Origin of the sequence: Pseudomonas sp. R43(2017) (genome assembly GCF_002112345.1) — a bacterium.
GTDB classification, from domain to species: Bacteria; Pseudomonadota; Gammaproteobacteria; order Pseudomonadales; family Pseudomonadaceae; genus Aquipseudomonas; species Aquipseudomonas kribbensis.
On record NZ_NEHJ01000011.1, the window covers coordinates 169,132 to 331,484 of the forward strand.

A 162,353-nucleotide genomic window follows, 5' to 3' on the forward strand; every position below is an offset into this window, starting at 1 on the left:
TGCTGCGTCGTTCGCCGCTGGCGTATACTCGCGGCCGCCCTTTCAGCCGCACAGCGCCGGAGATGCCCGATGGATCCAGCAGTATTTGAAGAGTGGATGATGACCGGCCTGGTCAGCATCCTGATCATTTTCATGGGTTTCATCGTCTGGGATCTGGCGAAGAAGTCCAAGGCCGGGCGCTTCGGCTCGTTCATCCTGTTCTTCGTGCTGGGCCTGGGCGTGGCCGCGTTCATCATCAAGAGTGTGGTGATCGGCCTGATCGAGTCCGGCGCCTTATAAGCGCGCCGGCACTTCCTTCCACTGGCCCTGATCGAGCCCTTCGATCGTCCAGTCCCCAATTCTGACCCGTACCAGCCGCAACGTCGGCAACCCTACCGCCGCCGTCATCCGCCGCACTTGGCGGTTGCGCCCTTCGCGAATCACCAGTTCCAGCCAGGTTGTCGGAATGGTTGCGCGAAAGCGTACCGGCGGATTGCGCGGCCACAGCTCAGGCTCATCCAGTTGCCGCGCTTCGGCGGGCAAGGTCATGCCGTCATTCAATTCGACACCGTCACGCAGGCGCTGCAACTGCTCGGCCGTCGGCACGCCTTCGACCTGCACCCAATAGGTTTTCGCCAGTTTGTGCTTGGGGTCGGCGATACGCGCCTGCAACTGACCGTCGTTGGTCAGCAGCAGCAAACCTTCACTGTCGCGGTCCAGCCGCCCGGCCGGGTAGATGCCCGGAACGTCGATGTAATCCTTGAGCGTCGCCCGCCCCTCGCCGTCGCTGAACTGCGTCAGCACATCGAACGGTTTGTTGAACAGGATCAGCTTCGGCTCGGCGGGCGGTGCCTTGGCCACACGACGCGGGGCTGAAGAGGATGGCTTCGCGCCGGGGCGGCGGGAAGGTGGACGTGGGGGACGGGACATGGGCAAAACAACATCTGGCGATCTGGGCTGCTAATGCTAGTGCCCAGACCGCCAAATGACCACGACAAACCGTTAGCGGAACGGCGGCTCGTCGAAGCTGCGCAGTTTGCGCGAGTGCAGCGAGTTGAGTTCAGTGCGCAGCAGGTCCACCGCTTCGATACCGATCTTCAAGTGCTGGCTGACCGCGCGCTCGTAGAACGCGTTGGCCGAACCCGGCAGCTTGATTTCACTGTGCAGCGGTTTGTCCGAAACACACAGCAACGTGCCGTACGGCACCCGCAGGCGATAACCCTGGGCGGCGATGGTGCCGCTTTCCATGTCCACCGCCACGGCGCGGGACAGGTTGATCAGCGGTCGCTCCTGGGCCCAGCGCAATTCCCAGTTGCGGTCGTCGTAGGTCAGCACGGTGCCAGTGCGCAGGCGCTTCTTCAGCTCTTCGCCCTTCTCGCCGGTGATGTTGGCCGCCGCTTGTTGCAGTGCCAGTTGCACTTCGGCCAGGGCCGGGATCGGAATGTTCGGCGGCACCACCCGGTCGAGAATCCCGTCGCGACGCATGTAAGCGTGAGCCAGCACATAGTCGCCGATGGTCTGCGACTGACGCAGGCCGCCGCAGTGACCGATCATCAGCCAGCAATGCGGACGCAGCACCGCCAGGTGATCGGTGATGTTCTTGGCGTTGGACGGACCGACGCCGATGTTCACCAGGGTCACGCCGTGGCCATCGCTGGCGATCAGGTGATAGGCCGGCATCTGGTAGCGGTGCCAGACCACACCGGCCGCAATCGCCGAGGCTTCGCCGTGATCCATGCCTTTTTCGATGATCACGTTGCCCGGCAGCACCATGCGCACGAAACGCGGGTCGCGGCGCAATTGCTCCAGGCCATGGACGATGAACTGGTCGACGTAACGGTGGTAGTTGGTCAGCAAAATCCACGGTTGCACATGGCGCCAGTCGCTGCCGGTGTAGTGCACCAGACGCCGCAGCGAGAAGTCGACGCGGGCCGCATCGAACAGTGCCAGCGGCAGCGGATCGGTGTTTTCCCAGTCGTAGAGACCGTCGGCGATGCCATCGGTGGCGGCGGACAGGTCGGTGCTCGGGAACACTCGCGCCAGCACGGCGGCGGTGACGCCGGAGCCGGCCAGTTCATCGCCCTGCTCGACCACGTATGGGTATGGAATGTTCTGTTCGCTGACGCCGACTTCCACAGTTACGGTGAAGTCATGCATCAGCGGCGTGAGCTGTTCCAGCAGGTATTTGCGAAACGCCGCCGGGTGGGTGACGGTCACGCTGTAGGTACCCGGCAACTGCACCTTGGCGTAGGCGCGGGTGGTCTGCGGGACTTCGCCCTGGCAGTGGTAGGTCAGACGCAGTTCGGGATAACGGAACAGGGCACGTTGCTCGGCGTCGGGCTCGACGCGATCCTTGAGATAACGCTTGAGCGCCGAGTTCAGCGCCGTGGTGGCCCGCTCATGCAGCTCAGCCAGACGATCCACGGCTTGTTCGGCGGTTTGAACGACAATAAACGCTTCGGTCACGATCAGCTTCCTGTGTTCTGACTTGCAGAGCTTCATCTTGCCTGCATCGTGGCTTCACGGAAACAGTGGCGTTGTGGCTATTCATCAATCTGACAGGTATAGGCGATCCCTGTGGGAGCGGGCTTGCCCGCGAAGGCGTCAGCACAGCCAACATTGATGTTGAATGCACCGGCGCCTTCGCGAGCAAGCTCGCTCCCACAGGGTGTTTCAGAAACCTTGCGGCGTCGAGCGGGCAACGATGGCTTCGACATCCAGCCCACGCGGCAACGCGCCGTAGACCCGACCGCCGCCACTCAGGCGACTGGCGATAAAGGCATCGCTGACCGCCGAATTCCCGGCCTCCAGCAACAGCTTCGCTTGCAGCCCCAGAGCGATGTTTTCGGTCAGTTGCCGCGCCCGATATTGAATGTCGCTGGTGTCCTTGAATGAGGCCTGCAATTGCTGGATATGCGCGGCCAATCGCTTGTCACCATGGCCGTCGCCCAGTTCGTTGAACAGCACATCGAGCACGCCTGGCTCTTTCGACAAGGCACGCAACACATCGAGGCATTGCACGTTGCCGGAACCTTCCCACGTCGAGTTCACCGGCGCTTCGCGGTACAGGCGCGGCAAGATGCTGTCTTCGACATACCCGGCGCCGCCCATGCATTCGGCGGCTTCGTTGATCATTCCCGGCGCACGTTTGCAGATCCAGTATTTGCCCACCGCCGTCACCAGGCGTGCGAATTGCGCTTCATGGCGATCATTCAGATGATCCAGTGCCTTGCCCATGCGCAGGCTCAACGCCAGCGCGGCTTCGCTTTCCAGCGCCAGATCGGCCAGCACGTTCTGCATCAGCGGTTGTTCGCTGAGCAGTTTGCCGCCGACCTTGCGGTGGGCGCAGTGATGGCTGGCCTGGGTCAGCGCCTGACGCATCAGTGAGCTGGAACCGACCATGCAATCGAAGCGGGTCATCGCCACCATCTCGATGATGGTCGGCACGCCGCGCCCTTCTTCACCGACCATCCACGCCAGCGCGCCACGAAACTCCACTTCGCTGGAGGCGTTGGACTGGTTGCCGAGTTTGTTTTTCAGACGCTGGATGTAGAACTGATTGCGCGTGTCGTCCGGGCGATGGCGCGGCAGCAGGAAACAGGTCAGGCCCTTGTCGGTCTGTGCCAGCGTGAGGAACGCATCGCACATTGGCGCCGAGCAGAACCACTTGTGGCCCACCAACTCATAAGCCTGGCCCGGGCCGCTGGCGCCGACCGGATAAGCCTTGGTGGTGTTGGCGCGCACGTCGGTGCCGCCCTGTTTCTCGGTCATCGCCATACCAATGGTGACGCCAGCCTTGTGGGCCATGCCGACATTGCGCGGGTCGTATTCGGTGGCGAGGATTTTCGGCAACCATTGTTCGGCCAGATCCGGCTGCAAGCGCATCGCGGGGACGCTGGCGAAGGTCATGGTCAACGGGCAACCGCTGCCGGCCTCGGCCTGGCTGTGCAGATAACTCATGGAGGCGCGAGCCACATGGGCGCCGTCCTGTGGATGGGCCCAGGGCAACGACGTCAGGCCGTGTTCGATGGCCGTGCGCATCAGCTCGTGATACGCGGGGTGGAACTCCACTAGATCAATACGATGACCGTAGCGGTCATGGCTGGCGAACACCGGTTTGTTCTGGTTGGCGAGGAACCCGGCCTCCATCAGCGGCCCGCCGGCCAATGCGCCGTAGGCATCGATCCGCGATTCGGCCCAGCCGGCGCCGAACCGCCGCGACCACTCCTGCAGTGGCAGGTCGATGCGGTACAGGTTGGTGCCGTCCAGCGACGGTGGCTGGTTGGTCACTTCGTGGGTTTCGGCGAACTGATGCAGGTTCATGACGGGGCTCCTTGATCGGCCAGAGCTTCAGTTAAGCACCGCCCCCGGACCGATCAAAGTGTCATATCGGCCTAAATGCCGGCGCTTTCACCCTGTCAGCAACTCAATACCCGCCGCTGCATCGCGACCTGCAAGTCTTCGAATTTCACCGGTTTGCTCAGGTAATCGATGGAGCCGGCGGAAGCGCAATGCTCGCGATCCGCCCCCTGCGCGATCATGAATACCGGCAGACTGGCGCAGCCCGGCAGGTCATGAATCTGGCAACACAGCGAGGCCCCATCCAGCGGCGGCAACTGGCAATCGATCAGCACCGCATCGAACGCTTCGCGCTGCAGGCATTCGAGGGCTGCGGCACCGTGGTCGGCGGTGCGCACGCGGAAACCGAGCTTGAGCAACATCCCGCGCATCACCAATTGATTGACGCTGTTGTCGTCCACCAGCAACACGGTGCAGTCCTGCGGTGCGCGTATGGCATCGCGAACAAGCGTCGGCGCGGCTTCGACGGCCGGCAATTCAAACTCGACGTCCAGCTGGAAACGACTGCCGCGTCCCGGCTCGGAACGGTGCGTGAGTTTGCCGCCGAGCAGTTCCACCAGCTGTCGGCAGATCGCCAGACCGACGCCCAGGCCGCCGTATTCGCGGGTCATTGAACCGTCGAGCTGGAAGAAACGCTGATACAGCGTGGCTTCGCCCAGATCGGTAAACCCGATGCCGGTGTCGATCACCGCAAAGGATAGCGCCAGGCGATTGTCCGTCGATGGTTTGCCGGTGACCCGCAGGGCGAGACCGCCGACGCGGGTGAACTTGATCGCGTTATCCAGCAGGCATTCCAGGCATTGCGCGAGTTTGGCGCTGTCGCCATGCAGGCGATCCGGCAGGGTTGGCAGCACGTCGACCTTGAAGTCCAGCGACTTGCTGGACGCATTGCCGTCGAACTGCACGCGCAGCGCCTCGACCACCGCCCGCAGGCTGAAACTGCCCGGCGTGGCCTTGAGCTTGCCGGCCTGCAATTCGGTCAGGGTCAGGATGCCATTGACCATGCGCATCATGTCCCGGGCCGAACCGGCGGCGGTCTGTTGGTATTGCTCCAGCTCCGGGTCCAGCTCGACGGTTTGCATCAGTTCCAGTGAACCAATCACCCCGTTCATCGGCGTGCGCAGTTCGTGGGTCAGGGTCGCGAGGAATTCGTCCTTGAGCTTGTTGCTGTGAGCCAGTTGCTGGTTCAGCACTTCCAGCTTCTGGCCGGCGTCGAACAGGGTCTGCGCCTGTTGTTCACGCATCGCATTAATGCGGTCGGCCAGTGCCAGCGACAGCAGCGCCACTTCGATGGCCGAGCCGATCTGGCTGGCGTACATGGTCAGGAACACGTTCGGCAGCAACCCCAGAACCATCATCGTGTTGACGATCCCGCCGAGCAGAAACGCCGACCAGGCGATGATGAAATAGCGCGCCACGCGCAGACCGCGCCACCAGGCGAGGATCCCGGCGGCGAAGATCACCACGGTAAAGGTCAGCGCCAGGGTCGTCGCCAGGCGTAGGGCCAGCGCGTAACTGGTCATCAGCGACAGACCGATCACCAGCGCACCGAACACGATCAGGGCGATCAACAGCCGGTCGAGCCAGCGGCTGTGGTTTTTGGTCTGCAGGAAACTGCGAGCGAACTGGCTGCCGAACAGGCCTGCGCAACCGATGAAGAACGGCGTCGCAGCGTTGGCCCACCAGGGGTTATCCGGCCAGAAATACTCGACCGCCGCGCCATTCACCGACAGCTGGTACAGGCCGAACGACGCGATATAGAAGATGTAATAGAGGTAGCTGGTATCGCGCACGCTGAGGTAGATGAACAGGTTGTAGACCAGCATCCCCAGCAGTACGCCATAAATCAGACCCAACACGTACAGGCGCACCGGCTGGTCTTCGAGGTACGCGGTACTCGACCACAACGTCACCGGCGCCTGGATCGAGCCTTCGCTGGACAGTCGCAAATAGACGGTCTGTTGCTGGTCAGGCTTGAACGTGAGGTTGAACAGATAGTTGTTCTGCCGGATCTCGCGACTGGCGAACGGCAACGCGTCCCCGGTCTGGCGCACCAGACGATAGTCGCCGGCGGCGTCGGGCAGATACAGGTCGAGGTGATCGAGCGGCGGATAAGCCAACTCCAGCAGCCAGGTACGCTGCGCCGCCGGATTGCTCGGACGGTAATGCAGGTCGATCTTCAGCCAGAACGCCGAGCGCGAGTAACCGGCATTGAGCGTGGCTTTATCGTGTTTTTTGAATTGCCCGGCAGCGGCCTGCGCGCGGACGTCGGCAATGCTCGCCTGACCGCTCGGGTCTTCGAACACTTGCAGGGATCGACCCAGGGGGAGGCTCTGGGTGAACTCGTCGAACTCGACGGCGTTTGCCAGGAGGGGCAAACAGAACAGCAACATCAACAAATAGCGCATTGAAGCCCCAGCGTGGCTTGTCCGGTTGTGTCAGGAAGCCCCCCATTCCCTTTGAGATGACGTAAAACCGGTATTACCTGTTATTGGTTTGGATCCACTCTAGCATAGCCGTTGATGGCCATTGAGCACCATGGAAATTTTTCTGACAAAGGCTCTAGAACGGGCGTTTCAGAGCAAAACACCGAGCTAGAGCTGTTGGCTTGGTCAGATTGTTACAACCATTGCGGATCCGGTTATCGAGGTTATCGGCCAAGCGCTGCGCCACAACACCCGAAAAACAGGTTTGGTGGTAAGCTCGCGCACCATGAATATCTACAGCTCACGCCCCGTTGTCCTCTGTCTCTCCGGCCACGACCCCAGTGGTGGCGCCGGCTTGCAGGCAGATATCGAAGCCCTTCTCGCTCAGGGTTGCCATGCGGCTCCGGCCGTCACCGCCCTGACCGTGCAAGACACTGTCAACGTCACTGACTTTCGCGTCCTCGACCGTGAGTGGGTACTGGCCCAGGCCAATGCCGTGCTCAACGATTCCGAAGTCGCGGCAGTGAAACTGGGCATGCTCGGTTCCCTGGAAATGGTCGACACCGTTGTCGAACTGCTCCAGGCGCACCCGCACTTGCCGGTGGTCTGCGACCCGGTGCTGCGCGCCGGCGGTGGCGGACGCCTGGGCAAGGACGAGGTCGGCTACGCCATGCGCGAACGCCTGCTGCCGCTGTCGATCATCGCCACCCCCAACCTTCCCGAAGCCCGGATCCTCGCCGAACTGCCAGAAGGCACCGCGGACGAGTGTGCTGAAAAACTGTTGCCGTTCATCAAGAACCTGCTGATCACCGGCGGCCACGGCGACGAAACCGAAATCCACAATCGCCTGTACAGCCGTGACGGCCTGCGCGAAACCTTCAAGTGCCAGCGCCTGCCGGGCAGCTATCACGGCTCCGGCTGCACCCTGGCCAGTACCCTCGCCGGCCGTCTGGCTCAGGGCGAAAACCTGGCCAGCGCCGTGCGTACCGCGCTGGATTACACCTGGCGCACCCTGCGCGATGCCGAACAACTGGGCAAAGGCCAGTTCGTGCCGCGTCGCCTGCCGCTGGATTTCTGCTCGTAACGTCGTGAGGTCTGCCTGATGAAACTACGTGGCCTGTACGCCATTACCGACGGTCCATTGCTGGCCGGCAAGTTTCTGCCGTACGTGGAGGCGGCGCTGGAAGGCGGCGTCACCCTCCTGCAATACCGCGACAAGAGCAGCGACGAAGCCCGGCGCCTGCGTGAGGCCGAGGCCTTGCGTGACCTATGCGAACGCTACAAGACCCAGTTGATCATCAACGATGACGCCGAACTGGCCGCACGCCTGAACGTCGGTGTGCACTTGGGCCAGACCGACGGCCCGCTGTCGCCGACCCGCGCCCTGCTCGGTTCGAAAGCGATTATCGGATCGACCTGCCACGCGCAGCTCGAACTGGCCGAACAGGCCGCCAAAGAAGGCGCGAGCTACGTCGCCTTCGGTCGCTTCTTCAATTCCAACACCAAACCCGGCGCGCCGAGTTGCAGCCTCGACCTGCTCGACGAGGCCAAACGCACTTTGCACCTGCCGATCTGCGCGATTGGCGGCATCACCCTCGACAACGCCGCGCCGCTGGTGGCCCACGGTGTCGATCTGCTGGCCGTGGTCCATGGCCTGTTCGGCGCCGACAGCACCGCCGAAGTGACCCGCCGCGCCCGCGCATTCAACGAATTACTAAAAGTCTGAGAGCCCGATCATGTCTCGTTCCGAAACCCTGTTTGCCAACGCCCAGAAACACATTCCCGGTGGCGTGAACTCGCCGGTTCGCGCGTTCAAGAGCGTCGGCGGCACGCCGCTGTTCTTCAAGCACGCCGAAGGCGCCTACGTCACCGACGAAGACAACAAGCGTTATGTGGATTACGTCGGTTCCTGGGGCCCGATGATCCTCGGCCACAGCCACCCGGACGTGCTGGACGCTGTGCGTAACCAGTTGCAACACGGCCTGTCCTACGGCGCGCCTACCGCGATGGAAACCGAGATGGCCGACCTGGTCTGCTCGCTGGTGCCGTCGATGGAAATGGTGCGCATGGTCAGCTCCGGCACCGAAGCGACCATGAGCGCAATCCGTCTGGCCCGTGGTTTCACCGGCCGCGACAGCATCATCAAGTTCGAAGGCTGCTACCACGGTCACTCCGACAGCCTGCTGGTCAAGGCCGGCTCCGGCGCACTGACCCAGGGCGTGCCAAGCTCGGCCGGCGTACCGGCTGCGTTCGCCAAACACACCCTGACCCTGCCGTTCAACGACATCGACGCCGTTGAAAAAATGCTCGCCGAAGTCGGTCAGGACGTGGCGTGCATCATCGTCGAGCCGGTGGCCGGCAACATGAACTGCGTGCCGCCGGCGCCAGGCTTCCTCGAAGGCCTGCGCAGCCTGTGCGACAAGCACGGCGTGGTGCTGATTTTCGACGAAGTGATGACCGGCTTCCGTGTGGCCCTCGGCGGCGCCCAGGCTTACTACGGCGTGACCCCGGATCTGACCACCTTCGGCAAGATCATCGGCGGCGGCATGCCGGTCGGCTGCTTCGGCGGCAAGCGTTCGATCATGGAGCGCATCGCACCGCTGGGCCCGGTCTATCAGGCGGGCACTCTGTCGGGCAACCCGCTGGCGATGGCCGCCGGCCTGACCACCCTGCGCCTGATCAGCCGTCCGGGTTTCCACGCCGAGCTGACCGACTACACCACTCGCCTGCTCGACGGCCTGCAACAACGTGCTGACGCGGCGGGCATTCCGTTCGTGACCACCCAGGCCGGCGGCATGTTCGGTCTGTACTTCAGCGGCGCTGACGACATCGTTACTTTCGAAGACGTGATGGCCAGCGATGCGGCTCTGTTCGGTCGCTTCTTCCACCTGATGCTCGAAGGTGGCGTGTACCTGGCACCGAGCGCATTCGAAGCCGGTTTCACCTCGATCGCCCACGGCGAAGCCGAACTGAAACTGACCCTCGACGCCGCCGAGCGCGCGTTCGCCAAACTGAAGTAATGGCTGGATCGCTGACGTTGGCCATTGCCAGCGTCAGCTTTCACCTACATTCCAGCGTTTTCTCCGACGCTTCTGCCAAAAATCTCCCGCAAACCGGGTGATATATTCCCCACACAGCAGAAAATCGAGTAAAGACTTTGTAAGGTGGCCCCTGCTTATTTCATAATGCGCGCTTATTGGATCCCTCGACGGGTCCGCGCGCCCTTCAGAGGTAAGTCGATTCCCATGAACCGCACCGGCCGCACCCTTGCCTTGGGCTGCCTGTTGCTCCTTCAGCCGCTGCTCGCACATGCACAAGCAGGCGGCAACTCGTTGTTGATCCCGGCGATGGGTCGCTGCACCCTCAATACTCAGCCGCAAGATGTCACGCAGGCCCTCGCCGCCTGCCAAAAGGCAGCGGATGAAGGGGATGCGCAAGCGCAATACGAGTTGGGTGAGTTCTACTACGACGGCAAGAATGCGCCGCGCGACCTCAATCAAGCCCTGAGCTATTTCGAGAAGGCCTCGCTGCAAGGCCACGCCCAGGCGCAATTCAAGCTCGGCACCATGTTCTTCCACGGTGAAGGCGTGCAGGCCAACAACATTCAGGCTTACATCGTGCTGAAGATGGCCGCGGTCAACGGCGCCGAAGATGCGCTCGACACCGCCGACGAAGTGTCTGAAAAAATGTCCCGCGAAGACCTGGAAACCGCAACCCAGGTGCTCGGGCAAATTTTCCGTAAATACCTGATGGAACTGCAGAGCGCCGATGGGCGTACGCCGTTCTCGCCCCTGCCGTAGCTCCTGACGTAGCTCCTTTTCCCGCCCTGCTTACTTTTCGGGCATCGGTACCGGGAACGGCATCACATTGCCAACACCGCCACGGGCTTCGCTGATTTTCGGCGTGCCGAGGCGTTCCACTTCGTCGATGCGCACGATCGAATGCATCGGCACAAAGCTGCGCACCACGCCTTCGAACTGTGCCTTGAGCTTCTCTTCGCTCGGGTCGACGACCACCTGGGTGCGCTCGCCAAAGACGAACTCTTCCACTTCCAGGAAGCCCCACAGATCACTTTGATAGATCTGCTTGGCGTACATTTCGAACACCTGGCCCTGGTTGAGGAAAATCACCTTGTAGATTGGAGCTTCGCGTTTGGTCATGGCGGGCGGACAACACATCGGGGTAAAAATGAGGGCGCGAACTATAGCATAGCCACCGGACGCGCAACGGTAGGAACCTGGGGACATGTTCCCTATAATGCGCGGTTCTTTGAACCACGTGACGACCCTATTCCATGGCCAAGAAGCTTTACATCGAAACCCACGGTTGCCAGATGAACGAGTACGACAGCTCGCGCATGGTCGATCTGCTGGGCGAACACCAGGCCCTGGAAGTCACGGCGCGCGCCGAAGATGCCGACGTGATCCTGCTCAACACCTGCTCGATCCGCGAACGCGCCCAGGACCGGGTGTATTCCCAGCTCGGCCGCTGGCGCGAACTGAAACTGGCCAACCCGGACATGGTGATCGCCGTCGGCGGTTGCGTGGCCAGCCAGGAAGGCGCGGCGATCCGTGATCGCGCCCCGTACGTCGACGTGGTGTTCGGCCCGCAGACCCTGCACCGCCTGCCGGAAATGATCGACGCCGCGCGCATCAGCAAGCTGCCGCAAGTGGACGTCTCGTTCCCGGAAATCGAAAAATTCGACCACCTGCCCGAGCCGCGCATCGATGGCCCGAGCGCCTACGTGTCGGTGATGGAAGGCTGCAGCAAGTACTGCACGTTCTGCGTGGTGCCTTACACCCGTGGCGAAGAGGTCAGCCGGCCGTTCGACGATGTGATCGCCGAGATCATCCATCTGGCGGAAAACGGCGTGCGTGAAGTGACCCTGCTGGGGCAGAACGTCAACGGCTATCGCGGTCTGACCCACGACGGTCGTCTGGCGGATCTGGCGGAACTGATCCGCGTCGTCGCAGCGGTCGATGGCATCGACCGCATCCGCTACACCACCTCGCACCCGCTGGAATTCTCCGACAGCCTGATCCAGGCCCACGCCGAAGTGCCGGAACTGGTGAAGCACCTGCATTTGCCGGTGCAGTCGGGTTCGGACCGGATCCTGGCGGCGATGAAACGCAACCACACGGCGCTGGAGTACAAATCCAAACTGCGCAAACTGCGCGCTGCCGTACCGGGCATCTGCATCAGCTCGGACTTCATCGTCGGCTTCCCGGGGGAAACCGAGAAGGATTTCGAACAGACCATGAAGCTGATTGCCGACGTCGGCTTCGACTTTTCCTACTCGTTCGTCTACAGCCAGCGCCCGGGCACCCCGGCGGCCGATCTGGCCGACGACACTCCAGAAGAACTGAAGAAAGAACGCCTGAACGCCTTGCAGCATCGCCTGAACCAGCAAGGCTTCGAGATCAGCCGACAAATGGTCGGTTCGGTCCAGCGGATTCTGGTGACCGACTATTCGAAGAAAGACCCGGGCGAGCTGCAAGGGCGCACCGAGAATAATCGTATCGTCAACTTCCGCTGCGACAATCCGACCCTGATCGGCCAGTTCGCCGACGTGCATATCGATGCGGCACAACCGCACTCGCTGCGCGGCTCGCTGATCCAGTAACACCGCATATCCCATGTGGGAGCGAGCTTGCTCGCGAAGGCTGCGACACATTCAACATTCCTGTGTCTGACAGACCGCTTTCGCGAGCAAGCTCGCTCCCACAGAAACAGCATCAATTTAAGAGCTTTCGCACCCACGCCACTGGCGTTATCCTTGATTTCATCCCAATTGCCCCAGGGCGGCTAAATACGACCTTGAACGCACCCATAGAACCTCATCGTTTCATCCTCGAGCCTTTTGAGGCTCGCCGCTTCGCCAATCTGTGCGGGCAGTTCGACGAACACCTGCGCCTGATCGAACAGCGCCTGGCCATCGAGATCCGCAACCGCGGCAATCAGTTCGAGCTGATCGGCGAACCCAAGCACACCACTTCCGCGGAAAACCTGATTCGCCGCCTGTACCGGGAAACCAAGGGTTCAGAGCTGTCGCCGGATACGGTTCACCTGTTCCTCCAGGAATCGGCCGTCGAGCAACTGGACAACCACGCCCCCGCCGAAGCCTCCGTCGCCCTGCGCACCAAGAAAGGCATGATTCGCCCACGCGGCTTGAATCAGCTGCGCTATGTGAAGGAAATTCTCGGTAACGACATCAACTTCGGCATCGGCCCGGCCGGTACCGGCAAGACCTATCTGGCCGTGGCCTGCGCCGTTGATGCGCTGGAACGCGAGCAGATCCGCCGCATCCTGCTGGTGCGTCCGGCGGTCGAAGCGGGCGAGAAACTCGGCTTCCTGCCCGGCGACCTGTCGCAAAAGATCGACCCGTACCTGCGCCCGCTCTACGACGCCCTCTATGAAATGCTCGGCTTCGAATACGTGGCCAAGCTGATCGAGCGTCAGGTGATCGAGGTAGCACCGCTGGCCTACATGCGCGGTCGCACGCTGAACAACAGCTTCATCATTCTCGACGAAAGCCAGAACACCACCGTCGAGCAGATGAAGATGTTCCTGACCCGGATCGGTTTCGGCTCCACAGCCGTGATCACCGGCGACATCACTCAGGTCGACCTGCCGCGCGGCACCAAATCCGGACTTCATCACGTCATCGAAGTCCTGAAGGATGTGCCGGGTATCAGCTTCACCCACTTCCAGCCCAAAGACGTGGTGCGCCACCCGCTGGTGCAACGCATCGTCGAAGCCTACGAGCGCTTCGAAACGCGCCTGGCCGATGAAGCGCCAAAGGACACTCGCCACGATGCTTGAGCTTGACCTGCAAATCGCGACCGAAGCGTCTGCGCCGACCGAAGCCGAATTCCGCCAATGGTGCGAACTGGCCCTGCGCCAGCGCACCGCCGACTCGGAAATGACCATTCGTCTGGTCGACGAAGAAGAAGGCCGCGAACTGAATCACACCTGGCGCCACAAGGATTACGCGACCAACGTCCTGTCCTTTCCGGCCGAAGTGCCCGACGAGTTTCTCGACATCCCGCTGCTGGGCGATCTGGTGATCTGCGTGGCCGTGGTTGAGCGCGAAGCCGCCGAACAGGGCAAGGAACTAAAGGCCCACTGGGCACATCTGGTCATTCACGGCTGCTTGCATCTGCTTGGTTACGACCATATAGATGACGAGGAAGCCGAGGAAATGGAAGCACTGGAACGCGAGTTGCTTGCCGAATTGGGTTATCCCGATCCGTACGCGGACGACGAAACCGAAACATCCCCTATCGTTACAACAAAGGATTCAGAGTAATCGCTATGAGCGAAGATCGATCGAGCAACGGGCAGAAGTCCTGGCTGGGTAAACTGACCCAGGCTTTTGCCCACGAGCCGAAGAACCGCCAGGAGCTGCTGGAGCTGCTGCGCGATGCACATCAGAACAAACTGCTGGACAGCGAAGCGCTGGCCATCGTCGAAGGCGCCATCCAGGTGGCTGACCTGCAAGTACGCGACATTATGGTGCCGCGCTCGCAGATGATCAGCATCAAGGCGACCCAGACACCCCGCGAATTCCTCCCTGCCGTGGTCGACTCGGCTCACTCGCGCTATCCGGTCATCGGCGAAAGCCATGACGACGTGATGGGCGTGCTGCTGGCCAAGGATCTGCTGCCGCTGATCCTCAAGGAGAACGGCGACAGCTTCAACATCAAGGACCTGTTGCGCCCGGCCACGTTCGTGCCGGAGTCCAAGCGTCTGAACGTGTTGCTGCGCGAATTCCGCGCCAACCACAATCACATGGCCATCGTCATCGACGAATACGGCGGTGTGGCGGGTCTGGTGACCATCGAAGACGTGCTCGAGCAAATCGTCGGCGACATCGAAGACGAGCACGACGTCGAAGAAGACAGCTACATCAAGCCACTGCCCAGCGGTGATTTCCTGATCAAGGCCCTGACGCCGATCGAGAACTTCAACGAGTTCTTCGACAGCGAATTCTCCGATGACGAATTCGACACCGTCGGCGGGCTGGTGATGAGCGCGTTCGGGCACTTGCCAAAACGCAACGAAATCACTGAAATCGGCGCTTATCGTTTCCGCATCCTGAACGCCGACAGCCGTCGGATTCATTTGCTGCGACTTACGCCAATCGCCCGGTAAATTTAAGGACTGAAATGCGCTGGACAACCCGCCCCGGCTGGCCCGGTAACCTGCTGGCCGTGGCGGCCGGTGCAATCACCACCTTCGCGCTGGCACCGTTCGATCTCTGGCCGCTGGCCCTGCTGGCGGTTGGCCTGTTCTATGCCGGCCTGCGCGAGCTGAGCCCGCGCCAGGCCCTGGGTCGCGGCTGGTGCTTCGGTTTCGGCCTGTTCGGCGCCGGCACCAGCTGGATCTATTACAGCATCCACCATTTCGGCGGCGCTTCGGTGCTGCTGGCCGGGTTCCTGATGCTGATTTTCACCGCGGCCATTGCCTGGTTCTTCGCCCTGCCCGCCTGGTTATGGGCGCGCTGGCTGCGTCGCAACGAGGCGCCGCTGGCCGATGCCCTGGCCTTCGCGGCATTGTGGGTTGGCCAGGAAGCATTTCGTGGCTGGTTCCTCACCGGTTTCCCGTGGCTGTATTCCGGTTACAGCCAGCTCGATGGTCCACTGGCCGGGCTCGCGCCGGTGGGCGGCATGTGGCTGGTTTCCTTCGTCCTCGCGCTGACCGCTGCGCTGATCTACAACGCACCGCGTCTGTTGCAGAGCGGTCGTAAAGGCTTTATCGCCGCAGGTCTGGTGCTGCTGGTCGGCCCTTGGGCGGCGGGCATCGCCTTGAAGGGCCATGCCTGGACCAGTCCGTCCGGCGCACCGCTGACCGTTGCCGCCATTCAAGGCAACGTCGAGCAAAGCATGAAATGGGACCCGGCGCAGCTCAACGCGCAACTGGCGCTGTACCGTGACCTGAGTTTCCGCTCGAAACCGGTGGATCTGCTGATCTGGCCGGAAACCGCCGTCCCGGTGCTGAAGGAGTCCGCCGAGGGCTACCTGAACATGATGGGCACCTTCGCCGCCGAGCGTAAATCGGCGCTGATCACGGGTGTGCCGATCCGCCAGACGGTGCGTCACGAAAAACGCTTTTTCAACGGCATTACCGTGGTCGGCGAAGGCGATGGTACGTATCTGAAGCAGAAGCTGGTGCCGTTCGGCGAATACGTTCCGTTACAGGACCTGCTGCGCGGGCTGATCGCGTTCTTCGATCTGCCGATGTCCGACTTCGCTCGCGGTCCTGCGGATCAGCCGCTGTTGCAGGCCAAGGGTTATCAAATTGCGCCGTTCATCTGCTACGAAGTGGTGTACCCGGAGTTCGCTGCAAGTCTGGCGGCACACAGCGATCTGCTGCTGACCATCAGCAACGACACCTGGTTCGGCACCTCCATCGGCCCGCTGCAACACCTGCAGATGGCGCAGATGCGCGCTCTTGAAGCCGGGCGCTGGATGATCCGCGCCACCAACAATGGCGTGACCGGCCTGATCAACCCGTTCGGGCAGATCACCGAGCGCATTCCGCAGTTCGAGCAAGGCGTGCTCTACGGCGAAGTGGTGCCGATGCACAACCTGACGCCGTACCTGCAATGGCGCTCGTGGCCGCTGATCATCCTGTGCGTGGTGCTGTTTGGCTGGGCGCTGATGACCAACCGGATGTCCAAGACCCTCTGACAATTGAATGGCTTCCGCGCCTTGCGCGGAAGCCCTCAGTCGCCGCTGTCGCCTGCTCGGTAGAACAGCGAATAACCGATCTGCCCCACCGCCTCGTTCAACAACTGCCCGCTCTGCCAGATCGACTTGAACTCCGGCAGCCAGCCGCCGAACGGCCGGGCATTGTCGGTGCCAAGGAAACCGACCGGTGCCGGCACCACTTCGAATCCGGCCTGTTGATAACTCCACACCGCACGCGGCATGTGCCAGGCCTGGGTCACCAGCACAATACGTTTGACGCCTTCCGGCAGCAGCATCTTGGCGCTGAAGGCAGCGTTTTCCCACGTGGTGCGGCTCTCCCCTTCCTGCCAGCGCACCGTCACACCGAAATCATCGCGCAGTGAATCGGCCATCAACTTCGCCTCGGTCGGCGGCGTACCGTAATGCAGGCCACCGCTGGTCAGAATCGGCAACCCCGAGGCCTTGGCCAGACGCGCCGCGTAGCGCTGTCGCTCAAGCCCGACGCCCGTCGGTTGATCCTCACCCCAGGCCAGGTCGCCACGCTCGCGCCCGGAACCCAGCACCACAATCGCATCGGCGCGTTGCGCAAGGCTTGTCCATGAATCCCGGGCCAGCGGCGGCTCGCGCTCCAGGGCTTTGGCGCCCCATTGCACGACCACCGGCAGGCTCATCAGCAGGAAGCCGCCAAAACCCAGAACGAAGCACAGCCCGGCCAGTCGCGGCCGCGAACGTCGCAACCACCAGGCGACGAGCAACAGCAGCAAAAGAAGGCCGGGCGGCAACAGAAGTTGTTTAATGAAATAACGAAAAGGCATCGAGCATCTCCAGAGATGCCCGAAGCCTAAGTGGGTTGATACGACGCGACAACCAGTAGGGTCGGATCCCGTTGAAAAAGATCCGCTTTTTGACCTGCCATGCGTTTACTTGGCCTGCAGGGTTCGCACTTTTACGGTCTCTCTGCCCGGTGCCTTGTCCTTGAGCCAGATGACCTTGGCCGAATGGGCTGCATCGAGTTGCTTCACTGCCTGTGACAGGTATCCGTGGGTTTCACGCTCACTGCGATCCAGGTAAGCCTTGACCAGATTGAACTCGGCGGGGCTCAAGCCACGCAATTCCAGCTCCAGGGGGCGCTCGTCGCGCAGCCGTCCAGCGGTTTTTGCCGCGTCCAGGGCCATTCCCAGACGATCGATCAACCGCTCGTACAACTCGGGTTTGGTTATGTTTCTTTGCTGTGACTCCACCATCCCTCACCTCATTGAAGATAAGACTCACTCCCCAGTTAGAGCTTAGCTTCGCTGCACAAACCGGCTGCACGCCGCGACCAACGGCCCTCGCCGCGATTTCAACGGGTAAAACGGCTGCAATCAGGGTTTCCCTAGGCCAAGCGCGGTCATGTATGCTACGGCGCTTCCTGTAACTCCACTTCCAGCCCGTCCGGCCCGCTCCGGATGTCGCATTGAAGAGGATTAGGCCACCCCTATCCAGTACAAAAGTAGCCATGCACGAACAATATCAGCCCCGTGAAATCGAAGCCGCCGCCCAGTCGTTCTGGGACGAGCAAAAGTCCTTTGAAGTCAGTGAACAGCCAGGCAAGGAGACTTACTACTGCCTGTCGATGTTCCCTTACCCCAGCGGCAAGCTACACATGGGGCACGTGCGCAACTACACCATCGGCGACGTGATCTCCCGCTACCAGCGCATGCTCGGCAAGAACGTCCTGCAACCGATGGGTTGGGACGCGTTCGGCATGCCGGCGGAAAACGCCGCGATGAAGAACAACGTGGCCCCGGCCAAGTGGACCTACGAAAACATCGCCTACATGAAATCCCAGCTGCGCAGCCTGGGCCTCGCGGTGGACTGGTCCCGCGAAGTCACCACCTGCAAGCCGGATTACTACCGCTGGGAGCAGTGGCTGTTCACCCGCCTGTTCGAAAAAGGCGTGATCTACCGCAAGAACGGTACCGTGAACTGGGACCCGATCGACCAGACCGTTCTGGCCAACGAACAGGTGATCGACGGTCGCGGCTGGCGTTCCGGCGCGCTGATCGAAAAGCGCGAAATCCCGATGTACTACTTCAAGATCACCGCCTACGCGGATGAGCTGCTGGAGAGTCTCGACGAACTGACCGGCTGGCCGGAACAGGTCAAGACCATGCAGCGCAACTGGATCGGCAAGTCCCGCGGGATGGAAGTGCAGTTCCCGTACAACGTCGATTCGATCGGCGAAAGCGGCACCCTGAAAGTCTTCACCACCCGTCCGGACACCCTGATGGGCGCAACCTATGTTGCCGTGGCCGCCGAACACCACCTGGCCGCTCTCGCCGCCAAGAACAACCCTGAGCTGCAAGCGTTCATCGCCGAATGCAAGGGCGGCAGCGTTGCCGAAGCCGACGTCGCCACTCAAGAGAAGAAAGGCCTGCCGACCGGCCTGTTCGTCGAGCACCCGCTGACCGGCGAAAAACTGCCGGTGTGGGTCGCCAACTACGTGCTGATGCACTACGGCGACGGCGCAGTGATGGCTGTGCCGGCTCACGACGAGCGCGATTTCGAATTCGCCCACAAGTACAACCTGCCGGTCAAATCCGTGGTTCGCACCAGTTCCGGTGAAACCAACCCGGCGCCGTGGCAGGACGCCTACGGCGAGCACGGCACGCTGATCAACTCCGGCGAGTTCGACGGCCTGGACTTCGCAGGCGCCTTCGACGCCATGGAAGTCGCCCTGATCAAGAAAAACCTCGGCGCCTCGCGCACCCAGTTCCGCCTGCGCGACTGGGGCATCAGCCGTCAGCGTTACTGGGGCTGCCCGATCCCGATCATCCACTGCGATGCCTGCGGTGACGTGCCGGTGCCGGAAGACCAGCTGCCTGTCGTACTGCCGGAAGACGTGGTGCCGGACGGCGCCGGTTCGCCGCTGGCGCGCATGCCCGAGTTCTACGAGTGCAGCTGCCCGAAATGCGGCCAGCCTGCCAAGCGTGAAACCGACACCATGGACACCTTTGTCGAGTCGTCCTGGTACTACGCCCGTTACGCTTCGCCGCACTTCGAAGGCGGTCTGGTGGAAAAAACCGCAGCCGACCACTGGCTGCCGGTGGATCAGTACATCGGCGGTATCGAACACGCCATTCTTCACCTGCTCTACGCGCGCTTCTTCCACAAGCTGATGCGCGACGAAGGCCTGGTAAGTTCCAACGAGCCGTTCAAGAACCTGCTGACCCAGGGCATGGTGGTCGCCGAGACCTACTATCGTCGTGAAGCCAACGGTGCCTACACCTGGTTCAACCCGGCGGACGTGGAACTGGAGCGCGACAGCAAGGCCAAGGTCATCAGTGCCAAACTGAAATCCGACGGCCTGCCGGTGGAAATCGGCGGCACCGAGAAGATGGCCAAGTCGAAGAACAACGGCGTCGACCCGCAATCGATGATCGATCAGTTCGGCGCCGACACCTGCCGTCTGTTCATGATGTTCGCTTCGCCACCTGACATGAGCGCGGAGTGGTCCGACTCCGGCGTGGAAGGCTCGCACCGCTTCCTCAAGCGCGTCTGGCGTCTGGCTCAGGCCCACGTCACCCAGGGCTTGCCGGGCAAACTGGACCTCGCGGGCCTGAATGACGAACAGAAAGTCATTCGTCGTGCGATCCACCAGGCGATCAAGCAGGCCAGCCATGACGTCGGCCAGAACCACAAATTCAACACCGCCATCGCCCAGGTGATGACGCTGATGAACGTGCTGGAGAAAGCCGCCCAGGCCACCGAACAGGATCGCGCACTGATCCACGAAGGCCTGGAAGCCGTGACCCTGCTGCTGGCACCGATCACACCGCACATCAGCCATGAGCTGTGGAACCGCCTGGGTCACGCTGACCCGGTGATCGACGCCGGCTGGCCGGTGCTGGACGAAAGCGCGCTGGTGCAGGACAGCCTGACCCTGGTCATCCAGGTCAACGGCAAACTGCGCGGCCAGATCGAAATGCCGGCCGCCGCCACCCGCGAAGAAGTCGAAGCCGCCGCCCGTGCCAATGAAAACGTGCTGCGCTTCGTCGACGGCCTGACTATTCGCAAAGTGATCGTAGTGCCCGGGAAACTGGTCAATATCGTCGCCAGCTAATTGGATCGGACGCCGGGTCTGCCTGGCGTCCTGTAAAACCTTTCGGGTCGCAAGGTCGGCCCACATGGTTTCAAGGGGAGCAACACAATGATCAAACGCAATCTGCTGGTGATGGGCCTCGCAGTCCTGTTGAGCGCCTGCGGTTTCCAGCTGCGCGGCACCGGCACCACCGAACTGGCAATCAAGGAACTCGACCTGAGCGCCCGCAACGCCTACGGCGAAACCGTGACGCAACTGCGTCAGTTGCTGGAGGCCAGCGGCGTCAAGATCGTCTCCGGCGCGCCGTACAAGCTGTACCTGGCCGATGAGCAGGAAAACCAGCGCATCCTCAGCTACGCCGGTGCCGGCCGTACTGGCGAGTACCAGGTGACCACCGTGCTCAATTACGACATCCGTGGCGACAAGAACCTGCTGCTCAAAAGCGACAAGCTTGAAGTGCAGAAAGTGTTCATCCACGACGGCAACAACCTGGTGGGTTCCGACCAGGAAGCCAACGATGCTCGCAACGAAACACGCCGCGAACTGGTCCAGCGCATGATGCTGCGCCTGCAACAACTGACGCCGGCTCAGCTGGATGCCCTGCAGCAGACCGCCAACGCCCGGGCCAAGGCAGAAGCCGACGCCCTTGAAGCGGCGCAGAAGGCTGAAGCGGAAACCCCGCGTCAGTCGCCGCTCGAACTGCCGCAGCAGTAAGACGTCCGGGGCGCTCAGGCGCCCCGTTCGCCGTTTCTTATGAAGCTCGCTCCCGCCCAACTCGGCAAACACCTGCAAGGCGCCCTTGCGCCGGTCTACATCATCAGCGGCGATGACCCGCTGCTGTGCCAGGAAGCTGCCGACGCCATTCGTTCCGCTGCCCGTCAGCAAGGTTTCGACGAACGCCAGGTGTTCGCCGCCGACGCCAATTTCGATTGGGGTACGCTGCTGCTGGCCGGCGCCAGCATGTCGCTGTTCGCTGAAAAGCGCCTGCTGGAGCTGCGTCTGCCATCCGGCAAGCCGGGTGACAAGGGCGCTGCCGCACTGATCGAATACTGCTCGCGCCCCGCTGAAGACACAGTGCTGCTGATCAGCTTGCCCAAGCTGGACGGCAGCGCGCAGAAGACCAAGTGGGGCAAGGCGCTGGTCGAGGGCCAGCAAACGCAGTTCATCCAGATCTGGCCGGTGGATGCCAACCAGTTGCCGAGCTGGATTCGCCAGCGCCTGTCCCAGGCCGGCCTTTCGGCCAGTCAGGACGCGGTCGAACTGATCGCCGCGCGGGTCGAAGGCAACCTGCTTGCCGCCGCGCAGGAGATCGAGAAGCTCAAGCTGATGGCCGAAGGCGGACAGATCACCGTCGAAACCGTGCAGGCGGCCGTGGCCGACAGTGCGCGCTTTGACGTGTTCGGCCTGACCGACGCAGTCCTCAACGGCGAACCGGCTCACGCTCTGCGCATGCTTGAAGGCTTGCGCGGTGAAGGTGTCGAGCCGCCAGTGATCCTCTGGGCCCTGGCCCGGGAACTGCGTCTGCTGGCCAACATCTCCCTGCAGTACAGCCAGGGCACTCCGCTGGACAAGTGCTTCAGTCAGGCGAAACCGCCGGTCTGGGACAAGCGCAAACCGCTGATGAGCAAGGCCCTGCAACGCTACTCGGCGCAACGCTGGGCGCAATTGTTGCTCGAAGCCCAGCGCATCGATGCGCAGATCAAGGGCCAGGCGGCCGGATCGCCGTGGATGAGCCTCAGCCGTCTGGCGCTGTTAATGGCCGGTCAGCGTCTGACGCTACCTGCCGAATGAAATCCAGGATCGCACACTGCGATCCTTTTTTTCCACAGACCATTTCCTACAGAACATCCCGCCTTCAGTCCTATAGACAGACGCTCGACATCGGCAGATCATTTGCCGCGCAAAACCCACTCACTCGCGAGAACCCTCATGAGCAAAAAGCCATCGAAACATGGCCACAACAAGGCCAAATCCATCGTCGCCCAACCCCTGTTCCGCAGCCGCCAGGAACGACCAACCAAGGGTAAAGGCAGCTACCGCCGCGAAGCCTTCCAGTCTGACAGCTGGGAGGCTTCTTACTTTCTGGCCGCTTGAAGCGCAGCACCCCTTCCTCATGTTAAGGTCTGCACCTGATTCGTATCCCCTGGACCTGTGCATGCCCCTCAGTCTTTCCCGTCGTTGGCCCGTTCGCCAACTGATCGCTGCCACAAGTTTCATACTGCTTGTCGCCTGCGCGGAGAAACCCACCGCCGCCGACGCGCAACCGCTTCAGACTGCTCCCGTTGCCACGGCCCCTGCGGTCATTCCGCCGGTAGTGCCGTCCGGTGACGACCTCGATCTGCAACCGACCCAGACTTTCGCCGAATGGCAGGCAGGTTTCCGCAAGGACGCCCTGGCCGCCGGTATTCGCCCCGACGTGTTTGACCGCGCCTTTGCCAACGTGAACTTCGATGCCAGCGTGATCCGCGCCGACCGCAGCCAGCCGGAGTTCGCCCGCCCGGTGTGGGAATACCTGGACGGTGCCCTGTCGCCGCTGCGAGTGCGCAAAGGCCAGGCGCTGATCAACCAGTACGCGGATATCCTGCAACGCATCGAGCAACGTTACGGCGTCGATCGCCAGGCGCTGGTATCGGTGTGGGGGATGGAAAGCAATTTCGGCCAGTTCCAGGGCACCAAGTCGGTGATCAACTCTCTGGCAACCCTGGCCTATGAAGGTCGCCGCCCGGCATTTGCTCACGCGCAACTGATCGCGGCGCTGCAGATCCTGCAACAGGGCGACATCACGCCGGAGAAAATGCTCGGTTCCTGGGCCGGCGCCATGGGCCAGACCCAGTTCATCCCGACGACCTACAACACCCACGCGGTGGATTTCGACGGCGACGGTCGCCGCGACATCTGGGGCAGCCCGGCTGACGCCTTGGCCTCCACCGCGCACTACCTGCAAAGCTCCGGCTGGCAACGTGGCCAGCCATGGGGCTTCGAAGTGCAGCTGCCGAGCGGTTTCAATTACACCCTGGCGGATGGCGCGATTCGCAAGAGTGTCGCCGAATGGCGGCAACTGGGTGTGATCCTGCCCAACGGTGGTCAGGCCCCTGCCGGTTCCGAGCAGTTGTCGGCTGCCCTGCTGCTGCCGGCAGGCTATCGTGGCCCGGCGTTCCTTATCCTCGACAACTTCCGGGCTATCCTCAAGTACAACAACTCGTCGTCCTATGCCCTGGCGGTAAGCCTGTTGTCCGAGCGCTTCAACGGCGCAGGCCTGATCAACGGCACCTGGCCGAAGGATGATCTGCCGCTGAGCCGTACCGAGCGCATCGAGCTGCAGAACCTGCTGACCGCGCGCAACTACGACGCAGGCACCGCTGACGGCATCATCGGCGCCAATACGCGCAAGGCGATCCGCAGTGCGCAGCAGTCCTTTGGCTGGCCGGCGGATGGTTACCCGACACACAAGCTGCTGGAAAGCTTGCGTAGCCAATAAAAACAAAACCGCCGCCTCTTCAGGCGGCGGTCTTTTTTTGTGGCTCGTTTAACGAATCACCACATCCTGCTCCAGCATCAATTCCTTCTTCCCCGCATCCAGTCGAACCAGCGCCCCCAACGGCAGCGTCAGGTTCGGATCACAGTGCCCGCTGCACCAGCCCGACAACACCGGAATCCGCACCGGCTCGAAGGTCTGCTTGAGCAGGCGGTTCAGCGCATCGACATCCACCCCCGCGATATCCCCGACCAATACGCCGCGCAATCGGGCCAGCTTTCCGGCCAGACGCATCTGGGTCAGCAAGCGGTCGATCCGATACAGCGGCTCGTTGACGTCCTCGATGAGCAGGATCACCCCTTCGACGTCGATTTCGTATGGCGTGCCCAGGGTCGATGCGATCATCGCCAGATTGCCCCCCAGCAAGCGCCCGTGGGCAATGCCGGGCTCAACCGTGGTTAGTGGATAAGCCACCGGATGGCTCAATACACTGCCGGCCTTCAATTGGCCACGCAGCATGGCGAAGAACGACGTCACCGTCGGCGGCTCCTTGTCCCCCAGCAGGTCAGCGTTCAACAGTGGCCCGTGAAAGGTCACGAACCCGGCGTAGCGACTGATGGCCAGATGCAGCGCGGTGATGTCGCTGTAGCCGACAAAGGGCTTGGCATGGCGCGCCAGCAGATCGTAGTCGATTTGATCCAGCAGGCGCGGTGTGCCGTAACCGCCACGCAGACAGATGATTGCGTCAACCTCGGGATCAGCGAACGCCGCGTGCAGATCGTTCAGTCGCACCTCGTCGCTGCCGGCCAGATAGCCATCCTTCTCGTAGACACCAGGAAACACCCGCAAACCGTAACCCCGGGCGCGCATCCATTGAACAGCCTTTTCGGTATCCAGCGCACCGGGACCGGCGGGCGCAATGACGCCTATCAGCCCTTCCGACGGCAGCGCCGGCACAGGCTTGTGCGGAAAAAGGGTGTGGGTCGGTCGAACGGTCATCCATGGATCTCCCTGTGTGAAGTCATGCACACACAGTAGTCAGGAACGGCGACAAACAGAAGAGGTCCGGCTGCGCCGCAGATTGCAGGAAAAGTCAGTAACGAGTGTAGGCCGGGCAAAAAAATGCCCGCCGGGCGGTAAACCCCGGCGGGCATTTTCTCATTCAGCGCTGAATCAGGAACCGAGCAGCTCGGCCTTGACCAGTTTCGCCTGCTCGTCGGCGTGGTACGAAGAACGCACCAACGGGCCGGACGCGACGTTCTTGAAGCCCATCTTGTAACCTTCCTCGGCGAACCAGGCGAAGGTGTCCGGGTGCACGAAACGCTGCACCGGCAAGTGGCTGCGGGACGGCTGCAGGTACTGGCCCAGGGTCAGCATGTCGATGTCGTGTTCGCGCATGCGCTTCATGACTTCGATGACTTCGTCGTCGGTCTCGCCCAGACCCAGCATCAGGCCGGATTTGGTCGGAATGTGCGGCATCATCTGCTTGAAGCGTTGCAGCAGGGTCAGCGACCACTGGTAATCCGAACCCGGACGCGCAGCCTTGTACAGGCGCGGTACGGTTTCCAGGTTGTGGTTGAACACATCCGGCGGCTCGGCCGCAGTGATTTCCAGAGCGATGTCCATGCGGCCACGGTAGTCCGGGACCAGGGTCTCAAGCTGTACGTTCGGCGACAGTTTGCGGATTTCGCGGATGCAGTCGGCAAAGTGCTGGGCACCGCCGTCACGCAGGTCGTCGCGGTCAACCGAGGTGATCACCACATACTTGAGTTTCAGGTCGGCGATGGCGATGGCCAGGCTTTCCGGCTCGTTGACGTCCAGTGGTTTCGGACGACCGTGACCCACGTCGCAGAACGGGCAGCGACGGGTGCAGATATCACCCATGATCATGAAGGTCGCGGTGCCGCCGGAGAAGCACTCGCCCAGGTTAGGGCAGGACGCTTCTTCGCAGACGCTGTGCAGCTTGTGCTTGCGCAGCAGGCTCTTGATGCGCTCGACTTCCGGCGAAACCGGGATGCGCACGCGGATCCAGTCGGGTTTCTTCGGCAGTTCGGTGGTCGGAATGATCTTTACCGGGATGCGTGCAACCTTCTCGGCGCCGCGCAGCTTGACGCCGGCTTCAACCTTGGGACGCGGGGCCGGGCGCTCGGTCACGTCGAGCGTCGGGATCATGGTTTGCACTGCATCAGTAGTCATATCAGTCGATTCCGCCCGTCAGGGTCGTCTGCTCAGCATAGTCGAGGTGTTTGACGAGCTGCGCGCGCAGCCGGGCACTTACCTCGGCAAATTCAATCGATCCTGCGTGATCGCTCAGCTGGGTCATCGCCAGCCCGGCATAGCCGCAGGGATTAATCCGTCGAAACGGCTCCAGGTTCATATCCACGTTCAGGGCCAGGCCATGAAAGGAACAACCGTGGCGAATCCGCAAACCCAGAGAAGCGATTTTCGCTCCGTCGACATAGACGCCGGGAGCATCTGGTTTGGCCACGGCGGTCACACCGTAGCTGGCCAGCAGTTCGATCAGGCACCGCTCCATGCGTGTGACCAGGTCGCGTACGCCAAAACCCAGTTTGCGCACATCCAGCAACAGGTACGCCACCAGTTGGCCGGGGCCATGGTAAGTCACCTGCCCGCCGCGGTCGACCTGAACCACCGGAATGTCTCCCGGCAGCAACAGATGTTCGGCCTTGCCGGCCTGACCCTGAGTGAACACCGGCGGGTGTTCGACGAGCCAGATTTCGTCGGCGGCATCGCTGCCGCGTTCGTTGGTAAAGCGTTGCATGGCATGCCAGACCGGCTCGTAAGCCATCTGGCCAAGTTCGCGAAAGCCCAGCGTGCCCGGCATCACAACACCATGTGTACGAAGCCGGTCGCCCGCAGTTCGCTGTTGATGTTGTACAGCTGATCCTGGTCGGTCGCGACGATGTGCAACTGGATGGTGGTGTACTTGCCGTTGCTGCTTTGACGCTCGTCGACACGCTCATCGTTGATTTTTGCGTGTTTCTTGACGATGTCGATGATCTTGTCTTTGTTGCCGACGCCCGTATCGCTGATCACCTTAACCGGATAATCAACCTGCGGAAATTCGATCTTTGGCGCCTTTACTTCGGTATCGGTCATGGCGTAACGGCCTCGTAAGCGTAAGCCCGGTAACGAACAAGGCCCCGCTCCGGAAGGGAACGGGGCCATGCAGGTCAACTCGAATCAGTTGAACAAGCCGTAGAAGAATAGACGGATGCTATCCCACATGCGGCGGAAGATACCACCCTCCTCGACAGCGTCCAGGGCGATCAGGTCGGCGCTGTGCACCACCTTGTCGTCCAGTTTCACTTCGACTTTACCGATCACGTCGCCCTTGGCGATTGGCGCGGTCAGTTGCGGGTTCATGGTCATGCTGGCAGCGAGCTTCTTCAGCTGGCCTTTCGGCAGAGTCATGGTCAGATCTTCAGCCAGACCGGCCTTGACCTGGCTGGTGGTGCCTTTCCACACCGGGGCCTGAGCCAGTTCGGTGCCCTTCTGATAGAAGGTCTGGGTTTCGAAGAAACGGAAACCGTAGGTCAGCAGTTTCTGGGTCTCGGCAGCACGAGCCACTTCGCTGTTGGTGCCGAACACCACGGCAATCAGGCGCATGCCGTCACGTACGGCCGAGGACACCATGCAGTAGCCGGCTTCGTCGGTGTGACCGGTTTTCAGACCGTCGACGGTCTTGTCGCGCCACAGCAGCAGGTTGCGGTTAGGCTGCTTGATGCCGTTCCAGAAGAACTCTTTCTGCGAGTAGATCGCGTAGTGAGCCGGGTCTTCGTGGATGATCGCGCGCGCCAGGATCGCCATGTCGTGAGCCGACGAGTAGTGCTCAGGGTTTGGCAGGCCGGTCGGGTTCATGAAGTGGGTATTGGTCATGCCCAGATCGGCGACAGTCTTGTTCATCAGGTCGGCGAAGGCGTCTTCGCTGCCGGCGATGTGCTCGGCCACCGCGACGCTGGCGTCGTTGCCGGACTGGATGATGATGCCGTGCAGCAGGTCGCTGACAGTCACCTGCGAGCCGACCTTGATGAACATCCGCGAACCGCCGGTGCGCCAGGCGTTTTCGCTGACGGTCACCGGATCGTTTTCACCGATCTGGCCACGACGGATTTCCAGCGTAGCGATATACGCGGTCATCAGTTTGGTCAGGCTGGCCGGTGGCAGACGCTGGTCACCGTTGTTCTCCACCAGCACGTTGCCGCTGCTGGCGTCCATGAGCACGTAGGCTTTTGCGGCCAGTTGAGGTGGCGACGGCATCATCTCGGCCGCGAAGGCGGCTGGCGAGAGGAGCAGCGGGACTAGCAGACACAGGCGTTTGGCAAAGGTGGTGATGTTCATCCGTCTCTCGAAATCGCTAATGGAAACTGCCCTTGCGGGCAAAATTAATCAGATGACTTTCTAACGAGTCATCGCGTGTTCAGTTGCTCACTCCAGTCACCCTTTGCCGGGCTTTTGTTCTTCGACGAGCCAACAACCTGATTCACCCCCCAATCGCTGGTGAACCGTCAATCAAGTGCTACGTATTACTTACTCGGTGACCACACTTGGCGAACCAAGGTTGGCCAGGCGCACGCTGTTCTGCACCTGGGCAATTTCACCCGGCGAACCGATCGGTCCCAGGCGCACCCGGTGCAGGGTCTGCTGATTGCGCACGATCGAGCTGATGAACACCGGAGCGCTCACCATCCCGCTGAGCTTCGACCTCAGGAGTTCTGCAGCGTCCGGGTTGGCGAACGCGCCCACCTGCAGATACTGGCCAGACGCTGGTGCAGAAGCGTTTTTTTTTGCGCCGATCTGTACAGGTACAGTGTCGGAGGCATGCTGTTGCGGCGGTGGAGTCCACTGCTCGATGGTACCGGCCGAGGCCGTGATCACCGGCGCAGTATTCTGCGCGACTTGCGGCTCGTTGAGCATCAGAGGCGCCGGACGGCCCTTGGCGGCCCACCACTGTTGCGGGTCGATACCCTCGACCTTGACTCGCGCGGTGCCGATTTCGGCATAACCGAGCTTTTTGGCCGCGGCGTAGGACAGGTCGATGATCCGGTCCGAATAGAACGGCCCACGGTCGTTGACCCGCAGGATCACGCTCTTGTTGTTGTCCAGGTTGGTCACCCGAACGTAACTTGGCAGCGGTAAGGTCTTGTGGGCGGCACTCATGCCGTACAGGTCATAGACTTCGCCGTTGGCGGTGTTCTGACCGTGGAACTTGGTGCCGTACCAGGATGCGGTGCCCGAGGCCACGTAGGTCTTGGATTCCTGCAACGGAAAGTAGGTCTTGCCCAGTACGGTGTACGGGTTGGCCTTGTACGGTCCGGTGTGCAGGGTCGGCGTCGCGTCAGGAATACGCGACACATCGACGTCCCACCATGGCGCGCCGTCCTTGTGGGCCCGGTTGATGTCCAGACCCGGCTGGGCACGAACAGTGTTCGATGCGTATTTCTGAGTAGGTGCGCGGCTGGTCGAGCAGCTGGCGACCATGATCGCCAACGCGGCGAATGCCACCAGCTTCAGGGGTTTGTTGATAGGCAATGCCTGCATTACTTGACGCCCCGTGCTTTTACCAGCTCTTCAGACAGTTGATGTACAGCCATGGCGTACATCACGCTGCGGTTATAACGCGTGATCGCGTAGAAATTCTTCAGGCCCATCCAGTATTCCGGGCCATTGTCGCCTTCCAGGCGAAATGCAGTAACCGGCATATCATCGCGCAGCGCATCATGACTTGACCAGCCCAGCGCTCGCAACTCCCCGACGGTTTTCGTCGGTTCGATGCCGGTGGTCAGGCCTTCATCCACCTGCTCGCCGCGCACATCCGCACGACTGACCACCGGCTCGCCGGCCACCCAGCCGTGACGCTTGAAGTAGCTGGCGACACTGCCGATCGCATCATCCGGGTTGTTCCAGATATTGATGTGGCCATCGCCGTCGAAATCCACCGCATAGGCGCGAAAGCTGCTCGGCATGAACTGCGGCAGGCCCATCGCCCCGGCATAGGAACCCTTGAGGGTCAGCGGGTCGACCTGTTCTTCGCGCGCCAGCAGCAGGAACTCACGCAGTTCCTTGCGGAAAAATTCGGCACGGGGAGGATAGTCGAAACCCAGCGTGGACAAGGCATCGATCACCCGGTAATTACCGGTATTACGTCCGAAAAAGGTTTCGACGCCGATGATCGACACGATCACTTGAGCCGGAACGCCGTATTCCTGCTCGGCGCGGGCCAGTACCGCCTCGTGCTGGCGCCAGAAGTCCACACCCCGGGCGATGCGCGCGTCGGTGATGAACATCGGCCGGTATTCTTTCCACTGTTTGACCCGTTCGGCGGGTTTGGAAATCGCGTCGAGAATCGCCTGCTTGCGCTGGGCCTCGCGGAACACCGCCATCAGTTGCTCGCCGGCAAAACCGTAGTCGCGGGTCATTTCACCGACGAATTCGGCCACCTGGGGCGAGCCTTCGTAATCGCCGGCCAGCGCTTCCTGCGCGCTGCCAAGGATGCCTACCAGGCCGAGCCACGGTGCGTATCGTGTCGCCCAGTCACGCATTACTTGCATTGAACTCTTCACCTTATTCAAACCTGTGCGATCCACTTGCGATGCGTATGGATCGACATCAAAACCCCAAACGCTGACAGCAGCGTCACCAGCGAAGTTCCGCCGTAGCTAATGAACGGCAACGGCACCCCTACGACCGGCAACAGGCCACTGACCATACCGATGTTGACGAAAACATAAACAAAAAACGTCATGGTCAAGGCACCGGCGAGCAATTTGCCGAAAAGCGTCTGCGCCTGGGCGGTAATCACCAGACCGCGACCGATCAGCAACAGATAGATAAGCAGCAGCGCGCAAATGCCCACCAGCCCGAACTCTTCGCCCAGCACCGCAATAATGAAGTCGGTGTGGCTTTCCGGCAGGAAGTCCAGGTGCGATTGGGTACCCAGCAGCCAGCCCTTGCCGAACACACCACCGGAACCGATGGCAGCCTTCGACTGAATGATGTTCCAACCGGTGCCCAGCGGATCGCTCTCCGGATCGAGGAAGGTCAGGATTCGTTGCTTCTGGTAGTCGTGCATGATGAAGAACCACATGGCGATCGCCACGGGTACAGCGGCGGCCAGCACGCTGAGGATCCAACGCCAGCGCAATCCGCCCATGAACAGTACGAACGCACCACCGGCCAGAATCAGCAGCGACGTGCCCAGATCCGGCTGACGCACGATCAGAATGAACGGCACACCGATCAACATCAGGCTGATCCCGACATGCTTGAGCTGCGGCGGCAGTGTGCGCTTGGACAGGTACCAGGCAATGGTCGCCGGCATCAGGATCTTCATGAATTCCGACGGCTGGAAGCGGATCACCCCGGGAATGTTGATCCAGCGAGTCGCGCCCATGGCGTTGTGGCCCATGATGTCCACCACCATCAGCAGCACCACCCCGACCACATAACCGAGCGGCACCCAGCGGGCCATGAACCGTGGTTCGAACTGGGCGATGACGATCATCGACACCAGACCGATGCCGAACGATGTGGCCTGCTTGGCCAGCAGGTCCCAGCTCTTGCCGCTGGCCGAATACAGCACGAACAGGCTGCCGGCGGCGAGGATCAGCAGCAGGACCAGCAAGGGTCCGTCGATATGCAGGCGTTGCAACAGCGTCGCGCGGCGACGCATCACATCCTCGCTGGAGAGCATGCGATCAAAATTATTCTTCACGGGCCGTAGCCTCCGCACTGATTGGGCTGGCGTATTCGGCCTTCAAGCGTCCGTCCTGATCCAGCAGCCAGGCGTCCATCACCTGACGCACTACGGGCGCGGCGACGCCGGAACCGGACTCACCGTTCTCGACCATCACCGACACCACGATTTTCGGGTTGTCGGCCGGTGCAAAACCGACGAACAGAGCGTGGTCACGGTGGCGTTCCTGCACCTTGGAGCGGTCGTATTTCTCGCCTTGTTTGATCGCGACCACCTGGGCCGTACCCGACTTGCCGGCGATCCGGTATTGCGCGCCGATCGACGCCTTGCGCGCCGTACCCCGGGCACCGTGCATCACCTGCTGCATGCCGTGGTTGACCTTGGTCCAGTCCGACGGATCGCGCAGGACAATGTCCGGCATCGGGTTTTCATCCTTGGGTTTCTCTCCCTCGATGGTCTTGGCCAGGTGCGGACGGTTCCACACCCCCTTGTTGGCGACCAGCGCGGTGGCCTGAGCCAGTTGCAACGGGGTCGATTGCATGTAGCCCTGGCCGATCCCGAGAATCAGGGTCTCGCCCGGGAACCATGCCTGCTTGCGGGTGGCACGTTTCCATTCGCGGGACGGCATCAGGCCCGGGGATTCTTCGAACATGTCCAGCGAGACCTTCTGGCCGATACCGAACTTGTTCATGTACGCCGACAACCGGTCGATGCCGAGCTTGTGCGCCAGGTCATAGAAGTAGGTGTCGTTGGACCGCATGATCGCCGTGTCGAGGTCGACGAAGCCGTCACCGGTGCGGTTCCAGTTGCGGTATTTGTGATCGTAGTTGGGCAGCATGTAGTAACCCGGGTCAAACACCCGGCTCGACGCCGTCACCACGCCCGCGTCCAGACCGGCAATCGCCACCGCCGGCTTGATCGTCGAGCCCGGCGGGTACAGGCCGCGCAGTACGCGGTTGAACAGCGGCCGGTCGATGGAATCGCGCAGCTCGGCGTAAGCCTTGAAGCTGATGCCGGTGACGAACAGGTTCGGGTCGAAGCTCGGCTGGCTGACCATCGCCAGCACTTCACCGGTGTTCGGGTCCAGCGCCACCACTGCGCCTCGTCGCCCGCCCAGTGCGGCTTCGGCGGCTTCCTGCAATTTGATGTCGAGGCTCAGGACGATGTCCTTGCCCGGCACCGGATCGGTACGTTTGAGTACCCGCAGCACACGTCCCCGAGCGTTGGTCTCGACCTCTTCGTAACCCACCTGACCGTGCAGCTCGGCTTCATAGAAACGCTCGATGCCGGTCTTGCCGATGTGGTGGGTGCCGCTGTAGTTGACCGGATCGAGGGTCTTCAGCTCTTTCTCGTTGATCCGCCCCATGTACCCCACCGAGTGCGCAAAATGCGCGCCCTGCGGGTAGTGACGCACCAGTTGCGCGACCACTTCCACGCCCGGCAGACGGAACTGGTTCACCGCGATCCGGGCGATCTGCTCTTCGGTCAGCTCGAACAGGATCGGCACCGGCTCGAACGGTCGACGCCCCTGACGCATGCGTTTTTCGAAGATCACCCGGTCTTCCGGCGTCAACTCCAGCACTTCGACGATCACGTCGAGCACCTGCTGCCAGTCGCCGGAACGCTCGCGGGTCATGCTCAGGCTGAAGCTCGGACGGTTATCCGCCACCACCACGCCGTTACGGTCGTAAATCAGGCCACGGGTCGGCGGAATCGGCTGGACATGGACGCGGTTGTTTTCCGAGAGGGTCGAGTGATACTCGTACTGGATCACCTGCAGGAAATACAGCCGGGCAATCAGCACACAGATCAGCAGCACCACCGCAATGGCCCCGAACACGACGCGGCTACGCACCAGGCGGGCGTCTTTTTCGTGGTCCTTGATGCGGATCGGCTGGGACATGAGGGCAGGATTACTTGTGGTAAGGGTGGCCGGACAACACGGTCCAGGCACGATACAACTGCTCGCCGATGAGGATGCGCACCAACGGGTGCGGCAGCGTCAATGGCGACAACGACCAGCGCTGGTCGGCGCGGGCACAGACTTCCGGCGCCAGCCCTTCCGGGCCGCCGACCATGAAATTGACCGTGCGCGAGTCCAGCCGCCAACGGTCGAGTTCGACCGCCAGCTGCTCGGTGCTCCAGGGCTTGCCGTGCACTTCGAGGGTGACGATCCGCTCGTTGTGCCCGACCTTGGCAAGCATGGCTTCGCCTTCCTGACGGATGAAGCGGGCCACGTCGGCATTCTTGCCACGGGTATTGAGCGGAATTTCCACCAGTTCCAGCGCCAGCTCGGACGGAAGACGCTTGGCATATTCATGCCAGCCTTCTTCCACCCACTTGGGCATGCGTGAACCGACGGCGATCAGTCGCAGTCGCACAGCGCTTCCCTTACAGCTGGTCTTTGTTGAGCTTGGTGAAGTGCTCGTGGGTGTTTTCCGGGCTGTGGTGCTTGGCGTCTGCCGCACGGCTCTGCTCGGCACCGGCCCACAGGCGCTCCAGGTCGTAGAACTGACGGGCCGAGGCGGTCATCATGTGCACGATCACCAGGTCCAGGTCCAGCAGCACCCAGTCGCTGTCGCCCTTGCCTTCTTCGCCCAGCGGCTTGGCGCCCTGCTTTTTCACTTCTTCGCGAACCTTGTCCAGCATCGCGTTGATCTGACGGTTGGAAGTACCGGTGGCGATGATCATGTAGTCAGTGATGCTCTGCTTGTCGCGCACATCAATGATCTGGATGTCCTGGGCCTTGACGTCTTCCAGGGCGGCCACGGCCACCTTGACCAGCTCGTCGCCTTTCAGCGGCTCGTTGGTGTTGGCGACTTCCGGCAGCGGAGCGCTCTTGAACGTGCCTTTGCGCTTTACTTTGGTTTGGTCTTTGTCAGTCATATAAAACTCGTTTTGCTCATGTATTCGGCGGCTCGTTCCACGATGATCGTGTTACTCGAGCACGCCTTGTTCAGTTCGACGCACGGTACAGACCGTGCGCATCGATGTAGGCCAGGACCGCGTCGGGCACCAGGAAACGTACCGACTTACCGCTGGCCAGCAGTTGACGGATCTGGGTGGCGGAGACCGCGAGCGGTGTCTGCCAGACGAATGCAATCTGTCCGCTCGGCCCTTTCAGGGCCAGCGGGTCGCTCACCGAACGCGCTGCCAGCAGGTTGCGCAAGGCATCCGGCGGTTCGCTGTCGGCGTCCGGGCGCTGTAGCACCAGGATGTGGCAATGCTGGAGCAACTCCTCCCAGCGGTGCCAAGTGGGCAGGCCGCAAAATGCGTCCCAGCCCAAAAGCAGAAAAACCTGGGTCTCGGCGGCCAGTTCAGCACGCAGCGACTCCAGGGTATCGATGGTCCAGGACGGTTTGTCCCGCTGCAACTCGCGGGCGTCCACCACCAGCGGCGGCACACCGGCTACCGCACATTCAACCATTGCCAGCCGATCCTGCGCCGACACCTGCGGGGTATCGCGATGGGGCGGCCGGGCGCTGGGCATCATGCGCAGCTCATCGAGCGCCAGCGCATCGGCGACTTCCAGCGCGCCGCGCAAATGGCCGACATGCACCGGATCGAAGGTTCCGCCCAGAACGCCAATGCGTCTGGGGCGAGACTTCCTGCCGGATTTCGGCGCTTTCGGGTCGAGGTCGGACAAGTCAGACCGTCGCCTGGCCGCGCAACTGGCCATCACCGACCACGACGTATTTCTCGCAGGTCAGTCCTTCGAGGCCCACCGGGCCACGGGCGTGCAGCTTATCAGTAGAAATGCCGATCTCGGCACCCAATCCGTATTCGAATCCATCGGCGAAGCAGGTCGGGGTGTTGATCATCACCGATGCCGAGTCGACTTCGGCCACGAACTGCCGCGTATCGGCGAGGTTTTCGCTGACGATCGAATCAGTGTGGTGAGAGCCGAAATGGTTGATGTGCTCGATAGCCTGGTCCAGGCCGTCGACCACGCGGATCGACAGAATCGGCGCCAGATACTCGGTGCTCCAGTCTTCTTCAGTCGCCGCTACCGCCTCGATGATCGCCCGGGTGCGCTCGCAGCCACGCAGCTCGACGCCTTTTTCGCGGAACTGTCTGGCCATCGACGGCAGGAAATCCTTCGCAACACTTTGATCGACCAGCAGGGTCTCCATCGCGCCGCAGATGCCATAACGATAGGTCTTGGAATTGAAGGCGATGCGCTGGGCTTTCGGCAGGTCGGCGTGTTCGCTGACATAAACGTGGCAGATGCCGTCCAGATGCTTGATCACCGGCACCCGGGCGTCACGGCTGATGCGCTCGATCAGGCCACGGCCACCGCGCGGTACGATCACATCGACGTACTCGGGCATGGTGATCAGGGCGCCAACGGCGGCGCGGTCGGTGGTTTCCACCACTTGCACCACGGCAGCCGGCAATTCGGCTTCGGCCAGACCACGCTGGATGCAGGCGGCAATCGCACGGTTGGAATGAATTGCCTCGGAACCGCCACGCAGGATGGTCGCATTGCCGGACTTCAGGCACAGGCTCGCGGCGTCGATGGTCACGTTCGGACGGGATTCGTAGATGATCCCGATCACGCCCAGCGGCACGCGCATCTTGCCGACCTGAATGCCCGACGGACGGAAGCTCATGTCGCGGATCGCACCGACCGGATCCGGCAGGGCCGCCACCTGGCGCAGACCGACGATCATCCCGTCGATGCGGGCCGGGGTCAGTTCCAGGCGCTCCAGCAGTGCAGGCTCCAGACCGTTGGCGCGACCGGCGGCCAGATCCTGTTCATTGGCTGCCGCAAGCTCGGCGCGGGCGGCGTCCAGAGCATTGGCGGCAGACAGCAGGGCGCGGTTTTTCTGCGCGGTGCTGGCACGGCCGATGACCCGGGAAGCCTCACGGGCGGCGCGACCCAATCGGGTCATGTAGTCAAGAACGGACTCAGTCATGGTCTGCTGGGGTCTTGGCAAAGAGGAAAGCGGCAGATTATAGCTGTCGCGTCCCGGGACTAACAGCGGTGACGGGCGGATGGTCGAAATGGACGGCGATTTGCCGATGTTCAGCCGTAATTAAGGCTCGGATTGTTATCATCACGACCTCTTTCGCCTGGATAAACACCGTTTGCCATGTCCAACCTGACCGTTCGCGCCCGTGCCGAGCGCCTGCCGCTGGGCCTTCCGGACGTTTTTTTCGACCGTGACGCTCAGACGCTTGCCCGGGATCTGCTGGGCAAAGTCATCCGTCACCGGGTCGGCGACCTGTGGCTCAGCGCCCGGATCATCGAAACCGAAGCGTATTACTGCGAAGAAAAAGGCAGCCACGCCTCCCTCGGCTACACGGAAAAGCGTAAGGCTTTGTTTCTGGATGGCGGCCACATCTATATGTACTACGCCCGTGGCGGCGATTCGCTGAACTTCAGTGCGCAGGGTCCTGGCAATGCGGTGCTGATCAAATCGGCCTATCCGTGGGTCGACGAGATCAGCGGCCCGGCGAGTCTGGCGCAGATGCTGCTGAACAATCCCGATGCTCAGGGCCGGCCGCGGCCGTCGCAAAAGCTTTGCGCCGGGCAGACCCTGCTGTGCAAAGCCCTGGGGTTGAAAGTGCCGGTGTGGGATGCAAAGCGCTTCGACCACGAAATCCTGCTGGTGGAAGACACTGGCCCCGCGCCAGGCCACATCATCCAGACCACCCGCCTGGGCATCCCCCATGGGCGCGACGAGCACTTGATGTATCGATTTGTCGATGCGGCCTACGCCCAGTGGTGCACCCGGAACCCGCTGCGCCGGGGCCAGGTCGAAGGACGCGATTACTTTCTGCTGTGAACTTCCCCTCTGCGCTACGCCGACCAGGGACATCAATGAAATGGAGTGTGTTGTATGGGCCCATGGCTCGATAGCGTGACCGGGTGGCTGGCCGCCAACCCGCAGTGGCTGGCTGCTGCGGTGTTCGTCGTGGCCTTTGTCGAGTGCCTGGCGATTGCCGGGATCATCGTTCCCGGTACGGTGTTGCTGTTCGCCGTGGCGGCACTTGCCGGCAGCGGTGCGCTTTCACTGAGCGAGACCCTGTTGCTGGGCTTTCTCGGCGGGATTCTCGGCGACCTGGTTTCGTATTTCCTCGGCCGCCACTTCCATCAGAACATCCGCCGCCTGCCGGGACTGCGTCATCACCCGGAATGGATGAACGGGGCAGAAACCTATTTCCAGCGCTACGGCATCGCCAGCCTGCTGGTCGGGCGCTTCATCGGTCCGCTAAGACCGATGCTGCCAATGGTCGCCGGGATGTGCGACATGCCCTTCCCGCGCTTCGTTGCCGTCAGTCTGCTGGCCGCAGCAGGCTGGAGCATCGCCTATCTGCTGCCGGGCTGGGCCACCGGGGCGGCGATTCGTTTGCCATTGCCGGAAGGTTTCTGGCTGCAGGCCGGGATCGTCGCCGCCAGCATTGCGGTGATGGTCGGCCTGAGTGCCAACAGCAGCCTGCGCCGCCATCGCCGGGCGACGATCTGGATCAGCAGCATGAGCCTGCTGATCCTGATCGCGCTGTTCATCGGTTATCCGTATCTGACCGCGCTCGATCAGGGCGTCATGACCCTCGTGCAGGAACACCGCAGTGCGGTGTTAGACGAAGTTGCGGTGGTCTTCACCCTGATCGGCGAATTCCGCAACATGCTGGTGTTCAGCATTTTGCTGACCGGCCTGTTGCTGCTGTGCCGCCAGTGGCGTCAGGCGATCTTCGCCGGAAGTACCCTGCTCGTCACCGCGCTGGCCAACACCGGAACCAAACTGTTTTTCGCCCGGGTACGCCCGGAAGTGCTGACCGACCCGATCACCAGTTACAGCATGCCCAGCGGTCATGCGTCCGGATCGTTCGCGCTGTTCCTGACCCTCGCCGTGCTGGCCGGACGCGGGCAACCGCCAAGACTGCGCCTGACCTGGCTGTTGATCGGCTGTATTCCGGCGCTGGCGATCGCGCTGTCGCGGGTCTACCTGGGGGCACACTGGCCGACGGATGTCCTGGCTGGCGCCATGCTCGCCGCCTGTGTCTGCGCAGCGAGCCTGTGGCTGATTCAGCGACAGTCCCCTCTTGAAGCGATGCCGCAGAAAGTCTGGTGGCTGGTGCTGCCGGCGCTGGTCGCCCTGTTCGGTTTCTTTGTACTGCGGCATTTGCCACACACCTTGTTGCGATATGCCTACTGAGCCCGCGCTCAACGCTCATCGGCGCCCTCGATGTCGATGAGCGTCATCAAACATTTGGCAAAGCAAATGCTCATGAACAAGTCCGTGCCCCATGCCACATTCCGGCAGCCGCACCACAAACGGACTTGTGAAAAGAACCATGACTTTGATCAATCAACTGAACCCTGTTTCACGGACTGACCGACCGTCAGCTCCGATCAAAATATCCGACCTGAACATCCCCCCGGAATCGCCCCTTCAGACTTCGGGCCAAAAACCCGGGCTTGCGGATCTCGACACCCTGTTCGGCCCTCTGCGCATCGGAGAATTCAGTGTCAGCCGCCAGACGCTCCAGGCTCTGGGCGGCCGAATCGATGGCGAAACCCTCTCGGCGACCAACACCTACTTTTCCGAACCTGACCAGGCATTCCTCGATGCACTGGAATTCGATACGGCCCAGATCGAACAGCGCATGAGGTCCGTTCCCTCACCGGAAAACGCTCAGATCCCGCCCCTGCTATACGAAATCGTCACCCAGCGTTCTCCCGATGCCGCGCCACTCATGCGTGAGATGCCCACCGGTGAATTCGCGGAGGCCATGAACAAGATCAACCACCTGCTGAACGCCACCCAACGCCTGGACATTCGCCGAGACCCGTTGCCCGAACACTTGCCGGACTGGGTCGATAAAACCAAAAGCCGCGGGATGACCAGCATGGGCGTCGGAATGCAGGCGTACGGACTTTACAGCGCTTACATCGGCGCCATCGACGCGCTGAAGAAAGGTGACACGGCTGAAGCGCTGATCAACGTTGGCGGGGGTCTCTCGGAGATCACTTCACTGGGGGTCGAATACGCCCTGAGCAAGACCGGCGAGCAGATGATCCGCCAGGGCTCCATGACCTTCGAACAATTCGGCAAGACCTCCATGGGCAAGTGGCTGTGTCGCGGAGCCGGGTTGATCGCCAGCGTGCTGACGTTGCCCTTCGATATCTATACCGCCATCAAATCCTTCAACGATGCCGCCAGTGCCCAGGGCAAGGAGGCGCAGGATCTGTATGTCACCGGCGGCCTGAGCGTGTTCAGTGGCGCACTGTCTCTGGCGCTGGGGTGCGCGGCCTTGATGGGCTTCCAGGCGGCCGGGCCGGTGGGCATTGCGGCGGCCGCGATCATGATTGTCGGGGCCCGGATCTATGGCGCCGCACGGTTTGTCGACGACATTGACGATTACATCGAGCTGACCGTGAACGAACGCTGGCGTGCCGGCTGGTTTGCGTTCACCGGGCAGGATCAGGACAAGGCGCTGATGGACCGCTACCTGATTGCCAAGACCACCGTCGACTACGCCCGGGCCTTGAAGACCCGCAGCCTCGGCTGGCTCGACAATGAATTCAGGGAGAGCGTCGATGTGATCGTCAACGGCAGATTCGAGGTCAAGCTTCAACCGACCCGCATCTACCGCTACCAATGGGATGAAGCAAAGGGAGAAACTCCCTACACCACCGAAAATCTGCCCGTCATCAATGATGCGGATGACACCTGCGATGCGCGCGAGGGGCTGCCCGACTCGGACGCCGTTCTCTCCATCACCAAAAGCGACCCTGCCAAAGGCGTCTTCTGGAACCTGGGCGGTGGCCATGACACGGTGCAGGGGGTAAAGGAAAAGCCCAACTACTTCAGCTACGGCTCTGGCCAGAAAACCCTGAGCGGTGGCGACCGGAATGACTCCTTTCTGTTCCAGTCGGCATCCGAAGCACTTTCCCGTGACCCGCTCAAGACCAGTGAGTTGTCGGGAGGAGACGGTATCGATCTGTTATGGCTGCAAGGCATGCACAGGCACCTGGATCACCTCCCCGCCCCTGCACGTCACCTGGGCTATGACATCGACCTGAAAAACGGCAAGCTCGCATTGCGCCCGGCCGATCCGGCGCGCGAACCGGTGTTGCACTCGACACTCAAGTCCATCGAAAAGGTCGAGACACTGGCCGGCGCGATCAATCGCGTGACCGGTTCCGACCAGGCCGACATCATTGCCGCCAATGGCAATGACCGCGTCGACGCCGGTGCCGGGGACGACCAGGTTTCCGTGCGTGGCCCGCATGTGATCGTCGAAGGCGGCCGCGGCAGCGATACCTACCATCTCGATCCCATGAGCCTCAGGGTTTCCATCACCGAGGACGGCCAGGAGCCCAGCAAGGTCTATCTGGGCGTTTCGCTGGAGGCCATCCAGAGCTGGACTGTTCGTGACGAAACGCTGGTCATTGAATCGTTGCGTGACGACGATCAGCACTCACCAGGACGGGAACTGGTTCTTGAAGCGGTATACCTCGAGGTCGACGGCAAACGCTCACTGCGTAATGACAAATGGACGTTCATTACCCAGGACGGTTACCACTTGCAACCGGTATGGCCCGCCAAAATCACCGAGCTCGACGATCAGCGCCTGAGTGTCGGAGTGCTGACTGCCGGCGTCGCGAAAAGCCCGCCGGTGCCGGTCAACGATCGCCCTTACAGACTGTCGGACAAGGCCCACTCGTACTACTTCGTTTCACGCCATGTCCGCCACACGATCCTGGTGGCAGAGCAGAACGAGCAGCGCGCCCGGAGCACGCTTTATGTCGATCATGACAGTACGGAAGTCGACGAAGTCCGGGCTATCTGTACGATTACAAAAAACCGCTCCGGTGCGTTCACGTTTCTTGGCTACTCGAATGTTCACTTCACCATCACATTCGCTCAGGCAGGCGGATCGCTCTCGCTGCACGGCGCGGTGAGAGAGCATCCAGGCAGGAAAAGCGATATGGGGGCCGGCCTCATGGCCTCCGGCTGGCTGATGAATCATCCGATGACTCTGGTCATGCGAGACGGCGTGTCCTACGACCTAGGTTTCCCTCGCAGCGACTATCTTCAGGATGCCAACAGCAGCGGCTACACCGTTATCCAGAGCCGTGGCTCGCTGCGCGAGCGCGCTGGCCGGTACATTTTTGTCCGGCCATCCATCGAAAAGAGAACCCTGAAGACAACACCGCAGCGGGTCAATTTCCAGTCCGTCGAACACCAGGCGACCTACTGGCTGGAAGGGCGATCCTCGACCTACGAACTGATTCCCGCCAGTCATACCTCCATCCGGCTGTCCACCGCCCAAGCCGACGCAAGCATCTCGGGTTCATCCACGTGGCACATTCACACACAACACCTGCTGGAACAGATCACCGTGCCGGACCTCGCCATCAGGGACAATCTGCTCACGATCGGCAGCATTCAGATTCATCTGCCGGACAGCAACGACCCGACGCTGCCACTGGAAACCGTGGAGGTGGTGGTCTCCTCGGGAAACCGTTACCGGATCAACGCCCTGTTCGAAGTGATCGGCCTCTGCGCCGTCGACGCCCGTGCCTATCCGTCGATTCAGGCGATCATCCAGGATATCCATGCGCATGAACAACGCGATGAACTCGAAACCCGCAACGTGCCGGTTCGCAACATTCGTCTGCGCGACGGAGCTACCGGCAGCATCTCCTACAACACCGACACTCGAGCATGGAGCTCGGAAAGTGCCCCGCCCCGCTCGATACCCGCCGAACACCTGATCATCGTCAAGGAGTGACAACATGCGCCCCAAACCACCTGCGCCAGCCACACCCCCCAGAGCAAACACGCCCGCCATCCCTACCGTTCAACCGCCCCGTTTGCGTCCGTCGGTTCAAACGCTGCCCGATCCGCCAGCACCGCGCGATCAATACCGACTACATATGCCGTCACCGGCAGGCACACCTGAACTGCCGCGATTCCGGATATCGGACTTGCCGGACGCTACTCCGGAAATATCGAAGAGCCTGCATACCTACCTGCTGAGCCCCGGGCTGTTGCGCAATATGCAACCGGCCAACGACGAAGGCCTGCGCTACGTCGTCGGGCGCAAGTTCGTCGATGTGAAAGATGTCGGCACGGTGTATGTGGAGTTCGATGAAAACCTGGGCACCTACCGGGCGATGGATCTGTATGGAAAGCTTGCGCCCGGTCCGGCGCTCTACAGAATCGGCGCAGAGGCAACGTGGAGCCTGTCCAGATCGCTGAAACGACCGCATCCGACAGACACGGACAGCAAAACGACAGTGCCGGACAAGCTGTCCGCTACCGAACCGCTGGCGGCTCAGTGGAAAGCCGCCACGGCCGAACTGCTGGACGTGCACTTCAAGCGGCTGTATCCGCAGCTGACTCACGGTGAACGCGTCGTGCTGCTGCGCGCCTTCAACCTTTCACCTCGTCAGCACATACGATTGCGCGACGACCTGATCGTCAATCCGTTGATGATTCCACCGTGGGCGGACAGCCACAGGAGCCGGTCGCGGGATGTGAACGATCCGACCCGTTTCGATGCACTCCATCAGGAAATCGAACCGCTGCTTCTGCCATTGAGAAACGGCAAGCGACTGGAGCACAGCCTGGGCGATTTCGAAAGAAGTGTCAGCGCAGAATTCCTCGAGGCGTTCCTTTCGAAGCTGGGCTATTTACGCAACAGCAGTGGCTGTCTGTACCGCACGGACATCCCCGGCCTTTTCAGGGCTGACGAGCGTACGCCTTTCGAACTCTATAACGACGGCCGGATGCTGCCGCGCCTGAAGCATCCCCGTGGCGCGACAACGGAGAAACCCGTCAGCGCCACGGTCAGCCTCAAACTGGTCAGGGGATACGCCGGCCGCGGCACCGAGTCCCCCGACCCGGAATACCTGCGCTACAACAACCAGAAAAACAAATACCCCGGCAGAAAGCCCGGCGAGCCGGATGTCGAGTCGGGCGAATCGGACAACGACTGGTCCGATGTATCCGACGTGGAACTGGACGCCGAGCGCAACTACGAAACGATCCGCCACAATCAGCAGTTCATATTTGCCTACGTCATCGACACGCGAAAGCTGGAAGTGGTCCTCAGGGAGGAGAACCTGTTCCTCAATGAGGCGGCCACCGAGAAGGGTGCCTGGTTTCCCGATGACGAACTCGAAGCGCTGATATCGACTTCGAAGCGAGGTATCGAATCGCAGCGTTTGTGGCTGCTTGACTCAACGTTCGCGCGGGCAGCGAAGGTCGATGATATTGGCGAACTGGCTCGGTTCAGCGACGCCATCGAAGAGCGCACCCACAGTGGCGCGTTCAACCGGCATGAGTATGACGCCCTGATCGACAAGGCGGCCCTGGCAGGCAAGCCGATCCTGACACTGGACCCGGGCCAGGATTGGTTCGCCAACGATATCGTCTGGCCCGAATAAGCCGCTTCAGGCGAACAGTTCGCCCTGCAACTCGTCGAGCAGCGCCTGGATCGCATCCAGTCGCTGCTGTGGATCGTCGAGTTGCAGCAGGTCGATCTTGTCCTCTTCGGCGAACGGCAACAGGTACGCCAGTTGATTGGCCAGCGACTGCTGCCCTGCCGCCTCGATGCCCATGTTCAGCGCCTCGACCATCGGGTGCTCGGCGAGGGCCTTGAGCAAGGCCACCAGGTCGGCGTCTTCATCCTGCAGTGGCTGTTCAGGTTCTTCGTCCAGCCACTCGACGTCGGCGACGATCAGTTGATCACGCTGCACTTCGGTTCGCTGCACGATGAACCGGCGCCCACCCTGCACCCGGATGCCCAGCAATCCGTTGTCCTGCTGCTGGAAATCAGTGATCCGCGCTTCGCAACCGACCATGGCGAAACCTTCGGGGGCTGCGCCAACTTCATGGCCTTCGAGGATGCACACCACGCCAAAGCCGCCGCCCTGTTTCATGCAGCGACCGATCATGTCCAGGTAGCGTGCCTCGAAGATCTGCAAATCCAGATTGCAGCCGGGAAACAGCACCGTGTTCAGCGGAAAAAGCGGCAGACTCATAGACATTTCCTTACACCACCATCGACACCGCCAACGGCAGGAACACCGCCGTGGCCACGCCCATCAGACTCATCGCCAGTGCCGCGAAGGCGCCGCACTCGTCACTTTCCTGCAACGCCACCGACGTACCGACCGCATGCGCGGTCATGCCCAGCGCCATGCCGCGCGCCTCAGGGCTGTGCACGCCGAGACGGGTCAACAACGCCGGACCGAAGATCGCGCCGATCACGCCGGTAATCAACACGAACACCGCCGCCAGCGCCGCGACGCCGCCGATCTGCTCGGCCACCAGCATGGCGATCGGTGATGTCACCGACTTCGGTGCCATGGTCATCAGGATCATGTGATCGGCACCGAACCACCAGCCCAGCGCCACGCCCATGCCCGTGGCAACCACCCCGCCTATCACCAGCGTAGTAAAAATCGGCCAGAACAATTGGCGGATGCGCCGCAGGTTCAGATACAGCGGCACCGCCAGTGCGACGGTCGCCGGGCCCAGCAGAATGCTGAGAATCTCGGTGCTCTTGCGGTACTCGACGTAAGTCAGGCCGCAACCGACCAGCACACCGATCACCAGCAGCATGGAAACCAGCACCGGTTGCAGGAAGATCCAGCGGGTTTTCTCAAAGGCCGCCAGCACCAGTTGATAGGCGCCCAGGGTGATGCCGATGCCGAACAGCGGATGGTGAATCACCGACGCCCAGGCGCCGTGCCAGTCGAACAGCATCAGGATTCCTCCGAATGCGGCGCGTGACGCTTGACCAGCCGTTGCATCAGCACGCCGGCGAAGGCCATGGACAGAATCAGCGAGACCACCAGCGCACCGACGATGGCCCAGAAATCCGCGGCAATCGCCGTGGCATAGACCATCACGCCCACCGCCGGCGGCACCAGCAGCAATGGCAGATAACGCAACAGGCTACCGGCGGCAAGGTTCAGCGGCTCGCCGACTTCACCGCGCACGATCAGGAATACCAGCAACAGCAAAAGGCCGATGATCGGCCCCGGCAGCACCGGCAACAGCAAATGATTGAGGGCCGTGCCGAGCAATTGAAACAGCACCAGCCACGTCAGGCCGCGTAGCAACATCCGTCATCTCCGTCTTACTTTCCAACCCGCAAGTCGTCGGCATTATAAGCACGCCTGCGCTATGGATCGGCATTCGCCAAAAGCATGGTCGGTTGACCTGAGCAAATCGCCATGATGATCTACAGTGGTTCGCAGGGCGGTCAAATCCCCCACCTGAAAAACTATAAAACCGATGAACCCAAGGAGAGTCTCAATGCCCTATGTTCCAGTTGCAGAGCTCAAAGATTATGTCGGCAAGGAACTCGGACGTTCCGAATGGCTCACCATCGATCAGGAGCGCATCAACCTGTTCGCCGAAGCCACCGGGGATTATCAGTTCATCCATGTCGACCCGGTCAAAGCCGCGCAAACGCCATTTGGCAGCACCATTGCACACGGTTTCCTGTCGTTGTCGCTGATCCCCAAACTGATGGAAGACATCCTGATCCTGCCGCAAGGCGTGAAGATGGTGGTCAACTACGGCCTGGACAGCGTGCGTTTCATCCAGCCGGTCAAGGTCAATTCCAAGGTCCGGCTCAAGGTCGACCTCGGTGAAGTGACCGAGAAGAAACCCGGCCAGTGGCTGCTCAAGGCCACCGCCACCCTGGAGATCGAAGGCTCGGACAAACCGGCCTACATCGCCGAACCGCTGTCACTCTGCTTCGTCTGAGTGCCGGGATGCGAAACGGCTCACGCGGTTTCGCATCCACTCCTCTCTGCCGGCTGTATAAGGTCACATAGCTACGGCATACTCGGTCGCCTAATTGCCCGGATCCCGCTATGCGCCAACTTGCTGCTCTTGCACCGCTTGCCCTGACCCTGATGCTCACCGCTTGCGGCGACGGCGAATCGCTGTTGCCCCCGGACGCACGCCTGCCCGATGGCGGACGCTATCGCGGCGAACTGGTCAACGGCCTGCTGCAAGGCCAGGGCCGGGTCGACTACCCCAACGGCAGCTGGTACGCGGGCACCTTCGACAAGGGCCAGTGGCACGGTCAGGGCGAATGGCACGGCAGCAACGGCGAGGTCTATCGCGGCAACTTCCAGCAAGGCCTGTTCGACGGCCAGGGCACGCTGACCACCCACGGCGGCAGCTACACCGGCGGCTTCAAGCTGGGCCGGCGCGAGGGCGAAGGCACCCTCAAGGAAAACGCGATGACCTATCGCGGCGAATTCAAGGACGATCAGTATTCCGGTCTCGGCCGTCTGGAACTGGACGACGGCAGTTCCTATCAGGGCCAGTTCGCCCACGGCAAACCCAACGGTGAAGGCCAGCGCGGCGACGCCAGCGGCAATCAGTTCAGCGGCCATTTCATCAATGGCCAGCTCGAAGGCAACGGCACCTTCAACAGCGCCGACGGCGACATCTATGTCGGCGGCTTCAAGAACAATCAACTGCACGGCAAGGGCCGCTACGAAAATGCCGACGGCGACGTCTGGCTCGGCCAGTTCAAGGAAGGCGCACTGACCGGCAAAGGCGAACTGATCGGCGCCGACGGCAGCCATTACATCGGCTACTTCAACGACTGGCGCTTCAGTGGCCAGGGTCGTCTGAATCTGTCTGATGGCAGTTTCTACATCGGCGGCTTCGACAGCGACAGCTACTCGGGACGCGGCACCCTGGTGCTGACCGACGGCAGCGTGCTCAGCGGCACCTGGATCAACGGCCAGCGCGTGCGCGATGCCGACGGTAAATTGCTGCCTGATACCCTCGAACTCGGCCTGCTGGCTCAGGGCCGTCTGCTCGACGAAGCGCTGGCCAATGTGCCGGCCTCGACTCCGGCGGTGGAGCTGTACACCCTGACCCTCGGCGGCGACGGCAAGCAAAGCGTGTTCCTGCGCGAATCCGATTATGTGGCCAACATGCTCGCCAGCCGTTTCGGTGCCTATGGCCAGATTCGCCTGGTCAATCACCGTGACCACCTCGGCGACCGGCCTATGGCCACTCGCGAAAACCTGCGCCGCGCAGCCCTGACCCTGGCCGAACGCACTGGCCCGGAAGACCTGGTGTTCATCTATCTGACCAGCCACGGCACCGCCGAACACGAACTGGTGCTCGATCAGCCACGTATGGAACTGGCCGACCTGCCCGCCGACGAACTGGCCGCCGTACTCGCGCCGCTGAAGAACCGCGACAAGATCATTGTCATCTCCTCATGCTATTCGGGTGGTTTCATTCCGGCGTTGAAGGACGAGCGCACACTGATCATGACCGCCTCCCGTGCCGACCGCGTATCGTTCGGCTGCTCCGAAGAGGCCAACTTCACCTATTTCGGCGACGCCCTGTTTGCCCAGGCGCTGAACCAGACCGACGATCTGGAACAAGCCTTCAAACTGGCCAAAGCCACCGTTGCCGAGCGCGAGCTGGCGGACAATTTCGAAGCCTCGGAACCGCAGATCTGGGCACCGAAAACCGTGCTCGCACATTGGCAACTGCTGCGCAAACAACAAGCGAGAAAAGCGTTGCAAAGTGCTGCGTTGAACGACGGAGCGACAAACAGCAACTAAGCTGAACAGTATCAAGGGAGAGACACTATGTACTTGACGCCTCAGCATGTCTTGCTCGCCGGCGCCACCGGGCTGACCGGTGAGCACCTGCTCGACCGTTTGCTCAACGAGCCGACGATCACCCGTGTCCTGGCCCCTTCACGCCGGCCACTGGCCGAACATCCACATCTGGAAAACCCGGTCGGCGATCCACAGACCTTCCTGCCGCAACTGGCCGGCCGTGTCGATATCGCCTACTGCTGCCTCGGCACCACCATCAAGCAGGCCGGCTCCGAAGAGGCGTTTCGCGCCGTGGATCTGGACATGGTGGTGGCGTTCGCCAAGCGCGCCCGGGAAATGGGTGCGCGGCACCTGATCGTGATCAGTGCCCTGGGAGCCGACCGCCGCTCCTCGATTTTCTACAACCGGGTCAAAGGCGAGATGGAACACGCATTGCGCGCGCAGGACTGGCCGCAGCTCACCATTTGCCGGCCTTCGCTGCTGCTGGGTGACCGCAGCGAGCCACGCCTGGGCGAACAGCTTGCCGCACCGTTTTCAAAATTGATTCCCGGCAAGTACCGTGGCATCGAAGCCTGCCAGCTGGCCCGCGCCATGTGGCGCCTGGCATTGGAGGAACAGGACGGAGTGCGCATCGTCGAGTCGGACGAGTTGAGAAAACTCGGCAAGTGAGTTCCCCCATCAAGTGGTTCAACACGGCCCCGGAACGTCATTTCCCGATGACTTCTGAGGATCTTGTGTTGAACTGCCCACTACCTGAAACGAGCCGGATCGATTCAACAACTGCGCCCTAACTATCTACCACACCTCCCTCCCCCTTCATGGATAACGTGCCCTCCAGCACGCCTGCATCTGCCATTTCGTCAACGGATGGCAACTTCCGACGGCAGGCAATCAATGAAAGGACGCCTTGATGGCCCCCAAAAACCCCATACCGAAAAATACCGGCACACCCGGCAACCCACCCGATGCATCAATACCCCTGTCGACTCCACGACTTGAGCTTCCAGGGCTGACTCGGCCCGCAGGGCCGGACACCCGCCTGCCCGAGCCACACCACTCGACGCAACTGCCTTCAGGCGAAACGTTGCCCCGGATACAGATCCAGGATCTGATTCCCGCAATCCTGGAGAGAACGTCATCCGGCCACCCGCGTCCGACCGAAAACATTCGTCACTACGAGCTGCCGGCCCAGGCGCGAACGCTTTTGCCTGCCGTCAATGCCGAAGGTTTGCGTGTTCACCGGGGGCGCATTTATGCCGAGGTGCAATACACCACGACCAGCACCGTCATGGTGGACTGGGACGAAGGCGCCGGAACCTATCGGGCCAAGCTGCCACAGGAAATGCACCCGTCCGGCCCGGCCCTGCATTTCGATCCTCAAAGCAATACCTGGCGAATCGGTGAGCCCGCCGACAGCGGAGTTCTGATCGAGTCTGCGGTACATCGACCAGCAGTCATTCCGCAGAGCACTCCGCCACAGGCACTTGCGTCCCTTGCACAATCAGACACGACAGCGGTTTACATCGACACCCGGCACTACGTCTGGGACAGCACCACCACCCACCATCATGGCTACGTGGTCATGCACCGGAAAATGCGCCTGGACGACACCGTCGGGCCCCAGTCGATTCATGCGTTCAGGGACGACAACGGATCGTTTGTCAGTGTCGAGCCCCCCACGCATCCCATCGATCAACCCGCCGAGCTGCTGCCTGCCTGGACTGACCGCGACATCTGGGACCTCTATGGCCTGCAGGGTGCCGATATCACCCGTTTTCGCGCCGAAGCCCACCGCAACGGGAGAAAACCGCAGTGGGCCAGAGTTCGCACCGAACGAATGGAGAACACCTACCTGTTTGAGGAGCTGCGCCGGTGGCTGGGTCCGGACATGGACCGCGACATGTTCAACCGCGTCCTGGATCATCAGAAACGCTCACCCGCCCAGTGGGTGAACCACCTTGAATCAGTCACCCTGCATCGCAGTACACCGGCCCCGCAAACACCGTTATCGAACCTGTCGACACCCGACACCCCGCTGTCGCGTCACCTGACACCCGATTTCCTCGCAACCACCGACAGCACACCCACCTACGGCGATCAGCGCTACTACACCTGGGATCCCGACAAATCGAACGCTCATGGTTACATCGAGATGCAGCGCAAGCCTGGCCTGGATGACAGTCATGGCCCACTCACCCAGGTGGCGTTTCCCGAGGGGACCGGGCTGACCATCGTCAGACCAATCAAGTATTCGGTCGAACAACGGGCATTTCGACCTTACTGGCGAGACATCGATATCTGGAATCTTTACCGGATCGAAGGGGCAGATATCCTGCGCTTTCGTCAGGACGTCGCGCTGCACCTGAAACCGCCGGCCTGGGTCAGGCAACGGGACTCCCCTTCCCGGCGCGAACAACTGATCGACTATCTGCGGCTGTGGACCAATCCGGATTCTCCGCTCAAGCCCCGGGATCAGGTCATTGCCCGGTTCCGGCCCTACAATCTGTCCACTGAACAACTGGCGCGACTGAGCAACGAAATCTCACCCACCGGGCAGTTCAACAACCTGATCAATGATGAAGTACCGACCTGGGTCAAGACCCATCAGGCTCGTACGCTGGTCGTGACCCGTTTCGAACAGTTCGATCCGTACCTGCCGGAAATCAAAGCCGAAATCATCCGATTGAGAAATCAGGGAGGGGGCACAAGTCTGCTGAAGGCCAGCCTGACCGCACCTTTTTTCCGGGAGTTGTTGCAACGTTGCGGCTTCAAACGCAACAAACACAACTTCCTGTATCGGGACGACATTCCCGCCGTGTTCAAAGTCGACGACCGGACGCCCTTCGAATTTGCCCGGCCCGGTTCCATGCAACCAAGGCCCATAGCGGCCGAGGGCTCTACCAGCGGAACGGCTGTCAGCGCGTTGTTCAGCCTCAGAACGGCCATGGGTTTCGCCAATGAAGCCAGCGGATTGCCTGCCTCTCCCGGCGGCCATCCGAACGCGCCACAGACCACCCACGAATCGAAACAGACGACTGACGCCGCCTCCCGGCCCCGTTCCCAGCGCATCATGTTCTGCTATCTGCTTGATACCCGTGGCGTCGAGGTCGTTTCCGGGCAGGACAACCGCGCCTACAACACAACGCGGATCACCCCGAGACCGGCAGACGACAGCAGGCTGTTCCCGAGCATGAAGCTCGAGGGCCACGTTTCGATGTCTGCGATCGGTTTCACTTCAAGGCGCATCTGGCTGGTCAACTCGAGCATGACTCGCGCGGCCACCGTGGACGACATACACATACAGGCGCGCGACCGCGCCACCGGCTCAAGCCAGAGTCATGACAATGCAATCGAAGGCCGCACAAGGGCGGGAGACCTGAACCGGGACGAATATGACGCCCTGATCGATGAAGTAGCGAAAGCCGGCAAGCGTGTTCTCGAGTTACCGCAGGGAAAAGACCTTTTCTCCACCGATATCAGCTTCCCGCCCGAACTGATCAGTCTCTCCTGAGAACGGTTACCGGCTCGACCTTGCCTGATCGAGCCGGTGTTTTTCATATCCCTCCGGTCGCCTGAAACCCGACGCCCAGCACCGTCAGCACGGACAGCGGCAACAACAGGGTATCGAGCAACGCACTGGCCGGCAGATCCACGCCGGGATAGCTCGGCGCCTCGGCGCCGAATCGGTCCATCGCACAGCACCCGCCATTCATTGCATACAGATCCAGCCGGGTGCCGGCGTACACCACCGGCGCGCCGGGTTTGGCGGCATCCAGCGTGCGCGCGGTGGCGCAGCCGGTCAGTTGCACTATCAGCAGAATCGCCAGCAGCTTATTCATCGCTGCTCAGATGGTGCTCGCCCCAGCGCGGCAGCATGTCCTGGGGAATGCCCAGCAGATTGAGAATCCGCGCCACCACGAAATCGATCAGGTCATCAATGGTCTGCGGCTGGTGATAGAAGCCCGGCGAGGCAGGCAGGATGGTCACGCCCATGTTCGACAGCTTGAGCATGTGCTCCAGGTGAATGCTCGAATACGGCGCTTCGCGCGGCACCAGAATCAACTGGCGACGTTCCTTCAACGTCACGTCCGCCGCCCGTTCGATCAGGTTATTGCAGGCGCCGGTGGCAATGGCCGACAAGGTGCCCGTCGAGCACGGCACCACCACCATCGCCGCCGGCGCCCCGGAGCCCGAGGCCACCGGCGACATCCAGTCTTCCTTGCCATACACGCGGATCTGCCCGGCGGCGGCGCCGGTGTATTCGGTGAGGAATGCCTGCATCAACTGCGGTTTGGCCGGCAGCGACACATCCGTCTCGGTGGCCATCACCAGTTGCGCGGCCTTGGAGATCAGGAAGTGCACCTCGCGATCCTCGCGCACCAGACAATCCAGCAGACGCAAACCGTACTGGGCGCCGGACGCGCCGGTCATCGCCAGCGTGATGCGTTCCGGGCCGCCGTCCTGAAAGCGAGTGTTCATTTCAGCGCCTCGGCGAGTTTGCCGTGCAGGCCGCCGAAGCCGCCGTTGCTCATGATCACCACGTGGGTGCCGGGCTGGGCCTGGCTCTTCACGCGTTCGATGATGCCTTCCAGCGAATCGCTGACGATCGACGGCACGGTGCACAGCGCAGCAGTGCCCGCCAGGTCCCAACCGAGGTTGGCCGGGGCGTACCAGATGACCTGATCGGCATCGACCACGCTGTCCGGCAGACCGTCACGGTGGGCGCCGAGCTTCATCGAGTTGGAGCGCGGTTCAATGATCGCGATCAGCGGCGCATCGCCGATGCGTTTACGCAGGCCGTCGAGGGTGGTGGCAATCGCGGTCGGGTGGTGGGCGAAGTCGTCATAGATGGTGATGCCGCGCACTTCCGCGACTTTTTCCATCCGGCGTTTGACGCTCTTGAATGCGCTCAACCCGGCGATGCCCATGGACGGCACGACACCGACGTGACGTGCTGCGGCAAGGGTGGCCAAGGCATTGGCAACGTTGTGCTGACCGGTCAGTTCCCACTCGACCACGCCCTGGGACACGCCTTCGAACATCACTTCGAACGCCGAGCCGTCATCTTTCAGCAACTTGACCTGCCATTGACCGCCAGCCCCGGTGGTCTGCACCGGGGTCCAGCAGCCCATCTCGATCACGCGCTGCAAGGCCGGTTCGGTGGTCGGATGGATCACCAGACCTTCGCTCGGAATTGTGCGCACCAGGTGGTGGAACTGCCGCTCGATGGCCGGCAGATCAGGGAAGATGTCCGCGTGATCGAACTCAAGGTTGTTGAGGATCGCGGTGCGCGGACGGTAGTGGACGAACTTCGAACGCTTGTCGAAGAACGCGCTGTCGTACTCGTCAGCCTCGATCACGAAGAACGGCGTGCCGCCCAGACGCGCCGACACCGAGAAGTTCTGCGGTACGCCGCCGATCAGGAAGCCCGGGCTCATGCCGGCATGTTCCAGCACCCAGGCGAGCATACTGCTGGTGGTGGTCTTGCCGTGCGTACCGGCAACCGCCAGCACCCAGCGACCTTGCAACACGTGATCCGCCAACCACTGCGGGCCGGACACGTAGGGCAGGCCTTTGTTCAGCACATATTCCACTGCCGGATTGCCGCGGGACATGGCGTTACCGATCACCACCAGATCCGGTGCCGGATCAAGCTGCGCCGGGTCGTAACCCTGGGTCAGCTGAATGCCTTGGGCTTCGAGCTGGGTGCTCATCGGCGGATAGACGTTGGCATCGGAGCCGGTCACGTGATGGCCCAGCTCTTTGGCCAGAACCGCCATCGAGCCCATGAAAGTTCCGCAGATACCCAGAATATGAATGTGCATAGTCGACCTCGTAAAACATGGCCGCAGGGTAGCCCAGGCAGGGGAAAACCGCATCCTCGTTTTCAGGGGTCAGGCGCTGCGGGCGATCCCGTGTTTGCGCAGCTTTCTATAAAGGGTATTGCGACTGACGCCAAGCTGCTCGGCCGTATGGGTCATGTGCCAGCGCGTGTGTTCCAGCGCATTGAGCAATGCCAGCCGTTCGGCATCCTCCAGCGGCTGTGCGGACGACGCTTCATCGGCTTTGACCAGCAGCGGCTGCACCTGCCGGAACATCGCAGGTAGGTCATCCAGCCCGATTCGCTCCTCATCGCACAACGCCGCCAGCGTGCGCAGCACATTGCGCATCTGCCGCACATTGCCCGGCCAGTTGAACCCGAGCAAGGCCCGGCGCGCCGGCTCCTCGATCAGAATCGTTTCTCCACCCGCCTCTTCGGCCAGAAGGAAATCCAGCAATTGGGATTTGTCACTGCGCTCGCGCAATGCCGGCAGCGCGACTTCCAGTCCGTTGAGCCGGTAGTACAGATCCTCACGGAAACTGCCGTCCGTCACTCGCTCCAATAAATTGCGGTGGGTGGCGCTGATGATCCGCACGTTGACCGCTTCCGGCTCGCCACCGATCGGCACCACTTGCCGGTCTTCCAGTACTCGCAGCAGACGGGTCTGCAAGGCCAGCGGCATGTCGCCGATTTCATCGAGGAACAGCGTGCCGCCATCGGCCTGCTGCAATTTGCCGCGCATGCCGTCCTTGCGCGCCCCGGTGAAGCTGCCGCCGCGATAGCCGAACAGCTCGCTCTCGATCAGGCTTTCGGGAATTGCCGCGCAGTTGAGGGCGACGAAAGCCTTGCTCGCGCGTTGACTGGCCTGATGCACAGCCTTGGCGAACGCTTCCTTGCCGGAGCCGGTTTCACCATTGATCAGCAGCGGCACGTCGCGCTCGAATACTCGCAGGGCCTTGCGAAAATCCGCTTGCAGCCCGGCATCGCCCAGGCAAATGCCGGCCAGGCGCGGCGCCTCGGGAACTGCCGGTTTCGGCAGGACGGGAGCCGGCTTGCGCGCTTCTCCGCGCAATACCGCAAACAGATGGCGCCCATCACGGGTACGCAGCGGCCAGCTCGCGCTGGCATGGGCACTGGCGCGCCCGAGCAGCTCATCCAGCGAACAATCGAAAAACGCCTCCACCGGTTTGCCGAGCAGGCCGCCACGAATGTGTCCGAGCAGGTTCAATGCGCTCTGATTGACCGCACTGATCCGCCCTTCCCCGTCAAACGCCAGCAGCCCTTCGCTGAACAGCCCGACGGATTCGGCCTGGAGATGGAAACGCAGCAGCCATTGATTATCGAAACAGCGCAGGAAATAGCAGCTCTCGATCATCTTCGCCGACAGATTGACCAGCGCCATGGTGTGGAACTGGCTCTGGCGCGAGACGTCCGGCCGCGCCGAAGAGACGTCGAGTACAGCCAGCAGTTCGCCGTGAGGGTCGAACACCGGGCTCGCCGAGCAGGTCAGCCCGGTGTGGCGACCACGGAAATGTTCGTCCTGATGGATGGTCAGGGCCTGCCGTTCCACCAGGCAGGTGCCAATGCCGTTGGTGCCTTCGCAGGCTTCGCTCCAGTCGGAACCCAACCACAGTCCGGCGCGTTCGAAGATCTTGCGCTCGGAAGGGGCGGTTACGCAGTTGAGGATCACCCCGCGCGCGTCGGTGAGCAGCACCGCGTGGCCGGCGCCGGAGAGTTGTTGATGCAGGCTGCTCATTTCATTGCCGGCGATCTGCAACACCTGTTGCAGCCGCTCTCGGCTTTCGAGAACGCGACCGTGTTCGAGCACGGTCGGTGCCATGGTCAGGGCCGGGTCGAGGTGATAGTCCTCAAGACAACGCAGCCACGAGCGGGCGATCGACGGGTCGGCACCTGGGCCATGCAGGTGCGGCTTGCCCTGGGTGACGGTGAGAACCTGCTGGGCATGGCGACTCAAATGGTTGTCGTGCATTTCTTATTATTCTCCCCGAGGCTCATCGGCCCATGCGTGAAGTGGTGCCCAGCATCCTCCAGCCAACCGGTCTTTGCAATGCTGGCAAGACCGCCCGGTCACGGGTTGTGCCAGAAGCGGTACAAACTGTCACCCGAGCTGTACCGATACCGTCACAGACGCTTGCCATTTGTCCGACAGAAATCACGCAAGGCCTTGATTTGCCTGCCCTGCACGGCAGTGGCCCGACCTTTGCTCTACGCTTAAAGCAAGCGCACATGCGCGTTTCTCTAATAAGTACAAAGCCAAGGAGAACATCATCATGCGTTACGCTCACCCCGGTACTGAAGGCGCCAAAGTCTCGTTCAAGAGCAAGTACGGTAACTACATCGGCGGCGAGTTCGTCGCGCCTGTCAAAGGTCAGTACTTCACCAACACCTCGCCAGTGAATGGCCAGCCGATTGCCGAATTTCCGCGTTCCACTGCCGAAGACATCGAAAAGGCCCTGGACGCCGCCCACGCCGCTGCCGATGCCTGGGGCTCGACCTCGGCCCAGGCCCGCTCGCTGATCCTGCTGAAGATCGCCGACCGCATCGAACAGAACCTCGAAACCCTGGCGATCACCGAAACCTGGGACAACGGCAAAGCCATCCGCGAAACCCTCAACGCCGACATCCCGCTGGCCGCCGACCACTTCCGCTATTTCGCCGGGTGCCTGCGCGCCCAGGAAGGCAGCGCTGCCGAAATCGACGGCAACACCGTCGCTTATCACATCCATGAACCGCTGGGCGTGGTCGGCCAGATCATCCCGTGGAACTTCCCGATCCTGATGGCCGCGTGGAAACTCGCCCCGGCCCTGGCCGCCGGCAACTGCGTGGTGCTCAAACCTGCCGAACAAACCCCGCTGGGCATCAGCGTGCTGCTGGAGCTGATCGGCGACCTGCTGCCACCGGGCGTACTCAACGTGGTGCAAGGGTTCGGCAAAGAAGCCGGCGAAGCCCTGGCCACCAGCAAGCGCATCGCCAAGATCGCCTTCACCGGCTCGACCCCGGTCGGCTCACACATCATGAAATGCGCCGCCGAGAACATCATTCCGTCCACCGTGGAGCTGGGCGGCAAGTCGCCGAACATCTTCTTCGAAGACATCATGCAGGCCGAGCCAAGCTTCATCGAGAAAGCAGCTGAAGGCCTGGTGTTGGCGTTCTTCAACCAGGGCGAAGTCTGCACCTGCCCGTCCCGCGCACTGGTTCAGGAATCGATCTACGACGAATTCATGCAGGCGGTGATGAAGAAAGTCAGTCAGATCAAACGCGGCGACCCGCTCGACACCGACACCATGGTCGGTGCCCAGGCGTCCGAGCAGCAATTCGACAAGATCCTTTCGTACCTGGAAATTGCCAAGGGCGAAGGTGCCGAACTGCTGACCGGCGGCAAGGTGGAAAAACTCGAAGGCAACCTGGCCTCCGGTTATTACATCCAGCCGACCCTGCTCAAGGGCACCAACAAGATGCGTGTGTTCCAGGAAGAAATCTTCGGCCCGGTGGTGAGCATCACCACCTTCAAGGACGAAGCCGAAGCCCTGGCGATTGCCAACGACACCGAGTTCGGCCTCGGCGCCGGTCTCTGGACCCGCGACATCAACCGCGCCTATCGCATGGGCCGCGCCATCAAGGCCGGTCGTGTGTGGACCAACTGCTACCACCTTTACCCGGCGCACGCCGCGTTCGGCGGGTACAAGAAGTCCGGCGTCGGCCGTGAAACCCACAAGATGATGCTCGACCACTACCAGCAGACCAAAAACCTGCTGGTGAGCTACGACATCAACCCGCTGGGCTTCTTCTAAAAAACCGGGCGGCGCCGAACGATCGGCGTCGCCCCTTTCATCCCGATGACAAACCCTGGCCTGGCCGCTCTGGCACGGGCCTTGCGTACCCGTCATTCAGGATTTGCCTGAACACCGCCGCTGCGTGAACAGCACCCACTCACTCAACCGCTGCACCCGAAAGTCCAACAGATCGAACAATAAAAAAGACAGAGAGGACTTATGACTTCCACCACACAGCTCAAACCCACACTCGGCACCCTGCATCTGTGGGGCATTGCCGTCGGCCTGGTGATTTCCGGCGAATACTTTGGCTGGAGTTACGGCTGGGGCACTGCAGGAACCCTGGGTTTCCTGGTCACGGCCCTGATGGTCGCGACCATGTACACCTGCTTCATCTTCAGTTTCACCGAACTGACCACCGCGATTCCCCATGCGGGTGGGCCGTTTGCCTACAGTCGCCGGGCCTTTGGCGAGAAAGGCGGATTGATCGCCGGGATCGCCACGCTGATCGAGTTCGTGTTTGCCCCGCCGGCCATCGCCATGGCCATTGGCGCTTATCTCAACGTGCAATATCCGGAGCTTGATCCGAAAGTCGCGGCGGTCGGGGCGTATTTCGTGTTCATGACCCTGAACATCCTCGGCGTCAGCATCGCCGCGACCTTCGAACTGGTGGTCACCGTACTCGCCGTTGCCGAACTGCTGGTGTTCATGGGCGTGGTTGCACCTGGCTTCAGCTTCAGCAACTTCGTGCTCAATGGCTGGTCGGGCTCCAGTGAATTCAGTCTCGGCTCGATTCCCGGGATCTTCGCCGCCATTCCCTTCGCGATCTGGTTCTTCCTCGCCATCGAGGGCGCGGCCATGGCGGCCGAGGAAGCCAAGGACCCGAAACGCACGATTCCCAAGGCTTATGTCAGCGGCATCCTGACCCTGGTGTTCCTGGCCATCGGCGTGATGGTGATGGCCGGCGGTGTCGGCGACTGGCGACAACTGGCGAACATCAACGACCCGCTGCCTCAGGCGATGAAAGCGGTGGTCGGCAACAACTCTACGTGGATGCACATGCTGGTGTGGATCGGTCTGTTCGGGCTGGTGGCGAGTTTCCACGGGATCATCCTCGGTTACTCGCGGCAGTTCTTTGCCCTGGCCCGGGCCGGTTATCTGCCGAAAAGCCTGGCCAAGCTCTCGCGTTTCCAGACCCCGCACCGGGCGATTCTGGCCGGCGGCGTGATCGGCATCGCCGCAATCTACAGCGACGGCCTGGTCAATCTGCAAGGCATGAGCCTCACCGCTGCGATGATCACCATGTCGGTGTTCGGCGCCATCGTGATGTACATCATCAGCATGCTCAGTCTATTCAAACTGCGTAAAACCGAGCCGAACCTTGAGCGCACCTTCCGCGCGCCGGGTTATCCGATCGTGCCGGGGATCGCGCTGTTTCTGGCGCTGGTATGCCTGGTGGCGATGGCCTGGTTCAACACCCTGATCGGTGGCGTGTTCCTCGGGTTCATGGCTGCCGGTTACCTGTATTTCCAGCTGACCGCCAAGCAACGCTCCGAAGCACCGGCAGACGCTATGCTCGAAGGTATCTAGAAGTTGCACCGGCACCGGGCCCGAGGCTCGGTGCCTGCACTAAAAGCATTCATTCAGGAGGACCGCGCCCCATGGCCGCATTTGCCCATACTGTCGGCGCCCAGACCTACCGCTTCGACAGCCTCAAGGACGTGATGGCCAAGGCCAGCCCGGCGCGTTCCGGGGACTTCCTGGCCGGCGTCGCCGCGCTCAACGATGGCGAGCGGGTCGCCGCGCAAATGGCGCTGGCCGACATCCCGCTGAGCCATTTTCTGCAGGAAGCGCTGATTCCCTACGAAGCCGATGAAGTCACCCGACTGATCATCGACAGCCATGACAAACAGGCCTTTGCGGTTGTCAGCCATCTCACGGTTGGCGACTTTCGCGACTGGTTGCTGAGCGAGGCGGCCGACGAGTCCAGCCTGCGCGCCCTCGCCCCGGGCCTGACGCCAGAAATGGTCGCTGCCGTGTCGAAGATCATGCGTGTGCAGGATCTGGTGCTGGTGGCGCAGAAGATCCGCGTCGTGACGAAATTCCGCGGCACCCTCGGCCTGCGTGGAAGGTTATCCACAAGGCTGCAACCCAATCACCCGACCGACGAACCGTCCGGCATTGCGGCGAGCATTCTCGACGGTCTGCTGTACGGCAACGGTGACGCCATGATCGGCATCAACCCGGCCACCGACAGCATCGCCTCGATCTGCGCGATGCTGGAAATGCTCGATGCGATCATCCAGCGCTATGACATTCCAACCCAGGCCTGTGTGCTGACTCACGTCACCACGTCTATAGAGGCGATCAACCGTGGTGTGCCGCTGGATCTGGTGTTCCAGTCGATTGCCGGCACCGAAGCGGCCAACGCCAGTTTCGGCATCAACCTGAACGTGTTGCAGGAAGGTTATGAAGCGGGCCTGAGCCTCAATCGCGGCACGCTCGGACAAAACCTCATGTATTTCGAAACCGGTCAGGGCAGCGCGCTGTCGGCCAACGCCCACCACGGCGTCGACCAGCAGACCTGCGAGACCCGGGCCTACGCCGTGGCGCGGCATTTCAAGCCGTTTCTGGTGAACACCGTCGTAGGCTTCATCGGCCCGGAATACCTCTACAACGGCAAGCAGATCATCCGCGCCGGCCTCGAAGACCACTTCTGCGGCAAGCTGCTCGGCGTGCCGATGGGTTGCGACATCTGCTACACCAATCACGCCGAAGCCGACCAGGATGACATGGACACCCTGCTGACCCTTCTGGGCGTGGCGGGGATCAACTTCATCATGGGCATCCCCGGCTCCGACGACATCATGCTCAACTACCAGACCACTTCGTTCCACGACGCGCTCTATGCACGCCAGACCCTGGGCCTGAAACCGGCGCCGGAATTCGAGCAGTGGCTGGCGAACATGGGCATCTTCACCCAGGCGGACGGCAAGGTCCGCTTCGGCAACAATCTGCCGCCGGCATTTCGCCAGGCGTTGGCGCAACTGGGATGAGTCAGATGGAAAAACCGCCCGTCGATCCACAGAACCCCTGGCTTGAGCTGCGTCGCCTGACCCCGGCGCGGATCGCCCTCGGCCGTACCGGCACCAGCCTGCCGACCCGCGCACAACTGGATTTCCAGTACGCCCACGCGCAGGCCCGGGATGCGGTGCATCTACCGTTCGATCACGCTGGGCTCAGTGCCCAACTGGCCGAACGCCAACGCGACAGCCTGCTGTTGCACAGCGCGGCGACGGATCGCAACAGTTACCTGCAACGCCCGGATCTGGGGCGCAAGTTGAGCGATCAATCGGCGCAAGCCCTGCGCGAATACGCGCTGACACATCCCGGCGGGGTGGATCTGGTCATTGTCGTGGCTGATGGCCTCTCGGCGCTGGCGGTGCATCGCCATACCTTGCCGTTCATCTCCCGACTGGAAGAACAGATGACCGCCGACGAATGGTCAATCGCACCGGTGGTGCTGGTAGAGCAAGGTCGGGTGGCGGTTGGCGATGAAATCGGCCAGTTGCTGGGCGCCAAAATGGTCGTGATGCTGATCGGAGAGCGCCCCGGCCTCAGCTCACCGGACAGCCTGGGTTTATATTTCACCTACAATCCAAAGGTCGGCCTCACCGATGCCTACCGCAATTGCATCTCCAATGTGCGGCTTGAAGGCTTGAGCTACGGCATGGCGGCCCATCGCCTGCTGTATCTGATGCGCGAAGCCTGTCGGCGGCAGCTGTCGGGGGTCAATCTGAAGGACGAGGCGCAGGTTCAGACGCTGGAATCGGAAGCCGGTGCAGACATGAAGAGTAATTTCCTACTCGATCCGCCCCCGGCCTGAACCGTTTCCGCATTGCCTTACTGCGCCGCTTTCAGGCAGGATCGACGCACGGCCGCCCGGGTTTCCCATCGCCGTCAGAGCAGTTGAAGACAGCCACTTGAAGACGAGACCTATCATGCGGATTATTCAAGCGACCCTCGAACACCTGGACCTGCTGGCCCCGCTGTTCGTCAAATATCGTGAGTTCTACGGCGCACTGCCTTATCCGGACTCGTCCCGGGCCTTCCTCGAAAAGCGTCTGCGGCGCAAGGAATCGGTCATTTATCTGGCCCTGGCCGATGATGACGACAAGAAGCTCATGGGCTTCTGCCAGCTCTATCCGAGCTTTTCCTCGCTGTCGCTCAAGCGCGTGTGGATCCTCAACGACATCTATGTCGCCGAAGATGCCCGCCGTCAGCTGGTCGCCGACAACCTGATCCGCACCGCCAAGCGCATGGCCAAGGAAACCCAGGCCGTGCGCATGCGCGTGTCCACCAGCAGCGACAACGAAGTGGCGCAGAAAACCTACGAATCCATCGGATTCAAGGAAGACACCGAGTTCAAGAACTACATTTTGCCGATCAGCGACGAACTCTGATTTTTTCTAACAGTACGGATGCAGGCCTTTGTGGCGAAGGTGCGACCCCCTCGCCACAAAGGCCTGCACCTCGGTCCCCCCTCGAAATGCCCCGCTACAAAACCAACGCGCTTTTCACCTATCAGATCGTATAATCCTGTGCTTTCCGGCTTGTAAGAAAAACTACACCCGCTTGTAGGCTTACACCGAATCATCCGCACAGGCCTGCCGAGTCGGGCCATCACCACAGGTGCCCACATGGATTTCAACCCGATCGACATCATTCTGCATCTCGACGTCTACCTCGACATGCTGGTGAACAACTATGGGACCTGGATCTACGCCATCCTGTTTCTGGTTATCTTTTGCGAAACCGGCCTGGTGGTCACACCGTTCCTGCCGGGTGATTCGCTGCTATTCATCGCCGGCGCAGTGGCTGCAGGCGGCGGTATGGACCCGGTGCTGCTGGCGGGCCTGTTGATGCTGGCGGCGATCCTCGGCGACAGCACCAATTACGTGATCGGACGAACGGCTGGCGAGAAGCTGTTCAGCAACCCGAACTCGAAGATTTTCCGTCGCGACTATTTGCAACAGACCCATGATTTCTACGACAAGCACGGCGGCAAGACCGTGACCCTGGCGCGCTTCCTGCCGATCATCCGCACGTTTGCACCGTTCGTCGCCGGTGTCGCCAAAATGCCTTACCCGCGTTTCTTCGGCTTCAGCGTATTCGGCACCATTCTGTGGGTCGGCGGCCTAGTGACCCTGGGCTACTTCTTCGGCAACGTACCGTTCATCAAGAAGAACCTGTCGCTGCTGGTCGTCGGCATCATCCTGCTGTCGCTGGTGCCGATGATCATCGGCATGCTGCGCAGCCGCCTCGGCGGCGCTGGCTCCAAAGCCGAATCGCGCTGATCCGATGTGGTCACTGAGCGCCTGGCGACGCCGGCGCACTCTGGCGAAGCACCCGATTGCCGATGACATGTGGCAGCGGGTGCGTCACCACTTGAGCTTCCTCGACGGCATCAGCGCCACGGAAGATCAGTGGCTGCGCGAAGCCAGCGTCCTGTTCCTCGAAGAAAAGCACCTGACCGCCCTGCCCGGCGTCGAACTGCATCAGGAACAACGCCTGCTGCTCGCCGCCCAGGCGCAATTGCCACTGATGCACCTTGGCGATCTGAACTGGTATCAGGGCTTCCATGAAATCATCCTGTACCCCGACGACTTCCTCAGCCCGCAGCGCCATCGTGATGCCAGCGGCGTCGAGCATGAATGGGACGGCGAACACAGCGGTGAGGCCTGGCAGCAGGGGCCGATCATCCTCGCCTGGCCCGGAGTGATGGCCAGTGGTGGCTGGGAAGGCTACAACCTGGTGATCCACGAGCTGGCGCACAAACTCGACATGCTCAACGGCAACGCCAATGGGCTGCCGCCGCTGCACGCGGACATGCGGGTCAGCGCCTGGGCCGAGGTCATGCAAAAGGCTTATGACGACCTCAACCGCCAGCTCGACCGCCATCCGGACGCCGAAACCGCCATCGACCCGTATGCCGCCGAGAACCCGGCCGAGTTCTTCGCCGTCACCAGCGAGTACTTTTTCAGCGCCCCGGATCTGCTGCACGAGGCTTATCCACAGGTGTATGCGCAGCTGCAGCTTTTCTACCGACAGGATCCGCTGGCCCGACTGAAGCAACTTCAGGCCACGGACCCGGTCTATCAGGCACACGAGTAAGGCCTGGACGACCTTCGGTGCATGGCATCGCGGGTGGAATATGCCTATAATCGCCGCCACTTTTTGGTCAATCCGGCCAAGTGTTTTGGTCTACTAACGGGGGCAACGCCCAATGAGCTACAGCAAGATTCCGGCTGGCAAAGACCTGCCGAACGACATCTACGTCGCGATCGAGATCCCGGCCAACCACGCGCCGATCAAATACGAAATCGACAAAGACAGCGATTGCCTGTTCGTTGACCGTTTCATGGCCACCCCGATGTTCTACCCGGCCAACTACGGTTACATCCCGAACACCCTGGCTGACGACGGTGATCCCCTGGACGTGCTGGTTGTAACCCCTTACCCGGTTGCTCCAGGTTCGGTGATCCGTGCTCGTCCGGTCGGCATCCTGAACATGACCGACGACGGCGGCGGCGATGCCAAAGTCATCGCAGTCCCACACGACAAGCTGTCCCAGCTGTACGTGGACGTGAAGGAATACACCGACCTGCCAGCCCTGCTGATCCAGCAGATCGAGCACTTCTTCGCGAACTACAAAGATCTCGAAAAAGGCAAATGGGTGAAAATCGAAGGCTGGGACGGCGCTGACGCTGCCCGCGCCGCGATCACCAAGTCGGTTGCTGCCTACAAAGGCTAAGCCTCGCGACCTGCGACACGCTTGAAGAAAACCCCGGTTGATCCGGGGTTTTTTGTGCCTGCCTGGCGGGGCCTTAAACGACTTGTTTATGACGCCCTACAGAAAAGTTTTAGTGTGTGTAATTTCCCACAAGTACGTCTTACATCCCGTCGCAAAATTTGCCTCGATTTTGAACGCAAGGTTTATTCAAACCGCTCTAGGCCGGCCGTAGACTCGTGTTTATGAGAAAGAACACAAGCGGTCCAAGATTCAAGGCACTCCTGGAAGCTGCGAACATCACCACCACGGGATTCGCAAAGTTCTGGGGCACGGAAGCCCAAAACGTTCATAACTGGTACACCCGGGGCGTACCCGCGTACCGCATGGAAGAAGTCGCGCGCCTGCTGTCCGTCAACAGCCAGTGGCTGAAAACCGGCGAAGGCCCGAAAGAGGCGCCGCACCTGTACACCGCCGGCGATACGCTGGATGCCCAGGCGATTCAGGGTGTCTATACGGTGCTCGAAACCAACGACATCGAACTGCCGCTCTACAAGGAAGCCCCGACTGCACCTGGCTCCGACAAAACCCATGTCATCAAGGACCCGGAGCAAACCATCCGCCTGCCCCGCAGCCATCTCGAAGCCCTGGAAATCCGCCACACCGACGCCATCTGCACGCACATGATCGGCAACAGCATGGCCGAGAAGATCGAAGACGGTTCCACCCTCGCCATCGACCGCGGCCTCACCCAGGTGGTGGACGGCGAAATCTACGCCATCGAACACGACGGCATGTTGCGCATCAAATACCTGCACCGCATGCCCGGCAACGCCCTGCGACTGCGCAGCCACAACAGCGCCGAATACCCGGACGAAATCTTCCGCGCCGCGCAGATCGAGTAGCAAAGGATTCATGTCCTGGGGTGGGTGTTCTGGTGGTCGACCCTGGGCAAGCGGCGGCCGGTGGTGCCGTTTCTCTGAGTCACCCGGTGTGGTGGGAGCCAGCCTGCTGGCGATGAGGCCCTGAAAGTCGGTACAAATCCCGGATTTTCTCCAGTTTGATCGCTCTAAACCGCACTTCAAGCTGGGAATCAGAAGCAAAACTCAGTATCCTGCGCCCCACATTCGCGCATCGACCCGCCCAGCGGCCCAGATGACGCCTGACGCGGCAGACCACTGTCTGACCAAGTCCCACAGCCGGACGCAAGATCCGGGTGTACGTTTTGAAGGCTGGCGCGGTTTACCAAAAATAAACCAAGCCAGTCCCCGAGAAGCCGGCCACAAGCCGGCTTTTTAATGCCTGTCGGAAAAGTGGTTTTCGAGAGCCGTTCAGCCAATTGCCGATCAACACACAAATTGTGCAGGCACTACTTGCACAATTGTTCAGCAAAAAAACTCTTGGCAATTACGATGCTTAAAGCACTACAAGGACGTTCTAGATTGCTCCCATCTGCCCTGAGTTCACGCCTGAAATACGTCGGACTGGTTTCGACTATATGTCTCAGCCTGACAGCATGTGTGGGAGTAGGCGTTTCCCTCCCTGAAAAAACCACACTCAAAACCGACGCCTACAGAGCACAAAGCTACCGCTCGGCTCCGCCACAGATCACCAGAACAGCAAAATCGACACCCGTCCGAGAATGGTGCGGAATTACCGTCTGGGCGCTGGTAGTTCCGGTGCCATTGAAGCTGCCGGTGTGCACGTCGTACTCCGAGCAATCCTTCGGCAAAGACGAATTCGGAAACGAAGCCGTTCTGCTCAACACCGAGCAAGAAGTGCCATCTCCGCTATACGCTTGTGGCCCATTCATGGTGCTGGGACCCATCGTTCACGGATATGAAGGCAATGCACTGTGCGGGGTTTTTCCTAAATGATTCGATAGTTCAGGGATAACTAAACGACTTCACCAACGTCAACTCCCCCACCGCCCGCATCGGCACCACGAACGTTTCCATCTTCTCGCTCGGCGTCCCTTCTTCGGTAATCACCGTCACCTGCGCGGTGGTCAGCGGCTGCACCGCCTCTTCCCCACCTTCGTCATCACCGCGATAGCCACCACCGAAGTAATTCACATACACCAGATACTGCCCCTTGATCGGCGCCGGCATGGCGAAGATTTCCGGGCCGTAACCGGTGGTCACGTCGACGTCCAGGGCGGCGCCGTTGGGAGCGACGCGGTCGCCGTACCAGATGTGTGCGCCGTCAGGTGTGATCAGGTGCAGGTCGAGGTCGGTGCCGTCGCTGTCCCAGGACAGCAGCACGCGCAGTTTGGCCGGGGTGGCGCCGCCGCTGGCGTTGAGGAACTGGGTGCGGTGGCGTTGCTGGCCGTCGGGGCTGCGGACTTCGACGCTGTTGCTGCCTTTGGGGAAGGAGAACGGGCGGTCGAAACGGCCGCTGTCGTCGATTTTCAGCGGCATGCTGACGCCATTGACGATCAGCCGGCCGGGCTCTTTGCTTTTCGGTGTGGCCTTGATTTCACCGCTGATACGGGCGGTGTTGGCCTGGCCGACCGGGGTGTTCACCGAAGAGGCCGGGTAGTTGACGGTCTGGCGGAAGTTTTCACCGTCGCCCTCGGGTGCGCCGCTGCGCCAGCCGCCGACCGGGGTGTCGAGTTTGACGCTGTCGGCGGCCATCGCCATCGGCCATGCATTGAACGCGCAGAGCAACAGCAAGACCTGTGGATAACGGAGTGTCATGGTCTATTCCAGCAAAAGGTGACGGGCGAGCCCTTCGATGTAGGTTTCATCCTGGCCGTTGGGGTGTGCTTCAAAGGCCAGGTGCAGGTATTCGTGAGTCAGGTCGAGGCGATCCTGCAACGACAGCACGCCGCGCACGTAGATGCGCTGGCGTTCGCGGTCGACGAAGGGCCGGCCGAAGGCGAGTTTGCAGACGGCGAATGTGCTGACTTCGTTGTAGCCGGTTTCGCTTTCCAGCTTCGGACGCCAGCCGCGCCGCTGTTTTTGCAGCCAGTCCTGCGCGGCGGGCAGCGCTTCGCAGGATGCCACCGGGTTGTCCCAACGGCTAAGGCTGGCGCGCGGATAGGCGTGCAGCAGAATCGCGTCGTAGCGCTGGCCGGCGTTGGCTTGTTCGACGGCTTGTTGCCAGGCCAGCTTGTCGGGGCCGGGTTGATCGGAGTGATAGGTGACAGTGCTCCCGGCCAACACCAGATCCGCCGTCCACGCGGCGATGTTGCGCGATTCGGCGGAAGCAGGACGAGGGGCGACGCGCTGGCGGGTGCTGCTGTCGTCGATGCTCAGGCATTCGCCGTTGCGCGTGGCGTTTTGCAGCAGATACGTGCGGATCGCCACGGCCAATGCTTTAGCCGCTTCGGCAGGTTCCGGTTTGGCTTCACGCTCAAGAACTCGAGCGACGTACTCTTCACGATCCAGCCGCGCCACAAGCTTGTCGTTGAGCAGAAACAGTTCGCCGTCGCTGTGGATATCCAGCGCATTGCCATTGGCGAATTCGACGCGATAATCGCCCTGCAACGGGCCCGAATCCACCACCCGATCACCGGCCAGAACACGGCTAAGCGGATAGCGCGCGAACAGATCGACCTCGACGCATCGCCCCGCGTCCACCGGCCAGGAAGCAGGTAACACCGTCGCCAACGCCGAACCGTAGTGCCGCAGAACCATCTGACTGGTGCCCCGGCCACCGGCCCAGATCGGCGAGCCATCCGCCGTCCAGCCAGCGAAACCGCCCTGGCGTGATTGCGGGTCCTGATCACCGAGCCAGCTCCAGGTTTTCACCCGCAAGCGTCCGCCGAGCTCACCGACGACATTGCCGTCCGCCGCGTTCAGCACCACGTCGAGCAGCACCCGGCGCAGCTGATCCTGAGCCGGCAACCAGGATAAAACCTTCAGCAAGTCAGCCACGGACACCCGAGTAGCCGGTTGCACCGATGGCAGATCCAGCAACCACGACGGCGCCTGTCGCGCCTGCCAATAGGATTTCCAGTCGCCAGCGGTTATGCCCAACCGCGCCGGCTCGAAATACAACCCGCAGGATTTCACCAGCGCCTGATCACGCTCGATCTTGCCGCCCGCGGTGCAGCAATAGACTTCTTCCTTCGACTGTCCGCGGCATTCATACGCCGGCTCTTGCGCACCGGTATCCACCAGCCACGCGTAGACGAACACCTTCCACAGACTGCCCAGTGGTGTATCCAGCGACGACGGCAACGGCTCGCGAGCGGTCAGTTGCATGGTGTTCAGCGACAGCAGTTCGCCCTTATAGGCCACGCGCAGCGGTTCATCCTGCGCCGTCGCCAGCGCAGGAATCACACACATCAGCAGCCACAGCAGCGGCCGGCTCATATCAGTTGACCGTGACCTGCCCAAGGGCGGCTTTCGCCTCCTGGGCCTGATGCTGTGGCGCGTAGACCTGAGTGAAACGCACCGGCGGCAGGTTGAACTGGCCCTTCTGCGAGAAGCGCACCAGATGCCGCATACGCAATTCACCGCTCAGCGCATCCACCGGCACCGCGTAAGCCAGTTGACCCGGTTCGAACCGCGCTTTCTCCAGCGCGGTCGGCTCGGTGCCGTCCTTGCCCTGCAATTTGATGCCCCAGGTGGTGCGCTCGACATCGGCGCCCGGCGGCAGTGGCACTTCGAGCATGCCGTAACGTAGCGGTTTCGCTGCCTTGCTGGTGAGGATCACTTCGTCCAGGTACAGGCTGTCGCTGGATAGAGGTTTAGTGCCGACCGGTTCCAGTTTGAAGGTGAACGCTTCGTCACCCGGCACCAGACGCGACAGGCGACGAGTGATGGTCACCGCCATCGGATCGACCGCCGGTTGTTGGGTCTGGAAGCTCAGCGCGGCACGCAGCGGACGCTCCTGAGTGCCCGACACCGACAACACGCTCGGCACCGGCGCCGCACCTTGCCACGTCCAGAACATCTCGCCGGTCGCGCCGTAGTTTTTCTTCCAGCCTTCGCCAGGAGCCAGCGCGATGGTCGGCGACGCCTGTGCGATGCTGCGTTGCAGCCAGGTCAGCGCCAGCGCGCGTTCGAGGGTCGATTGCTGCGGCAACAGGCGTTGCAGCAACGCTGTCGCGCGGGCCTGATCGAACGGTTGTAGCGATAGGTTCAATGCCTCGACAAACGGTTGAGAGCTGACGGCCAAACGCTGTTGCGCAGCGCCCAGCTGACGATTGAACGCGTCCGGCAAAGCGACTTTCGACTGGGTCGCCAGCGATGCGGTCAAGACCCGCGCCGCCGCCAGACCGAGCGCCGAATCCGGATCGCTCATCACCAGGCTGTCTTCACCGTCGTCCATCAGGTTCGCGGCATTACCCTCACCGGCCTTGGCTAGATCCTCCATCAAACCGCTGAGCAGCGTGTTGACCGGCAAATGCATCTGTTTGGCGAACGACAGGATCAGCGCCCGTTGCAACAATGGTGTGTTCGGCGCCTGCTTGGCGTAGACCTCCAGCACCCGCTGCCAGTGCTCCGGCGGCAGGGTCAGTTCCAGCACCTGGCTGGCGTTCCAGTCGGCGTAATAGGCGTAAGCGGTGAGGAACGCATCCGGCTCACCGTCGAAGCCCCACCAGGTGAAGCTCGCCGACGGCCCGGCCATTTGCACCAGACGCAGACGGCTGTTCTGCATGATCAAACGCAGGCGGTCGCGGATCTGCGGGCTCGACGCCAGCGACGGATAAGCGATGCTCAGCGGCAGCAAGCGACTGGCGGTCTGCTCGACGCCGCCGTACGGATAGCTGAGCAGATCGTCGAGGGCCGAACGGAACAACGCTTGCGGGCTGTCATCCAGACGCAGGCGAATGTCGGTGGCGTCCGCCGGCAGGCTCAAAGGCGTGTCGCCGCTGGCTACCTCAATGCTCTGGGTCTGCGTCACTTGCCAGCCTTCGCCGGTGGCGGTCAGGCGCACCGCGAGGGCGTCGGCGGTTTTGCCGTCCTGCACCAGCTCGGCTGTCCACTCGCCGGAAGCCAAGGCGAAGGCCGGCAGCGGCAGGTAGTTGATGCCGTTGTTGAGGGTCACCGGCAGGCGCTGTTCGGCGCCGGCGTAGTGGGTCACCAGTTCAGCCTTGACCGGTTTCTCGGCCTGGTTGAAGGCGAACACGCCGAGTTGCGGCTGATCGCCCTTGCGGAATTTACTCGGCCCGCTCCACTTCAGGTACAGCGGTTTTTCCGAGCGAACAAACTGCTTCTTCTGCCCGACCTGACCGTCATCGGCAATCGCCCGCGCGGTGATGCGCCAGCGGGTCAGCGAGTCCGGCATCTTGAAGGTGAAGCGGGTCTTGCCGTCGGCGTCGGTCAGCAGCTCCGGCTGCCACGCAGCGGTGTCGACGTCTTCGCGGCGCGGCCGCTCCAGCACTTTCACCCCACGTTCGCTGCGGTTGGCCTTGCCCGGTGCACCGGGGCTGCCCGGCAATGCCACGTCGTAGCTGATGAACGACAGGCTGGCGCTGGTGCGCACGTTGTTGCGGCGCGGGTGGTAGAAGAACTGGTCGATGGTCGGCGCGACTTCCGGTTGCAGCGCGTAGACCATTTCATCCACCACGCTGACCGTCAGGTGCGCCGGCACTGCCTTGCCGGCGAACTGCGTGGTCAGGTCGACCGTCACGGTATCGCCCGGCTGATAGGTTTCTTTGTCAGTCTTGATCGCCACGTCGATCTGCGGCGCGACGACCTTGATCCCGGCATTCTGGAAGCTGTACTGACCGCCCTTGGTGTACAGCACCGAGAACGTCAGGTTCGGCGCGAAGTTGTCCTTCACCGGGATGCGTGCGCGGTATTGGGTTTCGCTGAGTTTTTCCAGTTTCAGCCAGTCGCCGCCCTTGGCCAGCAGCGCAGTGGCTTCGACCTTGTCACGCTCCAGCGACAGCAGTGCATCGCTGACCGGCTCCGGGAAGGTGATCAACGCCAGTGCTTCGTCACCGGCCTTGTACTCCTGCTTGTCGAGGACGATTTCCACGGTGCCCGGCACAGCCTTGACGCCGTCGCCGGTGACCGAATGACCGGTGCCGCCAAGGACCCGGCCGAACTGATCCTTCAGCGACAGGTTATAGGTACCCGGACGATCGAACGTCACGCTGAAGCCTTTGTCTTTCGCCGCCAGTTTGCCTTCGCCGGTGGTCTGGTCTTCCAGACGCACCCAGCTGTAGCTGCTCGGCACAACGGCTTGAGCCTGTTCGCTGCCACCTTCGTTGGCGTAGCTGAACGCGACCTTGTCACCCACCGCGCTGAAACGCTGCGGCGCAGCCAGGCGGAAGCTGGCGGCGCCGCGGTCGATGAGGATTTCCTTGGTGGTCTTGACCCGGTACGCCGCGCCATCGCTGGCGAACACGGTGAGCATGTAGCGGCTCGGTTTGTCGGCGGCCGGCAGGTCGAGGGTCGCGTTGCCCTTGCTGTCGGTGGTCAGTTCGGTGCTGGTCAGCTCCACCGGGAATTGCCCGAGGTATTGCAGTTCGTTGTCGACCATCGACAGTTGCTGGGCGCGCAGGCTCAGGGTCAGCTTGGCGTTGGCCACCGGTTTGCCGTCCGGGTACAGCAGCACCAGGCTGCCCTTCACCGGATCGCCAGTGCGGTAATCCTGCTTGGCCAGATTCAGCGAGATTTCGAAGTGCGGCTTGATGTACTCGGCCACCCGGAACGCGCTGCTGTAGGCCTGATCCTTGTAGTTGAAACGCAGCTCATAACCACCGGCCACCGCGTTGTCCGGCAACTGGAAACGGCCCTGGGTGCCGGCCTTCGAATCGAGTTTCAGGTCGAGGCGCTGCAACTCGGTGCCGGTGGCATCGAGCACGCTGACATTGACGTCCGCCGCTCCCGGCAATACCGAATCCCGTGCGTTCTTGAATTCACGTCCGACGATTTTCAGCGATACCCAATCACCCGGGCGATACAGCGGCCGGTCGGTGAAGGCGTAGAGTTTGGTGTCGTAGATTTCGCTGTCGTAATAGAAGTTTTCCGAAACGAATACGCCGCCCTCTTCGTCCTCGCCGATCACGAACGAGCGCTCCGGGCTGACGTGTTTCAGGCGCAGCAGACCATCGGTGTCGGTGGCGCCGCTGCTCATTACGCCCAGGCCGTCGGTCCACAGCACATTGACCTTCGGCACCGAGCTGCCTTCGTGTTTGCGCGCGGCCCACACCAGCAATTCATCACCGGCAATCTTGCTCACCGCCACGGTGTTGGAAACGAAAACCATGGTGGTCGCGCGGTACTTGCCGATCAGCGCTTCGACCAGGTACAGGCCCGGTTTCAGATTGCCCAGCGGGATGTACACGTTACCCGGCGCGACGCTGACGAACTCGCTGGACGACCCGGCCAGATTGACCCCGGCCGGTGGCTGGATCGGCTTGGCCTGCCACAGCGGATAGCGGAACTGGCTGACCACCGGCAGACCCGGAATCAGGGCGAACTGTGGTTGTGCGTCGTAAGGCGTCGGCGCGGCGATGGCATTGCCCATCTTCAGCTCCGGCACTTCCTCGGTGACTTGCTGACGCGACTCGTAGGAGAACGCACGCTGCATCACCCGACGGGATTTGCGGTACCAGTTGTCCCACAGGTACGCGAGGGTGTTCGACAGGCCTTCGCCCTTGAACTGGCCGTCGCTGACCACGCGGTGCAGGTTCTTCTGGCGCTTGAGGAAGTCCAGCGGCTTGTCGATCTTGTACACGCGGATGTCGGCGCCGCCGTACGGCTCCATGCGGAAACGGCGGTAGTCGCGGCCCGGCGCCTCGAGGCGCACCACCGCCTGCTCGTCGCTGGCGAAACTGCTGTCGGCCAGCAGGAAGAAGCTTTCACCGGAGACCGGCGTGTAGCCGCTTGGCTCCACGGAATCTTCGGCATTTACAGCCGAAAACGGCAGGGCTAACAGCAACAGAAAAGGCAGTAAACGCAGCATGCGGGCACCGGTCATTGGGAGAGAAAGTTCAGTCGATAGACGCCGATGAAGTTGGGGTTGGCTGCGTCGGGTATCCATCGGGTGTCCTTCCATGTCATGAGTTGCTGCAGGCTTGCCGAACGCATGCCGTTGTCGGTTGGGGTGGTCGTGCCGGTGTGATAGGCAATGTAGCGGCCCATCCAGATCATCAGGTGCTGGTCGTCGCCCTGATCGAAAAACATCAGATCGCCGGGCCGTGCCTGGGACACGTCGCGGCCGATCAGATGGCTGTTGAACTGAATCAGTTTGATCGCGTTGACATAGGGCCCGACCTTGCCGCCGCCCTGCTGCCATTGCTGGGCGAACTTGCGTTGCTCGTCGCTCAGCGCCAGCTCCGGCGGCAGGTATCGGTTGGACACGCCATTGCTGCGCAGCCATTTGTCGTCATGGACTTTTAGCGCTTCGTTGGCGGCAAACCGCACCAGCCCGGCGCAATCCTGCTGATACCAGCGCGGGCTCGGGCCTTTGCTCAACTGCTCCTGAGCGATGCGCACGAACCAGGCGCGAAAGACCTGGGACTGTGCTGGATCGAGGGCCGGCGCTTCGACCGCTCGGGCACCCGCGCTCAGTAACAGCGCGAGCAAGCCGAGACTGCGGATCAGTGCCGTCACAGCGCTTTCCACTCCAGCGGCAGCCATTGCCAGTGGCCGTCAGGCTCGCTGCCTTCCGGCAACGTCAGGGCGTATTTGCCCATGCCGCCAAGGGTGCGCAGTTTCGGGATCAGGTAGGTTTGCGCGGCGTTGTAGAACACCGGCTCCATGTCCTGGGGCAGGCTGTCGAGAGTTTCCTGCTGCATCAACTGGGCCATGGAATCAGGGCCGAAGTAGATCGGCATCAGCACGTCCTTCGGCAGCACATCGGCCATTGGCGGGAAGCGCTTGTCGAGGGTGCCGAGAGCCTTGTCGACCAGTTTGTCGTCGAGGGAAAACAGCAGCGTCGAACCGTGGCGCGCGAGGCTGACTTTCATGAAGGCACGGCCGGTGATCGCATCCGGATTCTCGGCATCCTTGGCCGCGTAAGGGCCGAAGTTGGAGCTGACCTGACGCTGCCAGAGGTGGCTCTGGCCTTCCTGCTTCTCGACCACCGGGAACGCGTGGTCGTCGACCTTGCTTTCGTAGGCGCCGACCATCGAATCGAACAGCGTGCCGATATCAGCGTCGAGCTTGCCGCTGTCCTCGTCTTTCAGACTGGCCACCAGCAACGGTGTGTACAGCCGCGAATCGGCGTACCAGCACAGGCCCGCCGCGCCGGCCACGTGTTCGGTGAGTTTCTGCGCTACCGCTTCTTCGGCGCCGAGTTTCACCAGCAACGGTTTCTGCGGTTCGGCCGCCACCGGCAAGGTCACGCAGGCACTGGCGCCCAGCGGCATGGCTTGCCAGACCGGTTTGAAATCGAAGTCCGGCTGGTTGTCCAGCTCATCCATGGCCAGGAAGCTGTGCCAGCCCTTGTCGTCCATGTCGAAACGCAGCCCGGCGAAATTCGGGATGAAGCGCTGATAACCCATGGCCAGGACGCTGGAATTGACCGACAGACGCTGCTTGGTTTCAGGTGTCTTGGCCGGCAGCCCGAACGCTTCGGGGAACAGTTTCTCGCCATTGAGCAGCGCCGACAGGGCTTGTGGCGAGACGTGGCCGGACTCTTCGGAAGCGCCACTTTCCGGGTCGTAGAACTTGGCCGGATTCGACAGCACCACCAGCTTGTCGCCACGGGAGGCGAACAACAGGGATTTGCTGGCGTTGTAGGTCAGTTGATACAGCGGCACGTCCTCACCGCCGACTTTCAGGGTGCTGAACACGCTCAGTTGCGAGTCATCCAGCGCCACTTTCGCCAGCGGCTCCAGCAGCTTGGCCAGGCCGCCGCGATCCATCACCAGCAGGAAATCCTTCAGGCGACCATCGGCGCCGCGCCACAGCGCCACGTCTGCCGGTTGATCGAAGAGTTGCTCGATCAGGCTGTCCTGCAGCTTCAGATCATGCTCGTAAATGATCCGTCGCAGACTGCCGATCAGCCCGAGACGGTCGGCGTGGGTTTCGTAATAGAAGACGAAATCCTCGGTCAGCGTGGCCTTGAGGAACGGCACCGTCAGCAGGTCCTTGGGCAACTGGCTCAGGGAACGGGTTTCCAGCAGCGCATCCGGGCGGCTCAGGCCGAGCTTGTCACTGGCCAGTGCCGCCGCCGGCACTTTGGGCTTGTGCATCAACCAGCCGAGCCCGCCCGCCACGCCGGCCACCAGGCACAGCCCGGCCACCAGCAACGGCCAGCGCCGGGAAGGTTTGGCAGTGGGTGCGGCGGTCGCCGGGGTCTCAGTGTTTTCGCTCATCTTCTCGCTCATGTTCCCAAAGCTCGGCAGTTCATCCGTGGTGCGGGATGCTTAATAGTTGAAAGTCTTGACCAGCAGCAGATCACCGATGGCCCGCAGGGGCACGATGAACGTTTCGCGTTTTTCGTCGACGGTGTTTTCGTTGAGCACCAGCGTGATCTGCGAGGTGATGACCTCGTTCTGGTTGCTGGCCTCCTCGAAGTTATAGCCGCCGTCGCCGAAGTTGCCCCAATAGTTGACGTAAACCAGATAGGTGCCATGCAGCGGCGCGGTCATGGTGAACATTTCCGGGCCGGGGCCGTCGACGCCGTCCGGGTCCAGACCGCCGCCGTTGGTCAACGCCGTGTGGGCGAAAAACGCATGCTGGCCGTCCGGGGTAATAATGTGCAGGTCGAGTTCGGCCTTGGGATCGTCCCAGCCGAGCACCACGCGAATCCGCGCCGGTGTGCGCAGGTTGTTCGCTTCATAGAATTGAACACGCTTGAGCGACTGGCCTTCTGCACTGCGCACTTCGACGCTGTTGGAGCCGGCGCCGAATGCATAGGGCCGGGCGAAACGCCCATCGTCGTCGGTGTACAGGTTCAGCGGATTGCCATTGACCGCCAGGGTGTGCGGCCCGCGCTGATTGCCAATGGCCTTGAGCTGGCCCTGGATCATCGTGCGATTGCGCTGGATGCCGCGATCGATCGGCGGCGTGGGATAGGCGACTTGCGGGTTTTCACTGCGGTCGAGCAAGCCATTGTAGCGCCAGCCGCCCACCGGCTCCGAGATCTCGGCAGTCGGCGCGGCCGACAGCGCCGGCGCGCAGGCCAGGCCGATCAGCAGCAAAAGAAATGAACGCATGTGATGCCTCCTGCCATGCCTGAACGAAACCTTGCACCCGATCCTCGGTACTTCACAGCGGTGAAAACTGCGTTTCGTCTGAAAGACCCATGACTGTCGGGTCGTAGAAGGCGCGAAGGTTAGCGATTCGGCAGTTTTTTAACAATCGGATACATCTTGAAATGCGGTGGGAATCACGCCCTCGGGTGGACGATGAGCCGAATAGGCGTCATATTCGGCTCACCAAATGAGCCGAATAGCATTTCTATTCGGCTCACGCACTCAGGAATGGCATTTCATGGCAACTCTCTGGATCTGGCAGCAGCCCGACTGGCCCGACTTCAACTGGCAGGCAGAGCGTCTCACTGCGCTGTTGCGCGAATGCGTTCAAGCGCAGGGACAATTGATGGGCATGGCGGGATCAGTGGGCAATTCACTGAGCGCTCAGACTGAGCTGGACGCGTTGCTGCAAAACATCGTGACCTCCTCGGCCATCGAGGGGGAACAGTTGAATGTTGAATCCGTGCGTTCTTCATTGGCACGGCGCCTGGGGCTGGAATCACCGGATGGCGACAACGTCAGCAAGCGCAGCGAGGGGCTGGCGCAACTGATGCTCGATGCCACTCAACGTTTTGCCGAACCGTTGACGCTGGAACGATTGCTGGAATGGCATTCATGGCTGTTTCCAGAACAGGAGAGTGGTTTCCTTTCGCGTGCAATCAATGTCGGCGCATTACGCGGCGATGAGCCGATGCAGGTGGTTTCAGGGCGAATCGACCGTCCGACCGTGCACTTCGAGGCGCCACCGCGACAAGGCCTTGAGCGGCAACTCGACAGTTTTCTCAAGTGGTTCGACGCCAGTCGGCATCAGGCAGGCCTCGATCCTTTGCTGCGAGCCGGCATCGCACATTTCTGGTTCGTCACCTTGCATCCATTCGACGACGGCAATGGGCGCCTGACTCGCACCCTTACCGATCTGGCACTGGCACAGGGCGAAGCGCAGGCGATTCGTTTTTATGCGATGTCGGCCAGCATTCTCGAAGATCGCGCTGGCTATTACCGCATTCTCGAATCGAGCCAGAAAGCCACGCTGGACATTACCGACTGGCTCACATGGTTCCTGCAAACCTTGCTGCGCAGTCTGCAACAGGCCATCGCGCGGATTGAAAGTGTGTTGGGAAAATCACGCTTCTGGCAGGCGCACCGTGAATCCGGGCTGTCGGCGGAGCAGATCAAAGTGCTCAATCGTTTGCTCGACGGTGGTGAGCGCGGTTTCGAGCACGGTATCAGTGCAGCGCAATACCAGAGTGTGGCCAAGGTCTCCAAAGCCACGGCGACCCGACATCTGGCGGAACTGCTGGAAAAAGGCTGCCTTCAACGTCTTCCGGGCGGCGGACGGAGCACTCGTTATCAGATCCGTTATCCGGTCGAATCGACTGACTGAGACCATTCTCCGTAGGCCCGCTCATTTGCCCATAAACCCCCTATCTGCTAGTGTCGCGCCGGTTTAACGTCAACCGGAATTAGCCGCCATGGCCCGCAAAAAAGCTGCACTGGATTTCGAACAGTCCCTCGCCGACCTGCAAACACTGGTCGAGCGTCTGGAGAACGGTGAATTGTCGCTGGAAGACTCGCTGACCGCTTTCGAGCAGGGCATCGGTCTGACCCGTGACTGCCAGGCAGCACTGGCCCAGGCCGAGCAGAAGGTCCAGGTGTTGCTGGAGCGCGATGGCGAGCTGGCCGAGGAACCCTTCGACGCGGACCAGCCAGAATGATCGCGGCGTATTCGGCGACCAGCCAGGCGCGGGTCAATGCGGCACTGGAAACCCTGTTCAACGCACCGCTGCCGGAACTGGCGCGGCTTTACGAAGCGATGCGCTACAGCGTGATGAACGGCGGCAAACGCGTGCGCCCGCTGCTGGCCTACGCGGCATGCGAAGCCCTTGGCGGCAAGGCTGAACAGGCCAACGGCGCGGCGTGCGCGGTTGAGCTGATCCACGCCTATTCGCTGGTACACGACGATTTGCCGGCGATGGACGACGACGATCTGCGTCGCGGCCAGCCGACCACTCACAAGAAATTCGATGAAGCCTGCGCGATCCTCGCCGGCGACGGTTTGCAAAGCCTGGCGTTCAGTGCCCTGCTCGACCCGCGCCTGAGCGACCTGAGCGCGGATATCCGCCTGCAACAAGTCACAGCACTGGCGCACGCGGCAGGCCCGGCCGGCATGGTCGGCGGCCAGGCCATCGACCTCGGCTCGGTTGGTCTGAAGCTCGATCAGAAAGCCCTCGAACAGATGCACCGGCACAAGACCGGCGCCCTGATCGAGGTCAGCGTCAAGCTCGGCGCCCTGGCCAGCGGCCGCGCCGAGAAGGATGAACTCAAGGCCCTGCAAAGTTATGCACAGGCCATTGGCCTGGCGTTCCAGGTGCAGGACGACATCCTCGACGTCGAAAGCGATACCGAAACCCTCGGCAAACGCCAGGGCGCGGACATTGCCCGCGACAAGCCGACCTACCCGGCCCTGCTTGGCCTCGACGCCGCCAAGGCTTACGCCCTGGAACTGCGCGATCAGGCCCTGCACGCGCTGCGACCGTTTGACGCGGCTGCCGAGCCATTGCGTGATCTGGCCCGGTATATCGTCGACCGGCGCAACTAAAGGCTAATCAGCCAAAAAAGACCAACGCGTGGGCAGGGGACGATGCATCAGGTAAACTGCCGCATCTTTTATACCTATAACGATTCGCCTGATGCCCACGACGTTCCATGAGATTCCCCGCAAGCGCCCGACCACGCCCCTGCTCGACCGCGCGAACACGCCGGACGGCCTGCGCCGGTTAGGCGAAGCCGAGCTGGAAACCCTGGCTGATGAGTTGCGCCTGGAATTGCTCTACACGGTCGGCCAGACCGGTGGGCATTTCGGTGCCGGCCTGGGCGTCATCGAGCTGACCATCGCGTTGCATTACGTCTTCGACACCCCGGACGACCGGCTGGTGTGGGACGTTGGTCATCAGGCTTATCCGCACAAGATCCTCACCGGTCGTCGCGAGCGCATGGAAACCCTGCGCCAGAAGGACGGCATCGCTGCATTCCCGCGCCGCTCCGAGAGCGAGTACGACACCTTTGGCGTCGGCCACTCCAGCACCTCGATCAGTGCCGCACTGGGCATGGCCATCGCCGCCCGCCTGCAGAACAGCGATCGCAAGGCGATTGCGGTGATCGGCGACGGCGCGCTGACCGCCGGCATGGCCTTCGAGGCGCTGAACCATGCGCCGGAAGTGAACGCCAACATGCTGGTGATCCTCAACGACAACGACATGTCGATCTCGCGCAACGTCGGCGGCCTGTCGAACTATCTCGCGAAGATTCTTTCCAGCCGCACCTACGCGAGCATGCGCGAAGGCAGCAAGAAAGTCCTGTCGCGCCTGCCCGGCGCCTGGGAAATCGCTCGTCGCACCGAAGAATACGCCAAAGGCATGCTGGTTCCCGGCACCCTGTTCGAAGAGCTGGGCTGGAACTACATCGGCCCGATCGACGGCCACGACCTGCCGACCCTGATCGCCACCCTGCGCAACATGCGCGATCTGAAAGGCCCGCAGTTCCTGCACATCGTCACCAAGAAAGGCAAAGGCTTCGCCCCGGCGGAAGTCGACCCGATCGGCTACCACGCCATCACCAAACTCGAACCGCTGGACGCCCCGGCCGCTGCGCCGAAGAAGGCCGGCGGGCCGAAGTATTCCGGCGTGTTCGGTGAATGGCTGTGCGACATGGCCGCCGCCGACCCGCGCCTGGTGGGCATCACCCCGGCGATGAAGGAAGGCTCGGACCTGGTGGCGTTCAGCGAACGCTTCCCGCTGCGCTACTTCGACGTGGCGATTGCCGAGCAGCACGCCGTGACCCTCGCGGCCGGCATGGCCTGCGAAGGCGCGAAACCGGTGGTGGCGATCTATTCGACGTTCCTGCAACGCGGTTACGACCAGTTGGTGCATGACGTCGCGGTGCAGAACCTCGACGTGCTGTTCGCCATCGACCGCGCCGGTCTGGTGGGCGAAGACGGCCCGACCCACGCCGGCAGCTTCGATCTGTCGTTCCTGCGTTGCATCCCGGGCATGGTGATCATGACCCCGAGCGATGAAAACGAACTGCGCAAGATGCTCACCACCGGTCACCTGTACAACGGCCCGGCGGCGGTACGCTATCCACGCGGCACCGGCCCGAACGCAACCATCGAAAAGAACCTCGAACCGATCGAGATCGGCAAGGGTGTGGTGCGTCGTCAGGGCAGCAAGGTTGCCCTGCTGGTGTTCGGCGTGCAGCTGGCCGAAGCGCTGAACGTCGCCGAAACCCTGGACGCCACCGTGGTCGACATGCGTTTCGTCAAACCGATGGACGAAGCACTGGTACGCGAAATCGCCAACAGCCACGACCTGCTGGTGACCATCGAAGAGAACGCGATCATGGGCGGCGCCGGTGGCGCGGTCAGCGAATTCCTCGCCCGCGAGAACATTCTCAAGTCGGTGCTGCACCTGGGCTTGCCGGACATTTACGTCGAGCACGCCAAACCGGCGCAAATGCTGGCCGAGTGCGGGCTAAACGAAGCCGGCATCGAAGCGGCGGTGCGAGAGCGCCTGGAGCTGCTCAACCGCTAATCGCCAGATCTGTGAACAACCCTGTGGGAGCGAGCTTGCTCGCGAAGACGGACAGTCAGTCGACTCATTCTTGACTGACACACCGCATTCGCGAGCAAGCTCGCTCCCACAGTGGTTTGTGCAGCTTTCAATATTCAATTCGCTTTATGTACCAACGGACTCCGATGAACCTCTCGCGTCTCGCCCTACCCCTCCTCCTGCTGCCAACCACCAACGCCCTCGCCGACACCTTCGAGCGCGATCAGGCCCTGAAGCTGCCGGACGTGCTGATCAGCGCCAACCGTCAGGTGGAAGCGCGCAACGACAGCAGCGCCGCCAACACCGTATTCACCCGCGAAGACATCGAGCGCCTGCAACCGAGCAGCGTCACCGACCTGCTGCAACGGGTACCCGGCGTGCAAGTGGCGCAAACCGGCGGGCGCGGCAGTCTGCCCGGCATATACATCCGTGGCACACAATCGGCGCAGAGCCTGGTGCTGGTCGACGGCCAGCGCATCGGCAACTCGACATCCGGCGACAGCAATCTGCAACACCTCAACATCGAGCAGATCGAACGCGTCGAAGTGCTGCGAGGTTCGCGTTCAGTGATTTACGGCAGTGATGCGATTGGCGGTGTGATCCAGATCTTCACCCGGCGCGGCGCCGAGCAAGGTTTGCAGCCGCGGATGCATCTCGGCTTCGGCAGCAACCAGACCTGGGAGCGCAGTGTCGGTCTCTCCGGTGGCGATGAGAAAACCCGCTTCAACCTCGGCGCCAGCCTCGATGAAACCGCCGGCATCGACCGCACCCACGAGTCGTATCCCAGCGACAGCGATCACGATGCCTACCGCAACAAATCCATCAGCCTGAGCCTCAGCCATGCGCTGACCGATGACATCGAAGTCGGCGCCAACCTGCTGGATAACCGTGGCAAAAGCGAGTTCGACAACCCGTTCGGGCGCTTTGACCCGGTCACCTTCGACTCCGTCCAGCAGCAGCCCTACAGCGATTTCACTGTCAGCAGTTTCAGCAGCTACATCGATGCGCGGATCAACGAGCGCTGGAAATCGCGCCTGGAACTCGGCCATAGCGAAAACCGCGACAAGTCCCTCGACAAGCTCAGTGACGAACGCTCGGTGTTCAACACCTACCGCGACTCGGTGACCTGGCAGAACGACCTGACCCTCGATGCACGCAACAGCTTGATCCTCGGCGGCGACTGGTACGAAGACCGGGTCAACAGCAGCACCGCGTTCGACGAAGACAGCCGCTGGAATCGCGCCGCGTTCATCCAGCATCGCTTCCAGGCCGACAGTTTCTCCACCGAACTGGGCCTGCGCCGTGACGACAACCAGCAGTTCGGCGGCCAGAACAGCTGGAGCGGCACGCTGACGTTGCCGGTCAACCCGGACAACGATCTGTTGCTCAGCTACAGCGAAGGCTTCCGCGCACCGACCTTCAACGACCTGTATTACCCGGACTTCAGCAACCCGAACCTGAAACCGGAAACTTCGAAAAGCTACGAGCTGCAATGGCGCAGTCAGTTGAGCGACAGCAGCCGCCTCGAAGCGTCGCTGTATCGGACCGATCTGCAAGACGCGATCATCTTCGGCAGCAACTCACGCCCGGAAAACGTCGCCTCGGCGCGGATCAACGGCTTCGAAGCAGCGCTGAAACAGGAGCTGTTCGGCTGGCAGAGCAACCTCGGCGTGGCAATCATTGATCCCCGCGACCGTGACACCGGTCACACCCTGGCGCGCCGTGCCCGTCGCACCTTGAGCTGGGATCTGGATCGGCAATTCGATCGCCTCGGCCTCGGCGCCAGTTGGCAGGCCGTCAGCAGCAGTTATGACGACCTGAAAAATCAGCAGCCGCTTGGCGGTTATGCGCTGCTCGGACTGCGCAGCAGCTGGGCGCTGGACCGTGAGATCAAGCTGGATTTCAAGGTGGATAACCTGCTGGACAAGGGTTACAGCCGGGCGCTGTACAGCCATGACGGCAGTCAGTATGGCTATCGTGAGGAAGGCCGGGCATTCATGTTCGGGGTGACCTGGACGCCGCAGCTCTAGCGGTCAGCGGTCTGGCGCAATCAGTTGGCAGAGCTTGGCCGTCGCTTCGATCATCTGCCCGCTAGGACGCTCCAGACCTTTGTCGGTGACCAGCAGCAATTGCCGATGCTTCACCGCTGCCACCTGTGGCCAGGCATTCCACGCATTCAGTTGTGGCTGATCGCCGGCCAGAATCACCTCGGGATCACGCTGTAAAACGGCTTCGATGCTCACCTGCGGCGCCGGCAGCGTCAGGTCGGCGAACACATTGCGTGCGCCGCACACTTCAAGCGCATCGCTGATGATCTGCCCGCCGCCGATGGTGTACAGCGGCTTGTCCCAGACTTGATAGAACACCCGCAGCGGCGTTTCCCGTCGATAGCGCTGGCGTAGCTCATCGAGCTTGCGACGCAACTCGGCCGCCCGCTCAACCCCGCGCCCAGGTCGACCGAGTTGTGCAGCGATGGCTTCGATCTGCGTGGTCAACTGCTCGAAACTGTCGGGTTCGGCAACGAAGGTCGGGATGTTCAGGCGCTTGAGCTGATCGCGCTGGGCCGGGCCGACACTGCCGGGCCACAACAGCAACAAGTCAGGTTTGAGACTGAGCAACCGCTCCATGTCGAGCTGGCCATAACGGCCCACCGAAGGCACATCCTTGATCGCGGACGGCCGGTCACCGGCATCCAGCACGCCCACCAGCAGGTCGGCCGAATGCAGCTCCACAACGATTTCAGACAGGGATGGCGCGAGACTGACCACCCGCAGGGCGGCCAGGGTTTCGCTGCTGACGGCCAACAGCAGAACTGCCAGCCAGAGACGACGCATCAACCAAGTTGACGCGGGATACGGTAGAGGTAGAACAGCACCGCCGTGGACAGCGCCAGTAGCATCAACGGCACCGCTTCGAGGCCGACGAACACCGCCAGTGCGCCGATCCATGCCGGTAATCCCGCCGCCAGAAACGCCGTGCGACGACGCGCCGCGAGGGCAATCCACGCAGCAGGTTCTTCAGGGGTATCGAGGGCTTTTTGTGTGGCGATCAGCGCGTGTTTGTAACGGCCGAAGAATTTCAGGCTGACAAACATCGAGGCTACGCCGGCAATGAACAACGGCATCGCCAGCACCGGCATGATCGCTTCGCTCTCGCCGAATACGGCGTTGAGCACGAACAGCGGCACCAGTGCCAGCGCCAGGTATTTCCACCAGGCGAGCGACAGGCGGCGGCGCACCTGACCCCGGGTCACGCCCGGTCTACCTCGCCCTGATGTTCGTTGCCCATCATGTGGTCGAGCTTGCTGGCCTTGGTCGCCAGGTACAGTTTGTTGTGCGGGTTGTGGCCGGTGTGCAGCGGCACGCGCTCGGCGACGACGATGTTCATGTCAGTCAGGGCTTTGACCTTGCGCGGGTTGTTGGTCATCAAGCGCAGGGATTTCACGCCCAGATGCTCCAGCATCGGCAGGCACATGGCGTAGTCACGTTGGTCGGCGGCAAAGCCCAGACGCTCGTTGGCTTCAACGGTGTCGGCACCGCCGTCCTGCAATTCGTAGGCGCGGATCTTGTTCAGCAGGCCAATGCCACGACCTTCCTGACGCAGGTACAGCAACACGCCACGACCTTCGCGGGCGATCGCCTTGAGGGCGGCCTCCAGTTGCGAGCCGCAGTCGCAACGCTGGCTGAACAAGGCATCGCCGGTCAGGCATTCGGAGTGCAACCGGCCGAGTACCGGGGCACCGTCGGCAATCTCACCCAGGCTCAGCACGACGTGCTCGCGGCCGGTGGCTTCATCGAGAAAACCGTGCATGGTGAATTGCGCAAAAGGCGTTGGCAGCTTGGAAGCGGCGACAAAAACGACAGGCACCGGTGTGCTCCTGATCTAAAAAGTCCGAGATTCGCTGGGCGGCATTGTAACAGCAGGTTCCGGCAGACGCTTAGGCTGAATTATCGGCCATAACGATCAAAAAGTTTGATGACTGGCCTGCCGTCATTGCCCCCGGTCGAACGGATACGGCTGCTTCCAGCGTTCGAAGATGGGCTTCAATTCGCCGCTTTTCACCAGTTGATCCATGCGCTGGTCGTAGATCGACATCAGCGCACGGGCCTGAGGGGTGTCGGCGAAGCCGAGGTACAGCGGCAACTCCGCCAGATGCGAGTAACGGTATTGCGAAGGGTCGGCGGCATTTCTCACCACCGCTTCGATTTCCGTCAGCGCATCGATGTAGTAATCCGCCCGCCCCTGCTTGAGCATCGACAGGATCCCGGTGCGGCGTTCGATCTGGTTGTAGCGCTTGATATTCGGCAGGTAGGTCTCGTATCGATAACCCCGCACCCAGGCCAGCCGGTACTTGCCGAGAGTGGCCTCGGTCGGTGCCGGGTTGCTGGCCAGGCCCAGTGCGTAGATGTGATCGGAATCGAAGTTCCATTTGGGATACAGAACCTGCTCGGCCTCCCCGCGATAGGAGCCGACCAGTGCGTCGACTTCCTTCAACTGCACCAGGCCCACCGAGCGGGTGTACGGCACGGTGCGGATATCCAGAGTCACGCCGGCGGGTTCAAATACCTTGCGCAGGACGTCCCAGCCCAGGCCGTGGCCATCGGCGGCGGTGTAGTCTTCCCAGTCTTCACTGGCCAGGTGAATGACCGACGGCGGCGCATCCTGTGCATGGGCAACAGCACCCAGCAGGATAAAAAACAGTATCGCCAACCCGCGTCGAGCCATCCCTGTGTCCCTCATCCACGCCTTGAAATCAGGCGAAAATCCACACCAGACCCTGCATCGCCAGCCAGGCGAACACGCCCGCCAGCACGTCGTCGAGCATGATGCCGACGCCGCCATGCACATGCCGGTCGATCCAGCGGATCGGCCACGGCTTGAGGATGTCGAAGAAGCGGAACATCAGGAACCCGGCGAGCAACCAATACCAGCCTTCCGGCACCAGCCACAGGGTGATCCACATCCCGACCATCTCGTCCCAGACGATGCCTTCGTGGTCGTGCACCCGCAGATCGTCGGCCACCTTGCCGCACAGCCAGAAGCCGAACAGCATGGTGATCCCGAGCATCAGCCAGTAGCCCCAGTCGGGCAACATCTGCCACAACGGAATAAAGGGTAGCGCAACTAACGAGCCCCACGTGCCCGGTGCTTTCGGCAAGGTGCCGGAACCGAAGCCGAATGCAATGAAATGCCAGGGATTGCGCCAGACCGACGGCGGAACGAATTCGCCGGGAACCTGTTTCGGGTGATCTGTCACGGTGACTCCTGAAAATGTTGATAACCCCGGATTTGCGGGGTGATGTCATGCCCTTCGCGGTCCAGCAGCACCACGCCCTGCCCCTCTGCCACACGCCCGATCACATGGATCGGCCAGCCATCGGCCAGCAACGCTGGCAATTCGACGGACGGCAAGGTAAAGGCCAGCACGTAATCATCGCCACCGCTCAACGCCGCACGTTCGGCGCCGCGCTGACCAAGAAACGCCACCAGCGCGTCCGACAACGGGACACGCTCACGCTCGACTTCGAGGCGAACCTTCGAGGCCAGTGCAATATGGCCGCAATCGGCGAGCAGGCCATCGGAGATATCCAGCGCTGAAGTGGCCTTGCCGCGCAGTGCCTGACCGAGGGCCAGTTGCGGTTGCGGCGACCAGTAATGATCAAGCAGCGGCTGAGCGATGTGCGGCTCGGCGTCACGCTGGCCAAGCACAAGCGGCAAGGCGCCGGCGGCATTGCCCAGCTCGCCGCCGACACACAGCAAGTCGCCGGGCTGCGCGCCGCTGCGGGTCAGGGCCTTTCCGGCCGGAACACGGCCGAACACGGTAACAGTGAGGCTCAGCGGCCCGCGCGTCGTGTCGCCGCCGACCAGCGCCACACTGCAGCTTTGCGCCATGCGGTTCAAACCACGGGCATAGGCTTGCAGCCAATCGGCGGTCACCGTCGGCAAGGTCAGGGCAAGGGTAAAGGCAACGGGCGTGGCGCCCATGGCAGCGAGGTCGCTGACCGCCACGGCCAGCGAGCGCTGACCGAGCAGAAACGGATCGCAGGGGTCGGCGAAATGCACGCCGGCCACCAGCGTATCGGTGGAAATCGCCAGCTGCTCCCCGGAAGGAACCGCCAGCAAGGCGCAGTCGTCGCCGATCCCCAGTGCAACGCCCTCGCCGCCCTGCGCACAAGGCGCGGCGGCGAAGAAATTGCGGATCAGCTCAAACTCGCCCATGAGGTATCAAGCGCGTTTTAGCGCTTGAACGCCTTCACTTCAGCTTCACGCAGGCGTGGTGCCAGCTTGTCGAGCACGCCGTTGACGAACTTGTGGCCGTCGGTCGAACCGAAGACCTTGGCCAGTTCGATACCTTCGTTGATCACAACGCGGTACGGCACGTCGACGCGCTTGAGCAGTTCCCAGGTGGACAGGCGCAGAACCGCCAGTTCAACCGGGTCCAGCTCTTCGATCGCCAGGTCCAGGCAAGGCTTGAGCGCGGTGTCGATTTCGGTGCGGTTGGCCGGAACCCCGTGGAGGATTTCGCGGAAATACGCGCCATCGACATCGGTGAAATCGTTATCGACCCGGAACTGCGCTTCGATCTCGTTCAGCGAAGCCTTGGCCATGTGCCATTGATACAGCGCCTGAGTCGCGAGCTGACGGGCTTCGCGGCGCTTGGCGCTCTTCGATGGCTTGCCGGCATCCGCAGGTTTCGGATCGCGCGGGTTGAAACGATCGCTATCGTCGCTAATCACTTGGCCTCCAACTGCGCCAGCAGGCTGACCATTTCCAGAGCGGACAGGGCAGCTTCAGCACCTTTGTTGCCGGCCTTGGTGCCGGAACGTTCGATGGCTTGCTCGATGGAATCAACGGTCAGGACGCCGAAAGCGACCGGAACGCCGAATTCCATGGACACCTGGGCCAGGCCCTTGGTGCATTCGCCAGCCACGTATTCGAAGTGCGGAGTGCCGCCACGAATGACCGCGCCCAGGGCGATGATTGCTGCGAACTCGCCTTTCTGGGCGACTTTTTGCGCAACCAGCGGGATTTCGAAGGCGCCAGGTGCGCGGATGATGGTGATGTCGCTTTCGCTCACGCCGTGGCGAACCAGGGCATCAACTGCACCGCTGACCAGGCTTTCAACCACGAAGCTGTTGAAACGGCCCACTACCAAAGCGTAGCGGCCTTTAGGGGCGATGAAGGTACCTTCGATGGTCTTCAGGGTCATTCGTCAGATCTCTTAAAGAGCCGGGACGCGTCTGTTTCGCGTCCCTCAGTGATTTATTTGCCGCGAATTCGGGTCCGGAAACAACCGGTCATTATTCGGAGGGCACGTATTCTACAACTTCCAGATCGAAACCGGATATCGCATTGAACTTCATCGGTGCCGACATCAGGCGCATTTTGCGCACGCCGAGGTCACGCAGGATCTGCGAACCGGCACCGACGATGCTGTAAGTGGTCGGTTTTTTCACCGCCGCCTGATCGCCGGTTTCGCGGATGTGCGCCAGCAGCACGTCGCCGTCGAGCGGGTGACCGAGCAACAGCACCACACCGCTGCCGGCCTCGGCAACCGCAGCCATGGCGGCGCGCAGGCTCCAGCGGCCCGGCTGTTTGACCATCAGCAGGTCGCGCAGCGGGTCCATGTTGTGCACGCGAACCAGGGTCGGCTCTTCGGCGCAAACGGTGCCCAGGGTCAGTGCCATGTGCACGTCGCCTTCCACGGAATCACGATAGGTCACCAGGTTGAATTGGCCCAGTTCGCTGTCCAGTGGCTGCTCGGCAATCCGCTGAACGGTACGTTCGTGGATCATCCGGTAGTGAATCAGGTCGGCGATGGTGCCGATCTTGATGTTGTGTTCGGCCGCGAAAGCTTCCAGTTCGGCGCGACGGGACATGGTGCCGTCGTCGTTCATCACTTCGCAGATCACGCCGCTCGGCTCGAAACCGGCCATGCGCGCCAGGTCACAAGCCGCTTCGGTGTGGCCGGCGCGAGCCAGGGTGCCGCCGGCCTGGGCCATCAGCGGGAAGATGTGGCCCGGGCTGACGATGTCTTCGGCTTTCGCGTCTTTCGCCGCAGCCGCCTGCACGGTGCGCGCGCGGTCAGCGGCGGAGATGCCGGTGGTCACGCCTTCGGCCGCTTCGATCGAGACGGTGAACTTGGTGCCGAAACCGGAACCGTTGCGCGGCGCCATCAGCGGCAGCTTCAGGGTTTCGCAGCGCTCGCGGCTCATCGGCATGCAGATCAGGCCACGGGCGTGCTTGGCCATGAAGTTGATGTGCTCGGCCTTGCAGCATTCGGCGGCCATGATCAGGTCGCCTTCGTTCTCGCGGTCTTCGTCATCCATGAGGATGACCATCTTGCCTTGGCGGATGTCTTCAACCAGTTCTTCGATGCTATTGAGCGCCACAAGGCACCCCCTTCAGTCAGGATTTGAGGTAGCCGTTGGCGGCCAGAAAGCTTTCGGTGATGCCACCGGACGTTGGCTCTGCGGCCTTGTCACCCAGTAGCAGGCGCTCCAGATAACGCGCCAGCAGGTCGACTTCCAGGTTCACCCGGCGACCTGGCTTGTAGGACGCCATGATGGTTTCGCTCAGGGTGTGCGGAATGATCGTCAGCAGGAATTCGGCGCCATCGACCGCGTTCACGGTCAGGCTGGTGCCGTCGACGGTGATCGAACCTTTGTGGGCGATGTACTTGGCCAGCTCTTTCGGCGCGCGGATGCGAAATTCCACGGCGCGGGCATTGTCGCTGCGCGAGACCACTTCGCCGACACCGTCGACGTGACCGCTGACCAGATGCCCGCCGAGACGGGTTGTCGGGGTCAGGGCTTTTTCCAGGTTGACCGGGCTGCCGCTTTTCAGGTCATTCATGGCGGTGCAGTCAAGGGTTTCGCGACTGACGTCGGCGGCGAAGCCGTCGCCCGGCAGTTCAACGGCGGTCAGGCACACGCCGTTGACCGCGATGCTGTCGCCGAGTTTGACGTCGCTCAGGTCGAGCTTGCCGGTTTCGACATGCACCCGCACATCACCGCCCTTTGGGGTCAGTGCGCGGATACTGCCGATGGATTCGATGATGCCGGTAAACATGGGGTTCTCCTTGAGAACGAAGCCAGCGCTAACGCGATGGCCGGGAATTATACGCTCGCCGATGAGACAGGGATTGCGGTGACTCGCCAGTCATCGCCAACCGCGCGAATTTCAGTGATTTTCAGCTCCGGCGCATCCTTCATATAGGCTAGCGGCCAGTCCAGCAGCGGACGCGCCGTGGAGCCGAGGAACTTGCCGGCGATGAAGATCACGAACTCGTCGACCAGACCGAGCCGGGCAAACGCGCCGGCCAGTCGCGGGCCGGCCTCGACCAGCACTTCGTTGACGCCACGACTGGCCAGCTCGATCAGCAATTGATGCAGATCGACCTGACCGTCATCGCCCGGCACGATCAGGCATTCCGGGCCATGGGCGTACTGTTCTTCGATGGCCACGCAGGTGGCGACCAGCGCCGGGCCGGCCTTGAAGAACGGCGCATCCAGCGGCACCCGCAGGCGTCCATCGATCAGCACCCGCAGCGGCGGACGGCTCAGGGCCAGCGCGGTTTGTTCGGCATCCAGCCCCAGCTCATCGCCGCGCACGGTCAGGCGTGCGCCATCGGCCAGCACCGTGTCGGCGCCGGTCAGCACCACGCTGGCCTGGGCGCGCAAGCGCTGCACCGCCGAACGTGCGGCAGGGCCGGTGATCCACTGGCTCTCGCCACTCTCCATCGCGGTGCGACCGTCGAGGCTCATGGCCAACTTGACCCGCACGAACGGCAAGCCGTGTTCCATGCGTTTCAGAAAACCTTGATTGAGCTTGCGCGCCTCGCTTTCCAGCACGCCGCTTTCAGTGGCGATGCCGGCATCGGCCAGACGTTGCAGACCGCGTCCGGCGACTTGCGGATTGGGATCGCGCATCGCCGCGACCACCCGACCGACACCGGCATTCACCAGTGCATCGGCGCAGGGCGGTGTGCGGCCGTGGTGGCTGCAAGGTTCGAGGGTGACGTAAGCGGTCGCGCCCCGGGCCAGCTCACCGGCAGCGCGCAGGGCGTGGACTTCGGCGTGGGGTTCGCCGGCGCGCTCATGCCAGCCTTCGCCGACAATCTGCCCGTCGCGCACGATCACACAGCCGACCCGTGGATTGGGATGAGTCGTGTAGTGCCCTTTGCGCGCCAGTTCCAGGGCCCGGGCCATGAAGTGAGCGTCGAGAATGGCCTGTTCGGCGGCGGTGGTCATTCTTTCACCGGTTCACGGGCGAGACGGTCGATCTCTTCGCGGAACTCGTTGAGGTCCTGGAAGCGGCGGTACACGGAAGCGAAACGGATGTAGGCGACTTCATCGAGCTTTTGCAACTCGGCCATCACCAGTTCGCCGACCACGAGGGATTTGACCTCGCGTTCGCCGGTGGCGCGCAGCTTGTGTTTGATGTGCACCAGCGAGGACTCGAGACGCTCGACGCTCACCGGACGTTTCTCCAGGGCGCGCTGCATGCCGGCGCGGAGTTTTTCTTCGTCGAACGGCTGGCGGCTGCCGTCGGTTTTGATCAGGCGCGGCAACACCAGTTCGGCCGTCTCGAACGTCGTGAAACGTTCGCCGCAGGCCAGGCATTCACGCCGGCGGCGCACCTGTTCGCCCTCGGCGACCAGACGCGAGTCGATGACCTTGGTGTCGTTGGCACCGCAGAAGGGACAGTGCATGGTGGCTGGCAACAAAAAAAGGGAGGGCCATGGTAGCGCATCCCGGTGGCAAGACAAGCCATAGGCTTTGCGGTATACAGACTGCCATGATCGTTTGATCCATGGATTTCATTTTGACGGAGCCACCAATGTCGCTACGACCGCTCGTTTTGCTCAGTGTTTTCGCCCTGCTGGTGGCCTGTGGCAGCGATAAGCCCAAGCCGCAGCCGCCAGCGCCGGGCCCGGCGCCGCAACAGGCGCAGAAAAAGGCCAAGGAAGCAGCCGACCTCGGCCCGCTGCCCGCGTATCAACGGGAACTGAGCGGCACCCTGCAGGGTGTGCCGGCGGGCGCCGAAGTCGAACTGGCGCTGCTGGTGATCGACGAGAAAGGTCGCCCGCAACAATTGCTCGCCAGCTCCAGCCTGATCGGCAACAACCAGGTTCTGCCGTTTCGCCTGCGCTTCAACCCTGATGCGTTCCCGGTCGGTGCGCGGGTCGAACTGCGTGGCCGCGCCACTCAATCCGGCCAGTTGATCCTGCACCTGCCGTCGCAGACCATCAGCCAGCCGACCACCCAGGCCCTGGGCCAGCTGCAGTTTGTCAAAGCGCCATGAATGCACCGCTGGACCTGCAACAGGCGCTGGGCGAACTGCTCGGCGACGCCCGACTGGTGGCCTGCCCGCTGCCGGACACTGACCTGAAACTGTGGCTGATCGACGGCGACAACATGGCCCGGGAATTCAGCCCGGACGAAACCCGGCGGATCCTGCACGAGCCGCCGTACTGGAGTTTCTGCTGGGCCAGCGGCCTGGCTGTGGCACGCTATCTGGCGGAGTTCCCCGAGTGGGTGCGTGGTAAACGGGTTCTGGATTTCGGCGCCGGTTCCGGGATCGCCGGGATTGCCGCCGTGAAGGCCGGCGCGCTCGAAGTGGTGGCCTGCGACCTCGATCCGCTGGCGATTGCCGCGTGCCGGGCCAACGCCGAACTCAATGACGTGCAGATGAGCTACTCCACGGATTTCTTCGCCGAGGCGGATCGCTTCGATCTGATCCTGGTGGCCGACGTTCTCTACGACCGGGAAAACCTGCCGCTGCTCGACGCGTTTCTCAGTCGCGGCCGGGAGGCGCTGGTGGCGGATTCACGGGTCAGGGATTTCCGTCATCCGCTATACCGGCGCATCGAAATGCTCGAAGCCATGACCCTGCCGGATCTGGCCGAGCCCGAAGAGTTTCGCCATGTCAGCCTCTACCACGCGGCCCGCGCCTGACCGTATAGTTGCCCCATTCACGCTTTTACGAGATACCCCATGAGTCAGCAAACGCCGTACATCTTCGACGCCACGACGGCCGACTTCGACCAGTCGGTGATCGAGGCTTCCTTTCAAAAACCGGTGCTGGTGGATTTCTGGGCCGAATGGTGCGCGCCGTGCAAGGCGCTGATGCCGATGCTGCAAGGCATCGCCGAGAGCTATCAGGGCGAGTTGCTGCTGGCCAAGGTCGATTGCGACGTCGAGCAGGACATCGTTGCCCGTTTCGGCATCCGCAGCCTGCCGACCGTGGTGCTGTTCAAGGACGGTCAACCGGTGGACGGTTTTGCCGGCGCCCAACCGGAATCCGCCGTGCGTGCCCTGCTTGAACCTCACGTAAAAATGCCACCGCCGGCAGCGGCTGATCCGTTCGAGCAAGCCCAGGCGCTGTTCGACGAAGGCCGTTTCGCCGATGCCGAAGCGGCGCTGGTGGTGATGCTCAACGAAGACAACACCAACGCCAAGGCGCTGATTCTCTACGCCCGCTGCCTGACTGAACGCGGTGAGCTGGGCGAAGCGCAAACCGTGCTCGACGCGGTCAAGAGCGACGAGCACAAGGCTGCACTGGCCGGCGCCAAGGCGCAGATCAAGTTCCTCGGCCTGGCCCGTGACCTGCCGGACGCCGCCGACCTGAAAAGCCGTCTGGCGCAAAACCCGCAGGACGATGAAGCGGTGTATCAACTGGCGATCCAGCAACTGGCCCGCCAGCAATACGAAGCGGCGCTGGACGCCTTGCTCAAGCTGTTCATCCGCAACCGCAGCTACGGTGAAGGCCTGCCGCACAAGACCTTGCTGCAAGTGTTCGAACTGCTGGGCAACGATCACCCGCTGGTGACCGCTTACCGGCGCAAGGTGTTTGCCGCGCTGTACTAAGCGCTTACTCGATCCAGCTGTAGAGCGGCGTGTCCCCGCCGCTCGCCACTTTCACATCCGACGAATGCCGCAGGCGCACCAGCAAGCGCTTGCCCGCCGCCGCACTGCCGGTCAGTCCTTCGAGCTGATCCAGCAGCTCCGGCCCGCTGAGTTGCCCGGCCTTGCGCAGCAAATCCCTGGCGACCTGCCACAACGCGTCATCCTGATTGACCGGCTTCGCTACAGGCGCGGTCGCTGCTGCTTGCGGCTGGGCCGTTTGCACCTGCACGCCAAACTGCGCACCGAGCCGCGCCCAGTCGCTTTCATCCAGTTCCAGGGTCAAATCCACCGGCAACTCACCGACGGTTCCGCGTATCCGCAACATAACTTCGCTCCCGCACTTTTCTGACCTGCATGCTCCCACGGGACTTGTGTAACGCCAAGCGGGCGGGCAAACTCTGCGCACTTTCGTTATAAGATTACATAACAAACTCTTCACTTTACTTCCCGGAGTTCGCCATGCGTCGTCTGCTGCTCGCTTTGCCGTTTGCCCTGTTGCCGCTGGCCATCGCCCAGGCTGCCGATGAGCACGATCATGATCACGAACATGGCAGCCTCGGTGCCCACGAGCATGGCGTCGGTCGCCTGAACGCGGCGCTCGACGGCCAGACCCTGGAGCTGGAACTGGAAAGCCCGGCGATGAACCTCGTCGGTTTCGAACACGTCGCCACCAGCGATGCCGACAAGGCCAAGGTCGCCGCCGCCCGTGCGCAGCTGGAAAAACCTTTGGCGCTGTTCAGCCTGCCGGCCGCTGCCGGTTGCAAAGTCGCCAGTCAGAAACTGGAAAGCCCGCTGTTCGGTGACAAGCCGGATGCCGACGATCACGACGACGATGACCACGACGAAGATGCCAAGGGTGGTGAAGCGCATCACCACGACCACAGCGAAATCCACGCTCACTACCAGTTCACCTGCGCAGCTCCGGGCGCCTTGACTACTCTGGATCTGGCGAACATTTTCAATACCTTCCCGGCGACCCAGAAAATTCAGGTACAACTGATCAGCCCGAACGGCCAGCAAGGCACGGAAGTGACGGCCAAATCCGCCGCCCTGAAATTCTGATCACGAACCGGCACCATGACCCAAGCACTCATCGAACTGTCCGACCTCGGCTTCAACTGGCCCGGTCACCCGCCGCTGCTGGACATCCCGGCGTTTCGTCTGGAACCGGGTGAAACCCTGTTCCTCAAGGGCCCCAGCGGCAGCGGCAAGACCACCCTGCTCGGCCTGCTCGGCGGGGTGCAGAAGCCCGGTCGCGGCAGCATTCGCCTGCTCGGCCAGGAACTGACCGAGCTGGGTGCCGGCGCTCGCGACCGTTTTCGCGTCGATCACACCGGCTACATTTTCCAGCAGTTCAACCTGCTGCCGTTTCTCTCGGTGCGTGAGAACGTCGAGCTGCCCTGCCACTTTTCGAAGCTGCGGGCAGACCGTGCGAAGCAACGTCATGGCAGTGTCGATCAGGCAGCGGCTACGCTGCTCGCCCACCTGGGTCTGAAGGACGAAGGCATTCTCGGACGCCGCGCCGATTCGCTGTCGATCGGTCAACAGCAACGGGTCGCCGCTGCTCGCGCACTGATCGGTCAGCCGGAACTGGTGATCGCCGACGAGCCGACTTCGGCGCTGGATTACGACGCCCGGGAAAACTTCATTCGTCTGTTGTTCGCCGAATGCCGTGAGGCCGGTTCGAGCCTGCTGTTCGTCAGCCACGACCAGAGCCTGGCGCCGCTGTTCGACCGTCACCTGTCCCTGGCCGAACTCAATCGCGCCGCCACGTCTGCCGAGGTCTGAGATGTATCTGTTCCGTCTGGCCATGGCCAGCCTCGCCAACCGCCGCTTTACCGCTCTGCTTACCGCTTTCGCCATCGCCCTCTCCGTCTGCCTGCTGCTGGCGGTGGAGCGGGTGCGCACCGAAGCCAAGGCCAGTTTCGCCAGCACCATCAGCGGCACCGACCTGATCGTCGGCGCCCGCTCCGGTTCGGTGAACCTGCTGTTGTATTCGGTGTTCCGCATCGGCAACGCCACCAACAACATCCGTTGGGACAGCTTCGAACACTTCGCCAGCAATCCGAAAGTGAAGTGGGCAATCCCGATGTCCCTCGGTGATTCCCATCGCGGCTACCGCGTGATGGGCACCACCGAAGCCTATTTCGAGCATTACCAGTACGGTCGCCAGCAGCATCTGGAGCTGGCCGACGGCCGTGCCTTCGCTACCGATCCGTTCGAAGTGGTACTCGGCGCCGAAGTGGCCGAGGCACTGCATTACAAGCTCGGCGACAAGCTGGTGCTGGCCCACGGCGTGGCGGCGATCAGCCTGGTCAAGCACGACGACAAACCGTTCACCGTGGTCGGCATTCTCAAGCGCACCGGCACCCCAGTGGACCGTACGTTGCACATCAGCCTCGGCGGCATGGAGGCGATCCACATCGACTGGCACAACGGTGTGCCGGCCCGTGGCAACGGGCGGATCAGCGCCGATCAGGCGCGCAACATGGACCTGACGCCGCAAGCGATCACCGCGTTCATGCTCGGCCTCAACAGCAAGATTTCCACCTTCGCGCTGCAACGCGAGATCAACGAATTCCGTGGCGAGCCGATGCTGGCGATCCTGCCGGGCGTGGCCTTGCAGGAACTGTGGAGCCTGATGAGCACCGCCGAAAAAGCGTTGTTCGTGGTCTCGCTGTTCGTGGTGCTGACCGGGTTGATCGGCATGCTCACGGCGATTCTCACCAGCCTCAACGAACGTCGTCGCGAGATGGCGATTCTGCGTTCGGTCGGTGCGCGGCCGTGGCACATTGCGAGCCTGCTGGTGCTGGAAGCCTTTGCCCTGGCACTGACCGGGGTGATCGCCGGGCTGGCCTTGCTGTACATCGGCATCGCCGCAGCACAGGGTTATGTGCAGGCCAATTACGGCTTGTATCTGCCGCTGGCATGGCCAAGCGAGTATGAATGGACGCTGCTCGGTGGCATTCTGGCTGCCGCGCTGCTGATGGGCAGCGTGCCGGCCTGGCGCGCGTATCGCCAATCATTGGCCGATGGCCTGTCGATCCGTTTATGAGGATGTTCACCATGCCCCGCGCTGTCCTTGCGCTGCTGATGCTGGTCGCCCTGCCCGTCTGGGCGGCGGCACCGAAAGACCTGACCTGGTCGGAGATGATCCCGCCGGACGCGGCGCCCGAAGTGCCGAACATGACACCGCTGCATGACCTGTCGAAGATGAGCGATGCGCTGTCCGCCGAGTCGGCGCCGGCCGCCAAGCAGGACATGCCCAACGCCCCGGTAGTGCAAAGCCTCGACGGGCAGAACATCCGCCTGCCGGGCTACATCGTGCCACTGGAAGTCAGCGAGGAAGGCCGCACCACGGACTTCCTGCTGGTGCCGTATTTCGGCGCCTGCATCCACGTGCCGCCACCGCCGTCGAACCAGATCGTGCATGTGAAAAGCGAAGTCGGCGTGAAACTCGACGAGCTGTATCAGCCGTACTGGGTCGAAGGGCCATTGCAGGTCAAGCCGTCCACCAGCGAGCTGGCGGATGCGGGCTATCAGATGGATGCGGACAAGATTTATGTGTACGAGCTGCCGGAGTAAGTCCGGTAATTCTGTACTGTTTGGCCCATTGTCTTCGCGAGCAAGCTCGCTCCCACAGTTGACCGAGCTCTAATGTGGGAGCGAGCTTGCTCGCGAAGGGGTCGGCAAAGGTTCCACAAATAAACCCGCCATCACTGTTTCATTGAGCTGAGTCAAAAGACCGTATCAGACGGATTCGTACCATAGGACATCAAACATTTTTAACGTCCTTTGGGAGCTTCCATGAACAAGTCCTTGCTCAGCGCTTCGCTGTTTGCCCTCGCGCTCGCAGCCCCGCTCGCCCACGCCCACGAAGCCGGCGACATCATCGTTCGTGCCGGTGCGATCACCGTCAACCCGAAGGCCGACAGCTCCAGCGTCAAGGTCGACCAGGGTCCGCTGAGCGGCACCAACCTGGGCGGCAAGGCGACCATGAGTAGCGACACCCAACTGGGCCTGAACTTCGCCTACATGCTGACCAACAACATCGGTATTGAACTGTTGGCCGCGTCGCCGTTCGAGCATGACGTGAAGATCAAGGGCACTGCCCTGCCGGCCGCCAACGGCAAGCTCGGCACCCTGAAACACCTGCCGCCGACCCTGAGCGTCGTCTACTACCCGCTGGACGCGAAGTCGGCCTTCCAGCCGTACATCGGCGGCGGCATCAACTACACCTGGATCTACGACGAGCACGTCGGCAGCGAAGCCCAGTCCAACGGCTTCAGCAACTTCAAGGCGAAAAACTCCTGGGGCCTGGCCTGGCAGGTCGGCGCCGACTATATGCTGACCGACAACATCATGCTCAACGCCCAGGTGCGCTACATCGACATCGACACCCGCGCCACCGTCGAGAACAACGCCGTGGCTCCGGGCACTCGCGCAAAAGTGAATGTCGACGTCGATCCATTTGTGTACATGGTCGGTCTGGGCTACAAGTTCTAAGCGAGCAATCAAAGAACGTTCACGTGGTGGTGAATGAGGCTTGGTGGCGGGCAGACTCAGAACTGACGGCGATGTTACGCAATCGACCGGGGAGCAAGCTCCCTCGCTACAGGAAACAGGTTTGAAACCCGAATTCCGGCCGTGAAAAAGGCGCCTGTCAAAAGGCGCCTTTTTCATGTCTGCAAGAAGCTCAGCGGCCGAGCAGACGGGCCAGGCCAACACTCATCGGCGTTGGCGTCGGGCACTTGAATCGCTCGAGCAACCGGCCGTTGTTCGCCCGTGAATGGCGGATGTCACCGGAGCGCGCCGGGCCGTAGCTGACCGGCGGCAGCTCACCAACCACCGCTTCCAGCGCGGCCAGCATCTGCTTGAGGTTGGTCGCCTGATTCCAGCCGACGTTCACCGCGCCGACTTGCACTTCAGGTTTTTCCAGGGCCTGCACCAGCACGTCGACCAGGTCTTCGACGTACATGAAATCCCGGGTCTGCTCGCCATCGCCGAACACGGTGATCGGCAGGCCTTTCTGCGCGCGTTCGCTGAAGATGCTGATCACGCCGGAGTACGGCGAGGACGGATCCTGGCGCGGGCCGAAAATGTTGAAGAAACGGAAGATCGCCGGTTCCAGACCGTGCTGGCGACGATAGAAATCGAAGTAGTGTTCACCCGCCAGTTTGTCCGAGGCGTATGGTGTAAGCGGCGCTTTCGGCGTGTCTTCGTTGATCGACTCGCCCTCGCCATTGTTGCCGTAGACCGCTGCGCTGGAAGCGAACAGCACACGCTTCACGCCGGCCTCGCGCATGGCTTCGCAGACGTTGAGCGTACCGATGAAGTTGCTCTGGTGAGTCTTCACCGGATCATCCACCGACGCCTGCACCGACGCCACGGCGGCCAGGTGCGCGACGGCGCTGCAGCCTTGCATCGCCCGGGCGACCAGAGCGGCATCGGCGACGTCGCCGACGATCAGCTCGACCTTGGGATTGTCCAGCGGCAGGTTGCTGCGTTTGCCGGTCGACAGGTCATCGAGGATCCGTACCGAGTGGCCGTTGGCGAGCAACGCATCCGTCAGGTGCGAACCGATGAAACCGGCGCCGCCAGTGATTAAAACAGGGCCTTCAGCCATGACGATAAAACCTATCCAGTAAGCCCGGGAGCGCGGCACGCCAGGCGCGCGGCTTGATCCCGAAAGTGTGCAGAATTTTCTTGCAGGCCAGCACCGCGTGTTGCGGCTCTTCGGCGGCATCCTCACGCGCGGCGTGGGCCTGGGCGGTCGGTTCTTCGATCGCCAGCGGATGCAGGCTGCGGGCCTCCGTAAGAATTGCCTGCCCCAGCGCCAGCGGTGTGGTCGCCTCGTGGCCGGCGTAGTGGTAAGTGCCCCACAGCGGCGCGGCGCAATCGAGTTGCTTGAGGACCGAGATGATCACCCGGGCCGCATCGTCGACCGGCGTCGGATTGCCGCGACGGTCATCTGCCAGCAGCAATTCATCCGGCTTTTCAGCGCGAGCGAGGAAACGCCCGAGTGTGCCTTCCGGGCTGTCGTCCAGCAGCCAGCCGAAACGCAGTAACACATGCTGCGGGCAGGTAGCGCGTACGCTCTGCTCGATCCGCCACAGCGCCTGGCCGCGCAGGCCCAACGGCACCGGCTCGTCCTTTTCGCTGTAGGCGGTGGCGCGGGAACCGTCAAATACCCGGTAGCTGGACGGCTGCACCAGCACAATGTTGTGGTGCTGGCACAATTCGGCCAGACGCTCGATGGCGCGTTCCTGGCCCGACAGACGGCTTTCGCTGACGGTCTCGGCCTGGAACCAGTCGAAATAGTAGGCAAGGTTGATCAATGCATCGGGACGGGTGTCGTCGAGCAGTTGTGTCAGGCTCGCGGCATCCCAGCCGTCTTCGGGCGGGCGGGGGGCGAGGAAACCGATGTCTTCCTCCGCACCGAGGCGAATCAGCGCCTGCCCAAGGGCATTTCCGCCGCCCAGTAACATAAGGCGCATTCGCATAGAGTCAGCAGGCCCAGTCTGATTGGAACGATGGCTTTAGCGACGATGCGCGTGGCACCGTCGTCGATAATTGCCGGAATCGTTGCATTTTGCGGGTTTAGTGCGCAACCGTCACCCGTAAAGTGTAGATCCCCGGCGGTACTTGCAACTTCGCCCGCCCGCCCGCATAACTGCAGACATGAATCTGCCCATCCCCAAGGACGTGGCCCTGGCAGGCTTCCACCCCGCCGTCAGCGCCTGGTTCAGCCGCACATTCGCGACGGTCACCGCCGCCCAGGCCCGCGCATGGCCGCTGATCCGCCAGCGCCGCTCGACGCTGATCGCCGCGCCCACCGGCTCCGGCAAGACCCTCACTGCATTCCTCGCGGTGCTCAACGATCTGGTCCACCGTGGCCTGGAAACCCCGGACGGCCTGCCGGACGAGACGCTGGTGGTCTACGTTTCACCGCTCAAGGCGCTGTCCAACGACATCCGCATCAACCTGCAGAACCCGCTGGCCGGGATAACCGACCAGTTACGTCAAATGGATCTGCCGCCGCTGGAAATCACCACCGCCGTGCGCACCGGTGACACCCCGCAAAAAGACCGCGCCGCCATGCGCAAGAGCGCGCCGCATATTCTGGTGACCACCCCGGAATCGCTCTACGTGCTGCTTGGCTCGGAATCCGGGCGCAAGATGCTCGGCACCACGCGTACCGTGATCGTCGATGAAATCCACGCCATCGCTGCCGGCAAACGCGGCAGCCATCTGGCCTTGAGCCTCGAACGCCTGCAGGCGTTGTGCGCCGAACCGCTGACCCGCATCGGTCTGTCGGCCACGCAAAAACCGATCGATGCGGTCGCGCGGTTTCTGGTCGGCCATGAGCGCCCGTGCGAAATCATCGACATCGGCCACGCCCGCCCACGGGATCTGGGCATCGAAGTGCCGCCGGTGCCGTTGTCGGCGGTCATGGCCAATGACGTCTGGGAACTGGTTTACGACCGCCTCGCCACGTTGGCCCGTGAACACCGCACCACGCTGATTTTCGTCAACACCCGGCGCCTGGCCGAACGCCTGAGCCGGCACCTGAGCGAACGTCTCGGCAAACACGCCGTAGCCGCGCACCATGGCAGCCTCGCCAAGGAGTTTCGCCTTGATGCAGAACAACGACTCAAGCGTGGCGAACTGCAAGTGCTGATCGCCACCGCGTCGCTGGAACTGGGGATCGACATCGGCGAAGTCGACCTCGTGTGCCAGATCGCTTCGCCGCGTTCGATTGCCGGGTTTCTGCAACGGGTCGGCCGTTCCGGGCACCAGGTCGGCGGCACGCCAAAGGGACGTCTGTTCGCCACCACCCGCGACGACCTGATCGAATGCGCCGCCCTGCTCGGCTGCGTGCGCCGGGGTGAACTCGATACGCTGCACATCCCCGAAGCGCCGCTGGACGTACTGGCGCAGCAGATCATCGCCGAGGTCAGTTGTCAGGAATGGGCCGAAGACGATTTGCTCGCACTGTTCCGCCGGGCCGAGCCCTACGCCCGACTCGACGAAAAACATTATCAGGCGCTGCTGACGATGCTCGCCGAGGGCTACAACGGTCGCCAGGGCATCCGCAGCGCCTACCTGCATCGCGACGCCGTCAGCCGAACCCTGCGCGGGCGGCGCGGCGCGCGACTGACCGCCGTGACCAGCGGCGGCACCATCCCGGACAACGCCGACTACAGCGTACTGCTTGAACCCCAAAGCCTGAACATCGGCAGCGTCAACGAAGACTTCGCCGTGGAAAGCATTGCCGGCGATGTGTTCCAGCTCGGCAATACCTCCTATCGAATCCTGCGGGTGGAAACCGGCAAGGTGCGGGTCGAAGATGCTCAGGGTCAGCCGCCGACCATTCCGTTCTGGCTCGGCGAAGCGCCTGGTCGCAGCGCCGAATTGTCGATGGCCGTGGCACGCCTGCAAGCACAGCTCGACGACTTGCTGAGCGCCAGCCCCGGCAATCTGCAACCGGCCCTCGACTGGCTGACCGCAACACTGGGACTGGATCTGGCCAGCGCCGAACAGCTTGTGGATTATCTGGCCCGCGCCCGCCTCGCCCTCGGCGCCTTGCCGTCCCAGGACACGCTGCTGATGGAGCGTTTTTTCGACGAGTCCGGCGGCACCCAACTGATCATTCATTCGCCGTTTGGCAGTCGCATCAACCGCGCCTGGGGCCTGGCCTTGCGCAAGCGTTTCTGCCGCACCTTCAACTTCGAATTGCAGGCCGCCGCCAGCGAAGACGCCATCGTGCTGTCACTGTCCACCAGCCACAGTTTCGAGCTCGACGAGGTCTGGCGTTATCTGCACAGCAACAGCGCCGAACACATCCTGATTCAAGCCGTGCTGGATGCGCCGTTGTTCGGTGTGCGCTGGCGCTGGAATGCCGGGGTGGCGCTGGCCCTGCCGCGCTACACTGGCGGGCGCAAAGTCGCGCCGCAATTGCAGCGGATGAAAAGCGAGGACCTGATCGCCAGCGTGTTTCCCGATCAGATCGCCTGCCTGGAAAACCTCGCCGGTGAACGGGAAATCCCCGAGCACCCGCTTGTGGAGCAGACCCTCGACGACTGCCTGCACGAAGCGATGGACAGCGAAGGCTGGCTGCAACTGCTGCGGCGCATGGAGTGCGGCGAAGTGCGGCTGATCGCCCGTGACCTTCCGGCGCCCTCGCCGCTCGCGGCGGAAATCCTCAGCGCCCGCCCCTACACCTTTCTCGACGACGCGCCGCTGGAAGAGCGCCGCACCCAGGCCGTGCTGAATCGCCGCTGGAGCGATCCACAATCCACCGATGACCTCGGTGCGCTGGACGCCGACGCGATCACAGCCGTACGCGAAGAAGCCTGGCCGACACCGAACAACCCCGATGAAATGCACGAAGCGCTGATGAGTCTGGCCTGCATCAGCGACCGCGAAGTCGAGGCCAATCCGCATTGGCGCGACTGGCTGAATGCCCTGGCCGACACCGGTCGAGCCTGCCGATTGCAGATCGATCCCGAGCACCCGCTTTGGCTGGCACGGGAACGCCTGACCTGCCTGCAAGCGCTTTATCCACAGGCGCATTCGGCACTGCCAGCGCTATCGGGTTTCGATGAGGTCTGGACCGCCGACGATGCCTTGGTGGAAGTCATCCGCGCACGGCTGAGTGCATTCGGCCCGCTGCCGCTGGAGGCCATTGCCCGGCCGCTGTCATTGCCAGCTGCACCGGTCCATCAAGCCCTCGCCCGATTGGAGCGAGAAGGCTATGTCCTGCGCGGTCGGTTCACCCCGGGGCTGGGCATTGAAGAATGGTGCGAACGCCATCTGCTGGCGCGAATCCACCGCTACACGGTCAAGCGCCTGCGCCGGGAAATCGAGCCAGTGGCGTTGCAGGATTTCATGCGCTTCTTGTTCGATTGGCAGCACTTGTCCCCATCCACCCGTGGTCAGGGCAGCACCGTGTTACCAGCGATTGTCGGCCAGTTCGAAGGCTATCCGGCTGCCGCTTCGGCGTGGGACAGCGACATCCTTCCCGCGCGACTCAAGGACTATTCACCGAGCTGGCTGGATGATCTGTGCCGCAGCGGCAAACTGGTGTGGACGCGGCTCAGCGCCCGGCAGAAAACCAGCGGCACGGCGCTGCGCAGTACGCCCGTTGTGCTATTGCCGCGCAGTCAGGTCGGGTTGTGGAGTTCGCTGGCCGAACAGACGCCGATCAGTGACCTGTCGCCTAAAACGCAGAAAGTCTTCGAGGCTCTCAGCCAGCATGGCGCGCTGTTTTTCGATGAGCTGATTCATGAAGCGCACCTGCTGCGCACCGAACTGGAAATCGCCTTGCAGGAACTGGTCGGCGCCGGCCTGGTGAATGCCGATAGTTTTGCCGGCCTGCGAGCGCTGATCACCCCGGCGAGCAAGCGCCAGCAGCGCAGCAGTCGGCGCGGGCGCGGGGCGTTTGTCGGAGGTATGGACGATGCCGGGCGGTGGGCGCTTCTGCGTCGCGGGCCGGTTGTGGAGAACAGCCAGACAGCGTCGCCCGAAACCCTCGAACACATCGCCATGACTTTATTGCGCCGTTACGGCGTGGTGTTCTGGCGCCTGCTGGAACGGGAGGCAGACTGGCTGCCGAGCTGGCGAGAATTGCTGCGCACTTTCCATCGACTGGAGGCCCGCGGCGAGATTCGTGGCGGGCGATTTGTCAGTGGCCTGGCCGGCGAGCAATTCGCCCTGCCCGAGGCAATACCACTGCTGCGCGAAGTCCGCCGCCGGCCCCATGACGGCAGCCTGATCGCAGTGTGCGGGGTCGATCCGCTGAACCTCGCCGGCACCCTGCTACCGGGCGCGAAAGTACCGGCGCTGGCAAGCAATCGGCTGGTGTATCGCGACGGGTTGCCGGTCGCTGCGGAGGTCGCCGGCAAGCCGCAATTCTGGGTGGAACTGGATCAGGTTTCCATGGCGCAGGTGCGTAGCAAACTGATCCGGCATTGATGTAAACCGGTCTGGCCTCTTCGCGGGCAAGCCCGCTCCCACAAGGTTCTGTGTGACGCCGAAATAGCGGCCCCCCCATCAATGTGGGAGCGGGCTTGCCCGCGAAGAGGCCCGCATAACCACCACAAAATCGACTAGTCAGTTCGCAACGCCTGCGGTGCCGTGCCCTCCTCTTCCTGACGCTTGGGCAACAAAACCTGTTGTGGATAAGTCTGCGCGAAATGCACCCACGGGCTGTTATCCACAAGCTTTTTCAAACGCTGGTTGAACGCGCGGCTCACCGCGTATTGCCCGCCAGACACCGTGCGGAATTGCGCGGTCAGCACCACGCCGTTCAAGTCCATTTTGTCCACGCCGAACACATCCAGCGGCCCTTGCAGGTTGTATTTGAGGAACGGGTCTTCGCGGATCGAATCTCCGGTCTCGCGGATCAGCTCGATGGCTTTTTCGACATCGGTGTCGTAGGTGAACTGCACCGAGAAGAACGCAAACGCAAACTGCCGCGATTGGTTGGTCACGGCCTTGATCTGACCGAACGGCACCGAGTGCACGAAGCCTTTGCCGTCGCGCAGGCGCAGGGTGCGAATGGTCAGGCCTTCGACCGTGCCGGCATGCCCGGAATCGAGCACCACCCAATCGCCGATCGACAGGGTGTCTTCGATGATGATGAACAACCCGGTGATCACATCCTGTACCAGTTGCTGCGAACCGAAACCGATGGCCAGGCCGACCACCCCGGCACCCGCCAACAGCGGCGCGACGTTGATCCCGAGATTGGCCATGGTAGTGATCGCACAAATCACCACCAGGATGATTTTGATCGCGTTACGCAGCAGCGGCAGGATGGTTTTCACCCGCGTGCTGGGCTGGCGCGCCGAGCGCTTGCTGACCGGCGGCTTCAGCGCTTCCTGAATCGCCGTGTCGAGCACCACCCACAGCAGCCACGTCACCAGGAAGATCAGGCCGATGCTGCTCAAGGCATTGCTGATCGCCCGGCCGACCGTGCTGCTTTGCGCAAAATCGATCAGCGAAACACCCCAGATCCGCCCGAGGATATCGATGAACGCAACCGCGATGACGATCCGCAGCAACGCATGCAACAGGCTGAGAAAACGCTCCTTGTAGGCGCTGCTGCGCTGGATCGCCTCGGCCCGCCGCGACTTGAACAGGTGTTGCAGAACCGTGCTGAGAAACACCGTGCCGATCAGCAGCACCGTGGTGAACAGCGCGCAGCGCAGGGCTTTCTGGTTGTCCTCGCCGATGCCGATCAGATTGACCGCCGAGACCAGCACCATCAACACGATCGGCCAGTACCAAAGCCCGGAAAAGATCCGTAGCGACTCTTGCAGCGACGGTTGTTTCAGACGCTGGGCCAGCGAGCGATTGCGGATCAGGTGCGCTACCGGCCGGCGCAGACGAATCACCAGCAAGCCGAAGATGATCGACGCCAGCAGACCGGTGAATACCGCGACGCTGCTGGTGATGTTGCCGCCCAGTTGCCGGGCGATCTGCGGGCTGGTCAGCGCGTCACTCAACGCGGCGAGAAAGCCGATCAGAAACAGCGGTTTCGGGCAGTAGTCTCGGATGATCTGCACCGCGCGTCGCTTGTGGCCGGTGTTGAACATCACCACCACACACAACAGCATCGAGGTGGAAAAGATGCCGCTGCTGGTGGCGTAGGCAAAACACAGCGCCAGCGCCCGACCGACCGAGGCCGGCAGAAAGTGGCTGACGTACAGGGTCAACGGCAGGCAGATCAATGCGGGCAATGTGTAAGGCAGTAAATAACCGATCAGGTCCTGACTGCGCTGGCGGGTACGCAACCAGCGGCCCTCGCGCAAACGCTTCGCCAGAACGCTGCCAAGCACAGTCAACACGGCGAAGGTGCCGAGCCACACGCCGGACAACATCATGAAGTCCCCGGCCACGCTCCACCCCGAGCGATCCGACGGCTGATTGACCAGCCTGTCGACTTCATCCGCCGCCCGGTCGGCGCGCAGACGCCAGGCATCGACCAGATGCTCGTTGAGGTCGAGTTTGTCCTGCACGTCGTCGATGCTGGAACTGATGGCGCCGAGCAGTCCGCCCTGCACCAGCGGCTCGGGTTCGGTGGCTTTTGCGGTGGCTGCCGGGACGCCCGGCAGGCTGGCGGCTTGCACTGCATTACCGCCGAACAACAGCAATGCCCCCAATAGAATCGCGATCCTGAACCTGGTCAAAACGCAAAGCTCCCTTGGTTGAACCTGTAAGGAACTGAGCGTTTTTTGCTCGGCAAAGTTCAAGAGCGCGTTGACGGCGGCTTTTGATCTTTGCTCTCAGGTCAAATATCAAATACCCATCCCTGTATTTTTCGCCCCCTGCCAAACCCCGACACTGCGCTCCATTCAATCCTCTACCGGAGTGCCGTCATGCCCATTGCCTTGCTCGCGCTGACCCTCAGCGCATTCGCCATCGGGACGACCGAGTTCGTCATCGTTGGCCTGCTTCCCACCATCGGCGCCGATCTCGGCGTCAGTCTGCCGTCCGCCGGGCTGCTAGTCAGTCTCTATGCTCTAGGCGTGGCCATCGGTGCGCCGGTGCTGACTGCCCTCACCGGCAAAGTCCCGCGCAAACTGTTGCTGCTGTCGCTGATGGTGCTGTTCACCCTCGGCAACCTGCTGGCCTGGCTGGCGCCGAGCTATGAATCGCTGGTACTGGCGCGGATCGTCACCGGTCTGGCCCACGGCGTGTTCTTCTCCATTGGTTCGACCATCGCCACCAGCCTGGTGCCCAAGGAAAAAGCCGCAAGCGCGATTGCGATCATGTTCACCGGCCTGACCGTGGCGCTGGTCACCGGCGTACCGCTGGGCACCTTCATCGGTCAGCATTTCGGCTGGCGTGAAACCTTCCTGGCCGTATCGGCGCTGGGTGTCATCGCGTTCATCGGCAGCTTGCTGTACGTGCCGAAAAACATCGCCCACAGCAAACCGGCTTCGCTGCTGCAACAGCTGCAAGTACTCAAGCAACCGCGCCTGCTGCTGGTCTACGCCATGACGGCTATCGGTTACGGCGGCTCGTTCATCGCCTTCACCTATCTCGCGCCGATTCTTCAGGACATCTCTGGCTTCAGTGCCGGCACGGTCAGCCTGGTGCTGCTGGTGTACGGCGTGTCGGTGGCCGTCGGTAACATCTGGGGCGGCAAACTGGCGGACAAGCGCGGACCGATCAGCGCCCTGAAAATCATCTTTGCCCTGCTCGCCGCCGTGCTGTTCGTGCTCACCTTCACCGCCGCCAACCCATGGCTGGCGCTGGCCACCGTGCTGGTCTGGGGCGCGGTCGCCTTCGGCAACGTGCCGGGCTTGCAAGTGTATGTGGTGCGCCAGGCTGAACATCACACGCCGCAAGCGGTGGATGTGGCGTCGGGGCTGAACATCGCGGCGTTCAACCTTGGTATTGCCGGCGGTGCGTGGGGTGGCGGGCTGATTGTCGAGCACATCGGCCTGATCCATACCGCGTGGATTGGCGGTCTGGTGGTGCTGGTGGCGCTGGCACTGACAGCCTTGAGCGGTCGCCTCGACCGGCTGGGCCCGGTGTATGCCGAACCGGTTGAAGGCTCCCGCATCGTTGCCGGCCACTGATCCGGCGAATACCGACCGTCCGTAGTCCCGTCGAAACTTTCTCGAACCGCCCGCAGTCACCAACAGACAGAGGCGGTACGAGGACTTTCGACGGGAGAACGGCATGACAGCGATTCACATCGATGGCCCACCTGGGCGCAGCAAGCGCCACACCTCGGCAGGCATGCCGTCATGAGCATTCCCGAGCCGGTCGGCGTCACCGATGAACAGGCCACCGTCATCACGACGGTGCGCCGCTTCACGGTGCTGACGGTCAACACCCACAAGGGGTTCACCGCGCTGAACCGCCGCTTCATCCTCCCCGAACTGCGCGAAGCGGTGCGCAGTGTGTCCGCCGACGTGGTGTTTCTGCAGGAAGTGCACGGCACCCACGAACACCATCCCAAGCGCTACAACAACTGGCCGACCATGCCGCAGTACGAATTCCTCGCCGACAGCCTGTGGCCGCAGTTTGCCTACGGGCGCAACGCGGTGTACCCGGAGGGCGATCACGGCAACGCGCTGCTGTCGAAATTCCAGATCGTGCGCCACGACAACCTCGACGTTTCCATCAGCGGTCATGAAAACCGTGGCCTGTTGCACTGTGTCCTGCGCCTGCCGGGAGACGATCGCGAACTGCACGCGATCTGCGTGCATCTGGGCCTGCGTGAAAGCCATCGCAACGCACAGCTGAAACTGCTGCGAAAACGCCTCGCCGACCTGCCCGACGATGCACCGGTCATCGTCGCCGGCGACTTCAACGACTGGCGCCAGCGCGCCGATGCGCTGCTGGAACCTTGCGGTCTGCGTGAAGTGTTTGCCGAACATCAGGGCAAACCGGCGCGCAGTTTTCCGGCGCGCTGGCCGGCGTTACGCCTGGACCGGATCTACGTGCGCAACCTCAAGGCCAGCCAGCCGAAGGTGCTTGCCAACCGGCCCTGGTCGCACCTTTCCGATCACGTGCCGCTGTCCGTGGAGATCGAATTATGAGCAGCGCGCCGCTGGAAAAATCCGCCGTGGAACCGATCACCATCACCCCGCCGATTCGAGAACCCGGCCACGTCGATGTCGACTATGGCTGGCAGGGCAGCAACCGCGTGGAACTGCTGGAAAACGGTGAGGAATACTTCCCCCGAGTCTTCGACGCCATGCGTGCGGCGAAGAGTGAAATCCTGCTGGAGACCTTCATCGTTTTCGAAGACAAGGTCGGCAACGAACTGCAGCAGATCCTGATCGATGCCGCCCGGCGTGGCGTGCGTACTACTGTCAGCCTCGACGGCTTCGGTTGCGGCGAACTGAGCACCGGATATCTCACCGCGTTGAGCGAGGCCGGTGTGCACCTGCAAATCTTCGACCCGGCACCGAAACGCCTGGGCTTTCGCACTAACTGGTTCCGCCGCCTGCATCGCAAGATCGTGGTGGTCGACGGGCTGATAGCGTTCATCGGCGGGATCAATTTTTCCGGCGATCACCTCGCGGATTTCGGCCCGGAGGCGAAGCAGGATTACGCCGTGGAAGTTCAGGGCCCGGCGGTGGCCGACATCCATCATTTCGCCCTGCTGCAAAGCGGTCGTCCCGGTCGCGCGCGCTTCTGGTGGCAGCGCCGGCGCCAGCGTCGGGCGGAGATGGCGTTCACCGAGCACGACGGTCAGGTGCGTCTGGTGTTTCGCGACAACGACCGGCATCACACCGATATCGAAGAGGTTTACCTGCAGGTGCTGCGTCGCGCGAAACGCCGGGTGGTGATCGCCAATGCCTATTTCTTCCCCGGTTATCGCTTGCTGCGCGAGATGCGCAACGCAGCCCGACGCGGTGTCGATGTGCGGCTGATCCTGCAAGGCCAGCCGGACATGCTGGTGGCCAAGCTCGCGGCGCGTATGACCTACGACTACCTGCTCAAGGCCGGGGTGCAGATCCACGAATATTGCCAGCGGCCGCTGCACGGCAAAGTCGCTTTGGTGGATGAGGAATGGAGCACCGTGGGGTCGAGCAATCTTGATCCACTGAGCCTGTCGCTGAACCTGGAAGCCAACGTGCTGATCCGTGACCGGGCCTTCAATGCTCATCTGTTTGAGCGTCTCGAAGATCTGAGCCACAACCACTGCAAAGCCATGGACGCCAGCAAGTCCCCGCGCGGACGCATCTGGCACATGACCGTGGGCTTTCTGGTGTTTCACTTCCTGCGCCACTTTCCAGCGATGGCCGGTTGGCTGCCCGCACATAAACCCCGTTTGAAACCCTTCATCGGCAAGAGCGGGAGCGATCCGTCATGAGTCGTTCCGATGCTCCGTCCGCGACGCACTCGCCACCCGCCGCCACATCTCGCTGGAGCCGCTGGAAGCGCCCGCTGACGTTGCTGTTTTTTCTCGCGCTGATCGTCCTGCTGACAATGTTCGCCAGCCGCATCGAATGGACCGAGGTGCTGCAAACCCTCGCCGACTTCAAGGTGCGCACGCTGATCATCGCTTCGAGCCTGACGCTGCTGAGCTTTCTGGTGTACGCCAGTTTCGACCTGATCGGCCGAACTTACATCCGTCAGGACCTGACGTGGAAACAGATTCTGCCGGTGGGCATCATCAGCTACGCGTTCAACCTCAATCTGAGCGCGTGGGTCGGCGGGATCGCCATGCGCTATCGGCTGTATTCGCGGCTCGGGGTGAGCAAAAGCAACATCGCCAAGATCCTCGGCCTGAGCCTGGCCACCAACTGGTTCGGCTACATGACCATCGCCGGCGCGGTGTTCAGCAGCGGGCTGGTCAGCATGCCGCCGGGGTGGAAAGTCAGCAGCGATGCGTTGCAGGGCATCGGCGTTTTGCTGCTGTTGATCAGCCTCGGCTACCTGGTTGCGTGCCAGTTTTCCCGGCGGCGCGAGTGGTCGATTCGCGGAGTTGAAATCAACCTGCCGTCGCTGCGCATGGCGGTCCTGCAACTGCTGCTCGGCGCGCTGAACTGGTCGTTGATGGCGGCAGTGATTTTCACCCTGCTGCCGGGCAAGCTCGACTATCCGCTGGTGCTTGGCGTGCTGCTGATCAGCGCGATTGCCGGGGTCATCACCCACATTCCCGCCGGGCTCGGGGTGCTTGAGGCGGTGTTCGTGGCGCTGCTGCAACACGAGGCTTCCCGGGGCAGTCTGGTGGCGGGGTTGCTGGCCTATCGGGCGATCTATTTTCTGCTGCCGCTGCTGATCACCGTGGTGATGTACCTGGTGGTGGAAGCCAAGGCCAAGGCGCTGCGGATCGAGAAGAAACCCAAGCCCTGATCAGCGCGACTGAATGATGCTCAACCGTTCGCCCACCACCATTTCGGTGATCCAGTCGACGAGGATCGAGGTGTAGGCCTGCTGCGAGGTTGGATCGCTCAAAGCATGGTCGGCACCGTCGATGATGCGGTGGGTCAGCGAGTGGGTCTGCTGGCACGCGGCGCGGTAACTCATGATCGTCGCGTGAGGCACATAGTCATCGGTTTCCGATTGCACCAGCAGCACGTCACCGGTGAATTGCGAGCAGGCATGCAGCGCCCGGTTGCTGTCGGCCCGCACCAGCGTGCCGCGATAATCGCGCAGGTCGGCCTTGTCCAGATCGCGTTTGGGGGTGTGCCATTGCTCGTCGCGGTACAGCGCCGGCACCCGCAGCGCCAGCCAGCGCACCGGGCGCAATGAGGTGAGAATCGAGGCCAGATAACCGCCGTAGCTGGTGCCGACCACCGCGATGGCCGAAGTGTCCAGCGCCGGGTGGGCGAGCAATCGGTCGTAGGCTGCGAGCAGGTCGCGCAGATTGTCTTCTCGGGTCACCCGGCTCAGCGGAATACCCGTGCCGCCGGTGTGCCCGCGCAGGTCGAACGTCAGACACACGCAGCCCAGACCGGCGATGCCTTTGGCCCGTTCCAGGTCCCGCTCCTGACTGCCGCCCCAGCCGTGCACGAACAACACGCCTGGGACTTTCGATTTGGGGCTGAGAAACGTCCCGCTCATCTGTTCGTCATCAATGTCGATCTGAATGCTTTCGCTTCTAGCCGTCATAGGATTGGACCGTTACGTATTTGAGGAGAAAGTCACTGTTCTCGGCCGGGCCGCGATAGACCTCGATGGCGTCCGCCGGCAGAGCCCGGTCGATGTAGGTTTCCACCGACGACACGCGGATCGCACGCATCGACGGGTCGTTGACGAAACTCTGCAGCGCCGCCACTTCCGCGCTGCTCGCGCCGCCCATTCGCCAGGATTGTTCGAGCACGCCGCTGCGTCGCTGACCTTCGCTGTCCAGGCCCTGGGCGATGTCATAGTTGCGCCGTGAAGCGTAGAACCGTGGATAGGCTTCATCCGCTGCGCTGTCGAAAACCTGCGCCTGTTCAATGGCGAGCCGCACGTCGTCCGGCAGATCCAGTTTCAGCAGTTCCTCGTAGCCGCCCTGCACTACCAGCAGGTTCGAGCCGCCGTAGACCTCTTCGCCGTGGGCATCCTCGGTCAAGTATTGATCACCGCAGTAACTGAGCGCCCGGTCGCCGATGAATGACTGACCGACGCTGTGGGTGACCACCTGGCTCAGGTCCTGTTCCAGCACCACGCCTTCGCTGAACTGTCCGGCAATATCGGGACGCGCGAGAATTTCGTCGAAAGCGTCGAGGCTCTTGATCACTTCCTGACCGCGACCGGCGCACGCATGAATCGGCTTAAGACGGATCGGGCCGCTGTACAGCAGGTGCTCGGCGGCAGGTCGAGCATCTTCCAGGGCAAACACGCTGAGCCCGTCGAGTACGACATTGCGCGTGCGTTCGGAAAACAGCGGCGACCAGCCTTGTGGTGCATGGGCCTGATGGCTGCGCAAGCCATGGCTGATGGCTTTGGTGCAGATGAAATCGTGCTCGACGAAACCGCCCCACAGATCGTCCGGGCCTTTGATACCCAATTCATGGGCCTTGGCGGCGCCGACGATGGTTTGGGTCGGCAGCAAATACAGGTTGCGACCGCGGTGCTTTTGCGCGTCGTAGCTGCCGCCGAATTTCAGTCCGAGAATCTGCGCCAGCCAGCGGGCCAGCGCCTTGTTGGTCTGCACTTCGTGTTGCGGCGCGTCGGGACGTACGGAATGGGCGACCACTATTCTGTTGCGAGGTGTCGGGGTCATGCGTCCCCCTTCCAGCGGCTCGGTGAATGTAGGTCAGAGAGTGCAGAGATCAGGCCAAACGACGGCAACCCCAAAACCTTTGCGGATCAGTCGATTAGCCTTTTCGTACTGGCGTTGCGCCCGTTTCATTCTGCACGATGGCCGCCACAGCCGCGGCATTTTGCACGACCGCGTGCTGCTATCTCGCCAGCGCCGTCGGCGGGGTCACGCCGAACCGATTGCGGTAGTCACTCGGCGCCAGCCCGGTGATTTTCTTGAAGATGGCGCGAAAGGCTCCCGGATCCTGATACCCCACCGTCCACGCAATGTGATCGATGGTGCCGTTGCTGAACTCGAGCATTTCCCGGGCCTTGCCGACCCGCAGGTGCTGACAGTATTCGGTGGGTTTCAGGCCGGTCGCGGCCCGGAAACGACGCAGGAATGTGCGCTCCTCCAGTCCTGATCGCTCGGCCATCGAGGCCAGCGAAACGTCCGTCGCGCCGGTGCTTTGCAGCCAGTGCTGGACCTTGAGAATCGACGCGTCGCCATGGCCAAGAATCGGCGCGAAATTGCTGCCGCAGGCACTGGCGCTGTCGCTGTGTTCCATCACCAGAAACCGCGCGGTGGCGCTGGCGATGCTCGGCCCGAGCAGGCGATCGACCAGCCGCAGTCCGAGTTCCGACCAGGCCATCAAACCGGCCGTGGTGATCAGGTCGCCGTCGTCGACAATCGGTGTGTCGGCCTTGAGCCTGATCTGCGGGTAACGCTCGGCAAACGCCTTGGCCGAGGTCCAGTGAGTGGTGGCGCTGCGACCGTCGAGCAGACCGCTTTCGGCCAGCAGCCACGAGCCCACGCAGACGCCGCCCAGCGTCGCACCGCGAGCATGTTGGTCGCGCAGCCATTGCAGCAGTCCCGGCGATGCCTGCTCTGCACTGAACCCGGCGATCGACGGCGGAATCAGCACCGCCAGCAAACCCGTTTCTGCAGCGGGATGACTGTCGTAAACCCTGACCGGTGCCTGCTCGTTCTCGACCTGCCAGTGACTCACCCGCAGTCGCGGCAATTGCGCGGCCTGATGTTCGACTGCGATCCGGTCGGCCACGCCGAGCAGGTCGGTCAAGCCATGCACCGCCGCCAGTTGCGCGCCGGGATAAATCAGCACGCCCAGCTCGGCAACGGCCCTTTCAACAACCATTGTCAGTTTTCCCCTGTCTATTGTCGGTGCGGCCAATCCTCGAAGACGTAGCGGGCGCCGATACTGATTCCACTCCCAACAAACACTTCGAGGAAACATCCATGGCCAGGCAAGCGCTCATCGTAGTCGATATCCAGAACGACTACTTCCCCCAAGGCAAGTGGCCGCTGGCTGGCGTCGACGTTGCCGCCGACAACGCCGCCCGACTGATCGCCGCGTTCCGTGAAGCGGGTGATCCGGTGATCCATATCCGTCACGAATTCACCTCGGCGGATGCACCGTTCTTCGCCCCGGGCTCCGAGGGCGCAAAGCTGCACCCCAAGGTAATCAACCGCGCCGATGAACCGGTAGTGCTCAAACACTTCGTCAACGCGTTCCGCGAAACCGAATTGCAGTCGATCCTCGATGAGCAAGACATCAAGGCACTGGTGGTGGTCGGCAGCATGAGCCACATGTGCATCGACGGCGTTGTCCGGGCAGCGGCAGATCTGGGCTACACCGTCACGGTGATCCACGATGCCTGCGCCACCCGCGACCTGGAATTCAATGGCCTGACCGTGCCGGCGGCCCAGGTGCATGCGGCGTTCATGTCTTCATTGGGGTTTGCCTACGCCAGTGTGGTTTCGGCAGACGACTTCCTCGTGGCCACCCGTTAATCCTCATACACGAACGTCCGCAAGAAAGACTGGCCCGCCCCGTTGCGGGCCTTTTTTCGTGCGCTGAAAAAATCTCACGCGTGAGCCATTGATGGCACTTTGAATTGGTTGTAGTGTGGCTCACGCGTGAGATGTTCATAACGGAGTCATCGCCATGAAAAGCAACTCCCCTGCAACAAAATCGGAGAGCCCGAAGGGAGTGCGCTCGACAACGTCCGCGAAAAAACCGTCGAGCTTCTATATGAAGCAGATGCGTGCGGGCCTGGCTGCCGCCGGTTATGTGAAACACGAAACTTGGGTGCTTCCCGAAAACCGAAGCTTGCTCAAGCAAATGGAGCAACAGCTACGCCAACCGATTCTGGCTGGCTCTTTCATGTCGGAGAATTACATGAGCGCAGGCAACAACTGGAACATCGATAGCCTCTACAACGCTTTCAAGGCACTGGACGAGGTGGCTTCGCACGAAATCACGCTGTCCCTGATCCAGAGCGCCGAACCCAGCCTCAAGCTGGAAATGAACGAATTCGGCGGCCTGCCGATTCACATTGCCATCGCGGGTCAGCAAATCATCGTCGACACCGTGCTGGTGGACATCGATTCCATTACCGACGTGCGCACCTTCAACGACGCGGTGCTGCGCAGCCGGGAAATGTTCCCGCTGTCGTCGATCGGCATCGAGACCATGCCCAACGGCCAGACCGTCTACAACATGTTCGGCGCGCTGAGTGCGGATTCGAGCCTGACCAACGTGGTCACCGAGGTGAAAACCCTGGTCGACAACGTGCAGCGCGCCAGCGAAGCCTTCGAACACTTCTTCAAGTAATCAACAGGGAAAATCCAATGACTCAGTCCATCTGGAGCAAGTTGTTCACCGCACTGCGCGGCGGCGCCAATGAAGTCGGCGAAGCGATCGTCGACCAACAGGCCCTGCGCATCCTCGATCAGGAAATCCGTGACGCCGACAGCGCCCTGTCCAATGCCCGTCGCGAACTGGTCACCATCATGGCCAAGCACAAGCTGTCCGCCGACCGCGTGAGCGAGTACGACGCCAAGATCAAGGACCTGGAAGCCAAGGCTGTTTCGGCCCTGAACGCCGGCCGTGAAGATCTGGCGATGGAAGTGGCCGAAGCGATTTCGACCCTGACCAACGACCTGACCACCGAGAAGGCCCAGAGCGACGAGTTCGGCACCTACGCCGACAACATGCGCAAGGACATCAACAAGGCCGAAGCGCGGATCAAAAGCCTGCGTCAGCAAGTGGACATGGCCAAGGCCCGTGACAGCGTGCAGAAAGCCCAGGTCAGCGCATCCATCGCCAGCGGCGGCGCCAACGGCAAGCTGGAAACCGCAGTCGGCACCCTGAACCGTCTGCAAGAAAAGCAAAAGCAGCGCGCCGCCGAGCTGAACGCTCAGGACGAACTGGCCGATGCCACCACCGGCAACGATCTGGAGCGCAAGCTGCGCGAGGCCGGCATCACGCCGAACGAGGGCAGCGCCAACGCAATCCTCGAGCGCCTGAAGCAGAAGTCGGCCCAGTAAGGGCAGCCAGCGAAAGGAAGGGCACCGGGTGCCCTTCTTTTTTGCCTGCTCGTTTGTCACGACGCCGGTACACTAGCGGCGTTTTGCCAACGAACACCTCCACCCGCTTCAAGGAATGTACCCATGGGATGGTTAAAGAATTTGCTCGGCACCGGTTCGGCCCCTGCACCTGCACGCGAGGCGGCCAGCGGCCCGTTGGGCCTGGCGCAGGGCAAGGCGATCCGTTTCGATACGACCCTCGCCCTGCTGCTCGACGGCAGCACCTCGGTACGGGTCCCGGATGCCCAGGCCATCTGGAGCGCCGGCTGGATCGACCTCGGCCAGTCGAACAAGCTGTATCGCTACTACCTGGACAACGAAGATTTCTGGCTGCAAGTCCACGTCACCGGCGACGATCAGATCGAATCAGTCACGCTGTTCAATTACGTCAGCTATGTCACGGTCAACAGTGACGCCGAACTGCAGCGCCTGGCGGGCCCGAACAGCCTGATCGGCCTGCCGGCCTACACCCATGACGGCGTGTCCTTCACCCGTGAATGGGGCACCGAACGCGGCCAGACCGAACTGGTCCCGCTCACCGAGCAAGTGGTCAATCCCGACGAGTCCTACACCATCGAACACCATTCGATGCTGTATGCCCGGGAAACCGGCCTGACCGACCGTCGCGAACTGCTGCTGTTCTCCGTCGAGCAGGATGAAGAAGGCACTGTCAGCCTGAGTACATCGCTGGGCATCTCGCTGTACACCACCGATCTGAGCACCATTTAAAAGGAAGTTCCCCATGCTGGAAGTGCTGTCCGTTTCCCTGAACAAGGCCGCGCTGGTCGGTTTCGCCGCCTATCTGATCGGCGCCGTGCTGCTGTTCATGCTGTTTCAGTTCGTCTACACACGCATCACGCCGCACAAGGAATTCGAACTGATTCGCGGCGGCAACAATGCTGCCGCCATCGCTCTGTCGGGTGCGATCATCGGTTTCGCGATTCCGGCGAGCAACATCATCGCCCACTCGATCAACGTTCTCGATTTCGTCCTCTGGGCCGTGATCGCCGCTGCGGTGCAACTGCTGGCATTCCTGGCCACCGGGCTGGTGCTCAAAGGCACGTCCCAGCGCATCGCCAACGGTGAAGTTGCCGCCGGCATCTACGTGGCAGCGGTGGCGATCAGCGTCGGCATGCTCAACGCCGCGTGCATGACCCCGTCCTACTGATCGGCAGGAAGCCCGAGATGAAACGAAGCAAGTACGTTCAACTGTCCCTCGCCGCTTCGGTGGCCTTGGCGATTTCCGGTGAAGCGGCCGCGCAGGAACAACAGCGCACCTTCCAGAGCGTGGAACAGTGCGTCGACGCCGAAGTGGCTGCCGATGCCTGCTCGAATGCCTACGTCGCGGCCCTGGCCGAACACCGGCGCATCGCCCCGGCTTATGACGACAAAACCAAATGCGACGCGGACTTCGCCGCCGGCTGGTGTCAGAAAAATTCCGACGGCCGCTTTGTGCCGAAGCTCGGTGGTTTCAAGGTGCCGCAAAACTCCGAGCCGGCACAGAACCTCGATGCAATTGCCAATGCGCAGATGCCGGAAGGCAATGCCGAGCCAGTGCAGACCACCCAGAACACGACCCACGTCTCCAGCGGTGGCGGGTCGAGCAACGGCTGGCTCACCGGATGGCTGATCGGCAATGCCATGAGCAACAACTCGCGGACGGTTTATCGCGATCGCGATACGCGCCAGACGTATGACACTTCGACGCTGAACCGGCGGATTGAATCGGCTCCGACCACTCGCAGCAATTCGGACTACACCAGCTCCCGTAGTAAATCGGTCAACGTGGCGTCCTCTACTTCCCGTGGTGGTTTCGGCAGCCAGTCCAGCGCACGCAGCGGTTGGGGCGGCTGGGGCAGTTCGAGCAGCTGATGAAGAAGATCCATTGCGCCGAGCGCCACGACTGGAAACAGACGGCCGAAAGCCTCGGTTTTCTGTTCCACACCATCGACGACGAGCCTTACTGGGACGAGCGCGCGCACTACCAGTTCACGCTCGCGCAGATCGAAAACGATCTCGAGGATCCGACCACCGAACTGCATGAGATGTGCATGGATCTGGTGGACCGGGTCGTGCGCAGTGAGGAACTGCTCGACCGCCTGAGCATTCCTGCGCCGTACTACGACATGATCCGAACGTCCTGGCTGGAAGGTCATCCGCATCTGTACGGACGCATGGACTTCTCCTACAGCGGCAACGGCCCGGCGAAACTGCTGGAGCTCAACTACGACACGCCCACCAGCCTGTACGAAGCCTCGGCATTCCAGTGGGGCTGGCTTGAGCAATGCATCGAGCGCGGGATGCTGCCGCGCCATGCCGACCAGTTCAACAGCATCGACACCCGTCTGCACGAAGCCTTTGCTGCGCTGAAACTCAAGCGCCCGTTCTACTTCGCCTCGATGAAAGGCTCGGTCGAGGACAAAGGCACCACGGACTACCTGCGACTGATCGCGGAAAAGGTCGGCATCGAATCCCGGCACATCGATATCGAAGACATCGGCCTGACAACGGATGGACGTTTCGTCGATCTCGAAGATCGCTGGATCCCGCACCTGTTCAAGCTGCACGCCTGGGAGTTCATCTTCCACGAACCATTCGGTGCGGCTATTGCCGATTGCGATACGCAGTTTTTTGAACCGGCGTGGAAATCCATACTTTCCAATAAAGGCGCCCTGCCCCTGCTCTGGGAATTGCACAAAGGCCATCCGAATCTGCTGGCCGCTCATCTCGATCCGAATCCGGCCAGCGCAGTGCCGAAAGGCTGGGTGCGCAAACCGTACTTCTCCCGGGAAGGTGCCAACATCGAGCTGCAAACTGCCGAGGGTCTGATCGTCAAAGAGGATGGTCCCTACACGGATGCGCCCTTCATCCTGCAGGAATTTGCGCCGCTGCCGAAGTTCGATGACAGCTACACGCTGATCGGTTCCTGGGTCATCGGCGATCAGGCCGCAGGGATTGGCGTGCGGGAGGACAACAGTCTGATCACCAAGGATTCGAGCCGGTTCTTGCCGCATCTGATTCTTGACTGAAAAACCTGCGTACATGAAAAAGGCCCGTCGTGTTCAGCGACGGGCCTTTTTGTTTAAAGCGGGTACAGCAGCGAATCAGAACGGAATATCGTCATCGAAGCTGTCGAAATCCGGAGCCGGTTGCGGCGCGGCCTGCTGTGGAGCCGGGGCCGGACGCTGCTGAGGAGCCGACTGCTGCGGACGCGGAGCCTGCTGGCGTGGCGCCTGCTGCTGATAGTTGTTGCCACCGCCTTGTTGGTCGCCCTGTTGTGGACGGCCGCCCAGCAGTTGCATGGTGCCTTGCATGTCGACCACGATTTCGGTGGTGTAACGCTTGATACCGTCTTTTTCCCACTCGCGGGTCTGCAGCTTGCCTTCGATGTACACCTGCGAACCCTTGCGCAGGTATTCGCCGGCGATTTCGGCTACCTTGCCGAACATCGATACGCGGTGCCACTCGGTCTTCTCGACCTTCTGACCGGTCTGCTTGTCGGTCCACTGTTCGCTGGTTGCCAGACTCAGGTTGGTCACGGCGTTACCGTTAGGCAAGTAGCGAACTTCGGGATCCTGGCCGCAAGTGCCGACCAATATGACTTTGTTAACCCCACGGGCCATAACGTTCTCCTAGGCTTCGCAAGCAGCCCCGGCCGGATTGTTCACCAGGCGTTCGAGGGTGTCGCGATCCACTAATTCTTTATCCAGTTTGATGTAAACAGCCGCTTCATCGGCGACTATCACTGCATCTGTTACCCCCACGAGGGCCCTGAGGCGCTCGACCAGACCCGCTTCGCGGATCGCCTCGGGCGACAACGGCAAGCGCAGGCTCGTCACGTAGGGAGGTTCGCGCATGGTAACAGCAAAGGCCAGCCAGATGGCAGCCAGCCCGGCACATCCGAGGAACACAACCGACAGACCGCCATGCTGGAACATCCAGCCGCCGAGAATCCCGCCGAGTGCCGAACCGAGGAACTGACTGGTGGAGTACACGCCCATGGCCGTGCCCTTGCCACCTGCCGGTGAAACCTTGCTGATCAGTGACGGCAGCGAGGCTTCCAGCAGATTGAACGCGGTAAAGAACACCACCGTCCCGATCACCAGAGCGCGCAGGCTGTCACCGAACTGCCAGAAGAATAGCTCAGTGAGCATCAGCGTCATGACGGCGCCGAGCAAAACTCGTTTCATTTTGCGTTTCTTCTCGCCGTAGATGATGAACGGGATCATGGCGAAGAAAGAGATCAGCAAGGCAGTAAGGTAGACCCACCAGTGCTGTTCCTTGGGCAGCCCGGCTTTTTCGACCAGGGCCAAGGGCAGCGCGACGAAGCTCGACATCAACATCGCATGTAACACAAAAATGCCCAGATCCAGACGCAGCAGGTCCGGGTGCTTGAGCGTCGGCATCAACGCCTGACGCGCCACGCCAGACTCACGATGACTCAGCGGCCCGGTGGATTTCGGCACAATGAACAGCACGATCACGATCCCCACCAGTGCCATGCCGCCGGTGGCCAGGAACAGGCCGGAAAGACCAAATGCGCGAGTCAGCAGCGGACCGACCACCATGGCCACCGCGAACGACAGGCCGATGGTCATGCCGATCATCGCCATGGCCTTGGTACGGTGCTGTTCGCGGGTCAGGTCGGAAAGCAGTGCCATGACCGCTGCGGAAATTGCCCCGGCACCCTGCAGGATCCGGCCGGCAATCACGCCCCAGATCGAGTCGGCCTGGGCCGCCAGGACGCTGCCGAGGGCAAAGACGATCAGCCCCAGGTAAATCACCGGGCGACGGCCGATACGGTCGGAAATGATCCCGAACGGAATCTGGAAAATCGCCTGGGTCAGGCCGTAAGCGCCAATCGCCAGCCCGATGAGGGCCGGGGTCGCTCCCGCCAGATCCATGCCATAGGTGGCCAGTACCGGCAGCACCATGAACATGCCAAGCATACGGAAGGCGAACACCAGGGCCAGACCGCTCGCCGCGCGGGTCTCGCTGCCACTCATGCGTTCGCTGTGGGGATCGTGCATGGAAAAACCTCGTGTGAACCGGCGGCGATTCTACCAGTCCCATCGAAAGACGGGGTATATCGCGACGCTATGACGCGTATAGATGAAACTCTCTTCATGCAAGGTAGAAAACCCTTCATTCGATAGTGTGCATCCATCCAGTATTTGGCCGTATACTCCTGTGTTTTCGACGCCCGCCGAGCGAGGCCACTTTGGACAAGATCCTGATACGTGGGGCCCGTACCCACAACCTGAAGAACATCGACCTGACCCTGCCACGGGACAAACTGATCGTCATCACCGGCCTGTCCGGATCCGGCAAGTCGTCCCTGGCCTTCGACACGCTCTATGCCGAAGGTCAGCGCCGCTATGTCGAATCCCTGTCGGCCTATGCCCGGCAGTTCCTGTCGATGATGGAAAAACCCGACGTCGACACCATCGAAGGCCTGTCGCCGGCGATCTCCATAGAACAGAAGTCGACCTCGCACAACCCGCGCTCCACGGTCGGCACCATCACCGAGATCTACGACTACCTGCGTCTGCTCTATGCGCGCGTCGGTACGCCACGCTGCCCGGATCACGACATTCCGCTGGAAGCGCAGACCGTCAGCCAGATGGTCGATCTGGTGCTGGCACAGCCGGAAGGCAGTAAATTGATGCTGCTGGCCCCGGTCATCCGCGAGCGCAAGGGCGAGCATCTGTCGGTGTTCGAAGAACTGCGCGCTCAGGGCTTCGTCCGCGCCCGGGTCAACGGCCGGCTCTGCGAGCTCGACGAGCTGCCAAAGCTGGATAAACAGAAGAAGCACACCATTGAAGTCGTGGTCGACCGCTTCAAGGTTCGCGCCGATCTGCAGCAGCGTCTGGCCGAATCCTTCGAGACCGCACTGAAACTGGCGGACGGCATCGCTCTCGTGGCACCAATGGACGACGAGCCGGGCGAAGAGATGATCTTCTCCGCGCGCTTCGCCTGCCCGATCTGCGGCCATGCGATCAGCGAACTGGAACCCAAGCTGTTTTCCTTCAACAACCCGGCCGGCGCCTGCCCGACCTGTGACGGTCTGGGCGTGAAGCAGTTCTTCGACATCAAGCGTCTGGTCAACGGTGAACTGACGCTGGCCGAAGGCGCGATCCGCGGCTGGGACCGGCGCAACGTCTATTACTTCCAGATGCTCGGTTCACTGGCCGCGCATTACGGCTTCAGCCTCGAGCAGCCGTTCAACGAACTGCCAGCCGATCAGCAGAAATACATTCTGCATGGCAGCGGTTCGCAGAACGTCGATTTCAAGTATCTCAACGACCGCGGTGACATCGTCAAGCGTTCGCACCCGTTCGAAGGCATTGTGCCGAACCTCGAGCGTCGCTACCGCGAAACCGAATCGGCGAGCGTGCGCGAAGAACTGGCGAAGTTCCTCAGCACCCAGTCCTGCCCGGATTGCCGCGGCACCCGCCTGCGTCGCGAAGCGCGACATGTGTGGGTTGGCGAGAAAACCCTGCCGGCGGTGACCAACCTGCCGATCGGTGATGCCTGCGACTACTTCGGCGAGCTGAAGATGACCGGCCGCCGTGGTGAAATTGCCGACAAGATTCTCAAGGAGATCCGCGAGCGTCTGCAGTTCCTGGTCAACGTGGGGCTGGATTACCTGTCGCTGGATCGCAGTGCGGACACGTTATCTGGTGGCGAAGCCCAGCGGATTCGTCTGGCCAGTCAGATCGGCGCCGGTCTGGTTGGCGTTCTGTACATCCTCGATGAGCCGTCCATCGGTCTGCACCAGCGTGACAACGACCGTCTGCTCGGCACCCTCAAGCACCTGCGCGATATCGGTAACACGGTGATCGTGGTCGAGCACGACGAAGACGCGATCCGTCTGGCTGACTACGTTGTGGATATCGGCCCGGGCGCCGGGGTTCATGGCGGGCAAATCGTCGCCGAAGGTACGCCGGATGAAGTCATGGCGCACCCGGACTCGCTCACCGGCAAATACCTGTCGGGTCGGGTCAAGATCGAAGTGCCGGCCAAACGCACGCCGCGCAACAAGAAGCAGGTGCTGTCGCTCAAGGGCGCGCGGGGCAACAACCTGCGCAATGTCGATCTGGAGATCCCGATCGGCCTGCTGACCTGCGTGACCGGTGTTTCCGGCTCCGGCAAGTCGACGCTGATCAACAACACGCTGTTCCCCCTGAGCGCCACGGCACTCAACGGCGCGACCACACTGGAAGCGGCAGCCCACGACAGCATCAAGGGCCTGGAGCATCTGGACAAGGTCGTCGATATCGACCAGAGCCCGATCGGTCGTACGCCACGCTCCAACCCGGCGACCTACACCGGGCTGTTTACGCCGATCCGCGAGCTGTTCGCCGGCGTGCCGGAGTCCCGCTCTCGTGGTTATGGCCCGGGGCGCTTTTCGTTCAACGTCAAGGGCGGTCGTTGCGAGGCTTGCCAGGGCGACGGTCTGATCAAGGTGGAAATGCACTTCCTGCCGGATATCTACGTGCCGTGCGATGTGTGCAAGAGCAAGCGCTACAACCGCGAAACCCTGGAAATCAAATACAAGGGCAAGAGCATCCACGAAACCCTCGAGATGACGATCGAGGAAGCGCGGGAGTTCTTCGACGCAGTGCCGGCGCTGGCGCGCAAGCTGCAGACGTTGATGGATGTGGGCCTGTCGTACATCAAGCTCGGACAGTCGGCGACCACGCTGTCCGGTGGTGAGGCGCAGCGGGTCAAACTGTCCCGCGAGCTGTCCAAGCGTGACACCGGCAAGACCCTGTACATCCTCGATGAGCCGACCACCGGTCTGCACTTCGCGGACATCCAGCAACTGCTCGATGTGCTGCATCGCCTGCGCGATCACGGCAACACCGTGGTCGTGATCGAGCACAACCTCGACGTGATCAAGACCGCCGACTGGCTGGTGGATCTCGGCCCCGAGGGTGGCTCGAAAGGCGGTCAGATCATCGCTACCGGTACGCCTGAGGAAGTGGCCGAGATGAAGCAATCTCACACCGGTCATTACCTCAAGCCACTGCTGGTCCGCGATCGGGCCTGATTGCCGGGCATGAAAAAGCCCCTGTCACTTCCTCAGTGACAGGGGCTTTTTTGTATCGGTTGCAATCAGGATGTGTGGGATTGCAGGTAGTTCTGGATACCGATCAACTTGATCAGGCCCAACTGCTTTTCCAGCCAGTAGGTGTGATCTTCTTCGGTGTCATGCAGCTGAAGCTTGAGGATATCGCGGCTTACGTAGTCGCCGTGCTTCTCGCACAGCTCGATGCCTTTGCACAGTGCGGCACGCACCTTGTACTCCAGACGCAGATCCGCTTCGAGCATGGTTTCCACCGTGGTGCCGACATCCAGGTCATCCGGACGCATGCGCGGGGTGCCTTCGAGCATGAGAATCCGGCGCATCAAAGCGTCAGCATGACCGGCTTCTTCTTCCATCTCGTGGTTGATTCGTTCGTAGAGCTTGGTGAATCCCCAGTCCTCATACATCCGCGAGTGAACGAAATATTGGTCACGCGCGGCCAGTTCGCCGGTCAGCAACGTGTTGAGATAATCGATAACGTCTGGGTGGCCTTGCATCGCCCTACATCTCCCTTCTTGAAAGTCTGTAGTTTGAACCAACATGACCGCAAGGTCACTTACTTCGCGCAATAAAAGCGAAGATATTCTGAGAAAAGCAGGTTAAATAACGCAAAAACCGCCCTAATGAGGGCGGTTCTGCTTCTCGTTTAGACTTCGTTAAGCTGTACGTTGAGCAGCTTTGCGATTGCTTCTCCGTACGCCGGGTCAGCCTTGTAGAAATGCTGCAACTGTCGGTCCACCACATCACTCGAAACACCGGCCATCGCACCGGCGATATTGTTGACCAGCAAGGCTTTCTGCTCGTCGCTCATCAAACGGAACAGCGCACCCGCGTGGCTGTAATAGTCGGTGTCTTCGCGGTGATCGTAGCGATCAGCCGCACCGCTCAGGGCCAGTGCCGGCTCGGCGTAATGCGGAGCTTGTTTCGGCGACTCCACGTAGCTGTTCGGCTCGTAGTTCGGGGCCGCGCCACCGTTGCTGCCAAAAGCCATCGAACCGTCACGCTGGTAAGTGTTGACCGGGCTACGCGGGGCGTTCACCGGCAGTTGCTGGTGATTGGTTCCTACGCGATAGCGATGCGCATCGGCATAAGCGAATACGCGACCTTGCAGCATGCGATCCGGCGAAAGTCCGACGCCTGGCACCATGTTGCTTGGGCCGAACGCGGCTTGCTCGACTTCAGCAAAGTAGTTCAGCGGATTACGATTCAACTCCAGCTCACCGACTTCGATCAGCGGGAACTCCTTCTGCGACCAGGTTTTGGTCACGTCGAACGGGTTCTCGTAATGCGCCGCGGCCTGGGCCTCGGTCATGATCTGGATGCACACGCTCCATTTCGGGAAGTCACCACGCTCGATGGCCTCGAACAAGTCGCGCTGCGCGTAATCCGGATCAGTGCCCGCCAGGCGTGCCGCATCTGCCGGCGCGAGGTTTTTGATCCCTTGCTTGGTCTTGTAGTGCCACTTCACCCAGTGACGCTCGCCTTGTGCACTGATCAAGCTGTAAGTGTGGCTACCGAAGCCGTGCATATGGCGGTAGCCATCCGGGATACCGCGATCAGAGAACAGAATGGTGACCTGATGCAGCGCCTCGGGCGAGTGCGACCAGAAGTCCCACATCATTTGTGCACTTTTCAGGTTGCTCTGCGGCAGGCGTTTCTGGGTGTGGATAAAGTCAGGAAACTTCAGCGGATCACGAATGAAGAACACGGGTGTGTTGTTGCCAACGATGTCCCAGTTGCCTTCTTCGGTGTAGAACTTCAGGGCAAAACCACGAGGATCGCGCTCGGTGTCTGCCGAGCCACGCTCACCGCCCACTGTGGAGAATCGCAGGAAAGTCGGCGTCTGCTTACCCACAGCAGAGAACAGCTTGGCGCTCGTGTATTGCGTGATATCGCGAGTGACGGTGAAGGTACCGTAGGCGCCCGAACCCTTGGCATGCACACGGCGCTCAGGAATGTTTTCGCGGTTGAAGTGAGCAAGCTTCTCGATCAAATGAAAGTCATCGAGCAGCAACGGTCCGCGCGGCCCGGCGGAGCGAGAGTTCTGGTTATCGGCGACTGGTGCACCGCTGGCAGTCGTAAGCGTCTTGTTCTGGCTCATGCGATCTTCTTCCTCTGTCAGTCTTGAACTGCCGGCTAATCGGCTTGTTGGGGAGTATCGATCATCAATATGACAGCCACAAATTCATTAACTCATGGTTATCAATAGAAAATAACTAACAACAAAACCCAACACATAGTGCAGACCCAGACAGGGTAGATGCTTGTACGAACGGCGCATTTCTTACGGGCACAAAAAACCGGGCACTAGGCCCGGTTCTTTGTTTCAGACTGACGTCTTACTCAGCGGATACAGCTTCACCGCCGACAGCACGATCAACCAGTTCGACGTACGCCATAGGCGCGTTGTCGCCAGCGCGGAAACCGCACTTGAGGATGCGCAGGTAGCCACCCTCACGGGTAGCGTAACGCTTGCCCAGGTCGTTGAAGAGCTTACCAACGATAGCTTTCGAACGAGTACGGTCGAAAGCCAGACGACGGTTAGCAACGCTGTCTGTCTTGGCCAGAGTGATCAGCGGCTCGGCAACGCGGCGCAGTTCTTTGGCTTTTGGCAGAGTAGTTTTGATCAGCTCGTGCTCGAACAGCGACACAGCCATGTTTTGGAACATGGCCTTGCGGTGCGAGCTGGTGCGGCTCAGGTGGCGACCACTTTTACGATGACGCATGGTTCATTCCTTACCAAACACTACGTTCGGTGATTACGACGATCAGGCAGTCGCCTTGTCGTCCTTCTTAAGACTTGCAGGCGGCCAGTTGTCGAGGCGCATGCCGAGGGACAGACCGCGGGAGGCCAGAACGTCCTTGATTTCAGTCAAGGATTTCTTGCCCAGGTTCGGAGTCTTCAACAGCTCTACTTCGGTGCGCTGAATCAGGTCACCGATGTAGTAGATGTTTTCCGCCTTAAGGCAGTTAGCCGAACGTACAGTCAGTTCCAGATCGTCAACCGGGCGAAGCAGGATCGGATCGATCTCGTCTTCCTGCTCGACAACCACTGGCTCACTGTCACCTTTGAGGTCGACGAACGCAGCCAACTGCTGTTGCAGGATGGTTGCAGCACGACGGATAGCCTCTTCAGGATCCAGAGTACCGTTGGTTTCCAGATCAATAACCAGCTTGTCCAGGTTGGTACGCTGCTCGACACGGGCGTTTTCCACCACGTATGCGATACGGCGAACCGGGCTGAACGAAGAGTCAAGCTGCAAGCGACCGATGCTGCGGCTTTCGTCTTCATCGCTCTGACGCGAGTCTGCTGGTTCATAACCACGACCACGAGCTACGGTGAGCTTCATGTTCAGGGCGCCGTTAGACGCCAGGTTAGCGATTACGTGATCGGGATTAACGATCTCGACATCATGATCCAGCTGAATATCGGCAGCGGTAACCACCCCCGAACCCTTCTTCGACAAGGTCAGCGTAACTTCGTCACGGCCGTGCAGCTTGATAGCCAGACCTTTAAGGTTCAACAGGATTTCAATTACGTCTTCCTGTACACCTTCGATGGCGCTGTACTCGTGGAGCACACCGTCAATCTCGGCCTCGACTACTGCGCAGCCGGGCATTGAGGACAACAGGATGCGGCGCAGCGCGTTGCCCAGGGTGTGGCCGAAACCACGCTCGAGAGGCTCGAGAGTGATCTTGGCGCGGGTTGGACTGACAACCTGCACATCAATATGGCGGGGTGTCAGGAACTCATTTACCGAAATCTGCATGGATGCACCTATTTTCTAGCCCTTACTTGGAGTAGAGCTCGACAATCAGGCTTTCGTTGATGTCGGCGGACAGATCACTGCGAGCAGGAACGTTCTTGAAAACGCCCGACTTCTTCTCAGTGTCTACTTCTACCCACTCTACGCGGCCACGTTGAGCACACAGATCGAGAGCTTGGACAATGCGAAGTTGATTTTTTGCTTTCTCGCGAACAGCGACCACGTCACCAGCACGAACCTGGTACGAAGGAACGTTTACGGTCTGACCGTTAACGCTGATCGACTTGTGCGATACCAGCTGACGGGATTCGGCACGAGTCGAACCAAAGCCCATACGGTATACGACGTTGTCCAGACGGCATTCGAGCAGTTGCAGCAGGTTTTCACCGGTTGCACCTTTCTTGCCAGCAGCTTCTTTGTAGTAGCCGCTGAACTGACGCTCGAGAACGCCGTAGATACGACGGACCTTCTGCTTTTCACGCAGTTGGGTGCCGTAGTCGGACTGGCGACCGCGGCGTTGGCCGTGGATACCAGGTGCTGCTTCAATGTTGCACTTCGATTCGATCGCGCGCACGCCGCTCTTCAGGAAGAGATCGGTGCCTTCGCGACGAGCGAGTTTGCATTTTGGACCAATGTAACGAGCCATTCTTTACAATCTCCTGGATTACACGCGGCGCTTCTTCGGCGGACGGCACCCGTTGTGCGGGATTGGCGTCACGTCGGTGATGCTGGCGATCTTGTAGCCACAGCCGTTCAAAGCGCGGACTGCGGATTCACGACCTGGACCTGGGCCCTTGACGTTTACGTCGAGGTTTTTCAGGCCGTATTCCAGCGCAGCTTGACCAGCACGCTCAGCAGCTACTTGAGCAGCGAACGGGGTGGACTTGCGGGAACCGCGGAAACCCGAACCACCGGAGGTAGCCCAGGAAAGAGCGTTACCTTGACGGTCGGTAATGGTCACGATGGTGTTGTTAAAAGAGGCATGGATGTGGGCGATGCCATCAACCACTGTCTTTTTAACTTTTTTACGAGGACGAGCAGCAGGTTTTGCCATGATTAAATTCCTGTCGATTCGCTGGGGCGATTACTTGCGGATCGGCTTACGCGGACCTTTACGGGTACGCGCGTTGGTCTTGGTACGCTGACCGCGTACTGGCAGACCACGACGATGACGCAGACCGCGATAGCAACCGAGGTCCATCAAGCGCTTGATTTTCATGTTGATTTCGCGACGCAGGTCACCTTCAGTGGTGAACTTCGCCACTTCGCCACGCAGCTGTTCAATTTGCTCGTCGCTCAGATCCTTGATCTTTGCTGCTGGGTTTACCCCAGTCACTGCACAGATTTTCTGCGCAGTAGTGCGACCAACACCATAGATGTAGGTCAGCGAGATAACAGTATGCTTGTTATCTGGAATGTTAACGCCTGCAATACGGGCCATTCAGTGGGACTCCAATTGACAGCTACCTACGCCCCGGAAGCCAAGAAATAGGGCGCGAGATAATATCGCTGTAATAACAAATAATCAACCCGGCAGCGCACTAGCTGCCGGGCTTGAAGCACAATCACACTCAGCCTTGGCGCTGTTTGTGACGCGGTTCCGCGCTGCAAATTACTCGAACAACACCTTCGCGGCGAATAATCTTGCAGTTACGGCACAGCTTTTTCACCGATGCACGAACTTTCATCACCAACTCCTCGAACCTTATGGGTACTCAGCGCAACATGCCGCTGCCGTAACCCTTCAGGTTGGCTTTCTTCATCAGGGATTCGTACTGGTGCGAAACGAGGTGCGATTGTACTTGGGACATGAAGTCCATCACAACCACGACCACGATCAGCAACGAGGTCCCGCCAAGGTAGAACGGAACGTTTGCTGCAACCACCAGGAACTGGGGCAACAGGCACACGGCCGTCATGTAAAGAGCACCGAACATGGTCAAGCGAGTCAGAACGCCATCAATGTAGCGCGCAGACTGCTCACCTGGACGGATGCCCGGAATAAAGGCACCGGACTTCTTCAGGTTTTCCGCTACGTCTTTCGGATTGAACATCAACGCCGTATAGAAGAAGCAGAAGAAAATAATCCCTGCACTAAACAGCAGAATATTCAACGGCTGACCAGGAGCGATCGACTGCGAGATGTCCTGCAACCAGCCCATACCTTCAGACTGACCGAACCAGGCACCCAACGAAGCCGGGAACAGCAAAATGCTGCTCGCGAAAATAGCCGGAATAACACCGGCCATGTTCACCTTCAGCGGCAAGTGGCTAGTCTGCGCAGCGAAAACCTTGCGGCCTTGCTGACGCTTGGCGTAGTGAACAGCGATACGACGCTGACCACGCTCAATGAACACCACGAAACCGATAATCGCTACTGCCAGCAAACCGATGGCAACCAGGGCGAAGATGTTGATATCCCCCTGACGCGCAGACTCGAAAGACTGCCCGATTGCTCTCGGAAGACCGGCGACGATTCCCGAAAAAATCAACATCGAGATACCGTTGCCTACACCACGCTCAGTAATCTGCTCACCCAGCCACATCATGAACATCGCACCAGCCACAAACGTGGATACCGCGACGAAATGGAAGCCAAAGTCACCAGTGAACGCAACGCCCTGCCCCGCCAGACCAATGGACATGCCAATGGCCTGAACGAGAGCGAGGACGACGGTGCCGTAGCGGGTGTACTGGCTGATCTTGCGACGGCCAGCTTCACCTTCCTTCTTCAACTGCTCCAGCTGCGGGCTGACGGCGGTCATCAGTTGCATGATGATCGATGCCGAAATGTAAGGCATGATCCCCAGTGCAAAGATGCTCATCCGCTCCAGCGCGCCGCCGGAAAACATGTTGAACAAGCTAAGAATGGTCCCCTCATTCTGTCGAAACAGGTCCGCGAGTCGGTCCGGGTTGATACCTGGAACCGGGATGTGTGCGCCTATTCGGTAGACGATAATCGCCAGGAACAGAAAACGCAGACGAGCCCAGAGTTCAGACATACCGCCTTTGCCGAGCGCAGAGAGAGCACCTTGCTTAGCCATTTATTCCTCGAACTTGCCGCCAGCTGCTTCGATAGCCGCACGCGCACCTTTGGTGGCGCCGATTCCCTTGCCGATAGTGACAGCGCGAGTCACTTCACCGGACAGCATGATTTTCACACGCTGTACGTTGACGTTGATCACGTTGGCATCTTTCAGGGACTGCACGGTGACGATGTCGCCTTCCACTTTAGCCAGCTCGGACAGACGCACTTCTGCGCGGTCCATGGCTTTCAGGGAAACGAAACCGAACTTCGGCAGGCGACGATGCAGCGGCTGTTGACCGCCTTCAAAGCCTGGAGCAATGGTGCCACCGGAGCGGGAGGTCTGACCTTTGTGACCACGGCCACCAGTCTTACCCAAACCACTACCGATACCACGGCCCGGACGATGCTTTTCGCGACGGGAACCCGGCGCTGGACTCAGATCATTGAGTTTCATCGATTAACCCTCGACACGCAGCATGTAGTAAGCCTTGTTGATCATCCCGCGATTCTCGGGAGTATCCTGGACTTCTACAGTGTGACCGATGCGACGCAGACCCAGACCCTTAACGCACAGTTTGTGGTTAGGGATGCGGCCGGTCATGCTTTTGATCAGCGTAACTTTAACGGTAGCCATGATTACTTGATCTCCTCAACACGCAGGCCACGCTTGGCTGCAATGGATTCAGGAGATTGCATGGCTTTCAGACCCTTGAAAGTGGCGTGAACCACGTTTACAGGGTTAGTCGAGCCGTAGCACTTGGCCAGAACGTTCTGAACGCCAGCAACTTCGAGGACAGCACGCATAGCGCCGCCAGCGATGATACCGGTACCTTCAGAAGCAGGCTGCATGTACACCTTCGAAGCGCCGTGAGCGGACTTCATTGCGTACTGCAGAGTAGTGCCGTTCAGATCAACCTGGATCATGTTGCGGCGAGCAGCTTCCATTGCCTTCTGGATCGCAGCAGGCACTTCACGCGACTTGCCACGGCCGAAGCCAACACGGCCCTTACCATCACCAACCACGGTCAACGCGGTGAAAGTGAAGATACGGCCGCCTTTAACGGTTTTGGCTACGCGGTTAACTTGAACCAGCTTCTCAATGTAGCCTTCGTCGCGCTTTTGGTCGTTATTTGACATAACTTAGAACTCCAGCCCAGCTTCACGAGCAGCATCAGCCAGCGCTTTTACGCGGCCGTGGTACTTGAAGCCAGAGCGGTCGAAAGCCACCTGCGAGACGCCAGCGGCCTTAGCACGCGTAGCGACCAGCTGGCCAACCTTAGTGGCCGCGTCGATGTTGCCAGTGGCGCCATCACGCAGTTCTTTATCCAAAGTCGAGGCGCTTGCCAGGACTTTGTTGCCGTCGGCCGAAATGACCTGGGCGTAGATGTGCTGCGAAGAGCGGAACACGCAGAGACGCACGACTTCGAGTTCGTGCATTTTCAGGCGTGCTTTGCGAGCGCGACGCAGTCGAGTAACTTTTTTGTCGGTCATTTGCTATGCCCTACTTCTTCTTGGCTTCTTTACGACGGACGACTTCGTCCGCGTAGCGCACACCTTTGCCTTTGTACGGCTCTGGTGGACGGAAGTCGCGGATCTCGGCGGCCACTTGACCTACCAGCTGCTTGTCGATGCCCTTGATCAGGATATCGGTCTGGCTAGGAGTCTCAGCGGTGATGCCTTCCGGCAGTTCGTAATCCACTGGGTGCGAGAAGCCAAGAGCCAGGTTCAGCACCTGACCTTTTGCTTGCGCTTTGTAACCAACACCGACCAGCTGGAGCTTGCGCTCGAAGCCTTGGCTTACGCCCTGGACCATGTTGTTTACCAACGCACGAGTGGTACCGGCCATTGCGCGAGTCTGCTGATCGCCATTGCGAGCAGCAAAACGCAGCTCACCGGCTTCTTCAACGATCTCAACGGACGAATGGACGTTCAGTTCAAGAGTACCCTTGGCACCCTTCACCGAAAGCTGTTGGCCTGCGAATTTTACTTCGACACCGGCTGGCAGCTTAACGGGGTTCTTAGCGACGCGAGACATGCTTATCCCCCCTTAGAACACAGTGCAAAGAACTTCGCCGCCGACACCGGCAGCGCGCGCAGCACGATCAGTCATCACACCTTTGTTGGTGGAGACGATAGACACGCCGAGACCGCCACGTACTTTTGGCAGTTCTTCGACGGACTTGTACTGACGCAGGCCTGGACGGCTAACGCGCTTGACTTCTTCGATAACCGGACGGCCTTCGAAATATTTCAGCTCGATAGACAGCAGTGGTTTGGTTTCGCTGCTGATCTGATAACCCGCGATGTAACCTTCGTCCTTCAGGACTTTAGCTACAGCCACCTTCAACGTGGAAGAAGGCATGCTTACGACGGACTTTTCAGCCATCTGGGCATTACGGATTCGAGTTAGCATGTCCGCTAACGGGTCCTGCATACTCATGGGCTAGACGCTCCTAATACAGAAAAATTAGCCTTGCGGCTACTACTTGTCGCCGAGAAATTCCGGGCAGAAAAACACGGGCTCAGGCGAGCCGGTCATTCTAGACACACCCCAGAAATGAATCAAGCCCCAAAAGGGGCTTGATTCATGTTCAAGGCCACCGATGGTCAGGTTCTTGCGACCCCGACCATCGAGACTTTGACAGCAATTACCAGCTGGCTTTAACCAGACCTGGAACGTCACCACGCATTGCAGCTTCACGCAGCTTGTTACGGCCCAGGCCGAACTTGCGGTAAACGCCGTGCGGACGACCAGTCAGGCGGCAGCGGTTACGCATGCGCGAAGCACTTGCGTCACGTGGCTGCTTCTGCAGAGCTACGGTAGCTTCCCAACGCGCTTCTGGACTTGCGTTCAGATCGACGATGATAGCTTTCAGCGCTGCACGCTTGGTGGCGTACTTGGCAACGGTGAGCTGACGCTTCAGCTCACGGTTTTTCATGCTCTTCTTGGCCATTTTCCTACTCCAATCAGTTGCGGAACGGGAATTTGAAAGCGCGCAGCAGAGCGCGGCCTTCGTCATCGTTCTTGGCAGTGGTGGTCAGGGTAATGTCCAGACCGCGGAGAGCATCGATCTTGTCGTAGTCGATTTCCGGGAAAATGATCTGCTCTTTCACGCCCATGCTGTAGTTGCCACGACCATCGAAGGACTTGGCATTCAGGCCGCGGAAGTCGCGAACCCGAGGCAGGGAGATCGACAGCAGACGATCCAGGAACTCGTACATACGCTCACGGCGCAGGGTCACTTTGACGCCGATCGGCCAACCTTCACGGACTTTAAAGCCAGCGATGGATTTGCGAGCGTAGGTCACAACGACTTTCTGGCCGGTGATCTTTTCCAGGTCAGCAACAGCGTGTTCGATGACTTTTTTGTCGCCGATCGCTTCGCCCAGACCCATGTTCAGGGTGATTTTGGTAACGCGCGGAACTTCCATCACGTTCGAAAGCTTAAGTTCTTCCTTAAGTTTCGGTGCGATTTCCTTCCGGTAAATCTCTTTTAGTCGTGCCATGGTCTTCTACCTAGCAGTGTTCAAGCATCAACCGCTTTTTGGGTCGACTTGAAGACACGAATTTTCTTACCGTCTTCTACTTTGAAACCAACGCGGTCAGCCTTGTTGGTTTCGCCGTTGAAGATGGCGACGTTGGAAGCGTGCAGTGGCGCTTCTTTCTCGACGATACCGCCCTGTACGCCCGACATCGGGTTAGGCTTGGTATGACGCTTGACCAGGTTCAGACCACCAACAACCAGACGGTTGTCAGCAAGAACCTTCAGCACCTTACCGCGCTTACCTTTGTCTTTGCCGGCGATCACGATGATCTCGTCGTCACGACGAATCTTTTGCATGTCGGATCTCCTTACAGCACTTCTGGGGCGAGCGAGACGATCTTCATGAACTTCTCAGTACGAAGTTCACGGGTCACTGGCCCAAAGATACGGGTGCCGATCGGCTCTTGCTTGTTGTTCAGAAGAACAGCAGCGTTGCCATCAAAGCGGATAATGGAGCCATCAGCACGACGTACGCCGTGACGAGTGCGGACTACAACAGCAGTCATCACTTGGCCTTTTTTCACTTTACCGCGAGGAATTGCTTCCTTCACGGTAACTTTGATGATGTCACCGATACCAGCGTAACGACGATGGGAGCCACCCAGCACCTTGATGCACATAACACGGCGAGCGCCGCTGTTATCGGCCACATCGAGCATGGATTGAGTCTGAATCATATAATTTCTCCGACCCCTAGCCCTTAGACTTCCACAGCGCGTTCGAGAACATCAACCAGCGCCCAAGACTTGGTCTTGGCCATCGGACGAGTTTCACGAATAGTGACTTTGTCGCCGATGTGGCACTGATTGGTTTCGTCGTGCGCGTGCAGCTTAGTCGAACGCTTAACGTATTTACCGTAGATCGGGTGCTTAACGCGACGCTCGATCAGAACGGTGATGGTTTTGTCCATCTTGTCGCTGACAACACGGCCAGTCAGCGTACGGACAGTTTTTTCGGCTTCAGCCATGATCACTTACCTGCCTGCTGGTTGAGCACAGTCTTCACGCGAGCGATGTCACGCTTAACTTGCGAGAGCAGATGAGACTGCCCCAACTGGCCAGTTGCTTTCTGCATACGCAGATTGAACTGGTCGCGCAGCAAGCCGAGCAGTTGCTCGTTCAGCTGCTGTGCGGATTTTTCACGAAGTTCATTCGCTTTCATCACATCACCGTCCGTTTAACAAAGGAGGTGGCGAGCGGCAGCTTTGCAGCAGCCAGGGCGAAAGCCTCACGCGCCAGCTCTTCAGAAACACCCTCGATTTCATACAGGACTTTGCCTGGCTGAATCTGGGCAACCCAGTATTCCACGTTACCCTTACCTTTACCCATACGAACCTCGAGAGGCTTCTTGGAGATCGGCTTGTCCGGGAATACACGGATCCAGATCTTGCCACCACGTTTTACGTGACGGGTCAGAGCACGACGCGCTGACTCGATCTGACGAGCGGTGAGACGACCACGAGCAACAGACTTCAGCGCGAACTCGCCGAAGCTGACTTTGCTACCGCGCAGTGCCAGACCACGGTTGTGGCCGGTCATCTGCTTGCGGAACTTCGTACGCTTTGGTTGCAACATTTGGCGTACCCCTTACTTAGCAGCTTTTTTACGAGGCGCTGGTGCTTGTGGTTTCAGTTCTTCTTGGCGACCACCAATTACTTCGCCTTTGAAGATCCAAACCTTTACACCGATCACACCGTAGGTGGTGTGAGCTTCGTAGGTGGCATAGTCGATATCGGCACGCAGGGTGTGCAGTGGCACACGACCTTCGCGATACCATTCAGTACGTGCGATTTCAGCACCGCCGAGACGACCGCTCACTTGGATTTTGATGCCTTTGGCACCAATGCGCATGGCGTTCTGTACGGCGCGCTTCATGGCGCGACGGAACATCACACGACGCTCCAGCTGCTGAGCTACGCTCTGGGCAACCAGCATACCGTCGAGCTCCGGCTTGCGGATCTCTTCGATATTGATGTGCACAGGCACACCCATTTGCTTGGTCAGGTCCTGACGCAGTTTTTCAACATCTTCACCTTTCTTCCCGATAACGATACCTGGACGAGCGGTGTGGATGGTGATGCGTGCAGTTTGAGCCGGACGATGGATATCGATACGGCTTACGGACGCGCTTTTTAGTTTGTCTTGGAGATACTCACGCACCTTCAGATCTGCGAGCAAATAGTCCGCATAAGTCCGACCGTCTGCGTACCAGACGGAGGTGTGCTCCTTGACGATTCCCAGGCGAATGCCAATGGGATGTACTTTCTGACCCATCTCTTCGACTCCGTTACTTGTCAGCAACCTTGACAGTGATATGGCAAGACCGCTTGACGATGCGATCAGCACGGCCTTTGGCACGTGGCATGATGCGCTTCAGCGAACGCCCTTCGTTGACGAAAACGGTGCTGACCTTCAGGTCATCAACGTCTGCGCCTTCGTTATGCTCGGCGTTGGCTACGGCCGACTCCAGCACTTTTTTCATGATCTCGGCGGCTTTCTTACTGCTGAAAGCCAACAGGTTGAGCGCTTCGCCCACCTTCTTCCCGCGGATCTGGTCGGCGACCAAGCGGGCTTTCTGGGCGGAGATTCGAGCGCCCGACAACTTAGCGGCTACTTCCATTTCCTTACCCCTTAACGCTTGGCTTTCTTGTCTGCCACGTGCCCGCGATAGTTGCGGGTACCGGCGAACTCGCCCAGTTTGTGGCCGACCATGTCTTCGTTAACGAGAACTGGGACGTGCTGACGACCGTTGTGTACTGCGATGGTCAGACCGACCATTTGTGGCAGGATCATCGAACGACGCGACCAAGTCTTAATTGGTTTGCGATCGTTCTTTTCCGCCGCCACTTCGATCTTCTTCAGTAGGTGAAGATCAATAAAAGGACCTTTTTTCAGAGAACGTGGCACTGTCGTATCCCTCTATTTACTTGCGACGACGGACGATCATTTTGTCGGTACGCTTATTACCACGAGTCTTCGCGCCCTTAGTCGGGAAGCCCCATGGCGATACCGGATGACGACCACCAGAGGTACGACCTTCACCACCACCATGTGGGTGGTCAACCGGGTTCATGGCAACACCACGAACGGTTGGGCGAACGCCACGCCAGCGCTTGGCACCAGCTTTACCCAGCGAACGCAGGCTGTGCTCGGAGTTCGAGACTTCGCCCAGGGTCGCACGGCACTCAGCCAGCACTTTACGCATTTCACCGGAACGCAGACGCAGGGTAACGTAGACACCTTCACGAGCGATCAGCTGAGCCGAAGCGCCAGCGGAACGAGCGATCTGTGCACCTTTACCTGGCTTCAGTTCGATGCCGTGTACGGTAGAACCGACTGGAATGTTGCGCAGTTGCAGAGCGTTGCCTGGCTTGATTGGAGCCAGAGCGCCTGCGATCAGCTGGTCGCCAGCACTCACGCCTTTAGGGGCGATGATGTAGCGGCGCTCGCCGTCTGCGTAGCACAGCAGTGCGATGTGAGCAGTACGGTTGGGATCGTATTCGATACGCTCGACAGTGGCGACGATGCCATCTTTGTCGTTGCGACGAAAATCGACCATACGGTAATGCTGCTTATGACCACCACCGATGTGACGAGTGGTAATGCGGCCATTGTTGTTACGACCACCAGACTTCGATTTTTTCTCGAGCAGCGGTGCGTGAGGAGCGCCTTTATGCAGCTCCTGGTTGACCACCTTGACCACAAAACGGCGGCCAGGGGAAGTCGGTTTGCATTTAACGATTGCCATGATGCACCCCTTCCTTACTCAGCACTGCTGCTGAAATCGAGATCTTGGCCTGGCTGAAGGGAGATAACTGCCTTCTTCCAGTCATTACGCTTGCCCAGACCGCGAGCGGTGCGCTTGCTCTTACCCAGAACGTTCAGGGTAGTAACACGCTCAACTTTCACGCTGAACAGGCTTTCGACGGCCTTCTTGATTTCCAGCTTGGTTGCATCGGTAGCAACCTTGAAAACGAACTGGCCTTTCTTGTCTGCCAGAACCGTAGCCTTCTCGGAAACGTGCGGGCCAAGCAGAACTTTAAATACGCGTTCCTGGTTCATCCCAGCAGCTCCTCGAATTTCTTCACGGCCGACACGGTGATCAACACCTTGTCGTATGCGATCAGACTAACTGGATCGGAACCTTGCACGTCACGTACATCTACGTGTGGCAGGTTACGAGCAGCCAGGTACAGGTTCTGATCAACAGCGTCAGACACGATCAGAACGTCGGTCAGGCTCATGTTGTTCAGTTTGCCCAGCAGGTCTTTGGTTTTCGGAGTTTCAACTGCGAAATCCTGAACCACGACCAGACGATCAGTACGCACCAGCTCAGCAAGGATGGAACGCATTGCTGCGCGATACATCTTCTTGTTCAGCTTCTGGGAGTGATCCTGTGGACGAGCTGCGAAAGTGGTGCCGCCGCCGCGCCAGATTGGGCTGCGGATAGTACCGGCACGAGCACGGCCAGTACCTTTCTGACGCCATGGGCGCTTACCGCCACCACGAACGTCGGAACGGGTCTTTTGCTGCTTGCTACCTTGACGGCCGCCAGCCATGTAGGCCACGACTGCTTGGTGAACCAGCGTCTCGTTGAACTCGCCGCCAAATGTCAGTTCGGAAACTTCGATCGCTTGAGCGTCATTTACATTTAATTGCATGTCAGCTTCCCCTTAACCGCGAGCCTTGGCTGCTGGACGTACAACCAGGTTGCCGCCAGTAGCGCCAGGAACAGCACCCTTGACCAACAACAGATTGCGTTCAGCGTCCACGCGCACTACTTCCAGGGACTGCACGGTCACGCGCTCAGCGCCCATATGACCGGACATTTTTTTGCCCTTGAATACACGACCAGGAGTCTGGCACTGGCCGATAGAGCCTGGGACGCGGTGGGATACGGAGTTACCGTGGGTGTTATCTTGCCCGCGGAAATTCCAACGCTTGATCGTACCCTGGAAGCCTTTACCTTTGGACTGACCGGTTACATCAACCAGTTGACCAGCAGCGAAGATTTCAGCGTTGATCAGATCGCCGGCCTGGTACTCGCCTTCTTCAAGGCGGAATTCCATTACGGTACGACCAGCGGCTACGTTCGCCTTGGCGAAGTGGCCAGCCTGAGCAGCTGTAACACGGGAAGCACGACGCTCGCCGACAGTGACTTGCACTGCACGATAGCCATCGGTTTCTTCAGTTTTGAACTGGGTGACGCGATTCGGCTCGATCTCAATGACCGTGACCGGAATGGAGACACCTTCTTCGGTGAAAATACGGGTCATACCCGCTTTACGACCGACTACACCAATAGTCATGTTGTAAACCTCATGAGTGTACGGGGCTTTCACCCGCTATGGCCGCCCATTTCAGAGCGTTACACGACCAAGACCGAGTCTTAGCCGAGGCTGATCTGCACTTCCACACCGGCCGCAAGATCAAGCTTCATAAGAGCATCAACGGTTTTATCCGTTGGCTGGACGATGTCCAGAACGCGCTTATGAGTGCGGATTTCGTACTGGTCACGCGCGTCTTTGTTGACGTGCGGGGAAACCAGAACGGTGAACCGCTCTTTACGGGTAGGCAGTGGAATTGGACCACGCACTTGAGCACCAGTACGTTTCGCGGTTTCCACGATTTCCTGGGTTGATTGGTCGATCAGGCGATGGTCAAAAGCCTTCAACCTGATACGGATTTGCTGATTTTGCATTGGATTTCAGACTCCGGCTGCTATTCCCACCGGGCGCAATACGCCCGTTAAAAGGAGGCGCAATTCTATAGACGCCCCAGATAGGTGTCAACCCAATAAAAAAGCCCCCGCTAAGCGGGGGCTTTTTCAACTCATCGAAGCTATCTCAAAGAAGAGATTACTCGATGATTTTGGCTACGACGCCAGCGCCGACGGTACGACCGCCTTCACGGATAGCGAAACGCAGACCGTCTTCCATCGCGATGGTTTTGATCAGGGTAACAGTCATCTGAATGTTGTCACCTGGCATTACCATTTCAACGCCTTCTGGCAGCTCGCAGTTACCAGTCACGTCAGTAGTACGGAAGTAGAACTGTGGACGGTAGCCCTTGAAGAACGGAGTGTGACGACCGCCTTCTTCCTTGCTCAGAACGTAAACTTCTGCGGTGAACTTGGTGTGCGGCTTAACCGAACCCGGCTTAACCAGAACCTGACCACGCTCAACGTCGTCACGCTTGGTACCACGCAGCAGAACGCCGCAGTTCTCGCCAGCACGACCTTCGTCCAGCAGCTTGCGGAACATCTCAACACCAGTGCAGGTGGTGGTGGTGGTGTCACGCAGACCAACGATTTCCAGGGCGTCCTGAACGCGGACGATACCACGCTCGATACGACCAGTTACCACGGTGCCACGACCCGAGATCGAGAACACGTCTTCGATTGGCATCAGGAATGGCTTGTCGATAGCACGCTCTGGCTCTGGGATGTAGCTGTCCAGAGTTTCCACCAGCTTCTTGACAGCGGTGGTGCCCATTTCGTTGTCGTCTTTGCCTTCCAGCGCCATACGAGCCGAACCGATGATGATCGGAGTGTCGTCGCCTGGGAAGTCGTAGGTGGACAGCAGGTCGCGAACTTCCATCTCAACCAGTTCCAGCAGCTCTGCGTCGTCTACCAGGTCAGCCTTGTTCAGGAAAACCACGATGTACGGAACGCCTACCTGACGGGACAGCAGGATGTGCTCACGAGTTTGTGGCATCGGACCATCGGCAGCCGAGCAAACCAGGATCGCGCCGTCCATCTGGGCAGCACCGGTGATCATGTTCTTCACGTAGTCAGCGTGACCTGGGCAGTCAACGTGAGCGTAGTGACGAATGTTCGAGTTGTACTCAACGTGCGCGGTGTTGATGGTGATACCGCGAGCTTTTTCTTCTGGAGCGCTGTCGATCTTGTCGAATTCAACTACGGCCGAACCGAAAACTTCGGAGCAGACGCGAGTCAGAGCAGCGGTCAGAGTGGTTTTACCGTGGTCAACGTGGCCGATGGTGCCAACGTTTACGTGCGGTAGGGAACGATCAAATTTTTCTTTAGCCACGACAATTAACTCCTAGCCTAAAGGGGCTGAATCAGCCTTGTTTTTTGGTAACGGATTCGACGATGTGCGACGGAGCCGTATCGTATTTTTTGAATTCCATAGAGTAGCTTGCGCGACCCTGAGACATGGAACGAACGTCGGTCGCATAACCGAACATCTCACCCAGTGGAACTTCGGCACGGATAACCTTGCCGGACACTGTGTCTTCCATACCCTGGATCATGCCGCGACGACGGTTAAGGTCGCCCATCACGTCACCCATATAGTCTTCAGGCGTAACAACCTCTACCGCCATGATCGGCTCGAGCAACTCACCACCGCCCTTCTGGGCCAGTTGCTTGGTCGCCATGGAAGCAGCCACTTTAAACGCCATCTCGTTGGAGTCGACGTCGTGGTAAGAACCATCGAACACGGTAGCCTTCAGGCCGATCAGCGGATAGCCGGCAACAACGCCGTTCTTCATCTGCTCTTCGATACCCTTCTGGATAGCCGGGATGTATTCCTTAGGAACCACACCACCTACTACTTCGTTCAGGAATTGCAGACCTTCCTGACCTTCGTCAGCAGGAGCAAAGCGAATCCAGCAGTGACCGAACTGGCCACGACCGCCGGACTGACGAACGAACTTGCCTTCGATTTCGCAGTTCTTCGTGATGCGCTCACGGTACGAAACTTGAGGCTTGCCGATGTTGGCTTCGACGTTGAACTCACGGCGCATCCGGTCAACCAGGATGTCCAGGTGCAGCTCGCCCATGCCGGAGATGATCGTTTGACCAGTCTCTTCATCAGTTTTAACGCGGAAAGACGGGTCTTCCTGAGCCAGCTTGCCCAGAGCGATACCCATTTTTTCCTGGTCATCCTTGGTCTTAGGCTCTACGGCAACCGAAATAACCGGCTCCGGGAAGTCCATGCGAACCAGGATGATTGGCTTGTCAGCGTTGCAGAGGGTTTCACCAGTGGTGACGTCCTTCATGCCGATCAGGGCCGCGATGTCGCCAGCGCGTACTTCCTTGATCTCTTCACGGGCGTTTGCGTGCATTTGCACCATACGACCCACGCGCTCTTTCTTGCCTTTGACCGAGTTGATCACGCCGTCGCCGGAGTTCAACACGCCCGAGTAAACGCGGACGAAGGTCAGAGTACCCACGAATGGGTCGGTAGCGATCTTGAACGCCAAAGCCGCGAACGGCTCGTCGTCGCTTGCATGACGCTCCATCTCTTCTTCCTCGTTATCAGGGTTGGAACCCTTGATAGCAGGAATGTCGGTCGGAGCAGGCAGGAAGTCGATAACGGCGTCGAGAACCAGGGGAACACCCTTGTTCTTGAAGGACGAACCGCAAACAGCCAGAACGATTTCACCAGCGATAGTACGCTGACGCAGAGCAGCCTTGATCTCGGCGATCGACAGCTCTTCACCTTCCAGGTACTTGTTCATCAGCTCTTCACTGGCTTCAGCCGCAGCTTCAACCATGTTGCTGCGCCATTCAGTGGCCAGCTCGAGCATGTCCGCAGGGATTTCCTTGCGAACAGGAACCATACCCTTGTCAGAGTCGTTCCAGTAAACAGCTTGCATGTTGATCAGGTCGATCTGACCCTGGAAGTTGTCTTCCGAACCGATAGCCAGCTGGATCGGCACCGGAGTGTGACCCAGACGCTGTTTGATCTGACCGATCACGCGCAGGAAGTTGGCGCCAGCACGGTCCATCTTGTTTACGTAAACAAGACGTGGAACGCCGTATTTGTTGGCTTGACGCCATACGGTTTCCGACTGAGGCTCAACACCCGAAGTACCGCAGAACACAACGACAGCGCCGTCGAGTACGCGCAGGGAACGTTCTACTTCAATGGTGAAGTCTACGTGGCCCGGGGTATCGATTACGTTGAAACGATGCTCGTGCGGGTACTGCTTCTCGGAACCTTTCCAGAAGGCGGTAATGGCAGCAGAAGTAATGGTAATACCACGCTCCTGCTCCTGAACCATCCAGTCTGTGGTCGCGGCGCCGTCATGCACCTCGCCCATTTTGTGACTTTTGCCAGTGTAAAAAAGGACGCGCTCGGTGGTGGTGGTTTTACCAGCATCCACGTGAGCGACGATACCGATGTTACGGTAGCGACTAATCGGAGTAGTACGAGCCATAAAGCCCTCGCAAAATTAGTGAAGCTAAAATTAGAAGCGGTAGTGCGAGAAAGCTTTGTTAGCTTCGGCCATACGGTGCACGTCTTCACGCTTCTTAACAGCAGCACCTTTACCTTCAGCAGCATCCAGCAGCTCGCCAGCCAAGCGCAGAGCCATAGACTTCTCGCCACGCTTGCGGGCGAAGTCTACCAACCAGCGCATTGCCAGAGCGTTACGACGGGACGGACGAACTTCGACCGGAACCTGGTAAGTAGCACCACCAACGCGGCGCGACTTCACTTCGACCAGCGGAGCGATGGCGTCGAGTGCTTTTTCGAAGAGTTCCAGGGGATCGGTGCCGGTCTTGCGAGCCGCAACGGTTTCCAGGGCACCATAAACGATACGCTCGGCAACGGCTTTCTTGCCGCTTTCCATAACGTGGTTCATGAATTTGGCGAGGATTTGGCTTCCGTATTTCGGATCGTCCAGAATCTCACGCTTTGCTGCTACGCGACGTCTTGGCATTGATAAGCCCTCAAACGGTCTTCAGGTTAGTTCGGGACAGATCCTTGAGGATTCGCGCCCGACCTTACTCTTATCGACTCAATAAAATGAAAATCTGCAAAACGGCCGATTACTTCGGACGCTTGGTACCGTACTTCGAACGACCCTGGTTACGGCCTTTAACGCCGGAAGTATCCAAGGAGCCGCGAACGGTGTGGTAACGAACACCTGGCAAGTCTTTTACACGACCGCCGCGGATCAGTACCACGCTGTGCTCTTGCAGGTTGTGGCCTTCACCACCGATGTACGAGGAAACCTCGAAACCGTTGGTCAGACGCACACGGCATACTTTACGCAGTGCCGAGTTAGGTTTTTTCGGCGTAGTGGTGTACACACGGGTGCACACGCCACGACGTTGCGGGCAGTTCTGCAGCGCAGGCACGTCGGATTTCTCGACGATACGCTTACGCGGCTGACGTACCAGCTGGTTGATAGTTGCCATCTACTAGCTCCACTGTTGTCTTGCGACGCTATTGTCTTGCAAGAAAAGCAAAATGGCAGGAACGGATTCCCGCCAAATTTAGGGGATCAAGAGTCTAAAGAGGATCTTGTCCCCAGTCAAGGCAAGGCCCCGACCTCCCCGCTCGTCGAACCTCGACAAATTGTCTCGATTCGATGAACGGTTAGATCAGGGCCTCAGCTCATTTATCGCAGAACTCAGTTACCGCTCGAGTTCAGCGCTTCGGTCAGTGCAGCTTCCACTTCACTGGCGCTTACGCGCAACGGCTTGTCTGCATCACGACGACGCTTGCGCTCGCTGTGATAAGCCAGACCGGTACCGGCCGGGATCAGACGACCCACAACCACGTTTTCTTTCAGGCCGCGCAGGTAATCGCGCTTGCCGGTTACGGCCGCTTCGGTCAGTACGCGGGTGGTTTCCTGGAAGGAAGCCGCCGAGATGAACGATTCGGTCGACAACGACGCCTTGGTGATACCCAGCAGAACGCGGGTGAACTTGGAGACAAACTTGTCTTCCGCGTTCAGACGCTCGTTCTCTACCAGAACGTGAGTCAGTTCCATCTGGTCGCCCTTGATGAAGCTGGAGTCGCCGGACTCGGAGATCTCAACTTTACGCAGCATCTGACGCAGGATGGTCTCGATGTGCTTGTCGTTGATCTTCACGCCCTGCAGACGGTAAACGTCCTGGATCTCGTTAACGATGTACTTGGCCAGCGCGCTCACACCCAGCAGACGCAGGATGTCGTGCGGATCGCTCGGACCGTCGGAGATAACTTCGCCGCGGTTTACCTGTTCGCCTTCGAACACGTTCAGGTGACGCCACTTCGGAATCAGCTCTTCGTACGGATCGCTACCGTCGTTCGGGGTGATGACCAGACGGCGCTTGCCCTTGGTCTCTTTACCGAACGCGATGGTGCCGCTGACTTCAGCCAGAATCGACGCTTCTTTCGGACGACGGGCTTCGAACAGGTCGGCAACACGCGGCAGACCACCGGTGATGTCACGGGTCTTCGAAGTTTCCTGCGGGATACGAGCGATAACATCACCGATCGCAATCTTCGCACCGTCCGCAACACCGACCAAAGCGTTGGCTGGCAGGAAGTACTGAGCGATAACGTCAGTGCCTGGCAGCAACAGATCCTTGCCGTTGTCATCGACCATCTTCACAGCAGGACGAATGTCCTTGCCGGCAGCCGGACGATCTTTCGGATCAAGTACTTCAATGTTGGTCATACCGGTCAATTCGTCAGTCTGACGCTTGATCGTGATGCCTTCTTCCATGCCCACGTAGGTCACGGTACCTTTCATTTCGGTAACGATCGGGTGAGTGTGCGGATCCCACTTGGCCACGATGGCACCAGCGTCGACCTTGTCACCTTCTTTAACCGAAATCACAGCACCGTACGGCAGCTTGTAACGCTCGCGCTCACGACCGAAGTCGTCAGCAATCGCCAGCTCACCGGAACGGGACACGGCAACCAGGTTGCCATCCACACGCTCAACGTGCTTCAGGTTGTGCAGACGGACGGTACCGCCGTTCTTCACCTGAACGCTGTCGGCTGCGGAAGTACGGCTTGCCGCACCACCGATGTGGAACGTACGCATCGTCAGCTGGGTACCCGGCTCACCGATGGACTGGGCAGCGATTACGCCGACCGACTCACCGATGTTCACCTGGTGACCACGAGCCAGGTCACGGCCGTAGCACTTGGCGCAGATGCCGTAGCGGGTTTCGCAGCTGATCGGCGAACGCACGATCACTTCGTCGATGCTGTTCAGCTCGATGAACTCGACCCACTTCTCGTCTACCAGAGTGCCGGCAGGAACGATGACGTCCTCGGTACCCGGCTTGAATACGTCACGGGCAATGACACGACCCAATACGCGCTCACCCAGCGGCTCTACAACGTCACCGCCTTCAATGTGCGGAGTCATTACCAGGCCGTGCTCGGTGCCGCAATCGATCTCGGTCACGACCAGATCCTGCGCCACGTCTACCAGACGACGAGTCAGGTAACCGGAGTTCGCGGTTTTCAACGCGGTATCCGCCAGACCCTTACGAGCACCGTGAGTCGAGATGAAGTACTGGAGTACGCTCAGACCTTCACGGAAGTTCGCGGTAATTGGCGTTTCGATGATGGAACCGTCCGGCTTGGCCATCAGACCACGCATACCGGCCAGCTGACGAATCTGTGCTGCGGAACCCCGCGCACCCGAGTCGGCCATCATGTACATCGAGTTGAACGATTCCTGCTCGACTTCGTCACCGTGACGGTCGATGACTTTCTCTTTCGAGAGGTTGGCCATCATCGCCTTGGAAACTTCATCGTTCGCTTTCGACCAAAGGTCGATCACTTTGTTGTACTTCTCGCCCTGGGTTACCAGGCCGGAGGCGTACTGGCTCTCGATCTCTTTCACTTCGTCGGTGGCAGCACCGATGATGCGGGCTTTTTCATCCGGGATAACGAAGTCGTTAACACCGATGGAAACGCCGGAAATGGTCGAGTAGGCAAAACCGGTGTACATCAACTGGTCAGCGAAGATCACGGTCTCTTTCAGACCAACCACGCGGTAGCACTGGTTGATCAGTTTGGAGATCGCCTTTTTCTTCATCGGCAGGTTGACGACGTCGAACGACAGACCTTTTGGCACAACCTGGAACAGCAGCGCACGGCCGACAGTGGTGTCGACGATACGGGTGTTGTTCACGCTGTTGCCGTCACGATCGTTCACGGTTTCGTTGATACGAACCTTGATCTTGGCGTGCAGTGCGGCTTCGCCGGCACGGAACACACGGTCAACTTCCTGCAGATCCGCGAACACACGACCTTCGCCCTTGGCGTTGATCGCTTCACGAGTCATGTAGTACAGACCCAATACAACGTCCTGCGACGGAACGATGATTGGCTCACCGTTGGCTGGCGACAGAATGTTGTTGGTCGACATCATCAACGCACGCGCTTCGAGCTGGGCTTCCAGCGTCAGCGGTACGTGCACGGCCATTTGGTCGCCGTCGAAGTCGGCGTTGTACGCAGCACAGACCAGAGGGTGCAGCTGGATAGCCTTACCTTCGATCAGTACCGGTTCAAAAGCCTGGATACCCAGACGGTGAAGGGTCGGTGCACGGTTGAGAAGAACAGGGTGTTCGCGAATCACTTCAGCGAGAACGTCCCAAACTTCCGGCAGCTCGCGCTCGACCATTTTCTTGGCCGCTTTGATGGTGGTCGCCAGACCACGCATTTCCAGCTTGCCGAAAATGAACGGCTTGAACAGCTCGAGAGCCATTTTCTTCGGCAGACCGCACTGGTGCAGACGCAGGGTCGGGCCTACGGTAATTACCGAACGACCGGAGTAGTCAACACGCTTACCGAGCAAGTTCTGACGGAAACGACCTTGCTTACCCTTGATCATGTCAGCCAGGGATTTCAGAGGACGCTTGTTCGAACCAGTGATAGCGCGGCCACGACGACCGTTGTCGAGCAGAGCATCGACAGCTTCCTGCAACATACGCTTTTCGTTGCGCACGATGATGTCCGGAGCGGACAGATCCAGCAGGCGCTTCAAACGGTTGTTACGGTTGATCACTCGACGATACAGATCGTTGAGGTCGGAAGTCGCGAAACGACCGCCATCCAGCGGAACCAGTGGACGCAGATCTGGCGGCAGAACCGGCAGAACGGTCAGCACCATCCACTCTGGCAGGTTGCCGGAACCCTGGAAGGCTTCCATCAACTTCAGACGCTTGGACAGCTTCTTGATCTTGGTTTCGGAGTTGGTTTGCGGAATCTCTTCACGCAGACGGCCAATCTCGTGCTCCAGGTCGATAGCGTGCAGCAGTTCACGGACAGCTTCAGCACCCATGCGGGCGTCGAAATCGTCACCGAACTCTTCCAGCGCTTCGAAGTACTGCTCGTCGTTCAGCAGCTGACCTTTTTCAAGAGTGGTCATGCCTGGATCGATAACGACATAGCTCTCGAAGTAGAGAACGCGTTCGATATCACGCAGGGTCATGTCCATCAGCAGGCCGATACGGGACGGCAGCGATTTCAGGAACCAGATGTGGGCAACCGGCGAAGCCAGTTCAATGTGCGCCATGCGCTCACGACGAACCTTGGCCAGTGCAACTTCAACGCCGCACTTCTCGCAGATCACACCACGGTGCTTCAAGCGCTTGTACTTACCGCACAGGCACTCGTAATCCTTTACCGGGCCAAAGATCTTGGCGCAGAACAGACCGTCACGCTCAGGTTTGAACGTACGGTAGTTGATGGTTTCCGGCTTTTTAACTTCACCGAACGACCACGAGCGGATCATCTCAGGCGAGGCCAATCCGATACGGATGGCGTCGAACTCTTCGACTTGACCCTGGTTTTTCAGCAAATTCAGTAGGTCTTTCAAGGCCTTTCCTCCTGGCGGAGCAGAGAGCGGGCAATCCTGCCCCGCTCTCGATCGCGTCACGTGTTATTCGGTTTCCAGATCGATATCGATGCCGAGGGAACGAATTTCCTTGATCAACACGTTGAAGGACTCGGGCATGCCCGGCTCCATACGGTGATCGCCGTCCACGATGTTTTTGTACATCTTGGTCCGGCCGTTCACATCGTCCGACTTCACTGTGAGCATTTCTTGCAGAGTGTAAGCAGCACCGTATGCTTCCAGTGCCCAGACCTCCATCTCCCCGAAACGCTGACCACCGAACTGCGCCTTACCACCCAGCGGCTGCTGGGTAACCAGGCTGTACGAACCGGTAGAACGCGCGTGCATCTTGTCGTCTACCAAGTGGTTCAGCTTCAGCATGTACATGTAGCCAACGGTAACTGGACGCTCGAACTTGTTGCCGGTACGGCCGTCGGTCAGCTGCATCTGGCCGCTTTCTGGCAGATCCGCCAGTTTCAGCATGGCCTTGATTTCGCTTTCCTTGGCACCGTCGAACACTGGAGTGGCCATTGGAACGCCGCCACGCAGGTTCTTCGCCAGATCCAGGATTTCCTGATCGGAGAAGCTGTCCAGATCTTCGTTACGACCGCCGATCTGGTTGTAGATCTCGTCCAGGAAGGTACGCAGCTCAGCGACTTTGCGCTGCTCTTCGACCATCCGGTTGATCTTCTCGCCCAGACCTTTGGCCGCGAGGCCCAGGTGGGTTTCAAGGATCTGACCAACGTTCATACGCGAAGGTACGCCCAGCGGGTTGAGGACCACGTCGACCGGGGTGCCATTGGCATCGTGCGGCATGTCTTCAACCGGCATGATCACGGAGACCACACCCTTGTTACCGTGACGACCGGCCATCTTGTCGCCCGGCTGGATGCGACGACGGATTGCCAGGTAAACCTTGACGATCTTCAGCACGCCTGGAGCCAGGTCATCGCCCTGCTGCAGTTTGCGCTTCTTGTCTTCGAACTTGTCGTCCAGCAGACGGCGACGATCGACGATGTAGGCCTGAGCCTTCTCGAGCTGCTCGTTCAGAGCATCTTCAGCCATGCGTAGTTTGAACCACTGACCATGCTCAAGACCGTCGAGTACTTCGTCGGTGATGTCCTGACCTTTCTTCAGGCCCGCGCCGCCTTCAGCCTTGTGGCCTACCAGAGCGGAACGCAGACGTTCGAAGGTCGCGCCTTCAACGATGCGGAACTCTTCGTTCAGATCCTTGCGGATCTCGTCCAGCTGGGTTTTCTCGATCGACAGGGCACGAGCATCACGCTCAACGCCGTCACGAGTGAAGACCTGCACGTCGATGACAGTACCTTTGGTACCGGTAGGTACACGCAGGGAAGTGTCTTTAACGTCGCTGGCTTTTTCACCGAAGATCGCGCGCAGCAGTTTTTCTTCCGGAGTCAGTTGGGTCTCGCCTTTCGGAGTGACCTTACCGACCAGGATGTCGCCTGCGCCAACTTCAGCACCTACGTAAACGATACCGGCTTCGTCCAGCTTGTTCAGTGCAGCTTCACCCACGTTCGGGATGTCCGCAGTGATTTCCTCTGGGCCAAGCTTGGTGTCACGGGCCACACAGGTCAGTTCCTGAATGTGGATCGTGGTGAAGCGGTCTTCCTGAACCACACGCTCGGACAGACAGATGGAGTCTTCGAAGTTGAAGCCGTTCCATGCCATGAACGCGATGCGCATGTTCTGACCCAGAGCCAGTTCACCCATGTCGGTGGACGGACCGTCGGCCATGATGTCGCTACGCTGAACGCGATCACCCTTGCTCACCAGCGGACGCTGGTTGATGCAGGTGTTCTGGTTCGAGCGGGTGTATTTGGTCAGGTTGTAGATGTCGACACCGGCTTCACCGGTTTCAACTTCGTCATCGGCAACACGAACCACGATACGGCTGGCATCAACGGAGTCGATCACGCCGCCACGACGAGCCACGACGCAAACGCCGGAGTCGCGAGCCACGTTACGCTCCATGCCGGTACCTACCAGCGGCTTGTCGGCACGCAGGGTTGGTACAGCCTGACGCTGCATGTTCGAACCCATCAACGCACGGTTGGCGTCGTCGTGCTCGAGGAACGGAATCAGCGACGCTGCAACCGAAACTACCTGCTTCGGCGAAACGTCCATCAGGGTTACTTCTTCAGGCGCCTTGACGGTGAATTCGTTCAGGTGACGTACGGCTACCAGTTCGTCGATCAGGACTTTCTGGTCGTTCATGGTCGCCGAAGCCTGCGCGATCACGTGATCGGCTTCTTCAATAGCGGACAGGAACACGATCTCGTCGGTAACCACACCCTCTTTCACCACACGGTACGGGCTCTCGAGGAAGCCGTACTGGTTGGTGCGAGCGTAAGCCGCCAGGGAGTTGATCAGACCGATGTTCGGACCTTCCGGCGTTTCGATCGGGCAGACACGACCGTAGTGAGTCGGGTGTACGTCTCGAACTTCGAAGCCCGCGCGCTCACGAGTCAGACCACCAGGGCCGAGTGCGGAGACACGACGCTTGTGGGTAATCTCGGACAGCGGGTTGTTCTGGTCCATGAACTGCGACAGCTGGCTGGAACCGAAGAACTCTTTCACCGCCGCAGCCACTGGCTTGGCGTTGATCAGGTCTTGCGGCATCAGGCCTTCGCTTTCAGCCATCGACAGACGCTCTTTGACCGCACGCTCAACACGTACCAGGCCAACGCGGAACTGGTTCTCGGCCATTTCGCCTACGCAGCGAACACGACGGTTACCCAGGTGGTCGATGTCGTCGACGATGCCTTTACCGTTACGGATGTCGACCAGGGTCTTCAGTACCGCGACGATGTCTTCCTTGCACAGCACGCCCGAACCTTCGATCTCGGTACGACCGATACGACGGTTGAACTTCATCCGGCCGACCGCAGACAGGTCATAACGCTCAGGGCTGAAGAACAGGTTGTTGAACAGGGTTTCGGCAGCGTCTTTGGTTGGCGGCTCGCCTGGACGCATCATGCGATAGATTTCGACCAGCGCTTCCAATTGGTTGCTGGTGGAGTCGATCTTCAGAGTGTCAGAGACGAACGGACCGCAGTCGATATCGTTGGTGTACAGAGTTTCGATGCGAACGACGCCGGCCTTGGCGACTTTCGCCAGGACTTCAGTGGTCAGCTCGGTGTTGCACTCTGCCAGGATTTCGCCGGTTGCCGGATGCACGATAACCTTGGCGGTGGTGCGACCCAGGACGTAGTCCAGAGGCACGTCCAGCTCTTTGATCCCGGCTTTTTCCAGCTGGTTGATGTGACGGGCAGTGATACGACGACCCTGCTCGACAATTACCTTGCCTTTGTCATCCTGAATATCGAGAACAGCAACTTCACCGCGCAGACGCTGAGGTACCAGTTCCAGGCTCAGGGTCTCGCCCTTAACGTGGAATACGTTGGTGGTGTAGAAAGCGTCCAGCACTTCTTCGGTGGTATAGCCGAGCGCGCGCAGCAGTACCGAGGCCGGCAGCTTGCGACGACGGTCGATACGTACGAATACGCAGTCCTTCGGATCGAACTCGAAGTCCAGCCAGGAACCGCGGTAAGGAATGATGCGTGCGGAGTACAGCAGTTTTCCGGAGCTGTGCGTCTTGCCACGGTCGTGGTCGAAGAACACGCCCGGGGAGCGGTGCAACTGGGAAACGATCACACGCTCGGTACCGTTGATTACGAAGGTACCGTTCTCAGTCATCAGGGGGATTTCACCCATGTAGACTTCTTGCTCTTTGATGTCCTTGATCGCTTTGTTCGACGATTCTTTGTCGAAAATGATCAGGCGCACTTTTACCCGCAAAGGTACGGCGAAAGTTACACCGCGCAATACGCATTCTTTGACATCAAATGCCGGTTCGCCCAGGCGATAACCGACGTACTCCAGCGCAGCATTGCCGGAGTAGCTGATGATCGGGAAAACGGATTTGAAGGCCGCATGCAGGCCCACGTCGCGGAACTGATCTTTAGTCGCTCCCGCTTGCAAGAATTCACGATACGAATCCAGCTGGATGGCCAGGAGGTAAGGCACATCCATGACGTCCGGCAACTTGCTAAAGTCCTTGCGGATACGTTTTTTCTCAGTATATGAGTAAGCCATCAGCGTTCCCCAGCTTGGTCACCTGCTTGTTTGGCCCCTCCCGACGGGAGCAGCCAGAAAATCGTGCAAACCCCATGGTTTGCGCCATCACATCGGATGGTTACAGCTCGTTATCGGCACCGACCGAGTCGGCTGCCAATAACGGAAAAAGGCCGGTGGCAAGAGCCACCAGCCATCAGCCTGTCGCTTGACGCTCGGGCTGGAGGAGCAAAGTCGATGCTTACTTCAGCTCGACTTTAGCGCCTGCTTCTTCCAGCTTTTTCTTAGCGTCTTCAGCAGCTTCTTTCGAAACGCCTTCAGCTACAACCTGAGGAGCGCCGTCGACTTTCTCTTTGGCTTCTTTCAGGCCCAGACCGGTCAGTTCACGAACTGCCTTGATCACGTTTACTTTCTTCTCGCCGGCTTCAACCAGAACAACGTTGAACTCGGTTTGCTCTTCAACAACAGCGGCAGCAGCAGCTGGACCAGCAGCAGCAACAGCAGCGGTCACGCCGAAGGTTTCTTCCATTGCTTTGATCAGCTCAACAACTTCCAGAACGGTTTTCTGGCCGATTGCTTCGATGATTTGTTCGTTAGTCAGAGACATGACTCAATTCCTGATTTGGTGGACAGCCTGTACGGCCGTCGAAATAAACAAAAATACGCGAGATTGGAAACGCTCAGCCTCAGGCTGCAGCAGCTTCTTTCTGATCGCGAATTGCCGCCAGAGTACGAGCCAGCTTGCTGGTAGCGCCTTGAATCACGCTCATCAGTTTCGCAATAGCTTCGTCGCGAGTTGGCAGGCTTGCCAGCACGTCGATCTCATTCGCTGCGAGGAACTTGCCCTCGAACGAAGCTGCCTTGATCTCGAACTTATCCTGACCCTTGGCAAATTCCTTGAACAGACGAGCAGCAGCGCCCGGGTGTTCGTTGGAGAATGCGATCAGGGTCGGGCCGGTGAACGCGTCGTTCAGCACTTCGTACGAAGTGCCAGCAACAGCGCGCTTGAGCAGGGTGTTACGTACAACACGTACGTAAACGCCAGCTTCACGAGCCTCTTTACGGAGTCCGGTCATTGCGCCTACTGTTACGCCACGGGCATCAACCACGACAGCGGACAGAGCGACTTTGGCAGCCTCGTTGACTTCAGCGACGATGGCCTTCTTGTCTTCGAGATTAATTGCCACGGGTTTAACTCCTGCTTGTTACCGTTTCATTCGATCGAAACCGAATGTCGTTTTGGTGTCTGATTCGGTAAGGAACCGGGAGCACCATCTGCGTAGGCTTGAGGTTTAAGACTTGCGTCGCCTACGGTCTTGGATAGCCCCCGCCAGGCAGGGACCCCAATCTTTCAATTGGCGCAGTCACCTGCGCCAATTTTGTCTTACGCGTCCAGCGAGCTCTGGTCGATAACCAGACCTGGGCCCATGGTGGTGCTCAGGGTAACGCGCTTGACGTAGATACCTTTCGAGGAAGCTGGCTTGATACGCTTCAGGTCAGCGATCAGGGCTTCAACGTTTTCCTTCAGCTTGACGGCATCGAAGCCGATCTTGCCAACGGAAGTGTGGATGATGCCGTTTTTGTCGGTGCGATAACGAACCTGACCAGCCTTGGCGTTTTTAACCGCGGTGGCTACGTCTGGAGTTACGGTGCCGACTTTCGGGTTAGGCATCAGGCCACGTGGACCGAGGATCTGACCCAGTTGACCTACAACGCGCATGGCATCCGGGGATGCGATCACTACGTCATAGTTCAGGTCGCCGCCTTTCATTTCGGCAGCCAGTTCGTCCATACCTACGCGGTCAGCGCCGGCAGCCAGAGCGGCCTCGGCAGCTGGACCCTGGGTGAACACAGCAACGCGAACGGTCTTGCCAGTGCCGTGTGGCAGCACAGTAGCGCTACGAACGACCTGGTCGGATTTACGCGGGTCTACGCCCAGGTTAACGGCCACATCGAACGACTCGACGAACTTGGCAGCTGGCAGCGAGGCCAGCAGAGTTGCGGCCTCTTCGAAGTTGTAGGACTTGCCTGCTTCGATCTTTTCAGCGATAGCCTTTTGGCGCTTGGTCAGCTTAGCCATTACACACCCTCCACGTTAAGGCCCATGCTACGAGCAGAACCGGCGATAGTGCGCACGGCTGCATCCATATCAGCTGCAGTCAGATCCGCGTTTTTGGTTTTCGCGATTTCTTCCAGCTGAGCACGGGTAACAGTGCCAACCTTAACGGTGTTCGGACGAGCGGAACCGCTGGTCAGACCGGCCGCCTTCTTCAGCAGAACCGAAGCAGGGGTGGATTTGGTTTCGAAAGTGAAGCTACGGTCGCTGTAGACAGTGATGATCACTGGAGTCGGCAGACCAGCTTCCAGACCCTGGGTACGGGCGTTGAAAGCCTTGCAGAATTCCATGATGTTCACGCCGTGCTGACCCAGAGCAGGACCAACAGGTGGGCTTGGGTTAGCCTGAGCGGCCTTCACTTGCAGCTTGATGTAAGCGGTAATCTTCTTGGCCATGAGGCACTCCAATTACGGGTTCGAACGCCTCGAAAGGCTCCCCGGTTACTTGCGCGTTTATCCCAGTGACGACAAAACCCCACAGCCTAGGGCTGCGGGGTTGGGATGCTTGTCCAGTTAGACCTTTTCGACCTGACTGAACTCCAACTCTACCGGAGTAGAGCGACCGAAAATGAGCACTGCCACTTGGATCCGACTCTTTTCGTAGTTAACTTCTTCAACAACACCGTTAAAGTCAGCGAAAGGACCGTCATTGACACGAACGGTTTCACCTGGCTCGAACAACGTCTTCGGCTTCGGTTTGTCGCTACCGTCAGCAACGCGACGCAGAATCGCCTCAGCTTCTTTATCAGTGATTGGCGCAGGCTTGTCAGCAGTACCGCCGATAAAACCCATCACCCGAGGAGTATCCTTGACCAAGTGCCAAGTACCCTCGTTCATATCCATCTGCACCAGCACATAACCAGGGAAGAACTTGCGTTCGCTTTTGCGTTTCTGGCCATTACGCATTTCAACCACTTCTTCAGTGGGAACCAGAATTTCGCCGAAGCCATCTTCCATGCCAGCCAGCTTTACACGCTCGATGAGCGAGCGCATGACATGCTTCTCGTAACCCGAGTAAGCATGCACAACGTACCAACGCTTAGCCACGGGACACCCTTAGCCGACAATCAAGGAAACAAGCCAGCCGAGCAGGGAATCAAGCCCCCACAACAGCAACGCCATAACCAGAACAACAGCCACAACAATCAGAGTGGTCTGCGTGGTTTCTTGGCGAGTTGGCCATACGACTTTACGAATCTCGGTACGAGCTTCCTTAACCAGTACAAAGAAAGACTTGCCCTTGGCAGTCTGCAGGCCTACAAAGGCAGCTACAGCAGCAATGACAAGCAAAGCGAGTACACGGTACAGGATCGGCGAAGCAGAGTAATACTGATTGCCTACAACGCCAACCACCACCAAAGCGACCACTACAAGCCACTTGAGCAGATCGAAGCGAGAGCCTTGAGCTTCAGCCTTAGGAGTCATCTATGAAGATCCTGTGAAAAGAAAGCCAGACACACCGAGTGAATCTGGCAGGTCAGGAGGGAATCGAACCCCCAACCTACGGTTTTGGAGACCGTCGCTCTGCCAATTGAGCTACTGACCTAAAACAAAATCAGGCCGACCATTATGCCGGCCCGAAAAATACATTACAACTACTTACTCAATGATTTTGGCTACGACGCCAGCGCCGACGGTACGACCGCCTTCACGGATAGCGAAACGCAGACCGTCTTCCATCGCGATGGTTTTGATCAGGGTAACAGTCATCTGAATGTTGTCACCTGGCATTACCATTTCAACGCCTTCTGGCAGCTCGCAGTTACCAGTCACGTCAGTAGTACGGAAGTAGAACTGTGGACGGTAGCCCTTGAAGAACGGAGTGTGACGACCGCCTTCTTCCTTGCTCAGAACGTAAACTTCTGCGGTGAACTTGGTGTGCGGCTTAACCGAACCCGGCTTAACCAGAACCTGACCACGCTCAACGTCGTCACGCTTGGTACCACGCAGCAGAACGCCGCAGTTCTCGCCAGCACGACCTTCGTCCAGCAGCTTGCGGAACATCTCAACACCAGTGCAGGTGGTGGTGGTGGTGTCACGCAGACCAACGATTTCCAGGGCGTCCTGAACGCGGACGATACCACGCTCGATACGACCAGTTACCACGGTGCCACGACCCGAGATCGAGAACACGTCTTCGATTGGCATCAGGAATGGCTTGTCGATAGCACGCTCTGGCTCTGGGATGTAGCTGTCCAGAGTTTCCACCAGCTTCTTGACAGCGGTGGTGCCCATTTCGTTGTCGTCTTTGCCTTCCAGCGCCATACGAGCCGAACCGATGATGATCGGAGTGTCGTCGCCTGGGAAGTCGTAGGTGGACAGCAGGTCGCGAACTTCCATCTCAACCAGTTCCAGCAGCTCTGCGTCGTCTACCAGGTCAGCCTTGTTCAGGAAAACCACGATGTACGGAACGCCTACCTGACGGGACAGCAGGATGTGCTCACGAGTTTGTGGCATCGGACCATCGGCAGCCGAGCAAACCAGGATCGCGCCGTCCATCTGGGCAGCACCGGTGATCATGTTCTTCACGTAGTCAGCGTGACCTGGGCAGTCAACGTGAGCGTAGTGACGAATGTTCGAGTTGTACTCAACGTGCGCGGTGTTGATGGTGATACCGCGAGCTTTTTCTTCTGGAGCGCTGTCGATCTTGTCGAATTCAACTACGGCCGAACCGAAAACTTCGGAGCAGACGCGAGTCAGAGCAGCGGTCAGAGTGGTTTTACCGTGGTCAACGTGACCGATAGTTCCGACGTTGACGTGCGGTAGGGAACGATCAAATTTTTCCTTAGCCATCGATATCACCCCTAACAGAAGAAATAAGCAAACAACCCTAGCCATTAAAACAAAGGCAGATATTTTCATATCTGCCTTGTTATATGGAGCTCTTGAGCGGATTTGAACCGCTGACCTCACCCTTACCAAGGGTGTGCTCTACCAACTGAGCTACAAGAGCGTAACACTTTGCACAATCTGCAAACTTGGAGCGGGTAGCGGGAATCGAACCCGCATCATCAGCTTGGAAGGCTGAGGTTCTACCACTAAACTATACCCGCGGAGCCTGCAGCTCACGCTAAAATCTGGTGGAGGGAGAAGGATTCGAACCTTCGAAGTCGTAGACGTCAGATTTACAGTCTGATCCCTTTGGCCGCTCGGGAACCCCTCCTAATCAGGCCGGCATTCTATACTATGCCAAACCCTTGTCAAGCATTTTCTCATTTAAAAACCTGAGGTTAGCTGCGTTGACATCACCTCACTGCTTAAACCCTTTCAGGTCTTCGCTGTGGAGCGGGCGCCATTCTATGCAAACTATTCCGCAGGTGCAACCCCCTCACACAGCATTATTTTATGTTTTAACTCATTGAATTCCTTGGAAAGGTTTTGCATCTGAACATCCCCCAGCAAACGCTGGGTTTCGGGTGTAATTCGGAACCAATATGCATTGCTGGAAAGGTCTTTAGGCACAGCCTGAGCCTTCACTCCCAACTCAGCCAGACCCTGCCCCAGAGCCTGTGCCACTTCAGGACGACTCAACCCACCTATATATAGACACTGCCCATCAGTCTTCACGCCCCGCGCAGCATCACCAGCCTCGCTCAGCAAACGGATATCCTGCTGCGAACCGCTATAAAGACGCAGAGGCGTGACATCCTTTGCACGCAATGGCGCCTCCTGCTGATGCCAGACGTAATAAAACACATTGAGTACAAGAAGCAGGAGAAACAACCAACGCATACAAACCTCAGGACAAAGGACATGCCATAGCCAAACCTACGAACACTAAATCGGGAACCACCTTGGCCTCAGGCACAACATCCGACACCAGCTCGGCGTCACCTCCAGTGATGAAAACACTGAAGCCTTCTCCCCAGTAGGAACGCGCCATCTCCAACTGCGTCAGTACGAATCCCCTGAGCATCAACGAACAGCCACGCTCCACCGCCTCGACCGTATTGCGCCCCGGAACGTGACTCGTCAATGCACGCTCCGCCGCCAGGTCGCCATAGCGAATCCTTCGAGTATGCGTACGCAATTGATTTCGCATCAATGGCATACCAGGACAAATGAAGCCTCCCAAGTGCTCACCTTCCGACGAGATGAAATCAGCAGTCACCGCCGTCCCAAAATCAAGAACCAGGCAAGCCCCACCAGCCAGATGAAAGCCACCAAGCATCGCCAGCCAGCGATCAAGGCCCAGACGCTCGTAGTCCTCATAGCCGTTCTTGACGCCAGACATTTCGCGAGCCGGTGTCGCACAAACAACGGATATATCGAACTCACGCTTGAGGAGGCCAATCAGCAAATTGGTCTCGTCTTCTGTTCTTACACTGACAAGGCGGCATTTGCCGAGAGACAACCTATCGAGCGAGCGAAGATTGCCGACCAATGCCCCATCAGAGTCAACCACCCCTTCCGCGATCAGGGTACCGGCCTCGCCATTCAGCACCCGCCACTTGATAAAGCTGTTTCCGCAATCAAGCTCAAGAATCATCACGCAACCTCAAGCTGAGCTCACCACCACTAAAGACTCTTTCCACACCATCTACCTTCAATCGCAGCGCACCTTGATTATCGACCCCCAGCACCACGCCATCTATCTGAGTGACGCCGGCAGTGAGAGAAACCGGCTGCCCTTGCCATAAATGGCTCGCCTCCCACTCTGCCTGAAGCGCTGAGAAACCGCCTGATTGGTGACGCTGCAAATAAAGTTGCAACTGCTTACTCAGCTCAACCGCCAGACTATTGCGATCACAAGGTTTCCCCGACTCGAGCCTTATCGATGTCCACTGCTGATCAACCTCGTCGGATGTTTGCATGTTCACGTTTACGCCAATACCCAGCACCACATGACACACATCTGCCGGATCCCCAACCAGCTCCAACAAGATTCCCGCGATTTTTTTTCGCCCCACCAAAACGTCATTGGGCCACTTCAACCCGGCACCCGCCACTCCAAGCGCTCGCAAGGTTTGCATGACCGCAAGACCGACAACAAGACTTAGCCCTTCAAGCTGGCGCATCCCACCGTCAATACGCAACACGAGACTGTAATAGAGGTTCTCGGCAAACGGACTTACCCATTTGCGACCTCTGCGCCCACGTCCGGATATTTGTCGTTCAGCCAGCACCAGAAAGGGGGCCATTTGACCGCGCTCAACGGCGCGCAGCGATTCGGCGTTGGTAGAGTCGATTGAGCTGAAGACACTCACGGACCAGCCTGCAAGACTTTCCTCTATCTTGAGCGGGTCGAGCAACGCCAGCGGCGAAGCCAACTTGTAGCCTCGTCCTCGAACTTTATGTATGGACAGCCCCAGCTCAGCCTCGAGATGCTGAAGCTGCTTCCACACCGCACTTCGACTAATTCCCAGGGTGGCTCCCAGAGCCTGGCCGGAATGGAATTGCCCATCCTTCAGAAGGTTCAACAACGTCAGCATGCAGGTCTCGCCTCGGAATGAGGCCCGAATAATAGCCATGCGCCGAGCTGTTGCATAGAATTCAAACAGCCCACTTTCCTGCGGGCAAAACAAAACCCCAACTGCTTTCGCAATTGGGGTCTCGGAATTTAATCTTGACGATGACCTACTCTCACATGGGGAAACCCCACACTACCATCGGCGATGCATCGTTTCACTTCTGAGTTCGGGATGGGATCAG

At 60.4% G+C, this 162,353-nt stretch carries 157 protein-coding genes, 4 tRNA genes, 1 rRNA gene and 1 pseudogene; 58 read left to right on the forward strand and 105 right to left on the reverse strand.

The features are described 5' to 3' along the window. Window positions 1–69 precede the first annotated feature (69 nt). A complete protein-coding gene (locus CAG02_RS27415) occupies window positions 70–279 on the forward strand; it encodes a DUF2788 domain-containing protein (RefSeq protein ID WP_003228500.1) in 210 nt (69 codons plus the stop codon). Here CAG02_RS27415 and CAG02_RS27420 read toward each other — a convergent pair. From CAG02_RS27420 to CAG02_RS27435, 4 genes are all read right to left on the reverse strand, one after another. Beyond that, complete coding sequence (locus CAG02_RS27420; protein ID WP_170931653.1) at window positions 274–840, reverse strand: pseudouridine synthase; 567 nt, start codon at window positions 838–840, stop codon at window positions 274–276. The genes CAG02_RS27415 and CAG02_RS27420 overlap by 6 nt on opposite strands. Window positions 841–981: 141 nt before the next feature. After that, complete coding sequence (gene amn / locus CAG02_RS27425; RefSeq protein WP_162130486.1) at window positions 982–2,481, reverse strand: AMP nucleosidase; 1,500 nt, start codon at window positions 2,479–2,481, stop codon at window positions 982–984. A gap of 171 nt (window positions 2,482–2,652) precedes the next feature. Beyond that, entirely contained in the window at window positions 2,653–4,302 is a 1,650-nt protein-coding gene (locus tag CAG02_RS27430) for an acyl-CoA dehydrogenase family protein (RefSeq protein ID WP_085712265.1), read from the reverse strand. Window positions 4,303–4,397: 95 nt separating this feature from the next. Next, the gene (locus CAG02_RS27435; RefSeq protein WP_085712266.1) at window positions 4,398–6,746 is read right to left on the reverse strand and encodes a hybrid sensor histidine kinase/response regulator; all 2,349 of its coding nucleotides are present in this window, start codon (window positions 6,744–6,746) and stop codon (window positions 4,398–4,400) included. A 304-nt stretch (window positions 6,747–7,050) separates the two neighbouring features. Between CAG02_RS27435 and CAG02_RS27440 the strand changes: the two genes are divergently transcribed. From CAG02_RS27440 to CAG02_RS27455, 4 genes are all read left to right on the forward strand, one after another. After that, on the forward strand, window positions 7,051–7,848 hold the full coding sequence (locus tag CAG02_RS27440; RefSeq protein ID WP_085712267.1) for a hydroxymethylpyrimidine/phosphomethylpyrimidine kinase: 798 nt from the start codon (window positions 7,051–7,053) through the stop codon (window positions 7,846–7,848). Between the two features lie 18 nt (window positions 7,849–7,866). Further along, on the forward strand, window positions 7,867–8,490 hold the full coding sequence (thiE, locus tag CAG02_RS27445; protein ID WP_085712268.1) for a thiamine phosphate synthase: 624 nt from the start codon (window positions 7,867–7,869) through the stop codon (window positions 8,488–8,490). A 10-nt stretch (window positions 8,491–8,500) separates the two neighbouring features. After that, window positions 8,501–9,784 carry a glutamate-1-semialdehyde 2,1-aminomutase gene (hemL, locus tag CAG02_RS27450; RefSeq protein WP_085712269.1) on the forward strand — a complete coding sequence of 428 codons (1,284 nt, stop codon included), beginning with the start codon at window positions 8,501–8,503 and terminating at the stop codon, window positions 9,782–9,784. 225 nt (window positions 9,785–10,009) lie between these two features. Then, window positions 10,010–10,564: a tetratricopeptide repeat protein gene (locus CAG02_RS27455; RefSeq protein WP_003228518.1), complete on the forward strand. Its 555-nt coding sequence runs from the start codon at window positions 10,010–10,012 to the stop codon at window positions 10,562–10,564. 30 nt (window positions 10,565–10,594) lie between these two features. On the opposite strand, the gene CAG02_RS27460 is transcribed toward CAG02_RS27455, so the two are convergent. After that, complete coding sequence (locus CAG02_RS27460; protein WP_007958692.1) at window positions 10,595–10,924, reverse strand: DUF1820 family protein; 330 nt, start codon at window positions 10,922–10,924, stop codon at window positions 10,595–10,597. 134 nt (window positions 10,925–11,058) lie between these two features. On the opposite strand from CAG02_RS27460, the gene miaB reads away from it, so the two are divergent. The 5 genes from miaB to lnt all read left to right on the forward strand — a co-directional run bounded on the left by miaB (window position 11,059) and on the right by lnt (window position 16,456). Then, a complete protein-coding gene (gene miaB, locus CAG02_RS27465) occupies window positions 11,059–12,387 on the forward strand; it encodes a tRNA (N6-isopentenyl adenosine(37)-C2)-methylthiotransferase MiaB (protein WP_011336083.1) in 1,329 nt (442 codons plus the stop codon). Between the two features lie 194 nt (window positions 12,388–12,581). Then, a complete protein-coding gene (locus CAG02_RS27470) occupies window positions 12,582–13,586 on the forward strand; it encodes a PhoH family protein (RefSeq protein WP_011336084.1) in 1,005 nt (334 codons plus the stop codon). After that, window positions 13,579–14,073: an rRNA maturation RNase YbeY gene (ybeY, locus tag CAG02_RS27475; protein WP_085712270.1), complete on the forward strand. Its 495-nt coding sequence runs from the start codon at window positions 13,579–13,581 to the stop codon at window positions 14,071–14,073. Before CAG02_RS27470 ends, ybeY begins: the two co-directional genes overlap by 8 nt. 5 nt (window positions 14,074–14,078) lie before the next feature. Beyond that, window positions 14,079–14,918 carry an HlyC/CorC family transporter gene (locus CAG02_RS27480; protein ID WP_007909641.1) on the forward strand — a complete coding sequence of 280 codons (840 nt, stop codon included), beginning with the start codon at window positions 14,079–14,081 and terminating at the stop codon, window positions 14,916–14,918. Between the two features lie 14 nt (window positions 14,919–14,932). Then, on the forward strand, window positions 14,933–16,456 hold the full coding sequence (lnt, locus tag CAG02_RS27485) for an apolipoprotein N-acyltransferase (RefSeq protein WP_085712271.1): 1,524 nt from the start codon (window positions 14,933–14,935) through the stop codon (window positions 16,454–16,456). Window positions 16,457–16,491: 35 nt separating this feature from the next. On the opposite strand, the gene CAG02_RS27490 is transcribed toward lnt, so the two are convergent. Both CAG02_RS27490 and CAG02_RS27495 read right to left on the reverse strand, forming a co-directional pair. Beyond that, the gene (locus CAG02_RS27490) at window positions 16,492–17,271 is read right to left on the reverse strand and encodes a YdcF family protein (protein WP_085712272.1); all 780 of its coding nucleotides are present in this window, start codon (window positions 17,269–17,271) and stop codon (window positions 16,492–16,494) included. A 105-nt stretch (window positions 17,272–17,376) separates the two neighbouring features. Then, window positions 17,377–17,700 (reverse strand): hypothetical protein, encoded by a 324-nt coding sequence (locus CAG02_RS27495; protein ID WP_085712273.1) that lies wholly within the window; start codon window positions 17,698–17,700, stop codon window positions 17,377–17,379. Between the two features lie 254 nt (window positions 17,701–17,954). On the opposite strand from CAG02_RS27495, the gene leuS reads away from it, so the two are divergent. The 5 genes from leuS to CAG02_RS27520 all read left to right on the forward strand — a co-directional run bounded on the left by leuS (window position 17,955) and on the right by CAG02_RS27520 (window position 24,018). Further along, the gene (gene leuS / locus CAG02_RS27500) at window positions 17,955–20,561 is read left to right on the forward strand and encodes a leucine--tRNA ligase (protein ID WP_085712274.1); all 2,607 of its coding nucleotides are present in this window, start codon (window positions 17,955–17,957) and stop codon (window positions 20,559–20,561) included. 87 nt (window positions 20,562–20,648) lie between these two features. Next, on the forward strand, window positions 20,649–21,254 hold the full coding sequence (gene lptE, locus CAG02_RS27505; RefSeq protein WP_085712275.1) for an LPS assembly lipoprotein LptE: 606 nt from the start codon (window positions 20,649–20,651) through the stop codon (window positions 21,252–21,254). 39 nt (window positions 21,255–21,293) lie between these two features. Then, the gene (gene holA, locus CAG02_RS27510; RefSeq protein WP_085712276.1) at window positions 21,294–22,331 is read left to right on the forward strand and encodes a DNA polymerase III subunit delta; all 1,038 of its coding nucleotides are present in this window, start codon (window positions 21,294–21,296) and stop codon (window positions 22,329–22,331) included. A gap of 138 nt (window positions 22,332–22,469) precedes the next feature. Further along, window positions 22,470–22,634, forward strand: coding sequence for an alternative ribosome rescue factor ArfA (gene arfA / locus CAG02_RS27515; RefSeq protein WP_007958672.1), 165 nt, complete (start codon window positions 22,470–22,472; stop codon window positions 22,632–22,634). Between the two features lie 61 nt (window positions 22,635–22,695). Beyond that, window positions 22,696–24,018 (forward strand): lytic murein transglycosylase, encoded by a 1,323-nt coding sequence (locus CAG02_RS27520; RefSeq protein ID WP_085712277.1) that lies wholly within the window; start codon window positions 22,696–22,698, stop codon window positions 24,016–24,018. Window positions 24,019–24,066: 48 nt separating this feature from the next. On the opposite strand, the gene CAG02_RS27525 is transcribed toward CAG02_RS27520, so the two are convergent. The 13 genes from CAG02_RS27525 to CAG02_RS27585 form a co-directional block, all read right to left on the reverse strand. Then, window positions 24,067–25,014, reverse strand: a complete 948-nt coding sequence (locus CAG02_RS27525; protein ID WP_085712278.1) for an LD-carboxypeptidase — start codon at window positions 25,012–25,014, stop codon at window positions 24,067–24,069. A 174-nt stretch (window positions 25,015–25,188) separates the two neighbouring features. Beyond that, a complete protein-coding gene (gene lipA / locus CAG02_RS27530; RefSeq protein WP_162803535.1) occupies window positions 25,189–26,187 on the reverse strand; it encodes a lipoyl synthase in 999 nt (332 codons plus the stop codon). A gap of 25 nt (window positions 26,188–26,212) precedes the next feature. After that, window positions 26,213–26,860, reverse strand: a complete 648-nt coding sequence (gene lipB / locus CAG02_RS27535) for a lipoyl(octanoyl) transferase LipB (protein WP_085712280.1) — start codon at window positions 26,858–26,860, stop codon at window positions 26,213–26,215. Next, entirely contained in the window at window positions 26,860–27,135 is a 276-nt protein-coding gene (locus CAG02_RS27540) for a DUF493 domain-containing protein (protein ID WP_007958664.1), read from the reverse strand. The genes lipB and CAG02_RS27540 overlap by 1 nt, the downstream gene beginning before the upstream one ends. Before the next feature lie 84 nt (window positions 27,136–27,219). After that, entirely contained in the window at window positions 27,220–28,377 is a 1,158-nt protein-coding gene (locus tag CAG02_RS27545) for a D-alanyl-D-alanine carboxypeptidase family protein (RefSeq protein ID WP_065259591.1), read from the reverse strand. A 189-nt stretch (window positions 28,378–28,566) separates the two neighbouring features. Beyond that, window positions 28,567–29,577, reverse strand: a complete 1,011-nt coding sequence (locus CAG02_RS27550; protein ID WP_085712281.1) for a septal ring lytic transglycosylase RlpA family protein — start codon at window positions 29,575–29,577, stop codon at window positions 28,567–28,569. After that, window positions 29,577–30,587 (reverse strand): lytic murein transglycosylase B, encoded by a 1,011-nt coding sequence (mltB, locus tag CAG02_RS27555; RefSeq protein WP_085712282.1) that lies wholly within the window; start codon window positions 30,585–30,587, stop codon window positions 29,577–29,579. The genes CAG02_RS27550 and mltB overlap by 1 nt, the downstream gene beginning before the upstream one ends. Before the next feature lie 17 nt (window positions 30,588–30,604). Further along, a complete protein-coding gene (gene rodA / locus CAG02_RS27560) occupies window positions 30,605–31,708 on the reverse strand; it encodes a rod shape-determining protein RodA (protein ID WP_085712360.1) in 1,104 nt (367 codons plus the stop codon). A 31-nt stretch (window positions 31,709–31,739) separates the two neighbouring features. Next, on the reverse strand, window positions 31,740–33,635 hold the full coding sequence (gene mrdA, locus CAG02_RS27565) for a penicillin-binding protein 2 (protein ID WP_085712283.1): 1,896 nt from the start codon (window positions 33,633–33,635) through the stop codon (window positions 31,740–31,742). Window positions 33,636–33,645: 10 nt separating this feature from the next. After that, entirely contained in the window at window positions 33,646–34,113 is a 468-nt protein-coding gene (gene rlmH, locus CAG02_RS27570; RefSeq protein WP_011063671.1) for a 23S rRNA (pseudouridine(1915)-N(3))-methyltransferase RlmH, read from the reverse strand. 10 nt (window positions 34,114–34,123) lie between these two features. Continuing rightward, window positions 34,124–34,618 (reverse strand): ribosome silencing factor, encoded by a 495-nt coding sequence (gene rsfS, locus CAG02_RS27575; RefSeq protein WP_085712284.1) that lies wholly within the window; start codon window positions 34,616–34,618, stop codon window positions 34,124–34,126. Window positions 34,619–34,688: 70 nt separating this feature from the next. Beyond that, entirely contained in the window at window positions 34,689–35,411 is a 723-nt protein-coding gene (gene nadD, locus CAG02_RS27580) for a nicotinate-nucleotide adenylyltransferase (protein ID WP_085712285.1), read from the reverse strand. Beyond that, on the reverse strand, window positions 35,380–36,651 hold the full coding sequence (locus CAG02_RS27585) for a glutamate-5-semialdehyde dehydrogenase (protein WP_085712286.1): 1,272 nt from the start codon (window positions 36,649–36,651) through the stop codon (window positions 35,380–35,382). The genes nadD and CAG02_RS27585 overlap by 32 nt, the downstream gene beginning before the upstream one ends. Window positions 36,652–36,828: 177 nt before the next feature. Here CAG02_RS27585 and CAG02_RS27590 point away from each other — a divergent pair, with 177 nt between their 5' ends. The 4 genes from CAG02_RS27590 to CAG02_RS27605 all read left to right on the forward strand — a co-directional run bounded on the left by CAG02_RS27590 (window position 36,829) and on the right by CAG02_RS27605 (window position 44,141). Next, complete coding sequence (locus CAG02_RS27590; RefSeq protein ID WP_085712287.1) at window positions 36,829–37,524, forward strand: DNA-3-methyladenine glycosylase; 696 nt, start codon at window positions 36,829–36,831, stop codon at window positions 37,522–37,524. 54 nt (window positions 37,525–37,578) lie between these two features. Next, window positions 37,579–38,895 carry a bifunctional DedA family/phosphatase PAP2 family protein gene (locus CAG02_RS27595; RefSeq protein ID WP_085712288.1) on the forward strand — a complete coding sequence of 439 codons (1,317 nt, stop codon included), beginning with the start codon at window positions 37,579–37,581 and terminating at the stop codon, window positions 38,893–38,895. Window positions 38,896–39,034: 139 nt separating this feature from the next. After that, window positions 39,035–42,481, forward strand: coding sequence for a hypothetical protein (locus tag CAG02_RS27600; protein ID WP_085712289.1), 3,447 nt, complete (start codon window positions 39,035–39,037; stop codon window positions 42,479–42,481). Window positions 42,482–42,485: 4 nt separating this feature from the next. Continuing rightward, on the forward strand, window positions 42,486–44,141 hold the full coding sequence (locus CAG02_RS27605) for a hypothetical protein (RefSeq protein ID WP_085712290.1): 1,656 nt from the start codon (window positions 42,486–42,488) through the stop codon (window positions 44,139–44,141). A 6-nt stretch (window positions 44,142–44,147) separates the two neighbouring features. On the opposite strand, the gene CAG02_RS27610 is transcribed toward CAG02_RS27605, so the two are convergent. Genes CAG02_RS27610 through CAG02_RS27620 form a run of 3 tightly spaced genes read right to left on the reverse strand, consistent with a single transcriptional unit; the run spans window position 44,148 to window position 45,827 of the window. Continuing rightward, complete coding sequence (locus tag CAG02_RS27610; RefSeq protein ID WP_085712291.1) at window positions 44,148–44,738, reverse strand: LON peptidase substrate-binding domain-containing protein; 591 nt, start codon at window positions 44,736–44,738, stop codon at window positions 44,148–44,150. A gap of 10 nt (window positions 44,739–44,748) precedes the next feature. Beyond that, window positions 44,749–45,465 carry an LrgB family protein gene (locus CAG02_RS27615; RefSeq protein WP_085712292.1) on the reverse strand — a complete coding sequence of 239 codons (717 nt, stop codon included), beginning with the start codon at window positions 45,463–45,465 and terminating at the stop codon, window positions 44,749–44,751. Then, entirely contained in the window at window positions 45,465–45,827 is a 363-nt protein-coding gene (locus CAG02_RS27620; protein ID WP_085697620.1) for a CidA/LrgA family protein, read from the reverse strand. The genes CAG02_RS27615 and CAG02_RS27620 overlap by 1 nt, the downstream gene beginning before the upstream one ends. Before the next feature lie 193 nt (window positions 45,828–46,020). Here CAG02_RS27620 and CAG02_RS27625 point away from each other — a divergent pair, with 193 nt between their 5' ends. The 4 genes from CAG02_RS27625 (at window position 46,021) to CAG02_RS27640 (ending at window position 51,825) form a co-directional block, all read left to right on the forward strand. Further along, complete coding sequence (locus tag CAG02_RS27625; RefSeq protein WP_007909575.1) at window positions 46,021–46,476, forward strand: MaoC family dehydratase; 456 nt, start codon at window positions 46,021–46,023, stop codon at window positions 46,474–46,476. Window positions 46,477–46,586: 110 nt separating this feature from the next. Then, window positions 46,587–48,314 (forward strand): C13 family peptidase, encoded by a 1,728-nt coding sequence (locus tag CAG02_RS27630; protein WP_085712293.1) that lies wholly within the window; start codon window positions 46,587–46,589, stop codon window positions 48,312–48,314. Between the two features lie 27 nt (window positions 48,315–48,341). After that, window positions 48,342–48,983, forward strand: a complete 642-nt coding sequence (locus CAG02_RS27635; RefSeq protein ID WP_085712294.1) for an oxidoreductase — start codon at window positions 48,342–48,344, stop codon at window positions 48,981–48,983. Window positions 48,984–49,224: 241 nt separating this feature from the next. Then, window positions 49,225–51,825 carry a hypothetical protein gene (locus CAG02_RS27640; RefSeq protein WP_139831904.1) on the forward strand — a complete coding sequence of 867 codons (2,601 nt, stop codon included), beginning with the start codon at window positions 49,225–49,227 and terminating at the stop codon, window positions 51,823–51,825. A gap of 43 nt (window positions 51,826–51,868) precedes the next feature. Here the strand turns inward: CAG02_RS27640 and CAG02_RS27645 are convergent, their stop codons facing one another. From CAG02_RS27645 to CAG02_RS27660, 4 genes are all read right to left on the reverse strand, one after another. After that, entirely contained in the window at window positions 51,869–52,153 is a 285-nt protein-coding gene (locus CAG02_RS27645) for a YceK/YidQ family lipoprotein (protein ID WP_085712296.1), read from the reverse strand. Beyond that, complete coding sequence (ubiX, locus tag CAG02_RS27650; RefSeq protein ID WP_085712297.1) at window positions 52,146–52,793, reverse strand: flavin prenyltransferase UbiX; 648 nt, start codon at window positions 52,791–52,793, stop codon at window positions 52,146–52,148. The genes CAG02_RS27645 and ubiX overlap by 8 nt, the downstream gene beginning before the upstream one ends. Next, a complete protein-coding gene (mpl, locus tag CAG02_RS27655) occupies window positions 52,790–54,139 on the reverse strand; it encodes a UDP-N-acetylmuramate:L-alanyl-gamma-D-glutamyl-meso-diaminopimelate ligase (RefSeq protein WP_007958628.1) in 1,350 nt (449 codons plus the stop codon). Before mpl ends, ubiX begins: the two co-directional genes overlap by 4 nt. 69 nt (window positions 54,140–54,208) lie before the next feature. Next, window positions 54,209–56,125, reverse strand: coding sequence for a sigma-54-dependent Fis family transcriptional regulator (locus CAG02_RS27660; RefSeq protein ID WP_085712298.1), 1,917 nt, complete (start codon window positions 56,123–56,125; stop codon window positions 54,209–54,211). A gap of 301 nt (window positions 56,126–56,426) precedes the next feature. On the opposite strand from CAG02_RS27660, the gene CAG02_RS27665 reads away from it, so the two are divergent. The 9 genes and pseudogenes from CAG02_RS27665 to CAG02_RS27705 all read left to right on the forward strand — a co-directional run bounded on the left by CAG02_RS27665 (window position 56,427) and on the right by CAG02_RS27705 (window position 65,702). Then, window positions 56,427–57,947, forward strand: coding sequence for an aldehyde dehydrogenase family protein (locus tag CAG02_RS27665; RefSeq protein ID WP_085712299.1), 1,521 nt, complete (start codon window positions 56,427–56,429; stop codon window positions 57,945–57,947). 201 nt (window positions 57,948–58,148) lie between these two features. Beyond that, entirely contained in the window at window positions 58,149–59,519 is a 1,371-nt protein-coding gene (eat, locus tag CAG02_RS27670; protein ID WP_085712300.1) for an ethanolamine permease, read from the forward strand. Window positions 59,520–59,590: 71 nt separating this feature from the next. Continuing rightward, on the forward strand, window positions 59,591–60,985 hold the full coding sequence (locus tag CAG02_RS27675) for an ethanolamine ammonia-lyase subunit EutB (RefSeq protein ID WP_085712301.1): 1,395 nt from the start codon (window positions 59,591–59,593) through the stop codon (window positions 60,983–60,985). Continuing rightward, the gene (eutC, locus tag CAG02_RS27680) at window positions 60,982–61,815 is read left to right on the forward strand and encodes an ethanolamine ammonia-lyase subunit EutC (RefSeq protein ID WP_371856519.1); all 834 of its coding nucleotides are present in this window, start codon (window positions 60,982–60,984) and stop codon (window positions 61,813–61,815) included. The genes CAG02_RS27675 and eutC overlap by 4 nt, the downstream gene beginning before the upstream one ends. 115 nt (window positions 61,816–61,930) lie before the next feature. Continuing rightward, a complete protein-coding gene (locus CAG02_RS27685) occupies window positions 61,931–62,392 on the forward strand; it encodes an N-acetyltransferase (protein ID WP_085712303.1) in 462 nt (153 codons plus the stop codon). Between the two features lie 237 nt (window positions 62,393–62,629). After that, window positions 62,630–63,286, forward strand: a complete 657-nt coding sequence (locus CAG02_RS27690) for a DedA family protein (RefSeq protein ID WP_085712304.1) — start codon at window positions 62,630–62,632, stop codon at window positions 63,284–63,286. A gap of 4 nt (window positions 63,287–63,290) precedes the next feature. Beyond that, window positions 63,291–64,103 (forward strand): zinc-dependent peptidase, encoded by an 813-nt coding sequence (locus tag CAG02_RS27695; RefSeq protein ID WP_085712305.1) that lies wholly within the window; start codon window positions 63,291–63,293, stop codon window positions 64,101–64,103. A 112-nt stretch (window positions 64,104–64,215) separates the two neighbouring features. Further along, window positions 64,216–64,743 (forward strand): inorganic diphosphatase, encoded by a 528-nt coding sequence (gene ppa / locus CAG02_RS27700; protein WP_007933577.1) that lies wholly within the window; start codon window positions 64,216–64,218, stop codon window positions 64,741–64,743. 221 nt (window positions 64,744–64,964) lie between these two features. After that, window positions 64,965–65,702: pseudogene (locus CAG02_RS27705) on the forward strand (helix-turn-helix transcriptional regulator). Between the two features lie 903 nt (window positions 65,703–66,605). Here CAG02_RS27705 and CAG02_RS27715 read toward each other — a convergent pair. From CAG02_RS27715 to CAG02_RS27740, 6 genes are read right to left on the reverse strand one after another with little or no spacing between them, the layout of a single operon-like run. After that, entirely contained in the window at window positions 66,606–67,418 is an 813-nt protein-coding gene (locus CAG02_RS27715) for a YfaP family protein (RefSeq protein WP_085712307.1), read from the reverse strand. Between the two features lie 3 nt (window positions 67,419–67,421). Beyond that, on the reverse strand, window positions 67,422–69,041 hold the full coding sequence (locus tag CAG02_RS27720) for a DUF2300 domain-containing protein (RefSeq protein ID WP_085712308.1): 1,620 nt from the start codon (window positions 69,039–69,041) through the stop codon (window positions 67,422–67,424). A 1-nt stretch (window position 69,042) separates the two neighbouring features. Next, the gene (locus CAG02_RS27725) at window positions 69,043–73,608 is read right to left on the reverse strand and encodes an alpha-2-macroglobulin (RefSeq protein WP_085712309.1); all 4,566 of its coding nucleotides are present in this window, start codon (window positions 73,606–73,608) and stop codon (window positions 69,043–69,045) included. Next, complete coding sequence (locus tag CAG02_RS27730; protein ID WP_170931650.1) at window positions 73,605–74,270, reverse strand: DUF1175 domain-containing protein; 666 nt, start codon at window positions 74,268–74,270, stop codon at window positions 73,605–73,607. The genes CAG02_RS27725 and CAG02_RS27730 overlap by 4 nt, the downstream gene beginning before the upstream one ends. Further along, entirely contained in the window at window positions 74,240–75,952 is a 1,713-nt protein-coding gene (locus CAG02_RS27735; protein ID WP_085712311.1) for a DUF2138 domain-containing protein, read from the reverse strand. Before CAG02_RS27735 ends, CAG02_RS27730 begins: the two co-directional genes overlap by 31 nt. Before the next feature lie 51 nt (window positions 75,953–76,003). Beyond that, the gene (locus CAG02_RS27740) at window positions 76,004–76,795 is read right to left on the reverse strand and encodes a YfaP family protein (protein ID WP_085712312.1); all 792 of its coding nucleotides are present in this window, start codon (window positions 76,793–76,795) and stop codon (window positions 76,004–76,006) included. 277 nt (window positions 76,796–77,072) lie between these two features. On the opposite strand from CAG02_RS27740, the gene CAG02_RS27745 reads away from it, so the two are divergent. The 5 genes from CAG02_RS27745 to CAG02_RS27765 all read left to right on the forward strand — a co-directional run bounded on the left by CAG02_RS27745 (window position 77,073) and on the right by CAG02_RS27765 (window position 83,471). Beyond that, complete coding sequence (locus CAG02_RS27745) at window positions 77,073–78,218, forward strand: Fic family protein (RefSeq protein ID WP_085712313.1); 1,146 nt, start codon at window positions 77,073–77,075, stop codon at window positions 78,216–78,218. An 88-nt stretch (window positions 78,219–78,306) separates the two neighbouring features. Further along, complete coding sequence (locus CAG02_RS27750; RefSeq protein WP_007894317.1) at window positions 78,307–78,549, forward strand: exodeoxyribonuclease VII small subunit; 243 nt, start codon at window positions 78,307–78,309, stop codon at window positions 78,547–78,549. Continuing rightward, window positions 78,546–79,433: a (2E,6E)-farnesyl diphosphate synthase gene (ispA, locus tag CAG02_RS27755; protein ID WP_085712314.1), complete on the forward strand. Its 888-nt coding sequence runs from the start codon at window positions 78,546–78,548 to the stop codon at window positions 79,431–79,433. Before CAG02_RS27750 ends, ispA begins: the two co-directional genes overlap by 4 nt. Before the next feature lie 91 nt (window positions 79,434–79,524). After that, window positions 79,525–81,423: a 1-deoxy-D-xylulose-5-phosphate synthase gene (dxs, locus tag CAG02_RS27760; protein WP_085712315.1), complete on the forward strand. Its 1,899-nt coding sequence runs from the start codon at window positions 79,525–79,527 to the stop codon at window positions 81,421–81,423. Window positions 81,424–81,587: 164 nt separating this feature from the next. Beyond that, window positions 81,588–83,471 carry a TonB-dependent receptor domain-containing protein gene (locus CAG02_RS27765; protein WP_085712316.1) on the forward strand — a complete coding sequence of 628 codons (1,884 nt, stop codon included), beginning with the start codon at window positions 81,588–81,590 and terminating at the stop codon, window positions 83,469–83,471. A 3-nt stretch (window positions 83,472–83,474) separates the two neighbouring features. Here the strand turns inward: CAG02_RS27765 and CAG02_RS27770 are convergent, their stop codons facing one another. The 12 genes from CAG02_RS27770 to nrdR all read right to left on the reverse strand — a co-directional run bounded on the left by CAG02_RS27770 (window position 83,475) and on the right by nrdR (window position 92,155). Continuing rightward, a complete protein-coding gene (locus tag CAG02_RS27770) occupies window positions 83,475–84,275 on the reverse strand; it encodes a cobalamin-binding protein (protein WP_085712317.1) in 801 nt (266 codons plus the stop codon). Then, window positions 84,275–84,694 carry an MFS transporter gene (locus tag CAG02_RS27775; RefSeq protein WP_085712318.1) on the reverse strand — a complete coding sequence of 140 codons (420 nt, stop codon included), beginning with the start codon at window positions 84,692–84,694 and terminating at the stop codon, window positions 84,275–84,277. Before CAG02_RS27775 ends, CAG02_RS27770 begins: the two co-directional genes overlap by 1 nt. Beyond that, window positions 84,691–85,308 (reverse strand): GTP cyclohydrolase II, encoded by a 618-nt coding sequence (ribA, locus tag CAG02_RS27780; protein WP_065259552.1) that lies wholly within the window; start codon window positions 85,306–85,308, stop codon window positions 84,691–84,693. The genes CAG02_RS27775 and ribA overlap by 4 nt, the downstream gene beginning before the upstream one ends. A gap of 123 nt (window positions 85,309–85,431) precedes the next feature. After that, a complete protein-coding gene (locus CAG02_RS27785) occupies window positions 85,432–86,166 on the reverse strand; it encodes an ABC transporter substrate-binding protein (RefSeq protein ID WP_085712319.1) in 735 nt (244 codons plus the stop codon). A gap of 28 nt (window positions 86,167–86,194) precedes the next feature. Further along, a complete protein-coding gene (locus CAG02_RS27790; RefSeq protein WP_065259550.1) occupies window positions 86,195–86,698 on the reverse strand; it encodes a phosphatidylglycerophosphatase A in 504 nt (167 codons plus the stop codon). Next, window positions 86,695–87,660 carry a thiamine-phosphate kinase gene (gene thiL, locus CAG02_RS27795; RefSeq protein WP_085712320.1) on the reverse strand — a complete coding sequence of 322 codons (966 nt, stop codon included), beginning with the start codon at window positions 87,658–87,660 and terminating at the stop codon, window positions 86,695–86,697. Before thiL ends, CAG02_RS27790 begins: the two co-directional genes overlap by 4 nt. 17 nt (window positions 87,661–87,677) lie before the next feature. Next, window positions 87,678–88,178: a transcription antitermination factor NusB gene (gene nusB, locus CAG02_RS27800; RefSeq protein WP_085712321.1), complete on the reverse strand. Its 501-nt coding sequence runs from the start codon at window positions 88,176–88,178 to the stop codon at window positions 87,678–87,680. Then, window positions 88,175–88,651, reverse strand: coding sequence for a 6,7-dimethyl-8-ribityllumazine synthase (ribE, locus tag CAG02_RS27805; RefSeq protein WP_003228649.1), 477 nt, complete (start codon window positions 88,649–88,651; stop codon window positions 88,175–88,177). Before ribE ends, nusB begins: the two co-directional genes overlap by 4 nt. A 91-nt stretch (window positions 88,652–88,742) precedes the next feature. Further along, the gene (gene ribBA / locus CAG02_RS27810; RefSeq protein WP_065259547.1) at window positions 88,743–89,834 is read right to left on the reverse strand and encodes a bifunctional 3,4-dihydroxy-2-butanone-4-phosphate synthase/GTP cyclohydrolase II; all 1,092 of its coding nucleotides are present in this window, start codon (window positions 89,832–89,834) and stop codon (window positions 88,743–88,745) included. Window positions 89,835–89,850: 16 nt separating this feature from the next. Next, window positions 89,851–90,513 carry a riboflavin synthase gene (locus tag CAG02_RS27815; RefSeq protein WP_085712322.1) on the reverse strand — a complete coding sequence of 221 codons (663 nt, stop codon included), beginning with the start codon at window positions 90,511–90,513 and terminating at the stop codon, window positions 89,851–89,853. A 47-nt stretch (window positions 90,514–90,560) separates the two neighbouring features. Then, window positions 90,561–91,694 carry a bifunctional diaminohydroxyphosphoribosylaminopyrimidine deaminase/5-amino-6-(5-phosphoribosylamino)uracil reductase RibD gene (ribD, locus tag CAG02_RS27820; RefSeq protein ID WP_085712323.1) on the reverse strand — a complete coding sequence of 378 codons (1,134 nt, stop codon included), beginning with the start codon at window positions 91,692–91,694 and terminating at the stop codon, window positions 90,561–90,563. Then, window positions 91,691–92,155, reverse strand: a complete 465-nt coding sequence (gene nrdR / locus CAG02_RS27825; protein WP_003228656.1) for a transcriptional regulator NrdR — start codon at window positions 92,153–92,155, stop codon at window positions 91,691–91,693. The genes ribD and nrdR overlap by 4 nt, the downstream gene beginning before the upstream one ends. A gap of 128 nt (window positions 92,156–92,283) precedes the next feature. Between nrdR and CAG02_RS27830 the strand changes: the two genes are divergently transcribed. Genes CAG02_RS27830 through trxA form a run of 3 tightly spaced genes read left to right on the forward strand, consistent with a single transcriptional unit; the run spans window position 92,284 to window position 94,313 of the window. Then, the gene (locus CAG02_RS27830) at window positions 92,284–92,748 is read left to right on the forward strand and encodes a hypothetical protein (RefSeq protein ID WP_085712324.1); all 465 of its coding nucleotides are present in this window, start codon (window positions 92,284–92,286) and stop codon (window positions 92,746–92,748) included. Further along, window positions 92,745–93,401 (forward strand): methyltransferase, encoded by a 657-nt coding sequence (locus CAG02_RS27835; RefSeq protein ID WP_085712325.1) that lies wholly within the window; start codon window positions 92,745–92,747, stop codon window positions 93,399–93,401. The genes CAG02_RS27830 and CAG02_RS27835 overlap by 4 nt, the downstream gene beginning before the upstream one ends. A gap of 39 nt (window positions 93,402–93,440) precedes the next feature. Then, the gene (gene trxA / locus CAG02_RS27840) at window positions 93,441–94,313 is read left to right on the forward strand and encodes a thioredoxin (RefSeq protein ID WP_085712326.1); all 873 of its coding nucleotides are present in this window, start codon (window positions 93,441–93,443) and stop codon (window positions 94,311–94,313) included. A 4-nt stretch (window positions 94,314–94,317) separates the two neighbouring features. Here trxA and CAG02_RS27845 read toward each other — a convergent pair whose 3' ends face one another. After that, complete coding sequence (locus tag CAG02_RS27845) at window positions 94,318–94,677, reverse strand: hypothetical protein (RefSeq protein ID WP_085712327.1); 360 nt, start codon at window positions 94,675–94,677, stop codon at window positions 94,318–94,320. A gap of 134 nt (window positions 94,678–94,811) precedes the next feature. Between CAG02_RS27845 and CAG02_RS27850 the strand changes: the two genes are divergently transcribed. The 5 genes from CAG02_RS27850 to CAG02_RS27870 all read left to right on the forward strand — a co-directional run bounded on the left by CAG02_RS27850 (window position 94,812) and on the right by CAG02_RS27870 (window position 98,858). Next, the gene (locus CAG02_RS27850; protein ID WP_085712328.1) at window positions 94,812–95,414 is read left to right on the forward strand and encodes a DUF2796 domain-containing protein; all 603 of its coding nucleotides are present in this window, start codon (window positions 94,812–94,814) and stop codon (window positions 95,412–95,414) included. 15 nt (window positions 95,415–95,429) lie between these two features. Next, complete coding sequence (locus CAG02_RS27855) at window positions 95,430–96,140, forward strand: ABC transporter ATP-binding protein (RefSeq protein WP_085712329.1); 711 nt, start codon at window positions 95,430–95,432, stop codon at window positions 96,138–96,140. Between the two features lies 1 nt (window position 96,141). After that, window positions 96,142–97,407: an ABC transporter permease gene (locus tag CAG02_RS27860; protein ID WP_064599744.1), complete on the forward strand. Its 1,266-nt coding sequence runs from the start codon at window positions 96,142–96,144 to the stop codon at window positions 97,405–97,407. Between the two features lie 11 nt (window positions 97,408–97,418). After that, entirely contained in the window at window positions 97,419–97,937 is a 519-nt protein-coding gene (locus CAG02_RS27865) for a DUF3299 domain-containing protein (RefSeq protein ID WP_085712361.1), read from the forward strand. 222 nt (window positions 97,938–98,159) lie between these two features. Then, the gene (locus CAG02_RS27870; RefSeq protein ID WP_085712330.1) at window positions 98,160–98,858 is read left to right on the forward strand and encodes an OmpW family protein; all 699 of its coding nucleotides are present in this window, start codon (window positions 98,160–98,162) and stop codon (window positions 98,856–98,858) included. A 190-nt stretch (window positions 98,859–99,048) separates the two neighbouring features. Here the strand turns inward: CAG02_RS27870 and CAG02_RS27875 are convergent, their stop codons facing one another. Both CAG02_RS27875 and CAG02_RS27880 read right to left on the reverse strand, forming a co-directional pair. After that, on the reverse strand, window positions 99,049–99,978 hold the full coding sequence (locus CAG02_RS27875) for an NAD-dependent epimerase/dehydratase family protein (RefSeq protein ID WP_085712331.1): 930 nt from the start codon (window positions 99,976–99,978) through the stop codon (window positions 99,049–99,051). After that, complete coding sequence (locus tag CAG02_RS27880) at window positions 99,971–100,855, reverse strand: sugar nucleotide-binding protein (protein WP_085712332.1); 885 nt, start codon at window positions 100,853–100,855, stop codon at window positions 99,971–99,973. Before CAG02_RS27880 ends, CAG02_RS27875 begins: the two co-directional genes overlap by 8 nt. 178 nt (window positions 100,856–101,033) lie before the next feature. On the opposite strand from CAG02_RS27880, the gene CAG02_RS27885 reads away from it, so the two are divergent. Further along, window positions 101,034–105,329 (forward strand): DEAD/DEAH box helicase, encoded by a 4,296-nt coding sequence (locus CAG02_RS27885; RefSeq protein WP_085712333.1) that lies wholly within the window; start codon window positions 101,034–101,036, stop codon window positions 105,327–105,329. A 134-nt stretch (window positions 105,330–105,463) separates the two neighbouring features. On the opposite strand, the gene CAG02_RS27890 is transcribed toward CAG02_RS27885, so the two are convergent. Further along, window positions 105,464–107,548, reverse strand: a complete 2,085-nt coding sequence (locus CAG02_RS27890; protein ID WP_085712334.1) for a mechanosensitive ion channel family protein — start codon at window positions 107,546–107,548, stop codon at window positions 105,464–105,466. A 189-nt stretch (window positions 107,549–107,737) separates the two neighbouring features. On the opposite strand from CAG02_RS27890, the gene CAG02_RS27895 reads away from it, so the two are divergent. From CAG02_RS27895 to CAG02_RS27910, 4 genes are all read left to right on the forward strand, one after another. Next, window positions 107,738–108,946, forward strand: coding sequence for an MFS transporter (locus CAG02_RS27895; protein WP_085712335.1), 1,209 nt, complete (start codon window positions 107,738–107,740; stop codon window positions 108,944–108,946). A 171-nt stretch (window positions 108,947–109,117) separates the two neighbouring features. Continuing rightward, window positions 109,118–109,915, forward strand: coding sequence for an endonuclease/exonuclease/phosphatase family protein (locus CAG02_RS27900; protein WP_085712336.1), 798 nt, complete (start codon window positions 109,118–109,120; stop codon window positions 109,913–109,915). Further along, window positions 109,912–111,198 (forward strand): cardiolipin synthase ClsB, encoded by a 1,287-nt coding sequence (gene clsB / locus CAG02_RS27905; RefSeq protein ID WP_085712337.1) that lies wholly within the window; start codon window positions 109,912–109,914, stop codon window positions 111,196–111,198. Before CAG02_RS27900 ends, clsB begins: the two co-directional genes overlap by 4 nt. After that, window positions 111,195–112,184 (forward strand): lysylphosphatidylglycerol synthase domain-containing protein, encoded by a 990-nt coding sequence (locus CAG02_RS27910; protein ID WP_085712338.1) that lies wholly within the window; start codon window positions 111,195–111,197, stop codon window positions 112,182–112,184. The genes clsB and CAG02_RS27910 overlap by 4 nt, the downstream gene beginning before the upstream one ends. Here CAG02_RS27910 and CAG02_RS27915 read toward each other — a convergent pair whose 3' ends face one another. From CAG02_RS27915 to CAG02_RS27925, 3 genes are all read right to left on the reverse strand, one after another. Then, entirely contained in the window at window positions 112,185–112,943 is a 759-nt protein-coding gene (locus tag CAG02_RS27915) for a S9 family peptidase (RefSeq protein WP_007955615.1), read from the reverse strand. After that, window positions 112,933–114,042, reverse strand: a complete 1,110-nt coding sequence (locus CAG02_RS27920; protein WP_085712339.1) for a DUF3182 family protein — start codon at window positions 114,040–114,042, stop codon at window positions 112,933–112,935. Before CAG02_RS27920 ends, CAG02_RS27915 begins: the two co-directional genes overlap by 11 nt. 178 nt (window positions 114,043–114,220) lie before the next feature. Next, window positions 114,221–115,216 (reverse strand): GlxA family transcriptional regulator, encoded by a 996-nt coding sequence (locus tag CAG02_RS27925; protein ID WP_085712340.1) that lies wholly within the window; start codon window positions 115,214–115,216, stop codon window positions 114,221–114,223. 101 nt (window positions 115,217–115,317) lie between these two features. Between CAG02_RS27925 and CAG02_RS27930 the strand changes: the two genes are divergently transcribed. The 7 genes from CAG02_RS27930 (at window position 115,318) to CAG02_RS27960 (ending at window position 120,479) form a co-directional block, all read left to right on the forward strand. Then, window positions 115,318–115,872 (forward strand): cysteine hydrolase family protein, encoded by a 555-nt coding sequence (locus tag CAG02_RS27930; protein ID WP_085712341.1) that lies wholly within the window; start codon window positions 115,318–115,320, stop codon window positions 115,870–115,872. A gap of 154 nt (window positions 115,873–116,026) precedes the next feature. Next, window positions 116,027–116,695 (forward strand): YjfI family protein, encoded by a 669-nt coding sequence (locus tag CAG02_RS27935; protein ID WP_085712342.1) that lies wholly within the window; start codon window positions 116,027–116,029, stop codon window positions 116,693–116,695. Between the two features lie 17 nt (window positions 116,696–116,712). After that, window positions 116,713–117,411 carry a PspA/IM30 family protein gene (locus CAG02_RS27940; protein WP_085712343.1) on the forward strand — a complete coding sequence of 233 codons (699 nt, stop codon included), beginning with the start codon at window positions 116,713–116,715 and terminating at the stop codon, window positions 117,409–117,411. Window positions 117,412–117,534: 123 nt separating this feature from the next. Then, window positions 117,535–118,179, forward strand: coding sequence for a DUF2491 family protein (locus CAG02_RS27945; protein ID WP_085712344.1), 645 nt, complete (start codon window positions 117,535–117,537; stop codon window positions 118,177–118,179). Between the two features lie 13 nt (window positions 118,180–118,192). Next, on the forward strand, window positions 118,193–118,618 hold the full coding sequence (locus tag CAG02_RS27950) for a DUF350 domain-containing protein (protein ID WP_085712345.1): 426 nt from the start codon (window positions 118,193–118,195) through the stop codon (window positions 118,616–118,618). A gap of 17 nt (window positions 118,619–118,635) precedes the next feature. Next, the gene (locus CAG02_RS27955; RefSeq protein ID WP_085712346.1) at window positions 118,636–119,322 is read left to right on the forward strand and encodes a DUF1190 domain-containing protein; all 687 of its coding nucleotides are present in this window, start codon (window positions 118,636–118,638) and stop codon (window positions 119,320–119,322) included. Then, window positions 119,322–120,479 (forward strand): glutathionylspermidine synthase family protein, encoded by a 1,158-nt coding sequence (locus CAG02_RS27960; RefSeq protein ID WP_085712347.1) that lies wholly within the window; start codon window positions 119,322–119,324, stop codon window positions 120,477–120,479. The genes CAG02_RS27955 and CAG02_RS27960 overlap by 1 nt, the downstream gene beginning before the upstream one ends. A gap of 75 nt (window positions 120,480–120,554) precedes the next feature. On the opposite strand, the gene CAG02_RS27965 is transcribed toward CAG02_RS27960, so the two are convergent. Together CAG02_RS27965 and CAG02_RS27970 are read right to left on the reverse strand one after the other, a co-directional pair. Beyond that, window positions 120,555–121,073, reverse strand: a complete 519-nt coding sequence (locus CAG02_RS27965; RefSeq protein ID WP_007966163.1) for a single-stranded DNA-binding protein — start codon at window positions 121,071–121,073, stop codon at window positions 120,555–120,557. 9 nt (window positions 121,074–121,082) lie between these two features. Further along, entirely contained in the window at window positions 121,083–122,480 is a 1,398-nt protein-coding gene (locus CAG02_RS27970; RefSeq protein ID WP_085712348.1) for an MFS transporter, read from the reverse strand. 191 nt (window positions 122,481–122,671) lie between these two features. On the opposite strand from CAG02_RS27970, the gene uvrA reads away from it, so the two are divergent. After that, window positions 122,672–125,506: an excinuclease ABC subunit UvrA gene (gene uvrA, locus CAG02_RS27975; RefSeq protein ID WP_085712349.1), complete on the forward strand. Its 2,835-nt coding sequence runs from the start codon at window positions 122,672–122,674 to the stop codon at window positions 125,504–125,506. A 65-nt stretch (window positions 125,507–125,571) separates the two neighbouring features. On the opposite strand, the gene bfr is transcribed toward uvrA, so the two are convergent. The 51 genes from bfr to rrf form a co-directional block, all read right to left on the reverse strand. Beyond that, window positions 125,572–126,039, reverse strand: coding sequence for a bacterioferritin (bfr, locus tag CAG02_RS27980; RefSeq protein ID WP_065259514.1), 468 nt, complete (start codon window positions 126,037–126,039; stop codon window positions 125,572–125,574). Between the two features lie 149 nt (window positions 126,040–126,188). Beyond that, window positions 126,189–127,643 (reverse strand): catalase, encoded by a 1,455-nt coding sequence (locus tag CAG02_RS27985; RefSeq protein ID WP_085712350.1) that lies wholly within the window; start codon window positions 127,641–127,643, stop codon window positions 126,189–126,191. 238 nt (window positions 127,644–127,881) lie between these two features. Then, entirely contained in the window at window positions 127,882–128,268 is a 387-nt protein-coding gene (gene rplQ / locus CAG02_RS27990) for a 50S ribosomal protein L17 (protein ID WP_007955635.1), read from the reverse strand. Window positions 128,269–128,310: 42 nt separating this feature from the next. After that, window positions 128,311–129,312, reverse strand: coding sequence for a DNA-directed RNA polymerase subunit alpha (gene rpoA / locus CAG02_RS27995; protein ID WP_003186012.1), 1,002 nt, complete (start codon window positions 129,310–129,312; stop codon window positions 128,311–128,313). A 22-nt stretch (window positions 129,313–129,334) separates the two neighbouring features. Continuing rightward, complete coding sequence (gene rpsD / locus CAG02_RS28000; RefSeq protein ID WP_003176404.1) at window positions 129,335–129,955, reverse strand: 30S ribosomal protein S4; 621 nt, start codon at window positions 129,953–129,955, stop codon at window positions 129,335–129,337. Window positions 129,956–129,973: 18 nt separating this feature from the next. Continuing rightward, the gene (gene rpsK / locus CAG02_RS28005) at window positions 129,974–130,363 is read right to left on the reverse strand and encodes a 30S ribosomal protein S11 (RefSeq protein ID WP_002555466.1); all 390 of its coding nucleotides are present in this window, start codon (window positions 130,361–130,363) and stop codon (window positions 129,974–129,976) included. Between the two features lie 30 nt (window positions 130,364–130,393). Then, window positions 130,394–130,750 (reverse strand): 30S ribosomal protein S13, encoded by a 357-nt coding sequence (rpsM, locus tag CAG02_RS28010; protein WP_003186020.1) that lies wholly within the window; start codon window positions 130,748–130,750, stop codon window positions 130,394–130,396. Between the two features lie 130 nt (window positions 130,751–130,880). Then, window positions 130,881–130,997 carry a 50S ribosomal protein L36 gene (gene rpmJ, locus CAG02_RS28015; RefSeq protein WP_002555468.1) on the reverse strand — a complete coding sequence of 39 codons (117 nt, stop codon included), beginning with the start codon at window positions 130,995–130,997 and terminating at the stop codon, window positions 130,881–130,883. A gap of 27 nt (window positions 130,998–131,024) precedes the next feature. Further along, complete coding sequence (gene secY, locus CAG02_RS28020; RefSeq protein WP_003228718.1) at window positions 131,025–132,353, reverse strand: preprotein translocase subunit SecY; 1,329 nt, start codon at window positions 132,351–132,353, stop codon at window positions 131,025–131,027. After that, window positions 132,354–132,791 (reverse strand): 50S ribosomal protein L15, encoded by a 438-nt coding sequence (gene rplO, locus CAG02_RS28025; RefSeq protein ID WP_003228720.1) that lies wholly within the window; start codon window positions 132,789–132,791, stop codon window positions 132,354–132,356. A gap of 3 nt (window positions 132,792–132,794) precedes the next feature. Continuing rightward, window positions 132,795–132,971: a 50S ribosomal protein L30 gene (gene rpmD, locus CAG02_RS28030; RefSeq protein ID WP_003176408.1), complete on the reverse strand. Its 177-nt coding sequence runs from the start codon at window positions 132,969–132,971 to the stop codon at window positions 132,795–132,797. A 2-nt stretch (window positions 132,972–132,973) separates the two neighbouring features. Further along, on the reverse strand, window positions 132,974–133,474 hold the full coding sequence (gene rpsE / locus CAG02_RS28035) for a 30S ribosomal protein S5 (RefSeq protein ID WP_007955637.1): 501 nt from the start codon (window positions 133,472–133,474) through the stop codon (window positions 132,974–132,976). A gap of 3 nt (window positions 133,475–133,477) precedes the next feature. After that, a complete protein-coding gene (gene rplR, locus CAG02_RS28040; RefSeq protein ID WP_003186037.1) occupies window positions 133,478–133,828 on the reverse strand; it encodes a 50S ribosomal protein L18 in 351 nt (116 codons plus the stop codon). A gap of 10 nt (window positions 133,829–133,838) precedes the next feature. Then, window positions 133,839–134,372 (reverse strand): 50S ribosomal protein L6, encoded by a 534-nt coding sequence (rplF, locus tag CAG02_RS28045; protein ID WP_065259511.1) that lies wholly within the window; start codon window positions 134,370–134,372, stop codon window positions 133,839–133,841. Window positions 134,373–134,384: 12 nt separating this feature from the next. Then, complete coding sequence (gene rpsH, locus CAG02_RS28050) at window positions 134,385–134,777, reverse strand: 30S ribosomal protein S8 (RefSeq protein ID WP_011336171.1); 393 nt, start codon at window positions 134,775–134,777, stop codon at window positions 134,385–134,387. Window positions 134,778–134,985: 208 nt separating this feature from the next. Beyond that, complete coding sequence (gene rpsN, locus CAG02_RS28055; protein WP_003228726.1) at window positions 134,986–135,291, reverse strand: 30S ribosomal protein S14; 306 nt, start codon at window positions 135,289–135,291, stop codon at window positions 134,986–134,988. Between the two features lie 13 nt (window positions 135,292–135,304). Next, a complete protein-coding gene (gene rplE / locus CAG02_RS28060; RefSeq protein ID WP_003210069.1) occupies window positions 135,305–135,844 on the reverse strand; it encodes a 50S ribosomal protein L5 in 540 nt (179 codons plus the stop codon). A 20-nt stretch (window positions 135,845–135,864) separates the two neighbouring features. Next, a complete protein-coding gene (rplX, locus tag CAG02_RS28065; protein ID WP_003186046.1) occupies window positions 135,865–136,179 on the reverse strand; it encodes a 50S ribosomal protein L24 in 315 nt (104 codons plus the stop codon). A gap of 11 nt (window positions 136,180–136,190) precedes the next feature. Next, a complete protein-coding gene (rplN, locus tag CAG02_RS28070) occupies window positions 136,191–136,559 on the reverse strand; it encodes a 50S ribosomal protein L14 (protein ID WP_002555479.1) in 369 nt (122 codons plus the stop codon). A 23-nt stretch (window positions 136,560–136,582) separates the two neighbouring features. Continuing rightward, the gene (gene rpsQ, locus CAG02_RS28075) at window positions 136,583–136,849 is read right to left on the reverse strand and encodes a 30S ribosomal protein S17 (protein ID WP_003194644.1); all 267 of its coding nucleotides are present in this window, start codon (window positions 136,847–136,849) and stop codon (window positions 136,583–136,585) included. Between the two features lie 2 nt (window positions 136,850–136,851). Continuing rightward, on the reverse strand, window positions 136,852–137,043 hold the full coding sequence (gene rpmC / locus CAG02_RS28080; protein WP_002555481.1) for a 50S ribosomal protein L29: 192 nt from the start codon (window positions 137,041–137,043) through the stop codon (window positions 136,852–136,854). Continuing rightward, window positions 137,043–137,456, reverse strand: coding sequence for a 50S ribosomal protein L16 (gene rplP / locus CAG02_RS28085; RefSeq protein ID WP_003228729.1), 414 nt, complete (start codon window positions 137,454–137,456; stop codon window positions 137,043–137,045). Before rplP ends, rpmC begins: the two co-directional genes overlap by 1 nt. 12 nt (window positions 137,457–137,468) lie before the next feature. Further along, complete coding sequence (gene rpsC, locus CAG02_RS28090; protein ID WP_085688068.1) at window positions 137,469–138,155, reverse strand: 30S ribosomal protein S3; 687 nt, start codon at window positions 138,153–138,155, stop codon at window positions 137,469–137,471. A gap of 13 nt (window positions 138,156–138,168) precedes the next feature. Next, complete coding sequence (rplV, locus tag CAG02_RS28095) at window positions 138,169–138,501, reverse strand: 50S ribosomal protein L22 (RefSeq protein ID WP_003103908.1); 333 nt, start codon at window positions 138,499–138,501, stop codon at window positions 138,169–138,171. 11 nt (window positions 138,502–138,512) lie between these two features. Then, window positions 138,513–138,788 carry a 30S ribosomal protein S19 gene (rpsS, locus tag CAG02_RS28100; RefSeq protein WP_011336172.1) on the reverse strand — a complete coding sequence of 92 codons (276 nt, stop codon included), beginning with the start codon at window positions 138,786–138,788 and terminating at the stop codon, window positions 138,513–138,515. A 16-nt stretch (window positions 138,789–138,804) separates the two neighbouring features. Then, the gene (gene rplB, locus CAG02_RS28105) at window positions 138,805–139,629 is read right to left on the reverse strand and encodes a 50S ribosomal protein L2 (protein ID WP_016772943.1); all 825 of its coding nucleotides are present in this window, start codon (window positions 139,627–139,629) and stop codon (window positions 138,805–138,807) included. Between the two features lie 14 nt (window positions 139,630–139,643). Next, window positions 139,644–139,943 (reverse strand): 50S ribosomal protein L23, encoded by a 300-nt coding sequence (gene rplW / locus CAG02_RS28110; protein ID WP_002555488.1) that lies wholly within the window; start codon window positions 139,941–139,943, stop codon window positions 139,644–139,646. After that, entirely contained in the window at window positions 139,940–140,542 is a 603-nt protein-coding gene (gene rplD / locus CAG02_RS28115; RefSeq protein ID WP_003228735.1) for a 50S ribosomal protein L4, read from the reverse strand. Before rplD ends, rplW begins: the two co-directional genes overlap by 4 nt. Before the next feature lie 12 nt (window positions 140,543–140,554). After that, window positions 140,555–141,190 (reverse strand): 50S ribosomal protein L3, encoded by a 636-nt coding sequence (rplC, locus tag CAG02_RS28120; protein ID WP_007955641.1) that lies wholly within the window; start codon window positions 141,188–141,190, stop codon window positions 140,555–140,557. A gap of 80 nt (window positions 141,191–141,270) precedes the next feature. Next, window positions 141,271–141,582: a 30S ribosomal protein S10 gene (gene rpsJ / locus CAG02_RS28125; protein ID WP_003186070.1), complete on the reverse strand. Its 312-nt coding sequence runs from the start codon at window positions 141,580–141,582 to the stop codon at window positions 141,271–141,273. A 157-nt stretch (window positions 141,583–141,739) separates the two neighbouring features. Continuing rightward, window positions 141,740–142,933 (reverse strand): elongation factor Tu, encoded by a 1,194-nt coding sequence (gene tuf, locus CAG02_RS28130; protein ID WP_010220303.1) that lies wholly within the window; start codon window positions 142,931–142,933, stop codon window positions 141,740–141,742. A gap of 31 nt (window positions 142,934–142,964) precedes the next feature. Then, window positions 142,965–145,070 (reverse strand): elongation factor G, encoded by a 2,106-nt coding sequence (fusA, locus tag CAG02_RS28135; protein WP_085712351.1) that lies wholly within the window; start codon window positions 145,068–145,070, stop codon window positions 142,965–142,967. A 30-nt stretch (window positions 145,071–145,100) separates the two neighbouring features. After that, window positions 145,101–145,574 (reverse strand): 30S ribosomal protein S7, encoded by a 474-nt coding sequence (gene rpsG, locus CAG02_RS28140; RefSeq protein ID WP_007957592.1) that lies wholly within the window; start codon window positions 145,572–145,574, stop codon window positions 145,101–145,103. Window positions 145,575–145,683: 109 nt separating this feature from the next. Continuing rightward, window positions 145,684–146,055, reverse strand: coding sequence for a 30S ribosomal protein S12 (rpsL, locus tag CAG02_RS28145; protein ID WP_003186084.1), 372 nt, complete (start codon window positions 146,053–146,055; stop codon window positions 145,684–145,686). 215 nt (window positions 146,056–146,270) lie between these two features. Next, a complete protein-coding gene (gene rpoC / locus CAG02_RS28150; protein WP_085712352.1) occupies window positions 146,271–150,470 on the reverse strand; it encodes a DNA-directed RNA polymerase subunit beta' in 4,200 nt (1,399 codons plus the stop codon). 63 nt (window positions 150,471–150,533) lie between these two features. Next, window positions 150,534–154,607: a DNA-directed RNA polymerase subunit beta gene (gene rpoB, locus CAG02_RS28155; protein WP_085712353.1), complete on the reverse strand. Its 4,074-nt coding sequence runs from the start codon at window positions 154,605–154,607 to the stop codon at window positions 150,534–150,536. A gap of 220 nt (window positions 154,608–154,827) precedes the next feature. Beyond that, window positions 154,828–155,193: a 50S ribosomal protein L7/L12 gene (rplL, locus tag CAG02_RS28160; RefSeq protein WP_007957596.1), complete on the reverse strand. Its 366-nt coding sequence runs from the start codon at window positions 155,191–155,193 to the stop codon at window positions 154,828–154,830. Window positions 155,194–155,272: 79 nt separating this feature from the next. Beyond that, window positions 155,273–155,773: a 50S ribosomal protein L10 gene (rplJ, locus tag CAG02_RS28165; RefSeq protein ID WP_011336174.1), complete on the reverse strand. Its 501-nt coding sequence runs from the start codon at window positions 155,771–155,773 to the stop codon at window positions 155,273–155,275. 197 nt (window positions 155,774–155,970) lie between these two features. After that, entirely contained in the window at window positions 155,971–156,666 is a 696-nt protein-coding gene (rplA, locus tag CAG02_RS28170; RefSeq protein ID WP_011336175.1) for a 50S ribosomal protein L1, read from the reverse strand. Continuing rightward, window positions 156,666–157,097: a 50S ribosomal protein L11 gene (rplK, locus tag CAG02_RS28175; RefSeq protein WP_003228756.1), complete on the reverse strand. Its 432-nt coding sequence runs from the start codon at window positions 157,095–157,097 to the stop codon at window positions 156,666–156,668. Before rplK ends, rplA begins: the two co-directional genes overlap by 1 nt. Before the next feature lie 117 nt (window positions 157,098–157,214). Further along, window positions 157,215–157,748, reverse strand: coding sequence for a transcription termination/antitermination protein NusG (gene nusG / locus CAG02_RS28180; RefSeq protein ID WP_007957598.1), 534 nt, complete (start codon window positions 157,746–157,748; stop codon window positions 157,215–157,217). Window positions 157,749–157,757: 9 nt separating this feature from the next. Beyond that, window positions 157,758–158,126, reverse strand: coding sequence for a preprotein translocase subunit SecE (gene secE / locus CAG02_RS28185; protein WP_007916493.1), 369 nt, complete (start codon window positions 158,124–158,126; stop codon window positions 157,758–157,760). Between the two features lie 45 nt (window positions 158,127–158,171). Next, window positions 158,172–158,247 (reverse strand) — tRNA-Trp (locus CAG02_RS28190). Between the two features lie 53 nt (window positions 158,248–158,300). Continuing rightward, on the reverse strand, window positions 158,301–159,494 hold the full coding sequence (gene tuf / locus CAG02_RS28195) for an elongation factor Tu (protein ID WP_010220303.1): 1,194 nt from the start codon (window positions 159,492–159,494) through the stop codon (window positions 158,301–158,303). A gap of 84 nt (window positions 159,495–159,578) precedes the next feature. Then, window positions 159,579–159,654, reverse strand: a tRNA-Thr gene (locus CAG02_RS28200). Window positions 159,655–159,680: 26 nt separating this feature from the next. Further along, window positions 159,681–159,754, reverse strand: a tRNA-Gly gene (locus CAG02_RS28205). Window positions 159,755–159,779: 25 nt separating this feature from the next. Further along, a tRNA-Tyr gene (locus tag CAG02_RS28210) sits at window positions 159,780–159,864 on the reverse strand. A gap of 143 nt (window positions 159,865–160,007) precedes the next feature. Continuing rightward, window positions 160,008–160,433 (reverse strand): hypothetical protein, encoded by a 426-nt coding sequence (locus CAG02_RS28215; protein ID WP_085712354.1) that lies wholly within the window; start codon window positions 160,431–160,433, stop codon window positions 160,008–160,010. Between the two features lie 7 nt (window positions 160,434–160,440). Further along, a complete protein-coding gene (locus tag CAG02_RS28220) occupies window positions 160,441–161,190 on the reverse strand; it encodes a pantothenate kinase (protein ID WP_085712355.1) in 750 nt (249 codons plus the stop codon). Next, on the reverse strand, window positions 161,180–162,133 hold the full coding sequence (gene birA / locus CAG02_RS28225) for a bifunctional biotin--[acetyl-CoA-carboxylase] ligase/biotin operon repressor BirA (protein ID WP_085712356.1): 954 nt from the start codon (window positions 162,131–162,133) through the stop codon (window positions 161,180–161,182). Before birA ends, CAG02_RS28220 begins: the two co-directional genes overlap by 11 nt. 132 nt (window positions 162,134–162,265) lie before the next feature. After that, a 5S ribosomal RNA gene (gene rrf, locus CAG02_RS28230) occupies window positions 162,266–162,353 on the reverse strand; the annotation flags it as partial.

Bases quoted from the DNA above. Each gene is read 5' to 3' on its own strand.
- CAG02_RS27415 (WP_003228500.1), top strand. From the start codon at position 70: ATGGATCCAGCAGTATTTGAAGAGTGGATGATGACCGGCCTGGTCAGC.
- amn (WP_162130486.1), bottom strand. From the start codon at position 2,481: ATGAAGCTCTGCAAGTCAGAACACAGGAAGCTGATCGTGACCGAAGCG.
- CAG02_RS27430 (WP_085712265.1), bottom strand. From the start codon at position 4,302: ATGAACCTGCATCAGTTCGCCGAAACCCACGAAGTGACCAACCAGCCA.
- CAG02_RS27435 (WP_085712266.1), bottom strand. From the start codon at position 6,746: ATGCGCTATTTGTTGATGTTGCTGTTCTGTTTGCCCCTCCTGGCAAAC.
- CAG02_RS27440 (WP_085712267.1), top strand. From the start codon at position 7,051: ATGAATATCTACAGCTCACGCCCCGTTGTCCTCTGTCTCTCCGGCCAC.
- thiE (WP_085712268.1), top strand. From the start codon at position 7,867: ATGAAACTACGTGGCCTGTACGCCATTACCGACGGTCCATTGCTGGCC.
- hemL (WP_085712269.1), top strand. From the start codon at position 8,501: ATGTCTCGTTCCGAAACCCTGTTTGCCAACGCCCAGAAACACATTCCC.
- CAG02_RS27455 (WP_003228518.1), top strand. From the start codon at position 10,010: ATGAACCGCACCGGCCGCACCCTTGCCTTGGGCTGCCTGTTGCTCCTT.
- CAG02_RS27460 (WP_007958692.1), bottom strand. From the start codon at position 10,924: ATGACCAAACGCGAAGCTCCAATCTACAAGGTGATTTTCCTCAACCAG.
- miaB (WP_011336083.1), top strand. From the start codon at position 11,059: ATGGCCAAGAAGCTTTACATCGAAACCCACGGTTGCCAGATGAACGAG.
- ybeY (WP_085712270.1), top strand. From the start codon at position 13,579: ATGCTTGAGCTTGACCTGCAAATCGCGACCGAAGCGTCTGCGCCGACC.
- CAG02_RS27480 (WP_007909641.1), top strand. From the start codon at position 14,079: ATGAGCGAAGATCGATCGAGCAACGGGCAGAAGTCCTGGCTGGGTAAA.
- lnt (WP_085712271.1), top strand. From the start codon at position 14,933: ATGCGCTGGACAACCCGCCCCGGCTGGCCCGGTAACCTGCTGGCCGTG.
- CAG02_RS27490 (WP_085712272.1), bottom strand. From the start codon at position 17,271: ATGCCTTTTCGTTATTTCATTAAACAACTTCTGTTGCCGCCCGGCCTT.
- CAG02_RS27495 (WP_085712273.1), bottom strand. From the start codon at position 17,700: ATGGTGGAGTCACAGCAAAGAAACATAACCAAACCCGAGTTGTACGAG.
- leuS (WP_085712274.1), top strand. From the start codon at position 17,955: ATGCACGAACAATATCAGCCCCGTGAAATCGAAGCCGCCGCCCAGTCG.
- lptE (WP_085712275.1), top strand. From the start codon at position 20,649: ATGATCAAACGCAATCTGCTGGTGATGGGCCTCGCAGTCCTGTTGAGC.
- holA (WP_085712276.1), top strand. From the start codon at position 21,294: ATGAAGCTCGCTCCCGCCCAACTCGGCAAACACCTGCAAGGCGCCCTT.
- arfA (WP_007958672.1), top strand. From the start codon at position 22,470: ATGAGCAAAAAGCCATCGAAACATGGCCACAACAAGGCCAAATCCATC.
- CAG02_RS27520 (WP_085712277.1), top strand. From the start codon at position 22,696: ATGCCCCTCAGTCTTTCCCGTCGTTGGCCCGTTCGCCAACTGATCGCT.
- CAG02_RS27525 (WP_085712278.1), bottom strand. From the start codon at position 25,014: ATGACCGTTCGACCGACCCACACCCTTTTTCCGCACAAGCCTGTGCCG.
- lipA (WP_162803535.1), bottom strand. From the start codon at position 26,187: ATGATCCCGACGCTCGACGTGACCGAGCGCCCGGCCCCGCGTCCCAAG.
- lipB (WP_085712280.1), bottom strand. From the start codon at position 26,860: ATGCCGGGCACGCTGGGCTTTCGCGAACTTGGCCAGATGGCTTACGAG.
- CAG02_RS27540 (WP_007958664.1), bottom strand. From the start codon at position 27,135: ATGACCGATACCGAAGTAAAGGCGCCAAAGATCGAATTTCCGCAGGTT.
- CAG02_RS27545 (WP_065259591.1), bottom strand. From the start codon at position 28,377: ATGAACATCACCACCTTTGCCAAACGCCTGTGTCTGCTAGTCCCGCTG.
- CAG02_RS27550 (WP_085712281.1), bottom strand. From the start codon at position 29,577: ATGCAGGCATTGCCTATCAACAAACCCCTGAAGCTGGTGGCATTCGCC.
- mltB (WP_085712282.1), bottom strand. From the start codon at position 30,587: ATGCAAGTAATGCGTGACTGGGCGACACGATACGCACCGTGGCTCGGC.
- rodA (WP_085712360.1), bottom strand. From the start codon at position 31,708: ATGCGTCGCCGCGCGACGCTGTTGCAACGCCTGCATATCGACGGACCC.
- mrdA (WP_085712283.1), bottom strand. From the start codon at position 33,635: ATGTCCCAGCCGATCCGCATCAAGGACCACGAAAAAGACGCCCGCCTG.
- rsfS (WP_085712284.1), bottom strand. From the start codon at position 34,618: ATGACTGACAAAGACCAAACCAAAGTAAAGCGCAAAGGCACGTTCAAG.
- nadD (WP_085712285.1), bottom strand. From the start codon at position 35,411: ATGGCCAGTTGCGCGGCCAGGCGACGGTCTGACTTGTCCGACCTCGAC.
- CAG02_RS27585 (WP_085712286.1), bottom strand. From the start codon at position 36,651: ATGACTGAGTCCGTTCTTGACTACATGACCCGATTGGGTCGCGCCGCC.
- CAG02_RS27590 (WP_085712287.1), top strand. From the start codon at position 36,829: ATGTCCAACCTGACCGTTCGCGCCCGTGCCGAGCGCCTGCCGCTGGGC.
- CAG02_RS27595 (WP_085712288.1), top strand. From the start codon at position 37,579: ATGGGCCCATGGCTCGATAGCGTGACCGGGTGGCTGGCCGCCAACCCG.
- CAG02_RS27600 (WP_085712289.1), top strand. From the start codon at position 39,035: ATGACTTTGATCAATCAACTGAACCCTGTTTCACGGACTGACCGACCG.
- CAG02_RS27605 (WP_085712290.1), top strand. From the start codon at position 42,486: ATGCGCCCCAAACCACCTGCGCCAGCCACACCCCCCAGAGCAAACACG.
- CAG02_RS27610 (WP_085712291.1), bottom strand. From the start codon at position 44,738: ATGAGTCTGCCGCTTTTTCCGCTGAACACGGTGCTGTTTCCCGGCTGC.
- CAG02_RS27615 (WP_085712292.1), bottom strand. From the start codon at position 45,465: ATGCTGTTCGACTGGCACGGCGCCTGGGCGTCGGTGATTCACCATCCG.
- CAG02_RS27620 (WP_085697620.1), bottom strand. From the start codon at position 45,827: ATGTTGCTACGCGGCCTGACGTGGCTGGTGCTGTTTCAATTGCTCGGC.
- CAG02_RS27625 (WP_007909575.1), top strand. From the start codon at position 46,021: ATGCCCTATGTTCCAGTTGCAGAGCTCAAAGATTATGTCGGCAAGGAA.
- CAG02_RS27630 (WP_085712293.1), top strand. From the start codon at position 46,587: ATGCGCCAACTTGCTGCTCTTGCACCGCTTGCCCTGACCCTGATGCTC.
- CAG02_RS27635 (WP_085712294.1), top strand. From the start codon at position 48,342: ATGTACTTGACGCCTCAGCATGTCTTGCTCGCCGGCGCCACCGGGCTG.
- CAG02_RS27640 (WP_139831904.1), top strand. From the start codon at position 49,225: ATGGCCCCCAAAAACCCCATACCGAAAAATACCGGCACACCCGGCAAC.
- CAG02_RS27645 (WP_085712296.1), bottom strand. From the start codon at position 52,153: ATGAATAAGCTGCTGGCGATTCTGCTGATAGTGCAACTGACCGGCTGC.
- ubiX (WP_085712297.1), bottom strand. From the start codon at position 52,793: ATGAACACTCGCTTTCAGGACGGCGGCCCGGAACGCATCACGCTGGCG.
- mpl (WP_007958628.1), bottom strand. From the start codon at position 54,139: ATGCACATTCATATTCTGGGTATCTGCGGAACTTTCATGGGCTCGATG.
- CAG02_RS27660 (WP_085712298.1), bottom strand. From the start codon at position 56,125: ATGCACGACAACCATTTGAGTCGCCATGCCCAGCAGGTTCTCACCGTC.
- CAG02_RS27665 (WP_085712299.1), top strand. From the start codon at position 56,427: ATGCGTTACGCTCACCCCGGTACTGAAGGCGCCAAAGTCTCGTTCAAG.
- eat (WP_085712300.1), top strand. From the start codon at position 58,149: ATGACTTCCACCACACAGCTCAAACCCACACTCGGCACCCTGCATCTG.
- CAG02_RS27675 (WP_085712301.1), top strand. From the start codon at position 59,591: ATGGCCGCATTTGCCCATACTGTCGGCGCCCAGACCTACCGCTTCGAC.
- eutC (WP_371856519.1), top strand. From the start codon at position 60,982: ATGAGTCAGATGGAAAAACCGCCCGTCGATCCACAGAACCCCTGGCTT.
- CAG02_RS27685 (WP_085712303.1), top strand. From the start codon at position 61,931: ATGCGGATTATTCAAGCGACCCTCGAACACCTGGACCTGCTGGCCCCG.
- CAG02_RS27690 (WP_085712304.1), top strand. From the start codon at position 62,630: ATGGATTTCAACCCGATCGACATCATTCTGCATCTCGACGTCTACCTC.
- CAG02_RS27695 (WP_085712305.1), top strand. From the start codon at position 63,291: ATGTGGTCACTGAGCGCCTGGCGACGCCGGCGCACTCTGGCGAAGCAC.
- ppa (WP_007933577.1), top strand. From the start codon at position 64,216: ATGAGCTACAGCAAGATTCCGGCTGGCAAAGACCTGCCGAACGACATC.
- CAG02_RS27715 (WP_085712307.1), bottom strand. From the start codon at position 67,418: ATGACACTCCGTTATCCACAGGTCTTGCTGTTGCTCTGCGCGTTCAAT.
- CAG02_RS27720 (WP_085712308.1), bottom strand. From the start codon at position 69,041: ATGAGCCGGCCGCTGCTGTGGCTGCTGATGTGTGTGATTCCTGCGCTG.
- CAG02_RS27725 (WP_085712309.1), bottom strand. From the start codon at position 73,608: ATGACCGGTGCCCGCATGCTGCGTTTACTGCCTTTTCTGTTGCTGTTA.
- CAG02_RS27730 (WP_170931650.1), bottom strand. From the start codon at position 74,270: ATGGCTGCCGCTGGAGTGGAAAGCGCTGTGACGGCACTGATCCGCAGT.
- CAG02_RS27735 (WP_085712311.1), bottom strand. From the start codon at position 75,952: ATGAGCGAAAACACTGAGACCCCGGCGACCGCCGCACCCACTGCCAAA.
- CAG02_RS27740 (WP_085712312.1), bottom strand. From the start codon at position 76,795: ATGCGTTCATTTCTTTTGCTGCTGATCGGCCTGGCCTGCGCGCCGGCG.
- CAG02_RS27745 (WP_085712313.1), top strand. From the start codon at position 77,073: ATGGCAACTCTCTGGATCTGGCAGCAGCCCGACTGGCCCGACTTCAAC.
- CAG02_RS27750 (WP_007894317.1), top strand. From the start codon at position 78,307: ATGGCCCGCAAAAAAGCTGCACTGGATTTCGAACAGTCCCTCGCCGAC.
- ispA (WP_085712314.1), top strand. From the start codon at position 78,546: ATGATCGCGGCGTATTCGGCGACCAGCCAGGCGCGGGTCAATGCGGCA.
- dxs (WP_085712315.1), top strand. From the start codon at position 79,525: ATGCCCACGACGTTCCATGAGATTCCCCGCAAGCGCCCGACCACGCCC.
- CAG02_RS27765 (WP_085712316.1), top strand. From the start codon at position 81,588: ATGAACCTCTCGCGTCTCGCCCTACCCCTCCTCCTGCTGCCAACCACC.
- CAG02_RS27770 (WP_085712317.1), bottom strand. From the start codon at position 84,275: ATGCGTCGTCTCTGGCTGGCAGTTCTGCTGTTGGCCGTCAGCAGCGAA.
- CAG02_RS27785 (WP_085712319.1), bottom strand. From the start codon at position 86,166: ATGGCTCGACGCGGGTTGGCGATACTGTTTTTTATCCTGCTGGGTGCT.
- thiL (WP_085712320.1), bottom strand. From the start codon at position 87,660: ATGGGCGAGTTTGAGCTGATCCGCAATTTCTTCGCCGCCGCGCCTTGT.
- ribE (WP_003228649.1), bottom strand. From the start codon at position 88,651: ATGACCCTGAAGACCATCGAAGGTACCTTCATCGCCCCTAAAGGCCGC.
- CAG02_RS27815 (WP_085712322.1), bottom strand. From the start codon at position 90,513: ATGTTTACCGGCATCATCGAATCCATCGGCAGTATCCGCGCACTGACC.
- ribD (WP_085712323.1), bottom strand. From the start codon at position 91,694: ATGACCACCGCCGCCGAACAGGCCATTCTCGACGCTCACTTCATGGCC.
- nrdR (WP_003228656.1), bottom strand. From the start codon at position 92,155: ATGCACTGTCCCTTCTGCGGTGCCAACGACACCAAGGTCATCGACTCG.
- CAG02_RS27830 (WP_085712324.1), top strand. From the start codon at position 92,284: ATGTCGCTACGACCGCTCGTTTTGCTCAGTGTTTTCGCCCTGCTGGTG.
- CAG02_RS27835 (WP_085712325.1), top strand. From the start codon at position 92,745: ATGAATGCACCGCTGGACCTGCAACAGGCGCTGGGCGAACTGCTCGGC.
- trxA (WP_085712326.1), top strand. From the start codon at position 93,441: ATGAGTCAGCAAACGCCGTACATCTTCGACGCCACGACGGCCGACTTC.
- CAG02_RS27845 (WP_085712327.1), bottom strand. From the start codon at position 94,677: ATGTTGCGGATACGCGGAACCGTCGGTGAGTTGCCGGTGGATTTGACC.
- CAG02_RS27850 (WP_085712328.1), top strand. From the start codon at position 94,812: ATGCGTCGTCTGCTGCTCGCTTTGCCGTTTGCCCTGTTGCCGCTGGCC.
- CAG02_RS27855 (WP_085712329.1), top strand. From the start codon at position 95,430: ATGACCCAAGCACTCATCGAACTGTCCGACCTCGGCTTCAACTGGCCC.
- CAG02_RS27860 (WP_064599744.1), top strand. From the start codon at position 96,142: ATGTATCTGTTCCGTCTGGCCATGGCCAGCCTCGCCAACCGCCGCTTT.
- CAG02_RS27865 (WP_085712361.1), top strand. From the start codon at position 97,419: ATGCCCCGCGCTGTCCTTGCGCTGCTGATGCTGGTCGCCCTGCCCGTC.
- CAG02_RS27870 (WP_085712330.1), top strand. From the start codon at position 98,160: ATGAACAAGTCCTTGCTCAGCGCTTCGCTGTTTGCCCTCGCGCTCGCA.
- CAG02_RS27875 (WP_085712331.1), bottom strand. From the start codon at position 99,978: ATGGCTGAAGGCCCTGTTTTAATCACTGGCGGCGCCGGTTTCATCGGT.
- CAG02_RS27880 (WP_085712332.1), bottom strand. From the start codon at position 100,855: ATGCGAATGCGCCTTATGTTACTGGGCGGCGGAAATGCCCTTGGGCAG.
- CAG02_RS27885 (WP_085712333.1), top strand. From the start codon at position 101,034: ATGAATCTGCCCATCCCCAAGGACGTGGCCCTGGCAGGCTTCCACCCC.
- CAG02_RS27895 (WP_085712335.1), top strand. From the start codon at position 107,738: ATGCCCATTGCCTTGCTCGCGCTGACCCTCAGCGCATTCGCCATCGGG.
- CAG02_RS27900 (WP_085712336.1), top strand. From the start codon at position 109,118: ATGAGCATTCCCGAGCCGGTCGGCGTCACCGATGAACAGGCCACCGTC.
- clsB (WP_085712337.1), top strand. From the start codon at position 109,912: ATGAGCAGCGCGCCGCTGGAAAAATCCGCCGTGGAACCGATCACCATC.
- CAG02_RS27910 (WP_085712338.1), top strand. From the start codon at position 111,195: ATGAGTCGTTCCGATGCTCCGTCCGCGACGCACTCGCCACCCGCCGCC.
- CAG02_RS27915 (WP_007955615.1), bottom strand. From the start codon at position 112,943: ATGACGGCTAGAAGCGAAAGCATTCAGATCGACATTGATGACGAACAG.
- CAG02_RS27920 (WP_085712339.1), bottom strand. From the start codon at position 114,042: ATGACCCCGACACCTCGCAACAGAATAGTGGTCGCCCATTCCGTACGT.
- CAG02_RS27925 (WP_085712340.1), bottom strand. From the start codon at position 115,216: ATGGTTGTTGAAAGGGCCGTTGCCGAGCTGGGCGTGCTGATTTATCCC.
- CAG02_RS27930 (WP_085712341.1), top strand. From the start codon at position 115,318: ATGGCCAGGCAAGCGCTCATCGTAGTCGATATCCAGAACGACTACTTC.
- CAG02_RS27935 (WP_085712342.1), top strand. From the start codon at position 116,027: ATGAAAAGCAACTCCCCTGCAACAAAATCGGAGAGCCCGAAGGGAGTG.
- CAG02_RS27940 (WP_085712343.1), top strand. From the start codon at position 116,713: ATGACTCAGTCCATCTGGAGCAAGTTGTTCACCGCACTGCGCGGCGGC.
- CAG02_RS27945 (WP_085712344.1), top strand. From the start codon at position 117,535: ATGGGATGGTTAAAGAATTTGCTCGGCACCGGTTCGGCCCCTGCACCT.
- CAG02_RS27950 (WP_085712345.1), top strand. From the start codon at position 118,193: ATGCTGGAAGTGCTGTCCGTTTCCCTGAACAAGGCCGCGCTGGTCGGT.
- CAG02_RS27955 (WP_085712346.1), top strand. From the start codon at position 118,636: ATGAAACGAAGCAAGTACGTTCAACTGTCCCTCGCCGCTTCGGTGGCC.
- CAG02_RS27960 (WP_085712347.1), top strand. From the start codon at position 119,322: ATGAAGAAGATCCATTGCGCCGAGCGCCACGACTGGAAACAGACGGCC.
- CAG02_RS27965 (WP_007966163.1), bottom strand. From the start codon at position 121,073: ATGGCCCGTGGGGTTAACAAAGTCATATTGGTCGGCACTTGCGGCCAG.
- CAG02_RS27970 (WP_085712348.1), bottom strand. From the start codon at position 122,480: ATGCACGATCCCCACAGCGAACGCATGAGTGGCAGCGAGACCCGCGCG.
- bfr (WP_065259514.1), bottom strand. From the start codon at position 126,039: ATGCAAGGCCACCCAGACGTTATCGATTATCTCAACACGTTGCTGACC.
- CAG02_RS27985 (WP_085712350.1), bottom strand. From the start codon at position 127,643: ATGAGCCAGAACAAGACGCTTACGACTGCCAGCGGTGCACCAGTCGCC.
- rplQ (WP_007955635.1), bottom strand. From the start codon at position 128,268: ATGCGTCATCGTAAAAGTGGTCGCCACCTGAGCCGCACCAGCTCGCAC.
- rpoA (WP_003186012.1), bottom strand. From the start codon at position 129,312: ATGCAGATTTCGGTAAATGAGTTCCTGACACCCCGCCATATTGATGTG.
- rpsD (WP_003176404.1), bottom strand. From the start codon at position 129,955: ATGGCTCGTTACATTGGTCCAAAATGCAAACTCGCTCGTCGCGAAGGC.
- rpsK (WP_002555466.1), bottom strand. From the start codon at position 130,363: ATGGCAAAACCTGCTGCTCGTCCTCGTAAAAAAGTTAAAAAGACAGTG.
- rpsM (WP_003186020.1), bottom strand. From the start codon at position 130,750: ATGGCCCGTATTGCAGGCGTTAACATTCCAGATAACAAGCATACTGTT.
- rpmJ (WP_002555468.1), bottom strand. From the start codon at position 130,997: ATGAAAGTTCGTGCATCGGTGAAAAAGCTGTGCCGTAACTGCAAGATT.
- secY (WP_003228718.1), bottom strand. From the start codon at position 132,353: ATGGCTAAGCAAGGTGCTCTCTCTGCGCTCGGCAAAGGCGGTATGTCT.
- rplO (WP_003228720.1), bottom strand. From the start codon at position 132,791: ATGAAACTCAATGATCTGAGTCCAGCGCCGGGTTCCCGTCGCGAAAAG.
- rpmD (WP_003176408.1), bottom strand. From the start codon at position 132,971: ATGGCTACCGTTAAAGTTACGCTGATCAAAAGCATGACCGGCCGCATC.
- rpsE (WP_007955637.1), bottom strand. From the start codon at position 133,474: ATGTCAAATAACGACCAAAAGCGCGACGAAGGCTACATTGAGAAGCTG.
- rplR (WP_003186037.1), bottom strand. From the start codon at position 133,828: ATGACCGACAAAAAAGTTACTCGACTGCGTCGCGCTCGCAAAGCACGC.
- rplF (WP_065259511.1), bottom strand. From the start codon at position 134,372: ATGTCTCGCGTCGCTAAGAACCCCGTTAAGCTGCCAGCCGGTGTCGAA.
- rpsH (WP_011336171.1), bottom strand. From the start codon at position 134,777: ATGAGTATGCAGGACCCGTTAGCGGACATGCTAACTCGAATCCGTAAT.
- rpsN (WP_003228726.1), bottom strand. From the start codon at position 135,291: ATGGCCAAGAAGAGCATGAAAAACCGTGAGCTGAAGCGTCAGCTCACC.
- rplE (WP_003210069.1), bottom strand. From the start codon at position 135,844: ATGGCACGACTAAAAGAGATTTACCGGAAGGAAATCGCACCGAAACTT.
- rplX (WP_003186046.1), bottom strand. From the start codon at position 136,179: ATGCAAAAGATTCGTCGTGACGACGAGATCATCGTGATCGCCGGCAAA.
- rplN (WP_002555479.1), bottom strand. From the start codon at position 136,559: ATGATTCAGACTCAATCCATGCTCGATGTGGCCGATAACAGCGGCGCT.
- rpsQ (WP_003194644.1), bottom strand. From the start codon at position 136,849: ATGGCTGAAGCCGAAAAAACTGTCCGTACGCTGACTGGCCGTGTTGTC.
- rpmC (WP_002555481.1), bottom strand. From the start codon at position 137,043: ATGAAAGCGAATGAACTTCGTGAAAAATCCGCACAGCAGCTGAACGAG.
- rplP (WP_003228729.1), bottom strand. From the start codon at position 137,456: ATGTTGCAACCAAAGCGTACGAAGTTCCGCAAGCAGATGACCGGCCAC.
- rpsC (WP_085688068.1), bottom strand. From the start codon at position 138,155: ATGGGTCAGAAAGTACATCCCATTGGCATTCGCCTGGGAATCGTCAAG.
- rplV (WP_003103908.1), bottom strand. From the start codon at position 138,501: ATGGAAGTAGCCGCTAAGTTGTCGGGCGCTCGAATCTCCGCCCAGAAA.
- rplB (WP_016772943.1), bottom strand. From the start codon at position 139,629: ATGGCAATCGTTAAATGCAAACCGACTTCCCCTGGCCGCCGTTTTGTG.
- rplW (WP_002555488.1), bottom strand. From the start codon at position 139,943: ATGAACCAGGAACGCGTATTTAAAGTTCTGCTTGGCCCGCACGTTTCC.
- rplD (WP_003228735.1), bottom strand. From the start codon at position 140,542: ATGCAATTAAATGTAAATGACGCTCAAGCGATCGAAGTTTCCGAACTG.
- rplC (WP_007955641.1), bottom strand. From the start codon at position 141,190: ATGACTATTGGTGTAGTCGGTCGTAAAGCGGGTATGACCCGTATTTTC.
- rpsJ (WP_003186070.1), bottom strand. From the start codon at position 141,582: ATGCAAAATCAGCAAATCCGTATCAGGTTGAAGGCTTTTGACCATCGC.
- fusA (WP_085712351.1), bottom strand. From the start codon at position 145,070: ATGGCTCGTACTACTCCGATTAGTCGCTACCGTAACATCGGTATCGTC.
- rpsG (WP_007957592.1), bottom strand. From the start codon at position 145,574: ATGCCAAGACGTCGCGTAGCAGCAAAGCGTGAGATTCTGGACGATCCG.
- rpsL (WP_003186084.1), bottom strand. From the start codon at position 146,055: ATGGCAACTATCAACCAGCTGGTACGTCAGCCGCGTAAGCGTATCGTC.
- rpoB (WP_085712353.1), bottom strand. From the start codon at position 154,607: ATGGCTTACTCATATACTGAGAAAAAACGTATCCGCAAGGACTTTAGC.
- rplL (WP_007957596.1), bottom strand. From the start codon at position 155,193: ATGTCTCTGACTAACGAACAAATCATCGAAGCAATCGGCCAGAAAACC.
- rplA (WP_011336175.1), bottom strand. From the start codon at position 156,666: ATGGCTAAGCTGACCAAGCGCCAAAAGGCTATCGCTGAAAAGATCGAA.
- rplK (WP_003228756.1), bottom strand. From the start codon at position 157,097: ATGGCCAAGAAGATTACCGCTTACATCAAGCTGCAAGTGAAGGCCGCT.
- secE (WP_007916493.1), bottom strand. From the start codon at position 158,126: ATGACTCCTAAGGCTGAAGCTCAAGGCTCTCGCTTCGATCTGCTCAAG.
- tuf (WP_010220303.1), bottom strand. From the start codon at position 159,494: ATGGCTAAGGAAAAATTTGATCGTTCCCTACCGCACGTCAACGTCGGA.
- CAG02_RS28215 (WP_085712354.1), bottom strand. From the start codon at position 160,433: ATGCGTTGGTTGTTTCTCCTGCTTCTTGTACTCAATGTGTTTTATTAC.
- CAG02_RS28220 (WP_085712355.1), bottom strand. From the start codon at position 161,190: ATGATTCTTGAGCTTGATTGCGGAAACAGCTTTATCAAGTGGCGGGTG.
- birA (WP_085712356.1), bottom strand. From the start codon at position 162,133: ATGCTGACGTTGTTGAACCTTCTGAAGGATGGGCAATTCCATTCCGGC.